Source organism: Saccharothrix espanaensis DSM 44229 (genome assembly GCF_000328705.1).
GTDB classification, from domain to species: Bacteria; Actinomycetota; Actinomycetes; order Mycobacteriales; family Pseudonocardiaceae; genus Actinosynnema; species Actinosynnema espanaense.
Map to the genome: position 1 here is coordinate 8,129,271 of NC_019673.1, position 230,686 is coordinate 8,359,956.

Below are 230,686 nucleotides of genomic sequence, written 5' to 3' on the forward strand. Positions count from 1 at the left end.
GGTCTGCGCGGCACCACCGACGCGGGACACCGAGATGCCCACGTTGACGGCCGGCCGCACACCGGCGTTGAACAGGTCCGACTCCAGGAAGCACTGGCCGTCGGTGATCGAGATGACGTTGGTCGGGATGTAGGCCGACACGTCGTTGGCCTTGGTCTCGATGATCGGCAGGCCGGTCATCGAGCCCGCGCCCATCTCGTCCGACAGCTTCGCGCAGCGCTCCAGCAGGCGCGAGTGCAAGTAGAAGACGTCGCCGGGGTAGGCCTCGCGGCCCGGCGGGCGGCGCAGCAGCAGCGAGATGGCGCGGTACGCCTCGGCCTGCTTGGTCAGGTCGTCGAAGATGATCAGGACGTGCTTGCCCTGGTACATCCAGTGCTGGCCGATGGCCGAGCCGGTGTAGGGGGCGAGCCACTTGAAGCCGGCCGAGTCGGACGCCGGGGCGGCCACGATGGTGGTGTACTCCAGCGCGCCCGCCTCCTCCAGCGCGGTCTTGACGCCCGCGATGGTGGAGCCCTTCTGACCGATGGCGACGTACACGCAGCGGACCTGCTGCTGCGGGTCGCCCGACTCCCAGGCCTTCTTCTGGTTGATGATCGTGTCGATGCAGACCGCGGTCTTGCCGGTCTTGCGGTCGCCGATGATCAGCTGGCGCTGGCCGCGACCGATCGGGGTCATCGAGTCGATGGCCTTGATGCCGGTCTGCATCGGCTCGCTCACCGGCTGGCGCTGAAGGACCGACGCCGCCTGCAGCTCCAGGGCGCGGTTGTCGTCGGCCACGACGTCGCCCAGGCCGTCGATCGGCTGGCCGAGCGGGTTCACCACGCGGCCCAGGAAGCCGTCGCCGACCGGCACGGAGAGCACCTGGCCGGTCCGCTTGACCTCCTGGCCCTCTTCGATCTTGTCGAAGTCACCCAGGATGACCGCGCCGATCTCGCGCACTTCCAGGTTCAGGGCCACGCCGAGCACGCCGCCGGGGAACTCCAGCAGCTCGTTGGTCATGGTGCCGGGCAGACCCTCGACGATGGCGATGCCGTCGTAGGTCTCCGCGACGACGCCGACCTCTTCCCGGCTGACTTCCGGGGAGTAGGTCGAGACGTACTTCTCGATCGCACTGCGGATCTCGTCCGACGAGATCGTCAGCTCCGCCATGTCGTTCCTGCTCTCACTTCGTTTATGAGGAAAGGGGCTGGTGGGCCGCGGTTCCGGGGTGGTCAGCCGGCGAGGTCGCGGCGCAGTGCCGCCAGCCGACCGGCAACGCTTCCGTCGATGACCTCGTCGCCGATCTTGATCAGCAGACCGCCGCGCAGCGTGGGGTCGACCTCCACGTGCAGCGCGACCGGCCGGGAGTAGATCCGGGTCAACGTCGCCTCCAGGCGGTCCAACTGCGCCGCGTCGAGCTCGACCGCGGAGCGGATGTAGGCCACCGAGCGCTCCCGGCGCTTCGCCGCGAGCGACGCCAGGTCGGACAGGCCGTTCACGACGCCCTGGCCGCGCGGTTCGCGCACGAGCTGGTCGACCAGGACCTTGGTCGTCTCGTCCACCTTGCCCGCGACGAGGCCGTCGATCAGCGCGACCTTGCCGTCGGCCTCGGCCGCCGGGTCGGTCAGCGCCAGCTCCAGCTCGTAGTTCCCGGCGATGATGCGACCGAGTCGGAACAGCTCGTCCTCGACCGCGTCGAGCTTGCCGTCCCGCTCGGCCCGCACCAGCAGCGTGGTGCGGGCCAGTGACTCGACGCCGTCGACCAGCTCACGCGGGCTGGACCAGCGGGCGGTGACGACCGTGGCCAGCACCTGGACCGTGTCGCCGGAGACCTGGCCGCCGAGCAGGCCCCGCAGGAGCTGCTCCCGGCTCGCGGGCTCGGTCGACGACTCGGCCAGCGCCTGGCGCAGTGAGCGCTGCTTGGACAGCAGGCCGACGACCGCGAACAGCTCCGCACCCAGCTTGCCCAGGGCGGCGCTGTCCTCGGCGCCGTCGACAATCTCCAGCAGCCGCAGTTCGGCGGCGGCCAGCGCGTCGCGACTGGCGGCGTGCAGCGTCATCGGCGTTCCCTCACTTGGCGGCCGGAGCCGACGTGTTGTCCAGCTCGGAGAGGAACCGGTCGACGGTGCCCCGACGGCGCACCTCGTCCTCCAGCGACTCGCCGACGACCCGGTCGGCCAGGTCGATCGCGAGCTTGCCGAGCTCGCCGCGCAGTTCCGCGACGATCTGCGCGCGCTGGGTCTCCAGCTGGGTCTGGCCCTGCGCGACGATCCGCGCGGACTCCTCCTGCGCCTTGGCACGCAGCTCGCTGATGATCTGCTCGCCCTCGATGCGGGCGTCGTCACGGATGCGAGCGGCTTCGGCCCGCGCGTCGGCGAGCTGTGCCTTGTACTCCTCGAGCTTCTGCTGGGCTTCCGCCTGCGCCTGCTCGGCCTTCTCGATCCCGCCCTCGATCTTGGCGGCACGTTCTGCGTACAACGTCTCGAAGCGCGGGGTGACGAACTTCTTGATGACGAAGAAGAGCAGCAGGAACGCGATCAGGCCGACGATGATCTCAGTCGTGTGGGGGAGGACGGGGTTGATGGCCTCGCCCTCCGCCGCCAGGATGAGGGTCTTCATCACGACTCCTAATGCGCTGGACGGACGATCAGGCGTTGCTCGCGAGGAAGTACACGACGAAGCCGAGCAGCGCGAGGACCTCGACGATGGCGAAGGTCGTCCACGCGAGGCTCAGCAGCACACCGCGGGCCTCGGGCTGACGGGCGGTGCCGTTGATGACCGAGGAGAAGATCAGACCGACGCCGATGCCGGGGCCGATGGCCGCGAGGCCGTAGCCGATCGCGGCGAGACCCGCGTTGTTGACGGTCTTGACGGCATCCTGAGCAAGAACGATAGCGCTCACTTGTGCTGTTCCCTTTCACTTCGGTCCGCGAACGCTCGCGGATCGGAGGCTTGTTTTCTCAGTGCTCTTCCGCCAGCGCCGCGCCGATGTAGTTCGCGGACAACAGGGCGAAGATGTAGGCCTGGAGGACCATGATCAGCGCTTCCAGGAACGTCAGCGCGATGGCGAAGAGGAAGGCGATCGGGGCGACCACGACCGTGAAGCCACCGTTGAGCAGCAGGAACTCACCGGCGAGGGTGAAGACCAGCAGCAGCAGGTGCCCTGCGAACATCGCCGCGAAAACTCGGATGGCGAGCGTGAGCGGGTTCAGCAGGAACTTCTGGAAGAACTCGATCGGGATCAGCAGGATGAGCACGAACCACGGCGCACCGGGCGGCATGGTGGCGTGCTTCAGGTAACCGACGAAACCGTGGCGCTTGAACCCGACGTAGTGGTAGACCGGGTAGATCACCAGCACCGAGACGGCCAGCGGGAAGCCGATGTGCGACATCGTCGGGAACTGGATGAACGGGATGAGCCCGTACAGGTTGTTCACCAGGATGAAGGTGAACACCGTGAGGATCAGCGGGACGAACGGCTTGAAGTCCTTGCCGCCGATCTGCTCACGGGCGATGGAGTTGCGGCCGATGTCGTAGACCGACTCGGCGGCGAACTGGAACTTGCCCGGAACGAGCTTCAGGTTGCGGGTCGCGACGATGAAGAACGTCCCGATGATGATGACCGACAGCACCAGCAGGACCATGGGCTTGTCGACCGACCCGAAGATCGCCGGGGGGAAGAAGTCCTTCACACCGGGCGCGACGAACTCGCCGCCCGAGGCCAGCACCAACGAGGTCACTGTGTTCCTTCCGGTTCTCCCGGCCGGCGTTCACTCCGCCGGGGGAATCGTCACGATCGGGACAAACGTACCTTACGTACCGCACGCGCCCGCGAGAGGCACCCCTACCTAGCTGGGGCGTCCCGTCTGCGCGCACCGTACCAGCCGGTAGATCAGGTGCCGTCGGGGGTGGGGATGATCACCTGACTGCGACTGCGCTTGGAAGCGCGGACCTCCATGAAGGTCGCCACGACGATGGTCGCGGCCATGGTCAGCGCGAGGGCGTTCACGTGCAGCACCGGGAACTTCTGCAGCAGCACCATGACCACCACCAGCAGGATCAGCTTCCCGAGGAAGCCGCCGAACGCGGCGATCATGATGAACTGCACGGGCAGCGCGGCGGTGCGGTGCATCAGCCAGAGCGTGATCAACGAGCACGCGATGGCGAGCGCGCCGCCGATGAGCGCCGCGACGAGGCCGGGCACGCCGGCCAGCACGGTCCAGATCACCGCACCGATGGCGGCGGTCGCGAGGGCTGCCCAGATCAGGCCGCGGAACATCTCGCCCGCGAGCCGCTGGACGACCTTCTCGTGAGTCCACTCCTGGCTCATGTCACCCCTTCCCACAAGTCGCAACCGAGTGTAAGCGGCGCTCAGGTCACGCCTCGCGGTCGGGGTGGGGAAAGCCTTGCTACGCCCGGACCGGGACCGCCACCCGGCGGCGGGATCGCCGCCGTTCAGGTCACCGAGCGTGACAACCCGGCCGCCGACGGCACAGCCCGTGTTCCGACGACCGGCCGTGCCGCGCGGGGGCGGTCGGCGGTACGCGCGGCACCCGGCCGGAGTCAATTCTTGAGTGATTCTCACTACTCTTTGCAGTCACGCCCTGCACAACGCGAGTTCACCCTCGACACAACCACGCCCTGTCGCCCCGCACACGGCACGCCCAACGCGAGACGCGGGTGATCAGGTCCGGCGCAGCTCACGCAGCCGCGGCACGGCGGAGACCAGCAGCGCGAGCAGCAGGCCGGCGGCCAGGCACCACATGACGACGGTCGCGTCGAACAGGGTCAGCGACACCGTGCCGAACGCCAGCACGCCCGCCCACAGGTAGATCAGCAGCACCGCGCGGCGCTGGGAGTGGCCGATCTCCAGCAGGCGGTGGTGCAGGTGCATCTTGTCCGCGGAGAACGGGCTCTCGCCGCGCCGGGTGCGCCGGACGACCGCCATCAGCAGGTCGAGCATCGGCACGAACAGCACGGCCGCGACCACCAGCAGCGGGGACAGCAGGCCGAGCAGGTCAACGGTCTCGATCGACTGGAGGGAGCCGTAGTTGAGCTTGCCGGAGGCCGAGGTGACGGCGGCCGCGAGCATCAGCCCGATCAGCATCGAGCCGGAGTCGCCCATGAAGATCCGGGCCGGGTTGAAGTTGTGCGGCAGGAAGCCCAGGCACGCGCCGGCCAGCGTGGCGGCGATCAGCGCGGGCGGGTAGGAGCCGACGTCCCCGCCGTTCTTGGCCAGCACGCCGATGCAGAACGCGCAGGTGGCCACGGCGGCGATCAGGCCGATGCCGGCGGCCAGGCCGTCCAGGCCGTCCACGAAGTTCATCGCGTTGACCATCGTCACGGCGAGCAGCACGGTCAGCAGCGCGCCCTGGTTCTGGTCGAGCACCAGCAGCGAGCCCTGGCCTTCGTTGTCACCCCACGGCACCCAGAACACCAGCCACTGGAGGCCGAACAGGACCAGGATGCCCGCCGAGGTGACCTGGCCGGCCAGTTTCGTCAGGGAGTCCAGTTCGAACCGGTCGTCCAGCACGCCGACCAGGACGATGACGCCGCCGCCGGCGATCACCGCCCACGGGTCGTAGGAGAAGTCGAAGGCGGCGCGCAGCACGGGCAGCTGGTGGGCGAGCATCATGCCGCCCAGGACGCCGCCGTACATGGCGAGGCCGCCCATCCGCGGCATGGGCTTGACGTGCACGTCCCGCTGGCGCGGGTAGGCGACGGCACCGATCCGGAACGCGAGCGCCCGGACCAGGCCGACCAGCAGGAACGTGACCACGGCGGCGGTCAGCGCGACGAGCAGGTACTCCCGGACCGGGAGGACGGAAGAGGTGTCGGGCAACGGGCCCACTGGTGCTAGCCCCTCGGGGATGGGGTTTCGGACACTGCGGGTGCCACGCTACTCCGACCGGGAAGATCCACTAGCCGGCGACCTCGACTTCGATCCCGAGCACCTCGCGCACGTCGGCCAGCGGCACCGCGCCCTCGCGCAGCACCAGCGGGTCGGGCCCGGTGAGGTCGACGATGGTGGACGCCACGTTGTCCGTGCACGGCCCGCCGTCGAGGTAGACGCCGACGTCCTCGCCGAGCTGGTCCCACGCCTCCTGCGCGGTGCCGGCGGGCGGGAACCCGGACTTGTTGGCGCTGGACACGGCCATCGGGCCGACGTCGCGCAGCAGTTCCAGGGCGACCGGGTGCAGCGGCATCCGCAGCATCACCGTGCCCCGGGTGTGCCCGAGGTCCCAGGCCAGCGAGGGCGCGTGCTGCAGGACCAGGGACAGGCCGCCGGGCCAGAACGCCTCGATCAGCGCGCGGGCCTGCCGGGGCACCGACAGCACCAGGCCGTCGATCGTGGTCCACGAGCCGACCAGCACCGGGACCGGCATGTCCGGGCCGCGGCCCTTGGCTTCGAGCAGGTAGCGGACGGCCTTCGCGTCGAACGCGTCGCAGCCGATCCCGTAGACGGTGTCGGTGGGCAGAACCACCAGGCGCCCGGACCGCACCGCGCCGGCGGCGGCGGCGAGACCGGAGGTCCGGTCGGCGGGGACGGCGCAGTCGTAGAGCGTGCTCACGCAGTGATCCTGACACAACCGGGTGTCGGGAAGCCGTGGAGGTCACAGCCACTGTCCGCGATCTCGGATCTGGTCCGCCGAACGGGTGATAGCCACGGCTGGATCGCAGTGCCGGGATCGGCACGCCGTGAGTGGGCCGAAGCGCGGACGTCCGGCGTCGCGGAGCGCGGCGGGGCCACCGAGCGCGGGCAGCGGCGCGGTGAGGCGGGGCCACCGAGCGCGGGCAGCGGCGCGGTGAGGCGGGGCGGTGAGGCGGGGCGGTGAGGCGGGGCGGTGAGGCGGGGCGGTGAGGCGGGGCGGTGAGGCGGGGCGGTGAGGCGGGGCGGTGAGGCGGGGCGGTGAGGCGGGGCGGTGACGCGCGGGCCGCGGGAGGCGAGGAGGCGCAGTGAGGCGGCGGGGTCAGGTGCGGCGGGCGGTGGCGAAGCGGGGGCGGCCGGCCAGGTCTGGGTGGTCTTGGACGTCGGTCAGCACGCGGCGGGCGGCGAGCAGGGCGGGCACGGACTCGCCGTGCGTGTCGTCGTGCTCGATCGCCACGTGGCCGCCGGGCTTGAGCAGGCGGGCGGCGAGGCTGACGACGTGCCGGATGACGTCCAGACCGTCCGCGCCGGAGAAGACGGCGTCGTGCGGGTCGTGGTCGGCGACCTCCGGCTGCACCTCGGTGCCCTCGGGCACGTAAGGCGGGTTGCACACCACCAGGTCGACCGCACCCTCCAAATCGGACAGCACGCCGGGCGCGGTGACGTCGCCGGAGTGCAGCCGGATCGGCGTGTCGCCGGCTTCGACGCGGAGGTCGGAGTTGCGCCGGGCCCAGGCGAGGGCCACCGGGTCGCGTTCCACGGCGTGCACGGTCGCGCCCGGCAGGCGGTGCGCCACGGCCAGCGCCAGCGCTCCCGACCCGGTGCACAGGTCGACCACCAGCGGCGATCCGGACACTGTGGACAGCGCCCACTCCAGCAGCAGCTCGGTTTCCGGGCGCGGGACGAACACGCCGGGGCCGACGTCGAGGTCCAGGCCGCCCAGGTGCGCCCAGCCGGTGATGTGCTGCAACGGGATGCGCGTGACGCGCTCGCGCACCAGGTGGTGCAGCGCGTCCACCACCGGCGGGTCGACCAGCGGGATCAGCGGCAGGCGTGATCGCTCGACGCCCAGCACGTGGGCGGCGAGCAGCTCCGCGTCCGCCCTCGGGCTGTCGACGCCCGCCGCGGCCAACAAGCGTTCGGCTTCGAGCACGGCCAGCCGCAGCGGGTGTCGGGTCATGGGCAGAGCGTAGAGGCTAGAAGTTGATCATGTGCCCGGCCAGGCCGTGCACGGCTTCCTTGACGGCCTCGCCGAGCGTCGGGTGGGCGTGCACGTTGCGCGCCACCTCGTGCACGGTGAGGTCCCACTGCTGCGCCAGGGTCAGCTCGGGCAGGAGCTCGGTCACGTCCGGCCCGATCAGGTGACCGCCGAGCAGCTCGCCGTACTTGGCGTCGCTGATCAGCTTCACGAACCCGGCGGAGTCGCCGATGCCGTGCGCCTTGCCGTTCGCGGTGAACGGGAACTTGGCGACCTTGACGTCGTAGCCCTTCTCCCGGGCCTGCGCCTCGGTGTAGCCGAAGCTCGCGATCTGCGGCTGGCAGTAGGTCGCGCGCGGGATCATCACGAAGTCCAGCTCCTGGGTCTCCGCGCCGGCGATGGTCTCGGCGGCGATGACACCCATGGACTCGGCGGCGTGCGCCAGCATCAGCTTGGCGGTGACGTCCCCGATCGCGTAGACGTTCGGCACGTTCGTGCGACCACGGCCGTCCACGGCGATCGCGCCGCGCTCGGTCAGCTCGACGCCGGTGTTCTCCAGGCCGTAGCCCTGCGTGCGGGGCTGGAAACCGATGGCCTGCATCACCTTGTCGGTTTCGAGGACTTCCTGCTCACCGTTCTTGGAGACGGTGACGCGGACCTTCGCGCCGCTGTCGTCGATGGACTCCACGCGGGTGCCGGTGCGGACGTCGATGCCCAGCCGCTTGTAGCGCTTGGCCAGCTCCGCGGACACCTCCACGTCCTCCAGCGGCACCACCCGGTCGAGGAACTCCACGATCGTGACCTTGACGCCGTAGTTGTGCAGCACGTAGGCGAACTCGACGCCGATCGCGCCCGCACCGGCGATGACGATGCTCTCCGGCAGGTCGGAGGAGAGGATCTGCTCCTCGTAGGTGACGACCCGCTCGGACAGGGAGGTGTTGGGCAGCAACCGGGTCGTCGCGCCGGCCGCGATGATCACGTTGGCGAACGTGATCGTCTCGTCACCCACCTGGATGGTGTTGGCGTCGACGAACGTGCCCCGGCCGTTGTACTCGGTGATGCCGTTCTTCTTCATCAGGAAGTGCACGCCCTTGACGCGGCCGTCCGCGACCTTGCGGCTGCGGTCGAAGGCGGCGGTGTAGTCGAACTTGACCGTGCCGTCGACCTGGATGCCGTAGGTCTTCTGCTCGTGCGTGAACAGGTGGGCGAGCTCGGCGTTGCGCAGCAGCGCCTTCGACGGGATGCAGCCCACGTTCAGGCAGACCCCGCCCCAGTAACGCTCCTCGACGACCGCCGTCTTCAGCCCGAGCTGGGCCGCGCGGATAGCGGCGACGTACCCGCCTGGCCCCGCACCGAGGACCACGACGTCAAAGTGTGCGCTCATACCGACACATTAGGTGCCCAGTTGGTCGGACAAGAACTCGATGGTGCGCCGCCACGCGTCGGCCCGCGCGGCGGCGGTGGCGCTCGGGGTGCCGCCCAGGTCGAACCGCACGCCCGGACCGGGCAGCACGGACAGCGTTGCCGGGCGGTGCGGCGGACCGGCGATCAGGTGTCCTGCCTCCGGGTACACCACGTGCTCGTGCCGGAAGGGGTGGCGGTGCAGCGCCAGCCGGCGTTCGGCGACCTCGCTCAGCTCGGCGCTGGGCCAGCTCCCGTCGCGCCCGGATGAGAGGAGCAACACACCGCCGGCGATCCGCTCGACCGGGATCTCGGCGGCCTCCGGGATGCCGTCGGACAGGTCGAACGCGGCCCGGAGAGCCACCGGCTCGCCCGCCACGACCTGGCGGCGCAGCTCCTCGGGGAGGTAGTAGGGCAGGTACGGCAGCGGCCGGCCCTGCCACGTCCACGAGGCCGCCTCGTGGTCGAGCTTCTGGAGCAGCCGGGTGCCGGGGCCGATGCACTGGGTCAGCACCCCCGACCCGACGACGCTGACGACCGCGCCGACCTCGGGGTGGGTGGCGGCGGCGAGCAGCGCCAGCTCACCCCCGCGCGAGCCGCCGAGGATCCCGATCTTGTCCGTCCGCCCGGCGAGGAAGGCGATGGCCTTGCCGACGTGCTCCACGGGGACGTGGACGAGGTCGTCCGGGACGTTCTCCGCGCCGAAGTAGGCCAGGGCGAGCGTGGTGAAGCCGTGACCGGCGAGCAGGGCGGCGTCCAGCTCGTGCCTGCCGCCTTCCGACCCGCCCAGGACGATGACCGCAGGGCGTTTCGCGGGCGTGGCCGGAGGCGTGACCTGGGGCGTGACCTGGGGCGTGACCGGGGGCGTGACCGGGGGCGTTCGCGCTTCGAAGAGGACGGCGGAGAGGTCGGGCAGTTCGGTGCGCGTGACGTCATCGGGGACGCGCAGGCGTTCGATCTCGACGGGAGGCGCGGGGTCCGCTTCGACGCGCGTGGGGTGCGGGGCGGCGCCGGTGGGGCTCATCGACCAGAACAGGCCCATCGGGTCGACGGCCCGGTAGCCGCCCTGGAGCGGGGTGTGCCTGGTCAGGTCGACCACGCCGCGCTCGTCGGAGCGGAAGACCGCCTCGGACCCGTGGTCACCGGTGGAGACGCGGACGGTGACCTCGGTGTCCGGCGGCAGGTCGGTGATCCTGATGTCGAGCGGTCGGTCCAGAGGGGCGCGCCGGGGACTCACCAGGATCTCCGCCATCGCGCCCTCCCGTCACCCGCCGGCGAGCCGTTCGGCCCGGTCGGCCGCCGCGAGCGCGTCGAGCACCGCGTCGAGGTCGCCGTCCAGGACCTGGTCCAGGTTATGCGCTTTGTACCCCACGCGGTGGTCGGAGATGCGCGATTCCGGGAAGTTGTAGGTGCGCACCCGCTCGGACCGGTCGACCGTGCGGATCTGGGTGCGGCGGGCGTCGGACGCCTCCTGCTGCGCCTTCTCCTCGGCCAGGACCTGGAGCCGGGACTGGAGGACCTGCATCGCGCGGGCCTTGTTCTGCAGCTGGCTGCGCTCGTTCTGGCAGGACACGACGATGCCGGTCGGCAGGTGCGTGATGCGCACGGCCGAGTCGGTGGTGTTGACGCTCTGGCCACCCTTGCCGGACGAGCGGAACACGTCCACGCGCAGGTCGTTCTCGTCGATCTCGATCTCGACGTCCTCGGTCTCCGGGAAGACCAGGACGCCGGCGGCGCTGGTGTGGATGCGGCCCTGGCTCTCGGTCACCGGGACGCGCTGCACCCGGTGCACGCCGCCCTCGTACTTGAGCCGCGACCACACGCCGTCCGGGGTGTCGGTCTTGGCCTTGATGGCGACCGTGACGTCCTTGAACCCGCCGAGGTCGGAGTCGGTGCCGTCGAGGACCTCGGCCTTCCAGCCGTGGCGCTCGGCGTAGCGCAGGTACATCCGCAGCAGGTCGCCGGCGAACAGGGCGGACTCCTCGCCGCCTTCGCCGGACTTGATCTCCAGGACCACGTCGGAGCCGTCGTGCGGGTCGCGCGGGAGGAGGAGCTCGGTGAGCTTCTCCTCGACCTTCGGGATGCGCAGGGTGAGCTCGTCCACCTCGGCGGCGAACCCGGAGTCCTCGGCGGCCAGCTCCCGGGCGGCCTCCAGGTCGTTGCGGGCCTGCTCCAGCTCACGGGCGGTGCGGACGATCGGGGTCAGCTCGGCGTAACGCTTGCCGAGTTTGCGCGCGCCTGCCTGGTCGGCGTGGACCGAGGGGTCGGCGAGCTTGGCTTCCAGCTCGGCGTGCTCGGCCAGCAGGGCTTCCAGGGTCACGGTTCGGCGCTCCGGTCTCGGGTGGTGCTCCGGGGTGGTGCTGGGGTGGTGCGGTGGTGGCGGGGTGCTGGGGTGCGGTGGTGGGGAGGGTGCCCAGGAAACAGCAACGGCGTCCACCCAGGGGTCTGGGTGGACGCCGTCGGTGCGACTACTTGCCCTTGCGCTTGCCGTAGCGCGCCTCGAAGCGCGCCACCCGGCCACCGGTGTCGAGGATCTTCTGCTTGCCGGTGTAGAACGGGTGGCAGTTCGAGCAGACCTCGACGTGGATGGAACCGGAGGACTTGGTGCTGCGGGTGGTGAAGGTGTTCCCACAACCGCAGGTGACCTCGGTCGTCACGTACTGGGGGTGAATGCCGGTCTTCAACGTCTTGTCCCTCTCTTCGGTGGCCGCCGGGTCCTCGGTGGTTGCGGGAACCACGGGTGAGGTGAACCGGAGCCGGACTCGACCTGACAGTCTGCCAGATGCGGTAGACGCTGGTGACAACGCCCAGGGGTCATGGGATGTTCCCGTGCCTGGTGGGACCGGTTGCCGGAGGCGTCGGCGGGGGCGTCCGGTGGCACGGGTCACGACCGTTGAGCGTTCGTGGTCGACCATTTGGCGCATGAGGTAACCGTTCGACTACCCAGAGCATCGCAGGCAGGTCAGCGGGCGCGAGACTGGGCGGGTGTTGTGCGCATCCGGACGCCCGCTGCGGGTGAGCACGTGGCTGGCGGTGCCGTTCCTGTTCGGCAGTGCCGTGCTGGGTCTCACCGGCCTGGCGGGCCTGCTGGTCGGCGCGCCCCGCGACATCGCCCTGTCGAGCCCCCTGTTCGGGGCGTCGGTCGCGGTGGGAGCGGCGGGAAGCGGGATGGTCGCCTGGCGCGCGGCCTGGCAACAGGTCTGGCTGCGCTGGGGCTACCCGACCGGACTGTTCGGAGTGGGCATAGCCGTCGACGGCGTCCGCCTACCGGTCGTGGGAGTGGTGGCCGTGGGCATACCGGTGGTGGTCCTGCTCGTGGCCCAGTACGTGTCGGAGAGGCGCCGGACAGCCGAGTCGTCGGACGAGCAGTTCGCCGCCGGCCGTGGCTGTCAGTAACCGCGCTGCCGATTGCTTGCGACAAGTCGCGGGCGACGGGCGACGGCCGAACAGGCGACGGCAGGCTAGGGCGTGGGGAATGTCGGTGGTTGGTGGGATGATTGTGTTGGGGGCCGGAGGCCGGCGCCCATTGCGCTTACATGGCGCTGACCAGCGGTTTTACTGCGGCTGGGCTTTGCATGAGTCCTGACGTGACGAAGCGGGGCGCGTGAAGCAAAAGCGTAAAGAGTCCTCGCCGGACGGGCGAGCCGCCAAGGATGACGGCGGTGGTGCGGTGGGCGTCGTGTCATCCCCGTATGGCCCGGTCGGAGACAACCACGACGGTGTCATACGGCAATGCCGCTAAGTTAGTGTCCTTACGGTAGAATTCAGCCATGGCGCGTGCTGGGCAGAAGAAAGCGTCGGTTGCGGTCGGCGAAGATGTCCGGCTTGTCGACCGGGTTTCGCTCGGTGTTCTGGCCGAGGTGGTTTCGCGGGACTTGATCGAGGAGGTCCTGGACGAGACCGGGAAACGCGAGCAGCGGACGCGTCTGCTTCCGGCGCATGTGATGGTGCGGTTCTGTCAAGCGATGTGCCTGTTCTTCGACGACGACTACGAGGAGGTCATGCGGAAACTCGTCGGCTCGTTGAAGTCGATGGGTCGTGGCGCGGTGATGGCATGTTCCGTCGACCTCGGCGGTGGCGCAGGCACGGCAGCGTCTCGGGTCCGAGCCGTTGCGCGTGTTGTTCGAGCGGGTCGCGGTGCCGGTCGCCGGGCCGGGTGCCCATGGGGCATGGCTGAGGTCGCGGCGGGTCATGGCCGTGGACGGTGTCATGCTCGATCTCCAGGACACGCCGGAGAATGTCGCGGAGTTCGGCAAGAGCGGAAACGACCACAAAGCAAGTGGGTTCCCCCAGGCGTTGGTGGTGGCGTTGGCCGAATGCGGGTCGCATGCGATCGTCGATGCCGTGATCAGTGGCTACCGCGGTGACGAGAAAGCCTTGTCCCGATCGTTGCTCGGCTCGGTCGAGGCCGGGATGCTGGTCACCGCCGATCGGAACTTCTACAGCTACTCGCTCTGGGAGGATTTCCTCGACACTGGCGCCGACCTGCTCTGGAGGATCGGCTCCGGGGTCGAGCTGCCCGTGCTGAAATGGCTTTCCGACGGCTCCTTCGACTCGATCCTGCTGAACCCTCAGGTCCGCGCCGGACGACGCCGACAGGTGATCGCCGACGCCGCCGCCGGGAAGACCGTCAGCCCCGAGCAGGGATTCCGGGTCCGGGTTGTGGAATACGAAGTACCCGACCGGGAGGGCAACGGTACCGGCGAAGTGATCTGCTTGGCCACCACTATTCCGGAACCATCGGAAGCCACTGCCGCCGAACTGGCCTGGTGCTATCACCAGCGGTGGGAGATCGAGTCCGTTTTCAACGAGATCAAGACGCATCAACGCGGTAACGCCCGGATACTGCGGTCGAAATCGCCGGACATGGTCCGTCAGGAGATCTGGGCATTCCTGCTCACTCATTACGCCATCCGCAGTCTGATGAGCCGGGCTGCCGACGAGGCCGATGTCGACCCCGACGAACTGTCCTTCATCCGCACTCTCCGCGTCGTCCGCCGCCAGGTCACCGCTCAGGCGGATTTTTCCCCCTGACCACCGCTGGCGAGCACTTGTCGACACCTTCGAGGAAATCCTCTGGAGACCCACACGAAGACGTCGCAACCGTACCTGCGCTCGCGTTGTCAAACGCGGACGCCACAACTCCTACCGCGTCAAACGACCTGAACACCGCAGCATCAGGCATGACGGAACACCGACCATCAAGCTCCGCTCACCCGCCCTAACTTAACGGCATTGCCGTATGGCCCGGTCGGAGACAACCACGACGGTGTCATACGGTCATGGCGACAGCAGATTTGATCTCGCCCGTCGAGTAGTGGGGTCGTTCGTATGGCCGGTGGCCCGTTGTTGTCGTTCGAGGAGCGGGAGCTGGTCTCCCGGGAGTTGAGTCGGAACGCACGTTGTTCGACCCGTGTCCTCGGGACGCTTCTGGGTCGGCATCATTCGACGGTGGCGCGGGAGATCGCCGCGAACGGGGGCCGCCGTGGTTACCGGGCGGTGCGGGCGCAGTGCCGGGCGGCGGACAATCGTCGGCGGCCCAGGCTGCGTAAACTGGAATCGTCGGCCCGGTTGCACGATGCGGTGAACACCGGACTCCGGGAGAAGTGGTCGCCGCGTCAGATCGGCCGGCGGCTGCGCCTGGACCACCCGGACGACCCGGAGATGCGCGTGTCGCACGAGACGATCTACCAGAGCCTCTACCTCCAGGCCCGGGGCGAACTGCGCACCCAACTGAAACTCGCGCTGCGCCGTGGCCGTGTCCAGCGGGTCGACCGCACCCGGCCGGCGGCCGCCCGCCAGTACATCAAGGACATGGTCCGCATCAGCGACCGGCCGAAAGAGGCCGACGACCGCGCGGTCCCGGGCTTCTGGGAAGGCGACCTGATCATCGGACGCGGCAACGCCTCGCAGATCGCCACCCTGGTCGAACGCACCACCCGATTCGTCATGCTGGTCCGCATCCCGCACGACCGCAACGCCCAACGCGTCGCCACCCTCCTCGCCCGAAAAATGGAGACCCTGCCCGAGTTCCTGCGCCGCAGCGTCACCTGGGACCAGGGCCGCGAAATGGCCCGCCACGCCTACTTCACCATCCGCACCGGCATCCCGGTCTACTTCTGCGACCCCCACAGCCCCTGGCAACGCGGCAGCAACGAAAACACCAACGGACTACTCCGCCAGTACTTCCCCAAAGGCACCGACCTGTCCGTCCACACCCAGGCCGACCTCGACAAGGTCGCAGCCGAGATGAACGGCCGCCCCCGCCACACCCTCGACTGGCGCAAGCCAATCGAGGTCTACAACGACCTGGTCAACACCCACACGTCGCCATGACCACTTGACCCCACCCACCCTTGGCTGGTCAGTGCAAGCGAAGGGCGTGCTTGCACTGACCAGCCAAGCGCGGTTCGCTGGCGCGCGGGCCATACGGGGATGACACGACGCGGTGGGTGGATTGTGCGCTGCGCGCGCTGGTGGGTGCTGAATGCGGAACGGCCCGCCTGACCGTGGGGTCGGGCGGGCCGTTTGCCGACTGGGTCAGTCGTTGTCGGCGCCTGGCGTCGTCTTCGCCACCTGCATCAGGAACTCGATGTTGGTGCGGCTCTTGCGAAGGCGGTCCAGCAGGAGGTCGATCGCCTGCTGGCTGTCCAGGGCGTGCAGGACCCGGCGGAGCTTGTGCATGACCGCTAGCTCGTCGGGCGACAGGAGCAGGTCTTCCTTGCGGGTGCCGGACGAGTCGACGTCCACCGCGGGGAAGGTGCGCTTGTCGGCGATCTTGCGGTCGAGCTTGAGTTCCGCGTTGCCGGTGCCCTTGAACTCCTCGAAGATCACGCTGTCGCCCGCGGAGCCCGTTTCGACCAGGGCCGTGGCGATGACGGTGAGGCTGCCGCCGCCCTCGATGTTGCGGGCCGCGCCGAGGAAGCGCTTCGGCGGGTAGAGCGCCGTCGAGTCGACACCACCGGACAGGATCCGGCCGCTGGCCGGGGCCGCCAGGTTGTACGCACGGCCCAGGCGGGTGATCGAGTCCAGCAGGACGACCACGTCGTGACCCATCTCGACCAGGCGCTTCGCCCGTTCGATGGCCAGCTCGGAGATCGTCGTGTGGTCCGACGGCGGCCGGTCGAAGGTCGAGGCGATGACCTCGCCCTTCACCGAGCGCTGCATGTCGGTGACCTCTTCGGGCCGCTCGTCCACCAGGACCACCATCAGGTGGCACTCCGGGTTGTTCTTCGTGATCGCGTTCGCGATCGACTGCAGGACCGACGTCTTGCCGGCCTTCGGCGGGGACACTACGAGCGCGCGCTGGCCCTTGCCGATCGGCATCACCAGGTCGATGACGCGGGTCGTCAGGATGTGCGGCTCGGTCTCCAGGCGGAGGCGCTCGTTCGGGTACAGCGGCGTCAGCTTGGTGAAGTCGGGGCGGTTCTTCGACTCCTCCGGGTCCAACCCGTTGATCTTGTCCACGCGGACCAGCGGGTTGAACTTCTGGCGCTGCTGCTCGCCGTCGCGCGGCTGGCGGACGGCACCGATCAGGGCGTCGCCGCGGCGCAGGCCGTACTTGCGGACCAGCGACAACGACACGTAGACGTCGTTCGGGCCGGCCAGGTAGCCGGACGTGCGGACGAACGCGTAGTTCTCCAGGACGTCGAGGATGCCCGCCACGGGGAGCAGGACGTCGTCGTCGCGCACCTCGGTGTCGGTGCCGGGGCCCGCGCCGTCGCCACGGCCGCCGCGGCGGCGGCGGTCGCGGAAGCGACGGCCCCTGCGGCCGCCTTCCTCGTCGTCGCCGTCGTCCGGGACGTTCTGCACGTTCTGCCGGTCGCGGTCACCGCGGTCGCGGTCCCGGTCCCGGTCTCGGTTGCGGTCGCCACGGCCCTCGCGGTCGCCACGGCCGTCACGGTCGCCCCGGTCACGGTCGCGGTTGCGGTTGCCGCGTTCGTTGCGGTCACCGCGGTCGCCGCGGTCCTGGCGCTCGTTGCGGTCGTGGCGCTGGTCGCCGCCGCGGTCCTGCTGCGGGCGGTCCTGGTGCTGCGGCTGCTGCTGGGGCGGGGCGTCGGCGGTGGGCGCGGTGGCGGCGGCCGGCTGGGCCGCCGCTTCCGGGCTGCCCGACGGGCGGTTCGAGGACCGGCGGCGGCGGTTGCCCCGGCGGTTGCCCTCGTCGTCGGACTGCGCGGGGCGGTCCGCCACGTCGAGCTGCTGCTGGGTCGGCTTCTCCACGGGCTTCTCGGCCACGGGAGCGGCGGCCGGCTTCTCGACCACCGGCTTCTCGGCGACGGCCGCCTTCTTCTCGGCCTTGGGCGGCGTCGCGGCACTGCCCCGACCGGAGGTGCCGCCCTGACGCTCCTTGATGGCCGCGATGAGGTCGCCCTTGCGGAGTCCGGCGGTGCCGGTGATACCGAGCTGACCTGCGAGTTCACGAAGTTCGGCGAGCACCATGCCGGAAAGGCCCGCGCGCTTGCGCGGCGGGGCGCTGCCGTTCGAAGGGGTTGACAGAGCGTTCTCCTCGGCTCCGGAACTGGCAGCGGCGTTGGGAGCAGCAGGAGCTTCGCTGCTCAGCACATCAGTGTTGCTCACACATGTCCTTCCTGACCGGACCGCGCCTCCTACGCGGACCAGCGGACCTGCCGTCCGACGGAATGCGGACAGGCAGTTCGCCTGCGTCTCGGAGGACTTCGTCCGCGCGAAAACGCGCACAGATACGGAGTCCACCGGCACGAGACGTTCTCGGTCACACGGCGAGCGGGTGCCTTCCAGCGCCAACCCCGTCCATACGGCACAGGGCCAAGTCACTGGAGGAATGCGATCCGGAGCGAATGTCCGGGCACCACACCGGCGCCCGTGCGCGCGGTGACTGATGGCCCCGAGGGTAGACGCCGGTCCGGCCAGGTGCAACAACCAGGGCTCGGCGCGTCGTATCACTCAACCGAGTGGCGCAACCCGGACTCCCTCGGTGTCGACCGGGACGTGGTGCGGCGTGAAACCGCTCACGTCGATGCCTTCGGGGAGCTTGCCGTCCTCGGGCAGGGCCAGCACGGTGGGGCCGGCACCGGAGACCGCGGCCGGGACCCCGGCTTCCCGGAGGGCCTTGACCAGGGCGTACGTGGCCGGCCAGGCGGATTCCCGGTAGGGCTCGTGCAGGCGGTCGTCCAGTGCGGAGAGGAGGAGTTCAGGGTTCTCGGTGAGGGCGTGGACGGCCAGGGCCGAGCGGGCGGCGGCGAAGGCGGCGTCGGCGTGCGGGACCGTGGGGGGCAGCAGGCCGCGGGTGGTGCGGGTCGCTGATTCCTGTTCGGGGATCAGGACCACGGGGGCCAGCGCGGGGTGCGGGTCCAAACGCACCGCGCGGTAGCGGTCACCCTCCGTCCACGCGACGGCCACGCCGCCGAACATCGCGGCGGCGGCGTTGTCGGCGTGGCCCTCGAACTCGGCGGCCAGTTGCAACGCGGCCGTGTCCAACTCGTGGCCGGCCAGGGCGTACGCGGCGGCGATGCCCGCCACGACGGCGGCCGAGGACGAGCCCAGGCCGCGGGCGTGCGGGATGGCGTTGCGACAGCGCAGGTGCAGGCCGGGGACGGGGCTGCCGAGGCGGGTGGTCGCCGCCGTGAAGGCGCGGACGACCAGGTGGGACTCGTCCGCGGGGACGGTCGCGGCACCCTGGCCGACCACCTCGATGGTGAGGCCGGATTCCGTTGTGCGGAATTCGACCTCGTCGTGCAGGCCCAGCGCCAGGCCCAGGGCGTCGAAGCCGGAGCCCAGGTTGGCGGTGGAGGCCGGGACGGTGACGCGGACGGCGGTCATGCCAGTTCCAGCGCCGTGGCCACCGCGCCGGGGTCGACCGGGACCGGCTCGACCTCGGGCATGCCGCCCAGCGCCGTGTCCGGGTCCTTCAGGCCGTGGCCGGTGACCGTGCACACCACCAGCGAGCCCTTCGGCAGGCGGCCGTCTGCGGTGGTCGCGAGCAGGCCCGCGACGCTGGTCGCGGAGGCCGGCTCGACGAAGATGCCCTCGCGGTTGGCCAGCAGGCGGTACGCCTCCAGGATCTTCTCGTCGGTGACCGCCTCGAACAGGCCACCGGACTGCTCCTTCGCGGTGACCGCGCCGGTCCACGACGCCGGGCTGCCCACCCGGATGGCGGTGGCGATGGTCTCCGGGTTCGCGACCGGCTCGCCGAGCACGAGCGGCGCGGAGCCGGCCGCCTGGAAGCCGAACATCCGGGGCGTCGACGCGACCACGCCCTCGGTCGCGTAGTCGGAGTAGCCGCGCCAGTACGCGGTGATGTTGCCGGCGTTGCCGACCGGCAGGCAGTGCACGTCCGGCGCGCGGCCGAGCACGTCGCAGATCTCCCACGCGGCGGTCTTCTGGCCGATCAGCCGGACCGGGTTCACCGAGTTGACCAGGGTGATCGGGTACTCGGCCGAGGTCTTGGACGCCAGTTCCAGGCAGTCGTCGAAGTTGCCGTCGATCTGCAGGATGCGCGCGCCGTGCGAGACCGCCTGGGCGAGCTTGCCCAGGGCGATCTTGCCGCGCGGCACCAGCACGGCGGCGGTGAGCCCGGCCTTGGCCGCGTAGGCCGCGGCCGACGCGGAGGTGTTGCCGGTCGACGCGCAGATGACCGCCTTGATGCCGCTGGCCAGGGCGTGCGTCATGGCCACGGTCATGCCGCGGTCCTTGAACGAGCCGGTCGGGTTGGCGCCCTCGACCTTCACGTACACCTGGCACCCGGTCACGTCGGACAGGTAGTCCGAGGCCACCAGGGGCGTGCCGCCCTCGTGGAGGGTGACGACCCTGGCCCCCGGGGGGAGCTGGATCCGGTCCGCGTAGGCGTGGATGATGCCGGGCCACCCCGGTCGCACGCCCGCTTGGATCGTCATGACTCTTCGCCTTCCACCCGCATCACGCTGACCACTTCCCGAACCACGGGCAGTCCGCCGATCTTGTCCACGGTCGACCGCAGTGCCGCGTCGGTCGCGGCGTGGGTGACGATCACCAGGCTGGCGTCGTCCACCCGTCCCTCCTGCCGGACCGCGGCGATGCTCACGTCGTGTTCCGCGAACACCGCCGCGACCTGCGACAGCACACCTGGCTTGTCGGCCACGTCGAGGCTGATGTGGTACTTCGTCGAGGCGTGGCCCATCGGCCGCACGGGCAGGGCCGCGTAGGCCGACTCGCGCGGGCCGCGCCCGCTGACGACCTTGTTGCGGGCCACCGCGACGAGGTCGCCGAGCACCGCGCTGGCCGTGGGCGCGCCGCCCGCGCCCTTGCCGTAGAACATCATCTCGCCCGCCGCGTCGGCTTCCACGAACACCGCGTTGAACGCGCCGTTGACGCCCGCGAGCGGGTGCGACCTGGGGATCATCGCCGGGTGCACGCGGACCGAGATGCTGTCGGTGCCGTTGTCGGTGACCCGCTCGCAGATGGCGAGCAGCTTGACCGTGCGGCCCAGGCCCTTGGCGGCGGCGATGTCGGCGGCGCTGACCCCGGCGATGCCCTCGCGGTGCACGTCCGCAGCCGTCACCCGGCTGTGGAACGCCAGCGACGCCAGGATCGCGGCCTTCGACGCGGCGTCGAACCCGTCCACGTCGGCGGTCGGGTCGGCTTCGGCGTAGCCCAGGCGGGTGGCTTCCTCCAGGGTCTCGGCGTAACCCGCCCCGGTGGAATCCATCCCCGAGAGGATGAAGTTCGTGGTGCCGTTGACGATGCCCATCACCCGGGTGATGCGGTCGCCGGCCAGGGACTCGCGCAGCGGGCGCAGCAGCGGGATCGCGCCCGCCACCGCCGCCTCGAAGTACAGGTCCGCGCCGGCGGCGTCGGCGGCCTCGAACAGCTCGCCGGAGTGCTCGGCGAGCAGCGCCTTGTTCGCGGTCACCACGGACTTGCCCGCCTTGAGCGCCTTGAGCAGCCACGTCCGCGCGGGCTCGATCCCGCCGACCACCTCGACCACGACGTCCACGTCGGACTCGACCAGCGCGTCGACGTCGGTGGTGAGCAGCTCGGCGGGCACCTCGCGGTGCTTGTTCGGCTTGCGCACCGCGATGCCGGCCAGCTCGACGGGCGCGCCGACCCGCGCGGTCAGGTCCGCCGCCTGGTCGGTCAGCAGCCGGACCACCTCGGTGCCGACCGTGCCGCAGCCGAGCAGCGCGACTTTGATCGGTTTACGGCCAGGCACGTCATACCTCCAGGCGGAACAGGTCTTCCTCGGTCTCCCGGCGCAGCAGCAACCGGGACTGGCCTTCCGCGACCGCGGCGAGCGCGGGGCGGGGCAGCCGGTTGTAGCCACTGGCCATGGAGTAGCAGTAGGCGCCGGTGGCGGCGACCGCGATCAGGTCGCCGGGCGCGAGGTCGTCGGGCAGCCAGCAGTCCCGCACGACCACGTCACCGGACTCGCAGTGCTTGCCGACGACCCGGCACAGGACGGCCTTCGCGCCGTCCTCGGCCTTGCGGGACACCAGCTTGCAGTCGTACACGGCGTCGTACAGGGCGGTGCGGATGTTGTCGCTCATGCCGCCGTCGACGCTGACGTACCGGCGGATCGCGCCGGCGTCGAGCAGGACGTCCTTGATGGTGCCGACCTCGTAGACGGTGACCGTGCCGGGGCCGACGATGGCCCGGCCGGGCTCGACCGCGACCTTCGGCGCGGGCAGCCGGGCGTGCTCGGACTCCTTGGCCACGATGTTGTGCAGCTGCCGGGCCAGTTCGGCGGGCGGCGGCGGGTCGTCGTCCGGGGTGTAGGCGATGCCGAGGCCGCCGCCCAGGTCGACGGTGGTCACGTGCTCCAGCACGCCCGCGCCGTGCTCGTCGCGCAGCTCGGCGAGCAGGCCGATCACCCGGCGGGCGGCGACCTCGAAGCCGCTGGCGTCGAAGATCTGCGAGCCGATGTGGCTGTGCAGGCCGATCAGGCTCAGCCCCTCGGCCTTGAGCACCCGGCGGGCGGCCTCGGCGGCGTCGCCGGAGGACAGCGAGAAGCCGAACTTCTGGTCCTCGTGGGCGGTCGCGATGAACTCGTGGGTGTGCGCCTCGACGCCGACCGTCACCCGGATCATCACCGGCTGCACGACCGCGCGATCCCGCGCGACCTGGTCCAGCCGGGCGATCTCGTGGAACGAGTCGAGCACCACGGCGCCGACACCCGCTTCGACGGCGGAGGTCAGCTCGGCGACGGACTTGTTGTTGCCGTGCAGGGCGATCCGCTCGGGCGGGAACTCGGCGCGCAGCGCGATGGCCAGCTCGCCGCCGCTGGCCACGTCGATGCTCAGGCCCTCCTCGGCGACCCACCGGGCCACCGCGACGGACAGGAACGCCTTGGACGCGTAGTGCACGCGCGTCGGGTCGCCGAACGCCTCCGCGTGCTCGCGGCAGCGGGACCGGAAGTCGGCCTCGTCCATCACGAACAGCGGGGTGCCGAACCGCTCGGCCAGTTCCCGCACGTCGACGCCGGCGAACTCGACCGCGCCGGTGTCGTTGCGGGAAGCGTTGCGCGGCCACACGTTCGGGTGGAGCTTGTCGAGTTCCTCCTGGCCGGCCGGGCGGTTGCCGGCGGTGTTGGAGGGGATCAGGACGTCGGCGTGCCGGGGACCGGCGGGGTGCGCGCGCATCACATCCGCTCCGGGGCCGTGACGCCGAGCAGCCGGAGGCCGTTGGCGAACACCTGGCGGGTCGCCACGCACAGTTGCAGGCGGGCCCGTTGGACGTCGGTCGGGTCGTCGTCGCCGCGCGGCAGCACTCGGCACTCCGGGGTGTCGTAGAAGCGGTGCAGGGTGCCCGCGAGCTCTTCCAGGTAGCGGGCGACGCGGTGCGGTTCGCGCAGCTCCGCGGCGGTGGCCACGACCCGGGGGAACTCGCCGACGGTGCGGATGAGGTCGCCCTCGCGGTCGTGCCGGAGCAGCTCGAACGAGTCGTTCGGCGTCATCCCGAGGTCGGCGGCGTTGCGCAGCACCGAGCTGATCCGCGAGTGCGCGTACTGCACGTAGAACACCGGGTTGTCGTTGCTGCGCTTGCGCAGCAGGTCGAGGTCGATGTCCAGCGACGAGTCGGCCGACGAGCGGGTCATGGCGTACCGGGCGGCGTCCACGCCGACCGCGTCGACCAGGTCCTGCATCGTGATCACGGTGCCGGCGCGCTTGCTCATCCGGACCGGCTTGCCGTCGCTGACCAGGTTCACCATCTGGCCGATCAGCACCTCGACCGTCCTCGGGTCGTCGCCGACGGCCGCTGCGGCGGCCTTGAGCCGGCCGATGTAGCCGTGGTGGTCCGCGCCGAGCATGTAGATGCACAGGTCGAAGCCGCGTGCGCGCTTGTCCAGGAAGTACGCGATGTCGCCGGCGATGTAGGCCGGGTCGCCGTCGCTCTTGATGACCACCCGGTCCTTGTCGTCGCCGTACTCGGTGGACCGCAGCCACCAGGCGCCGTCCTCGAAGTACAGGCCGCCGGACTCCTTGAGCTGGTCGATGGCCTTGCTCACGGCACCGGACTCGTGCAGCGAGTTCTCGTGGAAGTACACGTCGAAGTCGGTGCCGAAGTCGTGCAGGTCCCGCTTGATCTCCTCGAACATGAGGTTCACGCCGATCCGGCGGAACACCTCGTGGCCGTCCTCGGCGGACAGCGCGCCGGGCTCCCGCTTGAGCACCTCGGCGGCGATGTCGGTGATGTAGCCGCCCGCGTAGCCGTCCTCGGGGGCGGGCTCGCCCTTCGCGGCGGCCATCAGGGACCGGACGAACCGGTCGATCTGCGCGCCCGCGTCGTTGAAGTAGTACTCCCTGGTCACGGCGCCGCCACTGGCCGCGAGGACGCGGCCGAGCGCGTCGCCGACCGCGGCCCAGCGGGTGCCGCCGAGGTGGATCGGGCCGGTGGGGTTCGCCGAGACGAACTCCAGGTTGACCTTGACGCCGGCCAGCTGGTCGCCGGTGCCGTAGGCGGTGCCCTTGGCGAGGACCTCGCGGACGATCTCGCCCTGCGCGTCGGCGGCCAGCCGGAGGTTGAGGAAGCCGGGGCCGGCGACGTCGACCGAGGCGATGGCGTCGGTGCCGGTCAGCGCGTCGGCCAGCCAGCCGGCCAGGTCGCGGGGCACGACGCCGAGCTTCTTGGCGACCTGGAGGGCCAGGTTGGTGGCGTAGTCGCCGTGCTCGGGGTTGCGGGGTCGCTCGATGGTCACCGTCGCGGGCAGGGCGGCGGGGTCGAGGCCGCGGGTGGACAGCACGTCCACGGCCGTCGCACGGACCAGGTCAGCGAGCGCAGCGGGAGTCACCCGTTAAGTCTAGGGAAGCGTTCCCGCTGGTCTCGACCGGGATACGCGTCCCGAGGAGTGAGAGGTCGGCCACCCGGGCAACTGTTAACGACCACCCGTGGTGACCGGCAGTTGACGGCGACCAGACACCCGTTCCCTACACTGGCCCGCGGCATGGGCGTATGACGACTGACCTGAGGCGGACATGACCAGCGGCAAGAAGACTAAGGCCACGCGTTCCAGCGTGGCGGCGGCGCGGTCCTCGGTGGTGGCGAACAAGCCGAAGCCGTGGGGCACCATCATCGCGGTGATCGCCGTATTGGCGCTGGCGGGAACGGTGTTCGGGTACGCGTACGCGCAGATCTCGGAGAAGAACGACCGCGAGGCGGCGCTCGCGAGATGGAACCCGTCCGAGGAGAACAAGGACCCCTCGGACCAGATCCAGGGCGTGGTCAAGAAGGACTACAAGGCCGGCAAGCACGTGCAGCCGACCCAGCGGGTGGGCTACGACCAGTCACCGCCCTTCGGTGGTCCGCACGACGGCGCGTGGGCGAACTGCACCGGCATCGTGTACCCGAAGGCCGTGCGGACCGAGAACATGGTCCACTCGCTGGAGCACGGCGCGGTGTGGATCGCGTACAACCCGGCCCAGATCACCGGTGAGCCGCTGACCAAGCTGCAGAAGAAGGCCGAGGGCCAGCAGTACACGATGATCTCGCCGTACCCCGGCCTCGACAAGCCGATCTCGCTGCAGGCGTGGGGCCACCAGCTCAAGGTGGAGAGCGCGGACGACGAGCGCATCGACCAGTTCATCCAGTCGCTGCGGCGCAACCAGTTCACCTACCCGGAGATCGGCGCGGCCTGCGACTCGACCACGTTCGACGTCGACAACCCGCCGCCGTTCGTGGCCGAGAAGCCGGGCGCGGACGCGGTGCCGATGGACGGTGGCACCGAGGACCAGGCCGAGACCGGTGGCACGCCGCCGGCCACCGGCGCCGTGCCGCCGACCACCCAGCCGAGCAGCTGATCTTGACGTCGGAGGACACCGCGCCGCAGCAGCGCGGCAGCACCACCGCCACCAGGGCCGTCGTGGTCACGGTGGCGGTGGTCGCCGTCCTGCTGCTCGGCGCGGCGGTCGGGTTGCTGATCCAGCTGCCCGGCTCCGACTCGGCCGGTGCGCCGGGCCGCGACTCGGTCGACATCGGGTTCACCCAGGACATGGCGGTGCACCACCTGCAGGGCATCACCATGGCGAACACCGCACGGGACAAGACCGCGAACCCGGCCATCCGCCAGCTCGCGTTCGACATCGAGTCGACGCAGCTGGAGCAGGTGGGCCGGATGAAGGGCTGGCTGTCCCTGTGGGGCGCGCCCGAGCAGTCGTCGGACGGCACCCACATGAAGTGGATGGAGTCGTCCTCGCACGACCACACCGGGTCGTCGAGCGCGGGCCAGACCGGGCTGATGCCGGGGATGGCCACCTCCGAGGAGCTGGCCAGGCTGCGCTCGCTGTCCGGCACCGAGTTCGACGTGTACTTCCTCCAGCTGATGCTGCGCCACCACCAGGGCGGCGCGCCGATGGCCCAGTACGCGGCCACGCACGCCGGCGTCCCGGTGGTCCGCACGCTCGCCGACAACATGCTCAAGTCGCAGTCGAGCGAGAGCGAGTACATGAAGCAGCTGATCGCCGAGCGCGGCGCGGCTCCCCTGCCGTAGCCCGGACGCACTCGTGCCCCCCGGTGCGGAGGCCGGAGGGCACGAGGATTCGCGGTGTCGGTTCGTGGGCCCCGCTCGCGGGGCGCGCTCTTCAGGTGCGGGGCACCGGGGTCATGACCAGGTCGACCGGGTAGGCCGCGGTGGTGAACTTGGTGCGGACCTTCGTGCCGGGCACCTGCACCAGCCGCCAGCGGGCCGCGACGGTGGCCAGCGCGATGACGATCTCGGTCTGCGCGAACACGTTCCCGATGCACTGGCGGGCGCCGCCGCCGAACGGCACGAACGCGCCCCGGGGCACGGCGGCGGTCCGCTCGCCGGTCCACCGGTCGGGGTCGAAGCGCTCCGGGTCCGGGTAGACCGCCGGGTCGTGGTGCACGACGTGCGGGCTGACGATCACCTCGGCGCCGGTCGGCAGCACGGTGCCGGCCAGGTCGACGGGCTCGACCGCCTTGCGCATCAGGATCCAGATCGGGTACTTCCGCAGCACCTCGTTGACGACCTGGTAGAGGTAGCCGAGCCGGGGCAGGTCGGCGAAGGTGACCGGGCGGCCGGCCAGCACCTCGTCCACCTGGGCGTGCACCCGGCGTTCCACCTCGGGGTGCTCGGCCAGTTCGTGGAACAACCAGCCGAGCGCGACGGCGGAGGTCTCGATGCCGGCCGTGAGCAGGGTGATGACCTCGTCGTAGACCTGCTGGTCGCTCATGCCGCCGCCGGACTCGTCGTCGTGCGCGAGCAGCATCGTGGACAGCAGGTCGCCGTGGTCGACGCCCTCGGCCCGCCAGCTCGCGATGACCTCCAGCACGATGGCCCGCATCCGCTCGATGGCCAGGTCGAACTTCCGGTTGACCGGGATCGGCAGCTTGGAGACGAACCCCGGTGACAGGGCGCGCACGGCCCCGTTCTGGATCACGTCGAACACCGAGCGGCGGATCTCGGCGATGGCCCGCTGCCCGATGCCGGTGGAGAACAGCGTCTCGCCGACGACGGTGACGGCGAGCGCCTGCATGTCGTCCTCGACGACCCGCGGCTCGCCCGCCTGCCAGCTGTCGGCCAGGTCGGTGGCCGCCCGGACCATCGCCTCCGCGTAGTGCGCGATGCGCTCGCGGTGGAACGCGGGCTGCATCATCCGCCGCTGGCGGCGGTGGAAAGATCCATCGGACAGCGCCAGGCCGTTGCCCATGTAGGGCCGGAAGCGCTCGAACAAAAGCCCTTTTCGAAACCGCGCGCCGTCGGTGACCAGTACCTGGTGGGTCAACCGAGGACTCGTCACGAAATAGGTGGGCACCGGACCGAGATCGACCTTCACCACCTCACCGCGACCGCGGAGCGCCGCGGTGAATTCCGCCCGCCTCCGCAGTAGTGACACGGTGTGACCGAGTAGGGGCAGCCGACCGGGTGCAACCGGAACGGACATTGTCACTCCTCGGAGGGAGGTGGGGTGATGAGCGCTCACTGTAGGCGGCATTTGGCGGAGGGTGGGAGTACCCGATCGGGTGACAGAGCATCACGCTGATGCCTGAGCGAACCGGGCTCCGGACCTGGCTAAACTCGGGGCCCTCAGCCAAGGGGATAGAGGTGTTCCCGGTGGTTCGATCGGACTGGATCCCGCAGAGCGTGGACATTTCCGTGCCGAGTTCCGCGCGCGCTTACGACTTCGTCCTCGGCGGCGCGCACAACTTCGCCGTGGATCGCGAGGTCGCCGCGAAGCTGGACGAGGCGATGCCCGGCCTGACCGCCGCCGCGCGGCTCAACCGGGCCTTCGTCGGCCGGGCCGTGCGCTTCCTGACCGACCAGGGGATCCGGCAGTTCCTGGACATCGGCTCGGGCATCCCGACGGTGTCCAACGTCCACCAGGTCGCCCAGGCGGTCGACCCGGCGTGCCGGGTGGTCTACGTCGACCGGGACCCGATCGCGGTGGCGCACAGCGAGTTGATGCTGGCCGAGAACGACCGGGCGGCGATCGTCCGGGCCGACCTGCGCGACGTCGAGGGGATCCTGGGCAGCCCGGAGGTCGAGCGGCTGCTCGACTTCGACCGGCCGATCGGCCTGCTGATGACGCTGCTCCTGCACTGGGTCCCGGACGAGTGGGACCCGGCGGGACTGCTGGGCCGGTACCGGGACGCGTTGCCCGCGGGCAGCTACTTCGCGGCCAGCCACATCAGCGCCGACCACGCGCCGCTGCTGCGCCGAGCCGTCGAGATGTTCCAGCGAAGCGGGACCCAGGAGCAGTTGACGCTGCGCCCGCACAGCCGCGTGCTGACCTTCTTCGACGGGTTCGACCTGGTCGAACCGGGTTTGGTCGGCTGCGCCGAATGGCGGCCGACCGGCCCCGCGGACATCTCCGACGTGCCGGCCGTGAACATGGTGTTCTACGGCGGTGTCGGCCGGCTCGCCGATCGGGTGCGGTAATGGCCCGAATCGGTGTCGACAAGTCCGAAAACTGCGGAAAAGCTCATGCCGAACGCCACCGGCGGCCACCTGGATCTTCTATCGAGGGAAATTTATTCACTCCTCTGGTCGAGCGAATGAAGACCCGATGTAGATAAACTGCCGCGCAACCGCGAAATCGACGCAAGGCAACGGGAATGCCTGACGCAGAGCGCAGAGCGGACGCGACGCCGTCCGCACCGGACCCCGCGCGGGCCCGGCACGCACTGGCCCGCAGGTGGGCGTACCTGCTGAGCAGCGCGATCGTCGTGCCGCACACGAGGGAGCAGCTGGACGACGAACTGCGCCGCGCGCTCGACGAGATCTGCGACGCGCTGCACGCCGAGCCGTTCGCCCCGGACCGGGTGGAACGGCTGGGCGACGCGCTCGTCGACCTGGGCTACGTCGGCGAGGCCGGCCTGCGCCGCACCACCGAGGTCCTGGGCCGCGGCCTGTTCGGGCTGCCCGAGTTCCAGCCGGCCGGCGAGCACGCCGAACGGGTCGCGGTCGGCCTCGGCGCGCTCGCCACCGGGTTCCTGGCCGCGAACCGCCGGACGGTGTTCGAGCAGCAGGAGAGCATGCAGCTCACCCTGCTCAAGGCCGTCCGGGACGCCAAGTGGCGGCTGCGCGAGAGCGAGGCCCGGTTCGACGAGGTGGTCACCTCCTCGACCAGCGGCGTGCTGATCGTCGACCTGGCGGGCCGGGTCGTGCGGGCCAACACCGCCATCACCGCGATCCTCGGCCACTCGACGGCCGACCTGGCCGGGCGGCCGCTGTTCGAGCTGGTGCACCCGGACTCGGTGAGCGGCCTGCGCGAGGCGATGGCGCTGCTGCTCGACGGCGGCCACGAGCGGATCCGGCAGTCGCACCGGCTGCTGCGCCGGGACGGCGACGTCGCCCGGATCACGCTGACCACCTCCCTGCTGCGCGACGCCGCCGACGAGCCCGCGCACTTCGTGACCGTGGTCGAGGACGGCACCGAGCTGATGCTGTTGCAGGGCGAGCTGAACCGCCAGGCGCTGCACGACGTGCTGACCGGCCTGCCCAACCGGCAGTACTTCAGCACCTACCTGGAGAGCGCGCTGCGACGGGCCGACCCGGCGCACGGGGTCACGCTGCTCCACCTCGACCTGGACGCGTTCGGCATGGTCTGCAACAGCCTCGGCGGGCGCGCGGGCGAGCGCCTGCTGGTGCACGTCGCGCAGCGGCTCAAGGGCGTGCTCGCCGGGGAGAAGGCGATGGTCGCCCGGTTCGAGGGTGACGAGTTCGGCATCCTGGTGGAGAACACCGCCGACACGCCGGATATCGCGCGGATCGTGTCCGCGATCAACGACGACCTGGCCGAGCCGACGTTCGTGGACGGGCACGGCCTGGCGGTGTCGGTGAGCATCGGCGTGGTCCGCGAACCGGCTCCCGACCTGGAGCCCGCCGAGCTGCTCCGCGCGGCCGACCAGGCGCTGCGCCGGGCCAAGGAGGGCCGGCGCGGCCAGTGGGAGCTGTTCCACCACGACCAGGACGTGGCCGACCGGCGTGCGCAGGCGCTCGCGGTCGGCATGCCCGGCGCGTGGGAGCAGGGCGAGATCGAGGTGCGCTACCGCCCGGTGGTCCGGTTCGACGGCGGCGTGGCGGGCGTGGAGGCGTTGCTGCACTGGGAGCACGAGCCGCCGGTGGCGCACGACGCGTGCGTGGCGATGGCCGACCAGACCGGGCTGGTGCTGCCGCTGGGCGAGTGGCTGCTGCGGGTCGCGGGCGGCCAGGCGCGGTGGTGGCGGCGGCCCGACGGCAGCACGGCCCCGCTCGTGGTCGGGCTCTCCGCGGTGCAGGCCGGTGACGCGGACCTGGTGTCGCGGCTGGTGCGGGTGCTGGAGGAGACCGGCCTGGGTGCCGACCGGCTGACGGTCGGGGTGCCGGTGGGCGTGCTGTCCGTGGCGGAGGCGGTGGACAACTTCACCGTGCTGGCGGACATGGGCGTGCGCACGGCGTTGCACGACTTCGGGCTGGGCCCGGCCGACCTGGCGGCGCTGGAGGACCTGCCGGTGCACTGCGTGCGGCTGCCGGCCCGGCTGGTGGACCACCGCGCGGAGTACGTGGCGGGGTTGGTCTCGGCGGTCCGGGCGTCGGGCGTGACCGTGGTGGTGGACGGCGTGCGCGACGCGGAGCAGGCGGCGTGGTGGTGGTCGGCCGGCGCGGACGCCGGTTCCGGCGACCACTTCGGCGCGCCGTGCTCGGCGGCGGAGGTCGTGGCGCACTTCCGGTGACGTTTCGCCGATAGCAGCACACCCGGCGAATCCGGCAGGTCCGAACAACTACGGAAATACCGCCGCCGGCAGGTGACAAATGCCACCGGTGCCGGCCGGCAGGGCTGCGACCAGCGTCGAAGCCCTGGTAGCGGTCCCACGGCGACCATTACCAGCACGCAGTGCCGTGCCGCTCACAATGCGTGATGATGTTGCGCAAAATATGCCTCAAGTGGGTTACCGGCTCTGGTAATAACGGGGTCGAGCGATCAGAGTGACCGGTAAGCAGGGGTTCTCCGCCACCTCCGCACTCCCCCAAAGATCGGTACCTCCGTGAACCACGACTCGATGCAGCACTTCTCCTCCGGCGCGTGGACCCTCGTGCTCGCCTACGCGGTGTCCGTCATCGGTTCGCTGATCGGCCTGTCCTGCATGGCCAGGGCCCGCCGTGAACCCGGCCGCGGCGCCAAGGTCCTGTGGACCGTGCTCGGCGCGTTCGCCATCGGCGGCATCGCCATCTGGCTGATGCACTTCATCGCCATGCTCGGCTTCGACATCCCCGGCGCGACGATCAAGTACTCGGCCCCGCTGACCGCGCTGTCGGCGGTGGTCGCGGTGGTCGTGGTGGGGGTCGGCCTGTCCCTGGTCACGCTGGTGAAGTTCACCAAGATGCGGCTGATCATCGCGGGCGTGCTGGCCGGGGTCGGCGTCGCCGGGATGCACTACCTGGGCATGTCCGCGATCCGCTTCAAGGGCGAGATCAACTACGAGCCGTCGCTGGTCGCGCTGTCGGTGGTGATCGCGATCGCGGCGGCCACCGCGGCGTTCTGGTTCACCCTGGTGGTGAAGACGACGACGGCGACCGTGGTGGCCGGCCTGGTGATGGGCGTGGCGGTGACCGGGATGCACTTCACCGGCATGGCCGCGGTGCGGGTGGTCTCCGACGCGACGCTGGCCGCGCCGCAGGGCACCACCGTGTTCAACCTCGTGTTCCCGGTGTTCGTCATCAGCGGCCTGGTCGTCGGCGCGCTGCTGTGGATGCTGTTCACCTCCGCGAGCTCGATGGGCGAGCCGGAAACCGCGCGCTGAGACGGAAGCCCCCGCACCGATCTGTCCACAGTGGATGGATCGGTGCCGGCGGCGGTCACCCCGTGAGCAGCACCCAGCCGAGGTCGACCAGGACCGCCGCGGCCGACGCCCCGAGCACCCAGGGCGCGGCGAGCCGCCACCGGGCGATCCGCCGGGCGTGCGCGGGAGGCAGCGGCTCGCCCGCCGACAGCCGGCAGGCCAGCGCGAACACGCCGAAACCGACCGCGAGCACCGCGCCGAGCGCGGCCGGCACGAGTTCGCTCCCCACGTCGATCACCACCCACCCATACTGCCAAGGAGTGGCGGTCGCGGGCCGACCCCCGCCGAGAATCACACCCCGCCCCGCGGCCGGCGCGCATCCGCCACCTCGGTGAACCGCTCGGCGGAGCCCGTCACCCGGCCAGGCGGTCCACCTCGGCGGTGAGGTCGGCCCGCAGGTCGTCGTGCCGCTCGGCCAGGGCGTGCGCCGGGTCGCCCCACCGGGCCGGCGGGTACCGGTACACCGGCCCGCCGACGAACTCGGCCGGCTCCCAGGAGTAGCGGGGCCACACGTGGGCGTGCAGGAACGGGTCGGTGTTGCCGAGGATCTCCAGGTTCACCCGGCGGAAGGCGGGGGTCGCGGCGCGCGCAGACCCGTTCCACGGCCTCGCCCAGCACGTCGAGGTCGGCGAGGAAGGCGAGCCGGTCCGGCTTGGGCAGGTCGGTCAGCCGGTCCACGCCGGGCCGGTCGACCAGCAGGACGCAGTAGCCGGGCAGGAACTGGACGTCGCCGATCACCGCGAACCCGGCGGTGAGCCGGCGCAGGACGGTGGGGTTCTCCCCGCGCGAAGCCGAGCCGATGCGGTCCGCTCTCCATGAAATGCGACCCAAGCTAGCGGGCCGCCGTGGCCCACTGCGGCCCGTTCACCACGGACGCAGGCGAGTACGCCGTCCGGCGCGCCTGATCCCGGTGTCGCCGGACCCCGTCGCCGGTCACGCGCGGCGACGGGGTTCCAGGCCGTCCAGCACGCGGTCCAGGCCGTAGGCGAAGTTCCGGTCGCGCAGCGCGGTCGGGTCCTGGCCGACGAGCTGCTCCTGCTGCGCGCGCAGGGACGGGTAGTCCTCGACGGCGCGGGTCAGCGCCGGGCCCAGCCGGCGTTGCCAGTCCTGCTCGGTCTGGCCGCTGCGGGCCAGCGTGGTCAGCCACGCGGCCTCGTTGACGCCGATGCCGATCACGTAGGCGAGCACCGTGCTGATCACCGGGCCCGCTTCGTCGGCCGGGAAGCCCGCGTCGGCGAGCAGCACCATCATGCCCTCGTTGAGCCGCATCACGTTGGGGCCCAGGTAGGACAGGCCGACCTGGCCCAGCAGCGACGCGATCCACGGGTGGCGCAGGATCATCTCGCGCACGCTCGCCGCGCACCCGGAGACCGCCGCCCGCCAGTCGTCGCCGACGGCCGGCACCCGGATCTCGCCGTACACCTCGTCCACGACCAGTTCGATCAGCTCGTCGCGGTTGGCGACGTGCCGGTACAGCGACGTCGCACCGGCGTCGAGGCGGGTGCCGAGCCGGCGCATGGTCAGCGCGTCGATGCCCTCCGCGTCCAGCAGGGCGACCGCCTCGGCGACGATCTGCGCCCGGTTGAGCGCGGGCTGGTCGCGGGACCGGCGCTGCCTGGTCCACACCGAGGGGAGTTCGTCGGCCGTCATGGCGTCACATTAGCGCACGCCATGCGCACTTGCGTACGTCGTTCCGCTATGCGTACGGTGTGCGCATCAACGGAACAACGTACGCATCGCCCTGGGGGAAGAGATCATGACCGACCACCGCCATCCACGCCGCTGGCTGATCCTGGTCGTGCTGTGCCTGAGCACGCTGGTGCTGGTCATCGACAACATGGTGCTGACGGTCGCGGTCCCGCCGCTGACCGCCGACCTCAGGGCGAGCGCCCAGGACATCCAGTGGGTGCTGGACAGCTACATGCTGGTGTTCGCGGGCCTCCTGCTCACCTCGGGCAGCCTCGCCGACCGCTTCGGCCGGCGGAAGGTGATGATCATCGGCCTGGCGCTGTTCGGTGCCGCGTCCCTGTTCGCCACCTTCGTGACCACCCCCGGCGAACTGATCGCCGCCCGCGTGGTCATGGGCGTCGGCGGCGCGCTGGTCATGCCCAGCACGCTGTCCATCCTGATCACCGTGTTCGACGAGCAGGAGCGCCGCAAGGCGATGGCCGCGTGGAGCGCGGTGGCGGTGCTCGGCATGGTCGGCGGTCCGGTGCTCGGCGGCGCGCTGATCGCGTCGTTCTCGTGGGCCGCGGTGTTCCTGATCAACGTCCCGATCGCCGTCGTGGCCATCGCCGCCGCCGTCGTGCTGATGCCCGAGTCGCGCGGCCCGTGGCAGAAGCCGGACCCGCTGGGCGCGATCCTGTCGGCGGTCGGCATGACCTCGCTGGTGTGGATGATCATCGAGCTGCCCCAGCACGGCTTCCTGGACCAGAACACGCTCGTCGCGCTGACCGTGGCGGTGGCCGCGCTGGGCGGCTTCGTCTGGTGGGAACTGCGCACCGACTCCCCCATGGTCCCGCTCGGCCTGTTCCGCAACCGCGACTTCAGCGGCGGCAGCCTGTCGCTGACCCTGGTCCAGATCGGCAACGGCGGCCTGCTGCTGGTGCTGACCCAGTACCTCCAGTTCGTCCTCGGCTACACGCCCACCGAAGCCGGCCTGGCCTTCATCCCGATGGCCGTCGCGTCGCTGCTGTTCAACTCGCTGGGCGCGGCGCTCGGCACCCGCGTCGGCAACCGGACGCTCGCCGTGGTCGGCATGGTCGCGATGGCCGCGGGGTTCGTGCTGCTGTCCGACCTCACCACGACCACCGAGGTGCTGACGCTGACCACCGCCCTGGGACTGCTCGGCGCGGGCGGCGGTCTGGCGGCACCCGCGGCGATCGCCGCGCTGATGGGCGCGGTCCCGCCGGAGCAGGCGGGCGTCGGCTCGGCGCTCAACGACACCATCCAGCAGATGGGCGCGGCGCTCGGCGTGGCCGTCCTGGGCAGCGTCGTGGCCGCGAACTACACCGACGCCATGCCCGCCGACGCGCCCGAGGCGGCCCGCCGGTCCATCGGCGACGCCCTGTCCCTGGGCACCCCGACCCTGACCGACAGCGCCCGCGCCGCATTCACCGACGCCATGTCCACCGCCTTCGTGGCCGGCGCGGCCGGAGTGCTCGCCGCCGCGACCGTCGCCCTGTTCGTCATGCGGGGCCGCAAGCCCGCACCGGAGCCGGTCTCCGTCTGAGCCGCGGATACCTGTCCACAAAGGACTGCCGCTACCGCCGATCTTCCGGCGGTAGCGGCAGTTTCGTTCCACTCATCGGCAAGGTCTTGAGTGCCCTCGGCTCAGACCTGCCGTGAGCGCCCGGCGAAGGGGGACTTCGCCGGGCGCTGCGGGCGTCAGGTGGTCAGCGTCCAGGAGTCGATCTTCCCGGTGTCGTTGACCTCGACGTCCTGCACGCGCAGGCGCCAGGTGCCGTTGCGCGCCTCGTTGGACAGGTTGACGGTGTAGCTGCGGTTGATGTTGTCGGCGCTGCCGCCGGCCCGGTTGTGCAGCACGTAGACGCTGCCGTCGGGCGCGACCAGCGAGACGACCAGGTCGCCGACGTAGGTGTGCACGATGTTCACCGCGACGGTCGCGGTGGCCGACGCGTTGCCCGAGCAGCCGGACACCGTGACCGAGCTCGTCACGGTCTGCAGGTCGCGGATCGCGTAGTCCGTGGCGTTGGTGGCGGGCTGGCAGCCGCCGCCGGTCGTGGACACCGTGATGGTGAACGTCGCCGAGCCCGACTTGCCCGCCTTGTCGGTCGCGGTCACCGTGACGTTCGCGGTGGTCGCGGCGCTGGGCGTGCCGGAGATGCGGCCGGTGGTCGAGTCGATGGCCAGGCCCGCCGGCAGACCGGTGGCGCTCCAGGTGTACGGCGCGGTGCCGCCCGTCGCGCTGTTGTCCAGGCTGAACGCCTGGCCCACGGTGGCGGTGCGGTTGCCGGGGTTGGCGACCGTGACGTCACCGGGCTGCGGGTTGCCGTTGAGGAAACCGGTGTACAGCAACACGTTCGGCGAACCGGTGTTGATGCCGGAGAGCTTGCCGGTGGAGCCGTTGTCGACCAGCGCGGCACGCACGGCCGCCGGCGTGGCGGAGGCGTTCTGCGCCAGGTACACCGCCGCCGCGCCCGCGACGTGCGGGGAGGCCATGGAGGTGCCGGACATCGTGGCGCTGCCGGTGTTGCTGCTGTGCGAGGCGGAGACGATGTTGTCGCCCGGGGCCCAGATGTCCAGGCAGGAGCCGTAGTTGCTGTCGCTGCGGCGGTTGTCGGTCTTGGTGCTGTTGCCGACCGTGATCGCCACGCCCAGCCGTTGCGGGCTGTAGTAGCAGGCGTCGTCGTTCGAGTTGCCCGCGGCCTGCACCCACTGCACGCCGCTGTCGATGACCGACTTCACCGCGTTGTCGATGGTCTGGTTGGTGCACCGCTGGCGGCAGCCGATGCTGTAGTTGACCACCGCGGGCTTGACGGCGTTGTTCTTGACCCAGTTCATCCCGGCGATCAGGTCGTCGTCGGTCGCGCTGCCGGAGCAGTCGAGCACGCGCACCGCCACGATGGTCGCCTTCTTGGCCACACCGTAGGAGGTGCCCGCCGCGGTGCCGGCGACGTGCGTGCCGTGCCCGTGGCAGTCCTGCGGGGTGGAGTCGTTGTCGACCGCGTCAAAGCCCGCGGCGATGCGCCCGGCGAAATCCGTGTGGTTGGCGTTGATCCCGGAGTCCATCACGTACACCCGTGCGCCCTGACCGGGATTGGTCGGGTAGGTGTAGGCGTTGTTCAGCGGCAGGTCGCGCTGGTCGACCCGGTCGTCACCCCAGTTCGGGGGGTTGTTCTGGGTGTCGGCGACCACCATCCGGGTGACCTGCTGGACGTACTGGACCTTCGGGTCGCGGGCGACCTTCGCCGCCTCGTCGGCCGACATCGCGGCGGAGTAGCCGTCGAGCACCGCGCCGTAGGTGTGCCGGATCTTGCCGCCGTACTGGCGGGCCATGGCCGAGGCCGCCGCGCCCACCGACTGCGCGCCCTGGCCCTGGCTCTTGAACACGACGATGTAGCGACCGGGCACCGCGTCCGCCGACTCGGCGTTGACGATGGTGGTCGGGGGCTGCGCCGCCGGGGCGGACGCGGCCGGTGTCGCGAAGTACGCGACCATTCCGGAGGCGGCGATCGTGCAGGCGATCGCCTTCAAAGTTGTTTTCCTCATGGGTTGCCGAATTCCTCACTTCGCAGGGTGAACAGGGTCGGACAGGCCGCAGCCGCCAACCCTGGACAGACCGTACGAGCAGCTTCCGCCGGGAAACAAGAGATAACCCTCAATACTCGCAACATACGGTGAACGCCCTGTTCAAAGCCCTGCCGGCGACCCACTACCGATAGACCTACCTAGTGTTCCGCGTCCCTCTACCCATAGCTACGAAATACGCTGGACACCATTTACGAACACTTTCCGTAACGTCCCGGCGGGACCGCCGGCCAACCGGCCCGACTCGTCCGGGGGGAGGCTCGCCTAGGTCGGCGGGATGAGCGGGCGTCATCCCGCCGACCGACGCCCGGCGACGTTCGGCGCGACCATGATCGGCGGCACCCGACCCCGGAGGGATGACATGAGAAGAGCGCTGGCCGTAGCCACCGCGATGGGCGTGGTCGCCACGTTGGCGATACCCACGGCCGCCCAAGCAGCACCCGCGCCGGCCTGGCAGGCGTGCGGCGAGCACGGTGCCCGGTGCGCCACCGTCGAGGTGCCGCTGGACTGGTCGAAGCCGAAGGGGGCCCGCATCTCGCTGGCCGTGTCCCGGTTGTCGGCCGCCGACCCGAAGCGCCGGATCGGCGTCCTGTTCATCAACCCCGGCGGCCCGGGAGGCCCCGCCGTGCCCCTGGTCCGCGACGCGGCGACCGAGGTCTTCCCGGCCACCCTCCGCGACCGCTTCGACATCGTCGGGGTGGACCCGCGCGGCGTGGGCGAGAGCCGACCCGCGATCACGTGCCCCAAGCCGCCGTACGACGCCAAGATCACCCACCACCCCCAGACCCCGGCGCAGTTCCAGGCGCTGGTGGCGTACAACCGCGAGGTGGCCGAGTCGTGCCGCCAGGCGACCGGTCCGCTGATCGACCACGTGGACACCGTCAGCGCTGCCAAGGACTTCGACGCGGTGCGCGCGGCACTGGGGGCCGACAAGGTGAGCTGGCTGGGGTTGTCGTACGGGACCCACCTGGGTGCGACTTACGCCCAACTGTTCCCGTCACGGGTGCGCGCGGCGGTGCTGGACGGCGCGATGGACCACACGATCGGCACGCGCCGCTTGGCGGCGGACGAGGCGCGCAGCACCGAGGACGTGTTCAACGAGTTCGCGAAGTGGTGCGCGACAACGACAACGTGCGCCCTGCGCGGCCGTGACGTCAAGGCCGAGTACAGCGCACTGCTGGCACGTGCCGACCGCCACAACATCCCAGCCGAGGGCGTGCCGTACGGGATCACCGCGGAACAGATCGGCTACGGCGTCTACACGGCGCTGTACATGACCGGGGATTGGCCCAGGCTCTCGGAAATCCTGCGAGATATCCTGGTCCCGAACCCCGACGCGTCCCTCTTCGCCGGCGTAGGTTCCGACGCCGCGTACCGCGTGATCGGCTGCCACGACTTTCCCAGCGACGTAAGGACTTTCGCAGACCTGTCCACCCGCCAACAAGAAGCCCGCAAACTGGCCCCGGTGACCCGGGGTTACGTAGAAGGCTGGGACATCCAAGCAGGCTGCACCGGCTGGCCGATCCGCCCCGCGAACCCGTGGAGCCGCCTGAACGTCAAGGGGGCCAAGAACATCCTCGTGGTGAGCGGCGAACACGACCCCTCCACCCCCCGAGCCTGGGGCGACGGCCTGACCTGCCAGATCCAAGGCGCACGACACCTGATCTGGCCAGGAGTAGGCCACACCGGCTACTTCAACGACCCCACCACCCAAGCCCAAGAAATCACCCACCTGCTCAACGCCACCTGACCCACCACGTCCCGGTGTCCACCCGACACCGGGACGTCTCCTCTTCCACCGCCCTATGTCCGATCCGGAGCAGCCCGCCCCGGCCGCAGTCGCCTCGCCAGCCGCCCAGTCGCTGGACGACTGTCCGCAGGGTGCTGGAAGCACGCCACCTCGCACGCCCGGCACCGACCGGAGAACCGCGTCGATCAGCTCTGGGGCAAGGTGGTCAACCGCCGACGCACATAGGCGAGATCGAGCGAACAGTGCTTGGCAATCAGTTCATGCTTGCGCTTCAGCGGCTCTTCGACCACGGAGTCGTCGGTGACGTACACGACGATCAACGGTTTGAGTCGAGCGCTCACCGCGTTGTTGACCGCTGCCCACAGCAAGTCCCTGAAGGCGCGCGGCCGCCCCCAACAGACATAACGCTCCAGCGTCCCATCGGTCGCCACACAGTGCATCGGCTTCTCACGTGTCGAGCCGGTTTTGATCTTCCACGAATCGCCGAGCACCTGGGCGACGAACTCATCGGCAGGCGACAGCCGTTTCGTGGCGTATATCGCGTAGGAACCGAAGTTCTCCAGGGCACGGGCGTACTCCTTCAGCGGACCGTCCTTGAGCCAGACGCGCATGCCCTCCGCAGTGTAGTAGTCCGCCAGCTCACCTCCGATCGCCTCATCTTCCACCCATCGGGTGTAGTAGGCGGTCCGGCTGCGGATGGACACACCTTCCCAGTCCAACGATCCCACCTGGCGGTAGAGCTCGCGGATGACGGCCTCTCTGATGTCCTTCGGCATTGGGATCTCGGGCACTAACCCCTCACTTCCGCCCTGACTTCACCGGACGGCCCAACGCGGTCGCGATCCGGTCGGCGACGGCTTCCGGGTCCTCGTGCTCCCAGCACCGGATCACCGCCCATCCCCGCTCCGCTAGCGCCTGGTTGGTCTCGTTGTCACGCCTTTTGTTGTCGACGATCTTCGTACTCCAGAACTCGGAGTTCTTCTTCGCCGGGCGGTGGTGCTCCTCGCAGCCATGCCAGAAACACCCGTCCACGAAGATCGCCAACCGTTCTTTGACGAACACGATGTCCGCCGTCCGCCGCAGCTCCGGCAGCGGCCGCACCGACACTCGGTAGCGCAGGCCGCGCGCGTGGAGTTCAGCGCGTAGCTGGAGTTCTGGAGTGGTGTCCCGTCCCCGATTGCCCCTCATCGACGCCCGCACCTCGCGAGAGGACGCCCACGACTCGCTCGGGAGCGCCTCGTCCCGCACGAGCCCTCGCGAACGAGCTGTCTCCCAGCCTTCGGCGAGATTCGCGGACCGCGTGGAGTGACCGACCACGCCCAACGACTTCGAGACTGTGCGATCGCCCGCTCGCCACCGCAAGTAGGCGCGGACGGTCCCCGTTCCTTCCGACGCCTTGAGCAGAACGGAGCCTCGGGCGACCTGGCCCGCGCCAAGGTCCACGACCCGTCGATGACCGCCGCCCGCCGCTTTGTCCTGTTCCGCCTCGACCAACGACCTCGACCGATCGGGCTTCGGTTTCCAGGCGCGAGCGGGCGGCCCGGTCACGACCGGTTCTCGACGTCGTCGAGTACCGCCGCCACGGCCTTCGCGAACACTTTCGCCAGAAGAACGGGAACGGCGTTGCCCAGCTGTCGCATCTGCTCGCCGCGAGGACCGCACAGCTCCCAGTCGTCGGGGAAGGTCATCACCCGCGCCGTCTCGCGAACCGTCATGTACCGGTGCCGGTAGGTACTGGACCGTCCGGTTCCTTCACGGGTATCCGTCAGCATCACCGACTCGCCGCCCGGCACACCGTGGACACCCGCTTTGACGGTCTTGGCCGGACGGTCGAGAACGTTCGGGGTGTGTCCGGGGTAGATCCGCGCGTCCGGCCAGCCGATGTGCTCCTTGAGCATTCCCTCGTGCTGCACCCGGTCCAGCCAGTCCCAGGGGACTTCCCGGAGTGGCACGGTGTCCTGGTCGCCCGCCAGGGCGTCGCGCAGTGTGCGCCAGGGCTTCAGCTCTCCGCGGTCCGCCTCGAACGGCAGCGGGCTCGCCAGCCCGTCCATGACACGTCGTTCGACGTGCTTTGGCACTCTGGGGCGCAGCTTGACTCCGTTGTGGCGGTCCCAGTACTCCCCGGACACCATCGAGCGGTGGAGCGCCTTCTCGGAATGGGTGGGCTTGGTAGCCTGTTTCAACAGATTCACGTCGATGTCGAGGTCACCCCTGAACCCGACGATGATGACGCGGTTCCGGATCTGCGGAACGCCGTAGTCGGCGGCGTTCACCGGAAACGCGAAGACCTGGTACCGCTCGGCGGAACGGGGGTCGCCGCGTTCTTCCTTGGCCTTGAGGATGGCGTCGTGCTGGAGCCAGCTGGCTTCGGGATCACGTTCCTCGAACGGGAACATGAGCTCCCGGGTGATGTAGTCGAAATACGGCCGGAAGGAAGGGCGGAGGAGGCCGCGGACGTTCTCGCAGATGAACGCTTTCGGCTTGATCTCCCGGATGGCGCGGAACATCTCCGGGAACATGTTCCGCTTGTCCTCGTCGCCCTTCGCGATACCACCCAGACTGAACGGCTGACACGGCGGCCCACCCGCCAGAAGATCGACCGCGCCCTCCAGGTAACCCATCTTGAGATCGCACACATCCCCGCGCACCAACGGGATCCGCAGATCACCCGGCTCGGGGATCCACTCCTCCTCACCCCTGGGGACGGCGCCGTTGGCCTCCAGGGTGTCACAGGCGTACCTGACGAACTCGTTGAGCAGCAACGGCCGGAAACCCGAGCGGTGGACCCCCATCGCCAAGCCCCCGCCGCCCGCGAACAGCTCCACCGACGTACGTCTCGGTGGACTCGGTTCAGCCGACATGCCGGGGAGCTTACCGCGCCGCGCGACGGGCCTGATGTCCGCCGCGCGGCCGGCGCGACTCCCGGTCACATGTCGACGATCGCGTACAAAGGCTTCTCCGGAACCACCACTTGGTACACCAGCGGTCGACGATCAGCCGGGACCGCGCCGTCCGGCAACTGAAGCATGAGCGCCATCACCAATCTGGTGGGCCGACCGTCGGTCGCTAGCCCGGCATCCAGTTCGTCCTTCTTCATCACCGGGTAGAGGATCACGCAACCCGACTTCGACGTCCGGCCCTCGATGGTGGCGATCGCCTCGCGGTGCGCGCTTTCCGAGTTGCCTCGGATGCTCTCGTCCCGACCGGTGGTCCGACCGTGCACGGTGAAGTTCCCGACGCCGCGGATGTCTACGGTCTTCCCGTTCTTCTGCTGCGGGAGCATGACGTGCCACCGGTCGATGACGTCCTCCGGGAGACTCGCGATCCACGCCAGGTCCGCGGCGAACGTCTCGGACCTGGCCCACTCCAGCTGACTCAGGACCGACACCATGTCCTGGTGGGACACCTCACCGAGAAGCGCGTCGAACGCCCGGTTCCCGCCCCTGAGGGTGGTCTTCTCGCACGCGGCTTTCAGCAGCGGGACGCAGGCGTCGATGTTGCGGTCGAGAGCTTCCTGATCGGTGAGCAGCGGGTAGCCCGAGCTGGGTTCCTTCGTGCGACTGCGCCGCTCCACCAGTTTGGCGTTGTACATCTTGTTGGCCGCTGTCGGCCGGAGTCCGTGCCGGACAACCAACGGAGGGATGTCGTACGGGGTGAACACGGGGCGACCGTCGACCATCGTCGCGTACTGGCGCAGTTCGTCCCGGAAGTGCTCCTCGTCCCGACAAGCGGCCTCGAACGCATCTCGGACGTCGGGGGTGATGAACAACCGGACCAGGTCCCGGTACCCCTTGCGGAAGCCGAACCACCGCCCCATCTGCATGAGGGCCTCAGCATGTCCGACCTTCCGGGAGTAGTAGGTGGTGGTGAGCCCTTCGACGGTGAACCCCCGGGCCAGCTTGTTGCCACCGACGAGCACCCGCCACACCGACCTCTTGTCGAAGTCCAGGTCCTCCTGCTCGATGTCCCGGTCGCTGTTCACCACCAGGACGGGATTTCCGTTGGGCGCGATCTTGCGGACGGCCCTACCGAGGAAGCTCGTGAGGCCTGCGAAGTCGGCCGGCATCGGGTGCCCCAGACCGAGCGCCGCCGATACCGGTGCGAAGTCGTTGTCGAAGAGGGCCAACAGCCTGCCATGGGCACTTCCGCTCAGGTAGCCGGCCCCCTTCCACAGGTCTTGGATGGTGTCGGCGCGTGAGCGCTGCCCGGCCTTCCGCATGGTCTCGTGCACCAGCATCGTGTGGTGTTTGAACGGTCCGCCACCCGCATCCTCCCGGTACAGCTTGATCGCGGCGGTGAGGACGAACGAGTCGAGAGCGGCAAGGAGCTCGGCGTCGTCGTCCTCGTTCACACTCTTGTCGAGCAGCCGGAGGTGCGCCATCTCCTTCGAGTTGCGGAAGTCCCGCTCGACGTCCGGGTCGAGGTCGAGGTCGTGGAAGTCCTCCGCACCCATGTAGCCGAGCGGCCGTTCCAAGGAGATGAGGTAGTCCTTGGGAAAGATGTCCTCGGCGTCGGTGGGGTCGACGAAGACGTTCGCGAACGGGGTGGCCGTGTAACCGATGTACTGGGCGCGAGGAAGCAGGCCGAGCAGGTTGGCGAGGTGCTTGTTGATCGCGGTCCGCTCCCTCCGGTCCTCGTTCCACTTCTTCGGGTCCGTCGTGTTGACCGACGCCTGGTCGGACTCGTCGTCGATGATCAGCGCGGGGATGTTCTCCAACCGGTCCGCGGTGTTCTTCAAGTCCTTGACGAGGTTGTTGAGCACCGCGGTGTTCTTCTTCACGATGATCAAGCGGGCATCGCTGGTGAAGAGGTTGTCGGCGTGCCACAGCGGTTTGGTGCGATCCCGGCGTTCGAACTCGAGAGCCGACCGCCCCTGCTGGAGCCGGCGGTAGTCGAACCGGCGGTTCGTCATGCGGTGGATGTCCGGCCTGCCGATTTCCGATGGCCAGGCGCCGTGTCGGACGAAGTGGTCACCGATCCAGTCCTCGTCGTCCAGGTAGTCGATGAACTGGGCCGCTTCAGGGTCGTTCTCCTCGGTACCGCGCAGGATGTTCTCGCGGCCGACCAGCTCCATGTCCACCCGGCGCTGGGTCTGTTCTCGCAGGAGGTTGGTCGTACCGGTCATCACGATGACGAGGCGGTAGCCGGCGTCGATCGCCTTCGCGATGACACCGGTGAAGTTGGCGGTCTTACCGCTCTGCACGTACCCGACGACCAGGCCCTTGGTCTGACCCGCCTTGGCTCGCGAAGGGTCGATCAGCCGCTCCACCACACGCGTTGTGGCCGTATCGAGGTTGGCGATCGCGTCGGCGTGCCAACCGCGCCGCGCGCGCAGGTAGTCGACGTAGTGGCCCCAGTAGAAGTCGCGGGCTCGCTTGACCTCATCGGTGTACCAGGGATCCCAGGGGCCTGCGATCACCGTCGTCCCGTCGCCTTTCGCGAGCGGGAAGTTCCTGGCGATCTCGGCCGCGGTTTCGGCGTCGAGCTTGAGGCACTCGATCACCGTCGCCCGGCGTTCCTCGGTGTTCGGCTGGGTCTCGGCCGTCCACGGGTTGCCCTTGATCGGGGCGTTGTCCCACTTGGCGAGGTTCAGGTGGAGGTCGAGGCGCAACTTGTCGTCGGGGCCACCAGCCGAGAGGTGCTCACGCAGACGGGGCTCCGAGACATCCAGGTCGGGGTCGAGGTCCTCCGCTTCAACCTGGGCGCGTCGTACGAGACCTCGCGGGGCGCCGTCCTCCATCGCGCGCAACGCGCTGGTGTACGCCTGGATGAGCGAAGTGATCATGTCCACCCCTCGAACGTGCAGGCTGCTCGGATGACCTCCGGCGTCACGTGTCGATCAGTGAAGCCGTCGAGCCCGATCCGGTACCGGATTTCCGGGATGCGGTCGATGACGACACCCCGGGCTCGCAGGTCGTCCGGAGTGAGCCGGGGAAAAGTGTCGGTCACGAGGTAACCGCGACTGGCGGACCGCCGGGTCCAACGCGTGGTCAGGCGCTCTCGATGTTCATTCCGCCATCCGGCGTGCGTGAGCGCGTTCTCGAAGTCGTCCTGGTGCCTGCCCGGACCAATCCGCGCCGAGATGACCTTCACCAGGCCCGGCAGACTGGACCCGGTTCCCGCGCCCGCTGCGGTCAACTGGTGCGAAACCAACCACAGCGGGCGTCCCACCTTGGGCACCATCTGGGTCAAGGACTCGATCCAGTGCATTCGCGATTCGGACGTCGTGGTCTTGACCTCGACGTCGAGTGCGGGAAGGCCGAAGTCGTGCTCCTCCGCCAGGCCGCCGCACCACGCTTCGACCGCGGTGGCAACGCCGAGCCCGTCCACCAACCCACCGAGGACGAGCAACTCGCCGAACAGACCGATCTCGCGCTCCCGCGACAGGGAGTCAGGTGTCCTCAGCAGGGACGACATCCCGTCGAGGGTCGCGCGCAGCGCACGGGCCGGCGACATCCTCCCGAGCTGGACCCGGTCCGCCACGGAGCAGAGCACCGGGTAGGCATCGTGGAAGAGCTCCGGAGCTGTCACGACCACTTCGAAGTATCGCCTCCCATCGCGGAAGGCGATCCTGGCGAAGATGTTGCGCAGTCCGGTATCAGGGGCGTCGCCCTCGGCCCCGATCTCGATCCGCAGTCCCAGTTCCGGCACCCTGGGTTCGATGAAGATCAGCGTCGCCGGCGCACCCGCGACCGGCAGCGCGACAGGCACTCCGCCACCGAGCAAGCGGTCGAAGTTCTCGGCCGAGACATGGCGCTTGTCGATCGCCCCGTCGGTCATTGGCGCTCGGCCCGTGCCGCCGCCGTCAGGATCGTCTGCCACAGCGCGATGTTGTCCTTGTCCTTCGGCCCGAGGTGACTGCCCTCGAACACGTTGGAGACCAGAAGGTAGAGCAGCGACTTCAGCAGGGGAAGATCGTTGAGGCCGCCGTGCTTGCCGCCGAGCAGCATCTTGCGGTACCGCTTGTTGAGCCACAAGGTGCGCCGGTCGCGGTCGACGTGGAACAGCAGGTCGTCGGTGAAGGTATCCCAACGGATGTCGACGGGGTCCTCGCCGGCCCTCTCCGGGATCTCACGCTTGATTGTGTCGCGGATCCTGGGTGGCAACCCTGAGCCCGGGTAGACCATCGGCGTGCGTTTGGCCGTCCGCTTCCTCGACTCCGTGTACACCGCCTCGGCCAGGTCGAAGTACTCGTCGAGGCCAAGCCCATCGGCCGATCGTGCCGAGGCCGCCAGTCGCGCGAACTCCGGCCCCACGTTCACTCGGGACTTCTCCGGGTTCATCTGGAACAGACCCACGACGTCGTTGTCGATGTCCACCTCGACGCGCGCCAACCTGAGCTTCGGGCTGGGTGCGTGCACACCCTCCCAACCGCCGGCCTGCAAGAGGCGGTCCCGCCGGTAGAAGTAGAGGCCCTGGTGGTTCACCGGGTTGCCGGTCAACTGGAAGGAGGCGGTTCCCGACTGGCCAGGCCACAGGTGGCAGCGGAAAGCCAACTTCAGGCCGTTCTCCTGGGCTGTCAGGGTCCGGGGGAAGTCCGACCGACCCGAGCGGCCATAGCCGAACGGGTTGAGGGGTGTGACCGGAATCTGCGGGCCTGCCAGCCCGGTGTCGACTTCGTAGACGTCGAAGTCGACGCTGAGCCGGCTTTGTTCGAGGAATCGGTGGAACACCATGCCGATGTGCTGACAGGCGCTGGTGATCGTGGTGTCGATGAACTCGTCGATCCGGCGCTGGGCATCGGTTGCCGGGAAAGCGACCACGTCGTCCCAGCGAACGACGGTCCCACTCTCCACAAGATCGATGCGCCAGTCTCGCCGCAGCTCCGATTCGGCGAACTCGCCCGGTACCACGTCACATGCGAAACCACGCCCGCCACCGGCGTCCAAGCGCCAACGCCTGCCGACCGCCTGTCGGCCCTCCGCCCGCGACATCACTGACAGGCTCCGGGCTTGACTGAACGACGCCGCCTTGAGACCCAGCCCGAAGTGGCCGAGGTCCCCGTTGCCGTACTCCCGTCGTCCGCCCACCGTCATCGCCGAGTCGATCACGTCGGGAGACATGCCGCGACCGTTGTCCACCACATACAGCGAAGTCAGTCGCCCCCCGGCCTTGACAAGGCGGATGAGGACCTGCGTCGCCCCCGCGTCGATCGAGTTGTCGACGAGGTCGGCGAGAGCTGTGGCCAAGGAGTGGTTGCGACCGATGGCGTCCATCGCCCGAGGATCAGGAGGCAGTTCGATGCTGCCTTCGGTCGGCACGGTCAGGCTCCACTCGATCACCGGCTCCACCCCTACTCGCATCGGGCGCGACGACACACCAGGCATGTGTATCGCGCTGTATCCGATATAGCCGATGATGAGCGTCTCGTTACCGGACGTTACCAAGTTGAAGCGGATCCCGGCTGAACAACGCGGAAGAGAGCAATGCGTTATAATACGCCGCTCCGGCGGCGTCACTGGCCACAATGAGCCCACGTCAGGTCGTATACCAATCGACTCGCGAGCACGCGAGGAAACCGCACTTACACGAAACCCACTGGCTCACCAGCATCTCACTCAGTCCTATGTGGACACGCCTACCCCGGAGCCCGCTCGGATGCGAAGGAAATCGTTTCGGCGAGACACTCCGATCGACGCGCCCCGGCCTGGGCGCACCTGGATACGCGGTCTCCAAGTTCGCCCTCTGCCGAGGTGACGACAAGCCTCCGACACTCTCAATGACAAAGCGCCTGGTCACACTGTGACCAGGCGCTTTGTTATTCAAGTGCCCCCGGCAGGATTCGAACCTGCGCACCCGCCTCCGGAGGGCGGTGCTCTATCCCCTGAGCTACGGGGGCCGTAGCTACGGGGGGAAGCTTAGCAGGGCTGTCGGGTGGGTTTCGCACCCCCTACCCTCGGGGGCATGGCTCCTGCTCGTGAGCGGTTCGTGGAGTGTTCCGACCTGCGGATTCGGGTGGTTGAGGAGGGGGTCTCGGGGGCTGCTGCGGTGGTCTTGGTGCACGGGTTCCCGGACACGCTGCGGATCTGGGACGGGGTGGCGGCTCGGCTTCGGGAGCGGTTCTGGGTGGTTCGGGTGGATCTTCCGGGGGCCGGTGGGTCCGGGCGGCCTCGGGGGCGGGACGGGTTTCGGGTCGAGCGGGTGGCCGGGGTGCTCGGTGAGGTGGTCCGGCGGGTTGTCGGGCGGCCCGTGCACCTGGTGGGGCACGACTGGGGATCGGTGATCGGGTGGCGGGCCGTGGTGGACGAGCCTTCGCTGTACCTCTCGTTCACCTCGTTGTCCGGGCCCGACCTCGGTCACGTCCGGGACTGGATCGGGCGGCACCGGTGGGATCCGGTGGGTGTCGTGGGACTGGTTCGCAAGTCCTGGTACATCGCGGGGTTCCTGGTGCCGTGGGTGCCCGAGGCGGTCTGGGGTCTGCCGTTCGTGCGGCGGCGGCTCCGCGCCGGGCGCCGGGAACTGGTGAACGGGCTGGAGCTCTACCGGGCGAACATCGGGCGTGGGGCCGTTCCCCGGCGGGTCGAGGTGGCGGTTCGGCAGGTTGAACTGGTGAACGACCCGTACGTGTCCCGGCGGCACCTGGAGGCGGCGGAGCCCTGGGTCTCCGACCTAACGCGCACGCCGCTGCACGCCGGGCACTGGGCGCCCCGCACGCACCCCGATCAGGTCGCTCGGCTCATCGGGGACTTCGTGGAGGGCAGGGAAGCCCGGCGCGTCGTCGTGATCACGGGGGCCGGTAGTGGGATCGGGCGGGCCACGGCGGTGAAGTTCGCACGGGAGGGGGCCTTAGTCGTGGCGCTGGACGTCGACCGTGCGGCTGCCCGGCGCACGGCCGACGAGGTGGGTGGACACGCCTATGAACTCGATGTCACCGACAGTGCCGCGACCGGAGAGGTCGCACGGCTCGTCGTCGAACGCCACGGCGTACCCGATGTGGTGATGGCCAACGCCGGGGTCGGGGTGGCCGGCCCCTTCCTCCAGACCTCGGAGGAGGACTGGCGGACGGTCGTGGACGTCAACCTCTGGGGTGTCGTGCACACGCTCCGGGCCTTCGCGCCGCACCTGGTCGAGCGCGCCCAGGGCGGCCACCTGGTCGTCACGGCCTCCGCCGCCGGGTACTTCCCCACCGCCGCCCTGCCCGCGTACTCGACCACCAAGGCCGCCGTGCTGATGCTCGCGCAGTGCCTGGCCGCCGAACTCAAGCCGCACGGCATCGGGGTCAGTGCGGTCTGCCCCGGCGTCGTGAACACCGACATCGCCGGCTCGACGCGGTTCGCCGGGGCCGACGCGGTGGAGCAGGCCGCCCGCCGGAAGAAGGCGGCTCGGGCCTACCGGCTGCGCGGCTTCGGGCCGGAGAAGGTGGCCGGGCAGGTGTTCCGGGCCGTGGAGCGGAACACGCCGGTCGTGGCGGTGACGCCCGAGGCGAGGTTCGTGCGGGTCGCGAACCGGCTCTCGCCGCGCTTCGTCCGCTGGCTGGGACGGGTGGTCAACCCCACCTGATCGACCGGTTGCACTCATGCGCATGTGACTATATGTTCCAGCCATGGGTCACGGACACGGCCACGGAGTGTCATCGGGGAGCGCGAAGCACCTCGGCCGGCTGTGGGTCGCCTTCGGTATCGGGGCGGCCTTCATGGTGGTCGAGTTCATCGTGGGTTTCACCACGCAATCGCTTGCGCTGATCTCCGACGCCGCTCACATGCTCACCGACGTCCTGGGCGTCGGCATGGCCCTCACCGCCATCCTGCTGGCCCGCCGGGCTTCCTTCAAGGGCAGTCGCACGTTCGGGCTCTACCGCGCCGAGGTGCTCGCCGCCCTGGCCAACGCGGTGCTGCTGTTCGGCGTCGCGGGGTACGTCGTGGTCGAGGCCCTCGGCCGGTTCGGCGACCCGCCGGCGGTCCCCGGGCTCCCGGTGGTGCTCGCGGCGGCGGCCGGGCTGGTCGCCAACATCATCTCGTTCTTCATGCTCCGCGAGGGCGCGAAGGACAGCATCAACGTGCGCGGCGCGTACCTGGAGGTGCTCGCCGACCTCATCGGCTCGGTCGGCGTGCTGATCAGCGGCGCGGTGACGCTGGTGTTCGGCTGGCGCTACGCCGACCCGGTCATGGGCGTCGCGATCGGCCTGTTCGTCCTCCCCCGCACCTGGAAGCTCGCCGCCGGCGCGTTGCGGATCCTCTTCCAGCACGCCCCCGAGCGCCTCGACGTGGAGGCGATGCAGGCCGAGCTGAGCCGGCTGCCGGGCGTCGAGGAGGCGCACGACCTGCACGTCTGGACGCTCACCTCGGGCATGGAGGTCGCCTCGGCGCACCTGACCACGTGCCAGGACGCCGACCCGGCGCGGGTGCTCGAAGCGGCGCAGACGCTGCTCGCCGAGCGCTACCACATCGAGCACGCCACGCTTCAGGTCGAGCCGGGCGCGTCCGCCGAGCGCTGCCGCGAGATCTCCTGGTGATACCGGGCCGCGTAGCCGGTCGGGGTCTCGCCGAACATCGCGGTGAAGTCGCGCACGAAGTGGGCCTGGTCGGCGTACCCCAGCTCGGCGGCGAGGGCGGCCCAGTCGATCCGCGCGCCGGCGGCCATCCGCTGGGTGACCTCGTGCAGCCGGTAGCGCCGGATCACCCACTTCGGGCCGACGCCGACGTGCTCGGCGAACAGCCGTTGCAGCTGCCTCGGGCCGCGCCCGACCTCCTCGGCGAGCGCGGCGACCCGGGTGATGTCCGGCCGGGCCACGATCAGGTCGACCAGGTCCGCGGCGAGCCGGGCCGCCGGGTCGGGCTCCGGCAGGCACGACCGCAGCATCTCCTCCACGGTGGCCACGCCCGGCTCCGGCACGTCCGGGAACACCGACGGCACGGTCCGGTCCGTGATCGACCGCACCGGCGCGCCGAGGAACGCCCGGAACCGGCCCGGCCGGAACGCCACGCCGAGCACGTGCCCGTCGCCGTCGAGCTCCCGGACCACGTGCCGGCTGGACACCCCGGTCACCGTGGCCCGGCCGCCCTGGAACACCAGGTGCACGTTCGGGTACGGCACGATCAGCTGCCGGTACGGCCGGTCGTAGCTCCAGTCCACGATCCAGTACCGCTCGACGAGCGGCGCGAGGTCCGGCGAGGGCAGCGGGAACTCGTGCCGCTGGTGCCGGCGCCAGTCCAGTTCCCGCTCGTCACGCACGCCGCCCAGGGTATGTCGCGTTTGTTCAAGACACCGGCCGCGCCCGGCCGTAGCGTGCCGCGCATGAACACCGAACGGCTGGCGGCGCTCGCCGCGGCACCCGTCCTGGAGATCATCGACGCCATCACGCCCGACCAGCTCGACGCGCCCACGCCGTGCGCCGAGTACGACGTCCGCCGGCTGATCGGCCACCTGCTGTTCTGGGGACCGTCGCTGGAAGCCGCCGCGCGCAAGGAGGCCGTGACGCCGGCGGGCGCGGAGGCCGACGTGGACCTGACCGACTGGCGGCCCCGGTTGCGCGCGCAGCTGGAGCGGACCGCGGCGGCGTGGAGCGCGCCCGAGGCGTGGCAGGGCGTGACGGTGCTGGGCTCGCCGAACGAGATGCCCGCCGCGATGATCGGCGGCATGACCGTGGGCGAGATCGTGGTGCACGGCTGGGACCTCGCCACGGCCGTCGACCGCACGCCGAGCTGGGACGTCGAGGTGCTGGAGTTCGTGCACGCGGACCTGGTCGGCAGCGCGCCGGTGGCCCGCGAGATGGGGCTGTTCGGCCCGGAGGTCCCGGTCGCCGAGGACGCCCCGCTGCTCGACCGCCTGCTGGGGTTGACCGGCCGCAAGGTCTAGCTGTACTCGGTCCCATGAGGTTGGTCACTGGACGCGGCTGATGGGTGGCCGCCCTTCGAGTGCGGTGTGACCGCGTTCAGTGTTGTAGTGGTGGAGCCGGCCTACCACCGGTTTGCAGGGTGCGGTTGAACCGTCCACTCTGCCGTTCTGCCAGGGGTGATGCGGTTTGATGGTCTTGTGGCGGGCGCCGATCGCGGCGGCGAAGTCGCGGGAGATCAGCTAGTGGCTTGTCACGCAGCGTTGGCCGGGTAATGGGTCCAGGTGCGGATGGGCGAGTCGGTGGCGAAACGGGTCTTGGGCTGGGCTTGGGCGTTGCGCCAGCGGATGAACGAGGCGATGGCGGCGTTCTGCTCGGCGTGGGTGAGGTGGTCGGTGCCGTTGAGGGCGAAGTAGCGCAGGGCGGCGAACTCCGCCTCGATCCAGTTCAGCCAGCTCGAGTAGGTCGGCAGGAACACCAACTCGGTGTCGTTCTCGGCGGCCCACTCGCGGACGTCGGGGTGCCGGTGCGGGGAGAAGTTGTCCATGACCAGGTGGAGCCGCTGGTCGGGCCAGCGGGCGCGCAGGGTCTTGAGCAGGTCGAGGAACTCGGCGTGGCGTTTGCGGCGTCGGATCCGGTAGTGGATCTTCCCGGTGGTCAGGTCGAGTGCGGCGAGCATGTGCATCACGCCGTGGTGACGGTTGTAGGTGGCCCGTAATCGGCGTGGTGACCCGGCGGGCCGCCACGCTTTGCCCTTGCGCGGCATCAGGTTCAGCGGTCCGAACTCGTCGACGCAGATCACCCGCCCGCCCTCGGGCGGGTGATCGTAGAGGTCGAGGATCCGCTGCATCCTGATGACGAAGTCCGGGTCGGTGGAGGCCTTCCACGTGGTGGTGCTCTGCCAGGAGACGCCGCCGGCGCGCAGGATGCGGCGCAGCGTTTCCCGGCTGATCGCGGCGACGGTGCCGCGGTCGAGCAGGTGGTCGCGCAGCTTTGCCAGCGACCAGGTGGAGAACGCGGTGATGCCCCAGTCGGCGGGCGAGGCCCGGGCGATCAGGCGGATCCGTTCACGGATCGCCTCACCGATCGTCCGACTCCGCCCGCCCCTCCATTTTGGGTCCAGGGCAGCGAACCCCCGCTCGTTGAAGGCGTGGATCACATCACGCACGTAATCGGCGCTGACCTGCATCAACGAGGTGATGTCCGGGACTGCTTGGCCCTGGCCGGACATCAGCACCACGATCGCCCGCCGCAGCCGCACCGGGTCCTTCGAGGTCCTGGTGATCCGCTGAAGCTTCCGGCCCTCCTCCATCGACAACGGCCGGACGAACACGCTCGGTTGACGAGCCACAGCCACCTCCCGCACTCGACATGCGGGATCAGCCTGGCCGATCAGCCCACAGGGCTGATTACCGGGTCAACCCTCCGAGACACAGCACTAGTTCTTGGCGTTGTCGGTCAGGGCCCGGTGGAGACGCGGGACGCCGTTGGTGGCGAACCATGCCGCCGCGCGAAGCAGGAAACCAGCGCAGGTCGTTCCCCGTTCGTCGTCGAGGACTTCGGCGTAGGCGAATACGGCGCCCGGTCAGCGGATCGCACTCGGCCAGCCGCGGCAGGCCGCGCCGGAGCAGCACACGCGACACCATGCGGACCGCGACCCCCGGTGGCGGCACTGACCCGAGCGGGGCCGCACCGCAGCCGCGCCCGCACGGCGACGACGCGGTCCTCGGCTTCGGCCGGGGTGCGGGAGGGCACGCGATGCGGCCGGCTCGACCGGTCGGCGAAACCCGCCATGCCCCCGTCGCGGAACCGGCGCACCCAGCGGTGCCCGCATTGCCGCGAGACCCCGAGCTTCCTGGCCACTTAGGCGACCGGTCTGCCAGCGGCGACCCGCCCAACCAGGACCAGGCGTCCGTACACGGTCAGACGAGCGTTAGCGTGTCCCATCGAGGCCTCCGGCTGTGGTGACTGACGTCGCAACCACCACCGCACCCGGAGGTCCCGGTCGCCGAGGACGCCCTCGCTGCTCGACCGCCTGCTGGGGTTGACCGGCCGCAAGGTCTAGAGCTTCGCGCACTGGCCGATCTTCGGCCCGTGCACCTCGTTCGCCCACCCGTTGTTCGCCGGCGGCAGGTTGCTCGTGACGCACGACAGCGGCCCGCCGACGGTGTTCGCGGCGACGGTCGTGCCGCCCCTGTTGCCGACCAGGTTGACCGGGCCGTCGATCGTGGTGTGCTCCAGCGCCAGTTCGCCGGTGGTGCCGGTGATCGTGACCGGGCCGCCGACCTCGCTGTCCACCAGCACGACGGCCGCCGCGCCCGCCGCCGACAGGGGGCCGTGGAGCTTGCCGCCGAAGACGTGGAGCGACGCGCCCGCGTCGACCACCACGGGGCCGGTGACCGTGCCGCCGTCGACGCACGTCGACCCGCGCACCCGCAACGGTCCGCGGTGCTCGTCGGTGATGGTCGTCGTGCAGGTCGTGGCCGGCTTCGCCAGCAGTTCGACTTCGGCCAGCGTCGCCGTCGCCGGGAACTCCAGGCGGTAGTGCCGGTAGTGGCCCGCCCGGGGGATCTTGAACGCCCTGGTCTGCCGGCGGTGCGGGAAGACCTCGCCAGAGCGTTCGTCCACAGTGGACCACGAAGTACCGTCGTAGGAGCCCTTGAGGACCCATGCCGCCGGGTCGCCGGAGGACTTGGCGGAGGTCAGCGTGTAGAAGTCGGCCTTCTCCTTGTGGTCCTTGAGGTCGATCTGGAGCCACGACACGCTTCCAGCCGTCTGGGACGTGTTGTCCAGCAACGGGGTCACCGCGCCCGACCCGGTCACCGTGGCCGCCGACGTGACGTCGCGCAGCGGCTTGGGCGGCTCGGTGCCGGTGGTGGGCGACGGCGGCGCGGCGTCCGCTCCGGTGGCCCACTTCGACGGTTCGGGGCCCATCTCGAAGTCGAGCGTGCCGCCCTGCGCGATGTCGGCGTGCGGGAGGTACGCCTTGTCCCACTTCGTCCCGTTGACCTTCAACGACTGCACGTAGATGTTGCGCGCGCTGTTCTTGGGCGCGTTGACCACGAGCTTGCGGCCGTTCTCCAGGTTCACCGTGGCCTTGGTGAACAGCGGGGAACCGACGGCGTACCGCGCGTCACCCATCTGCAACGGGTAGAAGCCCAAGGCGCTGAACAGGTACCACGCCGACTGCTCGCCGTTGTCCTCGTCACCGGGGTAGCCCTGGCCGATCTCGCTGCCCAGGTAGAGCCGGGACAGGATCTCGCGGACCTTCTCCTGCGTCTTCCACGGCTGCCCGGCGTAGTCGTACATGTAGGCGATGTGGTGCGACACCTGGTTGCTGTGCCCGAGCTGGCCCATCCGCACGTCCCGCGCCTCGGTCATCTCGTGGATGACGCCGCCGTACGAGCCGGGGAACTTCGCGGTCTCCGGGAGGGCGAAGAAGTCGTCGAGCTTCTTGGCCAGCCCGTCCTTGCCGCCGTAGAGGTTGGCCAGGCCCTGGCCGTCGTGCGGCACCGAGAACGCCATGTTCCAGCCGTCGGTCTCGGTGTAGTCGTGGCCCCACTCGCGCGGGTCGTACTCGGCGGCCGGGACGCGCCACGTGCCGTCCGGCTTGCGCCCTCGGAAGAACCCGGTGCCCGGGTCGAACATGTGGACGTAGTTCTGCGCCCGGTTGGCGAAGTACTCGTGCTGCGCCAGGTACTCCGGATCGCCGGTCTGCTCGTGCAGGGCCTTGGCCATGGTCGCGATGCCGTGGTCGTTGACGTAACCCTCGATCGCCCACGACATGCCCTCGCCGGTCGCGGTGGAGGTGTAGCCGGTGAAGATCGAGGTGTCCAGACCCTTGCGGCCGACGCCCGCGCCGGGCGGCGCGACGGTCGCGTTCTTCACCGCCGCGTCGAACGCGGCCTTGACGTCGAAGTCCTCGACGCCCTTGACGAACGCGTCCGCGAACGCCACGTCCGAGCTGGTGCCCGTCATCAGGTTGGCGTAGCCGGGCGAGGACCAGCGGGAGATCCAGCCGCCGTCCCGGTACTGCTGGACGAACCCGTCCGCCAGTTCCCCGGCCTTCTTCGGGGTGAACAAGCTGTACGCGGGCCAGGTGGTGCGATAGGTGTCCCAGAAACCGTTGTTGACGTAGATCTTGCCGTCCACGACCTTCGCGCCGGTCCGGGTCGGGGTCGACGCCGCCGCGGGCTGCACGGGCGAGGCGTACTGGTGCTTCGGGGCGTCGGCCGTGCCGGTGTTCTCGTAGCCCGAGTTCGGGTACAGGTAGAGCCGGTAGAGGTTGGAGTACAACGTGGTCAGCTGGTCTTCGGTCGCGCCCTCCACCTCGACCATCCGCAAGACCTCGTCCCACGCGGCCTGCGCGCGGTCCCGGACCGTGTCGAAGGTGTCCGAGGTGGACACTTCCAGTTCGAGGTTGCGACGGGCCTGGTCCACGCCCAGCAGGGAGGTGGCGATCCGCAGGGTCACCGCCTTCTCGGTGGACGTGTCGAACCGGAGGTAGCCCGCGACGTCGTCCCGGCCCGCGCCGGTCAGCCGGCCGCTCGCCGTGACCGGCCGGTCCACCACGCCGTAGACGAACATCCGGGTCGCGCCGGTGGACAGGCCGCTCTTCACGTCGGAGAACCCGCTGACCACACCGGTCGCCGGGTCGAGGGACAGGCCGCCGCTGTTGTTCACGTTGTCGAACACCAGGGTGGAGGCGTCACCGGTGAACGTGAAGCGGAACAGGGCGGCGTGGTCGGTGGGCGCGATCTCGGTGCGCATCCCGTTCTCGAACGTCACCCCGTAGTAGTGCGCCCGTGCGATCTCGTTCTCGTGGCGGAACGGCAACGCGCGCTGCGCGCGGTCGGCGGTGGGCGTGCCGGCCGACGGCATCACCTGGAAGGTCTGCCGGTCCCCCATCCACGGGCTGGGCTCGTGGCTCGCGGTGAACGCCTGGAGCGTCGGCAGGTTGTCCCGGTTGTTGGCCTTCGCGTACTCGTAGAGCCAGCTGATCGAACCCGCGTTGGTCATCGGCGACCAGAAGTTGAACCCGTGCGGCACGGCCGTGGCCGGGAAGTTGTTGCCGCGCGAGAAGCTGCCGCTGGAGTTGGTGCCACGCGTGGTCAGCACGTGGTCGGTGGGGCGGGCCCGGTCGACGACGGCGGGCGCGGACTTCACCGCGATGTCGTCGATCCAACCGTTGAACGACGCCGGCCCGGTCGGGTTGTCGTACGCCACCAGGATCCGCTTGACCGTCTTGCCGGCGGCGACCTTCCCCACCACCGACGCGACCCGGTTCCACTGGTTGGTGTACAACGACTTCGCCGCACCCTGCCCGCGTGGCGACACCTCGAACCCGTGCTGGTCGCGGGCACCCAGGTCGCTGAGGTAGGTGCCGTCGGCGAACGCCAGGTCGACCGCGACGAACGTGCTCGGGTAGTTCAGGTCGTCGGTGGTGAACGACGGGAACACCAGGTAGGACAGCTCGGTCGTGGCGGTCACCGGGATGTCGACCTCGAACACCTTGTTGTAGGAGTACCCGCGCCCGGCGGTGACGTGCGTTCCTTGGTACCGCAGCGCTTTCACGCCGGTGAAGCCCGCACCCGCCTTGGCGTTGTAGCCGCCGACCGCACCCTTGCCCACGGTGGTGCGCATGTTCTTCGCGGGCGGTGTCGAGGAGCCGTCGGAGAACTGGATCTCGGCCAGTTGCAGCAAATTCACGCCGCCCGCGTTCGCGGTGATGTCGATCCGGTAGTACCGGAACGCGGCGGTGTTCGCCGTCTCGTAGGTCTTGGTCAGGTGCCGGGCGGTGAACACCTCGCCCGCCCTGGTGTCGATCGGCGTCCACGTGGTGCCGTCCGCCGAGCCGCTCAGCGACCAGTCCCGGGGGTCGCGCTCGGGCTCGTCGTCGGCGGAGGTCAGCGCGTAGCGGCGGACCGCCACCGGCTCGGGGAAGGTGAACTCCGCCCAGCCGGTCGGGGTGAACGCGAGCCACTTCGACCCGGTGCTGCCGTCGACCAGGTTCTCCTTCACCTCACCGGCCTCGGCGTGCTCGGCGTTGGCCTCGACGTCGGTGATCCGGTCGGTGACGTCACCCGGGATGCCGACCTGGTCCGAGCCGTCGACGCCGGCGGTCCGCGGGGTGCCCGCCGGGTCGGTCTCGACCGTGCTCGCCCACTTCGGCGCGGGCTGCCCGTCCTCGAACGAGGTGGCGAAGAGCGTCTCGCTCACGGTGGGCCCCCCTGGTGCGGCGGTCGCGGACGGCCAGCCTGCCACGCCGGCCAGGACCACCGCAGCGGTCGACAGGACGACCGGAAATCCCCGCCTGTGCCCCATCGCGCACGCCCCTCGCCTCGGCCAACCGGCTCGCGGGCCAGCGAAACGGCCGGCTGACATCGTTGTCAAGACTGGTCGGGCAGCTTGTCCGCAAGCCTGTCCGATCGCTGCTCCACCCGATCTAGACTCACTCGCTGTGATGGTCCGGAAGTCGCCCCAGGTGGGCACCCCCGCGGGGATGCGCGTACTCAACCAGCGCGCCGTGCTCGACCGGTTGCGGCGCGGCGGTCCGGCCACCAGGCCGCAGGTCGCCAAGGACACGGGACTGTCCAAACCGACCGTGGGCCAGGCGCTGCTCGACCTGGAGCAGCACGGGCTGGTGCGCCCGATCGGCCGCACCACGTCCGGGCCGGGCCGGTCGGCGATGGTCTACGAGCCGAACCCGGCGGCCGGGCACGTGCTCGGCATCGACATCGGCCGGCAGCGGATCCGGGTCGCGGTGGCGGACCTGGCCGGGTCGGTGATCGCCCGGGTGGACGAGCGCAACCGGTGCCGGTCGGCCGGGTCGCTGGTGCGCACGGTGCGGGAGCTGGCCGAGCGGACGGTGGCCGACGCCGGGTTGGCGATGGCCGACCTGGTGGTCAAGGTCGTCGGCACGCCCGGGGTGCCGGACCCGCGCGGGCGGGCGCTCACCCACGCGCCGAACCTGCCCGGCTGGGAGCGCCGGGGCCTGCTGGACGACCTGGAGGCCCAGCTCGGCCCCGACCTGCTGGTGGAGAACGACGCGAACCTGGCGGCGGTCGGCGAGCGGGCGTACGGAGCGGCGCGCGACGTCGACGTGTTCGTGTGCGTGATGGTCGGCACCGGCATCGGCATGGGGATCGTGGTGGACGGCCGGCTGTTCCGGGGCGCGCACGGCGCGGCGGGCGAGATCGGCTACCTGCCGTGGGGCGCGCCGTCCGAGGTGGACGACAACGGCCGGGGCCGGCTGGAGGCCGCTGCGGCGGCGGAATCCGTTGTGGCGCTGGCGAAGCAGCACGGCATCCCGACGGCGAAGTCGGCCCGGGACGTGTTCCTGCTGGCCAAGTCCGGTGACGAACGCGCGCTGCGCGCGGTGCGCGACGAGGCCGAGCGGCTGGCGTTCGTGGTGGCGTCGGTGGCGGCGGTGATCGACCCGGAGCTGGTCGTGCTGGGCGGCGGCATCGGCCAGAACACCGAGCTGCTGGCCGAGCCGATGGCGCAGGCGCTGCGCCGGATGACGCCGCTCGCGCCGCGGATCGCGACCGGTGAGCTGGGGGACGGCGCGGTGCTCAGCGGAGCGATCGCGATGGGTCTCCGGTCGGCCCGCGATCTCGTCTTCGACCGGCGGATCCCGGTCACTCTCTGAGGGTAGTCGAGTGGCTCTCACCTGGTGATTCACTCAATCGTCGTACGTGCGAACCGGCGTGGAGTGGCATAGCGTTACCACACCTCCTCCTGGAGGGTGTGTGTCCTTCCGTTGTTGCTAGGGGAGTCGGAAGGGGAGTACGGGGGACGTGGTCCCCTTCCGGCCGTACACGGGGCAGGTGCCGCGCCCGTAAAACACCTGCCCCGTGTAACAACGGCCGGGCGCGCCCGGTGCGGTTGCTGCCGCCGGCACATCCCGTAGAACGTATGCCGGACAATCACTCGACCCGCCCGGCCGACGTCGCCCACGTCGGCGAGCGGACCCAACTCTGAGTAGGTCCGGACGGCCGTCGCGTCCCAATAGGAGGGTCTGCGGCCACTCGGCGTAACCGGAGCCGGGACCCCAGGTGATCAGTTCCAGATCGAGGCGGCCCACTCCGGGTGGTCGATGAACGGGTTGCGGTTGTGCTGGAAGCTGTCGAAGATCACCTGGTTGCGGCGCTTCTCGAACGTGTCCGGCGGGTCCTGCGCGTTCCACTGCAACAGCACCGACAGCCGGCCCATGTACGGCGCGGAGCCGTTGCCGACGTTGTTGTTCAGCTCCAGGTTCACGTAGCCGTCGCCGCCCTCGTACCGCACGGCCATGTAGAACAGCATCCGCGCCACGTCGCCCTTGACGGCGTTGCGCGGCTCCCACGAGTCCGAGTCGGTGAAGTTGCCGGGTGCTTCGGTCGCGGGCGAGCCGCCGAGGTCGAAGTCCTTGTTGCCGCGGTCGGCGTTGACCGAGACGTCCTCGGGACGCAGGTGGTGCAGGTCGGTGCCGGGACCGGTGGCGGTGCCGAAGTCGCCGTGCGACTTGGCCCAGACGTGCTCGCGGTTCCAGTCGTTGCCGTTGCCGCCGTTGGTGGACTTGCTCTGCGAACGCCCGCTGTAGAGCAGGATGACGTTGGCGGAGTTGGCCGGGTCCTCGTCGGTCGCCTTCAGCGCGTTCCACACCTGGTCGTAGGACAGCTTGGTGTTGGTGCGGATGATCTGGTTGAGCGACGTCTTGAGCGCCGGCCCGGTCTTGCCGACCGCGTCCCGGTAGTAGTCGTCACCGGGCGCGCCGGTGGTGGGCGCCGTGGTCGTGGTGGGGACCGTGGTCGTGGGGGTGGTGCCGGCGGGCGCGAACGCGGTGGGCGAGGTGAGCCCGGGGTGCGCGAAGTACGCCGACAGCGGCCCGGTCACGTCGATCCGCGTGCCCAGCAGGCCGGGATTGGTGCGCAGGCCCCACGCGGCGCGGAACGCCGAGGTGATCTGCACGTAGACCATCTGCGCGGTGTCGGTCTGGCCGGGTGCGTCGGCCAGGGCGAGCGCGTAGTCCGACGGGAAGTTCGAGCGGACCACGGTGGTCGTGGCGGTCGGCTGGCCGACGACGTACCCGCGCACGGTGGCGGACGCGCCGTTCTGCTGACCGATGGCCTGCGCGACCGTGATCGGCGTGGCGGCGGTGGCGGTGGGGACGAGCAGGGTGGCGATGACGGTGAGGGTGGCCGCGAGCAAGCCGGTCACCCGCCAGGGGAACTTTCGCACGGTTGGGTGTCCTCTCCCCGGTTGCGGCGTCGCAGGGTGACAGCGCGCCAGAGGGCCTGACTGTGCGTGACCAACGGGAGGCTGATCACCCCGCGAGGGTCGCACGAAAGGGGCCACGATCGAGTGAATCGGCATCGACGGGCAGGTGGCCGCTCGGTACCCCCGAGTCGGTGCCGGTGACCGGCCCGTGCACCGGGTTCGGCATCCCGCAGCAGCCCGCGCCCGCGACCGTGCGATGACGAAGAACCGGAGAACGCCGTGGAGCGCCCCTACCAGCGCCCCACGGCGGCGGAGGTCGGGACCGGCGGAACCGGGGGCGCTTTACGGCCCCGCCGTTCCCGATCACCTCCACGCAACCCCGCGGGCCGTCGACCGGGTCGATGTCCGGCCGTGCCTGCGAGGCTCCGCTGATCTCCCCCGTTGCCCCCGACCACTCCGGGCCGGGGTGTCGGCGGCCCGCCGGGCGCGGGCCGTTCCCGGTCGTGACGGTGCCGCGTCCTCGCCCGACCCCCAGGACGGGCGAGGACCGTCCTCGCGGACCAGTGGTGACGAGCATCGGTGATCCGCGTTGCCGTTTCGTTGCCACCGCCGCGAGTACCGTTCCCCGGGTGGAGTTCCGCCTGCTGGGGCCGTTCGAGGTGGTGGCGGACGGCCGGGTGATCACCCTGAACCGCCGGCGGGAGCGCTTCCTGCTGGCCGTCCTCGCGCTGCACCACAACCGGCCGGTGTCCGCCGAGCGGCTGGTCGACCTCGCGTCGGACGGCGCGCCGACCACGGCCGCCGAGGCCGCGCTGCGCAGCAACGTGAGCCGGTTGCGCTCCGCGCTGCCGCCGGAGCTGGGCCGGGTCGAACGCCGGGGCACCGGGTACGCGCTGGTCACCGATCCGGAGCGGATCGACGTGCACCGGTTCCGGGGGCTGGTGGCGCGGGCCCGGGACGCCGATCCGGCCGGCCGGGCCGACCTGCTGCGCGACGCGCTGGCGCTGTGGCGCGGTCCGGTGCTCGCCGACGTGGCCAGCGACCTGGCCCGGCAGCGGCTGGTGCAGGGGCTGGAAGAGGCCCGGCTGGACGCCCTGGAGCAGCGGGTGGCCGCCGACCTGGAGCTGGGCCGGCCGGTCGTCGCCGAGCTGCGCGACCTGGTCGCCGAGCACCCGTCGCGGGAGCGGTTCGCCGCGCTGCTGGTGCTCGCGCTGCACCGGTCCGGCGAGCAGGTGCGGGCGCTCGCGGTGTACGACGAGCGGCGGCGGTGGCTGCGCGCCGAGCACGGCCTGGACCCCGGCGCGGACCTGCGCGCCGCGCACCGCGAGGTGCTGCGCGCCGAGGCCCGGCCGGCGGGCCGCACGTTCCTGCCCTACGACGTGCCCGACTTCACCGGGCGCGCCGCCGAGATCGCCCGGCTGGCCGGGACGACCGGGATCGCCCTGGTCGACGGCATGGCCGGGGTCGGCAAGACCGCGCTCGCGCTGCACGTGGCGCACCGGCTGGCGAACCGCTTCCCGGACGGGCGGCTGTTCGTGGACCTGCACGCGCACACCGCCGGCCGCGAGCCGGTCGACCCGGCCGACGCGCTGGAGGTCCTGCTGCGCGAGGCGGGCGTGCCGGCCGACGGGGTGCCCGCGTCGGTGGACGCCCGGTCCGCGCTGTGGCGCTCGACGCTGGCCGGCCGGCGGGTGCTGGTCGTGCTGGACAACGCGGCCGGCGCCGAGCAGGTCCGGCCGCTGCTGCCGGGCACGGCGGGCTGCCTGGTGCTGGTCACCAGCAGGCGGCGGCTGGCCACCATCGCGGGCGCGACGCCGCTGTCGCTGGACGTGCTGCCCGAGGCGGACGCGGTCGCGCTGTTCGACCGGGTGGCGACCCGCGCCGAACCCGCCGAGGTGGCCGAGGTGGTGGCGCTGTGCGGCCGGCTGCCGCTGGCGATCCGGATCGCCGCCGCCCGGCTACAGCACCGTCCACTGTGGACCGTGGCGCAGTTGCGGGACCGGCTGCGGGACCGGTTGCGCGAGCTGAGCGTGGACGACCACGGCGTGGCGGCGGCGTTCTCCCTGTCCTACCGGCAGTTGGACGACGCGCACCAGCGGGTGTTCCGGCTGGTCGGCGCGCAACCCGGGGTCGACGTGGACGTGTTCGCCGCCGCCGCGGCGGCCGGGCTGCCCCCGGACCGGGCGGAGGTCCTGCTGGAGGGCCTGCTCGACGTGCACCTCTTGGAGCAGCGCGCGCCGGGCCGGTACACCTTCCACGACCTGATCCGCGAGTACGCGCGGGCGGTCACGGTCGCCGAGGAGCGCGCCGAGGCGACCCACCGGCTGTTCGACTACTACCTGCGGGCCACCGACCGGGCCAACCGGCTGCTCGTGCCGGACCTGGAGACCGAGCCGCCGGTGCCCGCGTTCCCGGACGCCGGGCTGCCGCCGCTGGCCGACCACGTGGCGGCGGGTGCCTGGTGCGAGCGGGAGCGGCCGAACCTGCTGGCCGCGATCCGGCACGCCGAGGACCTCGGGCTGCCCGCCTACACCTGGCTGATCAGCCGGAGCCTGGCCCGGCACCTGCTGGTCGGCGGCCACCTGCACGACGGGATCGCCGCGCACACCGCCGCCGCCGACGCCGCGCGGCGGGCCGGCGACGCCGAGGCGCACCTGGTCGCGTCGATCAACCTGGCCACCAACCACTGGCTCAGCGACCGCTACCGGCCCGCGCTGGAGGGGCTGACCGGGGCGCTGGAACTGGCCCGCGCGGCGGGCGACCGGGCCCGCGAGGTGTTCGCGCTCAACCGGCTGGCCGCGTTGCGGCACTGCCTGGGCGAGGACGGCGGCGAGTGCGCCCGGCAGGCCCTGGCGGGTGCGGTGGAGCTGGGCAAGCCGCGTGAGGAGAGCTTCGCGCTGTGGGTGCTGAGCCTGATCGCGTGGGACGCGGGCGACGTGCGCGGGTCGTTGGAGCACGCGGCCGCGATGCTGGCGGTGAGCCGGGCGACCGGTGACGCCATGTGGGAGACCGCCGCGCTGGTGCGGGTCGGGCGGGCCGAGTCGGCGCTGCACGGGTACCGGCCGGACCGGTTCGCCGCGGCGGTGGCCGCCGCGCGGTCCATCGCCGACCACCACCACGAAGCCGAAGCGCTGGTCGAGTGGGCCGACGCGGGCCGCGAGGCGTGCCCGAGCCAGGCGCGGGCGCTCGCCGAGCAGGCCCACGACCTGGTCCGACGGGGCTCCCGGCCGTCGCTGACCGGTGTCGTGCACGCCGTGCTGGCCGCCGTGCACGCCCGCGCGGGCGAGGTCGGGCAGGCCCGGGAGCACGCGGCGCGGGCCCGGTCCATCGCCGGCGCGATCGGGCACCGGAGGCTGGCCGATCGGGTGGCGGCTAGTGTCCCGGTGGACACGCCGTTGGAGGACCTGGTTCGATGATCGACTCGTTGGCCGTGGCGCTGACCGTGCTGGCGCTGGTGGCCGCCGCGTGGGCGGTGCTGCTCGTGGTGCTGGACAAGCCGTTGACGCTGGAGACCAAGCTGACGCTCGGCGTCGCGGGGCTCGTCGTGCTGCTGGAGGTCGGGCTGCTGGCGCAGGCCGTGGTCGGGATCGTGAAGCTGGCCGGGCTGGACCGGGAGATCTCCGGGGCCACGTTCGTCGGCTACCTGCTCGGGCCCGTGCTGGTGCTGCCGCTGGCCGGGTTCTGGTCGATCGCCGAGCGGTCCCGCTGGGGCGCGTCGGTGCTGGCGGTCGGCTGCCTGAGCGTGCCGGTGATGATCGTGCGGCTCAACCAGGTCTGGCTCGGCCATGCCTGAACCCGCGGCACCTGGACCAGCGACTCCCAAGCCGATGGCTTCGGGGCCCAACGTGACCCGCTCCGGTCCGGGGCGGCTGCTGGTCGCCGTCTACGGGATCTTCGCCATCGCGGCGGTGTCGCGCTCCGCGGTGCAGATCGCCACCCGGTTCGAGGAGGCCCCGGCCGCGTACCTGCTGTCCGCCCTGGCCGCGGTGGTCTACGTGGTGGCGACGGTGACGCTCGCCGTCGGCAGCCGGACGTCGCGGCGGGTGGCGTTCCTGTCGTGCGCCGTGGAGCTGACCGGCGTGCTGGTGGTCGGCGTGGTGAGCCTGCTCGTGCCGTCGTGGTTCCCGAGAGCGACGGTGTGGTCGGACTTCGGCATCGGCTACGGGTTCGTGCCGCTGGTGCTGCCGGTGCTGGGCCTGCTCTGGTTGCGCCGCACCCGCCCCGCCGCCGGGTAGTGCCGGGTCAGCCCGGGATCGGCAGCAGCCGGTAGGACAGCGCGGTGGTGGCGGGCACCTCGTCGTGGACGAAGGCCAGGCGGTTCGCGCAGTTCGCGTCGGAGTAGATCGCCAACGCGCTGCCGTCGCCGTAGCCCCGGGCCGCCGACCTGGCCGGGCCGAACCCCAGCGAGCTCACCGGGTAACAACCCCAACTGGTCGGCAGGACGGCTTTGGTGCCGCTGAACTGGGTGCCGGAGAACAGGCAGTACCCGTCCTCCTGGCAGTGCGGGCTGACCGCGGCACTCGCCGGGGCCGCCCCCAGCAGCCCGCCCGCGAGCACCACCGCACCGACGACCGCGATCCGCTTCATGTTCTCCCCCAGGCTCTCGACTGCCCTTCACCATGCCGGCAACCGCCGCCGCGCGGGGGCTACTCGGCGAGGGATTCCAGGACGGTCCTGAGGGTCGCCGCCAGCCGCTCCCGCTCGGCCGGGCTCAGCGCGGCCAGCAGGCGCTCCTCGGTGGCCAGGTGGTCGGGCAGGGTCTTGTCCACGAGCCCGCGGCCCTCGTCGGTCAGCGCCACCACGACGCCCCGGCCGTCGACCGGGCTCGGTCCCCGGGTCACCAGGCCGCGCGCCTCCAGCCGGTCCAGCCGCTGGGTGACGGCGCCGGAGGTGATCATCGAGGACCGCATCAGCTCGGTCGGCGTGAGCCGGTGCGGCGGGGCGCTGCGGCGCAGGGTGGCCAGGACGTCGAACGACGCGCGGTCCAGCCCGTGCCGGGCGAAGTTCGCGCGCAGCTCGCCGTCGATCACCCGGTTCAGCCGGGACAGCCGGCCGATCACCGCCATCGGCGAGACGTCGAGGTCGGGGCGCTGCGCGCGCCACTGGTCGAGCACGAGGTCCACGTGGTCCGCCATGCCGGCATACCTTAGCGGTGAGGCAGATCACCGGACGGATGGCTTAGCGATGAGTTACTTTGTCTTAGTGCTAAGCAATCGACTCGTCACCGCGCTCGGCCCGGCGATCTGGGGCACGACCTACTTCGTCACCACCGAGTACCTGCCGCCGGACCGCCCGCTGCTGGCGAGCCTGCTGCGCGCGCTGCCCGCCGGGCTCCTGCTGCTCGTGGTGGTCCGCCGACTGCCCACCGGCGACTGGTGGTGGAAGTCGCTGGTACTGGGCGCGCTGAACATCGGCACGTTCCTGCCGCTGCTCTTCCTGGCCGCCTACCGGCTGCCGGGCGGCGTGGCCGCGACGGTCGGCGCGGTCCAGCCGCTGGTCGTGGCCGGGCTCGCGGCCGGGTTCCTCGGGCAGCGGATCACGCTGCGGGTCGCGCTGGCGGCCATCGCCGGGGTCCTCGGGGTGAGCCTGCTCGTGCTGCGGGCCAACGCGCAGCTCGACTGGCTGGGCGTGGCCGCGGCCCTCGGCGGCGCGGTCGTGATGGCCGCCGGGACCGTGCTGGGCAAGCGCTGGGCGTCGCCGGCGCCGCTGCTGGCCACCACCGGCTGGCAGCTGGTGGCCGGCGGGCTGCTGCTCCTGCCGGTCACGTTCCTGGTGGAGGGCCCGCCGCCGGCGCTGACCGGGGCCAACGTGGCCGGGTACGCGTACCTCGCGCTGATCGGCGCGGCGCTGTCCTACAGCCTGTGGTTCCGCGGCGTGAAGCTGCTGGCGGCGACCGAGGTGACCTTCCTCGGCCTGCTCAGCCCGGTGGTCGCGACGACGGTCGGCTGGCTGGCGCTGGGCCAGGACTTGACGGTGGCGCAGGTGCTGGGCGCCGTGATCGTGCTCGCCGCGCTGGTCGTGGCGCAGACCAAGGGGAGGAACAAGGATGAGGATCACCGTGTTCGGGGCGGCCGGGGGCGTCGGCAGCCGGGTGGTGACCGAGGCGTCGCGGCGCGGGCATGAGGTCGTCGCGGTCTCGCGGTCGGTCCGCGACGGGTTCACCGTCGGGGACGCGGGCGTGGCGGCGGACGTCACCCGGCTCAGCGCCGGCCGGGACGTCGTGATCGGCGCGACCCGGCCGGTCGACGGGCGGGAGCACGAGCTGGCGGCGACCGCCAAGGCCCTGCTCGACGGCGTGCGGCCGACCGGTGCGCGGCTGCTGCTGGTCGGCGGCGCGAGCAGCCTGACCCGGCCGGACGGGGTGCTGGTGCAGGACGCGCCGGACTTCCCGGCGTTCCTGCGGCCGATCGCGCTGGCCTGCACCGCGCAGCTCGACGTCGTCCGGGCCGAGTCCGAGGTGGACTGGACGTACCTGAGCCCGCCGATGTCGCTGGAACCCGGCACCCGCACCGGCGCGTACCGGCTCGGGCTCGACGGACTGGTGGTGGACGGGCAGGGGAACTCCGCGATCTCCCTGGAGGACTTCGCGGTGGCCCTCCTGGACGAGGCCGAACGGCCCCGGCACAGCAGGAGCCGGTTCACCGTCGGCTACTGAGGTGCGGGGTGGGCCCGGTGAGCCGGGCCCACCCTTTCGTCACGTCAGCTCGGAACACGTTCTGGCGTCGGGATCCCGGGCCGCCTTCGGCACCCACCGGACGTTCGCGAACGACGCCTGGAACGCGCCCTCGGTGTAGACGAGGAACGGCGTGTTGACGTTCTCCAGGTCCAGTCCTCGGGACGCGAAGCACGCCACCGGGATCTTCACCGTCGCCTTCGATCCCGCCGGCAGGCCGCCGAACAGGGTGGTGGCGTCGACTTCCGCCGAGCACGGGTACACGCAGTGCGCGCTCACCACCGTCCGCGCCGCCGGTGGCCGGTGCACGACAACGTCGAACACCAAGGCCGCGTCGGCGTTGAGGTAGCCGCGCAGGTCGTTGCCGCCGGCCGGGTTCTGGAGGTAGAGCTGGCCCGTGCCCGTCCACGTGGTCCTGAGCGCGTCACCCTGCACGTTCACGTCCGCCGGCCGCACGGTGATCGTGCTGTGCGCGGCCTCGCCGTCGGGACCGATTTCAGTGCCGCTCCAGTTGTCCGGCGACCCGATGAAACCCCTGTACGGCGCGATGTCCTGCCGGTTGAACAGCTCCAGGTCCTCGGTCGCGGTGCCACCACCGCCGTCGCCGGAACAACTGGCGGGAGCGGTCTCGTCCAGCTTGCCGACGCGCCCGGTCTGCCACGACCTCAGGCCGTAGCCCGGCTTGAACAGCGGGTCGTAGCCCGCTTGGCCGGGGTTGAGCGGCGTCTGGCACGCGCTGCGCGGCCACGAGTAGGACAGGGTGCCGGTGAAGCCCGGGTACGTGTGACGTCCGCGCACCAACAGGTCCGCGACGCCGCCGCCCTCGGTGCCGGGCAGCCACGACGCCACGAACGCGTCCGAGCGGTTCAGCTCCTTGTTGACGTGCAACGGCCGGCCGGACACGTACACCGTCACGACCGGCGCGCCGCGACCCCGGACCTTGTCCAGCACCGCCAGGTCACGCGGGTACAGCTTCGCCGCCTCCAGACTGCGCCGGCCCAGGTCGCCGGTCCCTTCGGCGTACGGGGTTTCGCCGATCACCGCGATCACCGCGTCGAACCCCGCCGGGTCCACGTCACCGGTCTCGGAGAACACGACGTTCTGCGCTCCCAGCGCTTCGCGCAGCCCGCCGAGGATCGTGGTGCCGTTGGGGAAGTCCGCGTTGGTGTTCCCGGTGCCCTGCCAGGACAACGTCCAGCCGCCGGTCTGGTTCTGGAGGCTGTCCGCGCTCTTGCCGACCACCAACACCTTCGAGCGCGGCTTGAGCGGCAGCACCCGGTTGTCGTTCTTCACCAGCACCTGGGACTTGCGCACGGCCTCGCGGGCGAGTCTGCGCGCTTCCAACGCCTTCGCCGAGCCGGCGTGCTCCCGGGCGGAGGGCTTCGCACCGTCCAGCACACCCGCGCGCAGCTTGACGCGCAGGATCCGGGTCACCGCGTCATCGATGCGGGACAACGGGATCTGCCCGCTCTCGACCTGGGCGACAGTGTTGGCGATGAACGCCTTCCAGTCGTTGGGGACCATCACCACGTCGATGCCGGCGTTGATCGCCTGCGGGCAGCCGGCGTTCGTGCAGCCGGGGACCTGGCCGATGCCGTTCCAGTCCGACACCACCAGGCCGTCGAACCCGATCTTGCCCTTGAGGATGTCGTTCACGGCGAGCTTGCTGCCGTGCAGCTTGCCCTCCTTGATGCCGAGGTCGGCGTTTGTCCAGCTGTTGAACGACACCATGACGGTCTGCGCGCCGGCCGCCAGTGCGCCGTAGTAGCCCTGGCCGTGCAGGTTGATCATCTCGGCGGTGGAGGACGGCGTGACGCCCTGGTCCTTGCCGCCGAGCGTGCCGCCGTCGCCGATGAAGTGCTTGGCGGTGGCCAGCACGTCCACCCGGCGGCGACCGTCGCCCTGCAAGCCACGCACGGCCTCGTAGCCGTAGGCGCGGGTGATCCTCGGGTCTTCGGAGAAGCCCTCGTACGTGCGGCCCCAGCGGTCGTCGCGGACCACGGCGAGGGTCGGCGCGAACGCCCAGTCCTGGCCGGTGGCGCGGATCTGCTCGGCGGTGGCCTCACTGACGTCGCGGACCAGGCAGGGGTCGTGCGCCGCGCCCAGACCGATGTTGTGCGGGAAGACCGTTGCGCCGTAGACGTTGTTGTTGCCGTGCACGGCGTCGATGCCCCACAGCACGGGGATCTTCGCGCGGGTGGCCTTCGAGGCGTCCCAGTAGGCGTCGGCGAGCGACAGCCAGTCGCGCACGGCGGCGTGCTTGTCGCGGTCGGGCCAGGAGCCGCCGCCGTTGAGGACGCTGCCGATGCCGTACTGGCGGACCTCGTCCGGGGTGATGGCGGCGATCTCGGGCTGGGTCATGTGGCCGACCTTCTCGGCCAGGGTCAGGGAGCCGACGATCTTCGCGATCCGCCGCTCGTCGGCGGGGTCGCCGTGGACGCGGCTGCGGACCCGTGGCCAGTCGGCGTAGGTCGGCAGGGTCGGCTCGATCCGGGCGCAGCCGTGGTCGGTGCGGGGTTCGCCGACCACCACCGGTCGGGTCGGCGAGGGGTCCGCGCCCGCGATCCCGGTGGTCAGACCGGTGGCGAGCAGCACGGCGAGTGCGGTACCCAGGTGTCTGCGGGACATCTGCTGATCCGTTCGTCGGCGGAGGGCGGCGGCGGGTTCCCGCCGATCCTGACCGGGCGGCGGTGGGCCGGTCAAGACTTTCGTGAGAGCGCTTCCGTGCAGGTCGGGCCGCTGCTCCGGTCGGCGGACAAAGCCGCCGCACGACGCGGACCGGCACACTGGGCGCAACACAGGTCTCCCAGGCGGGCACGAACGGGCATGACGACCGAAGACGACCGCGCGCTGTGGGCCCGCGCCGCGGCCGGCAGCGGCGCCGCGTTCGGCGTGCTGTTCGACCGGCACGCCAAGGCGGTGTACAACCACTGCTTCCGGCTCACCGCGTCGTGGTCCGCCGCCGAGGACCACCTCCAGTCCACGTTCCTGCTGGCGTGGCGCAAGCGGACCCGGCTGCACCTGGAGAACGAGTCGGCGCTGCCGTGGCTGCTCGCCGTGGCCACCAACGTGGTGCGCAACGAGCGGCGCACGTTCGCGCGCAGGCTGCGGCTGGCCGGCCGCGTGCCCGCCGAGCCGCCCGTGCCCGACCACGCCGACCGGGTCGCCGACCGCGTGGACGACCAGCGGCGGATGGCCGTGCTGCTGGCCGCCGTCGAACGGCTGCCGCGCGGCGAGCGCGAGGCGCTGGCGCTGTGCGTGTGGTCGGGCGTCTCGTACGCCGACGCCGCCGCCGTGCTCGGCATCGCCGAGGGCAGCGTGCGGGCGCGGGTCAGCAGGGCCAAGTCCCGGCTGACGACGCTGCTCGGCACGCGTCCCGTCCCGCTGACCCCGCTCGCCGTGGAGGACCGATGACCACCGCCCCGCCCCCCGCCCGCGACCTGCCGCCCGGCCGGCACAGCGCGATCCGGGACGAGATCGGGCGCGCGATCACCGGGCCACGGCCGTTCCGGTACGCGCCGCTGGTGGCCGCCGCCGGCGTGGTGGCCCTGGCCCTCGGCCTGTCGGTGCTCGCGCCGTGGCAGGCACGCGACACCGCCGGCCCGGCGGACAGCGCGCCCACGGCCGACATGTCGGACCTGACGCCGCAGCGCATCGCGGAGATCGAGGCCGGCTGCGCGGAGTCGGCGATGGTCGACCAGCAGGCGAGGCTCTACCAGTACCGTGAGGACCGGGCGGGCAAGTACGCGCTGCTGTTCACCCCCGACTACCTGCTCCCGTGCGCCGTGGACGACTGGCACGCGCCGTTCAACTCCCCCGTCCTGAACCTCTCCGCGCTCGACTGGCTGCCCGGCCACTTCTCGGTGGACCACACCGGTGGCCTGGGCGGCGGGGAGGCACCCGGCGTCCGGCCGGTGCGGCCGGGTCGGGCGGGGTGGCGGGTGGCCGCCGGCCGGGTCGACGCCGAGGTGGCCAGGGTGACGTACAGCTTCGCGGGCACGACCGTCGACGCCACCGTCGTCAACGGCACCTACCTGGCCCGCATCGTGTACCCGCCGCAGTGGGCGCTCCCGTACGACGGCACCACCGGCGAAGTCCGCGCGTACGACAAGAACGGCAAGGTGCTCGGTACCAGCCTCGACATCAAGCGGCAGTGCTACCTGAGGCCGGACGGGGCCGTCGTGTACGGCGGCCAGTTCTCCTCCGACCCGTCGACGTGCCTGCCGGCCGTGCCGTGGCGGTAGGTCAGGCGGGCGGGCGTCCGCCGATCCCCCGGTACGGCATCGTCTGGCTGTAGACGATGTTCGTGGTGGTGCTGCCGAACGCCGTCAGGTCGTTGACCACCTTCTCCAGGTGCGCCATCGAGCCGGCGGCGACCTTGAGGGTGTAGCAGTCCTCGCCCGTGGTGCGCAGGCACTCCAGGATCTCCGACCGCTCGGCGAGCAGCGCGTGCAGCGGCTCGTGCCGGTTGCCGGGGTACTTGAGGCGCACCACGGCGAGCACGCCGTAGCCGACCTTGTCCAGGTCGACGGTGGCGCGGTACCCGCTGATCACGCCGGCCTGCTCCAGCCGCTTGACCCGCTCGGTCGTCGCCGACGCGCTGAGGTTGACCCGGCGACCCAGCTCGGTGAGCGCGATCCGGCCGTCCTGCTGCAACTCGGCCAGGATCGCCCAGTCCGTCGCGTCCAGGGTCTCGGTCATCCGGCCAATCTACCGGGGAATCCACGGCGCGAGCCGGTCGATGCCGCGAGGAACCTCTTCAAGGTTGCCGGTCCGGGACCTAGCCTTGGACGCGTGTTGATCGGTGTGAACGTCCCCAACTTCGGCCCCGGCACGTCCCCGGCGGTGCTGCGCGACTGGGCGCGGACCGTGGAGGGGCTGGGGTTCGACCTGCTGATGGTGTCCGACCACCTGGCGGTCACCCCCGACGTCGCGGAGCAGTACCCCGCGCCCTTCTACGAGCCGTTCACGACGCTGTCGTGGCTGGCCGGCGTGACCGAGCGGATCTCGTTGGGCACCACGGTGCTGATCGCGCCGTACCGGCACCCGCTGCTGGTCGCCCGGATGGCGGCGAACCTGCACCAGCTCAGCGGCGGGCGGTTCGTGCTCGGGGTCGGCGTCGGGTGGGCGCGCCAGGAGTTCGAGGCGCTCGGCGTGCCCTTCCGGCAGCGCGGGAAGCTGACCGACGAACTGCTCGTGGCGCTCCGGGAGGCGTGGCGGGACGAGGCCGACTACGGTCCGGGGCGGATCCCGATCTGGGTCGGCGGGCACAGCGACGGCGCTCTGCGACGGGCCGTGCGGCACGGCGACGCGTGGCACAGCCTGCGGTTGACGCCTGCCGCGTGGCGGGAATCGTTGTCCCGCTTGGCGGAGATCGCCGAACAAGAGGAGAAACCGTTGCCCGCGTTGACTCCGCGCATCCTGCTGCGGATCACCGATCGCCCGCTCGCGGAACGCCGGATGGGCGAGGGCGATGTCGGGCAGGTGGTCGGCGACCTCGTGTCGTTGCGCGAGCAGGGCGCGCACGCGGTCGTGCTGGACCCGTTCGTCGGCGACCCGGCCGAGACGCTGGACCCGGAAGTGGCGTGGCACGCGCTCGCCACCGTGCGAAAGGAATTCCGTTGAACGAGCAGCACTTGCGGCGCGCGATCGCGCTGGCCACCGAGGCCCGCGCGGGCGGCAACCCACCGTTCGGCTCGCTCCTGGTCGGGCCGGACGGGGCGGTGCTGGCCGAGGAGCGCAACAGCAGCCTCAGCGACGGCGACATCACCGCCCACCCGGAGCTGAAGCTGGCCCGGTGGGCGGCCCGCGAGCTGTCGCCCGAGGTCGCCGCCGGGACGACGATGTACACCAGCTGCGAGCCGTGCGGCATGTGCGCGGGGGCGCTGGCGCGGTCCGGGCTCGGGCACGTGGTGTTCGCCCTGTCCGCCGAGCAGCTCAACGGCCTCAAGACCGGCGGCGGGTTCGCGGACGTGCCGACCGAGGGCCCGGCGCTCTACGACGAGGCCGCCGCCGCGGTGGCGGGCTACTACCCCTAGACGGGCAAGGCCGCGGTGCGGGTGGTGTCCGGGCGTGGAATAACCGGCGACAAGTGCAACTATTCCACGCCGGACCGGACCCGGCACACTCCGCGACGCCATTCAGGTCGCAGGCGGATAACGAGACGCGGTCAATGTGGTGAACCAGAGCCTTGTGTATCGACAAACGCTACTGTTGTCGGGATCAAGCCCGTTTCCCGCGATCACGTGACGTGTCGGACCACGATCGAGTTCACCTGCAGGGGCGACGTTGCTCAAGGCGGAAGTCCCCGGACGGGGGAATTGGTCTGCACAAAGCGATCGTTCTCGGCATCCGGAAAGAATCCGTCGGTATCCACCACTCGGCGGAATGAGACGGGTCAGCCGAACGGCTTCGATGACCGTCGGACCGCATTCTGACGGGTGCATTCCGCGAAAGCGCTGCCACCATGTCCCTCGACGGCGGGGAAGGCGGGGATACCGGGTGACGACGGGGATGGTGTGCTCATTCGCCGAACTCGACGCGCTCGGCGAAGCCCTGGGCCTCGACGTCCGGCGGTTCCCGTTCGCCATCGGCCACCACGGGTCGACCCGGGAGGAACGGCTCGCCGTGGTGGCGCGGGCGCACCGCGACCTGGCCGACCGGGGCCTGGTGCGCGGCGCGGAGTTCGCGCCCGAACTCGTGGCCACCCTGCGCCTGTTCGCCACCGGCCCGGTGACGGCGGCCCTGGTCGGCACGGTGGGCGAACAGCGCCCGCTGGCGCTGGCCGTGCTGGACGACCGGGCGGCGCTGCTCGCCGTGGGCGGCGACGCGTCCGTCACGTTCCACCGCCGGCACCCGGACACCGCGCTGGACGCGTTGGTCGGTCTGCTGCCCGAGGTCCGCCCGGGACCGGGCGCGTCGGTGACCGTGACCGACCCGGCGGCACCGCGCCGGACCCCGGACGAGGACTTCTCCGACTTCCGCTTCACCCGCGCGCTGCGCCCGGCCGCACCCTCGGCGCGGGCGGCCGTCGAGGAGGTCCTGCGCCGGCCCAGGCTCGGCGCGGGCTACTTCGCGGTGACCGCGGCCGGCGCGGACCGGGGCACGCTCGGCTTCCTCGACACCGACGCCGGCGGGTACGCGATCGTCCCGGGTCCGGTCGAGGGCGGCGCGCCGTCGGCCACCTGCACCCCGGCCGACCGGCCCGCGCTCGCCCGGCACCTGTCCCGACTGGCCACGACCGGACCCGAGGTCCTCCGGGAAGGGAGATCACCATGGCGGTAGGCGGTTTCTTCAGCGGCATCGACGGCATGTCCACCGCGGTCCAGGGCTTCCGCGCCGCCACCGCGGCGGGGTTCACCATCAGCGCCGATCGCGGCCAGGCGCTCCTGACCGCGATCGGCGACATGCAACTGGTGCTGGAAGCCGCGATCGCCAAGTCGTCGGTGATCACCCAGGAGCCACCGCTGGGCACCACGCCGGCCGCGCGGGTCTACCGGCCCTTCCTCGCGACCATCGCGAGCGATCCCGCCCAGGGCTTCCTGCCGGCGGTCAAGAAGCTCTCCGAGGACCTGACGCGACTGGCAGCCGACGTCCGGCAGTCGATGGGCGTCTACGGGACCGCGGAGGACCAGAACACGCACGGGATCACCACCGCCGGCGGCCCCATCCACAGCGCCTGATCGACCGGGAGCACTCGTGACCTCTCGACTCCGCGTGGCCTGCCTGACGACCGCGCTGCTCGCGCTCGGCGCGTGCAGCCAACCGACCACCGGCGTCGCCAGACGGGGGTCGACCACCTCGGTCGGGCCGAGCGCCGGCACGACCGCGACGACCGGCACGACCTCCTCGAGCAGTGGCGCCGGGCTGGAAAGCGTGGACCCGTGCGCCCTGTTCACCCGGCAGGAGGCCGAGAGCGCGCTAGGCCGGCTCCGCCGGGAACCCGAGACCGGGAAGCTCGGCTCGGCGATCACCTGCCAGTACTCGCCGCAGGTCGCCACGGTCATCATCGGGGTGCGGACGAACGTGGGCCTCGCGGGCCTGCAGCCCAACGGGGGCGAGATCAAGGAGACCTCCGTCGGCGGCCGCCCCGCCCGGGAACTGCTGGACGCCGGCGGCAGTTGCGGGATCTACCTCGGGGTCGGCGAGAAGTCGCGGGTCGACGTCGTGGTGAACGCGTCGAGCAGCGGCCGGGAACCGTGCGCCATCGCGGGCCAGGTCGCCGGAGTGGTCGAGCCGAGATTGCCGTGACGACCAGCCCGCGTCGGCGGGCGACGAGGGGGTCGGAGATGGAGCACGACGCTTCGGGACAGGAGCGGAACCCGTACCAGGACTACGGGTTGAATCACCGGGCGGCGGCGCACACCGACCGGGAACTGCTCGACCAGGTGGCGCGCGAGCAGGGGCTGGGACCGGTGAGCGGGCCGTTCGCCCGCTACATCACCGAGATCCTGCACCCGGGCGAGGTCGACGACCGGCTCGACCACCAGGCCGTGCGGCTCAAGGAGGGCGTGACCCCCAGGTCCGCCCCGTCCGAACCCGGTGCCTACTACCCCGGGATCCCGCACGAGGAGCTGCACCGCAGCGTCAACACCGAGGTCGATCCCGGTGTGGTGGGCGAGATCGCGACCACGTGGACCGACCTCGGGAACGCGTTCACCGGCTTCACCCAGTCGATCGCCGAGGCGATCACCGCCAGCGAGGCGGACTGGGTGGGCACCGCCGGGGACGGGGCCCGGCAGGCGCTGGCCGACCTGGGCAACCGCGCCGGGGAGACGGGGGTCTCGGCGCAGTTGGCGGGCACGCTGTTCACGCAGCAGTCGCGGGCGTTGGCCGACGCCCGGAACAGCGTGCCTCCGCCACCCGAGCGACCGTTCGACGTGCGGGAGGCCAACGACCGGCTGTTGCGGATCACCGACCCGCTCGAACTCGTCCGGCAGGCGGCGGCCGACCGGGAGGCGTTCGAGCAGCAGCAGGAGGCCCACCGGGAAGCGGCCCGGGTGGTCGAGACGTACGACCGGACCGTGGCGCAGACGGCGGCGGCGCAGCCCGCGTTCGCGCCGCCTCCCGTTGCCGTGCAACAGCAATCCACGGCGGAGACGCCGGTCGGGACGGGCGAGGCGTCCTCGCGTCGAGGTGCGCCGGTCAGCGGAGTTCCCGAGGTCGCCGGTGTTCCCGGGATTTCCGGCACGACCGGTACGTCCGCGACGCCGTCCGCCGGGCAACCCGGTGCGGACAAGGGGGATCCGGTCGGTCGGGTGCCGGGCGGCGGGGTCACCCAGCCCAGTGCCGGGAGCGGTCCGGTGGCGGAACCCTTACCCGGGCGGCACACCAGCGGGCCCGGCGGCGGGGTGCCCGGTGGTGGTGCCGGGGTGGGTGTGGTGCCGGGTGGGCGGGCCGGCGGGACGTCCGGTGGTGGCGGGAAGTCCGGTGGTGCGGCAGCCGGACGCGGTGGTGCGCCGCGGATCGGCGGGCCGGGAGCAGGTGGCCCCGGGGTCGGCAAGCCAGGAGTCGGCGGGCCTGCGGTCGGTGGGCCTGCGGTCGGTGGGCCTGGTGGTGGGTCCGGGGTCGGGGCTCCGGGGAGTTCGACGGGCGCGCGGGGCAGCGGCACGGGTGGCGCGGGCGGTGGGCGTGGTCCGGGCGGGGTGGGCGGGGCGGCCGGGCTGGGCGGGGTCGGCGGGGTCGGTGGCGCGCCTCGGGAGGAGGACGTCGAGCACCGGACGCCGTCCTACCTGGTGGAGCCCGACCCGGACGACGTGTTCGGCGCGTCCGGGGCCAGTGCGCCGCCGGTCATCGGCGACTGGGACCAGTGAGCGGCAGGTGCGTCAGACCAGGCCCAGGTGGTCGCGCAGGGTCGGCCCGGTGTAGTCGGTCCGGAACACCCCGCGCTCCTGGAGCAGCGGCACCACGGTGTCGGCGAACACGTCGAACCCGCCCGGTGTCACGTGCGGCACCAGGATGAACCCGTCACTGGCGTCGGCCTGCACGAGGTCGTCGATCTGACCGGCGACGGTGGCGGGCGAGCCGATGAACGTCTGTCGCGCGGTCTGCTCGATGATCAGGTCGCGGATCGAGAGGTTCTTCGCCGCCGCGAGCTCCCGCCACTCCCGCGCGGTGGCGAGCGGGTCGCGGTGGCTGCGCACGCCGGCCCGTCCCTTGGCGATGGTGTGCTCCCCCACCAGCGGGTCGACCTCGGGCAGCGGCCCGTCCGGGTCGTGGTCCGACAGGTCGCGGTTCCAGACCTGCTCCAGGAACTTGATCGCGGTCTGCCCGCTCACCTGCTGCCGGCGGACCTCGTGGGCCAGTTCCCGCGCCTCGGAGTCGTTGTCGCCCAGCACGAACGACGCCGCGGGCAGCACCTTGAGCTGGTCGGGCGTGCGCCCGTACTTGGCCAGCCGGCCCTTGACGTCGGCGTAGAACGCCTTGCCCTCCACCAGGGTCGCGTGCCGGCTGAAGATCGCGTCCGCCTTGGCCGCGGCGAACTCGCGGCCCTCGGCGGAGTCGCCGGCCTGCAGGACGACCGGCCGGCCCTGCGGCGAGCGGGGCAGGTCGAACCGGCCGGAGATGTCGAAGAACTCGTCCCGGTAGGCGAAGACGCCGTCGTCGCGCCACGAGTCGAACAGCGCGGTCGCCGCGTCGAGGAACTTCTTCGCCCGCTCGTAGCGCTGCTCCTCCGGCAGGTAGCCGCCGCGCCGGAAGTTCTCGCCGGTGAAGGCGTCCCACGAGGTGACGACGTTCCACGCGGCGCGCCCGCCGGACAGGTGGTCCAGCGAGGTGAACTGCCGGGCCACCTCGAACGGTTCGTTGAACGTGGAGTTGATGGTGCCCGCCAGGCCCAGGTGCGTGGTCACCGCCGCGAGGCCCGCGAGGACGGTGAACGTGTCCGGCCGGCCCACCACGTCCAGGTCGTAGATCAGCCCGTTCTGCTCGCGCAGCCGCAGGCCCTCGGCCAGGAAGAAGAAGTCGAACTTGGCCCGCTCGGCGGTCTGCGCGAAGTGCGCGAACGACGAGAACTCGATGTGGCTGCCCGCCCGCGGATCGCTCCACACCGTCGTGTTGTTCACGCCGGGGAAGTGCGCGGCGAGGTGGATCTGCTTCATCTCGCGTCCTCTCGGGCGGCGTAGCGGTTGGCGGGTCGGGGCAGTCCGAGGTGGCCGCGCAACGTCGTGGCCTGGTAGGCGGTGCGGAACGCCCCGCGCCGCTGGAGTTCGGGCACCAGCTCGGAGGTGATCGCGACCAGGTCGTCGGGCAGGTGGGCGGGCCGCAGCCGGAAGCCGGCCGCGCCGGCCTCGTGCCACTCCAGCAGCCGGTCGGCGAGCGCGGCCGCGTCGCCGGCGAACACGTGCGCGTCGGAGTCGATCCCGCCGGACTCCTCGGCGCGCGCCTTGCGGTCGGCGTCGAAGAACACCACGACATCCGCGAAGTGCTTCAGCCCTGGGACGTCCGCGTCGATCGCGCGCAGGTCGTCGGTGCTGTGCGGGGTGGTGAAGACGATGTCCGACGACCGGCGCGCCAGCTCGTGGATCGGGGAACCGTGCGACAGCACCGAAACCGGTGGCCGGCCCTGCGGCGGGCGGGGTGTGATCGACGGGCCCTTCACGCTGAACCAGTTGCCCGTGAAGTCGATGTAGTGCAGCTTGTCGCGGTCGATGAACCGGCCGGTGGCGGCGTCGCGGATCTCCGCGTCGTCCTCCCAGCTGTCCCACAACCGCCGCAACACCTCGACGTAGTCGGCGGTCTCGTCGATCGCGTCGGCGAGCAGCGCGTCGTCCGGCGCGTCCGGGAACGTCCGCCGGCCGAAGTGCCGGGCGTGGTCGGCGGCGACGCTGCCGCGCACCCGGACGCCGGCCCGGCCGTTGCTCACGTAGTCCAGGGTGGCGATCGCCTTGGACAGGTGGAACGGCTCGGTCAGCGTGCTGACCACGCTGGGCACCAGCCCGATGTGCGTGGTCAGCGGCGCGACCCGGGACGCCACCAGCACCGAGTCCAGCCGGCCGACCGGCCCGAGGTCGTCCTCGAACGTGACGAAGTCCAGCAGGCCGCGCTCGGCCTCCCGCACCAGGTCCACCCAGTACCCCGGGGTGAACCGCGCGGGATCGCACGGCGCGGCGGGGTGCCACCCGGTGGCGTCCAGCGCCACGGCCAGGTGCAGACCAGCTCCCATGTTCGGGCTCCCTTCGACCTCTCCGGCGATTCTGCGGCAGCGCCGGGCCCGGTCGGAGGGGCGACCATCCTGTGGGAAGCCTCAGGTTTTCCCGGTCCGACCGGGAATATCCGCCGCGAACCGCCGATCGCCGCCGGGCCCGGAGGTGGCGAGGTCGGCCAGCACCCGGCCGACCGCCGGGACGAACTTGAACCCGTGGCCCGCGAACCCGGCGGCGAGCACCAGCGGCCCGTTCCGGTCGAGCACGAAGTCCGAGTCCGGCGTCGAGGTGTAGGTGCAGCTGATGGGAGCGAAGTCGTCCGGGTCGACGCCCGGCAGCCACTCCCGGGCGTACTGCCGCAACGCCGCCAGCCGACCGGCCTCGGGCCGGAAGTCGCGGGCGTCCGGGTCGACGACCGGGCCGCCGCCGTGCGCACCGACCTTGATCCCCTCACCCGGTGTCGCGAGCCCGTAGACCGCGCCGGGGCGGCGGTGGATGAACGCGGGCCACTCGGTGGCGTCGACCGGCGCGAAGTGCGCGGGCTGCTCCTGGGTGACCGTCAACGGCGGCAGCGCGACCAGCCCGTCGAGCAGCTTCGCCGTCCACGCGCCGACCGCCACCACGACCCGTCGCGCCCGGTAGACCTCCTGGTGCGTCACGACTTCCACCCGGTCACCGACCCGCAGCCCGAGCACCGGGGTCTCGTGCCGCACCACGCCGCCGAGCGCGGTCGTCAAGTCCTGCAACAGGTCCACTGCCCGGTCGGCGTGCAGACGGCCGGACCGGGGGTGGAAGAAGACGTCGCCGTCGAACCGCAGACCGGGCCACCGCTCGCGCGCCGCGTCGGCCGGCAGCACTTCGCCGGGCGACCCCGCCGCCGCGAGCGCCTCGGGCAGCCCGGTGATGTCGCCGTGGTCCACGCCGCCGGTCTCGGTGAGCAGCCCCGCGCCGAGTTCCCGCCACAGCGCGAGCGCCTCCGCCGCGAACCTGACGTACACCGGGTCCGGGTAGACCAACCGGAAGATCCGCGACGCGCCGTGCGAGGCACCGAACACGTGCCCGCGCGCGAACCGCTCCAGCAGCACCACCTCCACCCCTCGGGAGGCGAGTTGCCACGCCGCCGCCGACCCCATCGCACCGCCGCCGACCACCACCACGTCCACATCGGTCACGCCGCCAGGGTCACCGCGCGGGTCGGGGCTGTCCAGGCTTCCCACCTGGCGGATGGCGGGCGGGTCGCCCTCTACGAGGATCGCGCGGGGGGCCGGCGCGTCGCGCAGGGCAGGCGGGTGCGGGACCAGCGTGCGGGTGCGGCGCGGCGCAGCGGGTAGGCCGCGCTGGGCGTCGACGACCCCCACCCGGTGCCCCGGTCGCGACGATCGCCGCCCCGACCCGCCCCCTGAGCCCGTGACCTGCGGAAACAAAAAGTTCGAGAAAGTTCGAGGACCGTGTCGATCCGGCACCGGGCCCGTTCGTCGCGTAGGCAAGACGACAGCGAAGGGACCGAAGATGACCACCACCGCCCCCGCCACCACCGAGGCCCGCACCGGCCGCCGCCACGACCTGATGCTCGCCGCGTTCCGGGTCGTGGTCTCGTTCCTGTTCTTCTGCCACGGCCTGCAGGGCTTAGGCTTTCTCGGCGGCATCGACGGGCAGGGCACCGGCGTCCCGCTCGGATCGTTCCCCGGCTGGTGGGGCAGTGTCATCGAACTCGTCGGCGCGCTGCTGGTGGCCCTCGGGATCACCGCCCGCGCGGCGGCCCTGGTCTGCTCCGGCGCGATGGCCTTCGCCTACTTCGTCGTGCACCAGCCCACCGGTTTGCTGCCGCTGCACAACATGGGCGAGCTCGCCGCCCTCTACTGCTGGGCGTTCCTGCTGATCGCGGTCGTGGGCCCCGGCTCGTACACGGTGGGGCGCGCGTTGCGCCGTTGACCTCCGTCTTACCGCTACACAAGCCACAATGGCACCAAACACTCCGAAAGGGACTACCGAGATGCGTTTCATGGTGATCGTCAAGGCCACGAAGGACAGCGAAGCCGGCACCATGCCCAGCGACGAGGAGCTGCGCGCCATGGGCGAGTTCAACGAGGAGCTGGTCAACGCCGGCGTCCTGCTGGCCGGCGAGGGCCTGCACCCCAGTTCGAAGGGCGCCCGGGTGTTCTTCGACGGCGACCAGCGGTCCGTGGTGGACGGTCCGTTCACCGAGACCAAGGAGCTGATCGCGGGTTTCTGGCTGCTGGAGCTCAAGTCGCTGGAAGAGGCCGTCGAGTGGGTGAAGCGGGTGCCGAACCCGACCGGCGACCAGTCCCAGATCGAGATCCGCCAGGTGTTCTCGCCCGAGGACTTCGCCGACGCCTCCCCCGAGGTGCTCCAGCAGGAGGAGGAGCTGCGGGCCCGGGCCGCCGCGCAGCGCGAGGCCCAGTAGGCCCCGCGACGCCCACCCCCGCTTGCCGCCGCGCATCGGAAGCTGATCTGATCTCGGGTCGTGACAGCTTCCGATGCGCGGCGTGCTGTCGAGGCGGTCTGGCGGATCGAGTCGGCACGGTTGATCGCGGGCCTGGCCCGGGTGGTCCGGGACGTGGGCCTGGCCGAGGAACTCGCCCAGGACGCCCTGGTCAGCGCGCTCGAACAGTGGCCGGAGAGCGGCATCCCGCGCAACCCGGGCGCGTGGCTGATGACCGCCGCGAAGAACCGGGCGATCGACCAGATCCGCCGCCGGCAGAACTACCAGCGCAAGCTGGCGGAGATCGGCCGCGACCAGGAGTCCGACCACGCGCCGGACGCGGGCGAGGGCGTCGGCGACATCAAGGACGACCTGCTGCGCCTGGTCTTCACCGCGTGCCACCCGGTGTTGTCCACGGAGGCCCAGGTCGCGCTCACCCTGCGGATGCTCGGCGGGCTGACCACCGACGAGATCGCCCGCGCGTTCCTGGTCGCCGAGTCGACCGTGGCGCAGCGGATCGTGCGGGCCAAGAAGACGCTGGCCAAGGCCGACGTGCCGTTCGAGGTCCCGGCGGAGAACGAGCGCGACGCCCGGCTGTCGAGCGTGCTCGGCGTCATCTACCTGATCTTCAACGAGGGCTACTCGGCGACCGCCGGCGACGACTGGATGCGCCCCGCCCTGTGCGCGGACGCCCTGCGCCTGGCCCGCGTGCTGGCCGGTCTGATGCCCCGTGAACCCGAGGTGCACGGCCTCGTGGCGCTGCTGGAGATCCAGGCGTCCCGCTCGCGCGCCCGCACCGGCCCGAACGGCGAACCGGTGCTGCTGATGGACCAGAACCGGGCGCTGTGGGACCAGCTGCACATCCGGCGCGGACTGGCCGCGCTGGAGAAGTCGGGCCGTGGCCCGTACTCGATCCAGGCCCGGATCGCCGCGTGCCACGCCCGCGCGCGCACGCCCGAGGACACCGACTGGACGTTGATCGCGGGCCTGTACGAGACGTTGGCGCTGGTCGCGCCGTCGCCGATCGTGGCGTTGAACCACGCGGTGGCGATCGGCATGGCGTTCGGCCCGGCGACGGCGCTGGAGCTGGTGGACGAGCTGGTGGACGAGCCGGCGCTGAAGGACTACCACCTGCTGCCGAGCGTCCGCGGCGACCTGCTGGCGAAGCTGGGGCGCACGGACGAGGCCCGGACGGAGTTCGAGCGTGCGGCGTCGATGACCCGCAATGCGCGGGAGCGGACGTTGCTGCTGGACCGCGCGGCGGCGTGCGGCTGATGCACCATGGAGATGTGGATCTCCGCTACCGACCGCTGACGGCTGACGACGTGCTCGATCTGGACGACACCTTCACCACCGACGTCGTGTTCTCGGTGTCCAGCGGCCCGCTCGCCTTCTCCTTGACGCCGGTCCCGGTGTCGCCCCGGACCAAGACCTTCCCCCCGGACGACGACCCGCTCCCGCAGGAGGGGTTCGCCGCGGAGGACTCCGGACTACGCGGGTTCATCTCGGTGGAGATCGCCGACTGGCACTCCCGCCTGGTGATCCGGCAGCTCACGGTCGCTCCCGAGTACCGGGGGCGCGGGGTCGGGCGTCGGTTGATGGAGCTGGGGGTGCAGTGGGGGCGTGAGCGCGGGGCGCGGACGGCGTGGCTGGAGACGTCGAGCGTGAACGTGCCGGCGGTGCGCGCGTACCAGCGGATGGGGTTTGCGCTCTGCGGCCTGGACACGACGCTGTACCGGGGGACGCCGTCGGAAGGCGAGGTGGCGCTGTACATGGGGCGCGAGCTGTAGACCGACGCGTCTCCCCGCACGGGCGGGGGTGGTCCGAACTCGTCGCCCGTTCCCCACCACGCGATCACGTCGTCCCCGCGTGCGCGGGGGTCAGGTCGACGCGGCCATGCGCGGTGCGTCCTCCGCTGCCGCCGACACGTCGTGGCACGGGGTCGCGTCCGGGTAGCGGCCGGCGGCGAAGGCGCCGGGGGTGATCCCCATCGCGGCGCGGAACTCCGCGCTCAGGTGGGCTTGGTCGTAGTAGCCCAGGTCGTGGGCCAGGCGGGCCCACGACCCCGTCGCGCCCGACGCCACCACGCGGCGCACCCGGTCGATTCGGGCGTACTGCTTCGGGGACAGGCCGACCGCGTCGCGGAACAGGGTCCGCAGGTGGCGTTCGCTCACGTGCAGTGCGCGCGCCGCCCCCGCCACCCCGAGTTCCGGCACGGTGCGCACCGCTTGCGCCACCACCGCGTCACGTCCGAGCTCCGCCGTGGCGAACCGTTCCGCCAGCCTCTTGCGAAGCCCGTCGAACCCCCGGACCGGTCCCCACACGTCGCGCAGGGGCACGACCGTGTCCACCAGTTCGTGGGCCGCCACGCCCAGCAGCGCACGGGCCCGGCCTGGGCGCAGACGTACCTTCAGCCGGTGTGCCGGCACGGTGTCGAAGTACGTCCCGCGGGTGCGTGGTCCCACCACGAACGCTTCCTCCGACGCCGAGCACAGCACCAGCGAGGTCGCCCCGTCCGGCGGCAGCGCCTGGGTCCCGGTCGGTGTGAACGACTCGACCTTCATGTCCGTCACCCACGCGCGCAGCTCCACACCAGGTGACAACAGTCCTCGCCGCCGGGAAAGTCCGTAGGCCGACCGATGTCTCCGCACCAGTGCGGAGAGCACGGTGGGACGATGACCACCGACCCCGTACGAGACGAGACCCCCGCCCAGCGGATGGACCGGAACTACGCCGAGATCCTCCAGGAGATGCGGGTCGCCCAGACCGGAGTCCAGCTGCTGTTGGCGTTCCTGCTCACGTTGGCCTTCACGCCTCGCTTCGGCACGCTCGACCTCTTCCAGCTCCGGGTGTACGTGCTCAGCCTCGTGCTCGGCGCGACCGCCACCGCCCTGCTGATCGCGCCCGCCCCGTTCCACCGGCTGGTGTTCCGCCGCCGGCTCAAGCTGGAACTCGTGCGCACGTCCAGCAAGCTCCTGCTGGCGGGCCTGGTGCTGCTGAAGCTCGCGCTGGCCGCCGCGCTGCTGCTGATCCTCGACGTGGTGCTGGGGCTGTGGCCGGCCGTCTGGATCACCGCGGGCCTGGTGCTGTGGTTCGGGTTCTGGTGGTTCGTGCTGCCGCTGCGGTACCGGGCGCGGTCGGCGCGGCAGGCGGCCCGAGCGGTAGCAGCCCAAGCGGTGTCGGTCCAAGCGGTGTCAGTCCAAGAAACGGCGGTCGAAACGGTGGCAGGCGACGCGGTATCAGCCGACGCGGTGCTGGATCGCCTCGCGGGCGATGTCGGTGCGCGACCGGACCCCCAGTTTCGCCAGCACGTGTGACACGTGGGTGGCCACCGTCCGACCGGACAGGAACAGGCGTTCGCCGATCTGCCGGTTGGACAGGCCGGTCACCACCAGCTCGGTGACCTTGAGCTCCATCGGGGTCAGGCTCTCCCAGCCGTGCGTGGCCCGCCGGTGCTTGGCGTGCGGGCCGCGCCGGATGCCCAGTTCGCGCAGGCGCGCCAGCAGCAGGGTCGCGTCCCAGTCCGCGCCCAGCGCCGTGAGCACGTCGACGGCGTGGCTCAGCGCGGCCCGCGCGGACGTCCGGTCGCCGGACGACGCGAACAGCACCGCCGCCGCGCCCAGCGCCTTGGCGCGGGACAGCGGGCGCGCCGCCGCCCGGTACTCGTCGGCGGCGTGCAGCAGCCCCACCGGGTCGTGGTCGACCAGGGCGCGGCAGTAGGCAGCGGACGCCCGGCGGTGCGGCACGTCGAGTTCGGCGGCCAACCGCTCGGCCCGCGCCACGGCCGCGGCCGGGTCCTCGCCCAGCTCCACGGCCAGCCGCACGGCGTCGGGCAGCAGGTCCTCCACCGACTCCATGCCCGCCACCAGCACGGCCAGCGCCTCGCGGGAGTGCCCGGCCTGTTCCAGTTCCAGCGCGGTGGCCAGCGCGAGCGGGCCGACGACGTGCCCCTCGACCTCCGCGCCCGCGGCGTCCAGGTGCCGGCGCGCGCCCTCGGCGTCGCCCCGGTGCAGGTGGACGAGCGCGGCCACACCGTGGTCGCAGCGCGACACCATGGGGTGCTTGAGGTCGTCGGCGAGCAGGTCGACGTCGACCAGCGCCTCGTCCCAGCGGCCCGCGTCGTACAGGAGCTGACCGAGGGCGCTCTGCGACTGGGCGAGCCGGACCGTGTTGCCGGTCTGGTCGGCGGCGTGCCGGACGACGCTCGCGGACGCGATCGCCTCGTCGCCCCGGTCCAGTTCGCCGAGCGTCACGGCCTGGTTGATCTGCAGCAGCAGCCGCAGGTCGGCGGTCTCCGGGTCGCCCATGGCCACGGCCAGCGCCCGGTCGAACAGCGGCAACGCCTCGGCCATCCGACCGCGCGCCATGGCCACGATGGTGCGCACGTGCAGCGCCCAGCTGGTCGCCGTGCGGTCGCCGGTCTGCCGCGCGCTGCCCTCGGCGACGTCGGCGAGCCGTTCGGCGTCGTCCAGGTCGCCCACGTCCCAGTGCGCGCGGGCGGCGAGCACCAGCAGCCGGGCGCGGTCGCGCTCGGTGAGACCGGGGCGGGACAGCGCCCGGTCGAGCTCGACCAGGGTCTCGGCCGAGCGGCCGGTCATGGACCTGCACTGGGCGAGGGTCCAGTGCAGGTCCACGAGGGTGCCGTGTTCGAGCCCGGCCAGCGCCACGGTCTCCGCGCCGTGGTGGTCGCCGAGCCGGAACCGGGCTTCGGCCAGGTGGGCCAGCAGCACGCCGCGCCGGGCGGTCGCGTGCGGGGTGACCACGACCCGGCCGAGCAGGTCCACGGCGGCTTCGGGGGCGTGCGCGACGAGGGTCGCGCCGTGCTCGTCCAGCCAGTCGGTGACCCAGGCGGGCACGCGGTCGTCGGCGGCGAGCAGTTGCCGGGTGACCCGGTCTACGCCCGCGCCGCTGTCCGCGAGCGCCCGCGCGGCCTCGCCGTGCCACGCGCTGCGCGCGCTCTCCGGCACCTCGTCGTAGAGGGCGGCGCGGACCAGCGGGTGGCGGAAGCTCAGGCCGATCCGCCCGTCCTCCAGGACGCCGGCGACGGTGGCGTCCTGCACCGCGGGCAGCAGGTCGACCACCCGGGTGCCGAGCACGGCGGCCAGGTCGGCGACCGGGAAGCCGACGCCGAGCAGCGCGGCGGCGACCAGCACCCGCCGCACGTCGGCGCTGAGGAACCCGATGCGGTCGGCGATGGCGGCGGACAGGCTGGCGGGCAGGTCGGTCTGGGTGAGCCGGGCGGTGCCGTCGGCGTCCACCGCGACGGCCCGGCCGCGGATCAGCGCTTCGACCAGTTCGACCAGGTAGAGGGGGTTGCCGCCGGCGTCGGCGGCGAGCCTGGCCAGGGCGTCGTCGGGGGTGCCGCCAGCCAGCGCGCCGACCAGTTCGACCACCGCGGCCTCGCCCAGGGCGGGCACGGTCAGCCGCTCGACGCCGCTGCGCAGCGCGGCCAGGTCGTCCCGGCGCGGCAGCGGGCGCAGCACGCCGACCAGCAGCAGCGGCAGTTGCGGGACCAGCCGGGCCAGCCGCTTCCACACCGCGACGGTGGCGGCGTCGGCCCAGTGCAGGTCGTCCAGGACCAGGACCACCGGGCCCAGCGCGCACAGGTCGTCGACGCGGGCCAGCAGGCGTTCGGCGGTGGCCGTCGCGCCGGAGTCGGACCGGGCCGCGGCCAGCGCGTCGAGCAGGGGCAGCAGCGGCAGTGAGCGGCCGAGTTCGTCGCCCGCGCCCTTGCAGACCCGGAACCCGCGCCCGGCGGCGGCCTCGCAGAGGGCCTTCACCAGGGCGGTCTTGCCGATGCCCGGCTCGCCCTCGACGACCAGCGCGGCACCCCGCCCCTCGGCCAGGGCGTCGACCCGGGACAGGAGGCGGGTCAGCTCACGCTCGCGGCCAACGAGACGCAGGGTGACGGCGCGCACACCGAGAGAATACAAGGCAAACACCGGGTTAACAAGACGCATCCGAATTTCAAACAAACGCGGCGTTCGCAGCGTTCGCCGTTTGTTCACCGAAATCACCGCGGTGTTTCACCCGCTACTGCCACGGTAACCGCGGCGCCGAATTCCCTTGTAATTTACTCCGATCTCCCGTGACTGGAGCGCACATGCGAATCGGACGAGTCCTGATCGCCGTCCTGCTGGTGGCCGTCTTCACGACCGCCGCCCAGGTGGCCCCGTTCGGTGGAATGCCCTACAACTGACCCTTCCGCACCTGGTCCTCCGCCGCTTGACCGGACCCCGGACGAGCCGGCACCGAATGACCGAACGCCGAATGACCGAACGCCGAATCATTGACCACCGATCCATTCCACTCGATGTGGTGTCGGTAGAACGACTCCGAGTCCGCCGAACGGTCCGCGCCCACTCTCGCGCTCATCGACACCAGCGCTTCCACCCGAACCCGGCGCAACCGCTCGTAGTGCTCGAACGCCGCACGCGGCTCGGAGCAGTCGCGTAGACACATCGCCAGGACAACGCCGTCCTCCAGCGCCATCGACGCGCCTTGACCCGCTGCCGGGGACGCGGCGTGCGCCGCGTCCCCGACCAGCACCAGCCGCCCGTCGTGCCACACCGGCGTGGACGGCACGTCGTAGGCGTTGCCACGCCGGACCTCCCCGCTCGCCCGGACGATCCGCGCGGCCGGCGTGTCGTCGTCGGCGAACGCCCCGGCGGCCTGCTCGACCCACTCCGCCGGCGTGCCGCCGTGCGACTCGTCACCGGCCACGCGGGCGAACCACCAGGTCCGGCCGTCGGGCGCCGTGGTGTGCCCGAAGAACGCCCGACCGCCGGTGATCATGTGGTACCGGCCGGGCTCGGTGGTCGGCGCGATGCCCTCGGTGTAGCCGTAGAAGATGTTCAGGCCCGTGTAGCGGGGTTCCGGCGCGGCCGGGTCGAGGAGCCGGCGGGTTGTCGAGTGCAGGCCGTCGGCTCCGACCAGGACGTCCCCCTCGGCCCGGGTGCCGTCTGCGAACGTCGCCCGCACCCCGTCCCCGGTGTGCTCCGCGTGGACCAACCGCTTGCCGTGCCGGATTTCCACGCCCCGGCGCGCGGCCTCGTCGTGCAGCGCCCGGTACAGGTCCGACCGGCGCAACGTGCGCGGCCCGGTGATGTCGGTGTGCCAGCGGGTCTCGGCGACCAGCGCGCCGGTCCCGTCGTAGAGGTTCAGGCCGTCGGCGGCGAACGAGTTGTCGGCCACGACCTGGTCGAGCCCGATCGCGCGTAACGCGTCCACACCGTTGTGCATGATCGTCAGGAATGCGCCGATGTCGTCCGCACCGACCGCGTATGCCTCGTGCACCACGGCCTCGATCCCGGCTTCGCGCAACGCCGTCGCGGTCACGGGTCCGGCGATGCCACCACCGATGATCAGCACTTTGGTCATGCCGATCACGCTAGCGGGTGAACTACGCTGCGGACTCGTGGCGACGGACGCGACCCGTGGCGCCGTGCGCGTGGTGCGCTGCGGCGCGGTCGGGCTGTCCTCCGGGCTGCTCGCCGTGGTGGCGCACGCCGGGGCGGGCGGGCACCTGCCGCCCCTGCCGCACGTGGTGGTGTTCGCGGTCGCCGTGGCCTGGGTGTGCGGGCCGCTCACCGACCGCCGGCTGGGGTTCGGCGAGATCCTCGGCCTGGTCGGCATGGTCCAGGTGACCGTGCACGCGTTCCTCGCGCTGGTCACCCGGCACCCGCACGAACTGCTGCCCACGCCGTCGATGCTGACCGCGCACGTGCTGTCCACCGGGGTCGTCGTCGCGGCCCTGGCCGGCGCGGAAAGGGCCGTGTTCCGGCTCGCCGCCGCGCTGGCGTCCGTCCTGCCGCGCAGGCTCGTGCCGACGCCGGCGTGCGCGCCGCTGGCCATCCCGATCGCCGCGCACCCGCAGCAGCCGCTGTCGGAGGTGCTGCGCCGCCGCACGCTGCCCCGTCGCGGGCCGCCGCTCTGCTCCTAGATCGCCTTCCCCACCACCGATCCCCGATGGGACCGGTGGCACTCCCCTGCATCTAGGAGCTTTCGCCATGACAGAGTCCTGGCGCGGCCTCGTGCTGCGCTTCCACTTCTACGCGGGCGTGCTGGTCGGCCCGTTCGTGCTGATCGCCGCCCTGACCGGCGTGCTGTACGCCGCGACACCGCAACTGGAGTCGTGGATCTACTCGGACAAGCTGCGGGTGCCCGGGTCCGAGCAGACCGTGCCGTTGTCGCGGCAGGTCCAGGCCGCCGTCACGGCCGGAGGAGGCGGCGCGCCGGTCGCCGTGCGGCCCGCACCCGAGCCGGGCGCGACCACGCGCGTGCTGTTCTCCTCGCCCGACCTCGGCAGCTCCGAGCAGCGCGCGGTGTTCGTGGACCCCGGGACCGGCGAGGTCGTCGGGGACCTGGTGACGTACGGGTCGAGCGGCGTGCTGCCGTTGCGGACCGCGCTGGACAAGATCCACGCCAACCTGCTGCTGGGCGAGCCCGGCCGGCTCTACAGCGAGCTGGCCGCGTCCTGGCTGTGGGTGGTCGCACTGGGCGGCGTGGTCCTGTGGTTCTCGCGGCGGCGCGCGGTCAAGCCCAGGCCGGCCACCCGGCGGCACGCCGTGATCGGCCTGTGGGTGCTGGTGGGCGCGTTGTTCCTGTCCGCCACCGGGTTGACCTGGTCGACCTACGCCGGGGAGAACGTGGCCGACCTGCGCAAGGCGTTCGGCTGGACCACGCCCGCGTTGGACGTCGCGGGTTCCGGCGACCACGCCGGGCACACCGCCGGCACGCCCACGACTGGTTCACCGTCCGAAGTGGACGGTGTGCTGAGCGTGGCGCGGTCGGCCGGGATCGACGCGAAGGCGGTGGAGATCGGCTTCCCGAAGGCCGGCGGGGCGTGGAAGGTGGCCGAGGTCGAACGCGGGTTGCCCACCCAGGCCGACGCGGTGGCCGTGCGCGGCGGCGCGGTCGTGGACCGGGTCGACTTCGCGGACTTCCCGCTGGTCGCCAAGCTCAGCCGATGGGGCGTCGACGCGCACATGGGCGTGCTGTTCGGGTGGCTCAACCAGGTGCTGTTGCTGCTGCTCGGGCTCGGGTTGGCGGCCATGGTCGTGCTCGGCTACCGGATCTGGTGGCTGCGCCGGCCGACCCGGGGCTTCGGCCGGCCGGTGCCGCGCGGGCAGTGGCGGAAGGTGCCGCGCGGGCAGTTGGCGGCGGTGCTCGTGCTCGCCGCGGGCATGGGCTGGTTCGTGCCGCTGTTCGGGCTGAGCCTGGTCGCCTTCCTCGTGGTGGACGCCCTGGTCGCGCGGCGGCGGGTGGCCGAGCCGGTGTAGGCCGCGGTGAATGGTCGCGGTGGATGGTCGCGGTGGATGGTCGCGGTGGATGGTCGCGGTGGATGGTCGCGGTAAATGGTCGCGGCGGTCGGGCCGCGTGGGGTTAGGCTGGGTCATGCCTTTCGGTTGACGCCCGGTACCGCCCCCGGCCCGGCCGCTGGCCCGACTGTTCGTCGGGTGGGCGCTGCTGGCCGACGTCGTGCCCATCTACCCCCTGTACGCGCTGCTGTTCGCGGACAACGGGATGTCGGACGGGCAGATCTCCGCGCTGTTCGCCATCTGGTCCACGGTGGCCGTCGTCGCGGAGATCCCGTTCGGAGCGCTCGCCGACCGGTTCTCCCGGCGGTGGTCGCTCGTCGCGGCGGGCGGGTTGCAGGCGGCGGGGTACGCGCTGTGGACGGCCGTGCCCGGTTTCTGGTCGTACGCGGCGGGGTTCGTGCTGTGGGGCCTGGGCGGCGCGCTCGTGTCGGGCGCGATGGAGGCCCTGCTGCACGACGCCCTGACGGCGGTCGGCGCGGGCGAGGAGTTCGGCCGGCTGCTCGGCCGGGTGACGGCGGTGGGCCTGCTGGCGCAGATCCCGGCGGCCCTGGCGGCGACCGCGCTGTTCTCGACCGGCGGGTACGCGCTGGTGGGCTGGGTGAGCGTGGCGACCTGCGCGGGCGCGGGCCTGCTCGCGACCAGGCTGCCCGAGACCCCGCGCGGCGAGCCGGAGAGCTACCTGGCGACCCTGCGCTCGGGCCTGGTCGAGACGGCGGCGGTGCCGGCCGTGCGCCGGGCCGTGCTGGTGGTGGCGCTGCTGCTGGGCGTGGACGCCCTGGAGGAGTACTTCCCCTTGCTGGCCCGGGATTGGGACGTGCCGGCGGCGCTCGTCCCACTGGCCGTGCTGGCGATCCCGTTGGCGGGCGCGGCCGGCGCGGCGCTCAACGCGACCCGCGTGCCACTCGTGGTGTCGCTGGCGCTGTCGGCGCTCCTGCTGGGCGGAGCCGGGCTGCTGCACCACCCGGCGGGCCTGGCCCTGGTCGCCTTGTCGTACGGCCTGTACCGAATGGTGCTGGTCGTGGCGGAGACCCGCTTGCAGGAACGGATCACCGGTTCCGCACGGGCCACCGTCACGTCGGTGGCCGGCCTGGGCAGCGAGGTCGCGGCGTACGGCGTCTACGCGGCGTGGGTGGTCGGCGGGGTCTCGTTGCTGTCACTGGGAATCCTGGCCATCGCCCTGCTGCTGCCGTGGGCGTTGCGCTCGCGCGTCCCGGCGCGGCGTTGACCTCTTCACAGTTGTCCAGCAGCGGGTGCGAACCACGGCGTCGGCCGACGCGCGGCCGGCACCTACAGCTCGGACAGCCGCTGCACCTCGTCGTACCCGGGAACCTCGCCCACGGGGGCACCGTCGCGCACCGCCTGCGCGGTGGCCACGGTCGCGTGCAGGGCGGCGCGGAACAGCAGTGAGCCGGTGCTGACCCGCCGTACGCCCAGTTCTGCCAACTCGCGGATGTCACGCTGTGCCAGCACGTTCAGCGGCACCGGCACCGCCGCGACCACCGCCGTGATCTCCGCCGGATCGACCAAACCCGGCACGAAGATCCCGTCCGCCCCCGCCTCGACGTACCGCAGCGCGCGTTCCACCGTGCTCCCCTGGTCCACGTGCAGCCAGTGCGTGTCCACGCGGGCGTTGACGAAAAGATGGGGCGCGGTCTCCTTGAACGCGCGCACCAGCTCCGCCTGTTCCACCGGGTCCGCCAGGCCGTCGCCGCGCCCGTCCTCGATGTTCACGCCCGCCACCCCGAGGTCGGCCAGTTCCGCCGCCAGCCCGCGCACGTCGCCGAACCCGGCCTCCACGTCGACCGTCACCGGGACCGGCAGGCGCACCAGTTTCCGGGCCAGGGCGAGGGTTTCCTCGCGTGCCACGCCGGCCGCGTCCGGGATGCCGGCCGCCGACGCGACGCCGAGGCTGGTCGTGCCGATGGCCGTGAAACCGGCCTGCACCAACGCTGCCGCCGACGCGAAGTCCCACGCGTTGGGCAGCACCAACGGTTCCGGGCCGTGGTGCAGGCGGTGGAAGGTCCCCTCGGCCAACGCCTGAGCGTGCTCGCGCGCGGGACACCCGTGCCGGCCCGCACCGAACGGGACCTCCGCCAGGTCCACGAGCACCTCCGCTCCGTCCGGCGCGATCCGGCGGGTGGCCGGCACCGGCGGCTCCTTGCCCGCGATCAGTGCCTCCATCGCGGCGCTGGCCTGCACCAGCAACCCGATCAGCGCGGCGGTCTCCTCGTCCCACGCCCCGCCGCACACGGCGACCAACCGCCGCACGGCCTCGTCCGCGGCGTCGGTCACCGGCGTGTGCGGCTGGTACGACCGCGCCACCACGGCCACGTCCGGCACGACCGTGCGCGGCAATCCCAACGCGCAAGCCAACTTCGCAACCGCGTGCCCTGGGCGTCGCAACGCAGCAAGATCCACAGTGGACAATCGGGACACCGCCAGATCGCGTCGCCGCACATGGTCGGCACCCTCGCTGAACCGGGCCACGTGGAAGCGCAACCACGCCACGCCACGCTCGGCGTACGGCACGGGCGGGACGGTGTGGGCCGGGTCGAGCAGCACCTCGTGTTCCATGCCGCCACCGTAGGCGCGGGACGCTTCGGTGTGCGCCGAAGTGTCCGGCGCGCACAATGGGTCCATGGCCGCCGACGAACTAGCGAACCTGGCCGGGCTGCTCGCCGACCGCACCCGCGCGCGGTTCCTGCTGACCCTGATGGACGGCCGCGCCTGGACCTCCGGCGAGCTGGCCAAGGCCGCCGACGTCTCCCAGTCCACCGCGAGCGAGCACCTGAGCCGGTTGGTGCGGGCGGGCGTGCTCACCGAGCGCCGCCAGGGCCGGCACCGCTACGTCCAGCTCGCCGGCCCGCGCGAGGCCGACCTGCTGGAGCACCTGCTGGCCTACCTCGGCCCGGTCGCGCCCGAGCGGGGCCTCAGGGCGGCGACCGCGTCGGCGGCGCTGGCCCGGGGCCGCACCTGCTACGACCACCTGGCCGGGCGCCTGGGCGTGGCCATCACCGACGCCATGGTCGGCCGCCGGCTGCTCGACGAGTCGTTCGCGCTCACCCCGGCGGGCTCGGCGTGGCTGAACGGGCTCGGCGCGGATGGCGGCACGGATGGCTGCAAAGACTTCGGCGCGGACTTCGGCACCACCCGCCGGCCGCTCGCGAAGGCGTGCCTGGACTGGACCGAGCGCCGCTCGCACCTGGCCGGCGCGGCGGGCGCGTACCTCTGCGCCCACCTGCACGACCGGGGCTGGGTCCGCCGGTCCGGCACGGGCCGCGCGGTCGCAGTCACCGACACCGGCCGCGACGCCCTGGCCGACCTGCTGGGGCTCTCAGCCCTGTAGCCACTGGGGCAGCCACGACGCGTTGCCCTCCGGCAGCACGTCCACGACCACGCAGGTGATGTTGTCCGGCCCGCCGCCGGCGTTGGCGGCGTCGATGAGCGCCCGCACGGTCAGGTCGCCGTCCGGTTCGGCGGTGAGCAGCGCGCCGATCTCGGCCGGGCCGACCACGTCGGAGAGCCCGTCCGAGCAGATCAGGTACCGGTCGCCGGCGGCGACCTCGTGGAAGAACAGGTCGGCGTCGTGCGAGCTGCCCGCCTGCAGCGCCCGCATCAGCATCGACCGGCCGGGGTGCTCGGCGGCCTGCTCGGCGGCCATCCGGCCGTCGTCCACGAGCGCCTGGACCATGGTGTGGTCGCGGGTGAGCTGGGTCAGCTCGCCGTCGCGGACCAGGTAGCACCGGGAGTCCCCGATGTGCCCGACCGCGAACCGCTCGCCGTCCCACAGCAGCGCGGTGAGCGTGGTGCCCATCCCGCGCATGTCGAAGTTCTCCTCGGCCAGGTCGGTCAGCCGGATCGCGATCTCCCGGGCCGCGCCGGCCAGCGCCGACAGCGGGTCGTCGGTGTCCACGTCGAGGTCGGCGAGCACCGCCACCGCGATGGAGCTGGCCACCTCCCCGTACGCGTGACCACCCATCCCGTCGGCTACTGCGTACAGGCGCTCGCTGAAGTACACCGAGTCCTCGTTCGCCTCACGGCGCAGGCCGGGGTCCGTCCCGACGGCGTGGCGGAGCGCATACATGCCGGATAGTGAATCACCCGCACGTGTGCCCCTGAGCAGCACTGTCCGAAATCGGTTACCGGGGACGCCCGTAGAACTCGCTCAGGACGAGCATCGCCGCCCCCGCCGCCACCACGTCATCGGCCAACGGGGTGACGCCGACCGCCACCGGCAGCCACTGCGCGGTGGGCAGCGCGGCCCGCACGCCGGCCAGGTACGCCTCGGGCTCGGCGAGCACCGCCCGACCGGCCAGCACGACGTGGTCCACGTCCAGGAGCTGCACGAGGTCGGCGACCGCCGTGCCCACGACGGCCGTCGCGGCGGCCAGGTCGCCGGCCCGCGCGGCCAGGTTGTGCACGGCCTCGACGCACCCGGTCCGCCCGCACACGCAGCGCGGCCCGTCGAGCCGGATGGTGGTGTGCCCGTACTCGCCGGCGTTGGTCCGCGCGCCCCGGTGGACCCGGCCGTCGAGCAGCAGGCCGACGCCGACGCCGGTGCCGACCAGCACCAGGACGGCGTCGCGCCACTCCTCGCCGCGCCGCCACGACTCGGCCACGATCGCCGCGTTGGTGTCCTTGTCGACCACGACCGGCAGCCCGAGGCGGTGCTCGGCGAGTTCGCGCAGCGGCACGTCGTGCCACTTCGGCAGGGCCGTGGCGTCGTGGACGACGCCGGTGCGGTGGTCCAGCGGCCCGACGAACCCGATGCCGACGCCGAGCAGCCGCTCGTCGCGCAGCGGGTCGACCAGCCGGGCCAGCTCCGCGACGAAGGTCTCCGGGGCGAAGTCGGCGGGCAGCGGCGCGACCGCGCGGTCCAGCACGTCGCCCGCCAGGTCGGTGAGCACGACCCGCAGTTCGTCCCGCTCGACCTGCGCGCCGAGCGCGAGCCGGCTGTCGGCCACGAGTTTGAGCAGGGTGCGCGGCTTGCCGACGCCGACGTTGCGGGTGCCGGACTCGACCAGCAGGCCGTCGGCGATCAGCCGGCCGACGACCTTGGACACCGCCTGGGGCGTGAGCCCGCTGCGCTCGGCGAGGTCGACCCTGGTCACGGCACCGGACCTGGCCAGGCCCAGCACCACCGCGTCGTTGTAGCCGCGCAGGAAGCGCAAGTTCGGCACCGCCGCATGATGGCACGACCGCGCATTACCGAACGGCGTTGTGTCAAGCCCTCCGCGCGGGCGCATCGGCTACGGCATCGCCGGAACCAGCCCCTGGTGCTGTTCGGCCGAGTCACGTCGGTCTACGCCGAGCCGGCCCGACGACGCGAGCGCGCGGTGTCGGCCGTGGCGTCGCAGCACGAACCACGCCTGCTCGGGCCGGAGGCCGCCTACGTGAGCCACGGGCTGCCAGCGGCGACGGGGCAGCCCGTTGGCGATTTGTCGACACACGGCACGCTCGGCGTCAGCCCGGACGCGGTCGAGGTGCCCGGCCTGTCCGGCGCGCACGCCGGGTTCTACCGTCTGCTGGTCGAGGCGCTGACGGCCGGCGGCCCGCTGCCCGTGGGCCCCGCCGACGCCGTGCGCGCGCTCGACGTGATCGAGGCGGCGTCCACGTCCGCCCGGACCGGAGAGGTGGTGGCCCTGTGACTGGTGCCGCGAGTGGCGCGGTGAGCCTGCTGGACGAGCTGGCCGGGCAGGAGGCCCGGCTGGTCTTCCGCTCGTTCACCAACGAGGACGCCCTGGCCCTGGGCCTGTTCCTGGTCGACGCGGCCCGCGCGCGGGACCTGCCGATCGCGATCTGCGTGCGGCGCGGGCAGCAGCGCCTGTTCCACGTCGCGCTGGCCGGCACGTCCGCCGACAACGACGAGTGGCTGGACCGCAAGAGCCGGGTGGTGGACCGCTACGGCCGCAGCTCGTTCCGGGTCGGCGAGACGTTCCGGTCGCGCGGCCAGACGTTCGAGGCCCACTCCCGGCTGGACCTCGACCGCTACGCCGCGCACGGCGGCGTGTTCCCGGTGCTCGTCGAAGGGGTCGGGATGGTCGGCACGGTCGGCGTCTCCGGTCTGCCCCAGGCCGACGACCACGCGTTCGTCGTGGCGCAGCTGGAGCTGTTCCTGAACCGCTGAGCGCCGCCGGGCGGGGGTCTGGTGACCCCCGACCGGCGCGCGGATCAGCAGAACACCTCGGTGAGCACCTCGTCCCAGCCCTGGCCGTTGCCCTCCTCGGGCGACTGCGTGAAGGACGCCTGCAACCGGGTCTTGGTGTCCTTCGTGCTGCCCATGAAGCTGGAGTAGCCCGGGATCCCGCCGCCGTGGCCGTAGACGGTCACCCCGCACGGGAGCACGTTCTGCTCCAGCCCGAGGCCGTAGCCCCGGCTGAACGGCAGCGCCTTGTGCAACTCGGCCTGCTGGGCGGGCTTGAGCAGCCGCCCGTCGAGCAGGGCGTCGATGAACCGGTCCAGGTCGGCGGTGCTGGAGATCAGCTCGCCGGACCCGTAGGCGACCGACGGGTTCAGCCTGGTGACGTCCACGACCTCGCCGGCCACGGAGTAGTAGCCGTGGGCGTGCGGGCCGGGGATGTCCAGCCGGTGCCCCGGCAGGGACGTGGCACGCAGCCCGAGCGGGCGCAGGATGCGCTGCGACACCGCGTTCTCGTAGGGCTTCCCGGTGATCTTCTCGACCAGCAGGGCCGCCACGGCGTAGTTGGTGTTGGAGTAGTTGAAGGCGGTGCCGGGCGGGAAGTCCAGCGGTTTTGAGGTCGCGATCGCGAGGATTTCCTGCGGCGTCCACCGCTGGTAGCGGATCGTCTCGAACCCGGCCGGGTCCAGCGGCAGCGAGGCCGTGTAGTTGTACAGCCCGCTGGTGTGCTGCAACACCATCCGCACGGTGATCTCGTCACCGTCGGGCAGCAGGCCCGGCAGGTACCGGCCGACCGGCTGGTCCAGCCCCACCCGGCCTTCGCCGACCAGTTGCAGCACGACGGTCGCGACGAACGTCTTGGTGATGCTGCCCGCCCGGAACCGCCCGTCGGCCGGCACCGGCTTGGTGGTGCCCCACTCGGCCACGCCGGCCCGCGCGGTGAACCGGTCCCGACCGTCCACGACCCGGATCTGGACGCCCGCCGCGCCGCCCTCACCGGCCATCTTCTCCGCCGCGCGCTGCACGACCTGCCGATCGACCCCCGGCCCGGCGGACGCGGGTTCCGCGACCGCCGTCCCCCCGATGCCCAGCCCGGCCAGTCCCGCGACCGCGGCCAGGGCGATGCCCCTCTTGCCCATCAGTGCTTCCTCCCGGTAGACGTCGAAAGGATCGAGTCTGGTCAGGCCGGACGTCAGCGGGCGACCACCCTCAGGGGGACGGCCATGTCGACTTAAGGTGCTGCGCCCCTAGTGGTCGTGCGGTCGTGAAAACGTTTGCACTGCCCGAAATCCACTAGCCCGCCCGGCGTAACGGTCAGCCGGGCAGCTTGGCCGAGCAGGCCCGCGGGACCCTCACCGGCCATGCGGTCCGGCACCCGCTGCGCGGCCCCACGACCGCGCCGGCGTGAAGTCCTCCCGACCATCGCGGCGCCCTCCCCGCCGACGCCGGGGGCACCGGGTCCGCCGGCTCCGTGATGAGCGGGCGACGGACTCCGGGAAGGCCCGCCGACCAGCCCCGGGGGCGGGCCGGGACGTCGTCCCGCGGTGATGCGACGCCCAGTGGTCGTGCGGTCGTGGAAACGCTTTCACGGCCCGATCCGCTAGTCCGTTCGAGTGACACAGTGGTCTAGACCTTGACCGTCAAGTGGTCTGAACCACATGTTCTTCTCAACCCTGCACTCCTTTCCCTGACGAGGAGCACGATGTCCAAGATCCGCTGGCATCTCACAGCGCTGTTCGTGGCTGTCGCCACGATGGTCCTCGGTCTGGTCCTGGTTCCCCCCGCGAGCGGCGCGGGCGGCCTGTCCGCCACCTTCACGAAGGGCTCGGACTGGGGCTCCGGCTACGAGGGCAAGTACACCGTCCGCAACGCGAGCTCGGCGGGCATCTCCAGCTGGACCGTCGAGTTCGACCTGCCGACCGGGCAGAAGGTCGGCTCCCTGTGGGACGCCAGCTACACCACGAGCGGCCAGCACGTGACGGTCAAGAACACGTGGAACGGCAACGTCGGTGTCGGCGGCTCGGTGAGCTTCGGCTTCAACATCGTCTACTCGGGCACGTTCTCCGGCCCGGCGAACTGCAAGCTCAACGGCGCGTCCTGTGACGCCGGCGGTGGTACGACGACCACGACGACGACCACCACCACGACCACGACGACCACCACGAGCCCGACCACGTCGACGTCGACCTCCACGACGACGACCACGCCCACCACGACGACCACCACGACCCCGCCGCCCGGGTACAAGAACCTGGGCTACTTCGTGCAGTGGGGCGTCTACGGGCGCAACTACCACGTCAAGAACATCCACACCTCCGGCTCGGCCGCGAAGCTGACGCACATCAACTACGCGTTCGGCAACGTGACCGGCGGCAAGTGCACCGCGAACGACGACACCTACGCGGACTACGACAAGTTCTACGGCGCGGACACCAGCGTCGACGGCACGTCGGACTCGTGGGACGCGGGCGCGCTGCGCGGTAACTTCAACCAGCTCCGCAAGCTGAAGAAGATGTACCCGCACATCAAGATCCTGTGGTCGTTCGGCGGCTGGACCTGGTCCGGCGGCTTCGGCCAGGCCTCGCAGAACCCGGCCGCGTTCGCCGAGTCCTGCTACAAGCTGGTCGAGGACCCGCGCTGGGCGGACGTGTTCGACGGCATCGACATCGACTGGGAGTACCCGAACGCCTGTGGCCTGACCTGTGACAGCAGCGGCTTCGCGGCCCTCAAGAACGTGTCCCAGGCCCTGCGCAGCCGCTTCGGTGCCAACAACCTGGTGACCGCGGCCATCACGGCCGACGCCAGCAACGGCGGCAAGCTCGACCTCGCCGACTACGGCGGCTCGGCGCAGTACCTCGACTGGTACAACGTCATGACCTACGACTTCTTCGGTGCGTGGGACGCCAAGGGCCCGACCCGGCCGCACTCCCCGCTGACCGCCGTCGACCCGCCCAAGGAGGGCTTCGACACCGCGGCCGCGATCAAGAAGCTGAAGGACAAGGGCGTCCCGGCGTCCAAGCTGCTGCTCGGCATCGGCTTCTACGGCCGCGGCTGGACCGGCGTCACCCAGGCCGCCCCGGGCGGCACGGCGACCGACGGCGCTCCGGGCACGTACGAGAAGGGCATCGAGGACTACAAGGTCCTCAAGACCAGGTGCCCCTCGACCGGCACGGTCGCGGGTACCGCGTACGCGTTCTGCGGGAACCAGTGGTGGAGCTACGACACCCCCGCCACGATCAACTCCAAGATGCAGTGGACGAAGTCGCAGAACCTCGGCGGCGCGTTCTTCTGGTCGCTCGACGGTGACACCAGCAACGGCGAACTGGCCACTGCCATCGGCAACGGCCTGAAGTAGAACGCCGGAATCAGGGGTACGGCTCGACACCAACCCCTCACTGAACGGGCCCCTGCGGGCGTCTCCCCCGCAGGGGCCCGTTCGGCTTTCCGGGAAGCTGGTCGACGACCGCGGCGGCCACCGTGAAGCACCCGGCGAACACGAGCGGCGCGAACGCCGTCGGCAGCCACCCGTGCCCGAACGCCCCGGCGAACAGCACCAGGCCGATCGACACGCCGGCCGTGAGCCCGGGTCGGCGCACGGTGTAGCGGCGCAGGACCAACCACGACACCACCCCGCTGCCTGCCGCCCACACCAGGCTGAAGCCGAGGGCGTAGTAGAAGAGGGCGGCGCGCTCGCCCACCGCCCGGACGAACGTGCCGAGGCAGAGAAGCCAGGCCATGCCGAGAACCAGGCCCAAAGCCGGAGCGAGCAGGTAGCGACTGTCACCACGGTCCATCGACCGATGATGGGGCACCACCGCGCTGAGCCGGCCCGGTGACCGGCTTCGCATCCCGCGCGGAGTCCAGGCGACCGGCGCGGCCAACCGGTTCCACCACCCCGGGTTTCGTCCCCGAATCGTCGGCCGGTGAGCCGCGCCTCGGACAACCGTCAGCGCACGACCGTACGACCGCCCACGGTGCGTGCCAGCACCGTGGACGGTCGTCTGTCGGCCTTCAGCGGGGCCCGATCAGGTGGTCAGGCTCCACGAGTCGATGTAGCCGGTGTCGGACGAGTACACGTCCTGCACCTGGAGCTTCCACGCGCCGTTGCGCACCTCGGTGGAGGCGTTCACGGTGTAGGTGGTGTCGATGTTGTCCGCCGAGTCGTTGTTCGACGGCTTCAACCGGTACGCCGTGCCGTCCGGCGCGACCAGGTCGAGCACCAGGTCACCCCGGTAGGTGTGCTTGACGTGCACCTCGACCTGGGTGGTCGCCGAGGCGTTGCCGGTGCAGCCCGAGACGTTGATCGTGCTGGACACGGCCGCGCCGGCGTCCGGGATGTTGACGTCGCCGTCGTTGGTCGCCTTCGCGCACGTGCCGGGCGTGGCGCCGCCGTACGGGTTGGCGGCCTTCTTCGCCGAGTACATCAGCATCGGCTTGACCTTCGGCCAGAAGGTCGACGCCTGGCAGGAGTACGCCGGGTGGAACCCGCTGCACGAACCGGAGCCCGGCCCGATCTCCCACACGAACGACGCGACGCCCAGGTCGTCGTACACCCAGTCGTCGGTCGCGCCGGAGGCGTTGTAGAGCACCTCGCCGGGCTGGCCGTACTGCCAGCCGCCCGCGATCGACGCCATCTCCCGCGCCATGCCGCGCAGCGCGGTGTCGTTGCCGGTCTTGTACTGCGTCGTCCAGCCCCACGGGAACAGCACGAGGTTGGAGTAGCTGTGCATGGAGATCACGACACCGGTGGTGTCGGCCGGCGCGGCGTCGGTGTTGCCGGTGCCGCGGCGGTCCTTGTACAGGTTGCGCCACAACGCCTGCAGCGCCCGGGTCTCGACCTCCGAGTTGGCTGACGGGCCCTTGTAGGTCTCGGCGCACGGCTGCGCGGACGTGCCCTCGCCGCCCCAGTGCGAGTTGGTGTTGCGGTTCAGGTCGATGCCCACGTGCGAGCCCGACGTGCCCGAGCAGTTCGAGCCGTTCGTGGTGTTGGCGTTCTTGCGCTGGAAGCGCGGCGTGTTGCCGCCCTGCTGCACGATGTTGACGCCGTCCGGGTTGGCGATCGGCACGACCCACACCTCGGTGGAGTCGAGCAGCGCGGTCACCTCCGGGTCGCTGCCGTAGCCCTGGGTCAGGTGGTCGATCCAGCGGTACGCGACGTCACCGGTGGTCAGCTCGCGGGCGTGCAGCTGGCCCATCACGAAGAACCGGGGCTTGGGCGCGGTCGAGCTCAGCGCGCAGTCGCCGGCGTTCTTCTTGGTGATGCAGATGGCCCGCAGGTCGTAGCCGCCCGCGCCCTGCGTCTTCTTCCACGAGTCGCCGTAGTCGACGGCCTGGGTCAGGTTCGGGTACTGCGACGCGACCGCGTCCAGGTGCGCGAACTGCGCGTTGACCGTGCGGTAGCCGCCGTAGTAGGTCTCCTCCAGCGCGCCCGCGTCGAGCTGCTGCGACTTGCGCGACGGCGGGGTCCACTGCGGGGCGGGCAGCACCTCGTCGATGACGGAGGTGAAGCCCTCGCTCTTGAGCTTCTGGCCCGCGGCGGAGTCGCCGAGGACGAACAGGTAGTCGCCCTCGCGCTGCTCTAGGACGTCGAACCCGCGTGAGAGCAGGTTCTGCGCGGCCTTGCCGAGCGGGGCGTGCACCTTGTAGACGTACGTCGGGCCGGCCTGGGCCGCGGCCACCTCGGGTGCAGGGCCCGCGGTGCCCGGAACGCCGCCGTTGATCACCGCAGCGGCGGTGACACCGGCTATCGCCAGGGTCACCAGTGAACGTCTGGTCGACTTCACGGTTGTTCTCCTCCTATGCAGGGTTGAGCAGGAGAATGGGCCAAAACCCGACCCGTGCACACCCTCCGACCGGCCATACCTCGCGCTGGTGGGCGAAGGTTGGACCGCCCGGCCCTGACCTGACCTCCGGCCGGTTGCACCGATCATCCGTACGGAACCGATACGGACGGCGGATACCGCCGTCGAGCGGCCCACCGGGGCACGTGACGGCACGTCGAGCGGACATCGGACCCCCCCGGGCGCGGCCCCGCCTGCGGGGCGGACTTCGCTACCCCGAACAGCGTGCGCGACTACGGTCGTCCGGGGCACCCCCGCCACGCATTCGGGTGACGAGGGCCCGCTTGACCCTGCCCCTGGGGCACGTTCCAAGGTCATCCCCGTGGAGGAGGTGCGGATGGACCGGCTGCTCGGCATCGGCGAGTTCTCCCGCCGGACCCGGCTCTCGCTCAAGGCGCTGCGGCTCTACGAGCGCCAGGGCCTGGTCGTGCCGGCCGAGGTCGACCCGTTCAACGGCTACCGCCGCTACCGGGAGGACCAGATCGCGCACGCGCGCCTGGTGCGACTGCTGCGCCGGATCGACATGCCGCTGACCGTGGTGGACCGGATCGTCACGGCCCCGGCCGGCGAGCGCGCGGCGCTGCTGGGCGAATACTGGGACGAGGTCGAGCAGCGGTTCGCCGTGCAGCGGCACCTGGCCGCGTACCTCCACGTGGTGATGTCCGGAGGAGAGGGGTTGTCGGAGATGTTCAAGGTGGAGCAGCGGGACGTGCCCGAGCACGTCGTGCTGACCGAGCAGCGGCACGTGCTGCAACCCGCGCTGACCGACTGGATCCGCGAGGCCATGGACCGGGTGATGGCGGCGACCGCCGCGTTCGGCGGCATGTCGGCGCCCGGCCTGGTGATCTACCACGGCGAGGTGACCGAGGACAGCGACGGGCCGGTGGAGATCGCCCTGCCGATCGCCGTCGACGCGCCGCCGGCCGGCGTGGCGGCGCGGGTCGAGCCGGCGCACCGCGAGGCGTACGTGCGGCTCAAGAAGCGCGAGGTGCAGTACCCGCAGATCCTGGGCGCGTACGACGCCGTGTTCGCATGGGTGGAGTCGAACGGCCTGACCGCGGCCGGCGCGCCGCGTGAGGTGTACTTCGCGGACTGGTCGACGATCGGGCCCGAGGACGACGCCTGCGACATCGCGTTCCCGATCAAGTAGGCGGGTCCGCAGCCGACTGGCGTGCTTCCGGGCCCGGAGGCACGCCAGTCGAGCCCAGCGGGGCGCTGGCCGAGCCCAGCGGCGCGCTGATCGAGCCCAGCGGGGTGCTAGTCGAGCCAGCCGAGGGTGTCCACGATGAACGGGATCGGGTTGCCGGCGGCGACCTGGCCCAGCAGGACCCCCTCCCGCAGGGCGTTCTCGACGGTCAGCGGCCGGACGCGGGTCTGCGTGACACCGGCCTCCACCCCGACGCCGCCGGCACCGGCGATGACCGTCGTGGAGTGGGTGCCGTCCCCCCAGTCTGCCGAGAGGACGGACCAGCCAGGACGATCCGGCAGCTTCCGGCCGGCGAGCCGCCCGACTCAGCGCAGCCCGGCGAGGAAGCTGCGGAACGCCCGAGCCGGCACCCTGACCAGCCCACCAGCCCGATTCTTGGTATCCCGCAACGCGAAGAACCCCGGAACCACCGCCACCTCGACGCAGGTCCCGTTGTCCTCGGTGTGGGTGGACGTCTTGAACTGGGCGGCCGAGAAGTCCGGGATCATAGCGGGGACCACCTTCCCGGCTCAGGCGTACTCCCGAGCCGTGCGCTGGACGAACCTCCTCGATTGTCCCACTCCGAGGGAGTTCGCCGTCAGGTTCACCCAGCACCTGACGTAGTCGGCCAGCTTGAGGCGTAGTCGGCCCGTTGCTCCATCCGCACGGCTGCCCGGTGCCCCGACCACCTGCCGCGCGGACTGCGGTTCGCCGAACGGCCGCTCCCGATCGTGAGTCGGGCTCAGCGTTCAGCGCAGCCCGGCGAGGAAGCTGTAGAACGCCCGAGCCGGCACCCTCACCAACCCACCGGACCGGTTCTTGGTGTCCCGCACCGCGAAGAACCCCGGAACCACCGCCACCTCGACACACGTCCCGTTGCCGTCGGTTCGGCTGGGCGTCTTGAAGGTGGCCCCTGAGAAGTCCGGTGTCATGGCGGGGACCACCTCTCCAGATCAGGCGAAGTCCTGGGCGATCCCCAGGATGAACCTCCTCGATTGTTCCACTCCCAGGGCGTCTGCGGTGAGACTGCCCCACAGGTCCGCGTAGTCGTTGACCTCCTGCTTGCCGTCGAGGTAGTCGGCGTCGTGCAGGTTCTCCACGTAGACCATCTCCAGGTCGGCGGCGGACTCGGCCGGCGCGGGGATGCGCAACATGGTGAAGCTGAAGGGCGTTCCCCCGCTCACCCGACCCTCGAACGGCAGGACGTGGATCCGCACGTTCCTCCGCCGGCTCAGCTCTTCGAGGTGCAGCGCCTGCTCGTGCATGATCGCGTTGCCGCCGAAGACCCGGCGCAGGCAGCTCTCGCTGATCACGAACACGGCGGTCACCGGCACCCGGCGGAACAGGACCTCCTGCCGTTCCAGACGGGTGGCCACGATGTCCTCGACGCTCGCCGCATCGATCCTGAAGTGCCTCTCCAGGGCCGACCGCATGTAGCGCTCGGTCTGCAACAGGCCCGGGACCATCTCCATGCCGTAGTGGCGGATCCGGTTCGAGTCGACCTCGAAGTCGTAGTAGGGCCGTTGCTCCATCGGCACGGTCGCCCGATGCCCCAGCCACCGGCCGCGCTGGCTGCGGGTCCGGGCGAGTTCTACGATCTCGGCCTTCTGCTCCTCGGTGTGCACGGCGTAGCGGTCCAGCAGCATCTTCGCGTCGCCGGGCGTCAACCCCTCCTTGCCGCGCTCCATCTTCGTGACGCGGGTGGTGTCGCGCCCGAGCAGTTTCGCGACCTCCTTCGGCTCGACACCGGCCTTGAGACGGGCTTCGCGCATGTAGATCGACAAGAACTTCAGCCGCACCGTGGGGGTCAAGGGCATCCGCGTCATCCGATCAGGTCAATTGCTTTACAGCAGTTGCAAACTAGAGCTGCCTAGGTCCACGCTAGCAAGCAATCGAGCGCATTCCGCCCGCGTAGTTCCGCTACCACCCGAAGGGGGACGACCATGTCCACGATCACCCGCGATGCCGGTCATGATCAGTGCCATCCGCCGCGCGAGTGGCTGGTGCGCTGCTCCGACGACGCCCACCGGCCGGCTGTCTGCTCGATCGCCGTCACCAACGGCACCGTGGAGGTCTGGCTGGACGAGCGCACCATGATCAGCCTCGACGGCTCCGAGGTCGCCCTGTTCCAGACCGCCTTCGCCGACGCGGCCGAACTCGCCACCACCGACCGCGCCACCACCGACTGCGAGGCCACCGACCGCGAGGCCAGGACCACTCAGCCCTGACTCAGCCGGTAGTCCAACGCGGTGTGCCGCCGCCCCGCCCCCACCGTGCGCACGGCCTGCCCGATCGCCTTCCGCGACCCCACCAGCACGACCAGCTTCTTCGCCCGCGTCACCGCCGTGTACAGCAGGTTCCGCTGCAACATCATCCACGCGCTGGTCGTGATTGGAATGACCACGCACGGGTACTCACTGCCCTGTGAGCGATGAATCGTCATGGCGTAAGCGTGGGTCAGTTCGTCCAGTTCGCCGAACTCATAGTCCACGTCCTCGTCCTCGTCCGTCTTCACGGTCAACTTCTGCTCCACCACGTCGATGGACGTGACCACGCCCAACGTCCCGTTGAAGACGCCGTTCACACCCTTGTCGTAGTTGTTCCGGATCTGCGTGACCTTGTCCCCGACCCGGAACACCCGCCCGCCGAAGCGCCGTTCCGGCAGGTCCTTCACCGCCGGGGTCAACGCCTCCTGCAACACCACGTTCAACGCGCCCGCGCCGGCCAGCCCCCGGTGCATCGGCGCGAGCACCTGGATGTCCTTGCGCGGGTCCAGGCCGAACTTGCGCGGGATCCGTCGCGCCACCACGTCGACCGTCAGCGCGGCGGCGTCCTCCGCCTCCTCCGCCGGGAACAGGAAGAAGTCAGCCAGGCCCTGCACGAGCGGGTAGTCGCCGGAGTTGATCCGGTGGGCGTTGGTCACCACGCCGGACTGCTGCGCCTGCCGGAAGATGTGCGTCAGCCGCACGTTCGGCACGGGGCTGTCGGCCGCCAGCACGTCCCGCAGCACCTCCCCCGCCCCCACCGACGGCAGCTGGTCGACGTCACCCACCAGCAGCAGGTGCGCTCCGGGCGGCACGGCCTTGACCAACTTGTTGGCCAGCAACAGGTCCAGCATCGACGCTTCGTCCACCACGACCAGGTCCGCGTCCAACGGGCGGTCGCGGTCGAACGCCGCGTCGCCGCCGGGCCTGAGCTCCAGCAGCCGGTGCACGGTCCGCGCCTCGTGGCCGGTCAGCTCCGCCAACCGCTTGGCCGCCCGGCCGGTCGGCGCGGCGAGCACGACCTTGGCCCGCTTGGCCATCGCCAGCTTCACGATCGACCGGACCGTGAAGCTCTTGCCGCAGCCTGGCCCGCCGGTCAGCACGGCGACCTTCCTGGTCAGCGCCAACCGCACGGCGTCGCGCTGCTTGTCCTCCAGCGACGCGCCCAGCCACCCGAACGCCCGGTCCCAGTCGACGCCCTCGAACGCGGGCAGCCGCTCCTCGCCGGTCCGCAACAGCCGCAGGAGCTGCCCCGCCAGTGAGATCTCCGCGCGGTGGAACGGGATCAGGTAGACGGCGGGCTCGCCGTCGGGCATCACCTCCCGCACCACCCCCTCCTCCGCGACCAGCTCCGCCAGGCAGTCGATGACCAGCCCGGCGTCGACCTGGAGGATCTTGATGGCCTCGCCGATGAGCTGGTTCTCCGGCAGGAAGCAGTCGCCGCCGCCGGTCGCCTCGGACAGGGTGAACTGCAGGCCGGCCTTGATCCGCTGCGGGCTGTCGTGCGGGATGCCGACCGCCTTGGCGATGGTGTCGGCGGTCCGGAAGCCGATGCCCCACACGTCGGTCGCCAGCCGGTACGGCTCGGTGCGCACGACGTCGATCGACTTGTCGGCGTACTGCTTGAAGATCCGCACCGCCAGCGACGTCGAGACGCCGACGCCCTGGAGGAAGACCATGACCTCCTTGATGGCCTTCTGCTCCTCCCACGCGGCGGCGATCAGCTTCGTCCGCTTGGGCCCGAGCTTGGGCACCTCGACCAGCCGCTGCGGGGTCTGCTCGATGACGTCGAGCGCGTCCACGCCGAAGTGCGTGACGATCCGGTCGGCGAGCACCGGGCCGATGCCCTTGATCAGGCCCGACCCCAGGTAGCGGCGGATGCCCTGGATGGTCGCGGGCAGCACGGTCGTGTAGTCGTCCACGTGGAACTGCTTGCCGTACTGCGGGTGCGACCCCCACCGGCCGCGCATCCGGATCGACTCGCCGGGCTGCGCGCCTAGCAGCGCGCCGACCACGGTGACCAGGTCCGCACCCCGCCCGGTGTCGACGCGGGCGACCGTGTAGCCGGTCTCCTCGTTGGCGAACGTGATCCGCTCCAGCACCGCTTCCAGGACCGCCTCCGCCACCACGACACCCTAAGCCGTCGGCCGGCCGCGCTGCGTGCGGGAGCGCGGAGGTTGTCTCCACAGGACGTTCACAACTCTCCCCGTTCGTCTCCACCGGTCGGCCATAGAGTCGTCGGCATGACTCGTCGGGTTCTGGTGGTCGAGGACGACCTCACCATCGCTTCGTCCGTGGCCGCGCGGTTGCGGGCCGAGGGGTTCGACGTCGACCTGGCGCACGACGGGCCGTCGGCCGTGGCCAAGGCAGGCAACGCCGACCTGGTCGTGCTGGACGTGATGCTGCCGGGCTTCGACGGGCTGGAGGTGTGCCGCCGGATCCAGGCCGAACGGCCGGTGCCGGTGCTGATGCTGACCGCGCGGGGCGACGAGACCGACCTGCTGGTGGGGCTGGCGGTCGGCGCGGACGACTACCTGACCAAGCCGTTCTCCATCCGCGAGCTGGCCGCCCGGGTGCACGCGCTGCTGCGCCGGGTGGAGCGCTCGGCCGCGCCGCCCACCCGGATCTCGGTGGCCGACGTGGAGATCGACCTGGCCGAGCGGCGGGTGCTGCGCGCGGGCGAGGAGGCCCACCTCACGCCGACCGAGTTCGAGCTGCTGGTGCACCTGGCCGAGCGGCCGCGCGCGGTGCAGTCCCGGGAACGGCTGCTCAGCGCGGTCTGGGGGTGGCCGGACGGCACCGGCACGCGGACCGTGGACAGCCACATCAAGGCGTTGCGGCGCAAGCTCGGCACGGACCTGATCCGGACCGTGCACGGCGTCGGCTACGCCCTGGAGGTGCCCCGGTGACCGCGCGGTCGGCGTTCACGGCGGTGCTGGAGTTCCTGCCGCGACCGCTCGACCCGGTCCGCTCGATCAAGCTCAAGCTCGGCATCCTGCTGGTCGCGTCGGGCGCGACGGGCCTGTCCTACTTCTGGTGGCAGATGAAGTGGCTGCCGGTCGGGACGACGATCGGCGCGCTGACCGCCGCGCTGTTCACCTCGCAGGTGCTGGCGCACGGCATGACCAGGCCGTTGCGCGAGATGACGACCGCCGCCCGCGCGATGCGGCGCGGCGACTACAGCCGGCGGGTGCGGGCCACCGCGCGGGACGAGGTGGGCGAGCTGGCCGGGGCGTTCAACCAGATGGCGGCCGACTTGGCCGCCGCCGACCGGCAGCGCCGGGAGCTGATCGCCAACGTGTCGCACGAGTTGCGCACGCCGATCACCGCGTTGCAGAACGTGCTGGAGAACGTGGTCGACGGGGTGGCCCAGCCGGACGGGACGACCATGCGCACCGCGCTCGCGCAGACCGAGCGCCTCGGGCGGCTGGTGACCGAACTGCTGGACCTGTCCCGGATCGACGCCGGGGCGCACCGGCTGGAACTGGCCGAGTTCCCGGTCGGGCCGCTGCTGGACGAGGTGGTGGCGGAGGCCTCGGTGACCGATCGAGGGGTTCGGTTCACCGTGGACGTCCAGCCGCCCACCGCGACCATCACGGCCGACCGCGCCCGGCTGCACCAGGTGGTGGTCAACCTGCTGGACAACGCCGCGCGGCACGGCCCGGCGGGCGGCGAGGTGCGGCTGGCCGCACGGGTCGGCACGAACCTGGTGCTGGAGGTGTCCGACGACGGTCCGGGCATCGCGCCGGAGGACCGCGAGCGGGTGTTCGAGCGGTTCACCCGGGGCGAGCGGGCGGGTGGCGGCGGCACCGGGCTGGGGTTGAACATCGCCCGCTGGGTGGTCGACCTGCACGGCGGCACGATCGCCGTGGTCGACGGCGGTCCGGGCTGCCGCATCCGGGCCACCGTGCCCGTCACGCCACGCGTGCCCGCCACACCGGACCCCGGCTAGCACCACCTCCCTGCCCTGCCTCACTTCGCCGCCCTGTCGCACCTCCCTGCCCCGCTTCCCACCCGGCCGCACCTCCCTGCCCCGCTTCCCACCCGGCCGCACCTCCTTGCCCGGCGCTGGTTCGCCGCCCGGCACCACATCCCTGACAGCCGGTCGCCCCAGAGGCGGCGCGGCTCGCTGACGCACGCCCTGGAGGGCTCCGATGTCTCCCCAACGTGTCCTGCTGACCGGTGCCGTCGCGGGGGCCGCGGCCGCCGTGCTGGTGCCGCTGGACCGGCCCGGCCTCGGCTGGCCACTGCTCGCGCTGGTGGTGTTCTGCCTGGTGAAACGGGTTCGGCCGGGGTGGGCCACGCTCTCGTTGCTGCTGTTCGGCACCGGCGCGGTGAACGCCTCGACCGAGTTGTTCCCGGTGTGCGTGCTGGCCGGGTGCGCCGCGGGGTCGCTCGCGGTGGTGGGCGGGCGCACCGCGCGCGGGCTGGCGTTCGGCTCGGCGGCGGCCGTCGTCGGGGCGGGGCGCGCGATGCCGTGGCTGGCCGCCGAGCTGCGGCACAGCGGGGTGCGCCGGCTGTCGCGGCCGGTGCTGCTGACCGGTCTGGTGCTGGTGGTGTTCGTGCCGCTGCTCGCCGGGGCGGACGCGGCGTTCGCCGAGCTGATCGGCTCGATGGCGCCGGACGACTCGTTCGGACCGTCGCTGTTCCTGTTCGCGCTGGTCGGGCTGGGCACGGTGGGGTGCCTGTTCCAGCTGCACCACCCGTCGGCCGGTCTGGACGGCGCACCGACCCTGCGGCGGACGCTGGCCCGTCGGGACTGGGCGTTCCCGGTGGGCACGCTGGTGCTGGTGTTCGCGGTGTTCGTCGGGGTGCAGATCAGGGTGTTGTTCGGCGGCGACGACTACGTGCAGCGGACCGCGAACCTCACCTACGCCGAGTACGCGCGGCAGGGGTTCTGGCAGTTGCTCTTGGTCACCTTGCTGGCGCTGGGGATCGTCGCGGCGATCGCGCGGCTGGCCCCGGTGGAGACCGGTGCCGACCGGAACGCGCTGCGGGCGCTGCTCGGGGCGTTGAGCGTGTTGACGCTGGTCATCGTGGCGTCGGCGCTCGCCCGGATGTGGTCCTACCAGCAGGCGTACGGGTTCACCGTGCTGCGGATCGTGGTCGCGGCGTGCGAGCTGTGGCTCGGCGTGGTGTTCCTGCTGGTGATCGCGGCCGGGGTGAAGCTGGACGGCCGGTGGCTGACGCGGGCCGTGGTCGGCTCCGGGTTCGCCGCGCTGGTCGTGCTGGGGCTGGTCGACCCGGACCGGCTCACCGCCGAGGGCAACGTGGCGCGGTGGCGGGAGACGGGCCGGATCGACGTCGCCTACCTCGCCCGGCTGTCCGACGACGCCGTGCCCGCCATCGCCTCCCTGCCCGCCGACGTGCGGCGGTGCGTGCTCCAGGCCCGCACGATCAGGCCCGACGACTGGCGGTCGTGGAACCTGGCTCGGAGCCAGGCGCGGGAGGCGGTGTCGGCGTTGCCGCCGCAGGGCTGTGCCCGGTGACGTGGTCGGCGACCAGCAGCGCGATGGCGCGAGCGTGGGTGACCGGGGCCCAGTGGCCGGCGTCGAGCACGCGGCGGCGCAGGTCCGGGGCCCAGCGGTGCACGTCCCGCAGGACGCCGGCCGTCACGTAGTTGTCCTTGAGCAGGTGGACGAGCTGCACCGGGATGTCGGTCTTGCGGACGCGCGGAGAGCGCATCCGTGGGATGAAGTTGGCCCGGTACAGGGACATTCCGTGCACGCCGTCGTCCACAATGGAGCCTGACACGTGAGCCTGCGCGCCTTCGAGGCGGCGCAGGATCGCGCCCCAGCGCGGGCCGATCAGCCTGCGCCACCCGAACGGCGCGAGGAACGGCAGGTGGAACGCCACGACGTACCAGGAGTGCAGCAGCTGCCGCAGGTGCGCGAGGGTCGGCCGGCCGCGCATCCAGTGGCCGACGTGGTCCAGGCACGGCCCGGAGATCGAGGTGTAGGAGGCGATCCGCGCGCCCGGCGTGGTCACCGCCTCCCACGCCTGGATCGAACCCCAGTCGTGCGCCACGACGTGCACGGGCTCGCCGGGGCTGACCGCCTCGGCAACCGCGAACAGGTCACGGGCCAGCGCGGGCAGCCGGTAGGCGGCGAGTTCGCGCGGCTTGTCCGACGCGCCGGCCCCGCGCACGTCGTAGGTGACGACGTGGAACTCCTCGGCCAGCACGTCCACGACCCCGTCCCACACCCGGTGCGTGTCCGGGTAGCCGTGCACCAGCACGATGGTCGGTGCGGACCGGTCTCCCCGCTCGTACACGGACAGCCGCACGCCATCGGATTCCACGAACACGATTCCTCCGCTACAGGTCGAGCACGAGCCGATCACCGGCCGAGCCGCTGAACGCGGTGACCCCGCGCAGGGAGATTCATCAGTGCGCCGCCGGCGACCACGCCAGGCAGGCCACCGCCTGGCGTGGTCGAGCCCTCCCGCTTCGGGTGGTAGCGGGGGTGGCAGTAGCGCAGCACGAGGGTGTGGCGTTCCATCACGACCTCCGCCAATTACTACGCCAGCGTAGCTTTGTGAAAGCTACGCCACCGTAGCAACATGGTGGGGTGAGCACAACGCGCCGCAAGTACGCCCCGCGGCTGCCTCCCGGGCAGCGCCGCGACCAGCTGCTGGACGGCGCGCTGGCCCTGATCGCCGGGGGCGGGTTCGACGCGCTGACCATGGAGGCGGTGGCCCGTCGCTCGGGCGTCACCAAACCGGTCGTCTACGAGCTGTTCGCCAACCGCGCCGAGGTGATCGCCGCCCTGCTCACCCGGGAAGCCGAACGCGCCACCGACCAGGTGCTGGAAGCCGTCCCGCCGGGCCTTGACGACCGCTCCCCGGAAGACCTCTACACCGACGCCGTGCGCGCGTTCGTCAACGCGGTCGTGGCGACCCCGGACCGCTGGCGGCTGGTCCTGCTCCCGCCGGAGGGCACGCCCGTCGAGTTCCGCCGGCAGGTCGAACTGGTCCGCACCCAGATCACCGAACAGGTCAACGCCTTGGCCGACCTGGGCCTCAAAGCCCTGGGCAGCCACGAGATCGACGCCGAGCTGCTCGGCCACACCATGCTCGCCCTGGCCGAGATGGCGGGCCGGCTCGCGATCACCGACCCCGAGCGCTTCACCGCCGACCGGCTGGTCGCGTTCGTCGGCAAGATGGCCCACTGCCTGCCCGACGGCTGACCCGCACCCGGCGGCTACCCCAGGGAAAGCCCGATCCACGCCGCGCCGGCCTGGTGGTCGTTGAAGCAGCCGGCACCGACGAACCGCGCCTCCAACCGCACCCGCAGCGCGTTCGTCACGTCCACCTCGACGTCCCGCACCTGGCCGAGCCCGACCTGGGTGGTCGCCGAGGAGACCGGCTGCCCGTCCACCAGCACCCGGAACTCGGCGCTGGAACCGCTCTTCGAGCCGTCCGACAGCCCCACCTTCATCTGCAACCGCTGGTACTTGCGGTCCAGGTGGTACTCGCGGAACGCCTGCTCGCCACGCTTGCCGCACGCGCCCAGCCACGCCGTCACGGCGCGCGGGTACTCCTTGGTGTCCACCTTCTGCAACGAGACCGTGAAGTAGCCGTACTCCTCGACGGTGTTCAGGTCCAGCAGCGACGCCCCACCGTTCGCCGCCCTGGTGGGCGCGGCGGGATCGGACGAGCCGCTCGGCGGTGCCGTCGCCGTCGAGACCACGGTCTGCACGACGGTGACCGTCTGCGCGGCGGCCACACCTTCCTTGCGCCCGGCGAAGTACGCGCCCACGCCCGTCGCCGTCGCGGTGATCAGGGCCGCCAGCACCGCCGCGAGCAGCGCGCCGCGCCGCGTGATGTGCGCGGCCTGGATGGCGGGGTCGACCGGCGGTGGCGGTGTCACGGATCGACTCTGCCGGCCGCGGCACGATCGTCGGTGCCGGATCCGCGCGATGACACCGTTCGGCCGCGCGCGACTCACCCTGCCGGCCGAACCCGCGCGGACGTGACAAATGTCCTGCCGGCGAATGGGCGTTCCGCCCGGTGGGTACGGCAGGTGGACGTGTCTACGAAGAGGAGGGGTCTGTGCTCGTCGCTGTGCTCACGTTCGCCGGGTCGGTGCTGGTCGCGTTGGTGGCCGTGGCGCTCGTGCACCGGGTGGTGCGGCGGATCGGTCGCCGGTCCGCCCTGTTCGCCGGGCTGGCCCGGCACGCGCACAAACCCGCCCTGCTGGTGGCCGTGCTGGTGGCGGTGCAGTTCTCGCTCGGGGTCGTGGCGCGCGGCGAGTGGCGGCCGGCGGTGGTGCACGGCGTCGGGATAGCGCTCATCCTGGCCGGCGCGTGGCTGCTCGGGGCGCTGCTGGTGGTCGCCGAGGACGCCACGCTGGCGCGGATCCGGGTCGACGTCTCCGACAACCGGCACGCGCGGCGGGTGCACACCCAGATCACGTTGGTGCGGCGGGTCACCGTCGTGGTGGTCGGGTTGCTGGCCGCCTCGGCGGTGCTCATGACGTTCCCGGCGGCGCGGGCGGCCGGCACGAGCTTGCTGGCGTCGGCCGGTGTGATCGGTGCCATCGCGGCGCTGGCGGCGCAGTCGTTGCTGGGCAACGTGTTCGCCGGGGTGCAGATCGCGTTCTCCGACGCGTTGCGGCTCGACGACGTCGTGGTGGTCGAGGAGCAGTGGGGGCGGGTCGAGGACATCACGCTGACCTACGTCGTGGTGCACCTGTGGGACGACCGGCGGCTGATCCTGCCCACCGCGTACTTCCTCAAGACCCCGTTCGAGAACTGGACGCGGACCCAGTCGGCGCTGCTCGGGACGGTGGAGCTGGACGTCGACTGGAACGTGCCGGTGGAGGACCTGCGGCAGGAGCTGCGGCACGCGGTGGAGACCGTGGACCTGTGGGACGGCCGGGTGTGCGTGGTCCAGGTGACCGGCGCGGTCGGCTCGTTCGTGCGGGTCCGCGCGCTGGTCAGCGCCACCGACGCGGGCCGGCTGTGGGACCTGCGGTGCGTCGTGCGGGAGCACCTGGTGGCGTGGCTGCGGACCCGTCACCCGGAGGCGCTGCCGCAGGTGCGGGTCCGCGACCTGCCGCCGCAGCGGGCCACCCGGGACAGCCCGGCGTCCGGGTCGGACAACCGGGTGTTCGGCGAGAGCGCCGACGGCGAGGAGCGGGTGCACGCGTTCAGCGGTCCGGAGGCAACCAACCGGGGCAGTTGATCCGTCCAGGTGTCAGAACACCTCGGGAGGGGTACGGATGAAGCGACCAGTGCTGGGTCTGCTGTGCTTGCTGGTCGCCGGCTGCGCGTCGCCGGTCATCGACCACGGTCCGGCCTCGACACCCCCGTCGTCGACACCACCGTCCTCGACCGCCACCGCGACGGCCTCGACCAGTACCGCGACCCCGACCACCCCGCCGCCGCCCACGGAGGTGCCAGTGCCCGCCAAACTGAGCCCGCACGGCAAGGACGTGCTGGCCAAGGCCCAGCGCGACGGCGTGACGAACGTGGTCCTGGTGATCTCCACGGAAGCCGGCGCGACCGAACGGACAGCCACCACCCTGCGCGAACTGGGCGCGACCGTCGAGGCGACGGACACGTCGATCGGCTACCTCCGGGTATCGGTGCCGGTGGGCGACGTGGGCCGGGTGACCGCAGTGGAGAGCGTGCGACAGGTCGACGTGGACGAACCCATCAGCCGCCCGGACCCGACGCCTTGACGATGGCGCGCACCGGCGTGGCGCGCGCTCGCCGCCTGCGAGGTGTCGGTCCAGCCTGGCCGTGACGTCGTCGGTCGGGACGTGCCGGCAGCCCGAAGCCCAGGCCCGGCACCGGACCGATCCGCAGCGTGTCGGGGCGGGGATCGCCCCCCGGACGGCGTGCCGCAGATCGCGGTAGCTCGCCCGGCACGCACGGTCGGATGAGGCCGCTCGCCCGTTCGACATGCAGCAGGGCCACCCCCGGCGAACCGGGGGTGGCCCTGTGTTCGATCAGGGTGATCAGACCACGTTCTGGACGATCACCGCGCTGCGCCCGACCACAGCGCCCTCACCGGTCTGCACGGTGAGTTCGCCGCGCAGGACGCGGCCGGAGCCGGCCTGGCCGGTGGCGGTCACGACGCCCGGGACGGTCCACGTGGCGCCGGCCGTGCGGTCGGCGTTGGTGTCGGTCACGGTCACGGTGCCGAGACCGGCCACCGCGTACACGTCGATGTAGTCGTACTCCGTCGTGCCGGACGGCACGGCGTAGCCGTCGACCTGGATGCGCCAGGCACCCGCGGCCGGGTTGTTCACCGTGAACGACTCCTCGGAGTCACCGTCGGCCGTCTGCCCGAACAGCACGCACGTGCCCGTGGTGCAGTTGTAGACGAACAGGTCGAGGTCGGCCGAGATGTCGCTCGGCCGGCCGATGGTCGCCCGCAGCGAGGTGGAGCCCGCCGGGACGGTCACGTCGTAGAGCTGCGAGACGCCCTCGGCGATGGCGGGACGGCCGATCTTGGCGCTGGACAGCTCGCCGCCGACGAGCCGGCCGTTGAACGCCGCGAGGGTGTTCTTCACCGTGTAGCTGCGCTCGATGCCGACGCCCGCGGTGGCCGACGCGATGGTGTCGGGGTCGGGGCTGACCGACGTGCCGAGCACCGACGCCGTCACGGTGTAGGGGGCGTTGTCCGCGTCCGAGGTGCGACGCGCCTCGACCACGATCTCCCACACGCCCGGGATCGGGTTGGCGACCGTGCGGCTGGTGGGCGTGCCACCGGCGCAGCCCGCGCCCGCGTCCGGGTTGTAGCAGTTGGTCGTGGTGGTGGTGTCCGCCGGCACGCCGTACGGGTCGTAGCGCAGGAACCGGACCTGGCCCTTGCCCGCCTCGGTGCCGCCGCCCGCCAGGTCGACCTTCAGCGCGCTGGTGCCGACCGGCACCTTCACGAAGAAGCTCTGCGACTGGTTGCGCGCGATGGTGCCCGTCTTGGTCACCGCGAACTTCTTGGCCTCGACGAACTCGTCACCGGCGAAGACCGTGTTCAGGGTGAACACGTCGATGCCGCGGGTGTTCGGGTTGTCCAGCTTCAGCACGGCCGAGTGCGCGCCCGCCTTGGTGGGCTTGACCTTGACGTCGAACTTGACCGGCGTGTTCAGCGGCAGGCTGACCAGGGACTTGGACGAGAACGTCCCGTCGTTGCCCTGCCAGTTGACCAGGAACTGCTGGTTGCGGTTCGGGCCCGTGGTGCGGGTCAGGGTGTACGTGCGCACGTACTCCTTGCCGATGGTCACGCCCTCGCGGTCGTGGATGCCCACGCCGGTGTTGGGGGTCGGCAGCAGGGCCGACAGCGCCGTGTTGACGGTGACCGAGGTGGTGACGTTCTGCACGTTCGGGTGGGCGTTGAGCTGCTGCCACGAGCGCTGCACGTCGAACAGGCCGGCACCCTGCTCGTAGGCCTTGAGCGAGGAGACCCACTTGGCGCCGGAGTGGATGGCGTTGCGCAGCTCCAGCACGGTCGGGCGCTCGCCGTTGTGCTCGGCCTTGAACGCGCTGACGAGCAGCGCCGCGGCACCGGTCGCCTGCGGGGAGGCCATCGACGTGCCGTTGAACATGGCGTAGCCGGGCGGCAGGTCGTAGGTGCCGGCCACCGGGCCGGGCACCTGCCACTGCGGCACGGTCGAGATCGCCGAGCCGGGCGCGACGATGTTCGGCTTGAAGCCGCCATCCTCACGCGGGCCGCGCGACGAGAAGCCGTGCAGGTTCTCCTTCTGCGCGGTGACCGAGCCGTAGTTGGACAGCCAGGTGTCCCTGGTGATGTACGAGCCGACGCTGATCGCGTCCGTCGTCACCGAGGGGTCGCCGACGGTGTTCGCGCCCGCGCCGCTGTTGCCCGCCGAGATGAAGATCTGCATGTTGTACTCGGCGATGGTGCGGTTGTAGAGCTCCGACCGCGCGTTGTTGCCGTCGTTGAGGGCCGGCAGGCCGCCGATCGAGATGTTGACGACGTCCGCGCCGTTGCGCGCGGCGTAGAGCACGCCGTCGATCAGGCCGGAGGAGGTGCACGACGGGGTCGACAGGCAGACCTTGACCGCCATCAGCTTCGCGCCGGGGGCCGCGCCGGTGGCCTTGCCGCCGAACAGCTTGTTGGCGGCGGTGATGCCGGCGACGTGCGTGCCGTGCGCGGCGGCCGAGATGCCGATGTTGACGTACGCCTGGCCGGCGTTGTCGTAGATCGAGCGGTCGGTCTGCACCACGAACGCCACGGTGTCCAGCACCGGGGTGCCGGGGTTGTCCGCGCCGAAGTGGCCGACGTCCTTCTTGACCTTGTAGTCGATCATGGCGCGCTCGTCGGTGAAGTCGCCGTCACCGTCGACGTCCACCCGGACTTCCTTGGTGGTGATGTCCTGCAGCACGCCGAACGCGTCCACGCGGTCGCCGTCGCGGTTGATGTCGCCGCCGGTCTCGCTGGCCGCCAGGCCCAGGTCGCCCGCGGTCTCGCGGAACAGGCCGAAGCTGAACGGGCCGCCGGTCGCCGGGGCCTTGTAGGCCACGCCGCCGTTGCTGAACGGGCCGTTGTAGCGGCCGCCGACCTGCACCCACGTGCCGTCGCCGGAGTTGGTGGCGTTGGCGTTGTACCAGTCGACGATCTTGCGCTCACCGGTGGACGTGGTGGCCAGCGCCGGGTGGTCCAGGTCGATGCCGCTGTCCAGGATGGCGATCGTGGTGCCGCGGCCGTCCCAGTTGCGGTGCTCGTCGGTGAACTGCGCCGCCTTGGTGTCCTGGATCGGCATGTACGGGTTCTTCTTGGGCGTCTTCGGGCCCGGCGCGGTCTGCGGCAGCGGCGTGGTCGCGCCGTCCGGGCGCGGGTTGTCCAGCGCCACCAGGCCGTCGACGTCGATCGCGTTCACCGAGGCCAGCTTGGCGGCCTTCTCGGCGTTGCCGCGCGGCACGGAGACCTTGAGGTACTCGACGTCCCGCTCGGTCGACTCGACGACGCCGCCGAGGGCCTTGAGGTCGTTCGCCGCGGAGTCCAGCTTGCCCGGTTCGGCGGCGACCAGCAGCGTGACGTTGTCCTGGCCGGCCTTCTCGGCCTTGGCCAGCTGGTCGCGGTCCTGCTTGTCCAGGCCCTTGTCGGTGGAGGTGGGGGCGTTCGGCGCTTCCTGCGCGACGGCCGGAGCGGCGGCGAAGCCGAACCCAGTCGTGCCCAGTACGGCGGCCAGCAGGGCCGCACTGGTGCGGTGTCTCCACCGGCTTCCTGAGTTGATCACGGCGCAAACCCTTCGTGGGGAAAGATAGGCGCAAGCACATCTGTCCGGGTCTTCCACGACAATCAGACGAACAGCCCAATAAAGATGTCCACATTGGACTGAACGGGGTATTGCGCACCCGTGCGCGAAGCGCCGCGCCGGTTCCGGACCGGGGCGACACCTCCAGTCAAGAGCCGACCGGCCGGAATGTCAAACACTGTCAACGGTGAAACCCTGGACGTCGTCCTGGACGGGTAACAAATCGCACATCAACACGATGACGAGCACACTGGTGGACATCGTGGACGCGGAACCGATCGACCGGGTAGCCGACGAGCTGTACGCGCTCGCGCCGGCGCGGTTCGTCGCGGCCCGGGACGCCCACGCGCGGGCCGCCCTGGAGCACGGTGACAAGGACCTGGCCAAGGAGATCGCCGCGCTGCGCAAGCCCACCGCGTCGGCGTGGGCGCTCAACCGGCTGGCCCGGTTCGGGGCCGCCGAGCTGGCCGACGCGGTGGCTCTGGGTGATCAGCTGCGGGCCGCGCAGGAGGAGCTGCGGGGTGGCGCGCTGCGCGAGCTGGGTGCCCGGCGCCGGGTCGTGCTGGGTGCGCTGGTGCGGCTCACCGAGGACCTCGCGCGCGACGCCGGGACCCCGCTGGGGCCGGACGCCGTGCAGCAGGTGCGGTCCACCCTGACCGCCGCGATGGCCGACGCCGTGCTGGCCGCGCGGATCCGGGCCGGGCGGCTGGTCAAGCCCGTCGACCAGTCCGGGTTCGGACCGCTGGCCGAGACCGGAACGCCGGTCCGCGACGACCTCGCACCCCGCCGTGAGCAGCGGCGGGAGCGGAAGCTGGCGGAGGCGCGGGACGACATCACGCACGCCCACACGGAGGTGGGGTCGGCGGACGCGGCGGTCGGCGAGGCGGAGGCCGCGCTGGTCGAGCGGGAGGACCACGCGGCAGCGCTGCGCACCGAGCTTCGCCGGGCGCAGCAGGCCGAGCAGGAGGCCGCGACGCGGGTCCAGCGGGCTCAGCGCAAGGCGGTTGCGGCACGTGACCGGCTGGCCGCCGCCGAACGGAGGATGACCGAGCTCCGCGGCGACTCTGTGTAGTGACCCTGGACACCCCGGGAACACCTGTGCTATATCGCCCGTTGTACGGGTGGTCGGCGCGCGGATGCCGCCCGGACGTCAGGGTCACCGAAGCCCGTTCCCCCCATCGGGCGCGGCGGATCCTCTCCCCGAGACGTCTCCGGTGCGCCCGCGCGACCCGGCCGCCGTCGGCCGGGCGGAACCCCCTCACCGAACGGCCGGCGGCCCCGACCGAATCGACCGCGCGCTCCTGGTCCCCCCGCCGAACGCGCGCGGTCGATTCGCTCTTTCCCGGCCCCGGCGGCCGGTCGTCCACCGACACCTACCCGCGGTATGCCGTGCGCCGAACCGTGCCGGATGCCCGCCCGGAACCATGACGGGTGGTAACCGATTCCGCTGGACCGGAAAACGTTCGTGACCGGAATTGAGTGGTTGGCCGGGCGGGTTCGGAGATCATCCGCGAAGGCTTCGGCGAACCGCTCGGCGACACCGTCGGCACTCCCGGTCGAGACCGCCGTCGGTGCCGCCCGAGCGCGGCCGTCGGTGCCGCGCGCGAGCAACGCCCGTGCGGGCATCCGGGTGAACGGGTGACCCGTCCGGCGCGAAAGTGAATCTTCTTCAAGTCTCATGCCCGATCAGGACATTGGACCTAGACTCGCCCGATGGCACAGGACGCGGATGTCATCGTCGTCGGTGGCGGCCTCGCGGGGCTCGTCGCGACCGCCGAGCTCGCCGACGCGGGTCGCAGGGTGATCCTGCTCGACCAGGAGCCGGAGGCGTCCCTGGGCGGCCAGGCGTTCTGGTCGTTCGGCGGGTTGTTCCTGGTCGACACGCCCGAGCAGCGCCGGCTCAAGGTCAAGGACACCGCCGACCTGGCGTTGCAGGACTGGCTGGGCTCGGCCGGGTTCGACCGCGACACCGACCACTGGCCGCGCAAGTGGGCCGAGGCGTACGTGCACTTCGCCGCCGGCGAGAAGCGGCGGTGGCTGCACGACCTGGGCATGCGCTGGTTCCCGTTCGTGCAGTGGGCCGAGCGCGGCGGCTACCTGGCCGACGGGCACGGCAACTCGGTGCCCCGGTTCCACGTCACGTGGGGCACCGGTCCGGCCGTCGTCGAGCCGTTCGAACGCCGCATGCGCGCCGCCGCGGCCCGCGGTCTCGTGCAGCTCAGGTTCCGGCACCGGGTCACCGGGCTGACCACCACCGGCGGCGTCGTGGACGGCGTGCGCGGCGAGGTGCTGGAGCCCAGCGCGGTCGGCCGGGGCGAACCCAGCTCCCGCGTCAGGGCCGAGGACTTCGAGCTGCGCGCGCAGGCCGTGATCGTCACCTCCGGCGGCATCGGCGGCAACCACGAGATGGTGCGCCGCAACTGGCCCGCCCGGATGGGCACGCCGCCCGAGCACCTGCTCTCCGGCGTGCCCGACCACGTCGACGGCAAGATGCTCCAGGTCGTGCAGGGCGCGGGCGGTGGGATCGTCAACGAGGACCGGATGTGGCACTACCCCGAGGGGATCGCGAACTTCGCGCCGATCTGGAGCCGGCACGGCATCCGCATCCTGCCCGGCCCGTCGTCGCTGTGGCTGGACGCGACCGGGCAACGCCTGCCGATCCCGCTGTTCCCCGGTTTCGACGCGCTGGGCTCGCTGGAGCACATCGTGAAGACCGGCTACGGGTACTCGTGGTTCGTGCTCAACCAGCGGATCATCGGCAAGGAGTTCGCCCTGTCGGGGTCCGAGCAGAACCCGGACCTGACGGGCAAGGACGTCAAGCAGGTGCTCAAGCGCGCGCTGCCCGGCGCGGTCGCGCCCGTGGAGGAGTTCGCCAATCGGTCCAGTGAGTTCATCTCGGCGCGCAGCGTCGCGGAACTGGCGGCGGGCATGAACGAGCTGGCCGGCTCCGACCTGATCGACGCGGCGGCGCTGCACCGGGTCATCGTGCAGCGCGACCGGCAGGTGATCTCCGGGCTGGGCAAGGACATGCAGGTCAACGCCATGCGCGAGGCCCGCAGGTTCCTGACCGACAAGCTGATCCGGGTGGTCGAACCGCACCCGCTGCTGGACCCGAAGGCCGGCCCGCTGATCGCGGTGCGCCTGTCGGTGCTGACCCGCAAGACGTTGGGCGGCCTGCACACCGACCTGTCGGGCCGGGTGCTCAGGGAGGACGGCACCGTGCTCGCCGGGGTCTACGCGGCAGGCGAGGCGGCGGGCTTCGGCGGTGGCGGCATCCACGGCTACCGCGCCCTGGAAGGCACCTTCCTCGGCGGCTGCCTGTTCTCCGGCCGCGTCGCGGGCCGCGCGGCGGCCGACGCCGTGAGCTGACCCACGCCGGTGCGGTCCATCGACTACCGGGACGCCTGGGCGGCGTGGTGGGCCGGGCGGAAGGTCGACGGCTTCCAGTTCTGGGGCCTTCCGATGGTCTGGTGGGGCCGCATCGGGAAGGTGGTGCATTCGTGGGGGCATCGGCGGCGGGCGGACGACCTGAAGCTCGCCAACCTGCCGCACGACAAGCTCGAAGCGGTCCTGTCCGGAATGCCCACGGAGGAGGTCGAACGACTCTGGGACGTGCGCAGACGATCTGTCCGCCGCGTGCGCAGAGTGCTGAAGGTCGTGAATTACGCACTCCTGCCCGTCTACGTACTGGGCTCGGCGACGGTTCCCCAGCCGTTGGCCCTGATCAAGGATCGCGGTGTGCGGATGGTCGTCTTGGCCGCGTTCAGCGCACCGGTCGTTTCGGCACTCTTCTTCTTCGCCGTGACCAGAAGGGCCACCCGACCCGTTGGGCGGCGTTCCTCCTGGTTGTCAGCGGCTTCCACTTCGACCTGCCCGCGTCCTGGTCGCGCCGGCTAGGATGAGGCGTGACCGTCGCCGAAGACTGGTACGTCTCGTCCACCTTCTGGGCGATCGCGGCGGTGGTCGTCGCAGTGGTCGCGACGCCGATCATGATCTTCGTGACCTACAACGCCTCCGGTCCCAGAAGACGGCTCTTCTTCGGGTTGTACAAGGTCGAGGAACTTCCCGTGGTCAAGAACAGTGACCTCGGGGACGGCTGGCCCATAGTGGAAAAAATGATGGAGGACATCGGGATAGAGCACTACCGCGACATCGTGGAATCTCCGTTCGAAACGCCTCACTACGTCACCGTCAGGCTGGCGACGCGGGGGCAGCGGGACATCGCGAGCAGTCATTACGACGGCGGTCGGCCGATAGTCTTCGACCTCGGCGTGCCGATCGGCCACGTCGTCAAGGCGGAGCCACGACCGAAGCACGTCACCACGTCCGTACCCGATCTCGTCATCGACGGCACGAAGCTCCTGATCGGCCCTGGCCTGCTCACGAGGAAGTACGAGCTCTACGTCCTCCTCCACGTCGACGGACCGCCGAAGCTCACCGGCTACCTCAACCTGGTCGACGTGGACGTGCGCCGGATCGACAGCCACGGCGAGTGGCACAGGAAGGTCTGGACGTCACGCGGCGAGAAGATCGCGGTGCTCACCTTCTCCTGGTTCTGGTCCTTGTCGGGCGCGTGGCTGATAACGCTGGCGGCGCAAGCCGGCGCGGCCGACCACAACCGACAACTGGGCTACTTCGACGTAGCCCTGCCGCTCGGGGTGTGGAATCTCGTGATCAACGCCTTCTTCATCTGGAAGTGGAAGTCGAAAAGCTGACCGCCGGGCGGACGTCAGGTCGTGACGACGTTCGGGTCGAGTTTGCGGGCCACGTCGTCGGCGTCGGCCAGGCGGAGGTCGCGGTAGAGCTGGAGGGCCGCCAGCCAGTGCGGCACGGCCGCGTCCAGGCCCTCGGTCTTCTCCAGCACGTCGCCGATCTCCCGGTGGCACAGGGCTTCCTGGTACCGGTCGCCCAGCCGCTCGGCCAGCGCCAGCCCCGCCCGGTAGGACTCCAGTGCCTCGTCCAGCCGGCCGAGCTGCAACGACGCCGTGCCCACGGTGTGCAACGTGGCCGTGTGCGCCTTCGACGGCGCGACCGCCGTGAACAGGGTCAGCGCTTCCGCCGCGTACCGCAGCGCCTCCTCCGGCTGGTGCTTGCGCAGCAGCACGTTCGCCAGGTTGTTCTGGACGCTGGCCTGCGACCGCTCGTCGCCCACCTCGCGGGCGATCTCCAGCGCCTCCAGGATGGTCGCCTGCGCCCGGTCCAGCTGGTCGTCCGCCATCAGGCAGTAGCCCAGGTTCGCCAGCGCCGCCACGCCCAGGTGCCGGTCGTCGCCCGCCAGTTCCGCGGCCCGCGTGCAGGTCTGGATGGCCTCCTCGATCCGGCCCAGCTCGGCCAGCGTGGAACCCAGCCGCAGCAGGAAGGTCGCCTCCGCGTGCGCGTCGCCCAGGTCGTGCGCCGCCGCGGACCCGATGCGGCACAGCGCCAGGCGGTCCAGCCGGTTGCCGCGCCGGAAGTGGAAGGCGTCCAGGCACAGCGCGAGCTGCCAGGTCCGCTCGCGCTGCCCGCTGTTGAGCGCGATGTCCAGCGCCAGCCCCAGGTTCGCCTCCTCCAGCGTGAACCAGTCCAGCGCGGCGGCGTGCGAGGACAGCTCCGGGAAGCTCGCGGGCCGGTGCTCGCGCGGGCCGAACGGCCGCACGTGGTCCGACAGGTGCGCCCGGCCGGAGTCCGCGACGTGCAGGTAGTAGTCCAGCAGCCGGGAGGTCGACTCGGCGGTATCCACTTCGGACTCGCCGGCCGCCAGGTGGTGGGTGAACAGCCGCACCAGGTCGTGCCGCGAGTACCGGTCGGGCGTGGACTCGTGCAGCAGGTTGGCGTAGGCGAGCGTGCGCAGGTGGGTGCGCGCGCTGACGACGTTGATGTCCAGCAGCGCGGCGGCGGTGTAGCTGTCCAGGTCGGTGCCGGGGTGCAGGCCGAGTCTGCGCAGCAGCCGCGCGGCGCCCTCGGGCAGTTCCCGGTAGCTCACGGCCAGCGCCGCGTGCACGCCCCGCCCGGCCTCGGGCAGCTCCAGCGCGGACAGCCGGTGCTGCTCGTCGCGCAGCTCGTCCACCAGCGACTGGATCGTCCAGCGCGGCCGGGACGCCAGCCGCGCGCCGGCGATCCGCAGCGCCAGCGGCAGCCGGTCGCACAGCTCGGCCAGCTCCGCGACGGCCTCGGGCTCCTGGTCGATCCGGTGCCGGCCCAGCACGGCCGCCAGCAGGCTCTCCGCGCTCTCCTCGGGCAGCGTCTGGACGTGCAGCGCGGACGCGCCCTCGGTCACCACGAGGTCGTCGAGCCGGTGCCTGCTGGTCACCAGCACCAGGCACCCGGCCGAGCCGGGCAGCAGCGGCCGGACCTGCTCGGCCGACCGGGCGTTGTCCAGCAGGACCAGCACCCGCCGCCCGGCCAGCAGCGACCGGTACTGCGCGGCCTGCGCCTCCAGGTCGCCGGCGATCTGCGAGTCGGCCAGGCCGAGCGCGCGCAGGAAGCCGACCAGCGCGGTGCGCGGGTCCAGCGGCTCGGTCTCGTCGAACCCGCGCAGGTTCACGAACAGCTGCCCGTCCGGGAACTCCGCGGCCACCCGGTGCGCCCAGCGCAGCGCCAGCGCCGTCTTCCCGACCCCGGCCGGACCCACCAGCAGCCCGATCGCCGAGTCGCCGCCCAGGCTCTCGGCGAGGTCGCACAGCTCCGGCTCGCGGCCGACGAACCCCCGGTGCTCGCGGGGCAGCTGCGCGGGCACCGGTCCCCGTTCGACCGGCTTGGGCGCGGTGTCGCCGGCCAGCACGGTCTGGTAGGCGTCGCGCAGCTCGGGGCCGGGGTCGACGCCCAGCTCCTCGGCCAACTCGCCGCGGGTGTGGTGGAACAGCTCCAGCGCCTCGGCCTGCCGCCCGGTCCAGTGCAGCGCCAGCACCAGCCGGGCCACCAGCGGCTCGCGCAGCGGGTGCTCGGCGACGGCGTCGCGCAGCCCGGACACCGCCTCGGCCGCCCGGTCGAGCCGGAACAGCCGGGTGGCCAGCTCCTGCACGGCGACCAGCCGCAGCTCGTCGAGCTTCGCGGTGACCGCCTCGCGCACCTCCGCGCCCGGCACGTCGGCCAGCACCGGGCCGCGCCACAGCGCCAGCGCGCCGGTCAGCAGGCCCACCGCGACCTCGTCGGCGGCGTCGCGGGCGGTGGCGACCAGGTCCTCGAACCGGAACACGTCCACCGCGTCCCGGTCCCCGGTCAGCACGTAGCCGGGCGCCCGGGTGATCAGCGCCACGCCGTCCGCCAGCACCTTGCGCAGTTGGGCGATATGTCCTTGAAGGGCGGCTTTGGCCTGCGGCGGCGGTGAGCCGTCCCACACCAGCGAGAGCAGCCGGTCGCCCGACACCACCCGGTTGAGTTCCAGCGCCAACGCCGCCAGCACCGCCCGGCGCTTCGCCGCGCCCAGCCGGACAGCCCCGCCATCTGCGGAAACGAGCTCAACAGGGCCGAGCAGGTTCACCCGCATCCTGAAACCTTTCAGCGTTGTCACCCTGTAGTCGGAGAGTTTCGCATAGTGCCCGACCTCCTCGGATCCGCCGACGCGGCGTGATCGCGGCGGGCGTTGGCCGCGCGTTGGGCGGGCGTTGGAGGCGAGGGTGACCCTGGGTTCAGTCCAGCAGGCTGCCTCCGCGAGGGAATCCGATGTACATCGCCGAACCAGGGAATGAAGAGGCCGAGGCGGGCCGTCCCGCCCGTGACGCCGCGGACCCCAAGAAGGTCGACGGCCAGGTCCTCGCGTTGCAGGAGACCGTGAACTCCGGGCGGGTGATGCTCGACCCCGCGACCGGCGAGGACATGCGCAAGATGCTCCAGGAGCAGATCGACCAGGTCGACTCCTGGCTGGAGCGCGCCGGCCGGTTGGCGCGTCCCGCCCCGCTGGGCGCGAACCCGGTCGGCGACAAGATGGCCCAGAAGTTCGAGGCCCGCGCCGAGGGCGACGAGCTGTCCTTCGTCTCGGTGATGACCGCCTACCGCGAGGTCCTCCAGCAGACGCACGACTCCGTGCGCAGCGCGATCCGCAACTTCCTGGCGGTCGACGAGGAACACCGCGCCGAGCTGACCCGCCTGAGCGGGAACTGAGAGGGCGAGCGATGGCTGACCAGAGGATCGACCTCGTCCTGACCGACACCCAGAACTGGGCGTCCCGGTCGCACCAGGAGCTCTACGAGTCGGTGCACAACAACAACGACCCCGGCCAGACCGGCGAGATCGGCGCGGAGTGGGGCCAGTTCGGCACTGAGCTGACCGAGTCCGCGCGGGTCATCACCGAGCGGGTGGCGGCCACCGAGACGGGCTGGACCGGCGAGGCCGCGGACGGCGCGCGCGCCGCCGTGAAGCTGCTCGCCGACTGGGTGACGCAGACCGCGGCGACCGCCGTCGAGGTGGGCAAGCGGGTCGACGACCAGAGCCACATCATGGAGAACGCGCGGGCGAGCATGCCCGAGCCGATCGCGTTCGACTGGGACCAGGCCACCGGCGCGTTCACCGCGGGCGGCATCCAGGGCTTCCTGAACTCGGCGACCGACGTGCAGGCGGCCAACGACCAGTCCCGCGCGGCGCACGAGCAGGCCGTCGCGGTGATGACCACCATGGAGAACGAGTCGCGCGCGGTCGACGAGACCACCCCGCTGTTCACCGCGCCGTTCAACCCGGTCACCGGCCGGGTCGAGGAGCCGCAGCCGCTGATGATGGCGACGGCGGGCGCGCCCACGCTGGCCGACGCGCAGGTCGCGAGCGCCCCCACCGGCACGACCCAGGCGGCGTCCGCGGTGATGGCCCCGATGGCGCCGGGGTCCACCGGCTACACCCCGCCCAGCGGTCCCGGCGGCGGTGGTGCGGGTGGCGGCGGTGGCGGTTACGGCGGCGGTGGCGGCCACGGCGGCGAGGACAAGGAGCACCGGTCCGCGGCCTACATCCGCGGCGAGGACATCTTCGAGGTGCCCGGCGAGAACCTGCCCCCGTCGGTGATCGGCGGCACCAAGCCGAAGAAGAAGGGCGGCGACCAGTGATCGAGCCGCAGTTCGTGCTCAGCCCCCGGGAGCTGGACGTGCTGTGGCACGACCAGGGCCTGGGCCGGCTGCCCTACCCGCTGGACGTGCCGAGCGTCGGCACGACCGCCGAGGAGCGCGCCCGGCTGCGGGCGCAGGTGCTGGCCGAGTACGGCGAGCCCGACCCCCGCCTGGTCGACCTGCTGCGCCTGCTCGCCGACCACCGGGTCGCGGTGGACGCGGTGGCGCACGTCGACCGCCCGGTGCGGGCGGTGGCCGCCGCCGACGGTCGGCGGGCCGTCCTCGCGGTCGTGGACAGCGGCAAGATCGGCGTGCTGGAGATCCGGCCGACGGCGCTGGCGCGGTCCATCGTGGAGGTGCTGCCGCGCGGCACGGCCGGGCCGGGCAGCGCGCTGTCGGTGCGGCTGGAGACGCTCAGCGAGGCCGTCGCGCTCCAGCAGGAGCAGCAGGAGGACGGCGACGGCGACGACCCGTGGGGCGGCGGTGAGCTGGACGAGCGCGAGGCGTTGCAGAAGGCCGGCCTGTCCCGCGAGGACGCCGCCGCGATCGGCGAGCTCGCGACCGGCCGGGTGGCCGGCGGCCAGTTCGGCGTGACCACCGGCGGCGGCTTCCGGGCGACCCGGGCGGGCGTGCTCATCACCTGGTTCGACACCACCCAGGGCCGGTACCTGATGGTGCGCGAGAACGGCTGGCTCAGCCTCGCCCCGACCGACAACGACCGGATCGCCACCCGGATCGACTCGGTGCTCTCCTCGGTCGCCTGACACCGGCCGGCGGCACGACGTCCGCCCCCTCGGCCGGCGGCCCCTCACCGGGGTCGCCGGCCGAGTTCTAGCACCACCGTGGGGGTGTCCCGCCCGTTGGACGACCTTGAGGGCCGCCCACGACGTTGGAATGCTCGGGTGCATGACCCAGCCACTCGTCGTCGGCGCACTGGTCGGCAATCCGCGCCCGGCCTCCCGAACGTTGAACGCGGCGCTGGCCTTGCGCGAGGCCGTCCGCCGGTCCCTCACCGAGCAGGGCCACGAGGTCGCGCCCAACGGTCCGCTGGTCGACGCGGCCGAGCTCGCGCCCGAGGTGTTCCGGCCGGGCTCGACGGCCGTGCGCGAGGCGCTGGACAACCTCGCCAACGCCGACGTCCTGGTGGTCGCCTCGCCCACCTACAAGGCCACCTACACCGGCCTGCTCAAGGCGGTGCTCGACCAGGCCCCCGGCGACTGGCTGCGCGGCAAGACCGCCGTGCCGCTGCTGGTCGCGGCGGCCGACAAGCACGCGCTGGCGGTGGAGCTGCACCTCAAGCCGCTGCTCGCGGAACTCGGCGCGGCGGTGCCGGGCCGAGGGCTGTTCGTCAACGAGGCGACCCTCACCGCCGACCAGACCCGGCTGATCGGCGCGCTCGGCGGGCAGCTCGACGAGGCGGGCTGGTTCACCGCGCCGGTCGGGGTCGAGCGATGAGCGGGGTGGGCGACGAGCTGCGGGCCGCCCTGCGCGACTTCCCGCAGGGCGTCGGGATCGTGACCGCGAGCGGACCGGACGGCCCGGTGGGCGTCACGGTGAGCTCGTTCACCTCGGCCAGCCTGCACCCGCCGCTGATCGTGGTGTGGATCGGCGAGGGCGCGTCGGCGTGGCCGGTGCTGCGCACCGCGCCGGTGTTCGCCGTGCACCTGCTGCACAGCGGCCAGACCGGCCTGTCCGACCTGTTCGCGAAGACCGGCGCGGACCGCTGGGGCCACCCGGACACCCGCTGGCGGTCCGATGAGGACGGTGTGCCGCACCTGCTGGACGCGCCGGTGCGGTTGCGCTGCCGGACCGCCCGGCGGATCGCGGTGGGCGACCACGTGGCGCTGGTCGGCGAACCGCTGGAGATCCAGCACAGCGCCGGGAACTCCCCGCTGGTGCGGTTCCAGGGCCGGTACACGTCGGTCGCGTAGGGTCGCGGCCATGTGCGTTTCCTCGGGTCCGGCGCGGTTCAGCGGGACGACGTTGTACGGCGGCCGGTGCGAGCACCCGGAGCACGGCCACATCGAGGTCCTGGGCTACCAGAACACGGCCGTCAACCTGGCGGACGGCCCGAACTCGATGCTGCTGCACCTGCCGGCCACCGGGATGACCCGCGCGAACTTCATCCCGGTGGGCCGCCACACCGACGTCCTGACCCGGATGGCGAACGCCGCCGGGCCGGTGGCGGTGGCAGCGGCCGGGTCGGTGGCGTGGATGGACGCCGAGCCGGTCGAGGTGTTCGAGCACGACGTGTACACGATCGTCCTGGCCGCCGACCCGACCCGGATTCCCGAGGCGCTGCACCAGGTTCCCGCGCACCAGCGCCCGACCGTGAGCCCCGGGCTGTTCCGGTTCTACGCGGATGCGTTCCCCCGGCACACGATCGCCCTGTGCTGCTTCGACAACGCCGAAGCAGCACAGGCGAAGCCGCTGCTGCTCTGGTACCACCCGAACGACCCGGACCGGATCGTGCTGCCGGCCCTGGACAGCCACACCGGCGGCGTGCCGGACCTCGACGCCCCGGTGCAGACCGCCCATCAGGTGCTGTTGGGCACCCCCAACGGCTTCCCGGTCACGTACGGGCCGGGCATGCGCCACAAGCTGCGCACGTTCCTGCCCGACGCCGTCATCGGCGTGGACTCCTACGACCTGCTGCCCAACGGCGACTTCGCGATCTCCGTAGCCGACCTGGCGTCGTTGGACACGGAGAACTTCCACGACCTCGGCCACGCCCTCCTCCACCGCGTCCGCCCGTAACCCTCGGACAAGGCGGCCAGCGCTCACGCCACTCATCCGCCTCCGTCGCGAGCACCTCAGGCGAAACTGCGCCGGCGCGGTGCGCCGACGAGGCGGAGGGCTGGTTGAGCCACCCGTGGGCGAACCGGACTGCCCGTGTGGGGATGTGCTGCACGAGCGCCGGCCGGTATCCGCTTTCGGACGCGGATGAGCCGACCGTGTGATGGGCCGGCCGTCGATGGACGTGCGCCGCAGCCTGGGAGAGCATTGATCCTCCGCTTCAGCTGGGCGGTAGAAGCGGATCTCCGGGCGGAGCCCCGCTCACGGGGTCAGCCGTCACGCCACGGACTCGTCCACCTCCGTCGCCGCCAGGAAGCGCAGCAGGGAGCGGGCCACCTCGTCGTTCTGGCGGAACGCCGGGGCGTTCGTCCGGGGTCGTGCGAACGCCGCGTAAGCCTTGTTCGACGTGTACGGCCCCACCGCGAACCGTCGTGGGTGGGGTGCGCCCGAGGCGTCCAGCAGGCGGCTGTCGTCCGCGCTGACCCCGACCAGCCCGCGCACGTCCGACACCTCCCCCGCCGCCGCCAACGAGCGCAGCAACGGGTCCGCGGTGTGCTCCAGCGTGTGCACCGGCAGGCGTGCCTCGATCAACCCGCGCGCCCGCACCACGTGTCCGGGGACGCTGGCGCTGCCGGCCAGGAAGAGGCCGTCCGCCTCCTCGACCCACATGTCCGCGCCCAGGAACGACACCACGCCGGCCCGTGCCAGCGCGAGCAGCTCCTCCAGCCGGTCCGGTGGCGGGCCGCTGGCCAGGTAGCTGAAGAACCCGTGCCACCACCCGTCCTCGCCGACCAGCCGCCCGGACGCCGCGAGCACCGCCAGCTGCCCGTACACCCCCAGCAGGGCCAGGAAAGCGCCCAGGTCGGCGCTGTGCTCACTGGACGAGCGCCGCTCGACGTCCGCCCTCACGTACCCCAGCAGGAACTCCTGGAACGCCTCGGGCGTCGCGAACGTCAGCCCGTCGATGGGCCGGTCGAGCCGCTCGAAGTCCAGCACGTCGGCGTCCCGGGGCACGGCGGACCGCTCCAGCTCGCGCATCTCCGCGCTGTACCAGTCCAGTTCGGCGAACCGCGCCGAGAACTCCGCCCACGGCGACGAGACCCGCGACGGGTGTCCGGTGAACAGCTCCCGGTAGTACCCGTGCGCGATCTCCTTGGCCATCAACGGCCACGCGTCCCGCCGGAAGTCGATCTCGCCGCCACCGGCCAGCAGCTCGGCCGCCACGAAGAACACCGGCGCGCCGGGGGGCTCGCCCCGCAACCGGTACCCGGTCTTGGAGTGGTAGGGCACGCCGCGCCGGGAACCGACGTGCAGCCGGGGTTCCCGGCCGGACGGCAGGTAGCGCAGCCCGTCGCCGTCCGGCGCGAACCGGCCGCCCCGACCTTCCGCCAGCAGCACCGCGAGGTCCACGAACGCCAGGCCCAGGCCGCGCACCACGACGTCCGCCCCGGCCGGCACCGACGACAGGTCCGCGTCGGCGGTGTAGTCCGGCGGCAGGTAGGTCAGCCCGTGCTCGGCCGCGTAGTCGGCCGTCTTCAGGTGTTCCGGCGCCGGCTCGGTGTCCAGGTGCCCCAACGAGAGCACGACCACGTCGGCCACCAGCGGTTCGGACCGGCCGGCCAGCCACACCCGCTGCCGCACCTGCGCCGAGCCGGTCAGCCGGACCGCCTTCGCCGGGTGGACGTGCACCGAGCTGCCGGCGGGCAGCGCGGCGACCGCCTTGCGGTGGAACCACTTCAGGTACGCGCTCTGCACCCGCCTGCTCGGGAACGAGGTGGGCGCCATCGCCGCCAGCTCCGCGCGCACCGCCGGGTCCAGGTCCACTGTGGACGGATCGGCGGCCCACTCGGCGAGCGAGGGACCCGGCCGCACCGGACCTTCGCACACCACCGACTCGTCGGTGAACATCGTGACGTCCTCGGCCATCGAGTTCATCCGCAGCAGCGGTGACTGCTCGTGCCGCCACACCCGCCCGGACCCGGCCGCGAACGGGTCGACCAGGTGCACCTCCACCGGCCCGCCGTGCAGGTCCGGCGCGTTCGCGGCGATCCGCTCCAGCAGGCCGGACGCCCGGGGCCCGGCACCCACCAGGACCACGACGCTCATCGCACCCGGGCCAGGAACTCGCGGGTGCGGGCGTGCCCCGGGTTGTCGAGGACCTCCTCTGGCGGCCCGGACTCGACCACCAGCCCGTCGTCGAGGAACACCACGGTGTCGGCGGCGGAGCGGGCGAACCCGATCTCGTGGGTGACCACGACCATCGTCATCCCGTCCGCGGCGAGGTCGCGCATCACCTCCAGCACCTCTCCGACCAGTTCGGGGTCCAGCGCCGAGGTGGGCTCGTCGAACAGCATGACGGCGGGCCGCATGGCCAGCGCCCGCGCGATCGCCACCCGCTGCTGCTGCCCGCCGGACAACTGGCGCGGGTAGGCGTCCTCGCGGCCGGCCAGGCCGACCCGGGCGATCAGCGCCCGCGCCGACTCCTCCGCCGCCGCGCGCGACAGGCCCAGCACACCGATCGGGGCCTCCACGACGTTCTGCAGCACCGTCAGGTGGCCGAAGAGGTGGAAACCCTGGAACACCATGCCGATCGACGCCCGCTGCGCGGCGACGGCGCGTTCCTTCAGCTCGTACAGCTTCCCCCGGTGCCGCCGGTACCCGACCAGCACGCCGTCCACCTCGATCTCGCCCCGGTCGGGCTTCTCCAGGTGGTTGAGGCAGCGCAGCAGCGTGCTCTTGCCGGACCCGGACGGCCCGATCACGCACGTCACCGAGCCGCGCGCGACCGACAGGTCCACGCCGCGCAGCACGGGCGTGCCGCCGAAGCTCTTGTGCAGGTCGGTGACCTGGACGGCGACCGTCACGACTGCCTCCCCGCGCCCCGCGCGTAGAACCGCTCGACGTAGTGCTGGCCGACGCCGAGCAGGCTGGTGACGACGACGTACCAGACGGTGGCGACCAGCAGCAGCGGGATGATCAGGTAGTTGCGGTTGTAGATGAGCTGGACCGAGTACAGGAGGTCCTGCACGGCCAGCACGCTCACGATCGAGGTCCCCTTCAGGGTGCCGATGAGCATGTTCCCGGCGGCCGGGATGATCGCCCGCATCGCCTGCGGCAGCACGATCCGGCGCAGCACCCGGCCGCGCCGCATGCCCAGCGCCAGCGCCGCTTCGACCTGCCCGGCGTCGACCGACAGGATGCCGCCGCGGACCACCTCGGCGGCGTACGCGGCCTCGTGCAGCACCAGCCCGATGATGACCGCGGTGACCGGGCCGATGATCGGCGTGGCACCGGAGAGCACCGGGTAGAGCGCGCCGATGTTGAACCAGAACAGCAGCTGCACCAGCAGCGGCACGGACCGGAACAGCCAGACGTAGCCCCAGCTCACGCCGACCAGCACCGGGTTGCCGGACAGCCGCATCACGGCCAGCACGCCGCCGATCACGAACCCCAGCACGACGGTGAGCGCGGTGACCCACAACGTCAGCCCCAGCCCGCGCAGGACGGCCTCGGTGGTGAAGTACTGGGCGACCACGCCCCACTGGAACTGCTCGTTGGTCACCACCGACCAGAGGACCACCACCAGCGCCGACAGGACCAGCGCCGCCGACGCCCAGCGCCACGGCCGGCGCAGCGGCACTATCTCGGCGACTTTCCTGGCCTGTGGCGGCGACACGACGGTCGAAGCGCTCACGACGTCTCCAGAGCACGAGGGAACACGGGACGGTGCCGCGTCCCTCAACGCCGCGTCGCGATCGTAGGCTCGCCGCGGCGCGGCAAGTCAAGGGATTCCGGCATTTGGACGGTGGTCGAACCGTCGTTGACGCCCACGCCCGGCGCTGCTGGACTGGGGTCGTGGATTCCGTGCTGCTGGTCATCCGTGGCCACATCGACTTCGGTCGGGTGTGGTCCGCTTCCTGTTCGGGCTGACCGGCCCGCCGACCCCGCGCGTCTCCCTCAACGCCGCCGGCGCGTCGGCGCTCTCCCCGCCCGCACGCGGGCTTTCCCTCTGCACGACTCGCATTCCGAACAGCTCGGCCCGCAGAGCATCTTGTCGGGCAAGCACTTCCGGACGAGCACCACCACGTGGAAGGTACTTGACGTGCCTGTTGAGTTTCTGGGGATCGGCGGCACCAACGACGGGTCGGAGACGCACGCCCGCAGCGGCGCGTCGTTCGACAAGGAGTACACGCTGCGGCTGGCCCGCGCGCACGAGGAGCACGGCTGGGACCGGGTGCTGTTCGCCTACGGTTCCGGCTCGCCCGAGCCCGCGCAGGCCGCCGCCTACATCGCGACGAAGCTGGACAAGCTCCAGATCCTGTTGGCGCACCGGCCGAACGTCTCCTACCCGACGTTCGCCGCGAAGACCTTCGCCACGCTGGACCAGATCAGCGACGGCCGGCTGACCGTGCACTTCATCACCGGCGGCACCGACCACGAGCAGCAGCGCGAGGGCGACTACCTGACCAAGGACCAGCGCTACTCCCGCACCCGCGAGTACATCGGGATCGTCAAGAAGGCGTGGACGTCGCGCGAGCCGTTCGACCACGAGGGCGAGCACTACCGGTTCGCCGACTTCGTCAGCGACGTCTTCCCGGCACAGCAACCACGCCCGGACGTGTCGTTCGGCGGTTCGTCGCCGGCCGCGTACGAGGCCGGTGGCGCGGAGGCGGACATCTTCTGCCTGTGGGGCGAACCGCTGGCCGACACCGCCGCCCAGATCGAGTCGGTCAAGCAGGCGGCGAAGGACGCCGGGCGCTCCGACGTGCCGCGCATCCAGGTGGCGTTCCGGCCGATCCTCGGCGCGACCGAAGAACTGGCCTGGGCGAAGGCCCACCGCACGGTCGACGCGATCAAGCAGCGCACGACGGGCGGGAAGTCGTTGACCCGCAGGCACTCCCTGACCAGCCCGGAGAACACCGGTTCGCAGCGGCTGCTGGAGATCGCCGAGCGCGGCGAGCGCTTCGACCGCGCGCTGTGGACGCCCACGGCGGCCGCGACCGGCGGGGCGGGCAACTCCAACGCCCTGGTCGGCACGCCGGAGACGGTCGCGCAGGCGTTGCTGGACTACTACGACCTCGGTGTGGACATCCTGTCGGCACGCGGCTACGACATGGTGGACGACACCATCGACTTCGGCCGGTACGTGATCCCGATCGTCCGCGAGGAGGTCGCCAAGCGCGACCGGGAACGCGCCACCCGGGTCGTGGAGCCCCGGCGGGAATCCCTCGCGGTGGACGGATGAGCGTCGACACCGTCGAGGCCCGCCGGGTGCGCTGGGAGGACCCGGAAACCCTGCCGCTGAAGCAGGAGCTGACCGCGGAGTACGTGGCCCGCTACGGCGAGGGCGCGCGCGAGGAGATGACCCGGTACGACCCGGCGCTGTTCGCCCCGCCCGACGGCGTGCTCCTGCTGCTGGTCGAGGACGGCGCGGCCGTCGCGGGCGGCGCGTTCATGCGGTACGACGAGCGCACCGCCGAGTTCAAGCGGATCTGGACGCACTCCGGCCACCGCCGGCGCGGTCTGGGCCGCCGGGTGGTCGCCGAACTGGAACGGGTCGCGGCGGAGTTCGGCTACCGCCGGGTCTTCCTGACCACCGGGCCCCGCCAGCCCGAGGCCAAGGGCCTCTACCTGGCCACCGGCTACACGGCCCTGTTCGACGTGGACGCGGACCCGCTCGACGTCGGCCACCTGCCCTTCGAGAAGCACCTGCCCGAGGACGACTAGATGCGCACCAGACACCTGTTGATGCTGCTGAGCCTGCTCGCCCTGGTGGTGGGCGGGTGCTCGACGGCCGGCGCGACGAACCCGACCGGCGCGGGCGTCCAGCCCACCGCGGACGTGCTGTCCGGGCTGGCCGAGGACGAGGCGATCGCGGCACTGCTGCCCGCGGACGTCCGCGCGGCCGGCGTGGTCAAGTTCGGGTCGTCGGTCGGCGGGCAGCCGCCGTCGTCCTACTACGCGGAGGACAACAAGACGGTCCTCGGCCAGGACGTCGACCTCGCGGAGGCGGTCGGCCGGCTGCTCGGCGTGCGGATCGACCGCGAGGTGGCCGCGTTCGAGGTGATCCTGCCCGCGCTGGGCAGCGGCAAGTACCAGGTCGGCACCGGCAACTTCGGCGTCACCGAGGCGCGGAAGAAGACCATCGACTTCGTCACCTACATCAACGACGGCCAGGGCTTCGCCGTGCGCGCCGACGACACCCGGCTGACCAAGGTGGAAAACCTGCTGCAACTGTGCGGCCTGAAGGTCGGAACGGGCGCGGGCACCACGTTCGAGGCGACTCTGGAGAAGGAGAAGCACATCTGCCCGGACGCCGGGAAACCCGCCTACGAGGTGCTCGGCTTCGCCGAGAACGCGGCGGTTTACCTGGGGTTGCAGCAGCGGCACATCGACGTCGTGATGAGCACCATCAACGGTTTGCGGCACGCCGCCGCCAACCAGCCGAACCTCAAGTTCCTCAACGAGTTCAAGCGACTGGACGTCGGATTCGCGTTCCAGAAGGGTTCACCGCTCGCGCCGGCATTCCGGGCAGCGGTGGACAAGCTCATCCAAGACGGCACCTACCTGCGGATTCTGGAGAAGTGGGGCACCAAGGACTCGGCCATCCCGGAGTCCTTGATCAGCCCGCCGGAACACGCGTAGCGGGGGTCGGTGCCGGGCGGACCGGGGCACTTCGCCAGTCCCGGTCCGCCCATCCCCCGGCGGCCCCACCCGGTGGCAGACCGATCATCTTGCGCCGGTTCGGCGGAACACCAGTAAGCTCAGCGGCGACCAGCGGACCGTCAATGCATCCATTCGAGTGACAGCGGATGATGAATGCGCACGTCGGAATGGCCCTGTAGAGCTGAATGAAGATGGTCGACCACGCAGACACCGCGGCAGGCGGTGAACTCGGGGCGTTCGCGCTCGCCCGCGACGAGTTCGCCCGGCGCTGGGCGTCCGCCCTCGGCGAGACCGCCCGGTCCGCCGGGCCCCGGCTGGTCGACCTGCTCGCCGAGCACTCCGGGCGGCTGCACGCGGCCGTCCGCCACGACCCGTACCCGGCGGCGTCCGTGCAGCAGGTCGGCCGCTCGCTGGCCGAGTTCGACCTCGACTCGGCCACCACGCTGGAGCGCTCGCTGGCGTTCCTCGGCGAGCACCTGCTGGCCCACTTCGGCCTGCCCGCCGAGCGCACCGGCCGGCTGATGACCGTGATCGGCGGCATCGCCGCCGGCTACAGCGACGCCCTGCGCGCGCACACGCTGGACCAGCAGGAGCCGACCAGGTCGGCGTCGGTGCGCACGCTGCGCAAGGCCGAGGCGGCCCTGCGGGTCAGCGAGGCCAAGCTCCACGCCGTGTTCCGCACCAACGCCGTGGCGATAGCGCTGACCGGCATGGACAGCGAGATCCTGGACTTCAACGACGCCCTGCTGGCGATGCTCGACTACACCGCCGACGAGCTGACCGAGCGGACCGCCCGCGAGCTGGTGCACCCCGACGACCGCGCGGCGGTGACCGGGATCACCGGCGCGCTGGCGGCCGGCACGCACGAGAACGTGCGGGCCGAGCTGCGCCTGGTGCGCAGCGACGGCGAGACCGTCCCGGTGTTCATCGCGGTCTCGCTGGTGCGCGACGACGCGGGCGCGCCCGCCTACCACGTGACCATGATCGAGAGCTTGGACGAGGTGCGCGCGCTGCAGTCCCAGCTGGTCCGGCAGAGCCTCAACGACGTGCAGACCGGCCTGGCCAACCGGGCCCAGTTCCTGGGCTGGCTGGAGGGCGCGGTCGGCGCCAAGGGGCCGGACTCGGTGGCGCTCGCGGTGTTCGACGTCGACGGGTTCCGGGTGGTCAACGACGCCTTCGGGCACGAGGTGGGCAACCGGGTGCTGACCGCCGTGGCCGGGCACCTGCGCGAGGTGTTCGACGGGGTCGGGCAGGTGGCCCGGATCGGGCCGGACGAGTTCGGCGTGCTGCTGCGCGACCCGGCGGACACGCCGACGGTCATCGCGCTGGTCGAGGAGGCCGTGGACCGGCTCGCCGAACCGGTGTGGGTGGGGGAGAACGGGATCGGCGTGACGGCCAGCGTCGGCATCGTGGCGCGCCCGGCGCGCGGCGCGGACGCCGCCGACCTGCTGCGCTGCGCGGACGTGACGCTGCGGTGGGCGAAGGACGACGGCAAGGCGCAGTGGGCGCTCTACGACCCGGACCGCGACCGCCGCACCCGCTCGCAGCTGGTGCTCGCGGCGTCCATCTCGGGCGGGCTGGAGCAGGGCGACTTCCGGGTCGACTACGAGCCCGTCTACGCCCTGGCCGACCGGTCGCTGATCGCCGTCGAGGCCAGGCTCGGCTGGGACCACCCCGAGCACGGGCTGCTCGACCCGCACGCGCTGGCGACGCTGTCGGCGTGCACCGGGATGGCGGTGCGGCTGGGCCGGTGGGCGATGGAGCAGGCGTGCCGGCAGGCGGGTGCCTGGTTCGCCGAGTTCGGCCCGGCCGCGCCGGTGCTGACCATGGACCTGACGGCGCGGCAGTGCCAGGAGCCGGAGCTGGTCGCCGAGGTGCGGCGGGTCCTGCGCGAGAGCGACCTGCCCGCGGCCCTGCTGCGGTTCGAGCTGGGCGAGCGGCTGCCCGCGCTGATCACCGAGGACCAGGCGGAGGAGCTGGGCATCCTCGCCGAGCACGGGGTCCGGTTCGTGCTGGACCAGCTCGGCGGCGGCAACGTCCCGCCGGACCGGCTGCGACGCATCCCGCTGCACGGCGTGAAGTTCCAGGGCTCGCCGGTCCACGGGTTGGCGGAGGGCGCGAACCCGGCCGACGAGAGCGCCGCGGTGGCGTTGCTGGGCTGGGCGCGCACGCTGGACGTCCCGCTGTACGCGGCGGGCGTCGGCACGCCGTTCGAGGCGCGGCGGCTGCGCGAGCTGGGGGTGACCGGCGCGCAGGGGCCGCTGTTCGGCGCGTCGCCGCTCACCGCCGACGAGGTCCGCGGGCTTCTTGGCAAGTCCTAGGCGGACGCTCAGGTTGTTCCTAGCCTGCACGGCTTTGCTGGACGCATGACACCGGACTTCCCCGCGATGAGCGGCTCCCTGCACCAGGCCCCGCACAGCGTCGGCCCCCTCGGTCCTCTCGGTCACCGGCCGCAGCCGGCAGCGCCCGCGCCCAAGCCGTTCTGGCGGCGGACCGGCACGGTGGTGACGTCGGCGGCGCTGATCGCCGCGCTGTTCGGCGGCGTCACCGGCGGCGTGGTGGGCGCGATGAACGCGCCGGACCCGACGGTCGGCACGGCCGGCGCGTCAGTGGCGTTGCAGACGTCTAACCAGTCCACTGTGGACGTCAGCGCGATCGCGGCGAAGGTGCTGCCCAGCGTGGTCCAGGTGAACGTGGCGACGGCGCAGGGGCAGGGCATCGGCTCGGGCGTCGTGCTGTCGGCCGACGGGCGGATCCTGACCAACAACCACGTGGTGTCGGGCGCGCAGCAGGTGTCGGTGACGTTGGACGACGGCCGGACGGTCGACGCGAAGGTCCTCGGGACCGACCCGACCAGCGACCTGGCGGTCGTGCAGGCGCAGGGCGTGAGCGGGTTGACGCCGGCCGCGTTCGCGGACTCGGACGGCGTGAAGATCGGCGACCAGGTCGTGGCGATCGGATCGCCGGAGGGCTTGCAGGGCACGGTCACGTCGGGGATCGTCAGCGCACTGGACCGGAAGGTCACCGTGCCGGGCGAGACGCGGCGCTCGACACCGGTGAACTACCAGGCGATCCAGACCGACGCGTCGATCAACCCGGGCAACTCGGGCGGACCGCTGATCAACGCGGCGGGTCAGGTGGTCGGCATCAACTCGGCGATCTACTCGCCCGCGTCGGACAGCGGGTCGGCGGGCAGCGTCGGCATCGGCTTCGCGATCCCGGCCAACCAGGCCAAGCAGATCGCCGACCAGCTGACGTGATGGGTGCGGACCTCACGGGCCACTGCCGAACACCGGGATTTTCCCGGTCCCGGCCAGTGGCCCGAAGTGTTCAAGGGGTGGGTGGCTGACTGAGGGCTTCGGTGAACTGGGCGACGCACGCGGCGGCCACGTCCCGGGTCATGGTGAGGTCGAACGTGCCCGGGTCGCCGTCGAACACGACGTAGAGCTCCCGGTCGTCGAGGTCGGTGCGGGTCCGGACGGTGGTGCCCTCGGCGATGACCACCGAGGCCAGGACCGAGACTGCGGGCGTTTCGACTGCCATGACACGACCTCCACTAGGCTGTACGGAGCAATTGTCGAACGTGAGAGAGGTTAAGGGCTCACGTGAGAGTTGCGCAGCTACTCAGTCGGGTGATTCCACCGGGAGGTCGTTGTGGGCCAGGCCGTGCAGACCATGCCGCGACGGTTGCTCGGCAGCGAGCTGCGGCGGCTGCGCCAAGCGGCGGGCAAGACGCTGGACGACGCGGCCGGCTCGATCGGCAAGGACCGCAGCCAGTTGATCAAGGTCGAGGACGGCCGCGCCACCCTCACCGCAGCCACCCTGGGCCAACTGCTCACCCACTACGGCGCGAGCACGCAGGACCGCAAGAGGATCCTCGCCATGGGCGTGGAAGCCCGTAAACGCCAACCGAAGCGCGCCTACGTCGACCTGCTACCCGGCGCCAACAGCCGAATCGCCGATCTGGAAGCCGCTGCGAACGTCATCTCGTACTACGACCGAGGGGTCATTCCCGGCCTGCTCCAGATCCCGGAGTACACCGAGGCCCAGATGGTCGCCGGCGACGGGGTGTGGTGGGAGACCTCGTACCAGGAGCGGGCCAACCGCGTGGCGTTCCGGCTCGAACGCCAGAAGCTTCCAGAGGACAAGCCGCTCCTGTTCATCTTCACCGATGACGCCCTGCTCACCCGGTACGGCGGCGACCAGGTCATGCGGCGGCAGATCGAACACCTGCTCCGAGCGGCTGCGCGCCCCCACACCACGTTGCTGCTGCTGGATTCGCGCCACCCGGCCAACCCGTGCCCGACCGGCGCACTGGTCCTGCTCGAGTTCGCCGCGCGCACCCCGAGGGTCGGCCTGCTCACCGCGGCCTACGGTCCGTCCACCTATCTGGACGAGCCGGCCGACACCGAGGCGATCGCACGGTGCTTTCGGCGGCTTCAAGAACTGGCCTTCAGTGCGGAAGAATCGCGTTCGCGACTCGAAGCGGCGCTGGAGGCGACATGATCGACACAGGCTGGTTCAAGAGCAGCTACAGCTCGCCCGGCAACGACAACTGCGTGGAAGTCCGGCTGACCGGGCACGGGGCGGGCGTACGGGACTCCAAAGACCCTCACCGGCACACCCTCCGCCTGCGCCCCGCCGCCTGGGTCCGGTTCCGCACGTCCCTCACCTAGACCGACCGGACCGTCGAGCCATGCGGCGAACCAGGTCGCGTTCGCGACTCGAAGCGGCACTGGAGGCGATGTGACGGACACTGGCTGGGTCAAGAGCAGCTACAGCACCGCGGGCAACGACAACTGCGTCGAAGTGCGGCTCACCGGGAGCGGGGCCGGTGTCCGGGACTCGAAAAATCCCGCCGGTCACGTCCTCCGCCTGCGCCCCGCCGCCTGGGTCCGGTTCCGCACGTCCCTCACCTAGACCGATAGCGCGCTGTGGGTGCGGCGGCGGGCCCGGAGGCCGGCCGCCGCACGTGACCCTCAGTTCCAGTCGGGGCGCAGCGGCATGCCGGACGACGTGCCGTCCAGCTTCACCCCCAGCACCTGGTGCAGCTGGATGTTGTTCCGCTCGAACCCCAGCCTCGACGCCGCCAGGTACAGCCGCCACACCCGCGCGCGGGCCGCGCCGACCTCGGCCACCGCCTCGTCCCAGTGCTCGTCCAGGTTGCGCCCCCACGCGGCCAGCGTCAGCGCGTAGTGCTCCCGGATGTTCTCCTCGTGCCGCACCTCGAACCCGGTGTCGTGCATCAACGACACGAGGTGACCGGGCCCGACCAGCTCGCCGTCCGGGAACACGTACCGGTTGATGAACCCGCCGGTGCGCGCCCGCTGCCGGTTGTCCGGCCGGGTGATGCAGTGGTTGAGCATCCGGCCGCCGGGCCGCAGCTTCCGGTACAGGGAGCGGAAGTAGGCGGGCAGCTTGGCCTTGCCGATGTGCTCGGTGAGGCCGATCGAGCTGACCGCGTCGAAACCGTTCTCCCGGACGTCGCGGTAGTCCAGGTACCGGACCTCGGCCAGCTCCGACAGGCCCGCGTCGACGATCGCCTTCTGCGCCCACTCCGCCTGGTTGCGCGACAGCGTGACACCCAGCGCCTTCACGCCGTACTCGCGCGCGGCGTGCATCACCATCCCGCCCCACCCGCAGCCGACGTCGAGCAGCCGCATCCCGGGCTCCAGCCCCAGTTTGCGGGCCACCAGGTCGTGCTTGGCGAACTGCGCCTGCTCCAGGGTGGACGTCGCGGTCGGGTACACCGCGCAGGTGTAGGCCATCGACGGCCCCAGAACCCACTCGTAGAAAGCATTGGACACGTCGTAGTGGTGCGCGATGGCCTCGCGGTCCCGTGCCTTGGAGTGCCGCAGGCCGTGCAGCCTGCGCTCCTGCGGTGGGATCTCCACCCTCGCGTTGAGCCGCTGCCTGCCCAGCTGGCCCAGCAGCTCGATCCGTTGCAGCCACGGCACTTCGCGCAGCGACAGCGCGGACAGGTGCACCAGCGCGCCGTACACGTCCCCGATGATCTCCAGATTGCCGGTCACGTACGCCCGCGCCAAACCCAGCTCACCCGGCGCGGACGCCAGATAGGACAGCGCTTCCGGCGATCTCACCTCGATGCGCACGTCCGCGTCGGCCGAACCCGCCCGGCTGCCGTCGTATGCGCTGAACCCCACGGACGCGTCGCCGCCGACCGCCCGCTGGAACACCTCGGCCAACCGCATGGACCCTCCATTCACCTGCGGAGAACACACTTGGCGTACAGATCGGGGAGCCGGGCGTCGGCGTCGAACCGCTGCTTGAGCTCGCGGTAGGTCGCGCCGTCGTACTTCGCCCAGAAGTCCTCCTCCCCGTAGTAGGAGTCCGAGTACAGCGACTTGTGCCCGCCCAGCTCGGTCACCTTGTCCTCGATCAACCGGTTGCGGCTGCCCAGCTCCTCGTCCGGCCGCAGGTCTACAGTGGACCAGAAGCCGACGTTGACGTACAGCGCGTCCGGGTCCATCGGGTACAGCGGCCAGCCCACCCGGTCGCGCAGCCGGATCGGGCACAGCCAGACCGGCTCGATGCCGATCTCGCGGTGGAAGAAGTCCAGGAACTCGGCCAGTTTCGCCACCGGGATCTCGACGTCCTGGATCACCGGTTCCTGCACGGCCTTGCTCAGCTTGGCGCTGAACCCGCTGCGCCGGTCCCACGCCACGATCTTGTGGTAGACGTCCGACCGCAGGTACCGCTTGGGCCACAGGCGGCGCACCACCGGGTGCTGCGCGCCGAACGCCCGCGAGCACCAGAACCAGTCGGTGTCCCAGCGCCACAGGTAGTCGCGCACGGTCAGGTAGTCGGTCCGCCGGGCCTGGATCGACCGGTAGTAGATGTTGCGCCCGGTGTAGTCCGAGCGGTAGGGCGCGCTGTCCGCCCAGTCGGCCAGCGTCAGGTACTGCTCGTGCCCGGAGAACACCGTGCCGTCGATGAAGTCCACCGGCTCGCCCTGGTAGGAACGTTCCGCGCAGACCGCCTCGACGACCTCCGCCAGCTCCTCCGCCGACCCGAACGGCACGTGCCGCAGCCGCACGAACGGCCGGACCGGCTCCAGCTCGATCTCCGCGCGCAGCGCGTAGCCGAGCGTGCCGTAGGAGTTGGGGAAGCCCCGGAACAGGTCGTCGGACGGGCCGACCACGACCACCTCGCCGTCGCCGGTCAGCACTTCCAGCTCGCGCGCCGACTCGTGCGGCAGTCCGTTGCGGAACGAGCTGGACTCGATGCCCAGCCCGGCGATCGCGCCGCCCAGCGTGATCGTCTTGAGCTGCGGCACCACCAGCGGCATCAGTCCGTGCGGGAGGGTGGCGTCCACCAGGTGCTCGTAGGTGGTCATGCCCTGGACCTGGGCGGTGCGCGTGGACGCGTCGACCGAGAGCACTCGGTCGAAGCGGGCCACGTCGAGACCGCCGGGTTGGTCGGCGCGGAACCGGAACAGGTTCGACGTCGGCTTGGCGAGCCGGACGGGCCGGCCCGCCGGGATCGCCGCGTACTGGCCGCGCAGGTCGGCCACCGCTTGTCCGTGATCGCTCACCTGATCGACGTTAGGCCGACCGACGCTGGTCAGCACCCCCAAATTCGACCGGCCGAGAAGTTACCGTCCGGTAGTACCCTGGCGGCCATGACCCGCGCCACGCACCAGGTGACCAACCAGGTCCCCCCGCTGGAAGGCCACGACGTGGCCGAAGACCCCGCGCTGCTGGCCGGGCTGCACCGCGGCGGCGCGGCGTGGGCCGAGGCCGAGCTGCACGAACTCGGCGTCGAAGCGGGCTCGGCGCACGTCCAACACCTGGGACGGCAGGCGAACGCCAACCCGCCCGTCCTGCACACCCACGACCGTTACGGCAACCGGATCGACGAGGTCGAGTTCCACCCCGCCTGGCACGAACTGATGACCACCGCCGTCGGACGCGGCCTGCACGCCACCCCGTGGCGCGACGAGCGGCCCGGCGCGCACGTCGCCCGCGCGGCCAAGTTCTACGTGTGGAGCCAGGCCGAGGCCGGGCACGGCTGCCCGATCTCGATGACCTACGCGTCCGTGCCCGCTTTGCGCAAAACACCCGAACTGGCCGAACGGTTCGAACCGCTGCTCGCGTCGACCACCTACGACTTCGGCCTGCGCGCCCCGGACGGCAAGCGCGGTCTGATCGCGGGCATGTCGATGACCGAGAAGCAGGGCGGCTCGGACGTCCGCGCGAACACCACGACCGCGACACCGGCCGGCGACCACCACCGGCTGACCGGCCACAAGTGGTTCACCTCCGCGCCGATGTCCGACCTGTTCCTCACCCTGGCGCAGGCACCGGAAGGACTGTCCTGCTTCGTGCTGCCCCGGGTCCTGCCGGACGGGTCGCGCAACGCGATGTCCCTCCAGCGCCTCAAGGACAAGCTGGGCAACAAGTCCAACGCGTCGGCCGAGCTGGAGTACGACGGCGCGGTCGGCTGGCTGGTCGGCGAGCCGGGGCGGGGTGTGCGGACCATCATCGAGATGGTCAACTCGACGCGGCTGGACTGCGTGCTGGGCAGCGCGTCCGGGATGCGCTACGGCCTCACCCAGGCGACCCACCACGCCGCGCACCGGGCGGCGTTCGGGCGGGACCTGGTCGACCAGCCCGCGATGCGCAACGTCCTCGCGGACCTGGCCGTGGAGTCCGAGGCGGCGACGACGGCAGCGCTGTGGCTGGCCGGCACCCGCAGCAGGCTGGGGCTCGCGGTGACCAAGTACTGGGTGTGCAAGCGCGGCCCCGCGCACGCCGCCGAGGCGCTGGAGTGCCTGGGCGGCAACGGGTACATCGAGGAGTCCGGGATGCCCCGGCTGTTCCGCGAGTCGCCGCTGATGTCCATCTGGGAGGGGTCGGGCAACGTGGCGGCGCTGGACGCGCTGCGCGCGATGGCCCGTGAACCGGAGGCGGTGGCGCAGTTCTTCGCCGAACTGGACGCGGCACGTGGTGCCGACCGGCGGCTGGACGCGGCCGTGGCGGCGTTGAAGACTGAGCTGACCGATGTGGAGGACCTGGAAGTCCGGGCGCGGAGGCTGGTGGAGCGGATGGCGCTGGCACTGCAGGGTTCCCTGCTGGTGCGGCACGGACACCCGGCGGTGGCGGACGCGTTCTGCGCGTCCCGCCTGTCGGGCGACTGGGGCGCGGCCTTCGGTACCCTGCCGCGCGGCGTGGACTTCGCGGCGATCATCGAACGGGCGAGGCCCAAGGTGTGACCTGGAAGCCGACTGCGATCCAGATACGGATGAACCCGTGACCCCCGATCCGGGCAGCGCACTCGCCCTTGGCGGCACCCGCACCCCTGGCAGTGCCCGCACTCCCGGCAGCGCACTCGACTCGGGCAGCGCACTCGACTCGGGCGGCGCCATGAGTCCGTCGTGGGTGGCCCCGTGAGCTCGGTGCGCGTGGAGCGATCCGGGCCGATCTGCACGGTGCTGCTGAACCGCCCGGCGGTGCGCAACGCCGTGGATGGCCCGACCGCGCACACCCTCACCGAGGTGTTCCGCGAGTTCGACGAGGACGAGTCGCTGTCGGTGGCCGTCCTGCACGGCGAGGGCGGCACGTTCTGCTCCGGCGCGGACCTCAAAGCGCTGGGCACGCCCCGCAGCAACGACCCGAGGTCCCCCTCCGGCCCGATGGGCCCCACGAGACTCCGCCTGTCGAAGCCGGTGATCGCCGCGGTGTCCGGCCACGCCGTGGCAGGCGGCCTGGAACTGGCCCTGTGGTGCGACCTGCGGGTGGCCGACGAAGACGCGACATTCGGCGTCTTCTGCCGCCGCTGGGGCGTGCCCCTGATCGACGGCGGGTCCGCGCGCCTACCCAGGCTGATCGGCCAATCCCGCGCAATGGACCTGATCCTCACCGGCCGCCCGGTAGGCGCGGCGGAAGCCCTCGCGATCGGCCTCGCCAACCGGGTGGTCCCACCCGGAACATCCCGCGCGGCAGCCGAGACCTTGGCGCGCGACCTGGCAGCGTTCCCCCAAACCTGCCTGCGCGAGGACCGCCTGTCCCTCCTGGAACAGCACGACCTCCCCGAAGACCAGGCCCTGGCCAACGAACTGGCCCACGGCCTGACCTCCCTACGCGAAGTAGAACCAGGCCTCTCCCGCTACCTGGCCGGCGAAGGCCGCCACGGCCACTTCCGCCAGGACCCCACCTGACTCACCGGACGCGACCGGACGCGACCGGACGCGCCAGGAAGCCCGGCGTCACCCCGAAGTCCCAGCCCGAGCACGCGGCGGGAAGTCGACCGATGCCGGCGAGGTCCTGATCACCGGCTCCACGCGCAGACTCCACGCGCTGGCTTCACGTGCTGGCTTCACGCGCCACGCCAGCTTGACGCGCCTGCCCGAATCGCCTGACGGACTCGCCTTCCGGCGGCCGCCGGGCTCGCGCCCCATACGTCTGCCGAACTGGCAGCCGCACCCGCCAGCCGGCCGTAGGCCAAGCGGGCGGGCACAGGTGCGGCGGTTCAGGGGCGGCGGTCGGAGGCGGCGGTCGGGGGCGGTCGTGCGGTTGGGGGCGGCGGTCGGGGCGGTCGTGGGGGTGTGGCTAGTGCGTTGACCACGAACGTTCGCCGGGTTGGGGACACGCCGCGTGAGGTCCGCGACCGGTGGCAGGGTTGATCTCATGCTCGGTGGTGACGTAGTAGCCGCCGAGTGTGAGAGGCATCGATGGCCGAGCCGGTCAGAGCACGTCGATTAACCGAGGACGAGGGCCGTCGTCTGCTGAACTACGTGCGTCGGGGCAAGCAGGGCACGATCCGGATGCGTCGGGCGGTGATCATCCTGGCGTCGTCGTCCGGGACCCCGGCGCCGTCGATCGCCAGGCTGGTCGCCGCCGACCCGGACACCGTGCGGGACGTGATCCACGACTTCAACGCCCGCGGCCTGGCGGCTCTGGACCCTAGCTGGGCGGGAGGCCGTCCCCGCCTGATCGGCCCCGACGACATCGCGTTCGTCGTGGCGACGGCCAAGGCCCGCCCCGCGAGGGCGGGCCTGCCCTTCACCCGGTGGAGCCTGCGCAAACTCGCCGCCCACCTGCACCGCAACCCACATCGCCGGGTCCGTATCGGCCGGGAACGACTGCGCCAGATCCTGCGCGAGCACGGGATCAGCTTCCAACGGACCCGGACCTGGAAGACCTCCAACGACCCCGCCTTCGACGCCAAACTCGACCGCATCGACGCGGTCCTCACCAGGTTCCCGCAGCGCTGCTTCGCCTTCGACCAGTTCGGACCACTCTCGATCCGCCCGCACCACGGCTCCGGCTGGACACCACGCAAACACCCCGACCGACTGCCGGCGACCTACCGCCGCACCCACGGCATCCGCTACTTCCACGGCTGCCACTCCATCGGCGACGACCGGCTCCGGGGCGTCACCAGCCGCCGCAAAGGCGGCGACCACAGCCTGGCCGCCCTCAAGTCGATCAGGGCGGCCAGACCCGACGGCGCACCGATCTACGTGATCATGGACAACCTGTCGGCCAACAAGACCCCGAGAATCCTCGGCTGGGCGGCCGACAACAACGTCGAGGTCTGCCTGACCCCGACCTACGCCTCCTGGGCCAACCCCATCGAGCCGCAGTTCGGGCCGCTACGCACCTTCGTCATCGCCAACTCCGTCCACCCCAACCACACCGTCTTGGCCAGACGACTCCAAGAACACCTGCGTTGGCGCAACGCCAACGCACGCCACCCCGACGTCCTCGCCGCCCAACGCCGCGAACGAGCACGCATCCGCAGCGAACGACACCAACGCTGGGGCCGACCACACGCAGCCTGACCAACCCGGCGAACCTAAATGGTCAACGCACTAGTTGGGCTTGGGGTGGGCTGGTTCGTTGTGGCTCCGTGGGTGTCGTCTGGTCGTCTGGTCGGTCAGTGGGTGGTGCGTGGTTCGCGGGGTTCCAAAATCAAACCGAGTAGCTGTAACGGTGTTTTCGTACAGTTTTCCGGGGTGATCACCCGGTTGTGTGACGTTTGCCGATGAACGGCGGTCCGACTGGGCGAAGTGATGTCGCAGTCGGATCTACAGGTTAGACCAAGATGGCGGAGTTGGCGCTACTTGCAGGCAGGCGGAGTGGCGCGGGGGGAAGAGAGGGGCGGAGGGAGGGTGACAGTGTGAGTGGGGAGTGGAAAATGGAAGAACGGCGATCCTCGCGTGCCACAATGCACGCGAGGACCACCCGGGAATGAGCTTTGGGTTTGTCTTTTCAGCTGATCAGAAGGCCACCTGCACGTGGAACGCTCGGTCGGCCAGCACGCCCGTCGAGTCGTAGGTGCGGACAAACAGGCCGTTCGTCGTCGTCACTCTGCCCACGGTCGTCACCTCTCCCGGCGGGCCGAAGCCCACGTTGCCGGGGATGCCCAGGGTCGCCACGTACGACCCCGCCGCGATGGCGAAGTTGCCGAAGTACACCTCGTACGTGCCCACGGCCACCCTGGTCGCCCCGGATGCACCGAAGTTCTGGCTCGTCAGAACACCGTTGTCGACCACGGCGTAGACGAGCTGCGGAGTGGCTTGGGTGCGCGGGCCGCCGGCCAGTTTCGCCTGTTCTTGTGCCCACGCGCTGAGTGGCGGCTGTTCCGACGTTCGGACCACCCCCGGCGCGTCGGGACCCGCCGACGCCACCTGGACGGCACCGAAAACGACCAGCACCAAGACGGCCAGGGCCGCCGCCACTCGGAACGCAGTCTTGGACGGTTGGGACATTCGTCGATCCTCCCCGAATCGATCCGCCCCGGCTTTCACCGAGTGACCCAGCGTCCCGCGTGATCATGGTTCACACATGAATGCATTCGGATGCAGGTTTCCACAGTTCATTCACGCGATTGCCCTAAGCTACGCCGAGCAGTCCCGCGATCTGCGGCCACAATCCGTCCAGCAACGCCGGGTCGTTGTCGAGTTTCGCGAACAGCACCATGCCCTCGACCTGCGCCAGCACGGCCCGCGCGGACGCCCGGGTGGCGCGTTCGGCCACCAGGTCCCCGCCGGCGTGGGCTTCGAGCAGCACTTGGTGCACCAAATCGACCTGTTCGTCGAAAATCTCTTTGAGGCACCCGTGCACGACCTCGTCCTGGTTGCCCAACTCCAGCGTGAGGTTGCCGTACAGGCACCCGCGCACCGCGCCGACCTCGCGCTTGCTCCGCTGCTGCGCCTCGGCCTGCGCCTCGACCAACCGCTTCAACCGCCGGAACGGCCCACTGTCCGCGCCGAGCACTTCCCGCCACATCGCGCCGTCGTCGGCCCACGCGGCGCGCAGCGCCTCGACAGTGAGCGTCTGCTTGGAGTCGAAGAAGTGGTAGAAGCTGCCCTTGCGCACGTCGGCCCGCTCGCAGATCTCCGCGACGCCGATCGCCCCGTACCCGCGACCCCGCATGAGGTCGCACGCCGCGTCCAACAGCCTTTCCCGCGCCTCACTGGTCCGTCCCACGGCCCGAGACTAGACGACCGGTCAACTATTGCGCGGTAGTTGACCGGTCGTCTACCGTCCTCGGCATGACGCCAACGGCGAAGGTGACGAGAGCGACGGGCACCACCCCGTCGACCGGCATGCACGACCTGAACGCAGGGGCGTTGTCGTGCGACGGCTGCCCTACCCACCTGGCCGGCCGCTCGGCGGTGTTCCAGGCCTTCGCCGAAGCATGCGTTGACGTCTGGTCGGCGCAGGGTCGGCGGAACCGCACCGGCGGCAGCCCGACCGACCTCCACCAGCTGGGCGGGTTCATCGGCGCGACGGCGCAGTCCCTCTCCGCCGTGCCGCCCGACCAGGCCCCGCCGCCGCCCGAGCAGGCCCCGCCGCTGGCCGGTCTGGAGACGGCCGCGCACCTTGGTCAGCGGGTCGCGGAAGTGGCCGGACAGTTGCGGATCGGGCGTGCGGCATGAGGCTCGCCGAGCTGCTCGGCATCGAGCACCCGATCATCCAGGGGCCGTTCGGCGGCGGGCTGTCGTCGGTGGCGCTGGCCGCCACCGTGTCCGACGCGGGCGGGCTCGGGTCGTTCGGCGCGCACCACTTGGAGCCCGACGCGATCACCGAGGTGGTGCGGGACCTGCGCGGCGCGACCGGGAAGCCGTTCGCGGTCAACCTGTGGGTGCCGCAGGCGACCGAGCGCGAACCGGTCGACCTCGCGCCGCACATCGCCCGGGTCGAACCGCTGTACCGGCGGTTCGGGCTGGAGCCGCCCCGGGACGTGGTCGTGCCGGGGTTCACCGACCAGGCGGACGCGTTGCTGGCCGCCGCGCCGCCGGTGATCAGCCTGGTGATGGGTCTCGCGCCGAGGTGGCTGCTGGATGCCGCGCACGCCAAGGGGATCGTCGTGCTCGGCACCGCGACGACCGTGGAGGAGGCGATCGCGCTGGAGGAGTGCGGGGTGGACGCCGTGGTCGCGTCGGGCAGCGACGCGGGCGGGCACCGGGGCGCGTTCCTGCGGCCGGTCGAGCACTCGCTGGTGGGCACGTTCTCGTTGGTGCCGCAGGTGGTCGACGCGGTCCGGGTCCCGGTGGTCGCGGCGGGCGGGATCGCGGACGCGAGGGGTGTCCGCGCGGCCCGCGCGCTCGGTGCGGACGGGGTGCAGGTCGGCACCGGGTTCCTGGCCACGCACGAGTCCGGCGCGACCGAGGCGCACAAGGTCGCGCTCGGTGGCCAGGACGCCCGGATCACCGTGCTGACAAGGCTTTTCTCCGGCCGGCACGCGCGCGGCATCCACAACCGGCTGATCGCGGAACTCGCCGCGGAGGAGGGCGCGGTGCCGCCGTACCCGTACCAGAACGGCCTGATGCGGCCGTTGCGCGAGTTCGCGGCGGAGCAGCCGCTGGCCGACTACATGAGCCTGTGGGCCGGCCAGGCGGCGCCGCTGTCCTCGATCCGCTCCGCGAAGGACTACTTCGCGGCCCTACTTGAGCCCTAGCTCCCGGGCGATCAGCATCTTCTGCACCTCGCTGGTGCCCTCGCCGATCTCCAGGATCTTGGCGTCGCGGTAGAACCGGCCCACCGGGTACTCGTTCATGAAGCCGTAGCCGCCGAAGATCTGGGTGGCCTCGCGGGAGTTGTCCATCGCCGCGTTGGACGACACCAGCTTCGCGATCGCCGCCTCCCGCTTGAACGGCTCGCCGCGCAGCATCTTCGCCGCCGCCTGGTAGTACGCCAGGCGCGCGGTGTGCGTGCGGGCCTCCATCTCGGCGATCTTGAACTGGATCGCCTGGTACTCCCCGATCTTGCGGCCGAACGCCTCGCGCTCGCCGACGTAGCGCAGGCTCTCGTCCACGCACCCCTGGGCCAGGCCCACGCCGAGCGCGGCGAAGGCGACCCGGCCCTCGTCGAGGGTTTGCAGGAACTGCGCGTAGCCCCGGCCGCGCTCGCCGACCAGGTTGGCGGCCGGCACCCGGCAGTCCTGGAAGGACAGTTCGCGGGTGTCCGAGCAGTTCCACCCGACCTTGGAGTACTTGCGCGACACCGAGAAGCCGGGCGTGCCGGACGGCACGAGGATGGCCGAGATCTCCGGCCGGCCGTCGTCCTTGCGGCCGGTCACCGCGGCGACGGTGACCAGGCCGGTGATGTCGGTGCCCGAGTTGGTGATGAACGCCTTGGTGCCGTTGATGACCCACTCGTCGCCGTCGAGCCGGGCGGTGGTGCGCAGGCCGCCCGCGTCCGTGCCGCCGCCGGGCTCGGTGAGGCCGAACGCGCCGAGCCGCTCGCCGGCGCACAGCGCGGGCAGCCACTCGCGCTGCTGCTCGGGGGTGCCGAAGCGGTAGACCGGCATCGCGCCCAGCGAGACGCCGGCTTCGAGGGTGACGGCCACCGAGGAGTCGACCCGGGCCAGCTCCTCCAGCGCCAGGCACAGCGCGAAGTAGTCGCCGCCCATGCCGCCGTGCTCCTCCGGGAACGGCAGGCCGAACAGGCCCATCCGCCCCATCTTGGCGACGATCTCGTACGGGAACTCCTCCCGCTCGTAGAGCCCGCCGATGACCGGGGCGACCTCCTCGCGGGCGAATTCCTCGACGGTCTTGCGCAGTGCCTCGTAGTCCTCGTCAAGGCGGAAGTCCAACATCGCTCACTCCTGGTGGGGCACGACGACGGCTAGGGGCTCGTCCAGCGCGACCTGTTGGCCCGCTCGGACGTTCACTTCGGCGAGCACGCCGTCGCTCGGTGCGGTGACGGTGTGCTCCATCTTCATCGCCTCGACCACGAACAGCGCCTGTCCGGCCGTGACGTGGTCGCCTTGCTCGGCCCGCACGACGAGCACGGTGCCGGGCATCGGGCTGGTGACCGGTCCGGCGCTGCCGGCGTTGTCGTGCGCGGCGATCGCGGACCGCTCGGTCTCGGTCAACGCCCACGTGCGGCCGTCCGCGCCGAGCCACAGCACGTTGCCGGACCGGGCGAAGGCGTACCGGCGCGTGCCGACGACGAGTTCGCCGCCGTCGACCGAGGCCGTGAGCCGGATCGGTTCTGCCTCTCCCACAACGACTTCATCACCGCGCACGCGCACGTCGACGTCGTCGACCCGCCAGGTGGTCCAGGCGTGCTCGCCGATCCGCCAGCCGCCGGTCCGCTCCCACGGGTCGTCGCCGCGCGGGGCCAGTTGCCGCTCCAGCGCGGCGGCGGCGTACACCTCGTCCGGGATCTCGTTGTAGGTCAACGACTCTAGCTTGCGCTCGACCAGCCCGGTGTCGAGGTTGCCTGCCCGGACGTCCTCGTCCCGCAGCAGGGAGCGCAGGAACGGGATGTTCGTGGTGACGCCGAGGATCACCGTCCGGCCGAGGGCGGAGTCCAAGCGCCGCAACGCTTCTGCCCGGGTGTCACCGTGCGCGATGATCTTGGCCAGCATCGGGTCGTAGTCGCTGCCGACGGTGAGGCCGAGCCGCAACGCCGAGTCGACCCGGACGTCCTGCGGTTCGTGCAGCGCCAGGACGGTGCCGCCGGTCGGCAGGAAGCCGCGGGCGGGGTCCTCCGCGTAGACCCGGGCCTCGACGGCGAACTTGGTCAGTGGGACGTCGCCCATCCCCAGCGGTTCCCCGGCCGCGACCCGGAGCTGCCACTCGACCAGGTCGACGCCGGTGGCCAGCTCGGTCACCGGGTGCTCGACCTGGAGCCGGGTGTTCATCTCCATGAAGAAGTAGTCGCCGGTGGTGCCGTCGACGATGAACTCGACGGTGCCCGCGCCGACGTAGCCGACGGACTTCGCGGCGTCCACCGCGGCCCGGCCCATGGCCGCCCGGGTCTCGGGGGTGAGCAGCGGCGACGGGGCCTCTTCGATGATCTTCTGGTGCCGGCGCTGGAGGCTGCACTCCCGCTCGCCGAGGTGCACGACGGTGCCGTGCGCGTCGCCGAGCACCTGGATCTCGATGTGCCGGGGGTTGGTGATGAACCGCTCGATGAGCAGGGTGTCGTCGCCGAACGAGCCGCGCGCCTCCCGGCGGGCCGACTCGATCGCGTCGCGCAGCGCCGAGTCCTCGTGCACCAGGCGCATCCCCTTGCCGCCGCCGCCGGCGGACGGCTTGAGCAGCACCGGGAAGCCGATCTCGGCGGCGGCGTCGACCAGGTCGTCGTCGGTCATGCCGGCTTCGGTGCGGCCCGGCACGACCGGGACGCCGGCCGCGCGGACGGTGAGCTTGGCCCGGATCTTGTCGCCCATGGCGTCGATGGCCTCGACCGGCGGGCCGATGAACACCAGCCCGGCCTTCTCGCAGGCGCGGGCGAACTCGGTGTTCTCGGCCAGGAAGCCGTAGCCGGGGTGGACCGCCTGCGCGCCGGTTTCCCTTGCCGCGTCGATGATCCGCTCCGCGGCCAGGTAGCTCTCGCGCGCGGCGGCGGGGCCGATCCGCACCGCCACGTCGGCCAGCCGCACGTGCAGCGCGTCGGCGTCGGCGTCGCTGTAGACCGCGACGGACCTGATCCCGAAGCGCCGCAACGCGCGGATCACCCGGACCGCGATCTCGCCGCGGTTGGCCACCAGAACGCTGTCGAACATCCCCATCACATCCGGAAAACGCCGTAGTTGACAGGTTCCAGCGGCGCGTTGGCCGCCGTGGACAGCGCGAGCCCGAGCACCGTGCGGGTGTCCTTCGGGTCGATCACGCCGTCGTCCCACAGCCTCGCCGTGGAGTAGTAGGGGTTGCCCTGGTCCTCGTACTGCTGCCGGATCGGGGCCTTGAACGCCTCTTCGTCCGCCGCCGACCACGCGTCGCCGAGCTGGTCGCGCCGCACGGTCGCCAGCACGGAGGCCGCCTGCTCGCCGCCCATCACCGAGATCCGGGCGTTGGGCCACATCCACAGGAACCGGGGCGAGTACGCCCGGCCGCACATCGAGTAGTTGCCCGCGCCGAACGAGCCGCCGATCACCACGGTGAACTTCGGCACCCGCGCGCACGCCACGGCGGTCACCATCTTGGCCCCGTGCTTGGCGATGCCGCCCGCCTCGTACTCGCGGCCGACCATGAACCCGCTGATGTTCTGGAGGAACACCAGCGGCACCGAGCGCTGGTCGCAGAGCTGGATGAAGTGCGCGCCCTTCTGGGCCGACTCGCCGAACAGGATGCCGTTGTTGGCGACGATCCCGACCGGGTGGCCGTGGATCCGGGCGAACCCGGTGACCAGCGTGGCGCCGTACTCCTTCTTGAACTCCTGGAACCGGCTGCCGTCCACCACCCGCGCGATCACCTCGCGCACGTCGTACGGGGTGCGGCTGTCGGTGGGCACCACGCCGTAGAGCTCGTCGGGGCTCACCGCGGGCTCGACGCTCGGCTCCACCCGCCACGGGCGCTCCGCGCGCGGGCCGAGCGTGCTGACGATGGACCGGACGATCCGCAGCGCGTGCGCGTCGTCGGCGGCGAGGTGGTCGGTCACGCCGGAGGTGCGCGAGTGCAGGTCGCCGCCGCCCAGCTCCTCGGCCGTGACGACCTCGCCGGTCGCGGCCTTCACCAGCGGCGGGCCGCCCAGGAAGATCGTGCCCTGGCCGCGCACGATCACGGCTTCGTCGCTCATCGCCGGGACGTACGCCCCACCGGCGGTGCACGAGCCGAGCACCGCGGCGATCTGCGGGATGCCCCGGCCGGACATGGTGGCCTGGTTGTAGAAGATCCGGCCGAAGTGCTCGCGGTCCGGGAACACCTCGTCCTGCTTGGGCAGGAACGCGCCGCCGGAGTCGACCAGGTAGACGCACGGCAACCGGTTCTGGAGGGCGACCTCCTGCGCGCGCAGGTGCTTCTTGACCGTCATCGGGTAGTACGTGCCGCCCTTGACGGTGGCGTCGTTGGCGACGATGACGCACTCGCGGCCGGAGACCCGGCCGACGCCGGTGATCATGCCCGCGGCCGGCGCGTCGCCACCGTACATGCCGTCGGCGGCCAGCGGTGCGAGTTCGAGGAACGGCGAGCCGGGGTCGAGCAGCGCGTCCACCCGGTCGCGGGGCAGCAGCTTGCCGCGCTCGACGTGCCGGGCGCGGGACTTCTCCGGGCCGCCCAGGGCGGCTTGGGCGAGCTTCGCGCGCAGGTCGTGGACGAGGGCGGTGTGCTCGTCGGTGTACCGCCGGAAGGCCTCGCCGGTCTTGTCGGCGGCGCTGCGCAGCACGGGCGCGTCCATGGGCTCCTCGCGGTTAGCAGTCGTTAACCTGAGGAGATGTTAGCGCTTGTTAACCCTCTCGTCCACCGGCCCCGGACATGGTGAAGGGGGCCGCCGGAGCGACCCCCTTCGGTGCGGAGGCGGACGTCAGCCGGTCACGGCGGTCAGCTGCGGCAGGTAGCCGAGCCGCTGGCCGTCGCGGTTGGGGTGGTAGGACTCCACGGTCGGGAACGACAGGCTGTTCAGCCACGAGGCCGAGGAGCAGATCTCGTGGCCGGCGAACGCACCGCGCAGGTCGCGGAAGGTGAACGACTTGGCCGCGGCCCGGCCGGCGGTGACCGAGGCCAGCGTGTCGGCGGCGGAGTTGATCGCCGAGCGCTTGGTGTCGCTCAGGCCCACCGAGCACGACCCCGGCACCTTGTACAGGCGCGGGTAGCCGAGCACGACGACCTGCGCGGACGGGGCGCGGTTGCGGATCTGGGCGTAGACGTTGTCCAGCAGGCCGGGCAGCGTGCTCGTGGCGTAGGACTTGGCCTGCTCGACGCGGTTCACGCAGCCCTGGTCGGAGCCGAACGTGCAGGTGGTGATCACGTCGGTGAAGCCGGCGTCGTTCCCGCCGATCGAGATGCTGACCAGCGTGGTCGACGCGCTGAGCGCGCTGACCTGGTTGGCGAGCACGTCGCCGGTGCGCGCGCCCGAGCAGGCGACGAACTTGAAGCTCGCCGGGGCGTGCGAGGCCGCCCACAGCGCCGGGTACGCGTACTGGCCGCGCTTGCAGGAGCCGCTGTCGCCGTAATAGCTGCCGGTGCCCGTTCCCGACGAGTAGGAATCACCGAGGGCCACGTAATTCGCACCCGCCTGGGCTTGTGCGGGTACGGCGACGACGAGCAGCGCCGCGGCGGCGGCGACCGCGGCGCTGAGCAGGGTTCGGATGGGGCGCATCGGGAGCCTCCCGGAGGCGAAAAAGGCGCAGGGTTGTGATGCGTGGCACAACAAGTGTTACCAGTTGGTAGGGCTATATAAAAAGACTGCGTCAACAGTTAACCGCGCACGTCGGCGGCCGGTTGGTGATCTTCCACCAACCGATCGGTTAACGCTCGTTTACGACGGGAGGTCGGCCCGTTTAGGATGACCTGGTGTCAACCGATGGAGTGAAGCAATCCCGCCGGGACCAGATCCTGGGCGCGGCGGCCGAGCTGTTCGCCCGGCACGGCTTCCACGGGGTGGGCATCGACGACATCGGCGCGGCCGTCGGGATCTCCGGCCCCGCGCTCTACCGGCACTTCCGCAGCAAGGACGCCATGCTCGGGGAGATGCTGACCTCCATCTCCGAGCGGCTGCTGGAGGGCGGGCTGGCCCGGGTCTCGACCTCGCCGGACCCGACCGCCGCGCTGCACGCCCTGGTCCGCTGGCACGTCGACTTCGCGCTCGACGACCCGGCGCTGATCACCGTGCAGATGCGCAACCTGGCGAACCTCACCGACCCGGACCGCCGCCGGGTGCGGGCGCTGCAACGCCGGTACGTCGAGGTGTGGGTGACCACCCTGAAGGAGACCGTCGCGGTGGACGAGCCGACCGCGCGGGCCGCCGCGCACGCCGTGTTCGGCCTGATCAACTCCACGCCGCACAGCTCCCACCTCGACCGCGACCAGATGGCGGCGCTGCTGACCCGGATGGCGCTGGCCTCGCTGACCACCGCCGGCGTGCTCGCCACCGCCTGACCCCGCCCCGCCGAGCCGCCCCGCCGAGCCGCCCCGCCGAGCCGAGCCGCGCCGCCCAAACCGGACCACCCGCTCACGCCGCCCCGCTCAAGGCGGGCCGGCTCGTGGCCGATGGCGTTGGTCGTGATCATCAGGAGAGCCGTCGCCGGCCGCCGCACCCGCCGGTGCCCGAACTGCCGCCGCACCCGCCTGCGGGCCCGGACCTGGGCCCAGCTCGGCGGGCTGGTCACGTCGCTGGTCACGGTCGTCGCGCTGGTGTTCACCAGCCTCTCGCTGCACGAGACCCGCCGCCAGGTCGACGCGACCATGACCGCGCAGCTCGCCGAGCGGTTCACCAAGGCCGTCGACCAGACCGGCCACGACAAGCCGCACGTCCGGCTGGGCGGCATCTACGCGCTCGGCACGATCGCCCGGGACTCGGCCGACCACCGGCCCACCGTGGGCCGCGTGCTGTCCGCCTACGTCCGGCGGCACCGGGAGCTCGGCCCCGACGGGTGCGCGGCCGACGTAGGGCGCGGCCCCGTCGACGTGGCCGCCGCGCTGGACACCGCGCTGGAGGTCGGCGCGAGCCACGCGGTCAACTTCGCCCGCAGCTGCCTGGACGGCGTGGAGCTGCCCGGCGCCGCGTTGCGCTGCGCGAACCTGACCGGGGCCTCGCTGCGGGTCGCCGACCTGCGCGGCGCGGACCTCGGCGAGGCCCGGTTGGCCGGGGCCCGGCTCGACGTGGACGCCGCCGACGACCCGCACCCGTTCGGCGCGAACCTGTCCCGGGCGAACCTGTCGCACGCCCGGCTGGGCGGCGCGGACCTGCGCCACGCCGACCTGACCGGGGCCGACCTGACCGGCGCGGACCTCGCCGACGCCCGGCTCACCGGCGCGGACCTGACCGGCGCGCGGCTGGCCGGTGCGCAGCTCGTCGGCGCGGACCTCACCGGTGCGACGCTCACCGGGGCCGACCTGACCGGCGCGAACGTCCGCAAGGCCGGGCTCGACGACCGGGCGGCCGCGCTGCGCCGGGGCGCGGTGGACCAGGAGCACCGGTCCCGCCCGGACACCTGCCCGCGCTGACCACCCCTTCGGGCGAGAACCGGCCACCCGATGGGTCGACCACCGCGCGCGGGGCGGTCCCGCACGCCGGACAGTTCCGGGAGCCGGGCAGTTCCGGCGGGGCCCCGACCAGGAGGAGGACGGCGATGGCAGACGGCGAACCGCGCAAGTTCGTCAGCGGTGACGAGATCCCGGGCGACCGGGGCAAGCGGTACTACCGGTGGACGGACCCGGACACCGGCGAGGTCGGCGGGCACGAGTGCCTGCACCCGGGCGGCCGGTTCGGCGAGCGGCGCGGCAAGCAGGTCCGCTGGACCGACGTCGGGAGCTGCCCGCACGCACCCCAGCGCACCCCCGGCGCGGAGTAGGCGCAGGCCCCCGCGTGAGGGTGGGGTTGATCGGTTGGCGTGCCACGTTGCCGATCCGTAACCTCGAATTCCGATGAGCGACGCCACGGTGGACAGCGTCAAGAGCGGGTGGCCGGGTGTCCGGCTGTTGACCCGGCTGCCGGCCTGGTTCCGGGTGCTGGTGGTGGCGGTCGCGGTGTTCGTCTGCGGGGTGGTCGCCTCCCGCCCGGCCGGGGCCGGCGACGACGGACCGCTCACCGGTGACGTCCTGGTCGCCGCCCGCGCGGTGGAGGCGATGACCCGGCCGATATCAGGCGTTTCGCCCCTCACGTCCTTTCCGGCTGATTTCCGCACGGTGACCGACCGGGTACCGGCCGTGGTCGTCGCACCGGACGGCACGACCCGCGCCGTCGACCCGACCGGCGGGTGTTCGGGGCCGGCCGGCGACACCGAATGGGATTTCGGCGTCGGCTGCCGGGCGCACGACCTCGGCTACGACCTGCTGCGCTACGCGGAGGAGAAAGGCCGCCCGCTGCCGCCGGAAGCGCGCAAGGCGCTCGACGCCCGGCTCGGCGCGGACATGCACGCCCAGTGCGACCTCAACCCGCGCGACAGCGGCGCGCGGTGCCACGCCGTGGCGCGGCTCTACGCCGCCGGGCTGGAGTTCAACTCGTGGCGGCAGCGCTGGGGCCCGCCGGGCAACGAACCCATCCTGGCCTGGGGTTTCGGCAGTGCGGTGGTGGTCCTGCTGATCATCGCGCGGCTGCCCCGGCGACGGGCCGCGTCGGCCGGCCCGGTGCGGTCCGAGAGCACCGGCGAGGACCGCTTCGCGGCGTTCCTGCGGCTGGCCAGCCTCGGCCTGGTGGTGGTCGGGCAGTCATTGCTGACGGTCCTGCACTGGGCCGGGGTGAGCCCGAACTGGCTCTGGCTGCTCACCTGGGGATTGCAGACCATTCCCCTTTTCTACTTCGCCGGCGGCCACGCGAACCTGCTCGGCTGGCGGGCCGTGCAAATGTCCGGTGGTGGTTACGGGAGATATCTCGCCAGTCGGATCAGCTGGTTGTTGCGACCGGTACTGGCATTCATCCTGGCGTGGGTGGTGCTGCCGTTGCCGCTGGAATTCCTGGACGTCCCGAAATCGCGCGTCGAGGTGTTCGGCCGGCTGATCGCGCACCCGCTGTGGTTCCTCGGGCTGTACCTGGTCGCGGTCGCCGCCACCCCGGTCATGGCCTGGCTGCACCGGCACGCCCGGCTGGTCACGCCGGTCGCGCTGATCGGCCTGATGATCGTCGTGGACGCGCTGCGGATCGGCCTGTCCTGGCGCACCGGCGGCCACCTCAACCTGGTGCTCGGCGCGCTGTTCCTGCAGCAGCTCGGCTTCTACTACACCGACGGCAGCCTGCCCCGGGTGTCCCGGCGGGTGCTCGCCCTGCTGGCCATGCTCACCGTGCCCGCGCTGCTCGCGCTGATCGCGTTCGGCGGCTATCCCGGCACCATGATGACCGTGCCGGGCCAGCCGGGCTCCAACCTCAGCCCGCCCACGGTCTGCCTGCTGGTGCTCGGCCTCGGCCAGATCTGCGCGGTGCTGCTGGTCCGCGACCGGGTGTCGGCGTGGCTCGCGGGCAGCCGGCCGTGGCGGGTCGTGGACTACGTGCGCCGCGCCCCGATGACGGTCTACCTCGGCTACCTGACGGCGCTGGCCGCCGTGATCGGCGTGCTCGGCCTGCTCGACGCGCCCGCCGCGTTCGACTGGATCGCCACCCGGCCGCGCTGGCTGGCCGTGCTGGTCCTCCTGCTGCTGCCGGTCCTGCTGGTGTTCCACCGGTTCGAGCGGGCCGGGGCGCTGGTGGCCTGCCAGACCCGGGAGACCCACCGCGCCCGGCTGGCCGCGACGCTCGGCGTCGGCTACGGCGTGCTGGGCGTGCTCGGCTTCGTCGTCACCGGCTTCGCCGGCACCTCGGCCACCCTGGTGGTGCTCCAGGTCGACCCGATGCAGAACCTGATCCACCTGCTGCTGGGCTGGTACCTGCTGCACACCGCCCGGTCGGGCACCTGCCACGGCCGACGGCCCTGGCTGCTCACCGCCCTGGCCTGCGTCCCGCCGCTGCTGGCGCCGGAGCCGACCGGTCCGATGGTCGCGCTGCACGTCGTGACGATCGCGGTCGCCCTGCTGGCGGCGATACCCAAGCAGGACCAGGGTGACGGCGGCGAACACGGGCAGCCAGGTGAGCCGCTCCAGCACCCAGAGCCCGTCGCCGGGCACCGTGTGCAGGCCCCGTAGCGGCCCGAACGCCGCGCCCACCAGCGTGACGACCAGCAGCGCGCTCTGGTGCACCAGGAAGATCGGCAGCGCGCGGGCGTTCAGGCGGGGCGCCCGGAACGTCGGCCGGACCAGCACCACCAGCCCGATCTGCGCGAGCGCCAGCGCCAGCGCGACCGGCGACGGCGGGAACAGGTTCGACTCGGCGGCACCGGGCACCCCGACGGCGCTGGCCGGGTAACCGTTGTGCAGCAACAACCCGAACGCCACCGCGCCCGCAACGAACAGCGCCGCACCCCACGAGCGCCGCTGCCCGTGCCGGGCGACCAGGATCCCGACCTGCCACGGCGCCCACCACACGGCCAGGACGTTGACCCAGCCGACGTCCAGCGCCACCAGCGCGATCGGGACGACCACTCCCCACCCGCCCATCCGGCGCAGCAACGGCGTGACGGCCAGCAGGACGACGTGCACCACCAGGAACCACAGCGGCGTCACCACCAGGAACGCCACCGTCAGCACGGTCTGCTGCGGCAGCCCACGCGCCGACATGCCGAACAGCACCACCGCCCACGCCCCGAGCAGCGCGCAGACCGGCCACCCCAGCCGGCGGACCTTCGCCGGCCACGGGGTCGTCGACCGGGCCGCCCCGAAGCCCCCGACGTAGAAGAACAGCCCCAGCGTCTGCAGCGGCCAGCCGAGCCACGAGAGTTCGGGCAGCCACCGCAGCGGGCTGTCCACCACCAGCCCGGCGTCGGTCAGCACCACCGCCGTGACCAGCCAGTGCCCGAGCACGACACCGCAGATCGCCAACGCCCGCACGGCGTCCACCGCCGGGTCGCGGGTCACGGCCGCTCCCCCGCCGAGATCCGGGCCAGGACCCGCAACGACTCGGTGCCGGGGTCGAAGTACTGGTCGTGGCGGCGGGCCGAGCCGGGGTCGAACACCCGCGCCCCGAACGCGGCGGAGGTGGGGTCGACGCCGTGCCCCAGGTCGCCGATCCGGACCTCGGGCACCCACCGGGTCCAGTCGTCGGCACCGCGCGCGGCCCACACCCGGGCCCGCAGGTCGCCGGCGGAGGCCACCCGCACGCCGGGACTGCCGAGGAACACCACGTCCGCCACCTCGACGCCGGACAGCGCGCACACCACCGAGCCGTAGCTGTGGCACAGCAGGTGCACCTGTCCCGGCAGCCCGCGCACGTACCGGGCCAGCGACCCGGCCCCGGCCCGCGCCAATCGCCCGCCGGCCGCGTCCACGCCGACCCCGGACGGGGTCTCGTAGCCCAGCCACGCCACCACCGCGACGTCGGACCGGCCGACCGCGCCGTGCAGCGAGCGGGCCATCCGCCCCACCGTGCGGTCGAACCGGGCACCGTCCACATCGGACCCCGGGACGACCACCGCGACGTGCCGAGCGGTGGCCAGGTCACCGAAGACCCGCACCCGGTCCACCTCGGCCGCCGCCCCGTCGGGCGTCACGAGCACCAGCAAGGCGGCCAGCGCCGCGATCGTCTTCCGCATGGCCGCCAAAGCTAGGAAGCCGACCCCGCCCGGCTCGTCACACCGGGGTCGCCTCTTGCCGGTGCTACCCCGGTACCACGAGCCCGGACTCGTAGGCCGCGATGACCGCCTGCGCCCGGTCGCGCAGCCCGAGCTTCATCAGCACCCGGCTCACGTGGGTCTTCACCGTCTGCTCGGCCAGCACCAGCAGGGCGGCGATCTCCGAGTTCGACAGGCCGGTGGCGATCAGCCGCAGCACCTCGGTCTCCCGCAAGGTCAGCGCCGAGAGCCGGGCGGGTCTCACCACCGCCACCGGCTGCGCCTTCACGAAGTCCTCGATCAGCCGCCTGGTCACCGACGGCGCGAGCAGGGCGTCACCGCGCGCCACCACCCGCACCGCCTCCAGCAGCTCGCGCGCGGGCGCGTGCTTGAGCAGGAACCCGGACGCGCCGGCCCGCAACGCCTCGTACACGTAGTCGTCGAGGTCGAACGTCGTCAGCACCAGCACCTTCACCGGGTCGTCGGCCAGCAGCCGGGTGGCGGCCAGCCCGTCCAGCTCCGGCATCCGGACGTCCATCAGCACCACGTCCGGCCGCAGCCGGCGCACCTCGGCCACCGCCGCGACGCCGTCGCCGGCCGCGCCCACCACCGCGATGTCCGCCTGGGCGTCCAGCAGGGCCGAGAACCCCTCCCGGACCATCTCCTGGTCGTCCACCACCAGAACCTTGATCAACGCTCCCCCAACGGAATCCGCGCGCGCACCGCGAAGCCGCCGTCCTCTGTGGACGAAGCGGTCACCGTGCCGCCGTGCACCGCCACACGTTCCCTCATGCCCACCAGGCCGTGCCCACCGCCCCCGCCCGTGGACGGCCCGCCGGCGGTGTTGCGCACGAACACCTCGACCGCCCCGTCGACCGCCGAGACCACCACCGACACGGCGGACCCGGGCGCGTGCCGGGTGGCGTTGGTCAACGCCTCCTGCACGACCCGGTAGGCGGTCAGCCCGACCGCGGAGGGCACCTCGACGTCGGCCACCGACGCCTGCGGGGCCAGCACCCGGATGTCGGCCAACCCGGGCTGCGGGGCGTGGTCCGGCCGCTGGTCGTCGGCGCGCAACACGCCCAGCAGCCCCTGCATGTCGGTGATCGCCGCGCGGGCCGCCGCGCCCAGCTCGGCGAACTCCCGCAGGCCCGCCTCGGGCAGCCCGGAGATCCGGTAGGGCGCGGTCTCGCACCGCACCACCACCATCGACATGTGGTGCGCCACCACGTCGTGCATCTCGCGCGCGATGCGGGCCCGTTCGACCAGCACCGCCTTCTCGTCGCGCTCCTCGTGGAACCGCCGTTCGGCGCGCCCGCGCGACCCGAACGCGTACCCGAGCACCAGCATCAGCAGCACCAGGCCCGTCGTGGGCAGGGCGTAGTCGAGGTCGCGCGTGGTGGCCAACAGGTACACGGTCGCCGTGGTGATCAAGGCCACCCAGCCGATGACCCGGCCGGAGCAGCACAGCCCCACGACCAGCATGACGGGCAGGTACCAGAACCACTCCCAGCTGCCGAGCACCCCGGGCTCGGCGTCGAACACCAGCCGCGTCAGCAACAGCCCGGCCGTCGCCAACCGCCACGCGGCGAGCACCGAGAACAGGGTGAGCGCGAAGCTGCCGAGCACGATGGCGAACAGCAGCGGCCACCACCCGTCCGGGTCCTGGTGCTGGACGTACTCGGCGGACGCCCCGACGGCGATCAGCAGCCCGTAGCCCAGCACCGCGGCCTGCCCGAAGCGCCGGAACCGCCACTGCCCGAAGATCCGCGCGCGGTCGGGGAGCAGCACGACCTGGAGCAGGGAACGGAGCACACCCCGATGCTAAATGCCCACGTCGCGCGGCACATGACACCACGGGGTGTCATACCGGGGTAGCACCCCCCGGAGCACACGGCAAGGCGTTGCGGCACCCGAACGCCAACGGGTAGGCAATACGACAGAGCTGTGCGCCCCTACTCCGTGATGGAAGATGGCCGAATGCACCCGCAGCAGGATCCGGATCGCTGGGCACGGCTCACCGCCGTCGCCGGTGAGGCCTTGGCCGCCGCCAAGGTCGGGGAGGACGCTGTCGCGGTCGACCTGGTCACCGGCTACCTCAGCGGGTCGCCCGAGGGCAACGAGGAGATCCGGGAGCTGGTGCTGCTGCTGTTCTCCGAGTGCAGCGACATGGTGTCCGCGCTCGGCTCCGGCGGCGCGACCCCGGTCAAGATGCAGGTCTTCGACGAGGACGGCCAGGAGGTCCCGATCGACGACGCCGACCCGCCGGTGCGCACCGCGATCCGGACGCTGCTCGCCGAGGTGCACGGCGACCAGGAGGCGGCGGCCGAGCAGATCGAGATCGCCCTGGCCAACGGGCAGCCGCAGGAGCTGGCGACGGTCGTGCTGCAAGCGTTGCGGTGGACGGTGAAGCTCGCGCTGGAGTGCGAGGTCCGGGATCTGTCCGTAGCACCCTGGATCGAGACGGCACTGGACGAGTAAAGACCATTGACAATAGCTATGGTCTAGACCAGTCTCCCCGGTGGGCGCGATTACCCTGCCAATCCGCCGAGGAGTTCCTATGAAACGACGATTGGGCGCACTGCTGGCGGCGAGCGCCCTGACCATCGGCTCGCTCGCGTTGTCCGTCCCGGCCGCCTCGGCCGCGGCCGGCCTGACCGCCACGTTCGCCAAGCCCCAGGACTGGGGCAGCGGCTTCGAGGGCAAGTTCACCATCGCCAACGGCGGCCCCGGTGCCGTCACCACGTGGAAGGTCGAGTTCGACCTGCCCGCGGGCACGGCCATGGGCTCGTACTGGGACGCGCTGATCACCAAGACCGGCAACCACTACGTGGCCACCAACCGGGAGTACAACGGCGGCATCGCCGCGGGTGCGAACCGCACCTTCGGCTTCGTCGGCACCGGCAGCGGTGTCCCGGCGAACTGCACGGTCAACGGCGGCCCGTGCACCGGCGGCGGGGGACCGAACGACACCACCCCGCCCACCGCGCCGACCAACCTCAGCGTCTCCGGCACCACGAAGAGCACGGTGTCCCTGTCGTGGACCGCGTCCACGGACAACGTCGGCGTGACCGCGTACGACGTCTACCAGGGCACCTCGGTGGCCACGACGGTCTCCGGCACGAGCGCAACCGTGTCCGGCCTGACCCCGGCCACGGCGTACCAGTTCACCGTCAAGGCCCGGGACGCCGCGGGCAACACCTCGCCCGCGTCCAACCAGGCCACCGGCACCACCCAGCCGGGCAACCCGGACCCGGTCGGCGGCCGCGGCGCGCCGTACCTGTTCCTCGGGTGGGGCAACCCGCCCGCACCCGCGACGGTCATGAACGCCACCGGTGTCAAGTGGTTCACCATGGCGTTCGTCCTGGCCCAGAACGGCTGCAACCCGAGCTGGGACGGTCAGCGCCCGCTGACCGGCGGCATCGACCAGACCGCGATCAACCAGATCCGCGCGGCCGGCGGCGACATCGTGCCGAGCTTCGGCGGCTGGAGCGGCAACAAGCTGGGCCCGAACTGCTCCACCCCGCAAGCGCTTGCGGGTGCGTACCAGAAGGTGATCGACGCCTACAAGCTCAAGGCGATCGACATCGACATCGAGAACACCGACGAGTTCGAGAACGCGACCGTGCAGGACCGGATCCTGGAAGCCCTCAAGATCGTCAAGCAGACGAACCCGGGCATCCAGACGATCGTCACCATCCCGACGACCAAGACCGGCCCGAACTCGCACGGCAACCGCCTCATCGAGCGCAGCAAGGCCATCGGCTCGGACATCGACGTGTACACCCTGATGCCGTTCGACTTCGGCAGCACGGACATCAAGACGGACACGATCAACTCCACGACGGCCCTGAAGGACAAGCTCAAGGCGGTGTTCGGCTGGACGGACGCGGTCGCGTTCAACCACTCGGGCATCTCCGGCATGAACGGCCTGTCCGACCAGCGCGAGACCACCACCACGGCGACGTGGACCCAGCTGCGGGACTGGTCGAAGGCCAACGGCCTGGGCCGGTTCTCGTTCTGGGCGGTCAACCGCGACCGGGGCGGCTGCGACGGCCAGGTGTCGAGCAACTGCTCCGGCGTTCCCCAGCCGGACTGGGAGTTCACCCGCATCACCGCCGGTTTCTAGAGGCGCACCACCCTCCCGCGCTGAAGGAGCACCAGCAGAACGACGGGCCCGCGGGCATCACGCCCGCGGGCCCGTCCCTTCGCCCTCAACGCTCCGCGGCGCCGACCCCGCTGTCCACCGCCGCCGGGACCTCCAGCAGCTCGCCCACCAGCTCGGCGACCTGCGGGACCTCCAGCAGGAACCCGTCGTGCCCGGCCGCCGAGCGCACCACCCGCAGCGGCACGCCCAGCCCGTCGGCGATCTCCGCCTGCTGGGCCAACGGGTACAGCCGGTCGGAGTCGATCCCGGCCACCACGGCGCGCGCGGTCACCCGGCCCAGGGCCGCCCGGACCCCGCCGCGGCCGGCACCGACGTCGTGGCCGTTCATCGCCTCGGTCAGCCGGACGTAGGACCACGGGTCGAACCGCCGGATCAGCTTCTCGGCGTGGTGGTCGAGGTAGGACTCGACCGCGTACCGGCCGTCCTCCTGCACGTCCCGCCCGAACCGGTCCTCCAGCTCCACCGCCGTGCGGTAGCTCAGGTGGGCGATCCGCCGGGCGATCCCCATCCCCGGGACCGGGTCGGCCCGGATCGCGTGCAGCTGCGGCGCGGCCAACGCGATGTGCTCGGCCGTGGACGCGGCGGGCGCGGCCAGCACCAGCAGCGACCGGACGCGCGCGGGCTCGGACACGGCCCACTCCAGCGCCCGCATCCCGCCCATGGACCCGCCGACCACGGCGGCCCACGAGGACACCCCGAGCGCGTCGGCCAGCACGACCTCGGCGGCGACCTGGTCGCGCACCGAGATCCGCGGGAACCGGGCACCCCACGGCACCCCGTCGGCTGCGGGCGTCAGCGGCCCCGTGGTGCCCTGGCAGCCGCCCAGCACGTTCGGGGCCACGACGAACCACCGCGCGGGGTCCAGCGCCCGCCCGGGGCCGATCAGCCCGTCCCACCAGCCGTCGGTGGGGTGGCCGGGCTCGGCGACGCCGGCCGCGTGGCTGTCCCCGGTCAACGCGTGCAGGACCAGCACCGCGTTGGACCGGGACGCGTCCAGCGTCCCCCACGTCTCGTAGGCGACGCGCAGCGGCAGCCCCAGGCCCGGCAGCTCACCGGTCACCCACCGCCGGTGCCCGTTCGGGTCCCCCTCCCGCCACCCGCCGGCGGCGGGAGGGGTCACCCCGACAGTGGACCCGAACGTCACAGCGAGCCCGTCCCGAACACCGGAGCAGGACTCACTGCACGGCCTTGGCGGCGCGGAACCCGGCCTCCAAGTCTTCCTTGAGGTCCTCCACGCCCTCGATGCCCACCGAGAGCCGGACCAGGCCGGGCGTCACCCCGGCGACGAGCTGCTCCGCGGCGGTCAGCTGGCTGTGCGTGGTGGATGCCGGGTGCACGATCAGCGACCGCACGTCGCCGATGTTGACCAGCTGGGAGAACAGCTCGACGCCGTCGACGAACGCCCGGCCGGCCTCGACCCCGCCGCGCAGCTCGAACGACACGATCGCGCCCGCGCCCAGCGGCAGGTACTTCTGCGCCAGCGAGTGCCACCGCGACGACTCCAGGCCCGCGTAGTGGACCTTCTCCACCTCGTCGCGCGATTCCAGCCAGGTGGCCAGCGCCTTCGCGTTGGCCACGTGCTTGTCGATCCGCAGCGACAGCGTCTCGATCCCCTGCAGGATCAGGAAGCTGGTCAGCGGGGCGATCGCCGCGCCGGTGTCCCGCAGGCCCTGCACCCGCAGTTTCGCGGCGAACGCCCCGTGACCCAGCACGGGCCAGTACTGGAGCCCGTGGTAGCTGGGGTCGGGCTCGTTGAAGTCGGGGAACTTCTCCGCGTCCCCGAAGTCGAACTTGCCGCCGTCGACCACCACGCCCGCGATCGCGGTGCCGTGGCCGCCCAGGTACTTCGTGGCCGAGTGCACGACGATGTCCGCACCGTGCTCCAGCGGCCGGAGCAGGTAGGGCGTCGGCACGGTGTTGTCGACCACCAGCGGCACGCCCGCCGCGTGGGCGACCTCGGCCACCGCCTCGATGTCCAGCACGTTGCTGCGCGGGTTGGCCAGCGACTCGGCGAACAGCAGCTTGGTGTTGGGCCGCACGGCCGCGCGCCACGCCTCGACGTCGTCCGGGTCGTCCACGAAGGACACTTCGATGCCGAGCTTGGGCAGCGTGTAGTGGAACAGGTTGTAGGTGCCGCCGTAGAGCGAGGCGCTGGACACCAGGTGGTCGCCCGAGCGGGCGAGGTTGAGGATGGTCGCGGTCTCGGCCGCCTGGCCGGACGCGAACGCCACCGACGCCACGCCGCCCTCCAGCGCCGTGATCCGCTGCTCCAGCACGTCCTGGGTCGGGTTGTTGATCCGGGTGTAGATGTTGCCCGCTTCCGCGAGGCTGAACAGCGCCGCGCCGTGCGCGGAGTCGCGGAAGACGTACGAGGTGGTCTGGTAGATCGGGGTGGCCCGCGCGCCGGTGGCCGGGTCGGGTGACGCTCCGGAGTGGACCTGCTTGGTTTCGAACGACCAGGACATGCCGGTGCTCCTGTCAAAGGGCTGGAGGGGTTTTTCGGGCACGACGAAGGGAGACGACGCGCAAGGGGGTCGATCAGCCGAGACGACAGGCCATGCTGGTGACGCGCACGTAGTCGACGTGCCGCCGCGCCGCCAGGAGACTCATGCCGCTGAAGGTAGCGCTGCGTGACGACTCTGGACAGGGCGTCCACGTCGTGGGAAGCCTAGGGTTCGCCCCATGCGCACCGCACTGATCGGCTACGGGCTCGGCGGAGCCGCGTTCCACGCGCCCTTCATCGCCACCACGCCGGGTCTGACCTTGTCAGCGGTGGTGACGGGCAATCCCGAACGCCGGGCGGAGGTGCGCGCGAGGTACCCCGACACGGCGCTCCTGGACGCCCCGGACGACGTCTGGCGGCAGGCCGCGGACTTCGACCTGGTCGTCGTGACAACACCCAATCGGTACCACGCTTCGCACGCACGTTCGGCGCTGGAGCACGACCTGGACGCCGTGGTGGACAAGCCGTTCGCGGGTGGCGTGGCCGAGGCGAAGGCGCTCGCCACGCTGGCCGAGACGCGCGGCCGCAGGCTGGTCCCGTTCCACAACCGCCGCTGGGACGGCGATTTCCGGACCGTGCGCAGGCTGCTGGCCGAGGGCGTCCTGGGCGACGTGCACCGGTTCGAGTCGCGTTTCGAGCGCTGGCGGCCGGAGGTGAAGGACTCGTGGAAGGAGTCCGGCGACCCGGCCGACCTCGGCGGCATCGTCCACGACCTGGGCACGCACCTGATCGACCAGGCGGTGGCGCTGTTCGGCCGCCCCCGGACCGTCTACGCGGAGGTGCGCGCGCTGCGCGAGCACGCCCGCGCCCACGACGACGCGTTCCTGGCGCTGACCCATGACAACGGCGTCGTCTCGCACCTCTGGATGTCCGCGCTGGCGGAGGACCAAGGCCCGAGGTTCCGGGTGCTGGGCAACCGGGCCGCGTACGTCAAGCACGGCATGGACCCCCAGGAGGAACGGCTCAAGGCGGGCGTGACGCCGGGCGGGCCGTCCTGGGGGATCGAGCGGCCGGACGCCTGGGGCACCGTCTCCGGCACGCCGACGCCGACCGAGCCGGGCGCGTACCAGACCTTCTACGCCACGATCGCCGCCGGTCGGACGCCGGTCACCGCGCAGGACGCGATCACCGGGCTGGAGGTGGTCGAGGCCGCGTTCGCCTCCGCCGCCACGGGCACCACCGTCTCTCTTGCGAACTAAGTCTCTTTGTAACTAAGATTCCATCCATGCGAGGGGACACGAACGTACAGGTACTGGTCGCGGGGGCAGGACTGGCCGGCGCGACGGCCGCGCTCTTCCTGGCGCGGCAGGGGATCGACGTGCTGGCCATCGCCAAGCACACCGGCACGTCGCCGCACCCGAGGGCGACCGGCCAGACGAACCGGGTGATGGAGATCTACCGCCGCGCGGGCGTCGCCGACGAGGTGCTGCGCGGCAGCGAGGGCGTCTCGTCCGGGATCGTCATCAAGGTGGCGGAAAGCCTGCGGGGGCGGGTCTTCCACACGATCGTGCACGAGGACGACGAGCAGGACACCGGCCTGAGCCCGGAGCCGTTCGGCATGAGCAGCCAGGACCACGTGGAGCCGGTACTGGTGGCCAAGGCCCGCGAGCACGGCGCGGACATCCGGTTCGGCACCGAGCTGACCTCGTTCACCCAGGACGAGGACGGCGTCACGGCCCGGTTGCGCGACCGGGCGTCCGGCGAGGAGTACGCGGTCCGCGCGGACTACCTCATCGGCGCGGACGGGCCGCGCTCGTTCGTCCGCGAGAGCCTGGGCATCAAGAGGCGAGGTCCCGGCGAGCTGAGCCACCACGTCGGCGTGGTGTTCGACGCCGACCTGGCCGAGCACCTGGCCGCCGACAAGGGAACCCTGTTCTACCTGCGGAACCCGGCGTTCACCGGAGCGTTCATCGGCACGAACACCGCGCGGCGCAACGTGTTCACCGTCGAGTACGACCCGGCCAGGGGCGAGTCGCTGGCCGACTTCCCGGCCGAGCGCTGCGTCGAACTCCTCCGGGTCGCCACCGACCTCCCCGACCTGGAGCCCGACATCGTCGACATCACCGCGTGGGAGATGGCGGCGTGGCTGGCGGACTCGTTCCGCGCCGGCCGGGTGTTCCTGGCGGGCGACGCGGCGAAGGTGACCCCGCCGACCGGCGGCATGGGCGGCAACACCGCCGTGGGCGACGGGTTCGACCTCGCCTGGAAGCTGGCCGCCGTGCTCCAGGGCCGCGCCGGGCCCGGTCTGCTGGACAGCTACGAGGAGGAACGCCGGCCGTACGCCCAACGGATCATCGACGCGTCCTTCCACAACTACGTGCAACGGCTCGCGCCGCACCTGGCCGGTCCGGACGTGCCCGAGGCCCTCGACCACCTGCGGTTGATCTTCGGGTTGCGCTGCACGTCGAACGCCGTCGTCCTGGACGACCGGGCGGACCCGGAGAACTCGGAGAACTCGGCGGACCCGGCGGACCCTGAGAACTCGGCGGACTCGGTGGAGGACCCGCTCGACCCCACCGGCCGGCCGGGCTTCCGCGCCCCGCACGTGGTGGTGCGGCACGAGGGCACCCCCACGTCGACCATCTCGCTGTTCACCGACTGGACGCTGGTCACGCTCAACCCGGCGTGGTCCGCCGCCCCGGTGCACGTCCCGGAGCTGACCGACGACACCGGCGAACTGGCGCGCCGCTACGGCATCGGCGACACCGGCGCGAGCCTGGTCCGCCCGGACGGCGTGATCGCGTGGCGCAGCACCGCACTCCCGCCCGACCCGGCGGCGACCGTCGCGGCCGTGCTGGACGCCGTCCTGTCCCGCCACCCGGCCACGACCCACTAGCCCGGCAACCCGCTAGCGGACCGTCGCGCCCTCCGGCACCCGCCGGAGGGTTTCGCCGATCGCCACCACCGACAGGACGCTGATCACCGCGCCCACCACCAGGTACACCGACACCGGCCAGGACGACCGGGTGGGCGTGAGTTCCAGCAGCCACACCGCGATCAGCGGCGACAGGCCGCCGCCGAGCACCGCGCCCACCTGGTAGCTCAACGACACCCCGCTGTACCGGACCCGCGTCCCGAACAGCTCGGCGTAGTAGGCGGGCATCGGCCCGAACACCGCCGCCGACCCGGTGAAGCCGATCACCAGCGCCAGCACCACCAGCACCGGCGACCGCGTCTCCAGCAACCAGAACAGCGGGAAGGCGTACAGGCCGAGGAACACCGCACCGCCGAGCATCACCGGCAGCCGGCCGATCCGGTCGGAGAGCCTCGCGAACACCAGGATCGCCACCGCCTGCGAGGCCGCGCCGATCAGCCCGGCGTTGAGCAGCATCGACCTCGACAGCCCCAACTGCTTGGTGCCGTAGGAGACCACGAAGGTCGCGATCACGAAGATGAACATGTTGAACCCGAGGTTCACGCCCGCGCCGAGCAGCACCCTGCGCCACGAGTCGCGCAGGACCTCCACCACCGGCAGCTTCACGGTGCCGCGCTCCGACCGCGCGGCGCGGAACTCGGGGCTCTCCTCGACCGACAGCCGCACGTAGAGCCCGACGCCGACCAGGACCAGGCTGAACAGGAACGGCACCCGCCAGCCCCAGGTGAGGAACTGGTCGCCGGACACCGCCGTGGACGCCGCGAGGACACCGTTGGCCAGCAACAACCCCAGCGGGGAACCGAGGAAGGTCCAGCTGCCGTACCACGCGGTGCGCCCCGGCGGGGCGTGCTCGACCGCCATCAGGGTCGCACCGCCCTGCTCGCCGCCGAGGAAGAACCCCTGCACGATTCTGAGCAGCACCAACAGGATCGGCGCGGCCACGCCGATCGAGTCGTAGGTGGGCAGCAGCCCGATCAGCGCGGTGGCGACGCCGGTCGCGGTGAGCGTGAGCACCAGCATCGAGCGCCGGCCGACCCGGTCGCCGAAGTGGCCGATCACCACGCCGCCCAGCGGTCGGGCCAGGAACCCCGCGCCGAACGTGGCGAACGCCAGCAGCGTGCCGACCCACGGGTCGAACGACGGGAAGAACAGCTTGTCGAAGACCAGCGCGGACGCCGTGCCGTAGAGCAGGAAGTCGTACAGCTCGACCGCGTTGCCCGCCGAACTGGCGAGCGCAACCCTGCGCACCCCGGAGTTCCCCATCCGACCACCCTGGTGCCCGGACGGCCGAGCCGGACTTGACAGTGAGCCACGTCACAGTCACGATCCGCAGGCCCGTACCTACTCGCGAGTAAGAGGTCGACATGACACTTCGGCCATCCCTGCTGGTCGCCCTGATCGCGACGCTGCTGATCCCCGTGACGGCCCAGGCGACCCCGAAGTACCGGCACTACGTGGCCCTCGGCGACTCCTACGCCTCCGGACCGTTCATCCCCGACCAGCGCACCGACCCGTTGGGCTGCTTCCGCTCCACCCGCAACTACGCCTCCGTGGTCGCGGCGAAGCTCGGCCCCGGGAAGTTCACCGACGTGTCGTGCGGCGGCGCGACGACCGTGGACATGACCGCGCCGCAAGGCGTTCCGCTCGGCCCCAACCCCCCGCAGTTCGACGCGCTCACCGCCGACACCGACCTGGTCACGCTCACCATCGGCGGCAACGACATCGGCTTCGGCGAGATCATCCTGACGTGCGCCCGGGAGAGCGTGCTCGACCCGTGGGGCGCGCCGTGCGAACAGCACTACACCGCAGGCGGCACGGACGCCCTGGCCGCCCGGATCGCCGCCGCCGGACCGAAGATCTCCGCTGTGCTGCACGGCATCAAGGACCGCGCACCGCGCGCGAAGGTGGTCGTCGTCGGGTACCTGCGCATCCTGCCGCCGTCCGGCGGGTGCTGGCCCGTGGTGCCGATCTCGGTCGGCGACGTCCCGTACCTCGACGGCACGCAACGCACCCTCAACGCCATGATCGGCGCGCGCACGACGGCCGCCGGCGCGACGTTCGTCGACCCGTACCCGATCGGCCTCGGCCACGACGTGTGCGCGCTGCCGGGCGTCAAGTGGGTGGAGGGTCTGATCCCCACCGCGCCGGCCTTCCCGGTGCACCCCAACGCGGCCGGGATGCGCGCCATCGGCGACCTGGTGGCGCGGGCGCTCTGAACCCGGCCGGTGGTGAAGAGACCACACGATGTGGTGACTTGGCTGGAGGACGTGGTGCCGTGCGGTCCACTGTGAGGGCATGGCACCACTCCCCCTACTCGCGGCCTTCGCCGCGCTGGTCCCCGCCGTCGCCGTCCCGGAAGCCAACCTGGTGCTGTCCCGGACGCACGACGGCACGACCACGATCCACAACCTCACCTGCGAGCCGACCGGCGGCAGCCACCCGGGCGCCACCCTGGCGTGCGCGGCGCTCGACCCCGTCGCCGGCCAGTTCGCCGACCTGTCCGAGGACGGCGTCGTCTGCACCCTCCAGTACGACCCGGTGACGGTCGTCGCGACCGGCACGTGGCGCGGCGAGACCCGCGAGTTCACCGCCGAGTACGGCAACCCGTGCCACGCGAAGGCCGCCACCGGACCGGTGTTCGACTTCTGACCCGCCTAGGCTCGGGCGGGTGACCGGGTTCGACGTGACCGAGTTGGACGTGACCGAGTTCGACGTGCGGCCGGCCGACGGCCGCACGCTGCACGCCTACGACACCGGGGGCACCGGCCGGCCGGTGTTCTGGCTGCACGGCACGCCGAACGTCGGCGCGCCGCCCGAGCCGCTGTTCCCCGCCGCCCGGCGGCTCGGCCTGCGCTGGGTGTCCTACGACCGCCCCGGCTACGGCGGGTCGACACCCCACCCCGGCCGGCGGATCGGCTCCGCGCTACCGGACGTGACGGCCGTCGCGGACGCGCTGGGCATCGATCGGTTCGCCGTGTTCGGGCACTCCGGCGGCGGTCCGCACGCGCTGGCGTGCGGCACGTCCGACCGGGTCACGGCGGTGGTGAGCGCCGCCGGCCTCGCGCCGTCCGACGCCGAGGGCCTGGACTGGTTCGGCGGGATGGCCGAATCCGGTGTGGCGTCGCTGGAAGCGGCACGGCGCGGTCCCGCGGCGAAGGCGGCCCACGAGCGGTTCGCCGTGGTGAGCGATCCGGGGTTCGCGCCCGCCGACCTGGCCGCGCTGGACGCCGAGTGGGGCTGGTTCGGCAAGGTCGTCGGCCCGGCGACGGAAGACCCGGGCGGGCTGATCGCCGACGACCTGGCCTACGTGGCACCGTGGGGCGTCGACCTGGCCGCGATCACCGCGCCGGTCCTGCTGCTCCACGGTGGACAGGACCGGGTGGTGCCGCCGACCCACGGCGCGTGGCTGGCGCGAGCGCTGGACGCCGAGCTGCGCACCTACCCGGAGGACGGGCACATCTCCGTGCTGACCCACGCGGACGCGGCCCTGGCCTGGATCCGCGACCGGTCCTGACCGCACCCGTTCTCATCGCGACCGTTCCGATGGGGCTGTTCCGGCAGGGACCATCCCGGTTGGGACTGATTTGGGTGGGACTGATTCGGGTGGGACTGTTGTGGATGGGACCCGCCGGGGGTCCACGACACCGCCGCCGAAGTCGTGGGCCCCCGACGGGGGCTCAGGGAAGCGGTGCCAGGAGCGCGTCGAGCACGACCATTCTCCGGCCACCCCACTTCGTCGTGAGAGCATTCCTCGGATCTCTAGGACGACGGTAGAGCGACCGTCCACCACCGTCAACACCCTCCGCGATCCCGGAAATAGCGCAAGAATCAGCCGTGGGCCAAGACGGTTGACGCTCCGCACACCCCGTTGCGCCACCCGAGTGATCCGAGGTCTCCCCTCCGGACCGGCGTTCTCAGCAACGTGGATCTATCCTCCGCGCGAACGCTAGGGGGAACCGTGGAAATCGCCGAGTTCGTGCTGTACTCGATCGCCGTCCCGCTGACGTACCTGGCGCTGGTCATGGGGATCGCGCTGGCCGCGCGCCGCATCCTCGGCCTGCGCGTCGGGCTGGTCCGCACCGCCCTGGCGTGCATGCTGGGGCTGTCCACGACCTCGGCGCTGCTCAGCGGGATGCCCCGCCCGGACGACGCGCCCGCGCTCGGCACCGTCCAGATCGGCATCGCGCTGCTGGTGGTCATCTCGATCCTCACGCTGGCCGAGATCATCGTGCCCACCGGGTCGATCCCGCCGGTCACCGAGTGGTGGCGGTTGCTGCGCAACCGGATCACCCGCGCCCGGCGGTACTCCCGGATCAGCGCCATCGCCTTCCGCCACGGCCTGGGCCCGTACCTGCGCGGGCGCGAGCGCACCGACACCCGGCTGGCCCGGTCGCTGCGGCTGGCGCTGGAGGAGGGCGGCGTCACGTTCGTCAAGCTCGGCCAGGTGCTGTCCACCCGGCCCGACCTGCTGCCCGAGGACGTCATCGCCGAGCTGACCCTGTTGCAGGACAAGGTGGCCGCCGCGCCGTGGCCGGCCGTGCGGGAGGTGCTGGTCGCCGAGGTCGGCGCGCCCGAGGAGGTGTTCGCCGAGTTCGACGAGACGCCGATCGCGGCGGCGTCCGTGGCGCAGGTGCACCGCGCCCGGCTCAAGACCGGCGAAGAGGTCGTGGTGAAGGTGCAGCGGCCGGGCGTGCGGCGGGTGGCCGAGGGCGACCTGGACATCGTGAACCGGCTCGCGGCGACCTTCCACGACCGAACCCGCTGGGGCCGGTCGATCGGCGTGAAGGACCTGGCGGCCGGGTTCTCCGCGGCGCTGCGCGAAGAGCTCGACTTCCGGGTGGAGGCGCGCAACCTCGCCGCCGTCCGCGCCGCCTCCACCGAGACCTCCGTCGTGCTGCCGGCGGTGTACGAGGAACACTGCACGGCCCGGGTCCTGGTGATGGAACGGCTCGACGGCAAGCCGATCCGGTCCGCGTCGCTGGAGACCGTCGACCGGGGCGGACTGGCCCGCTCGCTGCTGGACGTGCTGCTGCGCCAGGTGATGCTCAACGGCGTCTTCCACGCCGACCCGCACCCGGGCAACATCATGCTGCTCGCCGACGGCCGGCTGGGCATGCTGGACTTCGGTTCGGTGGGCCGGATCGACGGCCAGCTGCGCTCCGCGCTGGGCAAGCTGCTGCTGGCCATCGACCGCGGCGACCCGGCGGGCCTGCGCGACGCGCTGCTGGAACTGGTCACCCGCCCCGACGAGATCGACGAGCAGCAGCTCGAACGCGCGCTCGGCCAGTTCATGGCCCGGCACCTGAGCGCCGGGATGCGGCCGGACGCCGAGATGTTCGGCGACCTGTTCGGCCTGGTCTACCGCTACGGGCTGAGCATCCCGCCGGAGATCGCCGCGGTGTTCCGCGCGCTGGCCACCGTGGAGGGCACGCTCGGCGCGCTGTCACCGGGCTTCAACCTCGTCGTGGAGTCGCGGTCGTTCGCCGAGAAGCAGTTCGCCGAACGCCTGACGCCGGAGTCGTTGCGGCGCACGGTGACCGAGGAGCTGTACTCGATGCTGCCGATGGTCAAGCGCCTGCCGCGCCGGCTGGAGCGCATCTCCAGCGCGCTGGAGCAGGGCCGGCTGGGGATGAACCTGCGGCTGTTCGCCGACGAGCGCGACCGGAGCTTCGTGGTCACCCTGCTGCACCAGGCCATGCTGACCGTCCTCGGCGCGACCGCCGGGGTGATGGCGGTGCTGCTGCTGGGCGCGGAGGGCGGGCCGCAGGTCGGCGCGGGCATCTCGCTCTACCAGGTGTTCGGCTACAACCTGCTGGTGATCAGCGTCCTGCTGGGGCTGCGCGTGGTCGTCACCGTGTTCCGGCCGCGCAACAGCACGTAGCCGGGTGAGCCGGCTCGCAGCCGGCGCGGAGCCGGCCGGGGCTCGCCGTAGGCTGGCGGCATGAGCATCCACGACATCGCCGTGCACACCCTCGACGGCGCGCCGGGCAGCCTGGGTTCGTTGCGCGGCAAGGCTTTGCTGGTGGTGAACGTGGCGTCGAAGTGCGGCCTGACGCCGCAGTACGCCGGGCTGGAGCGGCTCCAGGCCCGGTACGCCGAGCGCGGCTTCTCGGTGGTCGGCTTCCCGTGCAACCAGTTCGCGGGCCAGGAGCCGGGCACGTCCGAGGAGATCGCCACCTTCTGCTCGACCACGTACGGCGTGACGTTCCCGCTGTTCGAGAAGCTCGACGTGAACGGCGAGGGCCGGCACCCGCTCTACGCCGAGCTGACCGCGCACCCCGACGCCGACGGCGAGGCGGGCGACGTGCAGTGGAACTTCGAGAAGTTCCTGCTCTCCCCCACCGGCGAGGTGCTGGCCCGGTTCCGGCCGCGCACCGAGCCCGAGGACGAGTCCGTGGTCAAGGCGATCGAGGCCGCCCTGCCGTAGGGCCCGGTTCACGCCGGGTCCGGCGGTGCACGGCACCTCGTCGCACCGCACGCCCCGCGCACGGCGGCCGTGCGGTGGCCGCTCGCGGTGGTCTCCCGGCCCGAGGCCGGGAGACCACCGGCATCAGCACTCGATGACGTTCACCGCGAGACCGCCGCGCGCGGTCTCCTTGTACTTGTCCTTCATGTCCTTTCCGGTCTCCCGCATGGTCTTGATGACCTTGTCGAGCGACACGAAGTGCGACCCGTCGCCGCGCAACGCCATCCGCGCCGCGGTGATCGCCTTGATCGACGCCAGCGCGTTGCGCTCGATGCACGGGATCTGCACCAGGCCGCCGATCGGGTCGCAGGTCAGCCCGAGGTTGTGCTCCATGGCGATCTCGGCGGCGTTCTCCACCTGCTCCGGGGTCCCGCCGAGCACCTCGGCCAGGCCGCCCGCGGCCATCGAGCACGCCGACCCGACCTCGCCCTGGCAGCCGACCTCGGCACCCGAGATCGACGCGTTCTCCTTGAACAGCACGCCCACCGCGCCCGCCGTCAGCAGGAACCGGACCACGCCGTCGTCGGACGCACCCGGCACGAACCGCGCGTAGTAGTGCAGCACCGCGGGCACGATGCCCGCCGCGCCGTTCGTCGGCGCGGTCACCACCCGGCCGCCGGCGGCGTTCTCCTCGTTGACCGCCAAGGCGAACAGCGTCACCCAGTCCATCACCCGCAGCGGGTCCGTGGCGTAGTGCTCGGCGGCGAGCCGTTGGCGCATCTCGGCCGCGCGCCGGCGCACCTTCAGCCCCCCGGGCAGGACACCGGTCTCGGTGCAGCCGCGTTCCACGCACTCCTGCATCACGCCCCAGATGTGCAGCAGGCCGTGCCGCACGTCCTCCTCGGAGCGCCACGCCGTCTCGTTGGCGAGCATCACCTCGCTGATCGACAGCCCGGTCTCCCGGGTCCGCGCCAGCAGCTCGTCGCCGCTGAGGAACGGGTGCTCCAGCGGGGTCGCGTCGGGTTTGATCCGGTCGGTCCCGCTGGCCGTCTCGTCCACCACGAAACCGCCGCCGACCGAGTAGTACACCGCCTCGTCGAGCACCTCGCCGCCGGCGTAGGCGGTGAAGCTCATCCCGTTGGGGTGCAACGGGAGGGACTTGCGGCGGTGCATGATCAGGTCGGTGTCCTCGGTGAACGGGATCTCGCGCACCCCGCCGAGCAGCAACCGCCTGGTGGCCCGGATCTCCTGCACCCGCACGTCGGCCGCGGCCGGGTCGACGTCCTCCGGCTTGTGCCCCTCCAGGCCCAGCAGCACGGCCTTGGGGCTGCCGTGCCCGTGGCCGGTCGCGCCCAGCGAACCGAACAGCTGGACGTGCACGCGGTCCACCGAGGTCGTCCGGTGGCCGAGGCGCGCCGCGAACATCGTCGCGGCGCGCATCGGGCCGACGGTGTGCGAGCTCGACGGCCCGATGCCGACGGAGAACAGGTCGAAGACGCTGATCGCCACGGCGCTCAGTCCCCGGTCAGTTCCGCGTACTTCGCGGCCGTCAGCAGGCCCGTCGCGTCCTCGACGGCGACCTTGAACAGCCAGCCCTCGCCGTACGGGTCGTTGTTGATCAGCGACGGGTCGTCGGCCGCCGCCGCGTTGACCTCCACGACCTCGCCGCTGACCGGCGCGTACAGGTCGCTCACCGACTTGGTCGACTCCAGCTCGCCGCACACGTCGCCGGACTTCACGCGTTCGCCCACGGTGGGTAGCTGGACGAACACGATGTCGCCCAGGGACTCCGCCGCGTAAGAGGTGATCCCGATCGCCACGGGGTCCTGGGTACCCGGAGCCCAGTCGACCCACTCGTGTTCGGGCGTGTACAGCAGGTTGTCCGGAAAAGTCACGTCAGCTCCTCGGTCCACGCGGCCAGTTCCCCCCTCTGTCCTGGGACCTGAGAGCTTCGCCGCAGCGCTGCGGCTTGCACCGTGGGTGCGCGCGTGAGCACGCTTTCCAGAGTCGCCTCGCCCGAGCGGTTCTCGTTGCCTGAGAGTGTGCGGGGTACTTGCTCCTTCGGCGCTCCAGACGCGCTGGAGGCTCTCCCGCTCGGGTTCCGGTGCCTGCGGCACCGCGGCCGATGTTCAGTTGGTCGGACGCGAGCACGCTAAGTCGTCGGTGACACGGGTGTCAACGCGCGTCCAGAGAGTTCAGGAGCCCTTCGCCGTTGTCCGGCCGGCACAACGCGGCGGGTGCGCGTTCGTGCCAACGGCACGATGACAGCCGGATGGCCGTACCGGAGCTTTGGCACTAACAACGGCCCGAAGGAGCCCTCCGTGCGGATTTCAGTTCCCCGCGAGATCAAGAACCACGAGTACCGCGTCGCACTGACCCCGGCAGGTGCCCACGAGCTGACGCTGCGCGGCCACGACGTGTTCGTGGAGGCCGGCGCGGGTCTCGGCTCGGCCATCACCGACGAGGAGTACCTGGCCGCCGGCGCCAAGGTCGTGGCCACCGCCGGCGAGGTGTGGGCCGAGGGCGACCTGGTGCTCAAGGTGAAGGAGCCGATCGCGCAGGAGTACCCGCTGCTGCGCAAGGGCCAGACCCTGTTCACCTACCTGCACCTGGCGGCCGACCAGCCGCTGACGCAGGCGCTGCTGGACTCGGGCACCACCGCGATCGCGTACGAGACCGTGCAGACCGCCAACGGCGCGCTGCCGCTGCTGGCCCCGATGTCCGAGGTCGCGGGCCGGCTCGCGCCCCAGGTCGGCGCGTTCTCGCTGATGAAGCCGTCCGGCGGCCGGGGCGTGCTGCCCGGCGGCGTGCCCGGCGTGCACCCGGCGCGGGTCGTGGTGATCGGCGGCGGCGTGGCGGGCCTGAACGCGGCCACCATCGCCGTGGGCCTGGGCGCGGACGTCGAGATCCTGGACACCAACGTCGACCGGCTGCGCCACATCGACGCCCTGTACCAGGGCCGGCTGCGCACCGTCACGTCCAACCGCTACTCGGTCGAGCAGGCCGTGCGCGAGGCCGACCTGGTCATCGGCGCGGTGCTGGTGCCGGGCGCGAAGGCCCCGAAGCTGGTCTCCAACGAGCTGGTGTCGCAGATGAAGCCGGGCTCGGTGCTCGTCGACATCGCCATCGACCAGGGCGGCTGCTTCGCCGACTCGCGGCCGACCACCCACGCCGACCCGACCTACCAGGTGCACGAGTCGGTGCTCTACTGCGTCGCGAACATGCCCGGTGCCGTGCCGCGCACGTCCACGTACGCGCTGACCAACGTGACGCTGCCTTACGCGGTCGCCTTGGCCGACAAGGGCTGGCAGGCGGCGCTGCGCGCGGACAAGGCGCTGGCGCTGGGCCTGAACGTGCACGACGGCCTGCTGACGAACCAGCCGGTCGCGGAGGCGCACGGCCTCACCCACACTCCGCTCGAAGTCTGAGCACCCGCGAAGAAGGGGCGTCCACCACGAGGGGTGGGCGCCCCTTCTCGCACGTCCGGGCATGAAAAGGCGGCCCGCTCAACCAGCCTGGGGGTCACTGGGAGCGGGCCGCGTCACCAATGCTAGCGGGGAACGGGCGGCCCTGCCCAGCCGCCCCGCCCATCTGACGCACAGATCTTCACCCGGTGGAGCACAGCCCGTGTCCGCCCTCGAGCAAACGAGTGAATTCACCGCGTAACAGGTAAGTCACGACGCCCGGTCGGCCGATGGACAGAGCGAGGCGCCCGCGCGGTGACGCGGCGGGCACGCCCCTCCGCGGTGGGCCCACCGCGCCGCCGCCGACCTCCGATCGGAGCGCACATGGCTGAACCACAGGGCTGGATCGATTGTCACGACCCGTTCGGGCGGGACCGCTCGATGACCGTGCTGGTCGAGGACGACCGGGTGCTGCTGGTCGCCCCACCCGGCGAGTCGGCTGTGATGTCAGTCACACAGACCCGCAGGTTGCACCGCCTGCTGGACCAAGCCGCCGACAGGATGTGACGGTGGACGAGACACTGCGCGCCGCCGTCCTGCGCCGGCTGTCCCAGCTCGAAGAGGTCGCCGAGCGGGGTGCCGCCGAGGCCCTGGTGCCGCTGGCCCGCGCGGAGATCAACCGGCTGGCGGACGGCTGGCGGCTGCTGCTCACCGTGCACCAGCCCCATTCCGACGGCCGCTGCCGCGCCTGCCCCGGCGTGCTGCGGCACAAGAAGTGGCCGTGCCAGGTGTGGACCATGGCCCACCAGCACCTGATCGGCGAGGGGCTGCCGCACCGCGAGCGGCGGCGCCCGCTGCGCGGCCCGTTCGGTCGGATGCGCGACGCCGAGACCTCGACCGAGGCGACCACCGAGATCCCCGCGGTCGTGTCGAAACCGCGACACGCCCTTCCGGACTGACCTCCCTAGGGCAGGATGACCTCCCGAGAAACATTCGGGAGGGACGCGTGCACGACGGCAGTGGCCGCATCGTGGTGCAGAACTTGACCAAGCAGTTCGGTCCGGTCGCAGCGGTGCAGAATCTCAGCTTCACGGTGGAACCCGGGTCGGTGACCGGCTTCCTGGGTCCCAACGGGGCGGGCAAGACGACGACGCTGCGCATGTTGCTCGGCCTGGTGACGCCGACGGCGGGCATCGGCCTGATCAACGGCAGGCCGTTCCACCAGCTCGGCAACCCGGCCCGGGTGGTCGGCGCGGTGCTGGAGGCGCAGGGCTTCCACCCCAAGCGCACGGCGCGCAACCACCTGCGGGTGTACGCGGCGGCGATCGGCGTGCCGGACTCGCGGGCCGACCAGGTGTTGCAGCTGGTCGGGCTGGGCGCGGCGGGCGACCGCAACGCGGGCGGGTTCTCGCTGGGCATGAAGCAGCGGCTGGCGCTGGCCACCGCGCTGCTCGGCGACCCCCAGGTCCTGGTGCTCGACGAGCCGTCCAACGGTCTGGACCCCGAGGGCATCGCCTGGCTGCGGACGTTCCTGCAGTCCTACGCGCGCAGCGGCCGCACGGTGCTGATCTCCAGCCACCTGCTGGCCGAGGTCGAGCAGACGGTGGACCAGGTGGTGATCGTCTCGCGCGGCCAGACGATGTACTTCGGGCCGCTGGCGAGCCTGCGCGAGCAGCAGCAGTCCCGCGTGCTGGTGCAGCCGTCGGACACCGCCGCGCTGGTCGCGGCGTTGCAGGCGGAGGGCGTCACGGCGATCGAGCAGCTGCCGGACGGGCGGATCGCGATCGCGGGCGTGCCGGCCAAGCAGGTCGCGGACCTGGCGTTGACGGCGGGCGTGTCGATCTACGGCATCCAGGAGGAGAAGGCCGACCTCGAACGGCTGTTCTTCCAGCTCACCAGCGGCCAGTACGCGGCGTCGGGGCCGAACCAGTACGCCCAGCAGCCCCCGCAGGGCAGCGGCTACTACGCGCCGCCGCCGGGCTACCAGCAGCAGCCGTACCAGCACGGCTACCAGCAGCCGCCGAGCGGTCCGCAGGCCGTCCAGCCCGGTTACCAGCAGGGCTACCAGCAGCCGCCGGGCTACCAGCAGGGCTACCAGCCGCAGCCGGGTTACCAGGACCCGGCGTCGGGCTACCAGCCGCAACCCGGCGCCCAGGACGTGCCCCCGGCGCAGCAACCACCGCCGGCGCAGCAACCACCGGGTCCCCAGGACCCGCCGTCCGGGTACCAGCCCGGCCAGGGTCAGAGCGGTCTCGGGGGCGGTGCGTGATGCTGGGGAACCTGATCAAGGCGGAGTTCCGCAAGACCACCACCACCGGCCTGTGGTGGGGGCTGATGATCCCGACGGTGCTGATCGCCCTGGGCTGGGCGCTGGGCACCGGGTACGTCGGCAAGTCCATCATGGACGCGGTCAACGGCCGCGACTTCGAGCAGCTCACCGAACTGCTGGGCATCGACCCGGCGCAGTGGCAGGTGTCGCTGTTCGGGATGGCCCGCAGCATCAACATCGCGACCATCTTCCCGATGATCTTCGGCGGCCTGGCGATCTCCAACGAGATCAACCGCAAGACGATCACCACGACCTTCCTGACCGCGCCGAACCGGGTGTCCGCGCTGAGCGCCAAGCTCGTCGTGTACCTGCTCTGGGGCGCGATCTACGGCCTGGCGATCGTGGCCTCGGTGTCCATCGGCATCGCGTTCACCTCGGACGCGAGCTCGCTGCCGGACGCGGCGGGCTGGCTGGCCATGGCCGCGGTGGGCGTGCTGGCGTCGGTGCTGATGACGATGTTCGGCGTCGGTGTCGGCGCGCTGGTGACCAGCCCGGTCGGCACGACCGTCGTGCTGGTGCTCTACATGCTGATCCTGGAGAACGGGATCCAGCTGGTGATCGGCACCCAGGGCATCCCGGAGCTGATCGGCTTCCTGCCCAACGGCTCGGTCAACGGCATCACCGGCTCGGTGGCGTCGTCGCTGTTCCTGTCCACGGCCGGCGTGGTGCCCGACGACCTGGAGCAGGCGCTGCGGGCGGTCTCCGGCGCGCTGGGCGCGTTCGACTGGTGGCTGAGCGCGTTGATCTTCGCGGTGTGGACGGGGCTGTTCTTCCTCGGCGGCTGGGCCGTCACCCAGCGCAAGGACATCACCTGATCAAGTGAACCTGCTGGGCTGAGGACCGTCTCCTGAGATCAGGGGGCGGTCCTCTCAGGTTCCGGGCCCGAGCCTGTCGGTGCCCCGACCTACTGTGGATCCCGTGACACACCCCCGAGGCTGGATCCGCCGACTCGCCACCGCGTGCTGGGAGCACCGCGCCCTGGTGGTGTGGTCGGTGCTGGCCGCCGTCGTGGGCGTGGGCCTGCAGGCGGTGGCCCCGCTGCTGCTCAAGGCCGCCGTGGACGACGCGGTGGCCGGCCGCACCGACCGGCTGGCGTGGCTGGCCGCCGTGCTGGTCGGCCTGGAGGTGCTCACCTTCGGGACGGCGTTCGTCCGGCGGTTCCTGGGCGGGCGGCTGGCCGTCGACGTGCAGCACGACCTGCGCCAGGCGGTGTTCCACGCGGTCCAGCGGCTGGACGGCCCCCGGCAGGACGCGTTGCGCACCGGCCAGGTGGTGTCCCGCTCGATCACCGACCTGCAACTGGTCAACAGCCTGCTGTCGATGACCCCGCTGGCCTTCGGCACGGTGGTGTTCGCGCTGGCCGCCCTGGTGGCGATGTTCTGGTTGTCCCCCCTGCTGACGGTGATCGCGCTGGTCGTGGTGCCGGCCGTGGCGGTGGTCGCGGCGCGCACCCGGCTGACGCTGTTCCCGGCGACCTGGTCGGCGCAGCAGCGGGCGGCCGACGTGGCGCAGCACGTCGAGGAGACGGTGACCGGCGTCCGGGTGGTGAAGGGCTTCGGCCAGGAGGCGCGCGAGGTCGCCCGGCTGGAGTCGCGGGCCCGGGTGCTGTTCGCCGAGCGGATGCGGGCCGCCCGGCTGACCGCCCGGCCGACCGCGACGCTGACCGCGCTGCCGTACGTGGGGCAGGTGGCGGTGCTGGCGCTGGGCGGCTGGCTGGCGCTGCGCGGGGAGGTGTCGCTGGGCACGTTCCTGGCGTTCGCGACCTACGTGGCCAACCTGGTCGGGCCTACCAGGCTGCTGTCCAGCCTGGTGGTGACGGCGCAGATGGCCCGCGCCGGCGTGGAGCGGGTGTACGAGCTGGTCGACTCGCAGCCGGACGTGGTGGAGGGTTCGGCGGACGTGCCGGCCGGTCCGGTGGCCGTCGAGCTGGACCAGGTGCGCTTCGGCTACACCCGCAGCGAGCCGGTGCTCTCGGCGGTGTCGCTGAAGGTCGCGCCGGGCGAGACGCTGGCGGTCGTGGGCACCGCCGGGTCCGGCAAGTCGACGGTGTCGCTGCTGCTGCCCCGGTTCTACGACGTGCACGAGGGCGCGATCCGGGTCGGCGGGGTCGACGTGCGGGAGCTGCGGCTGGAGTCGCTGCGGCGGGCCGTCGGGGTGGTGTTCGAGGAGGCGTTCCTGTTCTCGGACACGATCCGGGCGAACATCGCCTACGGCCTGCCCGACGCGTCCGACGAGCAGGTCGAGGCCGCGGCGCGGGCCGCCGAGGCGCACGGGTTCATCACCGACCTGCCCGAGGGGTACGGCACGGTGGTCGGCGAGCGCGGCCTGACGCTGTCCGGCGGCCAGCGGCAGCGGGTGGCACTGGCCCGCGCGCTGCTGTCGGACCCGCGGGTGCTGGTCCTCGACGACGCGACCTCCGCCGTCGACCCGACGACCGAGGCGGCCATCCACCGCACGCTCGCCGAGGTGACGGCCGGCCGCACGACGATCCTGATCGCGCACCGCCGGTCCTCGCTCACCCTCGCCGACCGGATCGCCGTGCTCGACGCGGGCGAGGTGGTCGACGTCGGCACGCACGAGGAGCTGACCGAGCGCTGCCCGCTGTACCGGGAGCTGCTGGCCGGTCCGGGCGAGGCGATCGAGCAGGTCGACCCGAGGGCCGACGCGGCGCTCGAACCCGGCCCGGACGGCGTGACGGCCGAGCTGTGGCCGGCGGCCGAGGAGGACGAGGTGGCCGTCCGGGCGCGCAACCGCGCGGTGGACACCTCCCGTGCCGCAGCGGGTGGTCCGCGCGGCGGCGGCGGGACGTCCGCGCTGGTCGGTGGCACCCCGCCGACCCCGGAGCTGATGGCCCGGGTGCACGCCCTGCCGCCCGCGACCGAGCGGCCCGACCTGCGCGGCGAGGACCCGCGCGCACCCGACCCGGGGTTCCGGCTGCGCGGACTGCTGCGCCCGGTGCGGTGGGCGATGCTCGGCGTCGGCGGGCTGCTGCTGGTCGACTCGGCGCTGGCGATCACGCTGCCCAACCTGGTCCGGCTCGGCGTGGACGGCGGGGTCGTCGGCGGCGAGCCCGGCCGGCTGTGGCTGGCGGCCGGGATCGGCCTGGCCCTGGTCGTGCTGGGCTGGCTGTCGGCGGCGGCCGGGACGGTCGTGACGTCCCGGGTGGGCGAGCGGCTGCTGTACCTGCTGCGCGTGCGCAGCTACGCCCACCTGCAACGGCTCGGGCTCGACTACTACGAGCGGGAGATGGCCGGCCGGATCATGACCCGGATGACCACCGACGTCGACGCGCTGTCCAGCTTCCTTCAGACCGGGCTGACGACGTTCGTGATCAGCGTGCTGACCGTGGCCGGGATCGCGGTGGCCCTGGTGCTGACCGACCCGTCGCTGGCGCTGGTGGCGCTGGCCGTGCTCCCGGTCCTGCTGGTGGCGACGGTGGTCTTCCAGCGGCTGTCGTCCCGGGCGTACGCGGACGCGCGGGAGCGGGTGAGCGCGGTCAACGCCGACCTTCAGGAGAACGTCTCCGGGCTGCGGGTCGCGCAGGCCTACACCCGGGAGGCGCGCTCGGCCGAGGCGTTCGCCGCCCGCAGCGACGCCTACCGCCGGTCCCGGATCCGGGCCCAGCGCTACATCGCAACGTACTTCCCGTTCCTGGCCCTGCTGTCCGGCGTGGCGCAGGCCGTGGTCCTGGTGGTCGGCGCGTACCGGGTCGCGGCGGGCACCCTGTCACCGGGCGTGCTGCTGGCGTTCGTGCTGTACCTGGGGCTGTTCTTCGCGCCGCTCTACCAGCTCTCCACCGTGTTCGACGGCTACCAGCAGGCCCGCGTCGGCCTGGCCCGGATCGGCGACCTGCTGCGCACCCCGACCAGCGTGCCCCCGGCCGAGCACCCGGTCCCGGTGACCGCGCTGCGCGGCGAGGTGGTGCTGGAGGACGTCACCTTCACCTACCCCGGCGCCGCCCGGCCGGCGCTGGCCGGCGTGACGCTGCACGTGGCGCCGGGTGAGACGGTCGCCCTGGTCGGCGAGACCGGTGCCGGCAAGTCGACCCTGGTCAAGCTGGTGGCGCGGTTCTACGACACGACCGGGGGCCGCGTCCTGGTCGACGGCGTCGACCTGAGGGACTACGACCTGTCGGCGTTCCGGCAGCGCCTGGGCGTGGTGCCGCAGGAGGCGCACCTGTTCGGCGGCGACGTGGCCGAGAACGTCGCGTACGGCAGGCCGGCCGCGTCGAAGGCCGAGGTGGAGCGGGCGGTGCGGGCGGTCGGCGCGCTGCCCACCGTCGCCGCCCTGCCCGCGGCCTTCCACCAGCAGGTGGGCGAGCGCGGCCAGTCGCTGTCCGCGGGCCAGCGCCAGCTGGTGGCCCTGGCCAGGGCGGAGCTGGTCCAACCCGACCTGCTGCTGCTGGACGAGGCCACCGCCGCCCTCGACCCGCAGACCGAGGCGACCGTCCTGGCCGCCGGCGACCACCTGGCGGGCTCGCGCACCACGTTCGTCGTGGCCCACCGCCTGGCCACCGCCGCCAGAGCGGACCGGATCGTTGTCCTGTCCGACGGCCGGATAGCGGAACAGGGCACCCACACCGCCCTCCTGGCCGCCGGCGGCCACTACGCCCGCCTCTGGTCCCACAGCACCGGCACCCCTCACCTCACCAACACCCCACCCACTGACCACCCCACCGGCCACTGACCACCGACACCCCGCCCCGCCTCGCCTCGCCCCGCCTCGCCCCGCCCCGCCCCGCCTCTCCCCGCCTCGCAGTGGCGACGACGAGCGCCAGCGCAGCGGTACACGGCGGTGCCCGACACGGCGGTGCCCGACACGTTCGGGTGGCTGCGCGACGCGTGGCCGGCGAGGGCGGTCCGCAGTGTCCGCGCCCGCAGCTCCGATCACCCGCCACACCCAGGTCGGCCGCTCCCGTCCGGCTTCACCCGCCACAACCAGGACGGGCCGTTCGCACTCGGCTTCACCCGCTGCGGCCCGGGGCACCTGCCCGACCCACCAGGCACCAGGCGGCAGACGGCGGGCGGTGGCGGGTGTTCGGGGCGTGCCGCTCGGCCCGGGGCGCATGGCGTCCGGGCCGGAGCGGTGCCGGGGTTACAGGTCGGCCAGGAGTTCGTCGAGCTGCTCGTAGCCCTCGATGACGCCGCTGCTCATGCCGCTCGCCGCGGCCATGTCCCGTGCCTCGACCGACTCGAACACGCTCAGGCCGCGCAGGCGGGTCCGGCCGTCGCCCAGGTCCTCGAAGGTCAGGGTCTCCAGGCACACGCCGTCCGGGTAGCCCTCGAACGTGAACGTCTGCACGATCCGCTCACCGGGCCGGACCTCGTGGAACGAGCCGTAGAACTTGTACTCGCCGTTGTCGTCGCGGTGCACGTACCGGTAGCCGCCGCCGGTCTCGGCGTCCCAGCGGAGGACGTCCATCGTCAACCTGCGCGGGCCGAGCCACTTCTTGACCAGCTCCGGCTCGACGTGCGCCCGGAACACCGCCTCGCGGGGCGCGTCGAACTCGCGGACGATCTCGATCGTGGGCAGCGCGGGGTCGGCCGCGATGGTGACCTCGTGGTGCGTGGTGGCGCTCATGACGCTTCTCCTTCGTTCCGGGTCTGCTGGTCGTCTTCGGTGGCGAGTTCGGCGAGCACGGCGTCCAGTCGCCGGTACCGCTGCTCGGCCTCCCGCCGGTATCGCTCGATCCACTTGGTCATCAGGTCGAACACCTCCGCTTCCAGGTGCACGGGCCTTCGCTGGGCCTCTCGACTCCTGCTGACCAACCCGGCGTCCTCCAGCACCTTGAGGTGCTTGGAGACCGCCTGCACGGTCACGCTGTAGGGCTCGGCCAGCTCGTTGACCGTCGCGTCCGCGACCGCCAGCCGAGCCACCATGTCCCGCCGTGTGGGGTCCGCCAACGCCGCGAACACCCGCGAAAGCCGGTCCTCCACCACTGTCTCCTTACTCAACCTTGCGGTTGAACAAACCTTAGAACTCAACCGCCAGGTTTGTCAACCAGATCGTTGAACATACGGGTGCGGTCACTGCAAGCGCACGACCCGTCGCACTACGACAAGACCGTGGGCCGTCCTCGTCAGCCTGCCCACGGCGTCCCCAGAACCGCCTGCGGTCGACGTGCCCGAGGTCACCTCCGAGTACCGTGGACGTCCCCCGGTCGGCTGACCTCCTGGCCGCCCGGCCGGCAATCAGGGAGACTGGTCACGACCCCGCGAGCCTCGTCGGCGCGTGGGCTCCCGTACTGCGCACGGGGCGTGCCGAGCCTGTCGGAACACGGCGGACCTGCGTCAACACCTCAAGGGCAGCTCAAGCGGCCGGCACTCGATCGATGTCCGGATCGATCCTGTGATCGAGCCCTCGTTGCCCGGCCCCTCCTGTGTATGAAGTGCACCAGACGGGGGACTAGCCTGACCATGAGTGAGTCATTACCAAGAGCGAGATGGATAGAGGCGAGCGCCAGCCGTGTCCAGCAGCAGTCCGGCTTCACAGTTCGGCCCCAATGAGTGGCTGGTCGAGGAGATGTACGAGCAGTTCCTCTCCGACCCGTCGTCGGTAGACCCGGCCTGGCACGACTTCTTCGCCGACTACAAGTCGACGCAGCGGTCCGGCAACGGGACCGCGGCGGCAGCGGAGAGCGGCTCGTCGACCACCAGCGCTCCGGCCGCGCCGACGGCCACCGCCACCAAGCAGCCACCCGCGGCGAAGCCGGCCGCGAAGCCCGCGACCACGCCGCCGGCCGCGCCCGCCGCGAAGCCGGCGACGCTGCCGACCACGACGGGCAAGCCCGCCCCCGCGCAGGCCGCCAAGGCCGCGCCGGTGCAGCCGGCCGCCGGCCAGGAGCAGAAGCAGCTCCGCGGTGCCGCCGCCGCGATCGCGAAGAACATGGAGCTCTCGCTCACCGTTCCGACCGCGACCAGCGTGCGCGCCGTGCCGGCGAAGCTGCTGGCGGACAACCGGATCGTGATCAACAACCACCTCAAGCGCACCCGCGGTGGGAAGGTCTCCTTCACCCACCTGATCGGCTACGCGGTGGTCCGGGCGCTACAGGCGTACCCGAACATGAACCGGCACTTCGCCGAGGTCGACGGCAAGCCGTTCGTGGTCACGCCCGAGCACGTCAACTTCGGCCTGGCGATCGACCTGCCCGGCAAGGACGGCAGCCGCACGCTGGTCGTCGCGTCGGTCAAGGGCTGCGAGAACATGACGTTCACGCAGTTCTGGCAGGCCTACGAGGACCTGATCCGCAAGGCCCGCGGCGGCTCGCTGACCACCGAGGACTTCTCCGGCACGACGATCTCGCTGACCAACCCGGGCACGATCGGCACGAACCACTCGGTGCCGCGGCTGACCGCGGGGCAAGGCGCGATCATCGGCGTCGGCGCGATGGAGTACCCCGCGCACTTCCAGGGCACCAGCGAGCAGGCCCTGGTCGAGATGGGCGTCAGCAAGATCATCACGCTGACCTCCACCTACGACCACCGGATCATCCAGGGCGCCGAGTCCGGCGAGTTCCTCAAGCGGATCCACCAGCTCCTGCTCGGCGAGGACGGCTTCTACGACGACGTCTTCACGTCGCTGCGGCTGCCGTACGAGCCGATCCGCTGGGTCGCCGACATCCCCGAGGGCGCGGTCGACAAGACCGCCCGGGTGATCGAGCTGATCGACGCGTTCCGCACCCGCGGCCACCTGATGGCCGACACCGACCCGCTGAACTACCGCCAGCGCAGCCACCGCGACCTGGACGTGCTCTCGCACGGCCTGACGCTGTGGGACCTGGACCGGGAGTTCCCGGTCGGCGGGTTCGGCGGCCAGGAGCGGATGCGGCTGCGGGACATCCTGGGCGTGCTGCGCAACTCGTACTGCCGCACGGTCGGCGTCGAGTACATGCACATCCTCGACCCCGAGGAGCGCCTCTGGATCCAGGAGCGCGTCGAGGTGCCGCACGAGAAGCCGCCGGCGACCGTGCAGAAGTACATCCTCTCCAAGCTCAACGCGGCCGAGGCGTTCGAGACGTTCCTCCAGACCAAGTACGTCGGCCAGAAGCGGTTCTCGCTGGAAGGCGGCGAGACCGTCATCCCGCTGCTGGACGCGGTGCTGGACAAGGCCGCCGAGCACGAGCTGGACGAGGTCGTCATCGGCATGCCGCACCGCGGCCGGCTCAACGTGCTGGCCAACATCGTCGGCAAGCCGATCTCGCAGATCTTCCGCGAGTTCGAGGGCAACCTCGACCCCGGCCAGGCGCACGGCTCCGGTGACGTCAAGTACCACCTGGGCGCCGAGGGCAAGTACTTCCGGATGTTCGGCGACGGCGAGACCAAGGTGTCGCTGACCGCGAACCCGTCGCACCTGGAGGCCGTGGACCCGGTGCTGGAGGGCATCGTCCGGGCCAAGCAGGACGCGCTGGACATGGGCGGCGAGGGCTTCACCGTGCTGCCGGTCGCGATGCACGGCGACGCCGCGTTCGCGGGCCAGGGCGTGGTCGCCGAGACGCTGAACCTGGCGCTGGTGCGCGGTTACCGCACCGGCGGCACGGTGCACGTCGTGGTGAACAACCAGGTCGGCTTCACCACCGCGCCGGAGAACTCGCGCTCCTCGAAGTACTCGACCGACGTCGCGAAGATGATCGGCGCGCCGGTCTTCCACGTCAACGGCGACGACCCGGAGGCGTGCTACTGGGTCGCGAAGCTGGCCGTGGACTACCGGCAGGCGTTCAACAAGGACGTCGTCATCGACATGGTCTGCTACCGCCGCCGGGGCCACAACGAGGGCGACGACCCCTCGATGACCCAGCCGGCGATGTACGACGTGATCGACACCAAGCGCTCGGTGCGCAAGACCTACACCGAGTCGCTGATCGGTCGCGGCGACATCTCGGTGGAGGAGGCCGAGAAGGCCCTCCAGGACTTCTCCTCGCAGCTGGAGCACGTCTTCAACGAGGTGCGCGAGCTGGAGAAGCACCCGGCGAAGATGTCGCCGTCGATCGAGCAGGAGCAGCAGGTCCCGGCCAAGCTGCCCACCGGCATCGACCGCTCGGTGATCGAGCGGATCGCCGACGCGCACGTCAACCTGCCTGAGGGCTTCACCCCGCACCCGAGGGTCAAGCCGGTGCTGGAGCGGCGCGCCAAGATGGCCCGCGAGGGCGGCATCGACTGGGCGTTCGCCGAGCTGCTCGCGTTCGGGTCGCTGGTGCTGGAGGGCCGCACGGTCCGCCTGGCGGGCCAGGACTCGCGGCGCGGCACGTTCGTGCAGCGGCACGCCACGCTGGTGGACCGCAAGCGGTCCGAGGAGTACACGCCGCTGCAGAACCTGTCCGACGAGCAGGGCAAGTTCATGGTCTACGACTCGGTGCTCTCCGAGTTCGCGGCGCTGGGCTTCGAGTACGGCTACTCGGTGGCCAACCCGGACGCGCTGGTGCTGTGGGAGGCGCAGTTCGGCGACTTCGTCAACGGCGCGCAGCCGATCATCGACGAGTTCATCTCCTCCGGTGAGGCGAAGTGGGGCCAGGTCTCCGACGTCGTGCTGCTGCTGCCGCACGGCCACGAGGGCCAGGGCCCGGACCACACGTCGGGCCGCATCGAGCGCTTCCTCCAGCTGTGCGCGGAGGGCTCGATGACCATCGCGGTGCCCTCGACGCCGGCGAACTACTTCCACCTGCTGCGCCGGCACGCCCTCGACGGGGTGAACCGCCCGCTGGTGGTGTTCACGCCCAAGTCGATGCTGCGCCTGAAGTCGGCGACGTCGCCGGTCGAGCCGTTCGTCGAGGAGCGCTTCCACTCGGTGATCGACGACCCGACGAAGCCGGACCCGCAGGGCGTCACGAAGATCGTGCTGTGCAGCGGCAAGGTGTACTACGAGCTGGCCGCCGAGCAGGAGAAGCAGGGCCGCAAGGACACCGCCGTGGTCCGGGTGGAGCAGCTCTACCCGGTGCCGGCCCGGAAGCTGACCGAGGCGCTGGAGCGCTACCCGAACGCGACCGAGGTGCGCTGGGTGCAGGAGGAGCCGGCGAACCAGGGTGCCTGGCCGTTCTTCGGCCTGGCGCTGCCGGAGCTGCTGCCGAGCCGGTTCGCGATCAAGCGCGTCTCGCGCCGCCCGATGGCCGCCCCGTCCGCGGGGTCGTCGAAGGTGCACGAGGTCGAGCAGCGCGAGCTGATCGCGAAGGCGTTCGAGTAGGCCGCGATGTACTTCACCGACCGCGGCATCGAGGAGCTGGAGGCCCGCCGGGGCGAGGAGGAAGTGAGCCTCGCCTGGCTGGCCGACAAGCTGCGCGCCTTCGTGGACGCGAACCCGGAGTTCGAGACGCCGATCGAACGCCTGGCCACCTACCTGGCCCGGGACGACGAAGACGACCCCGAGGACTGATCGAGTCCTGACGAACGCCCCCGCGACCTGGTCGCGGGGGCGTTCGTCGTCTCAACGGCCGGAGCGCGCCGGCGCGGCACTCACCGTCACGTGCACGACCGGACGGCACTCGTTGGCGCGCACACGGCCGGACGGCACTCGTTGCCGGGCACACGACCGGACGGCGCAACGGACGTGGTCCGTGAAGACGCCGGAGCCCGGAGAACCTCTCGGCACGGCGGAGAACCGCACCGCAAAGCCTCGTTCCCCGCGCTCCGCTGCGGTTGAGATCCGCGCAACCCCGCCGGGGAGGGCGGGCACTGGTCTGGGGAGGCCGGTACGTGGGGGGCGTCTTGGCTTCGGGCGGGCGAGTGCGGGCGAGTGACGCCGACGCGGTGCCCTTACACGTCTTGCTGCTGCTTTCCGCCTTGTCCGCGGCGGTCGTCGCGCAGGGCGGGTACTACCTGCCCGGTCGGGTGCTCTCCGCCGTTCTCGCCGGCACCGCCTTGGTCATCGCGTTGCGCGACCGGCCTCGGGACCTCTTCCTCCCACTCGCGTGCGGCGGCCTCGCCGTGTGGGCGTTCCTGCGCGCAGTGGTGGGCGGCGAGCCGTTGTCCGCCGTTCCGACGATCGTCGCGCTCGGGGTGCTCGCCGCCGCTTTCCTTGCGGCGCAACGCACCGACGTGCGGCAGCGGGAACTGTGCGCCAAGGCCGTGATCGGGCTCGGCGCGCTCGCGGCGCTCGCCGGCTGGGCGGCGGTCGTGTGGCGGGTGCCGTCGTGGTCGGTGGTGGCCGACGGGCTGGCACGCGCGGGATCGACCATCACCTACCCCAACGCGGCGGCGGCGTTGTTCGCGGCGCTCGCGGTGGTGGCGATCTCGCTGCCTTCGGCGTGGCACGCGGGCGCGGCGTGCGTGCTGCTGACCGGCCTGGGTGCGACGCTGAGCCGGGCGGGGCTGCTCGCCCTGGTGTCCGGGCTGGTCGCGGCCGGGTTCCTGGCCGGGTGGCGACGGACCGCGCGGCACGCCGCCGGTCCGGTGCTGGGTGCCGTGGTCGCGGTCGGCGCGCTCGTCCCGTCGTTCCCGGTCGCCACCCCGGCCCACCACCTGCTCGCGGTGGGCGGCCTGTTGGCGGGCGTGGGGCTCGCCGCGGGGCTGACCCGGGTCGACGGCCGGGTGCAAGTGATCACCGCCGCGACCGTGCTCGTGGTGGGCGGGGTCGCGCTGGTCGCGCGCGGGAACCTGCTCGGCGACCGGCTGTCGCTGAGTTCCCCGGACCGCGCCGGCGCGACGGACGCCGCGCTGCACCTGATCGCGGCGAACCCGCTGACCGGTGTCGGGCCCGGCCGGGGCTGGTTCGCGTTCGACCGCGACGGCCCGCGCGTCATGCGTTACGCCCACAACGAGTACCTCCAAGTGCTCGTCGAACTGGGCGCCATCGGGTTGGTGCTGCTGGGAGTCCTGCTGTACGCGGTGTTCCGCGCGGCGCGCACGCGGGTCGACGGCCCGTGGGCGGGTGCCGTCGCGGGCGTGCTCGTCCTCGCCGTGCACAGCGGTTTCGACTTCCTGTGGCACCTGCCCGTCACCTTGCTGGCCGCCGGACTGCTCCTCGGCCTCGCCTCACCCCTACCGAAACCCAAGGAGACCCCGTGAAGATGTCGTTCCGCGCGGCGCGCTCGGCCAGGACCATGGCGGTGCTCGCCATCGCCGCGGGTGCCGTCGTGGCGTCCGCGATCCCCGGCAACGCCGACGTGAGCACCCAGTCGCCCTCGGTCGGCGGCATCAGGGTCGAGTCGCCCGCCAAGCTCCAGGCAGGCGGCGCGGCGATCATCGTCCCGGTCACGGCGGTCTGCCAACCCGGGTCCTACGCCTACGTCAACGTCCAGGTCACCCAGCGGGTGGGCAACGCCCTGGCCACCGGCAGCGGCAGCACCCGGATCAACAACTGCACCGGCACCTCCGAGGACGTCCGGATCGCGGTGCACGCCCAGGTGCAGGGCAAGGCGTTCCGCACGGGCGCGGCCTTCGCCTCGGCCACGCTGAACGGCCCGTTCCCCGGCCCGTTCGAGGACTACCGCGAGATCAAGATCGCCGACTGACCCCGACCGGCGGGGCGCCCCACCCGCGCCCCGCCACCGCCGGCCGGCAGGAATCCGGCGGGTGGAGATCAGGGCCGGCAGGGGTCACGTCGGCAGCGATCAGGCCGGCAAGGATCACGTCGGCAGGCGGTCAGGTCGGCGGGGGTTCGACGTCGCAGTCCAGCCGTCGCCCGGCCGCCGCCAGCACGACCTCCGGGTGCCGCGCACCCAGCACTCGCGCCAAGCCGGCGACGGCCTCCTCGGTGCAGTCGCCACCGCCGTCGGCGGCTTCGTCCAACGCGCTGTTGAACGCCGCCGCGACCGTGTGCGGGTGGTCCGCGCCCAGCACCCGGGTCATCCGCTGGACCGTCTCGCGGGACAGCGCGCTCGCGTTGTCGTACTCGCGCTGCGCGGCCAGGTCCCCGCTGATGTTCATGGCGCACGCCAACGTGTCCGGGTGGTCGTCGCCCCGGCTCTCGCGCAGCGCGCGGAACGTCGAGCGGTCCAGCGCGAAGGCCAGCCGGACGTCACCGAGGTTGCGCCACACCACGGCCAGGTTGATGGCGCAGGCCAGGGTGAACGGGTGCCACGGTTCCGCGTGCCGCACCAGGTGGTCCCGGTAAGCGTGCTCCCCCATGCGTTTCGCGCCGTCCAGGTCGCCGCTGCGCCACAGCGCGTTGCACAACGTCATCCGGGCGGCCAGCGTGTACTCGTGGTGCGGGCCGAGCCGGCGCTCGCACGCCGTCAGGTTCTCCTCCGCCACGGCCCGCGCCTGCGCGTACCGGCCGGTGCCGCGCAAGGCGATCGCCAGGTTGCGGCCGGCCAGCAGGACGTGGTTGTGGTCGGGGCCCAGCGCACCGCGCAACGTCGGCAGCACCTCCTCCTGCACGCGCAGCGCCTCGGCGTGCTTGCCCATGCCGAGCAGGTCACGCACCAGGTTGCAGGTGGCGAACAACGTCCGCGTGTCGTCCGGGCCGTACAGCTCGCGCCGCCGCCGCACGACGTCGAGGTCCATCGCGTAGGCGGTGCCGAAATCGCCCAGCAGCCGCAGGTCCACCGCGAGGTTGACCGCCGTGCGAAGGGTGCGGCCGTGGTTGTCGCCCCACTTGCGGCGGTGTCGGGCGAGGTTGTCGCGGTCGAGGGCCAGGGCGGCGGCGAAGCGGCCCAGGGCGCGCAGGTCGGCGCCGAGGCTGTGCGCGGCGGCCAGCGTGTTCGCGTGGTCCGCGCCGAACACGTCGGTGCAGCGCTGGAAGGTGTCCTCGTCCAGTTCGGCGGCTTCGGTGACCCGGCCGAGTTCGCGCATCGCGTTGCCGACGTGCCGGCACGCCGACAGCGTCGACTCGTCGTCGGTGCCCCACCGGGCCCGCCACAGCTCCACCGTGGACTGGCCGAGTGCCTGGCTGCCCTCGTAGTCGCCGATCGCGAACAGGTGCCGGACGTGGTCGAGGACCAGCGACCGGGCGGCCGGGTCGGGCGACTCCAGCAGCCGCGCGGCGGCGATGTGCGGCGAGAGTTCCCGGTAGCGCGGCCAGTTGTGCCGCTCGTCGGGCTCCTCGGGGTTGGCCGCGCCGAGCACGGCCTGGGCGTCGGCGAGCGACAGTTCGCGCTGTTCGCGTGACAGCAGCAGCCGCACGGTCTCCTGCACCAGGCCGTGCACCTCGATCCGGCCGCGCTCGTGGTCGCCCCGGACCAGCGCGATCCGGGACAGGTGGTCGACGGCGTCGCGCAGCCGCTCCGGGTCGCCCAGGAGGTCGCCCAGCGGCCCCGGGCGGTCACGGCCGGCGGCGAGCACGTCGACCGGGATCGCGGCGGGCGCGAAGTGCGCGCACAGGTCGAGCAGCGCGGCGGCGTCCGGGCGGTCGGCGCGCAGCGACACGATCGCCACGGCCCACGGCGCCCACGGCGTGTAGGCCCGCTGCGCGCCTTCGCCCCAGCGGGCCAGCAGCCCGAGGTACTCCCCGACCGGGACCGGCGTCTCGGCGAGCCACGCGCCCGCGTGGCGCAGGGCGAGCGGGTGGTCCCGCAGCGCGGCGGCCACCCGGTCGGCCTCGGCCGGGGTCAGCCGGGGCGCGGGTGCCCGCAGCAGGGCGACGCTCTCCGGCCGGGTCAGCTCGCGCACCGACAGCACCCGGCCGTGCGCCGCCCACTCCGAGAGCCTGCTGGTCACCAGCACGTGCCCGCCGGTGGGCAGTAGCCCGCGCAGCACGGCGGGCGGGCCGGGGTCGTCGAACACCAGCAGCCAGCGGCCGGTCGTGCGCAGCACCTCCAGCACGCTCTGCACGGTCCGCTGCGCGTCGGCCGACTCGGGCAGCCCGAGCCGCGCGCCCAGGTCGACCAGGCCGGCGCGGATCAGCGCGGGGTCGTCGGCGGAGATCCACCACACCAGGTCGTAGTCGTCGCGGAACCGGTGGGCGTACTCGACGGCGATCTGGGTCTTGCCCATCCCGCTCGCGCCGACCAGCACCAGCGGCGCGTCCTCGGCCAGCGAGTCGCGCAGCCGGGCCAGCAGCTCGTCGCGGCCGGTGAAGGCGGGGTTGCGCGGCGGCACGGTGGCCTCGGCGGTGCCGCTCGCCGCCGGCCGCCGGGTCGGGGTGGCCGGGCCGGCGACGCGCAGCCGCTTCGCCGCCTCGGCGTACCGGCCGCCCAGCCGGTGCAGCACCTCGCGGGCGACCTTGGCGAACGGCGGCCCGAGCGCGTCGACCTCCGCGCCGGCCCCGTCGGTGAGCAGGGCGCGGAAGTCGAACGGCGAGCCGAGCCGGTGGGCGACGAACTCCGACACCTTCGCCAGCACCTGCAGCGCCTCGTGCCGGGTCAGCTCGGACATCAGCTCGGCGCGCACCCCGGGCTGGAAGTCGAAGCGCAGGTCGTCGGTGCCCGACGACTCGTGCGCGACGCCCGCCGAGCGCAGCAGGCCGCTGAGGAACACCTCGGCCAGGTGCGCGGGCCGCGAGGTCGGCAGCATCGCGTGCTGCACCAGGCGCATCACCGGCAGGCTCAGCGGCGCGCACGCCAGGTAGACCGCCAGCCGGTAGGCGACGGTCGAGGAGCGCAGCCGGAACCGGCGCAGCCGCTCGTCGGCCGTCGGCGGCTCCTCGGCGGGCTCCGCGGGCCGGTCCATCCGGTTGGTGAACAGGGCGGTGCCGGTGAACCAGCGGGTGCCGGCGTCGGCGACCATGGCCGCCCACCCGCCGAGCCACCTCGGTTCCAGCTCCAGCACCGGGACGGGGACGCCGGGGTCGGCGACGTCGTCGTCCGGGTCGGCGGTGCGCACCACGAGCCGGTGGTTGGGCGTGCCGGGGCCGCGCCCGCGCAGCCGCACCCGCACGAAGTCCGGCCCGCAGTCGTCCCAGAGGCGTTGCGGCAGCACCTGGACCACCGCCACCGGGCCGGCGTTCGCCCACTGCGCCAGCGTGGCGGCGACGGCCCCGTTGCCCCACCCGTCGCCCACGCAGTCGCTGACCACCAGGACGAGCCGGCGGCCGGTGGGGTCGACGAACTCGCGCGGCTGGTGGGCGGCCGAGCCGTCCGCGCCGCGCACCACGACCCGCTCGCCCCGGTCGGCGTCGCTGTCGAACCGCCACGTGCGGATGTCCCGGAACGCGCCGAGCCGGCCGAGCACCGCGCGGAACTCGGCGACGGTCCGCCCCCACACCACCATCGAGGCGCTGTCGTCCACCACCAGGCTCAGGTCCAGCCACCGCTCCAGCCCCGGCTTGAGCCGCGGGATCCACAGGCCGGTGTCGGCCAGCCGGTCGACGGTCGCGTCCTCGTCCAGCTCGACCGCCTCGGCCACCGGCACCTTGCGCTGGAGCAGGCGCAGGGCGCGGCTGATCGCGGGCACGTCGGCCAGCGCGGGCACGGCCGGGCTGCGGGTGCGCACCGGCTCCGGCGCGTCGGTGAGCGGGCTCGACCGCGGCGGGCCGATGCGCAGGGCCGCCTGGCGGGTGTCGGCCGGGGGCAGCGGCGGCGGCTGTCGGGCCGGTCCGGCCGACGTCGCCGGACGGGTCGGGCGGACCGCGCCCGGCGGTCGCGGCCCGCCGCCCGCCGGGCGCGCCGGGGTGCCGGGGAGGAACCCGGCCAGCCACAGCGCGTCGGCCAGCTCCTCCCCGGTCACGTCCGGGTTGGACGCCCGGACGAACTCGACGAAGTCGTGGATCATCCCGGCCCGTCGAGCGGCTGGAGGAGCCGGTCCACCAGCCGTTCCCGGGTCGCCAGGTCCGGCCGGGCGCCGGCGATCGCCAGGTACACCGCGTTGAGCAGCTGGTCGGTGGCCAGGTCGCCTTGGTCGCGCCGCTCCACGAACCGGGCCACCAGGTCCCGGGTCTCGGCCAGCGCCTCGTCGCCCAGGTGCCCGGCCACGATCGCGGCCAGCTTGTCGGTGTCCGGCGGCTGGATGTCGACCCGCAGGCACCGGCGCAGCAGGGCCGGCGGGAACTCCCGCTCGCCGTTGCTGGTGATCACCACCAGCGGGAAGGCCCGGCAGCGCACCCGGCCGCGGCGGATCGTCGCGGGCCGGCCGAAGTCCTCGGTCATCACCCGCACCTCGGACCGGTCGTCGGGCAGCCGGCTGAGCTCCGGGATGTCGAACTGGCCCTCCTCGAAGACGTTGAGCAGGTCGTTGGGCAGGTCGATGTCGCTCTTGTCCAGCTCGTCCACCAGCAGCACGCGCGGCAGCTCGCCGGGCACCAGGGCGGTGCCCAGCGGCCCGAGCCGGACGAAACGGCCGATGTCGGGGTCGTGGTCGCCGCCGTGCAGCCCGACCTCCTGGAGCCGGCCGATGGCGTCGTACCGGTAGAGGCCGTCGACCAGCCGGGAGTGGCTGCCCACCGGCCAGTAGAGCACCGGGCCCAGCTTGAGCTCGTGGGCGACGCTGAACGCCAGGGTCGACTTGCCGGTGCCGGGCTTCCCGGTCACCAGCAGCGGGCGGCGCAGGTACAGCGCCGCGTTCACCATCTCGACCACGTCCTGGCCCGGCCGGTAGACGGTGGCCCGCTCGGCCACGCCGGGCCGGGCGCCGGCCAGCGTGCGGTCCACCGGCGGGGTGATCACCTCGCCGTCGAAAACGCGCCACGGCGGCGGTGGCGGCAACGCCCCGATACCGCTGTGGGGCTGTCCGGTGCCGCGGTAGACCGGCCAGCCGGATTCAGGCATTCTTTCCCCCAATCATCGGGGCGCGCGCAGCCGACTCGGCTGCGCGAACAGTTCGGGAATTCGGTCGGCGTCGTCCCACAACAACGTGATGTGCTCGCCCAGCAGCAGTTCCGCTCCGGTGTTCCCGCCGGCCTGCCGGCGAAGTCGCAACACGTGGCCGGGCAATCGGTCCAGGCCGCCGGATTCCAGCAACTCGCCGAGGTCGCGCCGGAAAGTCGCGGACAGCGCCGGGTCGCGGCACCAGGCGACGACCGGCACGCCCGCGTAGAGCACCGCGGTCAGCTCGTCGCGGCCCAGGCCCGCGCCGGTCTCCGGCGGGGCGGCCATCAGCACCGCCACCGGGGCGTCGGCGACCACGAGCTCGGCGAACAGCCGGTCCGGCCCGGCCCGCGCCCCCTCGTCCAGCCAGTGCACGGCGGCCGGGGCGGGCCGGTCGTCGTTGGCGGTCAGCCACCGCCACTTGCGCCGCCACCGGCCGCGCAGGTCGCCCCGGCGCATCCGGTCCAGGCTGCGCACCACCACCGGGTGGCTGGTGCCCAGCCGGTGCGGGAACACCTCGTCCACCCGCCACTGGTCGATCGGCTGGTGGATCAGGCCGCGCGGCACGATGAACTCCAGCGTCAGCTCCTCCACCTCCGCGCCCGCGACCACGTGCGCGCGGTGCACCAGGCCGACCACGTGGGCGGTGATCTGGCTGATCGAGCGCGGCACGTCGTCGCGGAACAGCACCTCGTCGGGCTGTCCGGGCTGCTGCAACCACGCCGAGAGCAGGTAGCGGTCGGCGTCGACGCCGTCCGGGTGCAGGTGCAGCACGACGTACCCGGGCCGGTCGTCCGCCGGCTGCGCCCGCGAGGCGGCGCACAGCTCGGCCAGCGCCGGCGGGCGCAGCCCGAGCCGGGAGCCCACGCCGTCCAGCCAGCGGTGCCCGGTCGTGCGCAGGTCCGCCACCAGGTGGGCCAACCGGTCGACGAACGCGAGCACCGGCGGCGTGCCGTCGTCCCCGACCGCCGGTTCGAGCCGTTCGACCAGGCCCGCGACGTCGTCCCAGTCGGCCACCGTCGCCCACCAGAACGACGAGGTGACCTGCCGGAACGCCGTGCCCAGCGACCTCGGCCCGACGCCCGCCAGCAGCGCGAGCAGCTCCTCGTACTCGGTCGAGGTGAGCAGCCGGTCGGGGAACAGGCAGGCCAGCAGCTCGTCCAGGTGGGCCATCGGCCGGCTGCCCTGGTGGAACACCCGGACCACCTCGACCAGCCCGCCGAGCCCGCCCTCCCGCTCCAGGCACCCGGTCAGCAGCGCCCAGACGTCGTGCCGCGCGTCGGCGTGCCGGGGGTAGCTGAACGCGGGCAGGTGCGTCCGGGTCAACTCGGACACGTACAGCTCGCGCGAGTCCTTATCGCGCATCCCGGGGAGTCCGAGAAACGCATCGCACAACCTGCCGTGTTCCGCCACGGACAACACGCGCTCCCGCCAGACCATCGAGCCCCCTCGAATCCCCGACAAATAAACAGTAATCGCGGGGCGTCGGGAAAGACAACAGGCAATTCGGCGGAGCGACCGAACGGAGTACCGAACCGCAATTCTGCAGAAACCGCAGTCGAGCAATTCTCGACAACGCGGCATATCGGCCGGGGCACCCCGCGGCGACCGTCCCGGCCCGCGCGGCCGGGACGGTCGAGGCGGTCAGCGGACGCGTTCGCCCCTGCGCCACACCGCGTGGGTCAGCGGAACGCCCGGCCGGTACGCGAGGTGGGTGGTGCTCGGGGCGTCCAGCACGTGCACGTCGGCGCGCGCGCCGACCGCGAGGTGCCCGACGTCCGCACGCCCCAGCGCGATGGCGCCGCCGCGGGTCGCCGCGAACACCGCCTCCTGCACCGACATCCGCATCTGGAGCACGGCCGTGGTCACGCAGTAGGCCATCGACGTGGTGTAGGAGCTGCCCGGGTTGCAGTTGCTGGCCAACGCGACCGTGGCACCGGCGTCCAGCAGCGCCCGCGCGGGCGGCAACGACTGCCGGGTGGACAGGTCGCACGCCGGCAGCAGGGTCGCGACCGTGCCCGACCCGGCCAGCGCGTCGACGTCGGCCGACGACAGGTAGGTGCAGTGGTCGACGCTCGCCGCGCCCAGCTCCACCGCCAACCGGACGCCGGGCCCCTCGCCCAGCTGGTTGCCGTGCACCCGCAGCCCCAGTCCGCGCGCCGCCGCGGCCTCCAGCACGGCGCGGGACTGGTCGGCGTCGAACGCGCCCTTCTCGCAGAACACGTCCGCCCACCGCACGTGCGGCGCGACCGCGTCGAGCATCTCCCCGCACACCAGCGAGACGTACTCGTCGGCGTCCGCACCCGGCGGCACCAGGTGGGCGCCCAGGAACGTGGCCTCGTCGGCGTGCAGCGCGGCGATCCGGGCCGACCGGACCTCGTCCTCGACCGTCAGGCCGTAGCCGGTCTTGGTCTCCACGTACGTCGTGCCCTGCGCGACGGCCTCGGCGACGTGCCGCCGGATCGTCGCCGCCAGCTCGTCGTCGGACGCGGCCCGGGTGGCGTTCACGGTCACGGCGATGCCGCCCGCGCGGTAGGGCTGCCCGGACATCCGGGCCTCGAACTCCGCGGTCCGGTCGCCGGCGAACACCAGGTGGGTGTGGCTGTCCACCCACCCCGGCAGCACCGCCCGGCCGGCCGCGTCGAACACCTCGTCGGCGGCCGGGGCGGCGGCCGCGGCACCGACCCACGCCACGTGCCCGTCGGCCAGCACGAGCGCGGCGTCGGTGAGCCGGCCGGGCTCGGCGTTGGTGGTCAACTCGCCGATGTTGGTGATCAGGGTGCTCATACGACCGCCTTCAGCAGCTTCCCGACGTCCCCGAGGGTCTCGTGGACCCCGTTGCGCGCCACGACCTTCCCGCCCGACACGACCACCGCGACGTCCGAGGCGGTGGCGGCCAGCACGACCTGGTCGGCCGCGCACCCGGTGGTGCGCACCGAGTCCAGGCCGATGGCGACGAGGTCGGCGGGGGCGCCGACCTCGATCCGGCCCGCTTCGGGCCACCCGACGGCGGCGTGGTTGGTCAGCGCCGCGACCAGGTCGGCGGGCGTGAACCGGCCGCGCTCGCCGGTGCGCAGCCGCTCGCCGTGCTCCAGGCCGCGAGCCTCCAGCAGCGGGTCGATCACCGCGTGCTGGTCGCTGCCCAGCGACAGCGGGCTGCCGGCGTCGCGCAGCTCGCGCGCCGGGCCGATGCCGTCGGCCAGGTCGGCCTCGGTGGTAGGGCAGAAGCACGCGCCCGTCCCGGCCGACCCGAGCAGCCCGATGTCCTTTGTGGACAGGTGGGTGGCGTGCACGGCGGTGGTGCGGGCGGTCAGCGCGCCCGCCTCGTGCAGCAGCTCGGTCGGCGTCAGCCCGTACGCGGCCAGGCACGCCTCGTTCTCGGCCGGCTGCTCCGACAGGTGCACGTGCAGCGGCCGATCGGGGAAAGCGCCCGCCACCAGCGACAACGTCTCCCGCGGCACGGCGCGCACCGAGTGGATCGCCGCGCCGACCCGGGTGTTGCCGTCCTCGCGCAGCTCGGCCACCCTGGCCGCCCACCGCTCGCCGGTGCCGTCGGAGAACCGCTCCTGCACGCCGGTCACCGGCTGCCCGATGCCGCCCGCCAGGTAGCAGGCGTCCAGCAGGGTGAGCCGGATGCCGGCGTCGACGGCGGCCTGTCGCAGCGCCTCGCCCATCTCGTTGCCGCCGTTGTGCAGGTAGTGGAACTCGCCCACGGCCGTCACGCCGGCGATCGCCATCTCCGCGTAGACCGCCCGCGCCAGGTGCAGGTAGCTCTCCGGTGTCAGGCGCTCGGCCACCGCGTACATCCGGTCGCGCCACGTCCAGAACGTGCCGCCGTCGGAGTGCGTCCGACCGCGCAGAGCCCGGTGGAAGGCGTGGGAGTGCGCGTTGGCGAACCCCGGCAGCACGACCCCGTACAGGCGTTCGCAGCCCAGCGGGATGGTGTCCACCGTGGACACCGACGTGATGGTGCCGCGGTCCGCCCGGACCAGCACGCGGGACGCGATGCCGTCGGGCAGCCAGGCCTGTTCGCACCAGAAGCTCTTCATCGCGCCAGCCGCTCCAACGTCGTCGCCAGCGCCACCACGCCCGCCGCGCAGTCGTCGGCCTCGGCGAACTCCTCGGGGGCGTGGCTGATCCCGGTCGGGTTGCGCACGAACAGCATGGCGGTCGGCACGTGCGCCGCCAAGATCCCCGCGTCGTGACCCGCACCGGTGGGCAGCGCCGGCACCCCGCCGAGCGCGGCGGAGATCTCGGCCGCCAACCCGGTGTCGAAGTAAACCGTGTCACCGTAGGACTCCTCGGTGACCCGCAGCTCGCAGCCCTCGTCACCGGCCGCCGCGTGCGCCGCCTCGGTGATCTGCGCGACCACCTCACGGGTCCGCGCGTCGTCGCCGGCCCGAGCGTCCAGCCACACGTCGACCGACGACGCGATCACGTTGGTGCCGCCGGGGTTGGGCACGATCCGGCCCACGGTCGCCCGCGCGCCGCCGGTGGCCGCCGCCCGTGCCGCCAGCACCAGCCGTGACGCGGGCAGCATCGGGTCGCGGCGGTCCTCGACCAGGGTCGCGCCGGCGTGGTTGCCCTCGCCGGTGAACGTGTAGCGCCACCGCCCGTGCGCCAGGATCGAACTGGCCAGCCCGACCGGGACGGTCAGCCCGCGCCCCTGCTCCACGTGCAGCTCGACGAACTGCCCGACCAGGCCCAGCGCCTCGTCGTCACGGCCCATCCGGGCCGGGTCGAACCCGGCCGCGCGGGCGGCGTCGCCGAACGAGACCCCGTCCGGGTCGGTCAGCGCCGCCGCCTTCTCCGGGGCGATCGCGCCGGTCATCAGCCGCGACCCGAGGCAGGCCACGCCGAACCGGCCGCCCTCCTCCTCCACGAACACCACGACCGCCAGCGGCCGGGACGGCTGGAAACCTCTGACCCGCAACAGGTCGACCGCCTGCAACGCGGCCACGACGCCCAGCGGCCCGTCGAACGCGCCGCCGCCGGGCACCGAGTCCAGGTGGCTGCCGGTGATCACCGCGTCCGGCCCCGGCGCGCCCCACCAGGCCCACAGGTTGCCGTTGCGGTCCGGCCGCACGTCCAGCCCGCGCCGGGTCGCCTCCGCGACGAACCACTCCCGCAGCTCCAGCTCGACGTGGTCGAACCCGTGCCGCGAGTAGCCGCCGCGCCGGGCGTCCCGGCCGACGTCGGCGATGTCCGCCAGGTCAGTCATCGCGCCCCATCGGGATCCGCACGCCCTTGTCCTCGGCGACGGCCTTCGCCTCGTCGTACCCGGCGTCCACGTGCCGGATCACGCCCATGCCGGGGTCGTTGGTCAGCACCCGTTCGATCTTGCGCGCGGCCAGCTCCGTGCCGTCGGCCACGGTGACCTGGCCGGCGTGGATGGACCGCCCGATGCCGACGCCGCCGCCGTGGTGCAGCGACACCCAGGTGGCTCCGGACGCGGTGTTGACCAGCGCGTTGAGCAGCGGCCAGTCCGCGATGGCGTCCGAGCCGTCGGCCATCGACTCGGTCTCCCGGTACGGCGAGGCGACCGAGCCGCAGTCGAGGTGGTCGCGGCCGATCACGATCGGCGCGGACAGCTCGCCGCTGGCCACCATCTCGTTGAACTTCAGCCCGGCGAGGTGCCGCTCGCCGTAGCCCAGCCAGCAGATCCGCGCGGGCAGCCCCTGGAACTCGACCCGCTCGCCGGCCATCTTGATCCACCGCGCGAGCTGCTCGTTGTCCGGGAACAGCTCCAGGATCGCCTGGTCGGTCTTGGCGATGTCGGCCGGGTCGCCGGACAGCGCCGCCCAGCGGAACGGGCCCTTGCCCTCGCAGAACAGCGGCCGGATGTAGGCGGGCACGAAACCCGGGAAGTCGAACGCCCGCTCGTAGCCGCCCAGCTTGGCCTCGCCGCGGATCGAGTTGCCGTAGTCGAACACCTCCGCGCCCCGGTCCTGGAACCCGACCATCGCCTCGACGTGGTCGGCCATCGACTCGCGGGACCGGTCGGTGAACTCGTCGGGCTTCTTGGCCGCGTAGTCCGACCAGTCGTCCAGCCCGATGCCCTTGGGCAGGTACGCCAGCGGGTCGTGCGCCGAGGTCTGGTCGGTGACGATGTCCACCGGGACCTCGCGGCGCAGCAGCTCGGGCAGCACCTCGGCGGCGTTGCCGATCAGGCCCACCGACAGCGCCCGGCCCTCGGCCTTCGCCTTGAGCACGCGGGCGATCGCGTCGTCGATGTCGTCCGCGACCTCGTCGAGGTAGCGGGTCTCCACGCGCCGCCGGGCGCGCGCCGGGTCGACCTCGACGCACAGCGCGACGCCCTCGTTCATCGTCACCGCCAGCGGCTGCGCGCCACCCATGCCACCGAGCCCGGCGGTGAGCGTGAGCGTGCCCTTGAGGGTGCCGTTGAACCGCTTGTTGGCCACGGCGGCGAACGTCTCGTAGGTGCCCTGGAGGATGCCCTGGGTGCCGATGTAGATCCACGACCCGGCGGTCATCTGGCCGTACATGGTCAGGCCCTCGGCCTCCAGCCGGCGGAACTCGGGCCAGTTCGCCCAGTCCGGCACCAGGTTGGAGTTGGCGATCAGCACCCGCGGCGCCCACTCGTTGGTCCGCATCACGCCCACCGGGCGGCCGGACTGCACGAGCAGCGTCTCGTCGTCGGCCAGCTCGGCCAGCTCGCGGCTGATGGCGTGGAAGCTCGGCCAGTCCCGGGCGGCCTTGCCGGTGCCGCCGTAGACCACCAGGTCCTCGGGGCGCTCGGCCACGTCCGGGTCGAGGTTGTTGTGGAACATCCGCAGGGCGGCCTCGGTCTGCCAGCTGCGGGCGGTCAGGTCGGTGCCTCGGGCTGCACGCACCATCAGAGTGCTCCGTTCCGGATGAGTTCTTCGGCGGCGGCGATCTCAGGGGCCAGGTGGCGGTCCGGACCGGGGCCCTGGACGCTCACGCGGAGCTTGGCCACGGCCGCGGCGGTCGCCGGCGCCGGCTTCAGGGGTGCGCGCAGGTCGAGCGCGCGGGCGGCGGTGAGCAGCTCGACCGCCAGCACGGTGCGCAGACCGTCCACGGCCTTGCGCAGCTTGCGCGCGGCGGACCAGCCCATCGAGACGTGGTCCTCCTGCATCGCGCTGCTCGGGATCGAGTCGACGGACGCGGGCACGGCCAGCCGCTTGAGCTCGCTGACGATCGCGGCCTGCGTGTACTGGGCGATCATGTGGCCGGAGTCGACACCGGGGTCGTCGGCCAGGAACGGCGGCAGGCCGTGCGACCGGTTCACGTCCAGCATCCGGTCGGTGCGGCGCTCGGCGATGCTCGCCACGTCGGCCACCGGGATGGCCAGGAAGTCCAGCACGTAGGCGATCGGCGCGCCGTGGAAGTTGCCGTTGGACTCGACCCGGCCGTCGGCCAGCACCACCGGGTTGTCCACGGCGGCGGCCAGTTCGCGGTCGGCGACCGTCTCGGCGTAGGCCACGGTGTCCCGCGCCGCCCCGTGCACCTGCGGCGAGCAGCGCAGCGAGTACGCGTCCTGGACCCGCGTGCAGTCCGGGCCGCGGTGGCTCGCCATGATCTCGGAGCCGGCCAGCAGGTCAACCATCCGGCGGGCGCTGTGGCCCTGGCCGGGGTGCGGGCGCAGCGCCTGCAGGTCGGCGGCGAAGACCCGGTCGGTGCCCAGCAGGGCCTCCACGCTCATCGCCGCGGTCAGGTCCGCCACGTCCAGCAGGTAGCGCAGGTCGCGCAGCGCCAGCACGAGCATCCCCAGCATCCCGTCGGTGCCGTTGATGAGCGCCAGGCCCTCCTTCTCGGCCAGCCGCACCGGCTCGATGCCGGCCCGGCGCAGCGCGTCGGCGGCCGGGACCAGCGCGCCGTCGGCGTCCCGGACCTGGCCCTCGCCGGTCAGCGCGAGCGCGGCGGCCGACAGCGGCGCCAGGTCGCCCGAGCAGCCCAGCGAGCCGTACTCGTGGACGACCGGCGTGATGCCCGCGTTCAGCATGGCCGCCATCGCCTCGGCGGTGCCCAGCCGCACCCCGGTGTGCCCGCTGGCCAGCGTCTTGAGCCGGAGCAGGACCAGGGCGCGGACCACCTCGCGCTCCACCTCGGGGCCGGAGCCGGCGGCGTGCGAGCGGACCAGCGACTGCTGGAGCGCCGCCCGGCGGTCCGGCGGGATGTGCCGGACGGCCAGCGCGCCGAAGCCCGTGGACACGCCGTAGGTGGGTGTCTCGGCCGTGGCCAGGCGTTCGATGTGGGCGCGGGCGGCCGTGACCGCCTCGCGCGCCGCCTCCGTGATCTCCACGGGCGCGTCGTCGCGGGCGACGGCGTGGACGTCCTCGCGGGTCAGCGATTTCGGACCCAGCTGCACGGGTTGCTGCATGTGCACATCACAACCCGTGCGCCGGGTCCGCACGACCCGAGACCCCCGGAGAGCGTCTGGCATCCCAGACTCCGCCGGGCCCTGGTTCAGGAGGCCCAGTCGAACCGCGGGCCGGGGTCGAACCGGACGTGGTCGAGGGCCGCGGGCGACTGCTCGGCTCGGCGGGCCACGCCGAGCGGATCGGACACGTCGTCGGGCACGACCGACAGCACCGGCTCCGGGCTCACCTGCCAGAACAGCACGTCCTCGTCGTCGACGTACGCGGCCGCGCCGCCCACGTCGGTCCGCTGCTCCGGCCGGGCGGCGGCGAGCAGGGCGGCCTGGCGCCCGGCATCGGCGACGGGCACCCGCAGCGTGATCCGCGGCCCGCCCCTCTGCCGCACGTCGCCCATTCCCGGGCGTCCTCCACAACGTCGGCAACGGGGTGACCTGGGCGGTCGCGAACTCCTCGGAGCCGGTCGTCACACCCCTCCAGTGCGCGGCCGGCCCGGTTTGTTGACAATGGCCCGGTGGGATCCAGCAGCGACGTGCCGGCGTTGCGCCGAGGGCTGGCCGTGCTGCGCCTGCTGGCCGGTCGTCCCGGACCGCTGTCCGCCGCGGCGGTGGCGCGGGAGCTGGACCTGCCCCGGTCCACCACCTACCACCTGCTGGCCGAGCTGGCCGAGGCCGGGTTCGCCACCCACTTCCCCGAGGAGCGCCGGTACGGGCTGGGCGTGGCGGCGTTCGAACTCGGTTCGGCCTACCTGCGCCACGACCCGCTGGAACGCCTCGCGCGGCCGTTGCTGCGCCGGCTGGTCGACGGCGTCGGCCGGACCGCGCACCTGGGCGTGCTGCACGGCGCGGAGGCGCTCTACCTGCTGCGCGAGCAGCCCCGGCGGCCGTCCACGATCGTGTCGGACGTGGGCGTGCGGCTGCCGTCGCACCTCACCGCGTCCGGCCGCGCGATGCTGGCCCACCTGCCCGACGCCCAGGTGCGGGCGCTGTTCCCGAGCGTGGCGTCGTTCGTCGACCGCACCGGGCGCGGCCCGGCCAACCTCCCCGCGCTGCGCCGCCTGCTGACCGCGGAACGCCGTCGCGGGTGGGCGGTGGAGGACGGCTACGTGACGGCCGGCTTCGCGTCGGTCGCCGCCCCGGTCTTCGACCACGGCGAACGCCCGATCGCCGCGATCACCGTCACCTTCCGGCACGTCTGCGACCAGGAGTGCGGCGAGACCTGGCCGGACCTGGCCACCGAGACCCGCCGCACCGCCGACGCCCTGACCGACCGCATCGGCGGCCACCGCGCCGACCAGGAGGAGAAACCGGGCTGACCCGGGTGCGCGGCGGGCCGGCGCGGTCGGACCCCACCCCACGATGCCGACGTGATCGACTCCGACGCCCAGACCGCCGACGGCTCCTGGCGGTCCACCGGCACGGGCGACCGAACGAAACCGCCGGCCCACCCCGTGAGGCGGACCGGCGGTTTGACGCGTGCGGTTAGAGCTTGACGTTCTTGAGGAAGTCCGCGGCCACGTTCGCCACGGTCTCCTTGTCGATGTCGACCCGCTTGACCAACTCGGCCAGGTTGACCGTGGTCAGCGCGGCGGACACCTTGTTGAGCGCGTCCTTGCCCGCCTGGTTGACCGCGTCGGACCGCAGCAGCGGGATGATGTTCTGCGCCGGGTACATGTTCTTCGGGTCCTTCAGCTCCACGAACGAGTTCGCCTTGATGTCGGCGGACGTCGTGTACAGGTTCGCGACCTGCGCGGTGCCGTTCTTCAGCGCGTCCACGGTGATCGGGCCGCCGGCGTCGGTGGTCTTGATCTCCTTGAACGTGACTCCGTAGAGCTCCTTGACCTTGTCCTTCCAGCGCTGGCCCCACTCGCCCGCCGCGCCCAGGACGTACTTGCCGTCACCGAGGTCCGCGATCGAGGCCACGCCGGAGTCCGCGGTCTCCTTGGTGACCACCAGGACGTCCTTGTCCTCGGCGTCGGACTTGAACAGCACCTCCAGGCCGGCCGGGGTCTTGTCCTTGAGCGCCTTGTAGACCTCGTCGGACGCCGTCGTGGTGTTGGTCTTGTCGAAGTAGTTCAGCAGGTTGCCGGTGTACTCCGGCACCACGCCGAGCGACTTGTCCTGCAACGCCTTCACCACGAGTTCCCGGGCACCGATGCCGGACTTCACCGACACCTGCGCGCCGGTCGCCTTGAGCGCCCCCGCGTAGATCTCGGCCAGGATCTTGTTCTCGGTGAAGTCGGCCGAACCGACCACGACCTCACCCGAGGCGGACTGCTGGTTGCTCCCGCTCAGGTCCTCTTTGGACCCGCACGCGGAGACGACCAACGCTGCCGCCGCGACGATGACGGTCAACGTGCGCTTCATGCCGTTCTCCCTCTCCCACTTCACCGGTCTCCACCGACCTCGACCACGTCGGTCGCCTTGGCGCGCCGACGGGGTCGGGCGGTCAGCCGCAAACCCCTGGGTATGACGAGCTTCCCGGCGAACGCCAGCACGACGTCCACCACCACCGCCAGCAGCGCGATCAGGATCGCGCCGCCGATGAACTGCCCGTAGTCGAGCACCCGCAGCCCGTCGATCAGCGGCCGGCCCAGCGACTCGATGCCGACGTACGCGGCGACCGACGCCGTCGCCACGACCTGCAGGACCGCGTTGCGCAGACCGCCGACCAGCAGCGGCAGCGCGTTGGGCAGCTCCACCTTCCACAGCCGCTGCGAGCCGGTCATCCCCATGCCGCGCGCGGCGTCCACGACCCCGGCGTCCACGCTCTGGATGCCGGAGTACGTGCCGGCCAGGATCGGCGGCACGGCCAGCACGACCAGGCCGATCAGCACACCGACCTGGCCGACCCCGACCACCAGGTACAGGAACGTCACCAGGCCGAGCGTGGGCAGCGCGCGCAACGCGTTGCTGCCGCCCACCACCAGCACGCCGCCGCGCCCGGTGTGCCCGACGAACAGGCCGAGCGGCACCGCGATGGCCGCCGCGCCGAGCACCGCGCCCAGGCAGTACAACAGGTGCACGCCGATCCGCGTCGGGATCGAGGTCGGCCCCGACCAGTTCGCCGGGTCGGTCAGCCAGCCGAGGGCTTCCGCGAAGATCATGGCCGACCTGCCCTGGTCCACGGCGTCAAGGCGTTGCGCAGGGCCAGCAGCACCAGGTCCACGACCAGCGCCAGCACCAGCGTCAGCACGATGCCGACGATGATCGGCGCCAGGTAGCGCTGCCGGAAGCCGTCGGTGAACAGCGTGCCCAGGCCGCCGCTGCCGATCAGCGCGCCGACGCTGACCAGGCTGATGTTGCTCACCGACCCGACCCGCACCCCGGCCGCGAGCACCGGCACCGACAGCGGCAGTTCCACGGTGAGGAACCGCCGCCACGGCCGGAAGCCCATCGCGGTCGCGGCGGCCGTCACGTGCGCGGGCACCGCGTTGAGCGCCTCCACGACGGGGCGCACCAGCAGCGCGGTGGTGTAGATGGTCAGCGCGATCACCACGTTGAGCGGGTCGAGCACCTGGGTGCCGATCACCGCCGGGATGATCGCGAACAGCGCCAGCGACGGCACCGTGTAGATCGCGTTGGACAACCCGACCAGGAACCCGTTGACCCGCCGGTACCGGTGGCACACCAGGCCCAGCCCGATCGCCAGCACCACGGAGATCACCAGCGGCAGCAGGGAGAGGTAGACGTGGTCGAGCAGCGCCGACCACAACGCGGCACGGGTGCCGGCGTCGCCGAGGTACTTGGCGATGTCACCCACGGCGGCTCTCGATCACGTCGAGCACCTGGTGCGCCTTGACCACGCCGACGAACCGCCCGTTGGCGTCGACCACGACGCCCAGGCCCGAGGGCGAGGACAGCGCGGCGTCGAGCGCGCCCCGGATCGGGCCGCCCTCGCCGTAGAGCGAGCCGCCGGGCACCACGGCGCCGTCCGGCGCGCTCCAGCCCTGCGGCCGGTTCTCGCCGTCCACCAGCAGTTCCCACCCGCCCGACGCGGCGGAGGCCTCGGCGGTGTCGGCCGCGCCGACCTCGACGCCGGAGGCGTCCACAAAGGACAGGCTGCGGTAGCCCCGGTCCTTGCCCACGAAGCCCGCCACGAAGTCGTCGGCCGGGCGGCTGAGCAGTTCGGCGGGCGGCGCGTACTGGGCCAGGATCCCGCCCTCGCGGAACACCGCCACCTTCTCGCCGATCCGCACCGCCTCGTCGATGTCGTGGGTCACGAAGACGATCGTCTTGTCCAGTTCGGCCTGCAAGCGCAGCAACTCGTCCTGGAGCCCTTCCCGGACCACCGGGTCGACCGCGCTGAACGGCTCGTCCATCAGCAGCACCGGCGGGTCGGCGGCCAGCGCCCGCGCGACGCCCACCCGCTGCTGCTGGCCGCCGGAGAGCTGCACCGGGTAGCGCCGGCCGAGCTCGGCGGGCAACCCCACCAGTTCCAGCAGTTCCGCGGCGCGCGTGCGGGCGCGTGACTTCGCCCACCCGGACAGCAGCGGCACGGTGGCCACGTTGTCCAGCACCGTCCGGTGCGGGAACAGGCCCGCCTGCTGGATGACGTACCCGATGCCCAGCCGCAGCTTCGGCGGGTCCACGGTCAGCACGTCCCGGCCGTCCACCAGGACCGTGCCCGAGGTCGGGTCGATCATCCGGTTCACCATGCGCAGCGACGTCGTCTTGCCGCAGCCGGACGGACCGACGAAGACCGTGATCGTGCCCGCCTCGACCACCAGGTCCAAGCCGTTCACCGCGATCGTCCCGTCGTCGAACCGCTTGGTCACGCCGCGGAACTCGATCACCGCGTGGTCCTCCCCGTCGGTGGCGCCAGGCCCGGTCGATTGAGGCGTCGAACGACACTAGCCCGTTCGCCCGACCGTGGCACGGCGTTCCAGGATTCGGTCAGTAGGCTGCTCCGGTTGTGGCCACCGAACTAGTCCGCGCGCTGCTGGTCTCCCACGGCGTGCACGCCCGCAAACTGCGGCGCGTGCTGACACTGCTGGGTGACGACTGGCACACACTGGCCGATCTGGTCCGGGTGCCCGCCGTGCCCCGGCGCACCGTGCAAGACCTGCTGAAGGCGTTGGACGTCGACGTGGAGACCGACGGCGACCGGTTCCGCATCGCCCCCGGGCGGGTGGCGGCCTACGCGGAGTTCACCGTCGAGCCCGAACCGGTCGACCCGCTGGTGTCGCGGCACGGCGCGCTGCTCGGCGCGGTGCTGGCCGACATCGCTTCGGTGCCGCCGCCGCTGGCCGCGCTGGACCACGTGCAGGCGACCGCCGAGACCGCGCTCAAGCGCGCGCTGTGGCTGGACTCCCAGTACGACCTGGCGGGCCGGACCCTGCTGTGCCTGGGCGACCACGACCTGACCTCGCTCGCGGTGTGCGCGGTGAACCCGGACGTCTCGGTGGTCGTGGTCGATGTGGACGATCGACTCCTGGCCTACCTCGACGAGCGCTCCGGCGGCCGGGTGCGGACGCTGCACGCGGACTTCCGGTTCGGCCTGCCGCCCACCCTGCTCGAGTCGGCGGACCTGGTGTTCAGCGACCCGCCCTACACCCAGGAGGGGATGGCGCTGTTCGCCGGCCGGGCCGTCGAGTGCCTGGCCGACCTCGGTGCGGGGCGGGTGCTGCTGGCCTACGGGTTCAGCGACCGCACGCCAGCGCTCGGGTTGAAGGTGCAGCAGGAACTCCTGCGGCTGGGCCTGGTGTTCGAGGCGGTCCTGCCCGCGTTCCACCGGTTCGACGGCGCGCAGGCGATCGGCAGCGCCGCCGACCTGTACGTGTGCCGCCCCACGTCACGGCGCCCGGTCGCGGCCGCCAAGACCACGATCTACACCCACGGCCCGCAGTCCGTGGAGGCCGAGGGGCCGGGCTCGAAGGCGTTGCAGGCGCTGGTGGACCTCGCGCCGCGGCCGGAGTCCTCGCCGCCGCCCAAGCCGCGCGCGCCCGGCTGGGCCGACCCGATCGGCAGGGGCGCGGCGTCGCTGGCGGTCGACCTGTCTGGCGACCCCGGACCGTGGCTGCTGCGCACGCTGCTGGCGTGCTCGCCCGGCCGGATGGCCGCGCTGGTGCCCAACAACCACCCGAACGTGTCGTCGGCGGCCGGCCAGCAGGAGCTGACGTCCCTCGTGGACACCCGGTTCGCGCTGCGCTTCATGCGCTCCACGCCGGACGGCAAGCACTGCGTCGTGGTGGCGGACCAGGTCCTCGCGGGCACCCTCGACCCCGGCGGCCTGGTCGTGCGCGAGGTGCTGATGCGGGCGCACGGCAAGCTCGGCAACGTATGGCGGGAGGCGCTCACCACCGTGCTGCGGATCACCAAGCGCGAGGCGCGGGACCTGATCGGCGAGCACGACGACCTGGAGGAGCGGCTGATCGACCTGCCGCGGCACCGGATCGCCGCGCTGCTCCCGCTGATCCGGGCGTCGGCGGGGTAGTCGGCGGGGTAGTCGGCGGGCAGTTCGGCGAAACCCGCTCGGTGTCGGCGCGGCGGCGGTAGCTTCCGTTCCGACTCGGTCCGGGGAGGGGCAAGACGTGAATCAGCCATGGCCACCAGGTCAGCCGTACGGTCAGCAGCAGCCCGACCAGCCGTACGGCCAACCGAACCAGCCGTACCAGGGCGCGCCCGGCCGGCCGTACCCCGGCCAACCCCAGCCCGGTCCGCAACAACCCGGTCAGCTCCAACCCGGCCAGCCCCAACCCGGCCAGCCGTACCCGGGCCAGGCCGCGCCGGGGCAGCCGTACGGCGGGCCCGGCTACGGCCGGCCGGACAAGCCGGGCGGCGGGGCGGCCGTGCTGGCGGGCCTGCTGTTCCTGCCCGCCGTGATCTACACGCTGATCGCGGCGTTCACCTCGTGGGACGGCCGGCCGGACTCGCTGCACCTGTTCATCTCGGTGCTGGGCATGGCGTTCGCCCACGACGTCACCGGCAACGTCGACTTCGCGATCACGGTGTCGATGATCGTCGCGCCGATCGTCCTCGTGCTCGCGCTGCTGCTGGTGTTCCGGGTGCCGGCCGTGCGCTGGGCGCTGACGGTCCTCGGCGCGCTGTGCGCCATCTACTACGTCTACGCGGTGATCAAGCTGCTCACCACGACCGGCGGCGGGGAGTTCGTGATCCTGCCGGTCGTGGCGCTGCTGCTGTGGCTGGTGCCGACCTTCGTCGCCGCGCTGCCCCCGGTCGGCCGGGCGACCAGGCGCACTGCGCCGCAACCGTTCCAGCAGCAGCCGCCGTACCAGCAACAGCAGTGGCGGTGAGCTAGCCGGCCTTGGGGATGTGCAACGGGCCGAGCGCGAGCACGGCCCGGAACTCCCTGGGCGGCACCGGCCGGGAGAACAGCCAGCCCTGGTAGGCGTCGACGCCGACACCGCGCAGCACGTGGAACTGGGTCGCCGTCTCGACGCCCTCCGCCACGCACTTGCGGCCCATCGCCCGCGCCATGTCCACGACCGCCCGCGCCACCGCGAAGTCCGACGAGTCGTTGCCCACGCCGGAGACGAACCGCCGGTCCACCTTGATGATCTGGGCGGGCAGGTCCTTCAACCGGGCCAGCGACGAGTAGCCGGTGCCGAAGTCGTCCACCGCGAACCGGATGCCGCGCGCCACCAGCTCGTCCATCGACTGCCGGACCCGCGACGGCAGGTCCACCAGCGCGGTCTCCACCAGCTCCAGCACCACCCGGTCCCACGGGATGCCGGCCTCGGCGATGGTGTTGGCGACGATGTCCACGAACTCCGGGTCGCCCGGCACCAGACCGGCCAGGTTCACCGCGACCGACACCGGCTTGCCGTTGGGCTCCGGCCAGGTCGAGGCCTCCTTCAAGGCCGTGCGCAGCACCCACCGGTCCAGCTCGCGCAACAGGTCGCCCTGCTCGGCCACCGGCAGGAAGATGTCCGGCGGCAGCAGACCCCGGTCCGGGTGCGGCCAGCGCACCAGCGCCTCGGCCGTCTGCACCGCGCCGTCCACCCCCACCACGGGCTGGAAGTGCAGCGCCAGGCCGTCGTTCGCCAGCGCGTCGCGCAGCTGGCCCTCCAGGTGCACCTGCCGGTCGGCCGAGGCGATCAACGCCGCCGACGCCAGCGACACCCGCCCCGCGCCCGCCCGCTTCGCCTCGAACATCGCCGCGTCGGCGAAGCGCAACAGGTCGTTGCCGGTCGCGCGGGACCCGTTGGGCACCGCCGCGCCGATCGACGCCGACACCCGGACCAGCTGGCCGTGCACCGGCACGGCCGTGCGCAACAGCCCGGCGACCTTGGTCGCCAACGCGTCCACACCGCCGACCAGGTCGATGTTCTCGCAGATGATCACGTACTCGTCACCGGACAGCCGCGCCGCCGTGCAGCCCTCGGGCAGGCCGCCCTCCAGCCGCCGGGCCAACGCCACCAGCAACTCGTCACCCGCGTCGTGGCCCAGCGAGTCGTTGACCCGCTTGAAGTTGTCGATGTCGCAGAACAGCACCGCCACCCGCGAGCGGTTCTCGGCCGCCAGCAGCGTCGCCAGCAACTCCTTGACCAGCGCCCGGTTCGGCAGCCCGGTCAGCTCGTCGTGGGTGGCCTGGTGGCGCAGCGCCTCGGACGCCCGGCGGCGCTCGGTGATGTCCTGGAACACGGTCAGCCAGAACCGGCGGCCGTCGTCCTGCACGGACAGCGCGATGTGCAGCTCGCAGTAGACCCGCTCGCCGTCCGGGCGCACCAGGATCCGCTGCGGGATCTTGTGCACGCGGTCCGCGCCGTTCTGGGTCATCCGGCTCACCGAGTGGAGCCGGTTCTCCTTGTCCTCCGGGTGGGTGAGCTGCTCGGCGGTCATCCCGCGCAGCTGCTCCAGGTCGATGCCGAGCAGGTCGCACAGGGCGTCGTTGGCGTCCACCAGGCGCTCGGCCTCGTCGAACAGGCCGATGCCGACCGGCGTCAGCGACACCAGGTCGGCGAAGCGCTGGCTGGACCGCTTCATCCGGGTCTCGGCGGCGCGCTGCTCGGTCACGTCCTGCGCGGTGCCCACCGCGAGCGGGCGGCCGTCCGGGCCCCGCACGACCACGCCGTGGCTGCGGAACACCCGCAGCTTGCCGTCCCGGCGCACGATCCGGTGCTCGAACTGGACCGGGACCTCGTCGGTGGCCAGCTGCTGCCACAGCTCGTCGACCCAGCCCCGGTCCTCGGGGTGCACCAGGTCGAGGTAGGTCTGGTAGCGGGTGCGCTCGTCGCGCGGCACGCCGAACAGGTCGGCCAGCATGTCCGACCAGACCACGTCGCCGGTCGTGAAGTCCCACTCCCACACGCCCAGCTGCGCCGCCCGCTGCGCGTCGGCCAGCCGCCGCCGGTCGTCGCGCAGCTGGAGCTCCAGCGCGCGGGCCTCGGTGACGTCCTGGATGGTGCCGTGGAAGCGGTGCAGCTTGCCGCGCTCGAACTCGGGGCGCACCCGGCAGATGTAGACCCGCTCGCCGGACTCGCTGCGCACCTCCGCCTCGAAGGTCTCCTCGTCCTGGGCGTTGACCAGCTTCCGGCGCAGTTCCTCCAGCGCGGGCCGGTCGTCCGGGTGCACGCCGGAGAGCAGGTCGTCCTCCGGCGCGATGCCCAGGTCGGCGTACATCTCCAGCAGCACCTCGCTGCGGTGCACGGCCTTGGTCGGCACCTCGTAGCTCCAGCTGCCGATGCGCGCGATGCGCTGCGCCTCCAGCAGCCGGGCGCGCTCGGTCTCCAGGGCGCGGTCGGAGCGCCACTGCGCGGAGATGTCACGGATGTAGCCGGTGATGAACTGGGTCCGGCCGTCGGCTCTGAGCTTCGCCTCGGCGACGCCGCGGATCCAGCGCAGCTCGCCGTCGGGCAGGATGATCCGGTAGACGATGTCGATCGGGCTGCCGTCCAGCGCCCGGTTCGCCCAGTAGCTGGCCACCATGTCGTGGTCGTCGGGGTGGACCAGGTCCAGCACGGCCTGCGCGCCGGGCACCACCTCGCCGGGCCGCACGCCCATCATCTCGTAGTGCGACTCGGACCAGACCGTGACGCCGGTGGTCGGGTCGTACTCCCACGAACCGATCTGGGCGACCCGCTGCACGGTGCGCAGCCGGCGCTGCTCGTCGCGCAGGTCGTCGGCCGCCTTGGCCAAGTCGGAGACGTCCACCAGGAGCACCGCGTGCAGCCCGGTGCCGGGCACCTGGTTGCGCACCACCCGGACCGGGAGCAGTCCGCCGTCCGCCTGGCGCAGCCGCAGATCCGCGGGCTCGCCGACGAGCAGGTCGCCTAACGCGCGGCCGACCAGGTCATCGGAGGAATGCGCTTTCGCGAGCTGCGCGACAGCGGAGTTCGCGCGCATCACAACGCCCTTGAGGTCGCACAGGAGCGAGGGCGCCTCGGGAAGCGGGACGCCGTCGAGCGCGATGGGCGGCCCCGCAGGTCGTGCGGGGTCGAGCACCACTGGAGCGCGTCCAACCCGCTTGGGCACGGTCCCACCTTCCCGTGTCTACGGCAGGGATGAACCGGCCCGACCGCACCCGTCTACGCGTCCCTCTGCACGGGCAATATTCACCCGAGGAGGGGGACCGTATCGCTTCGGGGCGTCATCGCCCACCCCTCTTCGGGCTAACGAAACAACTCGTTCGTGGTTTCGGTGGTCCGATGAGCCGAATGGACGGATGCGGCCGGAGGTCTCCCAACTCCGACTGGAGGTCAGGCTACTCCGTCCTGCCGAGCTGCCAAGGCCACGGCGGCGGCGACTTCGGGCCCGACCCGGGGGTCCAGCGCGCTGGGCACGATCCGGTCGGCGGCGAGGTCGTCCGAGGCGACCGCGGCGATGGCGTCGGCCGCCGCGAGCTTCATGTTCTCGGTGATCCGGCGCGCGCCGGCGTCCAGCGCGCCGCGGAAGATGCCGGGGAACGCGAGCACGTTGTTGATCTGGTTGGGGAAGTCGCTGCGCCCGGTGGCCACGATCGCCGCGTGCCGGCCCGCCACCTCCGGGTGCACCTCGGGGTCCGGGTTGGACAGCGCGAACACGATGGAGTCGCCGGACATGCTCTCGATCAGCTCCTCCCCCACCTTCGAGGAGGAGACGCCGACGAACACGTCCGCGCCCTTGAGCGCGTCGGCGATCCCGCCGCGCAGCCCGCTGCCGTTGGTGACCTCGGCGAGCGCCGCCTTCACCGGGTTGAGCCCGTCCCGGCCCGCGTGCACGATGCCCCGCGAGTCGACCACGGTGACCTCGCCGATGCCCGCCGCCAGCAGGATCTTCGCGCACGCGACACCCGCCGCGCCGGCACCGGAGATGACCACGCGCTGGCTCGCGATGTCCTTGTCCAGCACCGCGTTCGCCCCGCGCAGCGCGGCCAGCACCACGACCGCCGTGCCGTGCTGGTCGTCGTGCATGACCGGCACGTCGAGGGCCTCGATCAGCCGCGCCTCCAGCTCGAAGCAGCGCGGCGCGGCGACGTCCTCCAGGTTGACCGCGCCGAACGACGGGCGCAGCCGGACCAGCGTCTCCACGATCTCGTCCACGTCGGTGGTGTTGAGCACGAGCGGGATCGAGTCCAGCCCGCCGAAGGTCTTGAACAGTGCGGCCTTGCCCTCCATGACCGGCAGCGACGCGCTCGCGCCGATGTCGCCCAGGCCCAGCACCGCGGTCCCGTCGCTGACCACGGCCACCAGGCGGTGCGCCCAGGTGTACTTGGCGGCCAGCGAGGCGTCCTCGGCGATCGCGCGGCTGACCCGCGCCACCCCCGGCGTGTAGGCGATGGCCAGGGCGCGGGGGTCGGCCAGCGAGGCGGTCGCGCCGATGGCGAGCTTGCCGCCCTCGTGCGCGCGGAAGATCTCTTCGTCGGTCAACTCGGAGGTGATGGGCTGGTCGTTCAGAGCGGTCACTGGGGAGTCCTCCTGCGGTGCGCGAGTCGTTCGGCGCACCGGGACCGGCGTTGTCACGCGGATCGACGGGGCCTGTCAGCGGGTGCGACCGCACGATCGGCGCGGCGCCCCTGGGGCGGTGTGCGGGCAAGCATGACAGCGTCGGGCAGTGGTGTCTGCGGTGGGGATCACATTCTTTCCGCAGGTCAGAGCGGGTTTCCCAGAACGTACGTCCGGTTTTCTGCACCGACCGGTCGGTTTTCGCAGGCAGGATCGGTCAAGAGCGGGCCCCGACATAGGGTGTGCGCCATGAAGGCACGCGAGCTGAAGATTCCCGGCGCGTTCGAGTTCATCCCCTCGGTGTTCCCCGACGACCGGGGGCTGTTCGTGGCGCCGTTCCAGGAGGAGGTGTTCACCGAGGCGGTGGGGCACGGGCTACTGGTCGCCCAGACCAACCACAGCGTGTCCAGACGCGGGGTGATCCGCGGCCTGCACTACGCGGACGTGCCACCCGGCCAGGCCAAGTACGTGCACTGCCCGCGCGGGCGGCTGCTGGACGTCATGGTGGACATCCGGGTCGGCTCGCCGACGTTCGGCGTGTGGGACGCGGTGGAGCTCTCCGAGCAGGCGTTCAACTCGGTGTACGTGCCCGAGGGCGTCGGCCACGCGCTGATGGCGCTGGAGGACGACTCGGTCACGTCGTACCTGTGCACCGAGGGCTACAACCCGAAGGCCGAACGCGGCCTCAGCCCGCTGGGGCTGGGCCTGCCGTGGCCGGCGGACGTGGAGCCGGTGCTGTCGCCGAAGGACGCCGAGGCCCCGACCCTGGCCGAGGCCCAGGCCGCCGGCACGCTGCCGTCGTACGAGGTGTGCACGGCCTGGTACCGGAAAGCCGCCCAAAAGGTAGACACCCAGAAGGAAGACGCCCAGAAGTAGGAACGCTCAGCCGGCCGTGCGCCGCCGGCGGAGCGGACGCGGGCGCGGCCAGAGGCGGAACCGGATCACCCCGAGCACCTCCGCCGCGCCCAGCGTGCGCGAGTCCGTGGAGGCGAACGGGTTGTCCCCCTCGACGTGCCACCCGCCGTCGACCGGCCGGATCGCCCGCTTGACCGACAGCTGCCCCGGCCGGGCCGCCCACCGGACCAGCACCAGGTCGTCCGGGCGGGGCGGGCGTGATCGTCGCAGCAGCACGACGTCCCCGGTCCGCAACGTGGGGACCATCGACGGCCCGACCACCCGAACCAGCGGCAACGGGTTGTGCGCCGGCGGTGCCAACGATCACCTCCACCTGCCCGCGAGAGGGCTCCGGAGTAGGGTTCCACCCTGTCGGAGCATCCACTGTCAGGGAGGAACAATGCGACTTCTGTCGCACATTCTCCGCCGCCCGCTACTGGAGGCCACCGCGCACTGCGACCTCCCGTGCGGTGTCTACGATCCGGCGCAGGCCCGGATCGAGGCGGAGTCGATCAAGGCGGTCCAGGAGAAGTACCAGGCCAACGAGGACCCCGAGTTCCGCCAGCGCGCCGTCCTGATCAAGGAACAGCGCAGCGAACTCGTGAAGCACCACCTGTGGGTGCTGTGGACCGACTACTTCAAGCCCCCGCACTTCGAGAAGTACCCGGAACTCCACGACCTCTTCAACCGCGCCACCAAGGCCGCCGGCGCGTCCGGCACGAAGGGCTCGATGGACCCGGCGAAGGGCCAGGAGCTGCTCGACCTGATCGCCCAGATCGACAAGATTTTTTGGGAGACGAAGGCTGCGGCCTGACGACCTGCGATAACACGGCGCTGACCAGCGGATACTCCTCCGTCTGGTCAGCGTCGTTCTTCGTCCTCGGCCGCTGTCGAGCGTCCTCTGACGGCCCCACGACGGCCCAAGTCAGTCCATTTTGGACAGTCTCCTTTGCCAGCTCGTCATCATAGCGACGACGCGGACCCACTGACCGGAACCCATGGAAAGAAAGGACCCCGAATGCCGGATTCCCCGTCAGACTTCGAGGTCGGCGCTACGATCAACCAGCAGCCTCGTCCTCGAATTCTCATATACGGGTTCGGAAATTCAGAAGGTGAAAACAACGACGAACCGCTACCAGAATTCATCCGTCCCATTTTCACCCTTGCACCAACAGTTGTCCGTGTAACCAGCCTCTCACAAGTCAGAACGACCGAATGGGATGTCCTCGTAACCGACCAGCCACTCTTCCATAAAATCAGCAACGGATTCGGATCCACGACATACAAGCCGATCTCGCCGCACCTATGCGTTCTTTACATCACGAACACTTTTAGCGATCAGGATACGATCGAGCAACGACCTGATTGGCGACAAAAAATTCTCTTCCGTCAAGGTCACGTTTCTCAGGAATTTACCAGGATTCGGAACCTACCAGCACCCATTGCGGAACTGGTACATGAGCAACTTGAACCGGTATTCAAGCGACGAGTATCCCATCAGAAATTTGAGGCTGCTCAGAGCATCTGGGCATCCGGGCCCGACTTCACGTCGCCTTCGAGATCGCGAAAAGAGTACCACGAGGTCGTCATTCAACCATTTTCTATCACGCCATCCGGAGCGATTCTTGCTGGACGATACGCTCGCAGCGAATCGTCGGAGACATGGCTACTCCCCTCCGACACCCCAGATCTCTCTCAGTGGTTCAGTGCGGCTCTTACCGAATGGCAAAAGTTGGCGCCAGAGAGATTCCCCGCCCTTCCAGACTGGACGACTAGGCAAGAATGGTCGACAGCAGCGGAGCGATATCTGCGAAAACAGGTCGATGACCTCAAACTTAGACGCGCATCCATTCTTCGTCAATTAGAAGCAGAGGAAGGTCAGCTGAAGAAATCTCTACTAGCGGCAAAGGAGGCCGCAGATGCGTACGAACGTGCACTCCTTACAGAACAAGATGACCCCCTGAAGAGGGCCGTAGCGAAAGCACTTTCCGACCTTGGTTTCGCTGTCACGGACTCCGACGCCACCGCAGCGTCCGATGACCACCTGGAAGATCTCCAGGTACGCGACTCCAGGGATCCGAACTGGATTGCCTTGGTCGAGGTTAAAGGCTATGGACGCGGAGCAAAAACAGAAGCCCTGACACAGTTTATTCGGTTTACGACCCGCTTCATGCACGCTCAGAAAAGAACTCCAGATGCTTTGTGGTATATTGTCAACCAATTCAGAGGAAAGGATCCATCAGCCCGACAGCAAGCTCTCCACGGGAAGGCCGTGGACGTCGCTGCATTTGGTTCCGGCGGAGGGCTTGTGATCGACACGGTCGAACTATTCCGACTGGTTATTTCAGTCCAGGAAGGGGTCATCTCTCGCGATCAAGCGCGGGAAGCCCTGCGCAAGGCCACCGGTCGATTCCTAACAGGATTTCCTGCTCCAGAAGACCGACCTTGAACAGACCAATGATTTAGCGCGACACCGCCAGAAATGTTGTGCAGTCAACGAGGAAGCCTTCCCAAGATCCACCTACCGCCCCTAGTTGGCTCGACAAAGATCCAAAGCACGATTCCGAACTCTTAAGCAAACTTATCAAACAGTCGAAAAGAGCACGCCTCCATGACCCAGGACAACCCTCAAGAGAACTCCTCGGAAGACAACGAAGAGCAGGCAGAGCAAGAACTGAAACGTATTGAGATGCGGGTCGCCTGGCGAAAGTCTCCCGAATATCGACGCCTGTCGAAACAAACAGCGGTGCTGGTCATAGCCATCATCCTCTTACCCTTGGCCCTTCTTTTTATCACCTGGCCCTCGGAGCTTAGCCCCGGTGAAACCCGAGGGTCCGGAAGCCTCAAAGCAGCAGAAGCGTTGTCTTTTGCTGGCGCAACCCTATTGGCATTGGTCTGCTTCGGTGGATATGCCGCATTTTATCTACGACTATCGAGCCGTCGCAGCTTCTCCGACGCACAAAGAGTCGCAGAGGCCCGCCGCCGACTGCACGAGGCCGAAGACGTTGCGGAAGCGAGTGAAGAACTTGAACTAAGCGCACTATGGCGCGCAACACAAAAACGCCTAGACTACTACCATGAAATCGCGACAACTCAAGCAGAGAAGAGCTTCCGCCATAGCCAATGGGCAATCATCGGAGGGTTCGCTGTCCTTATTCTCTCCGTAGTGATTGCCGCGTTCTCCAGATCGATTGGTGGCGCTATTGCCGCTGGCGCGATTGGTACGGCAGGAGCGGGCTTGGCAGGCTATCTCGGAAAAACATTTCTTCGCACTCAAGAAAAGACATCCAACCAACTGCAGTCCTACTTCGGCCAGCCGCTCGTCTTCTCGCAATATCTGGCCGCCGAGCGCCTGCTCGACATGCTAGATGGAGAACAGAAGGCAGAATCCGTTCAGGATTTGATTCGTTCTATGGCGAGTCCCAACAGCCTCGACGAACTCCAGTCTAACGCGAAAATTGATCAACACGACAGGTAACGGCAATGGTCCCAATCAGTCATAGTTCGTCGGCAAGCCTGTGGGCTGGTCGATGCCGTCAAGGCGTCGAGCTGTCCACAGGCGCGGCAGCCGAGCGCCAAGACCACCCTGCCAAGTCGACTACCGCGCGCTCGTCCCAAGCCCTGACGCCGGAAGTGCCCTTGCCGGACAAAGAACAAATCTGTTCATGCGGTTCCCTGTGGGGGTCGCTGGCCGTGGCCTCCGGCTGTTGCGGGCAGGCTCCGGTGCCTCGCGTGTCGCGCCCGTGGGCCGCCAGGCCCACGTTGGCGCGACCGACAACACCGCCGGAGCCTGCCCGCAACAGCCTGAACAGACACGAACGGCCAGCGGCCCCCGCAGGGGGCCGCCTTGAAAGCAGAAAAGAAACTCTGAACACGGTTGCACTGGGGGCTGGGCGAGGTTCGCGGTGGCACCGGTGGTCGGGTCACCAGTTGTCGGCGTGCTCGTGTCGCTTCGTCTGAGGTACGTATGCGACTACTTCGAACAGGTCGTCGAACGAGAACGGTTTCAGCACGGTGACTGCTCCGGCGATGAACGCCGGGCCTGGCCGCATCACGCCCTCGAGGACTCGTTTGACCGAACTCCGGTTGATCCCCATGGCCTTGGCCAACCCGTAGACACTGGTGTAGCCGGCCAGGTTCGACGCTTTGCGGAAGTTCTCGTCCCTGAGACGGACGGTCATCGCCATGCGCACCCCACGACCGCGTGATCATGGCCGCCCGGGTTCATCCGCGCTTGAAAGCAGAAAAGAAACTCTGAACACGGTTGCACTGGGGGCTGGGCGAGGTTCGCGGTGGCACCGGTGGTCGGGTCACCAGTTGTCGGCGTGCTCGTGTCGCTTCGTCTGAGGTACGTATGCGACTACTTCGAACAGGTCGTCGAACGAGAACGGTTTCAGCACGGTGACTGCTCCGGCGATGAACGCCGGGCCTGGCCGCATCACGCCCTCGAGGACTCGTTTGACCGAACTCCGGTTGATCCCCATGGCCTTGGCCAACCCGTAGACACTGGTGTAGCCGGCCAGGTTCGACGCTTTGCGGAAGTTCTCGTCCCTGAGACGGACGGTCATCGCCATGCGCACCCCACGACCGCGTGATCATGGCCGCCCGGGTTCATCCGCGCTTGGGTCGACATGCCTACCGCAACTTCGCCTCGTCGCCACGACCGGCGGATGGCGCTCGTGTGATCATCGGGACGAGCCGGCAGTCCAGGCCCTCAGCGAGGTTGACGAAGTCGAGGGCGTTTTCGGTGCTGTCGGTGGTGTAGATCGACCTCCCATCGGCGAACAAGGTCAGCACATACTCGGGGGACACTTCGATAACCCACGCCGCGACCTCGCTGTCCTCGTCCACAACGGCATGGATGACCGGCGGATCCTGGATGGTCGGGCAGGTTGGTGACGTCATGCGCGGCTGCTCCCGTGTCGGCTGGTGGTGTATCCACGCTCGTGGGCCGGCGCAGGGCGATTCCATCCCGATAGCCGATAAGGTCAGTGGTAGTGCCGCTACGCGCAGATCAGCGGCGCGCCCGTGCTGATCATGACCAGACGTCCGAGTGACCTATAGAGCGCAGGCGGACGACGCACAGAGAAGCAGCGAGGTGTGCGAC

General features: G+C 71.6%; 200 protein-coding genes, 1 tRNA gene, 4 pseudogenes and 1 riboswitch (1 of these 206 running past the window's edge). Of the genes and pseudogenes, 100 read left to right on the forward strand and 105 right to left on the reverse strand.

The genetic code is table 11. From position 1 onward, the window contains the following. From atpA to rpmE, 13 genes are all read right to left on the reverse strand, one after another. Positions 1-1,149, reverse strand: the 5' portion of a protein-coding gene (gene atpA, locus BN6_RS35525) for a F0F1 ATP synthase subunit alpha (RefSeq protein ID WP_015104694.1). The gene continues 498 nt to the left of window position 1, outside the view; only the first 1,149 of its 1,647 coding nucleotides appear in the window; it begins with the start codon at positions 1,147-1,149; its stop codon lies off the left edge, out of view. Between the two features lie 62 nt (positions 1,150-1,211). Then, entirely contained in the window at positions 1,212-2,039 is an 828-nt protein-coding gene (locus BN6_RS35530; protein WP_015104695.1) for a F0F1 ATP synthase subunit delta, read from the reverse strand. 10 nt (positions 2,040-2,049) lie between these two features. Further along, complete coding sequence (locus BN6_RS35535) at positions 2,050-2,598, reverse strand: F0F1 ATP synthase subunit B (protein WP_015104696.1); 549 nt, start codon at positions 2,596-2,598, stop codon at positions 2,050-2,052. 28 nt (positions 2,599-2,626) lie between these two features. Then, entirely contained in the window at positions 2,627-2,881 is a 255-nt protein-coding gene (locus BN6_RS35540) for an ATP synthase subunit c family protein (protein WP_015104697.1), read from the reverse strand. A gap of 58 nt (positions 2,882-2,939) precedes the next feature. Beyond that, positions 2,940-3,719: a F0F1 ATP synthase subunit A gene (gene atpB / locus BN6_RS35545; protein WP_015104698.1), complete on the reverse strand. Its 780-nt coding sequence runs from the start codon at positions 3,717-3,719 to the stop codon at positions 2,940-2,942. 152 nt (positions 3,720-3,871) lie between these two features. Beyond that, positions 3,872-4,309, reverse strand: a complete 438-nt coding sequence (locus BN6_RS35550) for a hypothetical protein (RefSeq protein WP_015104699.1) — start codon at positions 4,307-4,309, stop codon at positions 3,872-3,874. Positions 4,310-4,663: 354 nt separating this feature from the next. After that, on the reverse strand, positions 4,664-5,830 hold the full coding sequence (locus BN6_RS35555; RefSeq protein WP_015104700.1) for a glycosyltransferase family 4 protein: 1,167 nt from the start codon (positions 5,828-5,830) through the stop codon (positions 4,664-4,666). Between the two features lie 70 nt (positions 5,831-5,900). Then, positions 5,901-6,551 carry an L-threonylcarbamoyladenylate synthase gene (locus BN6_RS35560; protein ID WP_015104701.1) on the reverse strand — a complete coding sequence of 217 codons (651 nt, stop codon included), beginning with the start codon at positions 6,549-6,551 and terminating at the stop codon, positions 5,901-5,903. A 399-nt stretch (positions 6,552-6,950) separates the two neighbouring features. Beyond that, the gene (gene prmC, locus BN6_RS35565; protein ID WP_015104702.1) at positions 6,951-7,808 is read right to left on the reverse strand and encodes a peptide chain release factor N(5)-glutamine methyltransferase; all 858 of its coding nucleotides are present in this window, start codon (positions 7,806-7,808) and stop codon (positions 6,951-6,953) included. Between the two features lie 16 nt (positions 7,809-7,824). After that, a complete protein-coding gene (gene lpdA / locus BN6_RS35570) occupies positions 7,825-9,210 on the reverse strand; it encodes a dihydrolipoyl dehydrogenase (protein ID WP_015104703.1) in 1,386 nt (461 codons plus the stop codon). Positions 9,211-9,219: 9 nt separating this feature from the next. Further along, on the reverse strand, positions 9,220-10,479 hold the full coding sequence (locus BN6_RS42715) for an acyl-CoA thioesterase/bile acid-CoA:amino acid N-acyltransferase family protein (RefSeq protein ID WP_015104704.1): 1,260 nt from the start codon (positions 10,477-10,479) through the stop codon (positions 9,220-9,222). 12 nt (positions 10,480-10,491) lie between these two features. Beyond that, positions 10,492-11,547, reverse strand: a complete 1,056-nt coding sequence (gene prfA / locus BN6_RS35580; protein WP_041315263.1) for a peptide chain release factor 1 — start codon at positions 11,545-11,547, stop codon at positions 10,492-10,494. A gap of 148 nt (positions 11,548-11,695) precedes the next feature. Further along, complete coding sequence (gene rpmE, locus BN6_RS35585) at positions 11,696-11,911, reverse strand: 50S ribosomal protein L31 (protein WP_041319159.1); 216 nt, start codon at positions 11,909-11,911, stop codon at positions 11,696-11,698. A 301-nt stretch (positions 11,912-12,212) separates the two neighbouring features. Between rpmE and BN6_RS35590 the strand changes: the two genes are divergently transcribed. The 3 genes and pseudogenes from BN6_RS35590 to BN6_RS35600 all read left to right on the forward strand — a co-directional run bounded on the left by BN6_RS35590 (position 12,213) and on the right by BN6_RS35600 (position 15,563). Further along, positions 12,213-12,623: a hypothetical protein gene (locus BN6_RS35590; protein WP_015104707.1), complete on the forward strand. Its 411-nt coding sequence runs from the start codon at positions 12,213-12,215 to the stop codon at positions 12,621-12,623. Between the two features lie 374 nt (positions 12,624-12,997). Next, positions 12,998-14,261 (forward strand): annotated as a pseudogene (locus tag BN6_RS35595) (IS4 family transposase). Between the two features lie 297 nt (positions 14,262-14,558). Beyond that, positions 14,559-15,563, forward strand: a complete 1,005-nt coding sequence (locus BN6_RS35600) for an IS30 family transposase (RefSeq protein WP_015098773.1) — start codon at positions 14,559-14,561, stop codon at positions 15,561-15,563. A gap of 204 nt (positions 15,564-15,767) precedes the next feature. On the opposite strand, the gene rho is transcribed toward BN6_RS35600, so the two are convergent. The 6 genes from rho to argS form a co-directional block, all read right to left on the reverse strand. Next, entirely contained in the window at positions 15,768-17,804 is a 2,037-nt protein-coding gene (gene rho, locus BN6_RS35605; RefSeq protein WP_041315266.1) for a transcription termination factor Rho, read from the reverse strand. A gap of 345 nt (positions 17,805-18,149) precedes the next feature. Further along, positions 18,150-19,025 (reverse strand): homoserine kinase, encoded by an 876-nt coding sequence (gene thrB, locus BN6_RS35610; protein WP_041315269.1) that lies wholly within the window; start codon positions 19,023-19,025, stop codon positions 18,150-18,152. Further along, positions 19,022-20,098: a threonine synthase gene (thrC, locus tag BN6_RS35615; RefSeq protein ID WP_015104711.1), complete on the reverse strand. Its 1,077-nt coding sequence runs from the start codon at positions 20,096-20,098 to the stop codon at positions 19,022-19,024. The genes thrB and thrC overlap by 4 nt, the downstream gene beginning before the upstream one ends. Further along, positions 20,095-21,393 carry a homoserine dehydrogenase gene (locus BN6_RS35620; RefSeq protein ID WP_015104712.1) on the reverse strand — a complete coding sequence of 433 codons (1,299 nt, stop codon included), beginning with the start codon at positions 21,391-21,393 and terminating at the stop codon, positions 20,095-20,097. The genes thrC and BN6_RS35620 overlap by 4 nt, the downstream gene beginning before the upstream one ends. Before the next feature lies 1 nt (position 21,394). Further along, the gene (gene lysA, locus BN6_RS35625; protein ID WP_015104713.1) at positions 21,395-22,819 is read right to left on the reverse strand and encodes a diaminopimelate decarboxylase; all 1,425 of its coding nucleotides are present in this window, start codon (positions 22,817-22,819) and stop codon (positions 21,395-21,397) included. Next, on the reverse strand, positions 22,819-24,468 hold the full coding sequence (gene argS / locus BN6_RS35630; protein ID WP_015104714.1) for an arginine--tRNA ligase: 1,650 nt from the start codon (positions 24,466-24,468) through the stop codon (positions 22,819-22,821). Before argS ends, lysA begins: the two co-directional genes overlap by 1 nt. Positions 24,469-24,652: 184 nt before the next feature. Here argS and BN6_RS35635 point away from each other — a divergent pair, with 184 nt between their 5' ends. Together BN6_RS35635 and BN6_RS35640 are read left to right on the forward strand one after the other, a co-directional pair. Then, positions 24,653-25,474 (forward strand): DUF3105 domain-containing protein, encoded by an 822-nt coding sequence (locus tag BN6_RS35635; RefSeq protein ID WP_015104715.1) that lies wholly within the window; start codon positions 24,653-24,655, stop codon positions 25,472-25,474. Positions 25,475-25,476: 2 nt separating this feature from the next. Beyond that, positions 25,477-26,163 (forward strand): DUF305 domain-containing protein, encoded by a 687-nt coding sequence (locus tag BN6_RS35640; protein ID WP_015104716.1) that lies wholly within the window; start codon positions 25,477-25,479, stop codon positions 26,161-26,163. A gap of 91 nt (positions 26,164-26,254) precedes the next feature. Here BN6_RS35640 and BN6_RS35645 read toward each other — a convergent pair whose 3' ends face one another. Next, positions 26,255-27,577, reverse strand: coding sequence for a cytochrome P450 (locus BN6_RS35645; protein WP_015104717.1), 1,323 nt, complete (start codon positions 27,575-27,577; stop codon positions 26,255-26,257). A 98-nt stretch (positions 27,578-27,675) separates the two neighbouring features. Between BN6_RS35645 and BN6_RS35650 the strand changes: the two genes are divergently transcribed. The 3 genes from BN6_RS35650 to BN6_RS35660 all read left to right on the forward strand — a co-directional run bounded on the left by BN6_RS35650 (position 27,676) and on the right by BN6_RS35660 (position 31,916). Beyond that, positions 27,676-28,572 carry an SAM-dependent methyltransferase gene (locus BN6_RS35650; protein WP_015104718.1) on the forward strand — a complete coding sequence of 299 codons (897 nt, stop codon included), beginning with the start codon at positions 27,676-27,678 and terminating at the stop codon, positions 28,570-28,572. Positions 28,573-28,748: 176 nt separating this feature from the next. Beyond that, positions 28,749-30,848, forward strand: coding sequence for a putative bifunctional diguanylate cyclase/phosphodiesterase (locus BN6_RS35655; protein ID WP_015104719.1), 2,100 nt, complete (start codon positions 28,749-28,751; stop codon positions 30,846-30,848). A 312-nt stretch (positions 30,849-31,160) separates the two neighbouring features. After that, positions 31,161-31,916 (forward strand): MHYT domain-containing protein, encoded by a 756-nt coding sequence (locus BN6_RS35660; RefSeq protein WP_148303147.1) that lies wholly within the window; start codon positions 31,161-31,163, stop codon positions 31,914-31,916. 55 nt (positions 31,917-31,971) lie between these two features. On the opposite strand, the gene BN6_RS35665 is transcribed toward BN6_RS35660, so the two are convergent. The 3 genes from BN6_RS35665 to BN6_RS35675 all read right to left on the reverse strand — a co-directional run bounded on the left by BN6_RS35665 (position 31,972) and on the right by BN6_RS35675 (position 33,605). Beyond that, positions 31,972-32,196, reverse strand: a complete 225-nt coding sequence (locus BN6_RS35665; RefSeq protein WP_041315275.1) for a hypothetical protein — start codon at positions 32,194-32,196, stop codon at positions 31,972-31,974. A gap of 112 nt (positions 32,197-32,308) precedes the next feature. Next, positions 32,309-32,515, reverse strand: a complete 207-nt coding sequence (locus BN6_RS48250; protein ID WP_015104722.1) for a hypothetical protein — start codon at positions 32,513-32,515, stop codon at positions 32,309-32,311. 373 nt (positions 32,516-32,888) lie between these two features. Then, positions 32,889-33,605, reverse strand: coding sequence for a TetR/AcrR family transcriptional regulator (locus tag BN6_RS35675; RefSeq protein WP_015104723.1), 717 nt, complete (start codon positions 33,603-33,605; stop codon positions 32,889-32,891). 106 nt (positions 33,606-33,711) lie between these two features. Here BN6_RS35675 and BN6_RS35680 point away from each other — a divergent pair, with 106 nt between their 5' ends. Continuing rightward, positions 33,712-35,187, forward strand: coding sequence for an MFS transporter (locus BN6_RS35680; RefSeq protein WP_015104724.1), 1,476 nt, complete (start codon positions 33,712-33,714; stop codon positions 35,185-35,187). A 155-nt stretch (positions 35,188-35,342) separates the two neighbouring features. Here BN6_RS35680 and BN6_RS35685 read toward each other — a convergent pair whose 3' ends face one another. Continuing rightward, positions 35,343-37,187, reverse strand: coding sequence for a S8 family peptidase (locus BN6_RS35685; RefSeq protein ID WP_015104725.1), 1,845 nt, complete (start codon positions 37,185-37,187; stop codon positions 35,343-35,345). A 400-nt stretch (positions 37,188-37,587) separates the two neighbouring features. Between BN6_RS35685 and BN6_RS35690 the strand changes: the two genes are divergently transcribed. Continuing rightward, positions 37,588-38,976: an alpha/beta fold hydrolase gene (locus BN6_RS35690; protein WP_015104726.1), complete on the forward strand. Its 1,389-nt coding sequence runs from the start codon at positions 37,588-37,590 to the stop codon at positions 38,974-38,976. A 185-nt stretch (positions 38,977-39,161) separates the two neighbouring features. On the opposite strand, the gene BN6_RS35695 is transcribed toward BN6_RS35690, so the two are convergent. From BN6_RS35695 to BN6_RS35725, 7 genes are all read right to left on the reverse strand, one after another. After that, positions 39,162-39,767 carry a hypothetical protein gene (locus tag BN6_RS35695; RefSeq protein ID WP_015104727.1) on the reverse strand — a complete coding sequence of 202 codons (606 nt, stop codon included), beginning with the start codon at positions 39,765-39,767 and terminating at the stop codon, positions 39,162-39,164. Positions 39,768-39,774: 7 nt separating this feature from the next. Further along, a complete protein-coding gene (locus BN6_RS35700) occupies positions 39,775-40,164 on the reverse strand; it encodes a very short patch repair endonuclease (RefSeq protein WP_015104728.1) in 390 nt (129 codons plus the stop codon). A gap of 356 nt (positions 40,165-40,520) precedes the next feature. After that, a complete protein-coding gene (locus BN6_RS35705; protein ID WP_231904832.1) occupies positions 40,521-41,801 on the reverse strand; it encodes a DNA cytosine methyltransferase in 1,281 nt (426 codons plus the stop codon). Between the two features lie 101 nt (positions 41,802-41,902). After that, on the reverse strand, positions 41,903-44,761 hold the full coding sequence (locus BN6_RS35710) for a Z1 domain-containing protein (protein WP_015104730.1): 2,859 nt from the start codon (positions 44,759-44,761) through the stop codon (positions 41,903-41,905). Next, positions 44,758-45,798: a PD-(D/E)XK motif protein gene (locus BN6_RS35715; RefSeq protein WP_015104731.1), complete on the reverse strand. Its 1,041-nt coding sequence runs from the start codon at positions 45,796-45,798 to the stop codon at positions 44,758-44,760. Before BN6_RS35715 ends, BN6_RS35710 begins: the two co-directional genes overlap by 4 nt. After that, positions 45,753-47,258 (reverse strand): ATP-binding protein, encoded by a 1,506-nt coding sequence (locus tag BN6_RS35720; protein WP_085983553.1) that lies wholly within the window; start codon positions 47,256-47,258, stop codon positions 45,753-45,755. The genes BN6_RS35715 and BN6_RS35720 overlap by 46 nt, the downstream gene beginning before the upstream one ends. A gap of 485 nt (positions 47,259-47,743) precedes the next feature. Next, positions 47,744-47,815: transfer RNA gene (locus BN6_RS35725), tRNA-Arg, on the reverse strand. A gap of 65 nt (positions 47,816-47,880) precedes the next feature. Between BN6_RS35725 and BN6_RS35730 the strand changes: the two genes are divergently transcribed. Both BN6_RS35730 and BN6_RS35735 read left to right on the forward strand, forming a co-directional pair. Continuing rightward, entirely contained in the window at positions 47,881-49,476 is a 1,596-nt protein-coding gene (locus BN6_RS35730; RefSeq protein WP_041315279.1) for an SDR family oxidoreductase, read from the forward strand. A 43-nt stretch (positions 49,477-49,519) separates the two neighbouring features. Then, positions 49,520-50,428, forward strand: a complete 909-nt coding sequence (locus BN6_RS35735) for a cation diffusion facilitator family transporter (RefSeq protein WP_015104735.1) — start codon at positions 49,520-49,522, stop codon at positions 50,426-50,428. Here BN6_RS35735 and BN6_RS35740 read toward each other — a convergent pair. Further along, positions 50,377-51,147 (reverse strand): helix-turn-helix domain-containing protein, encoded by a 771-nt coding sequence (locus tag BN6_RS35740; RefSeq protein ID WP_015104736.1) that lies wholly within the window; start codon positions 51,145-51,147, stop codon positions 50,377-50,379. The genes BN6_RS35735 and BN6_RS35740 overlap by 52 nt on opposite strands. Before the next feature lie 63 nt (positions 51,148-51,210). On the opposite strand from BN6_RS35740, the gene BN6_RS35745 reads away from it, so the two are divergent. Further along, on the forward strand, positions 51,211-51,771 hold the full coding sequence (locus BN6_RS35745) for a TIGR03086 family metal-binding protein (RefSeq protein ID WP_015104737.1): 561 nt from the start codon (positions 51,211-51,213) through the stop codon (positions 51,769-51,771). A 24-nt stretch (positions 51,772-51,795) separates the two neighbouring features. Here the strand turns inward: BN6_RS35745 and BN6_RS50330 are convergent. The 4 genes and pseudogenes from BN6_RS50330 to BN6_RS35755 form a co-directional block, all read right to left on the reverse strand. Continuing rightward, a pseudogene (locus BN6_RS50330) lies at positions 51,796-51,963 on the reverse strand (IS481 family transposase); the annotation flags it as partial. Between the two features lie 38 nt (positions 51,964-52,001). Continuing rightward, positions 52,002-53,099 (reverse strand): IS630 family transposase, encoded by a 1,098-nt coding sequence (locus tag BN6_RS35750; protein WP_197540218.1) that lies wholly within the window; start codon positions 53,097-53,099, stop codon positions 52,002-52,004. Between the two features lie 96 nt (positions 53,100-53,195). Further along, a pseudogene (locus BN6_RS44580) lies at positions 53,196-53,695 on the reverse strand (leucine zipper domain-containing protein); the annotation flags it as partial. A 114-nt stretch (positions 53,696-53,809) separates the two neighbouring features. Beyond that, positions 53,810-58,072, reverse strand: coding sequence for a GH92 family glycosyl hydrolase (locus tag BN6_RS35755; RefSeq protein ID WP_015104740.1), 4,263 nt, complete (start codon positions 58,070-58,072; stop codon positions 53,810-53,812). Positions 58,073-58,250: 178 nt separating this feature from the next. On the opposite strand from BN6_RS35755, the gene BN6_RS35760 reads away from it, so the two are divergent. Further along, a complete protein-coding gene (locus tag BN6_RS35760) occupies positions 58,251-59,399 on the forward strand; it encodes an ROK family transcriptional regulator (protein WP_173430503.1) in 1,149 nt (382 codons plus the stop codon). Between the two features lie 410 nt (positions 59,400-59,809). On the opposite strand, the gene BN6_RS49870 is transcribed toward BN6_RS35760, so the two are convergent. Further along, a complete protein-coding gene (locus tag BN6_RS49870) occupies positions 59,810-61,105 on the reverse strand; it encodes an endonuclease (protein ID WP_084672833.1) in 1,296 nt (431 codons plus the stop codon). A 473-nt stretch (positions 61,106-61,578) separates the two neighbouring features. Here BN6_RS49870 and BN6_RS35770 point away from each other — a divergent pair, with 473 nt between their 5' ends. Genes BN6_RS35770 through BN6_RS35780 form a run of 3 tightly spaced genes read left to right on the forward strand, consistent with a single transcriptional unit; the run spans position 61,579 to position 65,184 of the window. After that, positions 61,579-64,365, forward strand: a complete 2,787-nt coding sequence (locus tag BN6_RS35770; RefSeq protein ID WP_041315285.1) for an AfsR/SARP family transcriptional regulator — start codon at positions 61,579-61,581, stop codon at positions 64,363-64,365. After that, positions 64,362-64,742, forward strand: coding sequence for a hypothetical protein (locus tag BN6_RS35775; RefSeq protein WP_015104744.1), 381 nt, complete (start codon positions 64,362-64,364; stop codon positions 64,740-64,742). Before BN6_RS35770 ends, BN6_RS35775 begins: the two co-directional genes overlap by 4 nt. Further along, on the forward strand, positions 64,735-65,184 hold the full coding sequence (locus BN6_RS35780) for a hypothetical protein (RefSeq protein WP_015104745.1): 450 nt from the start codon (positions 64,735-64,737) through the stop codon (positions 65,182-65,184). Before BN6_RS35775 ends, BN6_RS35780 begins: the two co-directional genes overlap by 8 nt. Positions 65,185-65,191: 7 nt before the next feature. On the opposite strand, the gene BN6_RS35785 is transcribed toward BN6_RS35780, so the two are convergent. Next, positions 65,192-65,536: a hypothetical protein gene (locus BN6_RS35785; RefSeq protein ID WP_015104746.1), complete on the reverse strand. Its 345-nt coding sequence runs from the start codon at positions 65,534-65,536 to the stop codon at positions 65,192-65,194. 59 nt (positions 65,537-65,595) lie between these two features. After that, complete coding sequence (locus BN6_RS35790; protein WP_015104747.1) at positions 65,596-66,084, reverse strand: MarR family winged helix-turn-helix transcriptional regulator; 489 nt, start codon at positions 66,082-66,084, stop codon at positions 65,596-65,598. A gap of 49 nt (positions 66,085-66,133) precedes the next feature. On the opposite strand from BN6_RS35790, the gene BN6_RS35795 reads away from it, so the two are divergent. Beyond that, positions 66,134-67,072, forward strand: a complete 939-nt coding sequence (locus BN6_RS35795; RefSeq protein WP_015104748.1) for an EamA family transporter — start codon at positions 66,134-66,136, stop codon at positions 67,070-67,072. Beyond that, complete coding sequence (locus BN6_RS35800; protein ID WP_015104749.1) at positions 66,996-67,604, forward strand: NAD(P)-dependent oxidoreductase; 609 nt, start codon at positions 66,996-66,998, stop codon at positions 67,602-67,604. Before BN6_RS35795 ends, BN6_RS35800 begins: the two co-directional genes overlap by 77 nt. Before the next feature lie 39 nt (positions 67,605-67,643). Here the strand turns inward: BN6_RS35800 and BN6_RS35805 are convergent, their stop codons facing one another. Next, a complete protein-coding gene (locus BN6_RS35805) occupies positions 67,644-70,250 on the reverse strand; it encodes a glycoside hydrolase family 3 protein (protein ID WP_051075859.1) in 2,607 nt (868 codons plus the stop codon). 198 nt (positions 70,251-70,448) lie between these two features. Here BN6_RS35805 and BN6_RS35810 point away from each other — a divergent pair, with 198 nt between their 5' ends. Beyond that, positions 70,449-71,036 (forward strand): RNA polymerase sigma factor, encoded by a 588-nt coding sequence (locus tag BN6_RS35810; RefSeq protein WP_015104751.1) that lies wholly within the window; start codon positions 70,449-70,451, stop codon positions 71,034-71,036. After that, a complete protein-coding gene (locus tag BN6_RS35815; protein WP_015104752.1) occupies positions 71,033-71,866 on the forward strand; it encodes a hypothetical protein in 834 nt (277 codons plus the stop codon). Before BN6_RS35810 ends, BN6_RS35815 begins: the two co-directional genes overlap by 4 nt. 1 nt (position 71,867) lies before the next feature. Here BN6_RS35815 and BN6_RS35820 read toward each other — a convergent pair whose 3' ends face one another. Continuing rightward, on the reverse strand, positions 71,868-72,323 hold the full coding sequence (locus BN6_RS35820; protein ID WP_015104753.1) for an Lrp/AsnC family transcriptional regulator: 456 nt from the start codon (positions 72,321-72,323) through the stop codon (positions 71,868-71,870). A 93-nt stretch (positions 72,324-72,416) separates the two neighbouring features. Between BN6_RS35820 and BN6_RS35825 the strand changes: the two genes are divergently transcribed. The 6 genes from BN6_RS35825 (at position 72,417) to BN6_RS35850 (ending at position 77,434) form a co-directional block, all read left to right on the forward strand. Then, entirely contained in the window at positions 72,417-73,247 is an 831-nt protein-coding gene (locus tag BN6_RS35825) for an LLM class flavin-dependent oxidoreductase (RefSeq protein WP_041315291.1), read from the forward strand. Continuing rightward, on the forward strand, positions 73,244-73,660 hold the full coding sequence (locus tag BN6_RS35830) for a nucleoside deaminase (RefSeq protein WP_408005270.1): 417 nt from the start codon (positions 73,244-73,246) through the stop codon (positions 73,658-73,660). Before BN6_RS35825 ends, BN6_RS35830 begins: the two co-directional genes overlap by 4 nt. Before the next feature lie 463 nt (positions 73,661-74,123). After that, a complete protein-coding gene (locus BN6_RS35835; RefSeq protein WP_158509477.1) occupies positions 74,124-74,906 on the forward strand; it encodes an ESX secretion-associated protein EspG in 783 nt (260 codons plus the stop codon). Further along, positions 74,897-75,304, forward strand: a complete 408-nt coding sequence (locus BN6_RS35840) for a hypothetical protein (protein ID WP_015104757.1) — start codon at positions 74,897-74,899, stop codon at positions 75,302-75,304. Before BN6_RS35835 ends, BN6_RS35840 begins: the two co-directional genes overlap by 10 nt. Before the next feature lie 16 nt (positions 75,305-75,320). Beyond that, positions 75,321-75,872, forward strand: a complete 552-nt coding sequence (locus tag BN6_RS42720; protein ID WP_015104758.1) for a DUF3558 domain-containing protein — start codon at positions 75,321-75,323, stop codon at positions 75,870-75,872. 38 nt (positions 75,873-75,910) lie between these two features. Beyond that, complete coding sequence (locus tag BN6_RS35850) at positions 75,911-77,434, forward strand: hypothetical protein (RefSeq protein WP_015104759.1); 1,524 nt, start codon at positions 75,911-75,913, stop codon at positions 77,432-77,434. A 12-nt stretch (positions 77,435-77,446) separates the two neighbouring features. Here the strand turns inward: BN6_RS35850 and BN6_RS35855 are convergent, their stop codons facing one another. From BN6_RS35855 to BN6_RS35865, 3 genes are all read right to left on the reverse strand, one after another. Further along, complete coding sequence (locus BN6_RS35855; RefSeq protein WP_015104760.1) at positions 77,447-78,721, reverse strand: NtaA/DmoA family FMN-dependent monooxygenase; 1,275 nt, start codon at positions 78,719-78,721, stop codon at positions 77,447-77,449. Then, a complete protein-coding gene (locus BN6_RS35860; protein WP_015104761.1) occupies positions 78,718-79,785 on the reverse strand; it encodes an LLM class flavin-dependent oxidoreductase in 1,068 nt (355 codons plus the stop codon). Before BN6_RS35860 ends, BN6_RS35855 begins: the two co-directional genes overlap by 4 nt. 81 nt (positions 79,786-79,866) lie before the next feature. Continuing rightward, positions 79,867-81,123 (reverse strand): FAD-dependent oxidoreductase, encoded by a 1,257-nt coding sequence (locus BN6_RS35865; RefSeq protein WP_231904834.1) that lies wholly within the window; start codon positions 81,121-81,123, stop codon positions 79,867-79,869. 151 nt (positions 81,124-81,274) lie between these two features. On the opposite strand from BN6_RS35865, the gene BN6_RS35870 reads away from it, so the two are divergent. The 4 genes from BN6_RS35870 to BN6_RS35885 all read left to right on the forward strand — a co-directional run bounded on the left by BN6_RS35870 (position 81,275) and on the right by BN6_RS35885 (position 83,998). Further along, positions 81,275-81,697: a DoxX family protein gene (locus tag BN6_RS35870; protein WP_015104763.1), complete on the forward strand. Its 423-nt coding sequence runs from the start codon at positions 81,275-81,277 to the stop codon at positions 81,695-81,697. Positions 81,698-81,758: 61 nt separating this feature from the next. Then, the gene (locus tag BN6_RS35875) at positions 81,759-82,190 is read left to right on the forward strand and encodes a YciI family protein (protein WP_015104764.1); all 432 of its coding nucleotides are present in this window, start codon (positions 81,759-81,761) and stop codon (positions 82,188-82,190) included. A gap of 60 nt (positions 82,191-82,250) precedes the next feature. Then, positions 82,251-83,483, forward strand: coding sequence for an RNA polymerase sigma factor (locus BN6_RS35880; RefSeq protein ID WP_015104765.1), 1,233 nt, complete (start codon positions 82,251-82,253; stop codon positions 83,481-83,483). Between the two features lie 14 nt (positions 83,484-83,497). Beyond that, entirely contained in the window at positions 83,498-83,998 is a 501-nt protein-coding gene (locus BN6_RS35885; RefSeq protein WP_197540219.1) for a GNAT family N-acetyltransferase, read from the forward strand. Positions 83,999-84,088: 90 nt separating this feature from the next. On the opposite strand, the gene BN6_RS35890 is transcribed toward BN6_RS35885, so the two are convergent. Beyond that, positions 84,089-84,811 (reverse strand): helix-turn-helix domain-containing protein, encoded by a 723-nt coding sequence (locus BN6_RS35890; RefSeq protein ID WP_015104767.1) that lies wholly within the window; start codon positions 84,809-84,811, stop codon positions 84,089-84,091. Between the two features lie 72 nt (positions 84,812-84,883). Here BN6_RS35890 and BN6_RS35895 point away from each other — a divergent pair, with 72 nt between their 5' ends. After that, on the forward strand, positions 84,884-85,525 hold the full coding sequence (locus BN6_RS35895; protein WP_015104768.1) for a DUF6328 family protein: 642 nt from the start codon (positions 84,884-84,886) through the stop codon (positions 85,523-85,525). Here the strand turns inward: BN6_RS35895 and BN6_RS49875 are convergent. Continuing rightward, positions 85,448-88,126, reverse strand: coding sequence for an ATP-binding protein (locus BN6_RS49875; RefSeq protein WP_041315294.1), 2,679 nt, complete (start codon positions 88,124-88,126; stop codon positions 85,448-85,450). The genes BN6_RS35895 and BN6_RS49875 overlap by 78 nt on opposite strands. Before the next feature lie 271 nt (positions 88,127-88,397). After that, positions 88,398-89,588: an FAD-dependent monooxygenase gene (locus BN6_RS35905; protein ID WP_015104770.1), complete on the reverse strand. Its 1,191-nt coding sequence runs from the start codon at positions 89,586-89,588 to the stop codon at positions 88,398-88,400. 37 nt (positions 89,589-89,625) lie between these two features. On the opposite strand from BN6_RS35905, the gene BN6_RS35910 reads away from it, so the two are divergent. The 3 genes from BN6_RS35910 (at position 89,626) to BN6_RS35920 (ending at position 92,753) form a co-directional block, all read left to right on the forward strand. After that, the gene (locus BN6_RS35910; RefSeq protein ID WP_051075862.1) at positions 89,626-90,150 is read left to right on the forward strand and encodes a hypothetical protein; all 525 of its coding nucleotides are present in this window, start codon (positions 89,626-89,628) and stop codon (positions 90,148-90,150) included. Between the two features lie 67 nt (positions 90,151-90,217). After that, a complete protein-coding gene (locus BN6_RS35915) occupies positions 90,218-91,489 on the forward strand; it encodes a PepSY-associated TM helix domain-containing protein (RefSeq protein ID WP_015104771.1) in 1,272 nt (423 codons plus the stop codon). Positions 91,490-91,688: 199 nt separating this feature from the next. Continuing rightward, complete coding sequence (locus BN6_RS35920; RefSeq protein WP_015104772.1) at positions 91,689-92,753, forward strand: MFS transporter; 1,065 nt, start codon at positions 91,689-91,691, stop codon at positions 92,751-92,753. 62 nt (positions 92,754-92,815) lie between these two features. On the opposite strand, the gene BN6_RS43070 is transcribed toward BN6_RS35920, so the two are convergent. After that, a complete protein-coding gene (locus BN6_RS43070) occupies positions 92,816-94,102 on the reverse strand; it encodes an isocitrate lyase/PEP mutase family protein (protein ID WP_015104773.1) in 1,287 nt (428 codons plus the stop codon). Positions 94,103-94,166: 64 nt separating this feature from the next. On the opposite strand from BN6_RS43070, the gene BN6_RS35930 reads away from it, so the two are divergent. Then, positions 94,167-94,874: an ArsR/SmtB family transcription factor gene (locus tag BN6_RS35930; RefSeq protein ID WP_041315296.1), complete on the forward strand. Its 708-nt coding sequence runs from the start codon at positions 94,167-94,169 to the stop codon at positions 94,872-94,874. Here BN6_RS35930 and BN6_RS35935 read toward each other — a convergent pair. Next, positions 94,863-95,612, reverse strand: coding sequence for a PP2C family protein-serine/threonine phosphatase (locus BN6_RS35935; protein WP_051075863.1), 750 nt, complete (start codon positions 95,610-95,612; stop codon positions 94,863-94,865). The two genes, BN6_RS35930 and BN6_RS35935, sit on opposite strands and share 12 nt — an antisense overlap. Positions 95,613-95,667: 55 nt before the next feature. After that, entirely contained in the window at positions 95,668-96,708 is a 1,041-nt protein-coding gene (locus BN6_RS35940; protein ID WP_041315297.1) for an ROK family transcriptional regulator, read from the reverse strand. Between the two features lie 96 nt (positions 96,709-96,804). Between BN6_RS35940 and BN6_RS35945 the strand changes: the two genes are divergently transcribed. Together BN6_RS35945 and BN6_RS35950 are read left to right on the forward strand one after the other, a co-directional pair. Next, entirely contained in the window at positions 96,805-97,176 is a 372-nt protein-coding gene (locus BN6_RS35945) for a hypothetical protein (RefSeq protein ID WP_051075864.1), read from the forward strand. After that, positions 97,173-97,655, forward strand: coding sequence for a heme-degrading domain-containing protein (locus BN6_RS35950; protein ID WP_015104777.1), 483 nt, complete (start codon positions 97,173-97,175; stop codon positions 97,653-97,655). Before BN6_RS35945 ends, BN6_RS35950 begins: the two co-directional genes overlap by 4 nt. Before the next feature lie 44 nt (positions 97,656-97,699). On the opposite strand, the gene BN6_RS35955 is transcribed toward BN6_RS35950, so the two are convergent. Further along, positions 97,700-98,806, reverse strand: a complete 1,107-nt coding sequence (locus BN6_RS35955; RefSeq protein WP_015104778.1) for a serine hydrolase domain-containing protein — start codon at positions 98,804-98,806, stop codon at positions 97,700-97,702. 563 nt (positions 98,807-99,369) lie between these two features. Between BN6_RS35955 and BN6_RS35960 the strand changes: the two genes are divergently transcribed. Further along, positions 99,370-101,022, forward strand: a complete 1,653-nt coding sequence (locus BN6_RS35960) for a glycosyl hydrolase family 18 protein (RefSeq protein WP_015104779.1) — start codon at positions 99,370-99,372, stop codon at positions 101,020-101,022. Positions 101,023-101,059: 37 nt separating this feature from the next. Here BN6_RS35960 and BN6_RS35965 read toward each other — a convergent pair whose 3' ends face one another. Both BN6_RS35965 and BN6_RS48255 read right to left on the reverse strand, forming a co-directional pair. Further along, the gene (locus BN6_RS35965) at positions 101,060-101,461 is read right to left on the reverse strand and encodes a hypothetical protein (RefSeq protein WP_148303149.1); all 402 of its coding nucleotides are present in this window, start codon (positions 101,459-101,461) and stop codon (positions 101,060-101,062) included. 231 nt (positions 101,462-101,692) lie between these two features. Beyond that, positions 101,693-103,450: a M14 family zinc carboxypeptidase gene (locus BN6_RS48255; RefSeq protein ID WP_231904835.1), complete on the reverse strand. Its 1,758-nt coding sequence runs from the start codon at positions 103,448-103,450 to the stop codon at positions 101,693-101,695. A gap of 379 nt (positions 103,451-103,829) precedes the next feature. Here BN6_RS48255 and BN6_RS35975 point away from each other — a divergent pair, with 379 nt between their 5' ends. Beyond that, on the forward strand, positions 103,830-104,657 hold the full coding sequence (locus tag BN6_RS35975) for a MerR family transcriptional regulator (protein ID WP_015104782.1): 828 nt from the start codon (positions 103,830-103,832) through the stop codon (positions 104,655-104,657). A gap of 107 nt (positions 104,658-104,764) precedes the next feature. Here BN6_RS35975 and BN6_RS47140 read toward each other — a convergent pair whose 3' ends face one another. From BN6_RS47140 to BN6_RS35990, 4 genes are all read right to left on the reverse strand, one after another. Further along, a complete protein-coding gene (locus tag BN6_RS47140) occupies positions 104,765-104,902 on the reverse strand; it encodes a hypothetical protein (protein ID WP_015104783.1) in 138 nt (45 codons plus the stop codon). Between the two features lie 117 nt (positions 104,903-105,019). Beyond that, positions 105,020-105,202 (reverse strand): DUF397 domain-containing protein, encoded by a 183-nt coding sequence (locus BN6_RS35980; protein WP_041315303.1) that lies wholly within the window; start codon positions 105,200-105,202, stop codon positions 105,020-105,022. A 240-nt stretch (positions 105,203-105,442) separates the two neighbouring features. Beyond that, entirely contained in the window at positions 105,443-105,625 is a 183-nt protein-coding gene (locus tag BN6_RS35985) for a DUF397 domain-containing protein (protein WP_041315306.1), read from the reverse strand. 21 nt (positions 105,626-105,646) lie between these two features. Further along, positions 105,647-106,510, reverse strand: a complete 864-nt coding sequence (locus BN6_RS35990; RefSeq protein WP_231904836.1) for a helix-turn-helix domain-containing protein — start codon at positions 106,508-106,510, stop codon at positions 105,647-105,649. A 126-nt stretch (positions 106,511-106,636) separates the two neighbouring features. Here BN6_RS35990 and BN6_RS35995 point away from each other — a divergent pair, with 126 nt between their 5' ends. Further along, positions 106,637-106,921 carry a hypothetical protein gene (locus BN6_RS35995; protein ID WP_015104787.1) on the forward strand — a complete coding sequence of 95 codons (285 nt, stop codon included), beginning with the start codon at positions 106,637-106,639 and terminating at the stop codon, positions 106,919-106,921. Here the strand turns inward: BN6_RS35995 and recD2 are convergent. Next, complete coding sequence (gene recD2 / locus BN6_RS36000; protein ID WP_015104788.1) at positions 106,912-109,083, reverse strand: SF1B family DNA helicase RecD2; 2,172 nt, start codon at positions 109,081-109,083, stop codon at positions 106,912-106,914. The two genes, BN6_RS35995 and recD2, sit on opposite strands and share 10 nt — an antisense overlap. Positions 109,084-109,200: 117 nt before the next feature. On the opposite strand from recD2, the gene BN6_RS36005 reads away from it, so the two are divergent. From BN6_RS36005 to BN6_RS36015, 3 genes are all read left to right on the forward strand, one after another. Continuing rightward, positions 109,201-109,866, forward strand: coding sequence for a response regulator transcription factor (locus BN6_RS36005; RefSeq protein WP_041315312.1), 666 nt, complete (start codon positions 109,201-109,203; stop codon positions 109,864-109,866). Then, entirely contained in the window at positions 109,863-110,909 is a 1,047-nt protein-coding gene (locus BN6_RS36010; RefSeq protein ID WP_015104790.1) for a HAMP domain-containing sensor histidine kinase, read from the forward strand. The genes BN6_RS36005 and BN6_RS36010 overlap by 4 nt, the downstream gene beginning before the upstream one ends. Positions 110,910-111,111: 202 nt before the next feature. Beyond that, positions 111,112-112,446, forward strand: a complete 1,335-nt coding sequence (locus BN6_RS36015) for a DUF4153 domain-containing protein (RefSeq protein ID WP_015104791.1) — start codon at positions 111,112-111,114, stop codon at positions 112,444-112,446. Here BN6_RS36015 and BN6_RS36020 read toward each other — a convergent pair. Next, positions 112,355-113,257, reverse strand: coding sequence for an alpha/beta fold hydrolase (locus BN6_RS36020; RefSeq protein ID WP_231904837.1), 903 nt, complete (start codon positions 113,255-113,257; stop codon positions 112,355-112,357). The genes BN6_RS36015 and BN6_RS36020 overlap by 92 nt on opposite strands. Before the next feature lie 269 nt (positions 113,258-113,526). On the opposite strand from BN6_RS36020, the gene BN6_RS36025 reads away from it, so the two are divergent. Next, positions 113,527-114,144, forward strand: coding sequence for a TetR/AcrR family transcriptional regulator (locus BN6_RS36025; protein ID WP_015104794.1), 618 nt, complete (start codon positions 113,527-113,529; stop codon positions 114,142-114,144). Between the two features lie 14 nt (positions 114,145-114,158). Here the strand turns inward: BN6_RS36025 and BN6_RS36030 are convergent, their stop codons facing one another. Further along, entirely contained in the window at positions 114,159-114,827 is a 669-nt protein-coding gene (locus BN6_RS36030; RefSeq protein ID WP_041315315.1) for an NPCBM/NEW2 domain-containing protein, read from the reverse strand. A gap of 182 nt (positions 114,828-115,009) precedes the next feature. Between BN6_RS36030 and BN6_RS36035 the strand changes: the two genes are divergently transcribed. After that, on the forward strand, positions 115,010-116,143 hold the full coding sequence (locus tag BN6_RS36035; protein WP_015104796.1) for a mechanosensitive ion channel family protein: 1,134 nt from the start codon (positions 115,010-115,012) through the stop codon (positions 116,141-116,143). Between the two features lie 12 nt (positions 116,144-116,155). On the opposite strand, the gene BN6_RS36040 is transcribed toward BN6_RS36035, so the two are convergent. Continuing rightward, on the reverse strand, positions 116,156-116,350 hold the full coding sequence (locus BN6_RS36040) for a hypothetical protein (RefSeq protein ID WP_148303151.1): 195 nt from the start codon (positions 116,348-116,350) through the stop codon (positions 116,156-116,158). A 10-nt stretch (positions 116,351-116,360) separates the two neighbouring features. On the opposite strand from BN6_RS36040, the gene BN6_RS36045 reads away from it, so the two are divergent. Beyond that, positions 116,361-116,642, forward strand: a complete 282-nt coding sequence (locus BN6_RS36045) for a hypothetical protein (RefSeq protein WP_041315321.1) — start codon at positions 116,361-116,363, stop codon at positions 116,640-116,642. A 279-nt stretch (positions 116,643-116,921) separates the two neighbouring features. On the opposite strand, the gene BN6_RS36050 is transcribed toward BN6_RS36045, so the two are convergent. Beyond that, a complete protein-coding gene (locus BN6_RS36050; protein WP_015104798.1) occupies positions 116,922-120,167 on the reverse strand; it encodes a S8 family serine peptidase in 3,246 nt (1,081 codons plus the stop codon). A 256-nt stretch (positions 120,168-120,423) separates the two neighbouring features. On the opposite strand from BN6_RS36050, the gene BN6_RS36055 reads away from it, so the two are divergent. The 4 genes from BN6_RS36055 to BN6_RS42725 all read left to right on the forward strand — a co-directional run bounded on the left by BN6_RS36055 (position 120,424) and on the right by BN6_RS42725 (position 124,900). Then, the gene (locus BN6_RS36055; protein WP_015104799.1) at positions 120,424-121,257 is read left to right on the forward strand and encodes a hypothetical protein; all 834 of its coding nucleotides are present in this window, start codon (positions 120,424-120,426) and stop codon (positions 121,255-121,257) included. 641 nt (positions 121,258-121,898) lie between these two features. Continuing rightward, entirely contained in the window at positions 121,899-123,554 is a 1,656-nt protein-coding gene (locus BN6_RS36060; protein ID WP_015104800.1) for an FAD-binding dehydrogenase, read from the forward strand. 9 nt (positions 123,555-123,563) lie between these two features. After that, a complete protein-coding gene (locus BN6_RS36065) occupies positions 123,564-124,082 on the forward strand; it encodes a hypothetical protein (protein WP_015104801.1) in 519 nt (172 codons plus the stop codon). Between the two features lie 8 nt (positions 124,083-124,090). Further along, entirely contained in the window at positions 124,091-124,900 is an 810-nt protein-coding gene (locus BN6_RS42725; RefSeq protein ID WP_015104802.1) for a hypothetical protein, read from the forward strand. Positions 124,901-124,914: 14 nt separating this feature from the next. Here the strand turns inward: BN6_RS42725 and BN6_RS36075 are convergent, their stop codons facing one another. Then, entirely contained in the window at positions 124,915-127,650 is a 2,736-nt protein-coding gene (locus BN6_RS36075) for an AfsR/SARP family transcriptional regulator (RefSeq protein ID WP_015104803.1), read from the reverse strand. 176 nt (positions 127,651-127,826) lie between these two features. Here BN6_RS36075 and BN6_RS36080 point away from each other — a divergent pair, with 176 nt between their 5' ends. The 6 genes from BN6_RS36080 to BN6_RS36105 all read left to right on the forward strand — a co-directional run bounded on the left by BN6_RS36080 (position 127,827) and on the right by BN6_RS36105 (position 131,950). Beyond that, positions 127,827-128,264: a hypothetical protein gene (locus BN6_RS36080; protein WP_015104804.1), complete on the forward strand. Its 438-nt coding sequence runs from the start codon at positions 127,827-127,829 to the stop codon at positions 128,262-128,264. A gap of 11 nt (positions 128,265-128,275) precedes the next feature. Beyond that, on the forward strand, positions 128,276-129,193 hold the full coding sequence (locus tag BN6_RS36085; RefSeq protein WP_015104805.1) for a PPE domain-containing protein: 918 nt from the start codon (positions 128,276-128,278) through the stop codon (positions 129,191-129,193). After that, positions 129,190-129,957 carry an ESX secretion-associated protein EspG gene (locus tag BN6_RS36090; protein ID WP_015104806.1) on the forward strand — a complete coding sequence of 256 codons (768 nt, stop codon included), beginning with the start codon at positions 129,190-129,192 and terminating at the stop codon, positions 129,955-129,957. The genes BN6_RS36085 and BN6_RS36090 overlap by 4 nt, the downstream gene beginning before the upstream one ends. A gap of 142 nt (positions 129,958-130,099) precedes the next feature. Next, positions 130,100-130,648 (forward strand): NADPH-dependent FMN reductase, encoded by a 549-nt coding sequence (locus BN6_RS36095; protein WP_063641990.1) that lies wholly within the window; start codon positions 130,100-130,102, stop codon positions 130,646-130,648. Further along, positions 130,645-131,124, forward strand: a complete 480-nt coding sequence (locus BN6_RS36100; protein WP_015104808.1) for a flavin reductase family protein — start codon at positions 130,645-130,647, stop codon at positions 131,122-131,124. Before BN6_RS36095 ends, BN6_RS36100 begins: the two co-directional genes overlap by 4 nt. A gap of 10 nt (positions 131,125-131,134) precedes the next feature. Further along, on the forward strand, positions 131,135-131,950 hold the full coding sequence (locus BN6_RS36105) for a hypothetical protein (RefSeq protein ID WP_015104809.1): 816 nt from the start codon (positions 131,135-131,137) through the stop codon (positions 131,948-131,950). A gap of 315 nt (positions 131,951-132,265) precedes the next feature. Here the strand turns inward: BN6_RS36105 and BN6_RS36110 are convergent, their stop codons facing one another. From BN6_RS36110 to BN6_RS48265, 3 genes are read right to left on the reverse strand one after another with little or no spacing between them, the layout of a single operon-like run. Continuing rightward, positions 132,266-134,095 carry an FAD/NAD(P)-binding protein gene (locus BN6_RS36110; protein WP_041315326.1) on the reverse strand — a complete coding sequence of 610 codons (1,830 nt, stop codon included), beginning with the start codon at positions 134,093-134,095 and terminating at the stop codon, positions 132,266-132,268. Further along, positions 134,092-134,853 (reverse strand): amino acid ABC transporter ATP-binding protein, encoded by a 762-nt coding sequence (locus tag BN6_RS48260; protein ID WP_015104811.1) that lies wholly within the window; start codon positions 134,851-134,853, stop codon positions 134,092-134,094. Before BN6_RS48260 ends, BN6_RS36110 begins: the two co-directional genes overlap by 4 nt. Further along, positions 134,850-135,683 carry an amino acid ABC transporter permease gene (locus BN6_RS48265; RefSeq protein WP_015104812.1) on the reverse strand — a complete coding sequence of 278 codons (834 nt, stop codon included), beginning with the start codon at positions 135,681-135,683 and terminating at the stop codon, positions 134,850-134,852. Before BN6_RS48265 ends, BN6_RS48260 begins: the two co-directional genes overlap by 4 nt. Before the next feature lie 408 nt (positions 135,684-136,091). Between BN6_RS48265 and BN6_RS36125 the strand changes: the two genes are divergently transcribed. The 5 genes from BN6_RS36125 to BN6_RS36145 all read left to right on the forward strand — a co-directional run bounded on the left by BN6_RS36125 (position 136,092) and on the right by BN6_RS36145 (position 141,915). Continuing rightward, complete coding sequence (locus BN6_RS36125; protein WP_041315332.1) at positions 136,092-137,234, forward strand: LLM class flavin-dependent oxidoreductase; 1,143 nt, start codon at positions 136,092-136,094, stop codon at positions 137,232-137,234. Further along, the gene (locus BN6_RS36130; RefSeq protein WP_015104814.1) at positions 137,231-137,716 is read left to right on the forward strand and encodes a GNAT family N-acetyltransferase; all 486 of its coding nucleotides are present in this window, start codon (positions 137,231-137,233) and stop codon (positions 137,714-137,716) included. Before BN6_RS36125 ends, BN6_RS36130 begins: the two co-directional genes overlap by 4 nt. After that, positions 137,717-138,634 carry a transporter substrate-binding domain-containing protein gene (locus tag BN6_RS36135; protein WP_015104815.1) on the forward strand — a complete coding sequence of 306 codons (918 nt, stop codon included), beginning with the start codon at positions 137,717-137,719 and terminating at the stop codon, positions 138,632-138,634. A 212-nt stretch (positions 138,635-138,846) separates the two neighbouring features. Next, positions 138,847-140,976 carry a putative bifunctional diguanylate cyclase/phosphodiesterase gene (locus BN6_RS36140; protein ID WP_158509478.1) on the forward strand — a complete coding sequence of 710 codons (2,130 nt, stop codon included), beginning with the start codon at positions 138,847-138,849 and terminating at the stop codon, positions 140,974-140,976. Positions 140,977-141,021: 45 nt separating this feature from the next. Next, positions 141,022-141,915 (forward strand): S1C family serine protease, encoded by an 894-nt coding sequence (locus BN6_RS36145; protein ID WP_015104817.1) that lies wholly within the window; start codon positions 141,022-141,024, stop codon positions 141,913-141,915. 70 nt (positions 141,916-141,985) lie between these two features. On the opposite strand, the gene BN6_RS36150 is transcribed toward BN6_RS36145, so the two are convergent. Further along, positions 141,986-142,198: a hypothetical protein gene (locus BN6_RS36150; protein ID WP_015104818.1), complete on the reverse strand. Its 213-nt coding sequence runs from the start codon at positions 142,196-142,198 to the stop codon at positions 141,986-141,988. A 111-nt stretch (positions 142,199-142,309) separates the two neighbouring features. Here BN6_RS36150 and BN6_RS36155 point away from each other — a divergent pair, with 111 nt between their 5' ends. From BN6_RS36155 to BN6_RS43080, 3 genes are all read left to right on the forward strand, one after another. Next, positions 142,310-143,161, forward strand: a complete 852-nt coding sequence (locus BN6_RS36155) for a Scr1 family TA system antitoxin-like transcriptional regulator (protein WP_015104819.1) — start codon at positions 142,310-142,312, stop codon at positions 143,159-143,161. Further along, positions 143,158-143,331, forward strand: coding sequence for a DUF397 domain-containing protein (locus BN6_RS50090; protein WP_015104820.1), 174 nt, complete (start codon positions 143,158-143,160; stop codon positions 143,329-143,331). Before BN6_RS36155 ends, BN6_RS50090 begins: the two co-directional genes overlap by 4 nt. A 70-nt stretch (positions 143,332-143,401) precedes the next feature. Beyond that, entirely contained in the window at positions 143,402-143,575 is a 174-nt protein-coding gene (locus BN6_RS43080; RefSeq protein ID WP_015104821.1) for a DUF397 domain-containing protein, read from the forward strand. 59 nt (positions 143,576-143,634) lie between these two features. On the opposite strand, the gene BN6_RS36160 is transcribed toward BN6_RS43080, so the two are convergent. Together BN6_RS36160 and BN6_RS36165 are read right to left on the reverse strand one after the other, a co-directional pair. Then, the gene (locus tag BN6_RS36160; protein WP_015104822.1) at positions 143,635-144,867 is read right to left on the reverse strand and encodes an SAM-dependent methyltransferase; all 1,233 of its coding nucleotides are present in this window, start codon (positions 144,865-144,867) and stop codon (positions 143,635-143,637) included. A gap of 11 nt (positions 144,868-144,878) precedes the next feature. Beyond that, positions 144,879-146,210, reverse strand: a complete 1,332-nt coding sequence (locus BN6_RS36165; protein WP_231904838.1) for an FAD-binding oxidoreductase — start codon at positions 146,208-146,210, stop codon at positions 144,879-144,881. 87 nt (positions 146,211-146,297) lie between these two features. On the opposite strand from BN6_RS36165, the gene BN6_RS36170 reads away from it, so the two are divergent. The 3 genes from BN6_RS36170 to BN6_RS36180 all read left to right on the forward strand — a co-directional run bounded on the left by BN6_RS36170 (position 146,298) and on the right by BN6_RS36180 (position 150,461). Continuing rightward, positions 146,298-147,890 carry an acyl-CoA dehydrogenase family protein gene (locus BN6_RS36170; protein WP_015104824.1) on the forward strand — a complete coding sequence of 531 codons (1,593 nt, stop codon included), beginning with the start codon at positions 146,298-146,300 and terminating at the stop codon, positions 147,888-147,890. A gap of 174 nt (positions 147,891-148,064) precedes the next feature. Next, a complete protein-coding gene (locus BN6_RS36175) occupies positions 148,065-148,835 on the forward strand; it encodes a crotonase/enoyl-CoA hydratase family protein (RefSeq protein ID WP_015104825.1) in 771 nt (256 codons plus the stop codon). A gap of 513 nt (positions 148,836-149,348) precedes the next feature. Then, positions 149,349-150,461 (forward strand): IS630 family transposase, encoded by a 1,113-nt coding sequence (locus tag BN6_RS36180; RefSeq protein ID WP_015104826.1) that lies wholly within the window; start codon positions 149,349-149,351, stop codon positions 150,459-150,461. Positions 150,462-150,899: 438 nt separating this feature from the next. Here BN6_RS36180 and BN6_RS36185 read toward each other — a convergent pair whose 3' ends face one another. After that, the gene (locus tag BN6_RS36185; RefSeq protein WP_015104827.1) at positions 150,900-151,391 is read right to left on the reverse strand and encodes a hypothetical protein; all 492 of its coding nucleotides are present in this window, start codon (positions 151,389-151,391) and stop codon (positions 150,900-150,902) included. A gap of 124 nt (positions 151,392-151,515) precedes the next feature. Then, a complete protein-coding gene (locus tag BN6_RS36190) occupies positions 151,516-152,112 on the reverse strand; it encodes a TetR/AcrR family transcriptional regulator (RefSeq protein WP_015104828.1) in 597 nt (198 codons plus the stop codon). Between the two features lie 65 nt (positions 152,113-152,177). On the opposite strand from BN6_RS36190, the gene BN6_RS36195 reads away from it, so the two are divergent. Together BN6_RS36195 and BN6_RS36200 are read left to right on the forward strand one after the other, a co-directional pair. Continuing rightward, on the forward strand, positions 152,178-152,564 hold the full coding sequence (locus BN6_RS36195) for a hypothetical protein (protein WP_015104829.1): 387 nt from the start codon (positions 152,178-152,180) through the stop codon (positions 152,562-152,564). After that, positions 152,561-153,586, forward strand: a complete 1,026-nt coding sequence (locus tag BN6_RS36200) for an NAD(P)H-dependent flavin oxidoreductase (protein WP_015104830.1) — start codon at positions 152,561-152,563, stop codon at positions 153,584-153,586. Before BN6_RS36195 ends, BN6_RS36200 begins: the two co-directional genes overlap by 4 nt. Here the strand turns inward: BN6_RS36200 and BN6_RS36205 are convergent. The 4 genes from BN6_RS36205 to BN6_RS36220 all read right to left on the reverse strand — a co-directional run bounded on the left by BN6_RS36205 (position 153,572) and on the right by BN6_RS36220 (position 159,177). Then, complete coding sequence (locus tag BN6_RS36205; RefSeq protein ID WP_015104831.1) at positions 153,572-154,726, reverse strand: acyl-CoA dehydrogenase family protein; 1,155 nt, start codon at positions 154,724-154,726, stop codon at positions 153,572-153,574. The two genes, BN6_RS36200 and BN6_RS36205, sit on opposite strands and share 15 nt — an antisense overlap. A 3-nt stretch (positions 154,727-154,729) precedes the next feature. Continuing rightward, positions 154,730-156,646, reverse strand: a complete 1,917-nt coding sequence (locus tag BN6_RS36210; RefSeq protein WP_041319253.1) for an acetyl/propionyl/methylcrotonyl-CoA carboxylase subunit alpha — start codon at positions 156,644-156,646, stop codon at positions 154,730-154,732. A gap of 5 nt (positions 156,647-156,651) precedes the next feature. Continuing rightward, complete coding sequence (locus BN6_RS36215; RefSeq protein WP_015104833.1) at positions 156,652-158,256, reverse strand: carboxyl transferase domain-containing protein; 1,605 nt, start codon at positions 158,254-158,256, stop codon at positions 156,652-156,654. A gap of 126 nt (positions 158,257-158,382) precedes the next feature. Further along, on the reverse strand, positions 158,383-159,177 hold the full coding sequence (locus tag BN6_RS36220) for an SGNH/GDSL hydrolase family protein (protein ID WP_015104834.1): 795 nt from the start codon (positions 159,175-159,177) through the stop codon (positions 158,383-158,385). Positions 159,178-159,371: 194 nt separating this feature from the next. On the opposite strand from BN6_RS36220, the gene BN6_RS36225 reads away from it, so the two are divergent. The 4 genes from BN6_RS36225 to BN6_RS36240 all read left to right on the forward strand — a co-directional run bounded on the left by BN6_RS36225 (position 159,372) and on the right by BN6_RS36240 (position 163,631). Next, positions 159,372-159,956 carry an SACE_7040 family transcriptional regulator gene (locus BN6_RS36225; RefSeq protein WP_015104835.1) on the forward strand — a complete coding sequence of 195 codons (585 nt, stop codon included), beginning with the start codon at positions 159,372-159,374 and terminating at the stop codon, positions 159,954-159,956. A gap of 123 nt (positions 159,957-160,079) precedes the next feature. Then, positions 160,080-161,024 carry a pentapeptide repeat-containing protein gene (locus BN6_RS49360; protein WP_158509479.1) on the forward strand — a complete coding sequence of 315 codons (945 nt, stop codon included), beginning with the start codon at positions 160,080-160,082 and terminating at the stop codon, positions 161,022-161,024. Positions 161,025-161,149: 125 nt separating this feature from the next. Next, positions 161,150-161,371 carry a hypothetical protein gene (locus tag BN6_RS36235; RefSeq protein ID WP_015104837.1) on the forward strand — a complete coding sequence of 74 codons (222 nt, stop codon included), beginning with the start codon at positions 161,150-161,152 and terminating at the stop codon, positions 161,369-161,371. Between the two features lie 73 nt (positions 161,372-161,444). Beyond that, a complete protein-coding gene (locus BN6_RS36240; RefSeq protein WP_015104838.1) occupies positions 161,445-163,631 on the forward strand; it encodes an acyltransferase family protein in 2,187 nt (728 codons plus the stop codon). On the opposite strand, the pseudogene BN6_RS50335 reads toward BN6_RS36240, so the two are convergent. The 4 genes and pseudogenes from BN6_RS50335 to BN6_RS36265 all read right to left on the reverse strand — a co-directional run. Then, positions 163,602-164,459, reverse strand: a pseudogene (locus BN6_RS50335) (acyltransferase family protein); the annotation flags it as partial. The gene BN6_RS36240 and the pseudogene BN6_RS50335 overlap by 30 nt on opposite strands. After that, on the reverse strand, positions 164,456-165,133 hold the full coding sequence (locus tag BN6_RS36255) for an alpha/beta hydrolase (protein ID WP_015104839.1): 678 nt from the start codon (positions 165,131-165,133) through the stop codon (positions 164,456-164,458). The gene BN6_RS36255 and the pseudogene BN6_RS50335, both read right to left, overlap by 4 nt. A 64-nt stretch (positions 165,134-165,197) precedes the next feature. Continuing rightward, complete coding sequence (locus tag BN6_RS36260) at positions 165,198-165,845, reverse strand: response regulator transcription factor (protein ID WP_015104840.1); 648 nt, start codon at positions 165,843-165,845, stop codon at positions 165,198-165,200. Beyond that, on the reverse strand, positions 165,842-166,966 hold the full coding sequence (locus tag BN6_RS36265; RefSeq protein WP_015104841.1) for a sensor histidine kinase: 1,125 nt from the start codon (positions 166,964-166,966) through the stop codon (positions 165,842-165,844). Before BN6_RS36265 ends, BN6_RS36260 begins: the two co-directional genes overlap by 4 nt. 165 nt (positions 166,967-167,131) lie before the next feature. On the opposite strand from BN6_RS36265, the gene BN6_RS36270 reads away from it, so the two are divergent. Further along, positions 167,132-167,632, forward strand: coding sequence for a hypothetical protein (locus tag BN6_RS36270; RefSeq protein ID WP_041315345.1), 501 nt, complete (start codon positions 167,132-167,134; stop codon positions 167,630-167,632). Between the two features lie 79 nt (positions 167,633-167,711). Further along, positions 167,712-169,280 (forward strand): cellulose binding domain-containing protein, encoded by a 1,569-nt coding sequence (locus BN6_RS36275; RefSeq protein WP_015104843.1) that lies wholly within the window; start codon positions 167,712-167,714, stop codon positions 169,278-169,280. Between the two features lie 85 nt (positions 169,281-169,365). Here BN6_RS36275 and metX read toward each other — a convergent pair whose 3' ends face one another. After that, positions 169,366-170,439 (reverse strand): homoserine O-acetyltransferase MetX, encoded by a 1,074-nt coding sequence (metX, locus tag BN6_RS36280; RefSeq protein ID WP_041315348.1) that lies wholly within the window; start codon positions 170,437-170,439, stop codon positions 169,366-169,368. A 55-nt stretch (positions 170,440-170,494) separates the two neighbouring features. Then, the gene (locus BN6_RS36285; protein WP_015104845.1) at positions 170,495-171,784 is read right to left on the reverse strand and encodes a bifunctional o-acetylhomoserine/o-acetylserine sulfhydrylase; all 1,290 of its coding nucleotides are present in this window, start codon (positions 171,782-171,784) and stop codon (positions 170,495-170,497) included. 217 nt (positions 171,785-172,001) lie between these two features. On the opposite strand from BN6_RS36285, the gene BN6_RS36290 reads away from it, so the two are divergent. Both BN6_RS36290 and rdmE read left to right on the forward strand, forming a co-directional pair. After that, positions 172,002-173,021: a Gfo/Idh/MocA family oxidoreductase gene (locus BN6_RS36290; protein ID WP_015104846.1), complete on the forward strand. Its 1,020-nt coding sequence runs from the start codon at positions 172,002-172,004 to the stop codon at positions 173,019-173,021. A gap of 26 nt (positions 173,022-173,047) precedes the next feature. Beyond that, complete coding sequence (rdmE, locus tag BN6_RS36295; protein ID WP_015104847.1) at positions 173,048-174,658, forward strand: aklavinone 12-hydroxylase RdmE; 1,611 nt, start codon at positions 173,048-173,050, stop codon at positions 174,656-174,658. Between the two features lie 12 nt (positions 174,659-174,670). Here rdmE and BN6_RS36300 read toward each other — a convergent pair whose 3' ends face one another. Beyond that, complete coding sequence (locus BN6_RS36300) at positions 174,671-175,960, reverse strand: MFS transporter (protein WP_015104848.1); 1,290 nt, start codon at positions 175,958-175,960, stop codon at positions 174,671-174,673. Between the two features lie 101 nt (positions 175,961-176,061). Between BN6_RS36300 and BN6_RS36305 the strand changes: the two genes are divergently transcribed. From BN6_RS36305 to BN6_RS36325, 5 genes are all read left to right on the forward strand, one after another. After that, positions 176,062-176,913, forward strand: coding sequence for an SGNH/GDSL hydrolase family protein (locus BN6_RS36305; protein WP_015104849.1), 852 nt, complete (start codon positions 176,062-176,064; stop codon positions 176,911-176,913). A gap of 79 nt (positions 176,914-176,992) precedes the next feature. After that, positions 176,993-177,346 (forward strand): SSI family serine proteinase inhibitor, encoded by a 354-nt coding sequence (locus BN6_RS36310; RefSeq protein WP_015104850.1) that lies wholly within the window; start codon positions 176,993-176,995, stop codon positions 177,344-177,346. Positions 177,347-177,365: 19 nt separating this feature from the next. After that, a complete protein-coding gene (locus BN6_RS36315; RefSeq protein ID WP_231904839.1) occupies positions 177,366-178,211 on the forward strand; it encodes an alpha/beta fold hydrolase in 846 nt (281 codons plus the stop codon). A gap of 444 nt (positions 178,212-178,655) precedes the next feature. Continuing rightward, entirely contained in the window at positions 178,656-180,578 is a 1,923-nt protein-coding gene (locus BN6_RS36320) for an ABC1 kinase family protein (protein WP_015104852.1), read from the forward strand. Positions 180,579-180,638: 60 nt separating this feature from the next. Then, positions 180,639-181,124, forward strand: a complete 486-nt coding sequence (locus BN6_RS36325; RefSeq protein WP_015104853.1) for a glutathione peroxidase — start codon at positions 180,639-180,641, stop codon at positions 181,122-181,124. Between the two features lie 123 nt (positions 181,125-181,247). Here the strand turns inward: BN6_RS36325 and BN6_RS36330 are convergent, their stop codons facing one another. Together BN6_RS36330 and gcvH are read right to left on the reverse strand one after the other, a co-directional pair. Further along, entirely contained in the window at positions 181,248-182,612 is a 1,365-nt protein-coding gene (locus BN6_RS36330; RefSeq protein ID WP_015104854.1) for an L-serine ammonia-lyase, read from the reverse strand. A 5-nt stretch (positions 182,613-182,617) separates the two neighbouring features. Continuing rightward, positions 182,618-182,998: a glycine cleavage system protein GcvH gene (gcvH, locus tag BN6_RS36335; protein WP_015104855.1), complete on the reverse strand. Its 381-nt coding sequence runs from the start codon at positions 182,996-182,998 to the stop codon at positions 182,618-182,620. Positions 182,999-183,114: 116 nt separating this feature from the next. Further along, positions 183,115-183,206, reverse strand: a riboswitch (glycine riboswitch). Positions 183,207-183,424: 218 nt separating this feature from the next. On the opposite strand from gcvH, the gene ald reads away from it, so the two are divergent. The 6 genes from ald to BN6_RS36365 all read left to right on the forward strand — a co-directional run bounded on the left by ald (position 183,425) and on the right by BN6_RS36365 (position 191,522). Beyond that, entirely contained in the window at positions 183,425-184,531 is a 1,107-nt protein-coding gene (ald, locus tag BN6_RS36340) for an alanine dehydrogenase (RefSeq protein WP_015104856.1), read from the forward strand. 360 nt (positions 184,532-184,891) lie between these two features. Then, positions 184,892-185,074 (forward strand): hypothetical protein, encoded by a 183-nt coding sequence (locus BN6_RS45145; protein WP_041315353.1) that lies wholly within the window; start codon positions 184,892-184,894, stop codon positions 185,072-185,074. A 2-nt stretch (positions 185,075-185,076) separates the two neighbouring features. After that, positions 185,077-185,466, forward strand: a complete 390-nt coding sequence (locus BN6_RS36350) for a hypothetical protein (protein ID WP_041315356.1) — start codon at positions 185,077-185,079, stop codon at positions 185,464-185,466. Positions 185,467-185,513: 47 nt separating this feature from the next. After that, positions 185,514-186,776 (forward strand): ABC transporter ATP-binding protein, encoded by a 1,263-nt coding sequence (locus BN6_RS36355; protein WP_015104859.1) that lies wholly within the window; start codon positions 185,514-185,516, stop codon positions 186,774-186,776. After that, positions 186,776-187,651, forward strand: coding sequence for an ABC-2 transporter permease (locus tag BN6_RS36360; protein ID WP_015104860.1), 876 nt, complete (start codon positions 186,776-186,778; stop codon positions 187,649-187,651). Before BN6_RS36355 ends, BN6_RS36360 begins: the two co-directional genes overlap by 1 nt. A gap of 94 nt (positions 187,652-187,745) precedes the next feature. Next, positions 187,746-191,522 carry an ABC transporter ATP-binding protein gene (locus BN6_RS36365; RefSeq protein WP_015104861.1) on the forward strand — a complete coding sequence of 1,259 codons (3,777 nt, stop codon included), beginning with the start codon at positions 187,746-187,748 and terminating at the stop codon, positions 191,520-191,522. Positions 191,523-191,930: 408 nt separating this feature from the next. Here BN6_RS36365 and BN6_RS36370 read toward each other — a convergent pair whose 3' ends face one another. Next, positions 191,931-192,416: an SRPBCC family protein gene (locus tag BN6_RS36370; RefSeq protein WP_015104862.1), complete on the reverse strand. Its 486-nt coding sequence runs from the start codon at positions 192,414-192,416 to the stop codon at positions 191,931-191,933. Then, positions 192,413-192,775, reverse strand: coding sequence for an ArsR/SmtB family transcription factor (locus BN6_RS36375; RefSeq protein ID WP_197540425.1), 363 nt, complete (start codon positions 192,773-192,775; stop codon positions 192,413-192,415). Before BN6_RS36375 ends, BN6_RS36370 begins: the two co-directional genes overlap by 4 nt. Before the next feature lie 526 nt (positions 192,776-193,301). Here BN6_RS36375 and BN6_RS36380 point away from each other — a divergent pair. From BN6_RS36380 to BN6_RS36395, 4 genes are all read left to right on the forward strand, one after another. Next, the gene (locus BN6_RS36380) at positions 193,302-197,009 is read left to right on the forward strand and encodes a multifunctional oxoglutarate decarboxylase/oxoglutarate dehydrogenase thiamine pyrophosphate-binding subunit/dihydrolipoyllysine-residue succinyltransferase subunit (RefSeq protein WP_084672836.1); all 3,708 of its coding nucleotides are present in this window, start codon (positions 193,302-193,304) and stop codon (positions 197,007-197,009) included. Between the two features lie 6 nt (positions 197,010-197,015). Further along, positions 197,016-197,198 (forward strand): DUF6104 family protein, encoded by a 183-nt coding sequence (locus BN6_RS36385; RefSeq protein ID WP_015104865.1) that lies wholly within the window; start codon positions 197,016-197,018, stop codon positions 197,196-197,198. Positions 197,199-197,587: 389 nt separating this feature from the next. After that, positions 197,588-198,829 carry an O-antigen ligase family protein gene (locus tag BN6_RS36390; RefSeq protein ID WP_041315360.1) on the forward strand — a complete coding sequence of 414 codons (1,242 nt, stop codon included), beginning with the start codon at positions 197,588-197,590 and terminating at the stop codon, positions 198,827-198,829. After that, positions 198,826-199,275 (forward strand): hypothetical protein, encoded by a 450-nt coding sequence (locus BN6_RS36395; RefSeq protein ID WP_041315362.1) that lies wholly within the window; start codon positions 198,826-198,828, stop codon positions 199,273-199,275. The genes BN6_RS36390 and BN6_RS36395 overlap by 4 nt, the downstream gene beginning before the upstream one ends. A 130-nt stretch (positions 199,276-199,405) precedes the next feature. On the opposite strand, the gene fxsT is transcribed toward BN6_RS36395, so the two are convergent. From fxsT to BN6_RS36440, 9 genes are all read right to left on the reverse strand, one after another. Further along, positions 199,406-203,413, reverse strand: coding sequence for an FxSxx-COOH system tetratricopeptide repeat protein (gene fxsT / locus BN6_RS42735; RefSeq protein WP_015104868.1), 4,008 nt, complete (start codon positions 203,411-203,413; stop codon positions 199,406-199,408). After that, positions 203,410-204,405, reverse strand: coding sequence for an AAA family ATPase (locus BN6_RS36405; RefSeq protein WP_015104869.1), 996 nt, complete (start codon positions 204,403-204,405; stop codon positions 203,410-203,412). Before BN6_RS36405 ends, fxsT begins: the two co-directional genes overlap by 4 nt. A gap of 12 nt (positions 204,406-204,417) precedes the next feature. Then, positions 204,418-206,028, reverse strand: a complete 1,611-nt coding sequence (locus tag BN6_RS36410; RefSeq protein WP_331712615.1) for a VMAP-C domain-containing protein — start codon at positions 206,026-206,028, stop codon at positions 204,418-204,420. 60 nt (positions 206,029-206,088) lie between these two features. Next, positions 206,089-207,231: an imidazolonepropionase gene (hutI, locus tag BN6_RS36415; RefSeq protein WP_015104871.1), complete on the reverse strand. Its 1,143-nt coding sequence runs from the start codon at positions 207,229-207,231 to the stop codon at positions 206,089-206,091. Next, a complete protein-coding gene (locus BN6_RS36420) occupies positions 207,228-208,493 on the reverse strand; it encodes a formimidoylglutamate deiminase (RefSeq protein ID WP_015104872.1) in 1,266 nt (421 codons plus the stop codon). The genes hutI and BN6_RS36420 overlap by 4 nt, the downstream gene beginning before the upstream one ends. Beyond that, complete coding sequence (locus BN6_RS36425) at positions 208,490-209,665, reverse strand: allantoate amidohydrolase (protein WP_015104873.1); 1,176 nt, start codon at positions 209,663-209,665, stop codon at positions 208,490-208,492. The genes BN6_RS36420 and BN6_RS36425 overlap by 4 nt, the downstream gene beginning before the upstream one ends. Continuing rightward, positions 209,658-211,301: a urocanate hydratase gene (gene hutU / locus BN6_RS36430; protein WP_015104874.1), complete on the reverse strand. Its 1,644-nt coding sequence runs from the start codon at positions 211,299-211,301 to the stop codon at positions 209,658-209,660. The genes BN6_RS36425 and hutU overlap by 8 nt, the downstream gene beginning before the upstream one ends. Then, entirely contained in the window at positions 211,301-212,806 is a 1,506-nt protein-coding gene (gene hutH, locus BN6_RS36435; RefSeq protein ID WP_041315369.1) for a histidine ammonia-lyase, read from the reverse strand. The genes hutU and hutH overlap by 1 nt, the downstream gene beginning before the upstream one ends. A gap of 86 nt (positions 212,807-212,892) precedes the next feature. Further along, positions 212,893-213,198 (reverse strand): hypothetical protein, encoded by a 306-nt coding sequence (locus BN6_RS36440; protein WP_015104876.1) that lies wholly within the window; start codon positions 213,196-213,198, stop codon positions 212,893-212,895. Between the two features lie 117 nt (positions 213,199-213,315). Here BN6_RS36440 and BN6_RS36445 point away from each other — a divergent pair, with 117 nt between their 5' ends. After that, on the forward strand, positions 213,316-214,116 hold the full coding sequence (locus tag BN6_RS36445) for an IclR family transcriptional regulator (RefSeq protein ID WP_041315372.1): 801 nt from the start codon (positions 213,316-213,318) through the stop codon (positions 214,114-214,116). 166 nt (positions 214,117-214,282) lie between these two features. Here the strand turns inward: BN6_RS36445 and BN6_RS36450 are convergent, their stop codons facing one another. Genes BN6_RS36450 through BN6_RS36465 form a run of 4 tightly spaced genes read right to left on the reverse strand, consistent with a single transcriptional unit; the run spans position 214,283 to position 217,596 of the window. After that, a complete protein-coding gene (locus BN6_RS36450) occupies positions 214,283-215,167 on the reverse strand; it encodes an ABC transporter substrate-binding protein (RefSeq protein ID WP_041319272.1) in 885 nt (294 codons plus the stop codon). A gap of 20 nt (positions 215,168-215,187) precedes the next feature. After that, a complete protein-coding gene (locus BN6_RS36455) occupies positions 215,188-215,907 on the reverse strand; it encodes an ABC transporter permease (protein WP_015104879.1) in 720 nt (239 codons plus the stop codon). Further along, positions 215,904-216,563 carry an ABC transporter permease gene (locus tag BN6_RS36460; protein ID WP_015104880.1) on the reverse strand — a complete coding sequence of 220 codons (660 nt, stop codon included), beginning with the start codon at positions 216,561-216,563 and terminating at the stop codon, positions 215,904-215,906. Before BN6_RS36460 ends, BN6_RS36455 begins: the two co-directional genes overlap by 4 nt. After that, the gene (locus tag BN6_RS36465; RefSeq protein ID WP_015104881.1) at positions 216,556-217,596 is read right to left on the reverse strand and encodes an ABC transporter ATP-binding protein; all 1,041 of its coding nucleotides are present in this window, start codon (positions 217,594-217,596) and stop codon (positions 216,556-216,558) included. Before BN6_RS36465 ends, BN6_RS36460 begins: the two co-directional genes overlap by 8 nt. A gap of 119 nt (positions 217,597-217,715) precedes the next feature. Between BN6_RS36465 and BN6_RS36470 the strand changes: the two genes are divergently transcribed. Continuing rightward, a complete protein-coding gene (locus tag BN6_RS36470) occupies positions 217,716-219,236 on the forward strand; it encodes a bis-aminopropyl spermidine synthase family protein (RefSeq protein WP_015104882.1) in 1,521 nt (506 codons plus the stop codon). Between the two features lie 97 nt (positions 219,237-219,333). After that, positions 219,334-220,056, forward strand: coding sequence for a hypothetical protein (locus BN6_RS48275; RefSeq protein ID WP_015104883.1), 723 nt, complete (start codon positions 219,334-219,336; stop codon positions 220,054-220,056). 1 nt (position 220,057) lies between these two features. On the opposite strand, the gene BN6_RS36480 is transcribed toward BN6_RS48275, so the two are convergent. Then, positions 220,058-223,237, reverse strand: a complete 3,180-nt coding sequence (locus tag BN6_RS36480) for a sensor domain-containing protein (RefSeq protein WP_015104884.1) — start codon at positions 223,235-223,237, stop codon at positions 220,058-220,060. A 224-nt stretch (positions 223,238-223,461) separates the two neighbouring features. Further along, positions 223,462-224,646, reverse strand: coding sequence for an NAD(P)-dependent malic enzyme (locus BN6_RS36485; RefSeq protein ID WP_015104885.1), 1,185 nt, complete (start codon positions 224,644-224,646; stop codon positions 223,462-223,464). Between the two features lie 288 nt (positions 224,647-224,934). On the opposite strand from BN6_RS36485, the gene BN6_RS36490 reads away from it, so the two are divergent. Further along, entirely contained in the window at positions 224,935-225,561 is a 627-nt protein-coding gene (locus BN6_RS36490; protein WP_015104886.1) for a dTDP-4-dehydrorhamnose 3,5-epimerase family protein, read from the forward strand. Positions 225,562-225,567: 6 nt separating this feature from the next. On the opposite strand, the gene BN6_RS36495 is transcribed toward BN6_RS36490, so the two are convergent. Beyond that, positions 225,568-225,900 (reverse strand): S24/S26 family peptidase, encoded by a 333-nt coding sequence (locus BN6_RS36495; protein ID WP_041315375.1) that lies wholly within the window; start codon positions 225,898-225,900, stop codon positions 225,568-225,570. 79 nt (positions 225,901-225,979) lie between these two features. Between BN6_RS36495 and sodN the strand changes: the two genes are divergently transcribed. The 3 genes from sodN (at position 225,980) to BN6_RS46285 (ending at position 229,057) form a co-directional block, all read left to right on the forward strand. Further along, on the forward strand, positions 225,980-226,393 hold the full coding sequence (gene sodN / locus BN6_RS36500; RefSeq protein ID WP_015104888.1) for a superoxide dismutase, Ni: 414 nt from the start codon (positions 225,980-225,982) through the stop codon (positions 226,391-226,393). Positions 226,394-226,597: 204 nt separating this feature from the next. Continuing rightward, a complete protein-coding gene (locus BN6_RS46280) occupies positions 226,598-228,028 on the forward strand; it encodes a hypothetical protein (RefSeq protein ID WP_015104889.1) in 1,431 nt (476 codons plus the stop codon). A gap of 162 nt (positions 228,029-228,190) precedes the next feature. Next, positions 228,191-229,057, forward strand: a complete 867-nt coding sequence (locus BN6_RS46285; protein ID WP_015104890.1) for a TRADD-N-associated membrane domain-containing protein — start codon at positions 228,191-228,193, stop codon at positions 229,055-229,057. A 445-nt stretch (positions 229,058-229,502) separates the two neighbouring features. Here the strand turns inward: BN6_RS46285 and BN6_RS36505 are convergent, their stop codons facing one another. The 3 genes from BN6_RS36505 to BN6_RS36515 form a co-directional block, all read right to left on the reverse strand. Then, positions 229,503-229,766 (reverse strand): transcriptional regulator, encoded by a 264-nt coding sequence (locus tag BN6_RS36505; RefSeq protein ID WP_041319281.1) that lies wholly within the window; start codon positions 229,764-229,766, stop codon positions 229,503-229,505. A 123-nt stretch (positions 229,767-229,889) separates the two neighbouring features. Next, positions 229,890-230,153: a transcriptional regulator gene (locus BN6_RS36510; protein WP_041319281.1), complete on the reverse strand. Its 264-nt coding sequence runs from the start codon at positions 230,151-230,153 to the stop codon at positions 229,890-229,892. A gap of 61 nt (positions 230,154-230,214) precedes the next feature. Further along, positions 230,215-230,484 (reverse strand): hypothetical protein, encoded by a 270-nt coding sequence (locus tag BN6_RS36515; RefSeq protein ID WP_041315379.1) that lies wholly within the window; start codon positions 230,482-230,484, stop codon positions 230,215-230,217. Between the last annotated feature and the right edge of the window lie 202 nt (positions 230,485-230,686).

What these genes read in the sequence shown, in the direction of transcription:
- BN6_RS35870 (WP_015104763.1), top strand. Translation starts at nt 81,275, where the DNA reads ATGACCACCACCGCCCCCGCCACCACCGAGGCCCGCACCGGCCGCCGC.
- BN6_RS36325 (WP_015104853.1), top strand. Translation starts at nt 180,639, where the DNA reads ATGAGCATCCACGACATCGCCGTGCACACCCTCGACGGCGCGCCGGGC.
- BN6_RS45145 (WP_041315353.1), top strand. Translation starts at nt 184,892, where the DNA reads ATGGCTGAACCACAGGGCTGGATCGATTGTCACGACCCGTTCGGGCGG.
- BN6_RS35980 (WP_041315303.1), bottom strand. Translation starts at nt 105,202, where the DNA reads ATGATCCCGGACTTCTCGGCCGCCCAGTTCAAGACGTCCACCCACACC.
- BN6_RS35985 (WP_041315306.1), bottom strand. Translation starts at nt 105,625, where the DNA reads ATGACACCGGACTTCTCAGGGGCCACCTTCAAGACGCCCAGCCGAACC.
- BN6_RS36055 (WP_015104799.1), top strand. Translation starts at nt 120,424, where the DNA reads ATGACGAGCACACTGGTGGACATCGTGGACGCGGAACCGATCGACCGG.
- BN6_RS46285 (WP_015104890.1), top strand. Translation starts at nt 228,191, where the DNA reads ATGACCCAGGACAACCCTCAAGAGAACTCCTCGGAAGACAACGAAGAG.
- BN6_RS36085 (WP_015104805.1), top strand. Translation starts at nt 128,276, where the DNA reads ATGGCTGACCAGAGGATCGACCTCGTCCTGACCGACACCCAGAACTGG.
- BN6_RS36450 (WP_041319272.1), bottom strand. Translation starts at nt 215,167, where the DNA reads ATGAAGCGCACGTTGACCGTCATCGTCGCGGCGGCAGCGTTGGTCGTC.
- BN6_RS35680 (WP_015104724.1), top strand. Translation starts at nt 33,712, where the DNA reads ATGACCGACCACCGCCATCCACGCCGCTGGCTGATCCTGGTCGTGCTG.
- BN6_RS35760 (WP_173430503.1), top strand. Translation starts at nt 58,251, where the DNA reads ATGCGCGTACTCAACCAGCGCGCCGTGCTCGACCGGTTGCGGCGCGGC.
- hutU (WP_015104874.1), bottom strand. Translation starts at nt 211,301, where the DNA reads ATGGTGCGTGCAGCCCGAGGCACCGACCTGACCGCCCGCAGCTGGCAG.
- BN6_RS35815 (WP_015104752.1), top strand. Translation starts at nt 71,033, where the DNA reads ATGACCACCGCCCCGCCCCCCGCCCGCGACCTGCCGCCCGGCCGGCAC.
- BN6_RS49870 (WP_084672833.1), bottom strand. Translation starts at nt 61,105, where the DNA reads ATGCCGATTCACTCGATCGTGGCCCCTTTCGTGCGACCCTCGCGGGGT.
- BN6_RS35635 (WP_015104715.1), top strand. Translation starts at nt 24,653, where the DNA reads ATGACCAGCGGCAAGAAGACTAAGGCCACGCGTTCCAGCGTGGCGGCG.
- BN6_RS35965 (WP_148303149.1), bottom strand. Translation starts at nt 101,461, where the DNA reads ATGGACCGTGGTGACAGTCGCTACCTGCTCGCTCCGGCTTTGGGCCTG.
- BN6_RS36290 (WP_015104846.1), top strand. Translation starts at nt 172,002, where the DNA reads ATGCGCACCGCACTGATCGGCTACGGGCTCGGCGGAGCCGCGTTCCAC.
- BN6_RS35995 (WP_015104787.1), top strand. Translation starts at nt 106,637, where the DNA reads ATGTCCACGATCACCCGCGATGCCGGTCATGATCAGTGCCATCCGCCG.
- BN6_RS35820 (WP_015104753.1), bottom strand. Translation starts at nt 72,323, where the DNA reads ATGACCGAGACCCTGGACGCGACGGACTGGGCGATCCTGGCCGAGTTG.
- BN6_RS35955 (WP_015104778.1), bottom strand. Translation starts at nt 98,806, where the DNA reads ATGGGCAAGAGGGGCATCGCCCTGGCCGCGGTCGCGGGACTGGCCGGG.
- BN6_RS35875 (WP_015104764.1), top strand. Translation starts at nt 81,759, where the DNA reads ATGCGTTTCATGGTGATCGTCAAGGCCACGAAGGACAGCGAAGCCGGC.
- BN6_RS35915 (WP_015104771.1), top strand. Translation starts at nt 90,218, where the DNA reads ATGACAGAGTCCTGGCGCGGCCTCGTGCTGCGCTTCCACTTCTACGCG.
- BN6_RS36515 (WP_041315379.1), bottom strand. Translation starts at nt 230,484, where the DNA reads ATGACGTCACCAACCTGCCCGACCATCCAGGATCCGCCGGTCATCCAT.
- BN6_RS36200 (WP_015104830.1), top strand. Translation starts at nt 152,561, where the DNA reads ATGAGGCTCGCCGAGCTGCTCGGCATCGAGCACCCGATCATCCAGGGG.
- BN6_RS35990 (WP_231904836.1), bottom strand. Translation starts at nt 106,510, where the DNA reads ATGCCCTTGACCCCCACGGTGCGGCTGAAGTTCTTGTCGATCTACATG.
- BN6_RS36135 (WP_015104815.1), top strand. Translation starts at nt 137,717, where the DNA reads ATGCGCACCAGACACCTGTTGATGCTGCTGAGCCTGCTCGCCCTGGTG.
- BN6_RS35685 (WP_015104725.1), bottom strand. Translation starts at nt 37,187, where the DNA reads ATGAGGAAAACAACTTTGAAGGCGATCGCCTGCACGATCGCCGCCTCC.
- BN6_RS36220 (WP_015104834.1), bottom strand. Translation starts at nt 159,177, where the DNA reads ATGCGCCCCATCCGAACCCTGCTCAGCGCCGCGGTCGCCGCCGCCGCG.
- BN6_RS35855 (WP_015104760.1), bottom strand. Translation starts at nt 78,721, where the DNA reads ATGAAGCAGATCCACCTCGCCGCGCACTTCCCCGGCGTGAACAACACG.
- fxsT (WP_015104868.1), bottom strand. Translation starts at nt 203,413, where the DNA reads ATGATCCACGACTTCGTCGAGTTCGTCCGGGCGTCCAACCCGGACGTG.
- BN6_RS36360 (WP_015104860.1), top strand. Translation starts at nt 186,776, where the DNA reads ATGCTGGGGAACCTGATCAAGGCGGAGTTCCGCAAGACCACCACCACC.
- BN6_RS36410 (WP_331712615.1), bottom strand. Translation starts at nt 206,028, where the DNA reads ATGCCGCGTTGTCGAGAATTGCTCGACTGCGGTTTCTGCAGAATTGCG.
- BN6_RS35530 (WP_015104695.1), bottom strand. Translation starts at nt 2,039, where the DNA reads ATGACGCTGCACGCCGCCAGTCGCGACGCGCTGGCCGCCGCCGAACTG.
- BN6_RS36455 (WP_015104879.1), bottom strand. Translation starts at nt 215,907, where the DNA reads ATGATCTTCGCGGAAGCCCTCGGCTGGCTGACCGACCCGGCGAACTGG.
- BN6_RS36370 (WP_015104862.1), bottom strand. Translation starts at nt 192,416, where the DNA reads ATGAGCGCCACCACGCACCACGAGGTCACCATCGCGGCCGACCCCGCG.
- BN6_RS36210 (WP_041319253.1), bottom strand. Translation starts at nt 156,646, where the DNA reads ATGTTCGACAGCGTTCTGGTGGCCAACCGCGGCGAGATCGCGGTCCGG.
- BN6_RS35930 (WP_041315296.1), top strand. Translation starts at nt 94,167, where the DNA reads ATGGCCGCCGACGAACTAGCGAACCTGGCCGGGCTGCTCGCCGACCGC.
- BN6_RS36215 (WP_015104833.1), bottom strand. Translation starts at nt 158,256, where the DNA reads ATGGACGCGCCCGTGCTGCGCAGCGCCGCCGACAAGACCGGCGAGGCC.
- BN6_RS35785 (WP_015104746.1), bottom strand. Translation starts at nt 65,536, where the DNA reads ATGAAGCGGATCGCGGTCGTCGGTGCGGTGGTGCTCGCGGGCGGGCTG.
- BN6_RS35745 (WP_015104737.1), top strand. Translation starts at nt 51,211, where the DNA reads ATGAACACCGAACGGCTGGCGGCGCTCGCCGCGGCACCCGTCCTGGAG.
- BN6_RS36270 (WP_041315345.1), top strand. Translation starts at nt 167,132, where the DNA reads ATGCACCCGCAGCAGGATCCGGATCGCTGGGCACGGCTCACCGCCGTC.
- BN6_RS50090 (WP_015104820.1), top strand. Translation starts at nt 143,158, where the DNA reads ATGATCGACACAGGCTGGTTCAAGAGCAGCTACAGCTCGCCCGGCAAC.
- BN6_RS35675 (WP_015104723.1), bottom strand. Translation starts at nt 33,605, where the DNA reads ATGACGGCCGACGAACTCCCCTCGGTGTGGACCAGGCAGCGCCGGTCC.
- BN6_RS35535 (WP_015104696.1), bottom strand. Translation starts at nt 2,598, where the DNA reads ATGAAGACCCTCATCCTGGCGGCGGAGGGCGAGGCCATCAACCCCGTC.
- hutI (WP_015104871.1), bottom strand. Translation starts at nt 207,231, where the DNA reads ATGAGCACCCTGATCACCAACATCGGCGAGTTGACCACCAACGCCGAG.
- BN6_RS36490 (WP_015104886.1), top strand. Translation starts at nt 224,935, where the DNA reads ATGAAGGCACGCGAGCTGAAGATTCCCGGCGCGTTCGAGTTCATCCCC.
- BN6_RS35710 (WP_015104730.1), bottom strand. Translation starts at nt 44,761, where the DNA reads ATGATCACTTCGCTCATCCAGGCGTACACCAGCGCGTTGCGCGCGATG.
- BN6_RS36105 (WP_015104809.1), top strand. Translation starts at nt 131,135, where the DNA reads ATGTGCGTTTCCTCGGGTCCGGCGCGGTTCAGCGGGACGACGTTGTAC.
- BN6_RS36510 (WP_041319281.1), bottom strand. Translation starts at nt 230,153, where the DNA reads ATGGCGATGACCGTCCGTCTCAGGGACGAGAACTTCCGCAAAGCGTCG.
- BN6_RS36080 (WP_015104804.1), top strand. Translation starts at nt 127,827, where the DNA reads ATGTACATCGCCGAACCAGGGAATGAAGAGGCCGAGGCGGGCCGTCCC.
- BN6_RS35805 (WP_051075859.1), bottom strand. Translation starts at nt 70,250, where the DNA reads ATGTCCCGCAGACACCTGGGTACCGCACTCGCCGTGCTGCTCGCCACC.
- BN6_RS36180 (WP_015104826.1), top strand. Translation starts at nt 149,349, where the DNA reads ATGGCCGAGCCGGTCAGAGCACGTCGATTAACCGAGGACGAGGGCCGT.
- BN6_RS35790 (WP_015104747.1), bottom strand. Translation starts at nt 66,084, where the DNA reads ATGGCGGACCACGTGGACCTCGTGCTCGACCAGTGGCGCGCGCAGCGC.
- BN6_RS36100 (WP_015104808.1), top strand. Translation starts at nt 130,645, where the DNA reads ATGAGCGGGGTGGGCGACGAGCTGCGGGCCGCCCTGCGCGACTTCCCG.
- BN6_RS35550 (WP_015104699.1), bottom strand. Translation starts at nt 4,309, where the DNA reads ATGAGCCAGGAGTGGACTCACGAGAAGGTCGTCCAGCGGCTCGCGGGC.
- BN6_RS36060 (WP_015104800.1), top strand. Translation starts at nt 121,899, where the DNA reads ATGGCACAGGACGCGGATGTCATCGTCGTCGGTGGCGGCCTCGCGGGG.
- BN6_RS35780 (WP_015104745.1), top strand. Translation starts at nt 64,735, where the DNA reads ATGCCTGAACCCGCGGCACCTGGACCAGCGACTCCCAAGCCGATGGCT.
- BN6_RS36075 (WP_015104803.1), bottom strand. Translation starts at nt 127,650, where the DNA reads ATGCGGGTGAACCTGCTCGGCCCTGTTGAGCTCGTTTCCGCAGATGGC.
- BN6_RS35650 (WP_015104718.1), top strand. Translation starts at nt 27,676, where the DNA reads ATGCCTGAGCGAACCGGGCTCCGGACCTGGCTAAACTCGGGGCCCTCA.
- BN6_RS36170 (WP_015104824.1), top strand. Translation starts at nt 146,298, where the DNA reads ATGACCCGCGCCACGCACCAGGTGACCAACCAGGTCCCCCCGCTGGAA.
- BN6_RS36440 (WP_015104876.1), bottom strand. Translation starts at nt 213,198, where the DNA reads ATGGGCGACGTGCGGCAGAGGGGCGGGCCGCGGATCACGCTGCGGGTG.
- BN6_RS46280 (WP_015104889.1), top strand. Translation starts at nt 226,598, where the DNA reads ATGCCGGATTCCCCGTCAGACTTCGAGGTCGGCGCTACGATCAACCAG.
- BN6_RS36385 (WP_015104865.1), top strand. Translation starts at nt 197,016, where the DNA reads ATGTACTTCACCGACCGCGGCATCGAGGAGCTGGAGGCCCGCCGGGGC.
- thrB (WP_041315269.1), bottom strand. Translation starts at nt 19,025, where the DNA reads ATGACCGCCGTCCGCGTCACCGTCCCGGCCTCCACCGCCAACCTGGGC.
- BN6_RS36505 (WP_041319281.1), bottom strand. Translation starts at nt 229,766, where the DNA reads ATGGCGATGACCGTCCGTCTCAGGGACGAGAACTTCCGCAAAGCGTCG.
- BN6_RS35755 (WP_015104740.1), bottom strand. Translation starts at nt 58,072, where the DNA reads ATGGGGCACAGGCGGGGATTTCCGGTCGTCCTGTCGACCGCTGCGGTG.
- BN6_RS36305 (WP_015104849.1), top strand. Translation starts at nt 176,062, where the DNA reads ATGACACTTCGGCCATCCCTGCTGGTCGCCCTGATCGCGACGCTGCTG.
- BN6_RS35795 (WP_015104748.1), top strand. Translation starts at nt 66,134, where the DNA reads ATGAGTTACTTTGTCTTAGTGCTAAGCAATCGACTCGTCACCGCGCTC.
- BN6_RS36240 (WP_015104838.1), top strand. Translation starts at nt 161,445, where the DNA reads ATGAGCGACGCCACGGTGGACAGCGTCAAGAGCGGGTGGCCGGGTGTC.
- BN6_RS36425 (WP_015104873.1), bottom strand. Translation starts at nt 209,665, where the DNA reads ATGACTGACCTGGCGGACATCGCCGACGTCGGCCGGGACGCCCGGCGC.
- BN6_RS36405 (WP_015104869.1), bottom strand. Translation starts at nt 204,405, where the DNA reads ATGCCTGAATCCGGCTGGCCGGTCTACCGCGGCACCGGACAGCCCCAC.
- BN6_RS35840 (WP_015104757.1), top strand. Translation starts at nt 74,897, where the DNA reads ATGGCGGTAGGCGGTTTCTTCAGCGGCATCGACGGCATGTCCACCGCG.
- BN6_RS35935 (WP_051075863.1), bottom strand. Translation starts at nt 95,612, where the DNA reads ATGTATGCGCTCCGCCACGCCGTCGGGACGGACCCCGGCCTGCGCCGT.
- BN6_RS35645 (WP_015104717.1), bottom strand. Translation starts at nt 27,577, where the DNA reads ATGTCCGTTCCGGTTGCACCCGGTCGGCTGCCCCTACTCGGTCACACC.
- BN6_RS35655 (WP_015104719.1), top strand. Translation starts at nt 28,749, where the DNA reads ATGCCTGACGCAGAGCGCAGAGCGGACGCGACGCCGTCCGCACCGGAC.
- BN6_RS35730 (WP_041315279.1), top strand. Translation starts at nt 47,881, where the DNA reads ATGGCTCCTGCTCGTGAGCGGTTCGTGGAGTGTTCCGACCTGCGGATT.
- BN6_RS36310 (WP_015104850.1), top strand. Translation starts at nt 176,993, where the DNA reads ATGGCACCACTCCCCCTACTCGCGGCCTTCGCCGCGCTGGTCCCCGCC.
- BN6_RS36195 (WP_015104829.1), top strand. Translation starts at nt 152,178, where the DNA reads ATGACGCCAACGGCGAAGGTGACGAGAGCGACGGGCACCACCCCGTCG.
- BN6_RS35700 (WP_015104728.1), bottom strand. Translation starts at nt 40,164, where the DNA reads ATGAGGGGCAATCGGGGACGGGACACCACTCCAGAACTCCAGCTACGC.
- BN6_RS35895 (WP_015104768.1), top strand. Translation starts at nt 84,884, where the DNA reads ATGACCACCGACCCCGTACGAGACGAGACCCCCGCCCAGCGGATGGAC.
- rdmE (WP_015104847.1), top strand. Translation starts at nt 173,048, where the DNA reads ATGCGAGGGGACACGAACGTACAGGTACTGGTCGCGGGGGCAGGACTG.
- BN6_RS36185 (WP_015104827.1), bottom strand. Translation starts at nt 151,391, where the DNA reads ATGTCCCAACCGTCCAAGACTGCGTTCCGAGTGGCGGCGGCCCTGGCC.
- BN6_RS36275 (WP_015104843.1), top strand. Translation starts at nt 167,712, where the DNA reads ATGAAACGACGATTGGGCGCACTGCTGGCGGCGAGCGCCCTGACCATC.
- BN6_RS36110 (WP_041315326.1), bottom strand. Translation starts at nt 134,095, where the DNA reads ATGAGCGTCGTGGTCCTGGTGGGTGCCGGGCCCCGGGCGTCCGGCCTG.
- BN6_RS35600 (WP_015098773.1), top strand. Translation starts at nt 14,559, where the DNA reads ATGGCCGGTGGCCCGTTGTTGTCGTTCGAGGAGCGGGAGCTGGTCTCC.
- BN6_RS35860 (WP_015104761.1), bottom strand. Translation starts at nt 79,785, where the DNA reads ATGGGAGCTGGTCTGCACCTGGCCGTGGCGCTGGACGCCACCGGGTGG.
- sodN (WP_015104888.1), top strand. Translation starts at nt 225,980, where the DNA reads ATGCGACTTCTGTCGCACATTCTCCGCCGCCCGCTACTGGAGGCCACC.
- BN6_RS35905 (WP_015104770.1), bottom strand. Translation starts at nt 89,588, where the DNA reads ATGACCAAAGTGCTGATCATCGGTGGTGGCATCGCCGGACCCGTGACC.
- BN6_RS36205 (WP_015104831.1), bottom strand. Translation starts at nt 154,726, where the DNA reads ATGTTGGACTTCCGCCTTGACGAGGACTACGAGGCACTGCGCAAGACC.
- lysA (WP_015104713.1), bottom strand. Translation starts at nt 22,819, where the DNA reads ATGCGCGCGCACCCCGCCGGTCCCCGGCACGCCGACGTCCTGATCCCC.
- BN6_RS36005 (WP_041315312.1), top strand. Translation starts at nt 109,201, where the DNA reads ATGACTCGTCGGGTTCTGGTGGTCGAGGACGACCTCACCATCGCTTCG.
- BN6_RS36150 (WP_015104818.1), bottom strand. Translation starts at nt 142,198, where the DNA reads ATGGCAGTCGAAACGCCCGCAGTCTCGGTCCTGGCCTCGGTGGTCATC.
- BN6_RS35850 (WP_015104759.1), top strand. Translation starts at nt 75,911, where the DNA reads ATGGAGCACGACGCTTCGGGACAGGAGCGGAACCCGTACCAGGACTAC.
- BN6_RS35735 (WP_015104735.1), top strand. Translation starts at nt 49,520, where the DNA reads ATGGGTCACGGACACGGCCACGGAGTGTCATCGGGGAGCGCGAAGCAC.
- BN6_RS36140 (WP_158509478.1), top strand. Translation starts at nt 138,847, where the DNA reads ATGGTCGACCACGCAGACACCGCGGCAGGCGGTGAACTCGGGGCGTTC.
- thrC (WP_015104711.1), bottom strand. Translation starts at nt 20,098, where the DNA reads ATGACGATCCAAGCGGGCGTGCGACCGGGGTGGCCCGGCATCATCCAC.
- BN6_RS36235 (WP_015104837.1), top strand. Translation starts at nt 161,150, where the DNA reads ATGGCAGACGGCGAACCGCGCAAGTTCGTCAGCGGTGACGAGATCCCG.
- lpdA (WP_015104703.1), bottom strand. Translation starts at nt 9,210, where the DNA reads ATGAGCGCACACTTTGACGTCGTGGTCCTCGGTGCGGGGCCAGGCGGG.
- BN6_RS36160 (WP_015104822.1), bottom strand. Translation starts at nt 144,867, where the DNA reads ATGCGGTTGGCCGAGGTGTTCCAGCGGGCGGTCGGCGGCGACGCGTCC.
- BN6_RS35690 (WP_015104726.1), top strand. Translation starts at nt 37,588, where the DNA reads ATGAGAAGAGCGCTGGCCGTAGCCACCGCGATGGGCGTGGTCGCCACG.
- hutH (WP_041315369.1), bottom strand. Translation starts at nt 212,806, where the DNA reads ATGCAGCAACCCGTGCAGCTGGGTCCGAAATCGCTGACCCGCGAGGAC.
- prmC (WP_015104702.1), bottom strand. Translation starts at nt 7,808, where the DNA reads ATGACCCGACACCCGCTGCGGCTGGCCGTGCTCGAAGCCGAACGCTTG.
- BN6_RS36145 (WP_015104817.1), top strand. Translation starts at nt 141,022, where the DNA reads ATGACACCGGACTTCCCCGCGATGAGCGGCTCCCTGCACCAGGCCCCG.
- BN6_RS36285 (WP_015104845.1), bottom strand. Translation starts at nt 171,784, where the DNA reads ATGTCCTGGTCGTTCGAAACCAAGCAGGTCCACTCCGGAGCGTCACCC.
- BN6_RS43070 (WP_015104773.1), bottom strand. Translation starts at nt 94,102, where the DNA reads ATGGAACACGAGGTGCTGCTCGACCCGGCCCACACCGTCCCGCCCGTG.
- BN6_RS36300 (WP_015104848.1), bottom strand. Translation starts at nt 175,960, where the DNA reads ATGGGGAACTCCGGGGTGCGCAGGGTTGCGCTCGCCAGTTCGGCGGGC.
- BN6_RS36255 (WP_015104839.1), bottom strand. Translation starts at nt 165,133, where the DNA reads ATGCGGAAGACGATCGCGGCGCTGGCCGCCTTGCTGGTGCTCGTGACG.
- BN6_RS35800 (WP_015104749.1), top strand. Translation starts at nt 66,996, where the DNA reads ATGAGGATCACCGTGTTCGGGGCGGCCGGGGGCGTCGGCAGCCGGGTG.
- BN6_RS35810 (WP_015104751.1), top strand. Translation starts at nt 70,449, where the DNA reads ATGACGACCGAAGACGACCGCGCGCTGTGGGCCCGCGCCGCGGCCGGC.
- BN6_RS35775 (WP_015104744.1), top strand. Translation starts at nt 64,362, where the DNA reads ATGATCGACTCGTTGGCCGTGGCGCTGACCGTGCTGGCGCTGGTGGCC.
- BN6_RS36420 (WP_015104872.1), bottom strand. Translation starts at nt 208,493, where the DNA reads ATGAAGAGCTTCTGGTGCGAACAGGCCTGGCTGCCCGACGGCATCGCG.
- BN6_RS36130 (WP_015104814.1), top strand. Translation starts at nt 137,231, where the DNA reads ATGAGCGTCGACACCGTCGAGGCCCGCCGGGTGCGCTGGGAGGACCCG.
- BN6_RS42715 (WP_015104704.1), bottom strand. Translation starts at nt 10,479, where the DNA reads ATGGCGGAGATCCTGGTGAGTCCCCGGCGCGCCCCTCTGGACCGACCG.
- BN6_RS35960 (WP_015104779.1), top strand. Translation starts at nt 99,370, where the DNA reads ATGTCCAAGATCCGCTGGCATCTCACAGCGCTGTTCGTGGCTGTCGCC.
- BN6_RS36015 (WP_015104791.1), top strand. Translation starts at nt 111,112, where the DNA reads ATGTCTCCCCAACGTGTCCTGCTGACCGGTGCCGTCGCGGGGGCCGCG.
- BN6_RS36095 (WP_063641990.1), top strand. Translation starts at nt 130,100, where the DNA reads ATGACCCAGCCACTCGTCGTCGGCGCACTGGTCGGCAATCCGCGCCCG.